We start from the raw sequence: 164518 nt of genomic DNA, 5'->3' as shown, positions 1-164518 counted from the left end.
TCTACCAGATCCTTTTCGGTGATCCGGCCCCCTGTCGGAGCGGGGTTGCTTTCCGGTTCGGCCCTTGCGGGCTTTCCCTTTCGGCGGTTCCGACTTTACCAGATCCTCGTTCGTTCCGTTTCCGGTCCGAATTTGTTTCCAGTGGCCTTTGGATTGGCCTTCGCCTTTCGGTTGTCTTTCGACTTCCTTTCGGCGGCTCCGACGCTATCAGATTGCTCTGGGTCGGATTTCCCGGCCCCTCGCGGAGCCGGTCGCCGTGGAGTCCCGTAGAACGCCAGGCGTTCCCGGTTCCCCTCAGGCGGAGCCGTAAACGTACTGGAGCGGGGCTCCTGGATGCAAATCCGGGCGCCCCGCTCCGTGCGCGCTTCCGACGGGTCGTCAGACCTCCACGACGACCGGCAGGATCATCGGCCGGCGGCGGTAGTTGTCCGACACCCACTTGCCCACGGTGCGGCGCACGAGCTGCTGCACCTGGTGCGGCTCCATGACGCCGTCCTGGGCGGACTTGGCCAGCGCCTCGTCGATCTTCGGCAGGACGCCGCCGAAGTCGGCGTCGTCGATGCCGGAGCCGCGGGCCTGGATGTGCGGCCCACCGGTGATCTTGCCCGAGGTGCTGTCGACCACGACGAAGACGGAGATGATGCCCTCGTCGCCGAGGATGCGGCGGTCCTTCAGGGCGTTCTCCGTGACGTCGCCGACCGAGAGACCGTCGACGTACACGTATCCCGCCTGGACCTTGCCGGTGATCCGCGCCGTGCCGTCGACCAGGTCGACGACCACGCCGTCCTCGGCGATGACGATGTGGTCCTTGGGCACGCCGGTCAGCGCGCCCAGCTCGGCGTTGGCCCGCAGGTGGCGCCATTCGCCGTGCACCGGCATGAGGTTCTTCGGCTTGCAGATGTTGTAGAAGTACAGCAGCTCGCCGGCCGAGGCGTGGCCCGAGACGTGCACCTTGGCGTTGCCCTTGTGGACAACGTTGGCGCCCCATCGGGTGAGCCCGTTGATCACGCGGTAGACGGCGTTCTCGTTGCCCGGGATGAGCGAGGACGCCAGGATCACCGTGTCGCCCGGAACGATCCGGATCTGGTGGTCGCGGTTGGCCATCCGGGACAGGGCCGCCATCGGCTCGCCCTGCGAGCCCGTGCAGACCAGCACGATCTCGTCGTCCGGCAGGTCGTCGAGGGTCTTCACGTCCACGACGAGACCGGCGGGGACGTTCAGGTAGCCCAGCTCACGGGCGATGCCCATGTTGCGGACCATCGAGCGGCCCACGAAGGCGACGCGACGGCCGTACTCGTGCGCCGCGTCGCAGATCTGCTGGATGCGGTGCACGTGGCTGGCGAAGCTCGCCACGATGATGCGCTTCTGGGCGGTCGCGAAGACCTGGCGCAGCACGTTGGAGATGTCGCGCTCGGGCGGGACGAACCCGGGGACCTCGGCGTTCGTGGAGTCCGACAGGAGGAGGTCGATGCCCTCCTCGCCGAGCTTGGCGAACGTGGGGAGGTCGGTGAGCCGGCGGTCCAGCGGGAGCTGGTCCATCTTGAAGTCACCCGTGTGGACGACCATGCCCGCGGGGGTGCGGATGGCGACCGCGAGGGCGTCCGGGATGGAGTGGTTGACCGCGACGAATTCGCAGTCGAAGGGGCCGAGACGCTCGCGGTCGCCCTCGACGACCTCCAGCGTGTACGGCCGGATGCGGTGCTCCTGGAGCTTGGCCTCGATCAGGGCGAGGGTCAGCTTGGAGCCGATCAGGGGGATGTCCGGCTTCTCGCGAAGCAGGTAGGGGACGGCACCGATGTGGTCCTCGTGGCCGTGCGTGAGCACGATGCCCTCGATGTCGTCGAGGCGGTCCCTGATGGACGAAAAGTCCGGCAGGATCAGGTCGATTCCGGGCTGCTCCTCCTCGGGGAAGAGCACTCCGCAGTCGACGATCAGCAGCCGGCCGTCGTACTCGAAGACGGTCATGTTGCGGCCGATCTCTCCGAGGCCGCCCAGAGCGGTGACGCGCAGGCCGCCCTCGGGGAGCTTCGGCGGCGCGCCGAGTTCGGGATGCGGATGACTCAAAAGACTCTCCTCACCACACGCGCCACGGGCCCTTGAGGCACGTGGCGCGCATGACATTCGTGCACTTGCTGTTGTGGCTGTGGTTGTTCGTCTTCAGCTGTGACGACCGTCGGGGTCGCGCGAGCCGTATTCAGTTGTGAAGTCTGATGTCAGAGGTGTACCCCGCCGGCGGCGAGATCGACCTTGAGCTGCTCCGTCTCCTCGGGCGAGAGGTCGACCAGCGGGAGGCGCAGCGGCCCGCCGGGGAGGCCCTGGAGGTTGAGCGCGGCCTTGGTCGTGATGACGCCCTGGGTGCGGAACATGCCGGTGAAGACCGGCAGCAGCTTCTGGTGGATCTCCTTCGCCTTCGTGACGTCACCGGTCACGTGGGCTTCCAGGAGGGCGCGCAGCTCGGGGGTCACGACATGGCCGACGACCGAGACGAAGCCGATGGCGCCGACCGAGAGCAGCGGGAGGTTCAGCATGTCGTCGCCGCTGTACCAGGCGAGGCCGGAGCGGGCGATGGCCCAGCTGGCGCGGCCGAGGTCGCCCTTGGCGTCCTTGTTGGCGACGATGCGGGGGTGCTCGGCCAGCCGGACGAGGGTCTCGGTGTTGATCGGCACGCCACTGCGGCCGGGGATGTCGTAGAGCATGACCGGCAGGTCGGTGGCGTCGGCAATCGCGCTGAAGTGCCGGAAGAGACCTTCCTGCGGCGGCTTGCTGTAGTAGGGCGTCACGGCGAGCAGGCCGTGCGCTCCGGCGTCCTGGGCGGCGCGGGCCAGCTCCAGGCTGTGGCGGGTGTCGTTCGTGCCGGCTCCGGCGACCACGAAGGCGCGGTCTCCCACCGCTTCGACCACGGCCCTGACCAGCTGGGCTTTTTCCGCATCGCTGGTGGTCGGGGACTCTCCGGTGGTGCCGTTCACGACGAGACCGTCGTTGCCGGCGTCCACCAGGTGGGCGGCGAGCTGCTGCGCGCCGTCGAGGTCGAGAGCGCCATCCGCCGTGTACGGCGTGACCATGGCGGTCAGTACCCGCCCGAAGGGGGTCTGCGGTGTGGAAGTCGGAGCCATGGGTCCCACGCTACTCGTAGCTCACCGCTGGTTGCGCCCCTGGGGAGGCCGGGATGTGGACCCGGCACTGCCTGCTCGGGGGTTCAGGCAGTGCCGGATCCGTGTGTTCAGCGTAGAGGAATTTCTCAAAACGCCGCAATACGGACACCTTCTCGCGAGGCCCTTCCGTCGGGCCACGGAGATCTCCCTCGCGCGACTTACGGAGCGACCCGTCCGTTGGCGTTGAAGGCGGCGTACGTGAGCGGCATGAGCTTGGCCCAGTGGGCCTCCATCTGCTCGCCGACCATCTCGATCTCGCGCTGCGGGAAGGACGGCACCTTCGCCTGTTCGTGCTGCGTGCGCAGGCCGAGGAAGTGCATCAGGGAGCGGGCGTTGCAGGTGGCGTACATGGAGGAGAAGAGGCCCACGGGCAGGACCGAACGGGCGACCTCGCGGGCCACACCGGCCGCCAGCATCTCCTGGTACGCCGCGTACGCCTGGCGGTAGGAGTCCTCCATCGCCCGGGTGGTGACCTCGTGCTGCTCCTCGGTGCCCTGGACGAACTCGTACTTGCCGGGGCGGCCCTGCTGCACGAGCTTGCGGTCGGTCGCGGGGACGTAGAAGACCGGCTCCAGCTGCCGGTACCTGCCGGACTCCTCGTTGTACGACCAGCCCACGCGGTGCCGCATGAACTCGCGGAACACGAAGATCGGGGCGCTGATGAAGAAGGTCATGCTGTTGTGCTCGAACGGGCTGCCGTGCCGGTCGCGCATCAGGTAGTTGATCAGGCCCTTGGAGCGCTCGGGGTCCTTCTGCAGCTCCTCCAGGGACTGCTCGCCGGCGGTGGAGACCCGCGCGGCCCACAGGACGTCGCTGTCGCCGGCGGCGTGCTTGACCAGCTCGACCGTCACCTCGCTCCGGAATGCGGGGGCTGCGCTGTCGGCGCTCTCGGCGGGGGTGTGGGACACCGGCGGTTCCTTCCGTTCATACATCGTGCTGCGGCGGGTACCCGTCCGATCTGCCGCGGCGTTCGCGCCGCTCGTCGCTCGGGCGCGCCAAGCCTACGGCCCGCCACTGACAAGCCCGGAAATGCGGTGCGATGCGGCGCGATGCGACAAAAGGGACCCCCGGTGCGGACCCCGTCCACGGCAGTTGATATTTTTCACAGAAGTCACGGAAAACGGGCACTCATCGAGTGCCAGTGACGTTGAACCATGTGACACTGCCCACTTCGAGGTTCCTAGGAGAGCCCGCTCATGTTCCGCCGGCGAGAGCCCGTCCCGTTCGCCTTTGTCGCCGAGGCAGACCGGTTCCGCAGCAATGTCACTCCCCCGCCGCGTCAGCGGGCGAGCCGATCCCAGATCTTCGGCCGCTCGCTCCTGGGGCTCACCGTCGCCGCCGGCCTGACCGGCTCCCTGCTGTTCGGCGTACCCGCCCTGCAGCAGGACACGGTCGGCGGCCCGAATACGACCCATCAGTCCGAGGCCGCGCACGGCCGCTGAGCCGTGTGCGCGTTGCGCCGTTCGGGCGGGCAGCCCGGCGGACCGGCGAAGGATTGGTTCCGGCCGTCCTGGTGCCGCTAGCCTCACCGGTCACAGCTTTCGACCGTGTGCCCGTGCGTAACGCGGGCCGTGAGTGAGGATCCGCCGTGCCCCTGCCCTTCCTGACGGCCGACCGCGACCTCGACGGGGACGCCGCAGACCCGGCGCCCCTTCCGCACAACGAGCGCGACCACTGGCGCCGCCCCTACCGCCCCGGACCGTGGCGGGTGGGGGCGGCGGCCGTGCTTCTGCTGCTGGCGTCCTTCGTCCTGCTGTCCTCGATGATCATCGGGCTGGCCGGGGCGCCGATCGGCGCCGGGGTGTGCCTGGCCCTGGCGGTCGTGATCATCCTGGTCTCGGTGCGGCTGCTGCGGGTCGGCATCTGGGTGAGCGCCGCCGGGCTGCGCCACGTACGGCTCGTACGGACGACCACGCTCCCGTGGAGCGCGGTCACCTCGGTCCGTACGGTCCAGCAGCCGGTGCGCTGGCTCGGCCTGCCGCGGACCGTCCAGGGGCAGGCGCTGCTGATCGGCGGCCCGGGCGACGCCGAGCCGCGCACGCTCGTCACCGACCACAACGGCGACTTCCTGACCCGCCCCGGCGCGTTCAACCGCGCGGCGGACAAGGTGGCCGCGTGGGCGGCGGAGCAGCACGGCTGAGTAGCGGCCGGTGCCGCCCGGAGAGCAGCTGGGAGCCGGCATCCAGCGCCGTGAGAGCCACGCCGGAAGCTGAGAGCCCGCCGGAACGCACGTACGGGAACGGGGCGCGAGCCGAATAGCTCGCGCCCCGTTCCCGTACCACCGCGCGGTCCGTACGTGCCCGTCTCAGACCGCTCGTACCGGCTTTCCGTCGTGCAGCGCGATGGCCCGCTGCATGGCCTTGCGGGCGCGCGGGGTGTCCCGCGCGTCGTGGTAGGCGATCGCCAGCCGGAACCACGCCCGCCAGTCGTCCGGCGCCGCCTCGGCCTCGGCCCGCCGCCGCTGGAAGACCTCGTCGGCCGCGTCCCGGTCGATGCGGCCGCTCGGCGTCCGCTGCAGCTCGTCGACGGGCAGCCCGCCCTCGGCCTCCAGCTCCTTCGCCAGCAGCCCGGCCTTCCGGGCGAACTGGGTGGTGTGCCAGAGGAACCACACTCCGATCAGCGGCAGGACGAGCACGGCGATGCCGAAGACGACCGTGAGGGGGGTGCCCTGCTGGATGAGCAGGACACCCCGCTCGCCGACCAGGACGAAGTAGACGACCAGGACCGCCGCGAGGACGAAGTATGTGATCTTTGCGCGCACTGTGCGTACTGCCCTACTGACTGCCGGCCGTCAGGCCAGATCGAGGAAGTTTTCCAGGCCCATGGTCAGGCCGGGAGTGTTCACCACGCGGCGCGCGCCGAGCAGGATGCCCGGCATGAAGCTGGAGTGGTGCAGGGAGTCGTGCCGGATGGTGAGGGTCTCGCCCTCCCCGCCGAGCAGCACCTCCTGGTGCGCCAGCAGACCGCGCAGCCGTACGGAGTGCACGGGCACACCGCTCACGTCCGCGCCGCGGGCGCCGTCCAGGGCGGTCGCGGTGGCGTCCGGCGCCGGCGCGCAGCCGGCCTTCTCACGGGCGTCGGCGATGAGCTGAGCGGTGCGGGCCGCCGTACCGGACGGGGCGTCCGCCTTGTTCGGGTGGTGCAGCTCGACGACCTCGACGGACTCGAAGAAGCGGGCCGCCTGCTGCGCGAACTGCATGGTGAGCACCGCGCCGATCGAGAAGTTCGGCGCGATCAGCACGCCGACCTGCGGCGCGGCGCCCAGCCAGGAGCGCAGCTGCGTGAGGCGCTCGTCGCTCCAGCCGGTGGTGCCGACGACCCCGTGGATGCCGTGCCGGACGCAGAATTCGAGGTTCTCCATGACGGAGTCGGGGTGGGTCAGCTCGACCGCGACCTCGGCGCCCGCCTCGACCAGCTTCTCCAGCTTGTCGCCGCGGCCCAGCGCCGCCACCAGCTCCATGTCCTCGGCGGCCTCGACCGCCTTGACGGCCTCGGAGCCGATCCGGCCCTTGGCGCCGATCACAGCCACACGCAGCTTGCTCATCGTCCTTGCTTCCTTCGGTTCGGGGCGCGGTCGTACGCGACCATTCTCCGGCCTCGTACGACCGCGCGTGAGCCTCGTACGACCGCTTCCGGCCGCGTGCCGCCGCCTTGCGAGGCGGACGCGGCCGTTTCCGCGTTACGCGACCACTTCGTGCAGCCGTGCCGCCTGCCGGTCCTTCAGCGGGCCGATGACGGACAGCGAAGGACGCTGCCCCAGTACATCGCGCGCGACCTCGCGCACGTCGTCCGGGGTGACGGCCGCTATCCGGGCGAGCATGTCGTCCACCGACATCTGGTCGCCCCAGCACAGCTCGCTCTTGCCGATGCGGTTCATCAGGGCGCCGGTGTCCTCCAGGCCGAGGACCGTGGAGCCGCGCAGCTGCCCGATGGCCCGCTCGACCTCGTCGTCGGCCAGCCCGTGCTCGGCGACCTCGTCCAGCTGGTCGCGGCAGATCTTCAGCACGTCGTGCACCTGGCTCGGGCGGCAGCCCGCGTACACCCCGAAGAGGCCGCAGTCCGCGTAGCCCGAGGTGTAGGAGTACACGCTGTAGGCCAGGCCGCGCTTCTCCCGTACCTCCTGGAAGAGGCGGGAGCTCATGCCGCCGCCGAGCGCGGTGTTGAGCACGCCCATGGCCCAGCGGCGCTCGTCGGTGCGCGGCATGCCGGGCATGCCGAGGATGACGTGCGCCTGCTCGGTCTTCCGGCCCAGCATCTCCACCTGGCCGGCCGTCCGGATCGCCCGCGTACCGCCCCGGGGGGCCATCGGCACCGCGTCCGTACGGTCCAGCGCGCCGGCCTGCTCGAAGGCGCGGCGGACCTGGCGGACGACCTTGGCGTGGTCGACGTTGCCGGCCGCGGTGACGACCAGGCGGGTCGGGTCGTAGTGCTTCTTGTAGAAGCGGCGTATGCGGCTCGAATTCAGGGCGTTGACCGTGTCGACGGTGCCGAGCACCGGGCGGCCGAGCGGACTGTCGCCGAGCATCGTGTGCGCGAAGAGGTCGTGCACGCAGTCGCCCGGGTCGTCGTCCGTCATGGCGATCTCTTCGAGGATCGCCCCGCGCTCGACGTCGACGTCGTCCTCGCGGATCAGCGAGCCGGTGAGCATGTCGCAGACCACGTCGATGGCCAGCGGCAGGTCGGCGTCGAGCACCCGCGCGTAGTAGCAGGTGTACTCCTTCGCGGTGAAGGCGTTCATCTCGCCGCCGACCGCGTCGATCGCGGCGGAGATGTCCAGCGCGCTGCGCCGCTCGGTGCCCTTGAAGAGCAGGTGCTCCAGGTAGTGGGTGGCGCCGTTGAGCGCCGGCGTCTCGTCCCGGGAGCCGACGTTGGCCCAGATCCCGAAGGTCACCGACCGTACGGAGGGCAGGGTCTCGGTGACGACCCGCAGACCGCCGGGCAGGACCGTCCTGCGGACCGTGCCGGCGCCGCCCTCGCCCTTGAGAAGCGTTTGGGTACGGGCGACGGCCCGCCCCTCCGAAGAGGTGCGGGCCGTCGTCCGGGAAATACGGGACGTCACTTGGCGGCGTCGTCCTTCTTCTCCTCGTTGCCTTCCTCGCCCTCGATCACGGGGATCAGGGAGAGCTTGCCGCGCTGGTCGATCTCGGCGATCTCGACCTGCACCTTGGCGCCGACCGCGAGCACGTCCTCGACGTTCTCCACGCGCTTGCCACCGGCGAGCTTGCGGATCTGCGAGATGTGCAGCAGGCCGTCCTTGCCCGGGAGCAGCGAGACGAACGCACCGAAGGTGGTGGTCTTGACGACCGTACCCAGGTAGCGCTCGCCGACCTCCGGCATGGTCGGGTTGGCGATGCCGTTGATCGTGGTGCGGGCGGCCTCGGCGGCCGGGCCGTCGGCGGCACCGATGTAGATGGTGCCGTCGTCCTCGATCGTGATGTCGGCGCCGGTGTCCTCCTGGATCTGGTTGATCATCTTGCCCTTGGGGCCGATGACCTCACCGATCTTGTCCACCGGGATCTTGACGGTGATGATCCGCGGCGCGTTCGGGGACATCTCGTCCGGAACGTCGATCGCCTCGTTCATCACGTCCAGGATGTGCAGACGCGCGTCGCGGGCCTGCTTCAGGGCCGCGGCCAGCACCGACGCCGGAATACCGTCCAGCTTGGTGTCCAGCTGCAGGGCGGTGACGAACTGCTTCGTACCGGCGACCTTGAAGTCCATGTCACCGAACGCGTCCTCCGCACCGAGGATGTCGGTGAGGGCGACGTAGTGCGTCTGGCCGTCGATCTCCTGGGAGATCAGACCCATGGCGATACCGGCGACCGGGGCCTTCAGCGGCACACCGGCGTTCAGCAGCGACATCGTCGAGGCACACACGGAGCCCATGGACGTCGAGCCGTTGGAGCCCAGCGCCTCGGAGACCTGACGGATCGCGTAGGGGAACTCCTCGCGCGTCGGCAGCACCGGCACGATCGCACGCTCGGCGAGCGCGCCGTGGCCGATCTCGCGGCGCTTGGGCGAGCCCACGCGGCCGGTCTCACCGACGGAGTACGGCGGGAAGTTGTAGTTGTGCATGTAGCGCTTGCGCGTCACCGGCGACAGCGTGTCCAGCTGCTGCTCCATACGGAGCATGTTCAGGGTGGTGACGCCCAGGATCTGGGTCTCGCCACGCTCGAACAGCGCCGAACCGTGCACGCGCGGGATGGCCTCGACCTCGGCGGCCAGCGTGCGGATGTCGGTGACACCGCGGCCGTCGATGCGCTTCTTCTCCTTGATCACACGCTCGCGGACCAGGCTCTTGGTCAGCGAACGGTAAGCGGCGGAGATCTCCTTCTCGCGGCCCTCGAACTCCGGCAGGAGCTTCTCGGCGGCAAGACCCTTGACGCGGTCCAGCTCGGCCTCGCGCTCCTGCTTGCCGGCGATGGTCAGGGCCTGGGACAGCTCGCCCTTGACGGCCTTGGTCAGCGCCTCCAGGACGTCGTCCTGGTAGTCGAGGAAGACCGGGAACTCGCCGGTCGGCTTGGCGGCCTTGGCGGCGAGGTCCGACTGGGCCTTGCACAGCACCTTGATGAAGGGCTTCGCGGCCTCCAGGCCGGCGGCGACGACCTCCTCGGTCGGGGCCTCGGCGCCGCCCTTGATCAGCTGGATGGTCTTCTCGGTGGCCTCGGCCTCGACCATCATGATCGCGACGTCGCCGTCCGGGAGGACGCGACCGGCGACCACCATGTCGAAGACCGCGTCCTCGAGCTCGGTGTGCGTCGGGAAGGCCACCCACTGGCCGTTGATCAGCGCGACACGGGTGCCGCCGACCGGGCCGGAGAAGGGCAGGCCGGCCAGCTGCGTGGAGCAGGAGGCGGCGTTGATGGCGACCACGTCGTAAAGGTGGTCGGGGTTGAGCGCCATGATCGTCTCGACGATCTGGATCTCGTTGCGCAGGCCCTTCTTGAAGGAGGGGCGCAGCGGCCGGTCGATCAGGCGGCAGGTGAGGACCGCGTCCTCGGAGGGCCGGCCCTCACGACGGAAGAACGAACCGGGAATCTTCCCGGCCGAGTACATCCGCTCCTCGACGTCCACGGTCAGCGGGAAGAAGTCCAGCTGGTCCTTGGGGTTCTTGGAAGCGGAGGTGGCCGACAGCACCATGGTGTCGTCGTCCAGGTACGCCACGGCGGAGCCGGCGGCCTGCTTGGCCAGGCGGCCCGTCTCGAAGCGGATGGTGCGGGTGCCGAAGGAGCCGTTGTCGATGACGGCCTCGGCGTAGTGGGTCTCGTTCTCCACCAGGAATATCTCCTCGTCTGCGTCCGCTGCCCGTATGGCAGGGGACCGTCTGCGACCCGCTGCCCGTGTGGCAGCGGATCATCGGTGGTGGAGCGCCTGTGCGGGCCGGTCTTCGATCGAAGCACCCGGTGCGTGGCGGCCCTGGGGCCTGCGCGACACCGGAGGCCACTACCGAGGACCGGCGACTGATGGGCGCCCCACCTCTTTTTTCGCTATTGCGTTGTCTGCGTCACGCGCCGTCGGTGATGAGCGCGGCGCGCCGGCCACGGCGCTGTCGTTGCCGCGCCGTCGGTATGGCGTTGTGGGACCAGCCTACAAAGCTTCTGGCCACCAGGGGGTGCCGGAACGCTCCGGTGTCCGGCCCCTACGGGTACTTTCCCCGTACTTTTCCCACGTACGGCAAAGGGAGCGGCCCCCGTCCCGGGAACCGCTCCCTGCACGCCGTCTTACTTGGCGCCCGCCGCACCACGGCGGATGCCGAGGCGCTCCACCAGCTGGCGGAAGCGGGTGATGTCCTTCTTCGCCAGGTACTGCAGCAGGCGGCGACGCTGGCCGACCAGCAGCAGCAGACCACGGCGGGAGTGGTGGTCGTGCTTGTGCGTCTTGAGGTGCTCGGTCAGGTCCGAGATACGACGGGAGAGCAGCGCGACCTGAACCTCGGGGGAGCCGGTGTCACCCTCCTTGGTGCCGAACTCGGTCATGATCTGCTTCTTCGTAGCGGCGTCGAGCGACACGCGGTACTCCTTGAGATTCCTCTGAGCCCCACCGAGCGCCTCTGGTCTGCTTCACAGAGGAGCTTCGATTACTCGGCTGGGCGTAGCCAGGGTAGCAGGGGGTGACGAGTGGTGGTGACCGGGTGTAGCGAGGGGCGGGACGCTCGCACGCGGGCGGCGTGCGGTCGGCGGCCCCGCGGGCCCGGAAGGGGATTGCCCCGCCCGCGGCGTCGACCGCCGCCCCGCAAACGCGCTGGGTGACTACTTGCTCGTCATCCCCCGCGCCGCCATGTACACGTTCATCACTGCGAGGCACAAGGGGACCAGGGACAGCAGGACGAGGTTCTCGAAGAGCTCGACGAAACGGCCCCAGAAGGGGGTGACACCCGTACGGGGGACGATCAGGGCGATGCCGGCGACCAGGGCCGCGGCGACGGCGATCGCGGCACTGAGCCAGATCGTGCGCAGGTCGGCGGCGAAACCGCCGTCGCCCAGGACGACCGGCGGGTGCAGGGCGAGGCCGAGGCCGAGCAGGGAGAAGGCGGCGAGGCCGGCGACCAGGGCGCAGGCGACCTGGGAGGTGTAGCGGAAGAGTCGGGCGCGCATCAGCATGGACAGCCCGGCGGCAAAGGCGAGCACCTGCCCCCAGACGGAGTCGGAGAAGCCGAGGACACCGGTGGCGAGGGTCACGACCGCCGCACAGCCGCCGACCAGGCCGACGAGCATTTCGTGGCCGCGGCGGGCCTGGGCGGCGATGCGCTCGGCGTCGACCGGCCCCTCGTACTCGGGGGTGGCGTCCTCGTCGTCGTAGCCGGACCTGGCCGAGCGCGGCGGGGTGTAGCCGATGGGGAGCCGGGCGAAGCGGGCCGAGAGGCCGGGCAGGAACGCGATGACGCCGACCACGACGCACACGCAGATGGCCGCGGTCTCCACAGGACGAAGATCGGTGAGGATCGCGACGAAGGTGGCAAGGGTGCCGATCGTGGCAGTGAAGGCCGCGGCGACGAACGGGCCGTCGCCGTTGGGCGTGAGCGCGATCAGGAGGACGGAGGCGATCAGTACGGCCACGCAGCCGAGGAGGAACTGCAAGCGGCCGACTCCTTGGCCCTCCGACAGCGGCAACAGGCCGGATCCGGCGATCATGATGTGCGGCAGGCCGCCGAGGCCGAGGGCGATCGCCGATGCCCGGTCGTCGTACACCCGGGCCCGCACCGCCGCGAGTGCGACCAGCAGGACACCGGCGACGGCGGCAAGAATGCCGGGCAGGCCGTGCATGTCGTGCCGCACCGGATCGGCGAACCACAGCACGAATCCCATCAGCACCAGCAGCACCATGGAGCCGGCGAGCCCGGCCGTGCGCAGCAGGTCGTCGTTCCACAGCGTGCGGTCGCGAGTGACGGCGGACGCGACGGAGTCGGAGACGTCGTCGTAGACCGCGGGCGGCAGCGACTCGGAGAACGGCCGCAGGCTGAGCACCTCGCCGTCCAGGATGCGCTGCGCGGCGAAGGGCCGCGAGCCGTCCAGAACCGAGCCGTCCCGGCGGACCAAGTGGTACCCGACGGGCGCGCCGTCGGCCGGGGTCTGGCCGCTCAGCCGGAGAATTTCCGGATAGATGTCAGCCACCGGGATGTCTTCGGGGAGCGCCACGTCGATGCGGCTGTCGGGCGCGACAATCGTGACCCGACAGAAGCCGGTAGCCGCTCCCGTGGCCGTCATGGAAGCTGTCGCACTCACGGGCAGTTCCCCCTCATTCCCGACATTCAACGTCCACTCGCAGCTGCGCAGTTACCGTGCGCCACCCTAGCGCTCCTGGGGTCGTTGACATCCCAGTAGGATCACCCGGCACGGGTGGGATCCGTCGCCACGGGGGTGTCGGAAGCGAACTGTCCTCCCCGTACGAGGGATTGGTGCGCTGGTGAGTCAGATCGTCGTGAAGCGTCCTCCGAGGGCTCTGCCTCCGGAGGTGCCCACGGATCCACTGCGGCTCGAATCCCCGCCGGAGCTGCCCAAGGGGCAGCAAGAAGGCATGCTGATGCAGATCCTGCCGACCGTGGGCATGGGCGGCGGATCGATGGTGTATTTCTTCATGCCGCAGGCCAACCCCTTCATGCGCATCATGGGCATTCTCATGATCGTGTCGACCCTGGGCATGATCGTGGCGATGGTGGTACGCCATCGCCGGGGCACACAGGGGGAGATGGCGGACACCCGCCGCGACTACCTCAAGTACCTCGCGCAGACCCGCCGCACGGTGCGCAAAACCGCACGCAAGCAGCGCGACGCCCAGTACTACCTGCACCCCTCCCCCGATCAGCTCTGGTCCCTGGTCGCCGAGGGCAGCCGGGTGTGGGAACGGCGCGTGGGCGACGAGGACTTCGGTCAGGTTCGCATCGGGCTCGGCGCGCAGCAGCTGGCGACGCCGCTGGTCGCGCCGGACACCGCGCCGGTGGACGAGCTGGAGCCGCTCACCGCGGGCGCGATGCACCGGTTCCTCACCGTGCACGGCACCTTGGACGGACTGCCGATGGCTGTTTCGCTGCGCGCCTTCTACCACATGGCGGTCTCCGGTGAACCCGAGTCGGTGCACGGCACCGCGCGGTCGCTGGTCGCCTCGCTCGCCGCGCTGCACTCCCCCGACGACCTGATCATCGCGATCGCGGCAGCGCCCGGCGAGGCCGCGGGCCGCTGGGAGTGGGCCAAGTGGCTGCCCCACGTCCAGGCCCAGGGCCCGGCGGACGGCGCGGGCTCGCCCCGGCTCATCACGGCGGACGCCTGGGAGCTGGAGCAGTTGCTGTCCGTGAAGCTGGAGGGCAGGCCGCGGTTCAACGCCGGTGGCCAGCCACTGCTGGACATGCCGCACCTCCTGGTGGTCCTGGACGGTACGAACGTGCCGCCGACCTCGCTGCTCGCCTCCCCCGAGGGCCTTCAGGGCGTCACGGTCCTGGACGTCGTGCCGGGTGAGCTCAGCACGCCCCGCGGCGACCTGTCGGTACTCGTACGTCCCGGCGCCCTGCAGCTCGAAGCCGGGCGCGGCATGGTCTACGACGGCGTGCCGGACTCCCTCTCCCAGGAGGCCGCCGAGGCGCTCGCGCGCCAGCTCGCACCGTTGCGCATGGGCAGCGGCGGGGACGACGACGAACCGCTGCTCGCCAACCTGGAGTTCACCGACCTCCTCAACCTCGGCGACGCCGCCTCCGTCGACACCCAGCGGACCTGGCGGCCGCGCTCCCGGGCCGAGCGACTGCGGGTGCCGATCGGCGTCGGCGAGGACGGCCAGCCGGTCATGCTCGACCTCAAGGAGGCGGCGCAGGACGGCATGGGCCCGCACGGCCTGTGCGTCGGTGCGACCGGTTCCGGCAAGTCCGAGCTGCTGCGCACCCTCGTACTGGGCCTGGCCGTCACCCACTCCTCGGAGACGCTGAACTTCGTCCTGGCGGACTTCAAGGGTGGCGCCACCTTCGCCGGCATGTCCCAGATGCCGCACGTCGCCGCGGTGATCACCAACCTCGCGGACGACCTCACGCTCGTCGACCGCATGGGCGACTCCATCCGCGGTGAACTCAACCGCCGCCAGGAGATGCTGCGCGACGCGGGCAACTACGCCAACATCCACGACTACGAGAAGGCCCGGTTGGCCGGTGCCCCGCTGGAGCCGATCGCCTCGCTCGTCCTCGTCATCGACGAGTTCAGCGAGCTCCTGACCGCCAAGCCGGACTTCATCGACATGTTCATCCAGATCGGACGCATCGGCCGGTCGCTGGGTGTCCACCTGCTGCTGGCTTCGCAGCGCCTGGAGGAGGGCCGGCTGCGCGGCCTGGAGACCTACCTCTCCTACCGTGTCGGTCTGCGGACGTTCTCGGCGGCCGAGTCCCGCGCCGCGCTCGGCGTCCCCGACGCGTACCACCTGCCGTCCGTCCCCGGCTCCGGCTACCTGAAGTTCGGCACAGACGAGATGACCCGCTTCAAGGCGGCGTACGTCTCCGGGGTGTACCGCGACGGCGCCGGCGTCGACCGCACCCCGGCCGGGCCGCTGCCGGTCGACCGCCGCCCGGTGCTCTTCACGGCCGCCCCGGTCCCGGTGCAGTACACGGCCCCCGATCCGGCCACCGCGCAGGTACCGGAGCCGCGCCCCGCCCAGGACGACGCGCTTTCCGACACCGTGCTGGACGTCATCGTCCGCCGCCTGGAAGGCAGGGGCGCCCCGGCCCACCAGGTGTGGCTGCCTCCGCTGGACACCGCTGCCCCGCTGGACGAGTTGCTGCCGGGGCTCGCTCCGATGGAGGGCCGCGGCCTGACGATGCCGGACTACCCGTACCTCGGGCAGCTCATCGTTCCCATGGGCCTCGTCGACAAGCCGTTCGAGCAACGACGCGACCCGCTGTACCGCGACTTCTCCGGCGCGGCCGGCCACATGCTCATCGTCGGTGGTCCGCAGTCCGGCAAGTCCACGCTCCTGCGCACCCTCATCTCGTCCTTCGCGCTGACACACACACCGGCCGAGGTGCAGTTCTACGGGCTGGACTTCGGTGGTGGCGGTCTGTCCGCGGTCTCCGGCCTGCCGCACGTCGGTGGGGTCGCCTCGCGGCTGGACCCGGACCGGGTACGCCGTACCGTCGCCGAGGTCGCCGGCATTCTCGCCCGCCGCGAGGAGTACTTCCGCGCCCACGACATCGACTCCATCGCCACTTACCGGCGGATGCGGGCCCGCGGCGAGGCGTCCGACCAGGCGTGGGGCGACGTCTTCCTCGTCGTCGACGGCTGGGGCAACTTCCGTGCCGAGTACGAGATGGCGGAGGCCGTGGTGCACGACATCGCCGCACGCGGCCTCGGCTACGGCGTCCACGTCGTCGTCACCGCCACCCGTGGCATGGAGGTGCGCGCCGCCCTCAAGGACCAGTTGCTGAACCGGCTGGAGCTGCGGCTGGGCGACACCATGGACTCCGACTTCGACCGCAAGGTCGCGGCCAATGTCCCGGCAGGTGTGCCGGGGCGCGGCCAGACCCCGGAGAAGCTCCACTTCATGGGCGCGCTGCCGCGGATCGACGGCATCTCGCAGTCCAGTGACCTCTCGGACGCCACGACCGAGATGAACCGCGTGATCGCGAGCCACTGGTCGTACGCGCCGGCGCCCGCGGTCCGCATGCTCCCCCGCGAGGTGCCCGCGCACCACCTCCCGAAGGGCGGCGACCACCCGGAGCGCGGCGTGGCCTTCGCCCTGGACGAGAACAACCTCGAACCGGTCTTCGTCGACTTCGAGACCGACCCGTTCTTCCTGGTCTTCGGCGACAGCGAGTCCGGCAAGACCGGCCTGCTGCGGCTGCTGACCAAGCAGATCTCCGAGCGGTACCACCCGGACGAGGCGAAGATCGTCGTCGGCGACTACCGCCGCAGCCTGCTCAGCGCGATCCCCGAGTCGCACCTCCTGGAGTACGCGCCCATGGCCAACTCCATGGAGGCGCACATGCAGGCCCTGCACGGTCTGATGGAACGTCGGGCCCCGGCGCCCGACGTCACCGCTCAGCAGCTGCGCGACCGCAGCTGGTGGTCGGGCCCGAAGATCTTCATCGTCGTGGACGACTACGAGCTGGTCTCCACCTCCAGCGGCAACCCGCTGGCCCAGCTCACCGACAACCTGCCGTTCGCCCGCGACATCGGCATCCGCTTCATCATCGCCCGCAGCGCGGCCGGCGCCTCGCGGTCGATGTACGAGTCCTTCATGCAGCGCATCAAGGAGCTGGGCGCCCAGGGCGTGGTCCTCTCGGGCGACCCGAGCGAGGGCGACCTGCTCGGCAACGTCCGCCCCCGCCCGATGCCCCCGGGCCGCGGCTACTTCGTCTCCCGCAAGCGCGGGACACCGCTGGTGCAGCTGGGATGGCTGCCGGAATTCTAGGAACGCTGCGCGGGGCCCGGCATACGCCGAGCCCCGCACCGCTTTCTGCGCGCTCTGTCGCGCGGTACCGGAACGACGTACACGGGTGCACGCGCTGCATCGATCTTGCTAGCTTGACATGTACTGACAGCGCGCGGGACCGCAACAGGACACAGACATCATCCAGGGGGAAATGTGTCGTTCGAGGACGAGTGGGCGGGACTCCGCTCCCAGAGCACCACAGCCGACGCCCACATGCAGATCAACAGCACCGGGCCGCTGGCACCCGGCGGCAACAACGGACTGCTGCTGCCGCCCGGTGGCTCCCCGCCGGTCCTTGCGAGCTCCCCCGCCAAGAAGAAGGCGGCAGCGGAGGCCTTGGACAAGGATGTCGTGCCGGACACCGCGAAGGCCGGAAAGCACGCCGACGAGGCCACGACGAAGGCCAAGAAGGAATTCGACGGCTGGGAGACCGGCAAGGGCCTCAAGAGCCTCCTGGCCGACTGGGAGAAGTCAGTCAAGATGCTGAACGGCCGGCTCTCCAATGAGCGGCGTGCGCTCAGCAGCGCCAACAACACGCTCCAGGACGGCGATCACGCCGCGTACAACGGCCTGCAGCAGTGCACGCCGGAAAATCCTTCCGGCAAGCCGCAGCAGCCGCCGCTCCTCCAGCCGCAACAGGGGCCGTACCTCTACCCGAAGTCACAGATCTCGGGCCTCTGAGAGCCGCAATCGCCGACGACGGACACCGCGGCACCGACCACCGCTTCGACGCACCAGCCACCACCTTGAGGCCGCACGGGGGACTCATGCTCAGCTACCACGACGCGCTGCACGCCGATCTCAGCACACTCACGGACGCCGCCGAGAAGTGGGACAAGACGGCGGAGATGTTCAAGGATGCCGCCAAGATCTACAACCAGAAGGTCAAGGGCATCTTCGAGGACGGCTCCGCGTCCGGTCAGCACGCCCAGGCGGGCCTCCTCGCCACCGGCACGACCTCGGGCCAGTACACCGGCGCCCAGAAGGAAGCCAAGGCCATCGCGGACATCCTCCGCGACGCGCACCACGAGTTCGTGGAGCTGCGCAAGAAGCTCAAGTCCGAAATCGCCGACGCCAAGCACGCCAAGATGCTGATCTCGGCGGACAAGGGCGTCTGCAGCTGGGACTGGGACAACCTCGACTCGGACACCAAACGCGCCATCACCCACGACGGCAGCGGCAACTCGGTCCCCGAATACTGGACCAAGCGCATCGCCAAGGCCGTCAAGGACATGGACGACGCCGACCACGGCGTCAAACTCGCCCTGGACGCGGTGACCGTCGACTCGGCCCCGCTCGACGGCATCCAGAACGGCTTCAACGCCAAGGCCGAGGGCGACATCGAGAAGGTGGAGGGGAAGCGTGCCGATGAGCTGAGCACGAAGCTCAACACCGAGGGGAAGCTGCCGCCGAGAGAGATGGCGGAGCTGGAGCGGCTCCTCCGGGACAACTCCGACGACAAGGCGTTCTCCCGGACGTACCTCAACGGCCTGGGCGTCGAGAACACCATCAAGCTCGGCAACAAGCTCCGCGAGCTGGGCAAGGACGGCAATGCCGTCGAGAAGGGGCTGACCGACTCGATCGCCACGGCGACCAGGGTGCCGGCGACGGTCGCCAAGATGCCCGTGGGCTCCAAGGAGTACAAGGAGTGGCTGGACAGCGCCGACGGCCGGTTCAACAAGAAGTTCCTGGGCGACCTCAAGGAGATCGGCACCGAGAACTTCGGCAGCAACACCGAGCCGGTCTACGGCTACCAGGACTTCGTCACGCTCCTCAAGCACGGCAAGGGCTACGACGACCAGTTCATGCACCACCTCGCCAACGACATCATCGACACGGAGAAGAAGAAGCCCGACCTCTGGGACATCTGGAACGGCAAGCCGGTCCAGAAGGGCATCGAACACGATCCGCTCGACGGTGTGCTGGGGCTCATGAGCAAGGACCCGGCCGCCTCCACGGCGTACCTCGACCCCCAGCGCAACGACCATCTCCAGTACCTGCTCAAGGACCGCGACTGGCCCAAGTACGTCATGAACGGCCCGGGGATGGTCTCGGACAACGACACCATGAGCGACCTCTACAACCGCCATGGCCTCGGGGCGGCGCTGGAGGCCGCGGCCACCGGGAACGTCCCCGGCACGCAGCATCCGCTCGGTGGGCACACCGAGAGCGAGGCCCGCGTCATGCATGACACCATCAGGCTGCTCAACGGTGATCATCAGGGCGGCGCGAAGATGCCCACCAACCTGCGGGCCCCGCTGGGCCACATGCTCACCGACTACACCCCTGACACGCACGAGATCCTGTCGCGTACGAACGGCGACTACAAGCAGTTCGGTGACGCGGGAGGCGTGTTCAGGAACGCGGAGAACGGCGCCGTGGGTATGGCCGTGAGCCGGAACGACCTGGTGAACATCATGCGCGGGGTGGCCGAGGACCCCGCGGCGTACGGCGACATGTACGCGGCCGAGCGGCAGTACGCCGCCGACACACTGGCCGGCGTCGACATCAACCCGTCGAACGAACACGAGAGGGCCAAGCGGGACGGCGTGATCGACGCCGCCTCGTCCGTCTTCGGCTTCTACGACGGCGTGACCTCCGACGTCGCCTTCGACAAGCGCGACGCCAGCGTTCAGTGGGCCCGCGACCTGAACCATCACGTCACCTCGAGCAGCGGCGCCCTGCTCAATTTCGTGCCCTCCTCACCGAGCGCCGTGCCGGTGCTGGGCGACGCCGCCAACCGCATCGTCGACTTCGGCATGTACGACTGGACGAAGCAGACCATTTCCGAGGCCAATGCCCACGCCGGGGAGGAGAACCGGCACGCCTTCACCGCCGGGCAGAAGGAAGTGGACAACCTCATCTACCAGTGGGGCAAGAAGCAGGGGTACGACAACACCGAATGGGAAGTGCGCAACCTCGACGGCCAGGGTCTGGGAACACACAACGACGCGCGGCGCGAAGCCTTCACCTGGCTGGACCGTCCCGAGTCGTAGGCCGACCACTCCAGAGACATCGACGAAGGTAGTCATTCATGCAAGCAGGCCGTCGCAGGCTGACGACGATCGCCGGAGCGGCAGTGGGGGTCCTGGTGCTTCTCGCCGGCGTGCTGTACTTCACCGGCACTCTGCAGAAGTGGCGCGACGACAGCGACCTTTCCAGCGCGTGCAAGGGCGCGGTGGACGAGGACGGCGTGCGGGCGGCGCTCGGAAGCGGCACCGTCTCCGTTGACGACGGAACGGCGCCGGGTGAGGGAGCGCTGGCGTCCTGCAGCATGGCCGCCCGGGGCGGCAGCGCTTCCATGGAGGTGGAGGCCCGGTGGAGCAGCCGGAACGGCGGGGTGGCCACCTCCCTGGGGCGCACCTCCCTGGCCACGCATACGGCAGAGGTGACTCCCCTCGGCTCCTGGCCGGGCGTCCTGACGTCCGAGGAGGGAATGGCCAGGGCATCCGTCACACTCCAGTGCCGCAACAAGGACGGGGAGGGCCTGGCGGTCAATGCCCGGATGGCTCGCCCCGGCGACACCACGGAGGACTCCGCGGCCCGTACCGCCTTCGCGCGTGCCACGGTCGGCATCGCCGAGAAGGCAGCCGACGTATTCGGCTGTGACTACCGGCCGGCGGGTGCCGTACCGCGCCTCCCGGCCGCTCCGAGCACGGCTCCGGTCGCGCTGTCCGCGGCCGACGGAACCTGTGCGGCGATCGAGCCGCTCGCGGCCTCGGCCGAGAAGCGGGGCCTCCCCCGTGCCTGGGAGACCGAGGCCAGTGGCAAAGCCCCCATCGAGGACTGTGTCCTCGCCTCCCCCGACGGAAAGCGTCCGGGCTATCGGCTCTCTGCCTACTACGGCAGCTACGCCCGGAGTTTCGCCGAGATTCCGGAGGTGAAATCCGTACTGAAGGACGCCGAGTACCGGAGCAAGAGCGCGCCGCCGGTGGCGCACGCCCAGTGCCCCAACTCGCCGGAGCGCGCGCTCTACACGGTTTCCGAGATCGTCTCCGGCGGCAGCTCGCCGGTGAAGAACCCGTCCCGTGCGTTCGAAACGGAGGCGCTCACGGCATTCGCGAAGCAGTCCGCGAAGCAGCACGGCTGCGTCGCTCCCACGACGTCATGACGTGCCGCATGAGCCCCGCCGGACCGACTGAGAAGAAGAGGCCCTCGACACCATGAGCTACGTCATCGTCATGTGGGCGATGGGCGCCGTCTTCCTTCTCCTGGCCTGTGTGCCGCAGCGCTCGGTCTACTGGTCGCTCCAGGCGTGGAAGTACCGCAATCCCAAGGCGGCCGAACCGTCCGACACGGCCTACGCCATGCAGCGCTTCGGCGCGGTCGTCGCCGCCCTGTTCCTCTTCGGCCTGGGTGCTTTCCTCTGGTACGAGGAAGAAGCCTCCACCACCGACGCCGCTGAGGTCCGCACCGCCGTGATGAAGGCGGTGCACATACTGGAGTCGGAATCAGTGACGGCCACGGGCGGTGAACTGATGGATCCCGACCACCATATGGAGGTCGACGCCGCCCTCGACGAAGCGTCGAAAGCCCAGGCGCCTGCATTCGGTCCCTCTTCCTGGGGACTCCAGGCCGAGCCTGCGGTCCGGTCCGAGGCCGACGACGGCGAACTCTTCACTGTCACCAATGAGGACGACCAGTACCCGTACTGCCTCAAGGTGGTGGAGAACCCGGTCGCCGACGACGACTCCGACGGCGGCTTGGTCCTGCACAAGACGACGCTCGACGTCACGGTGCGCAAGGGCGGTTGCGAGGGCTGAGGCTCTGCCGACGGTCGGTGACCGTACGCTGCCGCGCCCACGGCGAGGGCCGTCACCACAGCAGATGCCGTGGTAACGGCCCGCACGCGTTCACACCCGCGGCCGAGGGTGGGCACCTCCCGCGCATGCCCACCCCGGCTTCGCAGTGACTAGTCGAAGAACGAGGCGCCCTTCTTGTCCCCCGCGTGGTACCGGTCCCGGCCGTCGCTGACCGCCTGGGCAACCCCGCGCAGGGCCTCCTGGATCTCCTGGGTGTCCTTGGCCCACTTCTGCTGCGCCGCTACGAACGCACCCTTGGCCTCGCCGTCCCAGATGTCGCTGACATTCTTGAGCGCCGAGTGAATCCACTGCAGGTCGTCATTGAGACCCTTGGCGGCCTCCCTGACATCGCTGGCAGCGGCATCAAGGCTCTTGTAGTCGATAAGCATTTCGCCGTCGTGGCCCGGCATGGAACCCTCTCTTTCCTGTACGTCTCAGAAGGCGTTCGCTGATGATGTTTCGGTCGGCTGGGCTCAGAGGAGGTCGAGCTTCGACGCTCCAGGGCCGATGCCGCCCCCGGCGACCACGTTCTGCCCCTTCATGGCCCGCTCCACGTCGAGGTCGGTGTTCCCCGACCCCTTGCGGTGGGCCTCAATGGCCTCCACGTACCTGGCCAGCTGCTTACCCATTGCGGCGAGCTTCTGGTTGAGGTCGGTCTGCGTCGCGTTGAATCCGGCGGCGCCGATGCCCTTCCAGCGGCCTTCGACGCTGTCGAGCGCCCGGTTGAGCTTGTGTACGTGCTTTCTGATGGATTCGGCCTTCTCGTTCAGTTGCTGCTCGAGCTTGGCGAGTTCGGCATCGGAAAGCTTCTGCCCGGCCATGTCGTCCTTCCCTTTTACTGTTGCTGTACATGGTGGTCAGGGACACTGCGGATGAGGTGTCATCCTCGGCGCGCCCGCAGGAACGCGAACGCGCCGCCCCCGAGGACGATCACCGCGGCAGCGATACCGAGGCTCGTCCAGAGCGTGCTGTTGCCGCCGGAAGCGGCCTTCGCCGTCTCGCCCTGTGAGCCGGCGTCGGCCTTTCCGGGCTTGGCTGCGGATTCCGCGTACGCGGCCTTCGATGTGTCGAAATCGCCGTTGCTCAGGAAGGCAGGCTGCTTCGGATTACCCGGCTCACCCTTGCCGTCAAGGAGATTGAGCCGAGGCCGGACGGCGCCGTATCCGACATACTTGCTGGGATTGCGGTTCTCCATGACCCCGTCAGTCGTCCCGACCAGCACCCGGGCTACCTGGTTGGCATTCCAGTCTTGGTGCTTGGACCAGATGAGCGCTGCGGAGGCGGAGGCGATGGCGGTGGCGGCACTGGTCCCGCCGTCGCCGTCGCAGTAGTTCTTGAGGTTCTTGTCGCACCAGCGAGGGATGTCTGAGCCGGGCGCCACGACGGAAACGTGATTCCCGTGGCCGGAGAACTTCGAGACTTCACCCTGCTGGTCCACAGAGCCCACACCTATGACCTGAGGGTAAGCCGCCGGGTAGAATGGGCGGTTCCTCCCAGCGCCATCATTGCCACTGCCAGCGAGCAGTAGCTTACCCTTACCGGCTGCGTATTCGATCGCCTCCTTCAGGGCCGCATCGAAGAATTCGCCACCGAACGACATGTTGATGATCTGCGCATCGCTGTCAGCGGCAGCTCGAACAGCCTTGTCCGCCGTGTCGTACTTGCCTTCCTTGCCGTTGGCAAGCGAAGTGCGGACGGGGAGAATCTTGGCCCCCGGAGCCAGGCCTTTGAGCCCCCCGCCCTTCCCGGTGCCCGCAATCAGTTCAGCCATGGTGGTGCCATGACCGTTGTAATCGTCATGCGCGTCCCCGGCTTCCGCCGCAAAATCTTTGCCCGCGAGGACTTGGCCACGCAAGGAAGGTGCCGACGCATTTACTCCGGAGTCGACGACAGCAACCTTGATTCCCTCGCCCTTGCTGACCTTCCACATCTGCTCGGCCTGCATGGCGTCCAAGTACCACTGCTTCGACTGGACGTCCTCCGCGACGGCGGCCGGAGCCGCGCCCATGAGGCACACCGCCCAGGCGCCCGTTGCCGCCAGGACGGGGAGCGCGCGACGACGCGGCCTCCGTGTATTCCTAGGCATCGTCGTCCGGTTCTCGCCAGCCGTCATTCCTCGCCTCACCTGAGTCACTCGATGACCGGCGGAGCAGTATTACGCCGCCGCCCTGTATTCCACGTCTCTTCGTCTTCGGTCGGCTGTCCCGACCGGCGGCCTTCCTTCTGGGACTCGCCCCGGGCCTGCGGTGTCCCGCCGCCACCTGCGCGAGGCGCACCCGCAGGGTGATCCTCTCCTCCGGTGTTGCGCACCAACCCTGTGCCGCCCTGGGTGAAACCGCGCTGGCCACGGCCCGACGCCCCGGCTTCCGAGCGCGGGGTTCCGACGACGCCGCCCTGGTTGGCGGCGAGCCTGCGGGCCGATGCGGCTCTGTCCGCAGCCGATCCCGTCGAGGGCTTCGCACCCGACCCGATGACGCCGCGGCCCGTGGTCGCACCGTGCTCACCGCCAGGGTTGACCGCTCGTGCACCCGGCGACGAGGTGGGCGTACGTCCGGGGGTACTGGGCGTGCCGCCGACGATGCCGTTACGGCTGCCGCGCGGCATTGCACCAGAGCCTGAACGCGCCCCATTGCTGCCAGGGCCGATGACCGTGCCGCCGGGGCGGCCGATGGCCCTGGGGCTCACCCCGCTCGGCCGACCGGTCGTACCAGGCTGCCCCACGGGCCCAGGTCGGCCGGGGGCGCCAGGCTGCCCGGGGGTGCCCGGACGCATGGCGCCCGGTCCCATGGGATTCGTGCGAGCCGTGCCACCGCCCGGCACCGGACCGTTGGGCCGCGGGGGCCCAGAAAGGCCCGGCAGCTTCGCTGTACCTCGGGGCATCGGACCGGTGCTGATGGGCCCAGGCGCAGGAGGAGTTCCCTGGTTCACGCTGGGGTTCGGAGAGTTCGGAAGTGTGGTCGGCACCTGTGTGTGCGAGTCCGCAGGCGGGTGCGGCATGGTCACGCTGTCGAGACCGGTCCCCACCTTGTCTTCCGGGACAACGGTGGAGTGATGCGGCATCGAAGGTGCAGACCTGTGGCTCTCCACATGCGGGCCTGCAGCAACCGGCCCGTGCACGCTCCGCCCTGCGCCGATAGCCTCACCGCTCCCTTCCCCAGGTCCAACCCAGTCGCGCGGCGGAGCCGGCACCCCCACATCCGGCATTGGCTTGAACACCGGCTCCTCCTGCGTGGCCATCGTGTCGTGGGACACGATGTAGTAGGAGCTGAGCTTGTTCATCTGGGTGATGGCTTCCTGCCGGTCGCCCTCACGCTTCTTCGCCTTGGCGTAGGCCGGGTTGGTGTCGACGCGGGCCGGGGTCGGGATGTCCTTGACCGCCTCGGCGAAGCCGCCGTCCGCATCCCGCTTCGGCATGGACTTCTTGACCGTTGCCAGGCCCTCGCCAGCATTCTTCAGCTGCTTACCGGCGGTCTTGGTGTACGTGGCGAGCTTCAGCGTGTTCTTGCTGAGGTTGTCGGTCCACTTACGCATGGCCTCGCCGGACTCGCCGTCCCAATCGGCGTTGTCGGCGTACTTCTTCAGCTCCTCGCCGACTTCCGTGATCGCCTTTGCGGCATCGACGAGGGCGTCACCGGTGTGTTCCAGGTCGCTCGGCTTGGCGGATTCGATCATGTCGAGCATGTCGTTGAGCTCGTGATTCTCGAAGTTCGTGCCGCCGAACCTGGTGAGAGCGGGCATGTAGATCGGCGCCAACCCGGAAGCGGCGCGCAGGCCCTGCCGCGCCTGGGCCAACGTGGCCTGGTAGTCGACCCGGGTCTCACGTGACGTACCTTCGTCACCCATCGTCCGTCCCCCTCCCGATCACAGCTCGGTGTGCTTGCGCTCGTCGCGCTCGTCGCTCGGCTTCGCGTGGTGCTCGTCGTACCGGTCCTGCGTCCGCGTCTGGATCTCGTGGTAGCGACGCTTCTGGTCATCGTCGATCGTCTCGAAGCCGTGCTGCGTCCCGAGCACGGCGATCCCCATCGCCTCGATCTGGTCGCCGAGCGTCTGCGAGAGGTTCGTCAGGTGCGTGTGCACCCGCTCGTACATGCGGCTGAGGTCCGCGGCTTCACCGAAGGAGCTCGCGCCGAACGATGCGGCGGGGATGATCTCTTGGCGAAGCTTTTCCTTCGACCCGGCGGAGGACTCGAGCTTCCGCAGCGCCCCGTCCACCTTCTTCTTGAGGGAGCGCAGCTCACCCGGCCCGAGCTTGACGTGCGACCGCGCGTCCTGACCCGCTGCTGACAACGGTTGAGGCGCGCTCCCGAGCTCCGATTCCGGAACTCCCACGGCCCTCTCCCCCTTCCCCCGTTACGTTCTACGTGACGCTTGAGGCGTCTGATGCAACATTAGCTAATTCGCTCGGTCGACACAGCCGCGTATCACACAGGCCGACTGTCACACCCGGCACACTCCCCCACTGATGACCACCGTCTCATCCCCCACTGACATCCCGGTCGCGCAGCGAACCCAACATCGTCACAACATGTGATGAGCGGACCGAGGCGTCACCCGGTCGGGCGACGCCGGCGCCAGTCCCGGTAGACGAGTGAGGATCCGGCGACAACGGCCACCAGCAGGCCTCCGCCCACGACGGCATAGGTGCCGAGGCGTTCGTTGCGCTGCTGTGCGGTCTCGCCCTCCGGAAGCGGTGGCACGTCGGGCACAGCCCCCTTGTTGACGCCGCCCTGCTCGACGGGGTGGTCGGTAGGTCCCCCCTCCTCCGTCACGGCGCGCACCGGGTCGACGACGCCCCAGCCGACGTGGTTGTCGCGCCCTGGGATGGAGCGCTCCGCCGTCTGTTCTATCTGCGTCACCACACGTTGCCGGCCCCAGTCCTTGTGCGCCGCCCGCACCAGCGCGGCGACGCCGGCGACGTACGGCGCGGAGAAACTGGTCCCGTTGTCCACGCAGAGGCCGCCCTTGGGAACGGTGGAGACCATGTCGACGCCCGGCGCCGCAACCCCGACGAAGTCTCCCGACTGGGAGAAGACCGCGCGTTCGTTGTTGCGGTCGGAGGAGGCCACGGCCAGCACACCCTCGTAGGCGGCGGGGTATGTCTTCTTGACGTTCCCGCCGAGGCCGTCGTTGCCGGCCGAGGCGACCACCACGATCTCGTGGCGCAGGGCCTCGTTGATCGCGTCGTGGAGGACATTGTCGTCCGGCAGCGCCTCCTCCGTGTCCTGGGAGATGTTGATGACGTCGGCGCCCACCTTGACCGCGTGGTGGATGGCGCGCGCGAGGTCACGCGCGGTACCGCTGCCCTTGTCGTCGTTCTGCTTGATCGGGATGATCGTCGCCTCGGGAGCGATGCCGACGAACTGGTTTCCCTCGATCGGGCGGGCGGCGATGATGCCGGCGACCTTGGTGCCATGGCCGACGGTGTCCGTGGTGCCGTTCTCCTTGCCGCGCGGGGATGCCTCCCCGTACTGGTCCTTCTTGAGTTTCCTCGGCAGGACGTTGGCGCCTCTGGTCGTGTCGACGGCTCCCCTGAGCTGCTTGTTGGTGTTGTCGACCCCGGTGTCGATCACGGCGATCCGCTGGCCCGCGCCCTTGGTCTCCGCCCACAGCTGATCGAGCTGGACGCGCTGCAAGGACCAGGGAAGGCCCTTGATCTTCGCCTTGGAGGGAAAGGTGCACTGGGTGCTGTCCGCGGCGCTCGCGGCGGGAGCCGCAAGCGCGGTACCTGCGGTCGTCAGGGCAGTGGCCGCCAGTACGGTCAGCCAGCGCGTCAGGAGGGCCTGTCGGGGCATGTTCGTCCGTCTCCTCTGCCTCGTGGCCCTACGAACCCTGCGGCTGGCGGGCGCTGTTGACGTCCAGCCGCGGGCCAGTGGAGAGGAACTGCGACCACTCCGCCGGTACCGGTACCGGCGTGACGCCCTCGTAGCCCAGCCGCTTCTGCGTCTGCAGTACCTGCTGCTCCTGCGTCTTCTCCGAGGCCTTCTTGCCGTCCGAGCCGACCCTGGACTTGTCGGTGCCGCTGTCGCTGTTGCTCTGCACGCCGTACCGCAGCCCGGAGTCGGTGAGGAGGAAAACCAGGCCGGTCTTGGTCTGGTGCCCCTGGACCTGGCGGAAGAGCAGCCCGGAGCCCGGCGTCACATACGTGCTCGCCGTCTCGTCCGCGATCTTGTGGGGGTAGGCGGTGCCCGCCCAGGTGCTGAGTGTGGTGTTGTTCTTGCCGTCGACCTTGCGCAGCACGTTGCACACCGTGTCGCGGCCGCCCTGCGTGCCGTCCGTGTAGTTGACCCGCTTCGTGGAGTGGTCGGGCCACTTGAGATGGCCACCGAACTCCTCACCGCTTCTGGTGAAGGAGCCCGCAGTGACCTTCTTGGCGACGTTGTTCTGCCCGAGGTTGCCCTCACTGGCGAGCAGCAGCTGGGCCATGAAGTCCGAGATCGGTGCGACGCGGTCCTTCAGAACGACGTAGTGATGCCATGCGCCGCTGCCCGACTCGGGGGCCTGCAGCACCATGCCCACCCTCTTGGCGTCGCTCTCCAGGCTCCCCGGCACATCCGCAGGTGCACCGGCGCCCGTCACCGTGGGGAAGTGGATGCCGTCGCCAGTCTTGAGAGTGGCGAGCCACTCGTTGCTGACCTGTTGGGGTTCGCCGCTGCCGACCGCGGACCGCAGGAGCCCTTCGTTCGGGTCGAGCGGGTACTTCGTGCCCGACGCGTCCACCATGTACAGCTTCCGGCCCGGCCCCCGGACGTACATCACGTCACCGCCGTGCAGCCGCTGCGCCCCTTCGACCTCGTTCGCCTCCTTGTCGGCGAAGACGAACGTGGCCTTCTGGACGTCCCGGCCGCCCTGCCCCTGCTGCTCGCACACGGCCCAGCGCTTCGCCTTCTTCGCTTCCTCCGAAGTGGGCAGCCGGTCCGGAGCGTAAGGAATGCCCAGCGTCGGGCCGCGCGGAATCTTGCCGTCATCGAGGACCTTGTCGTCCACGTTGACGACCTTGAAGTCGTCCGTCTTGAGCATCAGCCGCGCGGAGGCAAGGTTGAGCACGGGGTGGAGCATCTTGTGTTTGCCGGTCTTCAGCACGACGTAGCGCGTGGTCGAGTCGCTGCCGACGATGACTTTTGACGCGGGCTCGTCCCAGCCCTGCGGGGCCGTGGGCTTGAACATCCCCCACGCACCGAATCCCGCGACCAGGAGCGCGGCCACGATCACACCGGGAACGACGGCCTGCAGCGGACGCGGCGCGCCCTCCTCCGTGCCACTGGGTGACGGCTGGAGGAACGACGCGACCAGCCGCCTCTTCGCAAAGGTGTAGGCGTTGAGCTCGTCCCGCCGTGATGCCATGTCCGCCCGTTTCTCCCCACTGCGCCAAGTGCCCCGTTGATTCCCCGACTCGATGCGACGCGTGACACCGAGAGGAACCCACTATGCCGAATCATGGCGCGTACTCGCCCATGGGGTCGCTTCCGCAGGGTCACCGAGTTGACACCACCGGGGCTGCCCAGCAGTACACACAGCCAACTCGCCCAGATGGGACGGCAGTAGTGAGTAGTGATGAGTGATTCTGAAGTGCTGCTCGAGTAGTAGGGTGGTCGCCCTGATTCACGGCCCTTCTGCGAAGGGGACAAACGCGGACACTAGGGGGCTGGCGGGGGATGGGAACGGCGACACGGGTTCACTCCTCGGCGGATCGCCGCGGTGATCGCGGACGCCGCGACCGCGGGCGGCGCGCAGCCGGCCGCAACGCAACCACCACCCCCTCAGGCACCCGCCCCCTCGCCCCCGCATCGACGGTCGTGCGGACCGAGCACCGCACCAACCGCATCGGGCCGGTACAGCTGCAGCAGTTGGTGCTGATCGAGCTTGCGCTGGCCGTGGTGCTGGTGACCGCTGCAGTGGACATGTTGTTGCTGGTGCCAGGCATCGTGATTGCCGTGGCACTCGTGCTGCTGGCGGTGTTGCGTCGGCGGCGGCTTTCGGTGCGGGACTGGCTGGCTACCGTGCTTGCGTTGCGGGCGCGGAGGAGTGCTGCCGTGCCGCTCGGTCCGGGTGTCGATCCGAGCCTGGCGCCGGCTGCCGAGGCGGTGCCCGGGTTGCGGACGTACGGGTATCTGGACCGGGACCGGCGGACGGTCGGGATGGTCGGGGACGGGACGTTCCTGACGGCTGTGGTGCGGGTCGAGGCCAAGGGAAGTGCGTTGCGGCCGCCGGGTGGCGCCCGGGCGTTGCCGATGACCTTGCTGCACGACGCTCTGGACGTCGACGGGATCCGGTTGGAGTCCGTACAGGTGGTGCAGCATGTGCAGCCTGCGCCGGCGCCGCATCTGCCTGAGCATGCGATGGCCCGGCAGAGCTATCTGCCGCTGCAGCAGCAGACGGGGGCGCCCGCGCTGCGGTTGATGTGGGTGGCGTTGAAGTTCGATCCCGAGCTGTGCCGGGAGGCGGTCGAGGCGCGGGGTGGCGGACTGGCGGGCGCCCAGCGGTGTCTGACGCGTGCCACCGACCATTTGGCGAGCCGGCTCACGGGGGCGGGCTTTCTGGCCACGGTCCTGGACGAGCAGGAGCTGGTGGCTGCGCTGGCGACCTCCGCCTGCGCCAACCCGGTCGCGACCGCGCGGGCCGGTCTGCCCGATGCCGCGTCAGCGCGCCGTACGCAGGAGACCTCGCGGGTGTGGAAGTGCGACGACCGGCTGCACACGACGTACGGGGTCGGGCGCTGGCCCGAGCTCGGCCGCTCGGCGACGCCGCTGCCGCGTCTGGTGTCGGCGCTGACCTCCGCGCCGACGCTGGCCTCGACGTTCAGCCTGACGGTGACGGCCGGCGACCGGCACGGCGCGGCCGGCGTCAGTGGGCACGTACGGCTGACCGGGCGCTCGGACGCCGAACTCTCGCGGGCACGGCACCAGTTGGAGGCTGCGGCGCGCGAGGCGAAGCTGGGACTGGTCCGGCTGGACCGGGAGCAGCTGCCCGGTGCGGTGGCGACGCTGCCGCTGGGAGGTGCGCGCTGATGGCCTCGGCGACTTCGGCCCTGCGGGGTCTGTACGGTCCGCGGCGGGAGCGGCATGTGCTGCCGGTCGACGACCTGGGCGCGCTGACACTGCCGCTCGGAGACGACGGCCTGATGGTGGGGCATGACGCGGAGAACCGTCCGGCTGTGTTGGGCCTGTACCACCCAGCACCCTTCGATGTGCTGTTGGTCGGCGGGTTGTGGACGGCGCAGGCCATCGCGCTGCGGGCGGCGGGTACAGGGGCGCGCGTTGCCGTCGAGACGGGCCGGCCTCAGATGTGGACGAACGTGGCCCATGCGGCGGGGGCGGGCCAGGAATGCCTGACGCTGCACGATGTGGGGCGGGTGCCGCCGATGGGTGCGACCGTCGGCAGCCCGGTGCTCGTCGTACGGGACTGCGGCATGCGGCCGCCGCGCGGGCGGGTCTCCTCGGCGCCCTGGCAGTCGGTCCTGACGCTGCTGCCCTACATGAGCCCGGTGGCTCCCCGGCTGATGAACGCGGCCGGACTTGTCGGCCTCCAGCGGATCTCTCCGGACGAGGCCACGCAGGCCGCGCGCATTCTGGGGCTGTCACAGACGGATGTCTCCGCCCTGTCGACGATCGGCGACGGGGTCACCCTGTGGTGCGGCGACAATCAGGCGCGGCAGTACGTGATGACCCACCCGACGGAGGCTGAGATGGGGCTGCTGGGGAATCCTCGGCGGGTCGACTGAGGCAGGGACGAGCCGTCGGGCGGGGGCCAGTAGCCGGTGAACCGGCTGCTCTATGGCCGGCGGTCCGGTGGCCGGTGCCCCGTGGCCTGACTCAGTAGTGAGTTTGACCGTGCGTGTGGGTGAAGCGCGCATGGTGTGCGGTTTTTGGGGTTGTTGCGAGAGTTGAGGCAGTTGGGGTGATTGGTGTTCGTGAGGGATTAGGGACCAGTGTTTTTTCGGGGGGCGGCTCGTTGTTTTCTTCGTGGTGATGGCGTGCGGGGGACGTGCGTAATCTGAGGCAACAGACAGGTATCGGGCAAAGACGGGCCTGCCGGGCTGTCGGCGGTGGCGTTTAGGCTTGGGTCCGAGCGACAGGGGACCCCACGGGAACGCCCGGCGTGTCAGGGGGATCCGGCGATGCGGCGCAGGCGTGTCGGCGATGCGTATCAACGGTGTCGCGTCGCGGGATTCAGAGGTACCAGACCACAGCAGGAGGCGTAGTGAGCAGCGATCGGGACGAGATCCGCACGGGCGGCATCACCCCCGGCGAGGATCAGTCCGACGCGGATCCCGAAATGACGGGTGAGTTCACCATCGACTACACCCCGCCTGCTTGGTACACGCAGAACTCGGATTCGGGGGCGGGCGCCGGGAGCGGTGCCGGGGCTGGGGCCAGTACTGGGTCTGGGGCCGGTGCCGGTGCGGTGCCGCCGCCTCCGCCGCCGCTGGGTGAGCCGCTGTTTCCTCCGGTGGTGACGCCGTCGATGCCTGAGTCGGCTCCGGCACCGGCGCCGGCTCCGGCTCCGGTGAGTGAGTCGGGGAGCCGTGGGACGGGCAGCGATGAGGCCGCGAGTTCGGGCGGGGGCCCGGACGATGGGGCGGCTGCCGGTACGGCGGGAGCGGAAGGCTCCGGTGCGGCGAGTGTCGGTAGTGGCTTGCAGGGCGGGGAGAAGGAGACTTCGGCCGAGGGGGCTGCCGGGGGCGAGCAGGGTGGCGGTGCCGCTGGTGCTGGTGCCGGTGGTCGTGAGGGGGGTGTCGGGCAGCCCGAGCCGTTGAGTGAGGACGCTGCGCCTCCGACGCCGCCGCACGGTGCGCCGTCGGCCTCGGCGTGGTCGCCGGGCGCGCCGCAGGGACCCGCGGCTTCGTTGCCGCCGCTTCCGCCGGAGTTCCAGCCCGCCGACCCGCAGGCGCAGGCGCAGAGCACGCCCGACACGCCCGCGGGGTCCGGTGCGCCGTCGGCCGGTACGCCGTCGGCCGGTGCATGGCCCTCGCAGGGTCAGGACCAGGCTCAGGGGCAGGGTCAGGACCAGGGCCAGGGTGGGTATGGCTTCCCGCCGGCATCCGGGGCCGTGCCGGGGCAGCAGGCCGGGCCTGGCGGCCAGCCTGCAGCGGGGCCCGCGTCGGGGGCCGCGGCTCCTGGTGTACCGCCTCAGGCCGCCGTTCCGAACCAGGTGCCCCTTCCGAATCAGGCCGCGCAGCAGGGTGGTTACGGCTACCCGGCGCAGGCTCAGCCCGGTCAGCCGGCCCAGCAGGGCGGCTACGGTTACCCGGCTCAGGGGCAGCCGGGCGGTCAGGGGGGTTACGGCTACCCCGCCACGGGGCAGGGCGGGCAGACTCCCGGTGCCGCCGGTCCGGGCGCGCAGCCGGGCCCGCAGCCCGGCCAGCCGGGGCAGCCCCACGCTCAGCACGGCCAGCCTGGTCAGCCCGGGCAGCCGAATGCCGCCCAGCCGGGGCAGCCCGGCGCGCAGTCGCAGGGGCCGGCAGGACAGCCGCAGGGGCAGCCCGGGCAGCCGCACGGCCAGCAGGGCGGGCAGCCCGGTGGTGTGCCCGGTGCTCCCGGGCCGCAGTCGGGGTACGGATACCCGCAGCAGTCCGGTTACGGATATCCGCAGCCGCCCGCGCAGGGCCAGCCCGGACAGCCGGGTCAGCCGGGTCAGCCGGGTCAGCCGGGTCAGCCCGGTCAGCCCCACCCCCAGCAGGGTCCGCCCGGCGCGCAGCCGAATGGCCGGCCCAACCCGTACGGTCAGCCCGGAGGCCCCGGCCAGCCCGGTGGTCCCGGTCAGGGCGGTGTGCCTGGTCAGGCCGCTGTGCCCGGGCAGCCGCCGCACGGGCAGCAGGGGCAGCAGGCGGGGCCGCAGGGGTACCCCGGTGCGCAGGGGGCCCCTCAGCAGGGTGGCGACCCGCGTTCGGGTGGCTGGCCGGCCCAGGGCCAGGGACAGCAGCCGGGACAGGGACAGCAGCAGGGCGGTCACGGTCCGGCCGGGGCGCCGCTCGGGTACACCGCTGCCGTGGAGCTGTCCTCGGAACGGCTGATCAAGGGCAAGCAGAAGGCACGGAAGCCCGGGGCCAACCAGCCCGGCAACTCGCGGTTCAAGATCGGCGGCAAGAAGGAGGAGGCCGAGCGGGCGCGCAAGCTGGAGCTGATCCGTACGCCCGTACTCTCCTGCTACCGCATCGCGGTGATCAGCCTCAAGGGCGGCGTGGGCAAGACCACGACCACCACCGCGCTCGGTGCCACGCTGGCGACCGAGCGGCAGGACAAGGTCATCGCGATCGACGCCAACCCGGACGCCGGCACCCTCGGGCGCCGCGTGCGCCGCGAGACCGGGGCGACCATTCGCGACCTGGTGACCGCGATCCCGTACCTCAACAACTACATGGACATCCGGCGGTTCACGTCCCAGGCGCCGTCCGGACTGGAGATCCTGGCCAACGACGTCGACCCGGCCGTCTCGACGACCTTCAACGACGAGGACTACCGCCGCGTCATCGACATCCTGGGCCAGCAGTACCCGATCATCCTGACGGACTCCGGTACGGGCCTGCTCTACAGCGCGATGCGCGGCGTGCTGGACCTCGCCGACCAGCTCATCATCATCTCCACGCCGTCGGTGGACGGTGCGAGCAGCGCCAGTACGACGCTGGACTGGCTCTCGGCGCACGGCTACGCCGACCTCGTCTCGCGCAGCATCACGGTGATCTCCGGGGTGCGCGAGACCGGAAAGATGATCAAGGTCGAGGACATCGTGTCGCACTTCGAGACGCGCTGCCGCGGCGTGGTCGTCGTACCGTTCGACGAGCACCTGTCGGCGGGTGCCGAGGTCGACCTCGACATGATGCGGCCGCGGACCCGTGAGGCGTACTTCAACCTCTCGGCGATGGTGGCCGAGGACTTCTCGCGGGCGCAGCAGGCGCAGGGGCTGTGGACCCAGCAGCAGGGCGGCACCCAGCCCCCGAACGCGGCGCCGCCGATGCCGGGCGGGTACCAGCAGGGACCGGGCCAGGCGGCCCCGGGCCAGCCGCAGCCGGGCCACCACCCCGGCCAGCCGGGGCAGCCCGGCCAGTACCCCGGCCAGCCGGGACAGCCTGGCCGGCCGGGTCAGTACCCCGGTCAGCCCGGACAGCCCGGGCCGCAGCCGGGGTGGCAGCAGCAGCCCCCGCAGCAGTACCCGCCGCAGCAACAGCCGCCGCAGAACCCGCAGTCCGGCGGGCCGTACGGCTACGGCTACCCCCAGCAGCCGCCCCAGCAGGGTCAGCCCCCGCAGTCCGCTCCGCAGGGACAGCCGGGGCAGCCCGGGCCGCAGCCGGCGTGGCAGCAGCCCCCGCAGCAGCAGTAGCCGGCAGTAGCCGCGGCGTACGGCAGAGCGCGTGAAGAACGCGTGAACCCCCTTGCTGAGCAAGGGGGTTCACGCGTTCTTGGCCAGAGGTCTCAGGACGCGGTGGGCGGGTCCTGGCTCACCAGCGCGCGGGCCTGTTTGACGTCCAGGGCCATCCGCTCCAGCAGCGCGTCGAGGGTGTCGAACTTCTCCTGGCCGCGGATGTACGCGACGAAGTCCACGGCGACGTGCAGGCCGTACAGGTCGAGCCCGACGCGGTCGATGGCGTACGCCTCGACCGTGCGGATCTTGCCGTCGAACTGCGGGTTGGTGCCGACCGAGATCGCGGCGGGCATCGCCTCGCCCTCGACGTGGAGATGGCCCGCGTACACGCCGTCGGCGGGGATGGCGGTGTGCGGCAGGGTCTCGACGTTGGCGGTCGGGAAACCCAGTTCGCGACCGCGCTGGGCGCCGCGTACGACGATGCCCTCGACGCGGTGCGGGCGCCCCAGCACCTCGGCGGCGCCGGCCATGTCACCGGCCGCGACCAGCCGGCGGGTGAGCGTGGAGGAGAACGGCTCGCCGCCGCCCGCCTCGCCCCGCTCGAAGAGGTCGATGACCTCCACGTCGTAGTCGTAGGTCCGGCCGAGCTCGGCCAGGGTCTCGACGTTGCCCGCGGCCTTGTGCCCGAAGCGGAAGTTGGGGCCCTCCACGACGAGCTTGGCGTGCAACTTGTCGACCAGCACCTTCACCACGAAGTCGGCGGGCGCCAGCTTCGAGAACTCCTTCGTGAAAGGGAGGATCAGCACGGCGTCCACGCCCAGTTCGGCCATCAGCTCGGCCCGCCGGTGGTGCGGCGCGAGCAGCGGCGGGTGCGTGCCGGGCCGGACCACCTCGCTGGGGTGCGGGTCGAAGGTGACCACCACGGCCGGTACGCCCAGCTCCCGGGCGCGCGCCACGGCCTTGCCCAGGATCAGCTGGTGCCCGCGGTGCACGCCGTCGTAGGAGCCGATGGTGACGACGCTGCGCCCCCAGCCCTCGGGGATGTCCTCCAAGCCACGCCAGCGCTGCACTGTGCCCGCTCCTTGCCCGAACTCTTGTCTGTTCACTACACCGATACGGCATTGCGCAGGTCTAAGACTGCCATGCCGGGGGGTGTGGTTCGCGCGAAGGGTGGGCTCACCTCGGGTGGCCGCGCGGGGAGCGGCCGATGCGCGCAGGCGGGGCCGGGTGTGCGGACGGATGTCGGACGGGAGCTCAGGCCGGATGCGGGGCGCCCTGCACAGGCGTACGAAGGGCGCCGTGCGCCACGGGGCGCATGAGGCAGCCCTTGGGAGGCCGCGCGGAGGAGGGCGCCGAGGCCGGTGCCGGGGGCGGTGGCGGGAGCGGCGACGGTGACGGGAACGGGGACGGTGCCGCGGGCGGCGACGGCAACGGTGATTGTGCCGGGGACGGTGCGGCGGACGGGGGCGCGAGCGGCGGCGGCAGGTCCGACGGGTGGCGGGGGCCGAGCATGGCGCGGGCGCTGGGGCCCACGACGGCGGCCCACTCCGCGGGCGCGTCGGCCAGCCACGTCCGCACCATCGCGGCGAACTCCGGCAGCAGGCGGCCCAGCTCGACCAGGCGCCGGTCGAAGCGGGCCGCGCCCTCGGTCGTCCGCACGTGCAGCATGCCGGTGCGGTGCACGAGGTCCCGGGTGCGCGCTTCGGGGCGGTGCGCGGCGCCCTGCGCGGCCGCGCACAGCAGCGCGTCCAGCACGGTGGGGTCGGGCGCGGCGGCCGGGCACCCGCCGCGGCCGGCACCGTTGTGCTCGCGCTCCAGCAGGACGTCCAGCAACTCCTGGCGGAGCGGGCGGGAGGCGGTGCTGCCCGCACCGGCCAGTACGGGCACCAGCGCGCACCGTACGGGGGCGGCGTGCGCGGTCAGCAGCCGTACGGCGAGCGGCCGCAGCACCGTACGGGCGCCGGGCCCCGCTTCCATGCGGCCGGCCACGAAGTCCGCGACGGGACGGGCCGCCGTCCACGGGAAGCGGATGGCGTACTCGTCGACGAGGGCGGCGGCCCGCCGGGCGAGTGCGGGGGTCGAGACGCCCGCGAGGGTACGCAGCACGGCCTCGGCGGCGTCGGGGGCGGCATCGTCGTCGGCGGTCTCCGCGCCGCCGGACCCGGCCGTGGGCGAGCGGCGCAGGCGGGTCTGGAAGGCGGCGAGTACCGGTTCGGGGTGGCTGGTCAGGGCGGCGGCGAAGGCGGCGGGCGGCAGCGCGGGATCACCCGCCGTGAAGCGGGCCAGCGCCCGGTCCAGGTACCGGGAACGGGTGGCCCGGTCGGCCACGAGCAGGGCCAGTGCGCGCCCGTGCACGCCCGGGTCGCCCGGCCGGTCGAGCAGTGTGCAGGCGGCCCGGCGCAGCAGTTCACGGTCCGCCTCGGCGGCGGCGTGCCCGGTCACGGCGAGCGCGTACGTGGCGGCGGCCGCCCGGCGCGCGGGCCGGTCGTCGCGGGACCAGCGGTCCACGGCGCGGCAGAGGGCGGCGGGTTCGTCCTCGGCGAGGGCGGTGAGGAGTTCGTCGGCGCGCGGGTGCGCGGCGGCGGCCAGCGCCTCCGTGAGGGCGTCGGTCGCGCGGCGGCGGTGGGTGTGCAGCAGCGCCTGGGCGGCCGCGGCGACGGTCGGCTCCTGCGGCGGGGTGCCACCGGGCCCTTGCGCTTCGCCGGGCCCGGCCGGTACGGCGCTCCGCCCGCGCTGCAGCGGACGCTCGTCGTCGAACCAGCGGCACAGCAGCGGCTGCGCCCGCCGGGGATCGGCTCGCAGCAGCGCCGCCGCGAGCCCGAGGAAACGGGGCGGACGGGGGACGGCCGGTGCGCCGGGTTCGGCGGGCTCCGTGGCGGCGGCGCGTGTACCGGACTCGGCGGGCGTCGTGGGGGTGGCGGGTACGCCGGACTCTCCCGGCTCCGCAGAGGCGACGCGTACGCCGGACGCGCGTACACCGGCCTCGGCGGGCGTCGTGGGGGTGATGTGCCCGTCAGGGGCCCTCTGGGCGGGAGGAACCGAGAGCAGGGTGGGCGCGGGCGCCGGAGACGCGGTGCCCGCTCCCCCGCGGTCGGCCGCCGATTCGCGGGACGCAGTGCCCGCTCCCCCGCCGTCCGCCGCCGACGCGGGAGACGCGGTGCCCGTTCCCCTGCCGGCCGCCGCCGATTCGGACGGTGGGCCGTCCGCCGGGAGGAGGCGGCGGACGAGGTCGAGGCGGGTTGCCGGGTCGAGCGGCAGCCGTTCCCAGAACCAGGGGCCGAACGCGTCGAGGCCCGTCCGGTCGAAGCCGCCGGCCAGCGCCGAGCGGTCCGTCACGCGGGCCGCGAGCAGATGCAGCACCCGCGCGTACGGAACCGCGTCGGGCAGCCGCAGCAGGACCTCGCCGAGCAGATGCTCCGCCCACCACCGGGCGTCGCTCATCGCTCTGGCGCTCGCCACCCCGGCACTCGCCCCTCCCTCGCCCGTGACCACCGCCACCAGTCCCTCCAGGCGGCGGCCCAGCGCTTCCGGGCCGGTCCGGCGGCCGAGGAGGAGCAGGGCCTCGACCACCGGGCCGATGCGGTGCCGCGGTACGACGGGCGTGTCCGGGTCCGTCGGTGCCGCTCCGGTCCCGGGCGCGGCCGTGGCGGGCAGCCGCGCGGCGTGGCCGCGTGCCGGCCGGTGCACGAGGGCGTCCAGCGTGTCGTCCACGTCGAGGTGTGCGCCCTGGAGCCAGTCGGCGAACTCCTCGTGCGGGAAGCGGTAGCCGGCTCCCGCGGGCACCAGCAGCCCTTCGGCGAGCACGGCGGACGCCCAGCCCGTGCGCCAGGGGAAGAGCTCGTCGAAGGACGCCCGGTCCAGTTCCCCCTGGCCGGGGCCGAGGCAGCGGCGGGCCGCCTCGTGCGCCCGTCCGGCGACCCGGGCGGCCGCCCGGCGCACCTCCCCCGGCGTACCCCGCTTCCCCGGCGTACCCCGCTTCCCCGGCGTACCCCGCTTCCCCGGCGTCGCCCGCTCCCCCGGCGCACCCGTCCGCCCCTCCGCAGGCGCCGCATGCGCCAGTCGTTCCGCCACGCGCAGGCAGAGCAGATCCAGGGAGGCGCCGAAGATCTCGTGGCGGTGGGGCGTGCCCAGCGCCTTCGCGTCCCCGCCGGCCGCGACGACGGACGTCCGTACCTCGGCCAGCAGCCGCAGGGCCAGCGGATGCCCGGCGTCGGCGGCGGTCAGCGCGCCGGCCGGCAGACCGTACCGGGCACGGGCCCGGGCGGCCTGGCGCGACGGCAGGTCGCCCAGGCGTACGCAGGACGGGAGCGCGCCCGCCGGTGCGCCGGGCGGGGTCACCGCAGGGTGGCGCGGCCGGTGCAGGAAGGCGTCAGGGAAGAGGGTTCCGGCCGTCTCCCAGAACTCGGGGCGGCAGGCGACGATCAGCTGGGCCCCGGTGCCGTGCAGCCACTCGGCCGTGTCGCGGGTCCAGTCCGCGAGCCGGTGGGCGAGGCCGGGCGGCAGTTCCTCCGGGCCGTCCAGCAGGACGAGGAGGGCACGTCCGGCCGCCCGCGCGAGCCCGGCCACCTCGTCGGGCGTCGCCGTGGCGGGATCGCCCGGGGTCGGTCCCGAGGCGCTGAGCACGCGCCCCGCCGACCGCAGCGCCCGCCCCACGGCGTCCCGCAGCCCGCGGTCCGTGGCGCGCAGGTCGGCGCCGCGCAGCCGGACCGTCGGGGCGGGAGCGGCGGCCCGCGCGCGGCGGACGGCGAGCGCCGCCAGCTCCGTACTGCGCCCGGTACCGGGTTCGCCGACCAGCGCGAGGACCCGTGCCGCCGGCGCCAACCCGGAACCGCCTGCCGGGGCGCCGCCCGCCTCGTGCGCGCCGAAGGCCGTGAACTCCTCCGCCACGTCGGGGCGTTCGACCGGGTCACGCCAGGGGCCGGGGCCGCCTGTCGTTCCCATGGCGGTCGTGGTGAGGGCCAGCGCGCCCGCGAGGTTGAGGTCGGGGCCGTACGCGGGGACCGTGGCGGCGTTGTGGGCCAGCAGCTCGGCGAGCGGGCCCCGCGGGAACGCCTCGGCCGCGGCATGCAGCGGGACCGCAAAGCCGTCCGGACCGGTCCCACCACCTACAGGTCGGCCCCTCTCCGAGCCCGCACGCACCCCCGTCCCGGCGCCCGTCCCGGCCCCCATACGCACCCCCCGGTGCAGCGCAGTACCCATCACCGCCAGCACCGCCCCGGTCCCGGCGTCGGTCACCGGGCCGCCCGCGGCCGTCCCGCCCAGCCGCAGCGCTTCGCCGCCCGGGCCGCGCACCGCCAGTTCGACCGCCTCCGCGAGATGGTGGTGGCGGTCGGTCGCCGTGTACGTCACGGCGGTGGTTCCCACGATGCGGCCCGGCAGTTCGTCGGCCGCGGCATACCGCTCCCCCCGCTCCCCCTCCGTATGCCGGCCCGCGTACAGCCGTACGTCCGCGCCCGGCCGGGGGCGGCCCGCGGCGACCGGCAGCGGCGGGACGCCGAGGCCGCCGGTGCGGACGAGGGCGAGGCCGGTCTCCGGGAGGGGGACGACGGCGTCGGCGCCTACGGTGCAGCTCCGCCCGTCCGCGCCGTACAGGACCAGGCGGGCCAGGCCGTCGACGGCTTCGTGGCTGGTCAGCACCGTGCCGTCGGGGTCGGCGACAAAGCCCGTGCCACGCGGCCGCCCCGCCAGGTCGCGGATGCGCACCAGCGCTTCCGCCGCGTCGGCCGCCTGCACCACCATCGCCGTACCTCCCGCTGTCGCCGGTCGACCCCGCCACCGCGTACCGGGTCATTTCGACCGTAGGCAGCCGGTGATCGTCCTGGACAGGGCGCACGCCGAAAGCGCCCCTCTCCACGCCCGCGGTTCGCTCCGAGCGCCCGGCCGAAGGGATGAAAGAGGGGCGCGCGAGGGATACGGCGGAAGGGACACTCGAACGGACCAGCCCGCACCCGGAAACAGAGCGGACCGGCCGCCCTCCTCGCCCCCCCCCGCAACCGCACCCGGAAAGAGAAATGTCCCGTGGGCCGCGTGGGCCCACGGGACACGTCGTGCGTCCGCCGTCCGGCTGTCAGACGAAGACCGCCAGGCTCTTCGCCTTGCCGCCCTTGTTCTCCAGCAGGGCGAGGAACGTTCCGTCCGGCGAGAACGCCGCGACCGGCCCATCCGTGTCGAAGACCGGCATCGGGATGCGCGCGCCGTTGCCGAGCAGCTTGGCCTGCTGCACGGTGACGTCCCAGCGCGGGAACGCCGCGGCCGCCGCCTCGCCGATCGGCATGATCGGCAGGCCCGCGCCCTCGGGCTCGTCCACGGCCTCCTGGAGCTGCTCCAGCGTGCGGGCCTTGTCGAGCTTGTACGGGCCGACGCGGGTGCGGCGCAGCGCCGTGAGGTGCCCGCCGGTGCCGAGGCCGGCGCCGATGTCGCGGGCGAGCGCACGGATGTACGTACCCGAGGAGCACTCGACGGAGACCAGCAGGTCGGTGACGGGGGTGCCGTCCTCCGCCTCGGTCTCGTGCACGGAGTGCAGCACGAACGAGGAGACGGTCACCGGGCGGGCCGGTATCTCCACGTCCTCGCCGCCGCGCACCCGGGCGTAGGACCGCTTCCCGTCGATCTTGATCGCGCTGACCTTGGACGGCACCTGCATGATGTCGCCGCTCAGCGCGTCGATCTGCTCCTGGATGGCGTCCCGGCCGAGCTCCTTGGCGCCCGCCGACTCCGTGATCTCGCCCTCGGCGTCGTCCGTGACGGTGGACTGGCCCAGCCGGACCGTGCCGACGTACTCCTTCTCCGTCAGCGCGAGGTGACCGAGCAGCTTCGTGGCGCGCTCGACCCCCAGGACGAGCACGCCGGTCGCCATCGGGTCCAGCGTGCCCGCGTGCCCGATCCGGCGGGTGCGGGCCATGCCGCGCATCTTCGCCACGACGTCGTGCGAGGTGAAGCCGGCCGGCTTGTCGACGATGACAAGTCCGTCCGGCACGTTGACCTTCTGCTTCATTCGGCGGCGGTGTCCTCGTCGTCGTCCTCGCCCGGCTTGCGGTACGGGTCGGCCTCACCGGCGTAGTCGGCGCCCGAGGACGCCTCCCGGACCTTGGCGTCGGAGGCCCGCGCCTTGTCCAGCAGGTCCTCGATGGTCCTGGCGTTCTCGGGGAGGGCGTCCGCCACGAACGTCAGCGTCGGCGTGAACTTGGTGCCCGCGGCACGCCCGACCTCGGAGCGCAGGATGCCCTTGGCGCTCTCCAGTCCGGCGGCGGCGCTGGCCCGGTCCTCGTCGTCGCCGTAGACCGTGTAGAAGACCGTCGCCTCCCGCAGGTCGCCGGTGACCCGGGTGTCCGTGATGGTCACGTGGGAACCGAGCCGCGGGTCCTTGACACCGCGCTGCAGCTTCTGGGCGACCACCTCCCGGATGAGGTCCGCCAGCCTCTTCGCCCGCGCATTGTCGGCCACTGGTCGTCTCCTTCTAGTTTCTTTCCACCATGGTGCTTGCGGCGCCGACGGCCCGCACAGCCGGCCGGTTACCCGGCCGGCCGCCGCGTCAGTCGTCGTGGTCGCCGTGGAACTGCCGCCGTACCGACAGCAGCTCCACTTCGGGACGCGCGGCGACCAGTCGCTCGCAGCGGTCCAGTACGTCTGTGAGGTGCCCCGCGTCCCCGGAGACCGCCGCCAGGCCGATCGTGGCCCTGCGGTAGAGGTCCTGGTCGCCGACCTCCGCCACGCTGACCGCGTACTTGCGGTGCAGCTCGGCGACGATCGGGCGGACGACGGAGCGCTTCTCCTTCAGCGACCGTACGTCGCCGAGGAGGAGGTCGAAGGACAGCGTCCCTACGTACATGCGGTTCGGGTTGAGCCACCCGGGGGGCGTTGGGGGCACCTCCCAGCGGTAGCTGGGGGCGTATCGGTCACTGAACCGTACACGGAACGGCCGGGGCCGATCGACGGATTTCCTCCGCCGACCGGCCCCGGTCCCGCTCGCCGCCCGGCCGCCGTACTGGCCGGCCGGACCGCGTGCGGGCAGTGCTCGCGTGATCAGACGCGCGGCTTCTCGCGCATCTCGTACGTCGCGATGACGTCGTCGATCTTGATGTCGTTGAAGTTGCCGAGGTTGATACCGCCCTCGAAGCCTTCGCGGATCTCGGTGACGTCGTCCTTGAAGCGGCGCAGACCCTCGATGTTGAGGTTCTCCGCGATGACCTTGCCGTCGCGGACCAGGCGCGCCTTGGTGTTGCGCTTGACCTCGCCGGACCGGATGAGAACACCCGCGATGTTGCCCAGCTTGGACGACTTGAAGACCTCGCGGATCTCCGCCGTGCCGAGCTCGACCTCCTCGTACTCCGGCTTCAGCATGCCCTTCAGGGCCGCCTCGATCTCCTCGATCGCCTGGTAGATGACCGAGTAGTACCGGACGTCGACGCCCTCGCGCTCGGCCATCTGCGTCGCGCGGCCTTCGGCGCGGACGTTGAAGCCGATGACGATCGCGTCGGAGCCGGACGCCAGGTTGATGTCGGACTCGGTGACCGCACCCACGCCGCGGTGCAGCACGCGGATGTCGACCTCCTCGCCCACGTCGAGCTGGAGCAGCGAGGACTCCAGGGCTTCGACCGAACCGGACGCGTCGCCCTTGATGATGAGGTTGAGCTGCTGGACCTCGCCGGCCTTGAGCACCTTGTCCAGGTCCTCGAGGGACACGCGACGGGTGCGCTTGGCGAAGGCGGCGTTGCGCTCGCGCGCCGCGCGCTTCTCGGCGATCTGACGCGCGGTGCGGTCCTCGTCGACAACCAGGAAGTTGTCGCCGGCGCCCGGCACGTTGGTCAGACCCAGCACCAGGACGGGGGTCGAGGGACCCGCTTCCTGGATGTTGTTGCCCTTGTCGTCGAGCATGGCGCGGACTCGGCCGTAGGCGTCGCCGACGACCATCGTCTCGCCGACCCGCAGCGTGCCGCGCTGGACCAGCACGGTGGCCACGGCGCCGCGGCCGCGGTCGAGGTGGGCCTCGATCGCAATACCCTGCGCGTCCTGCTCGGCGTTGGCCCGCAGGTCGAGCGAGGCGTCCGCGGTGAGGACCACGGCCTCCAGCAGTTCCTCGATGTGCAGGCCCTGGCGGGCGGAGATGTCGACGAACATGGTGTCGCCGCCGTACTCCTCGGCCACCAGGCCGTACTCGGTCAGCTGACCGCGCACCTTGGTCGGGTCGGCACCCTCGACGTCGATCTTGTTGACCGCGACGACGATCGGCACGTCGGCCGCCTTGGCGTGGTTCAGCGCCTCGATCGTCTGCGGCATGACGCCGTCGTTGGCCGCCACCACGAGGATCGCGATGTCGGTCGACTTCGCACCACGGGCACGCATGGCGGTGAACGCCTCGTGACCCGGGGTGTCGATGAAGGTGATGCGACGCTCTTCGTCGTTGACCTCGGTCGCGACCTGGTAGGCACCGATGTGCTGCGTGATGCCGCCGGCCTCGCCCGCGATGACGTTCGTCTTGCGGATCGCGTCCAGCAGTCGCGTCTTACCGTGGTCGACGTGACCCATGACGGTCACGACCGGCGGACGCGCGACGAGCATCTCCTCGCCGCCCTCGTTCTCGCCGAACTCGATGTCGAAGGACTCGAGCAGCTCGCGGTCCTCCTCCTCCGGGCTGACGATCTCGACGACGTAGTTCATCTCCTCGCCGAGGAGCGTGAGCGTCTCGTCGGAGACGGACTGCGTCGCGGTGACCATCTCACCCAGGTTCAGCATGACCTGGACGAGCGACGCCGGGTTGGCGTTGATCTTCTCCGCGAAGTCGGTCAGCGAGGCACCGCGCGACAGGCGAACCGTCGCACCGTTGCCGCGCGGCAGCATGACGCCGCCCACCGACGGGGCCTGCATCGCCTCGTACTCCTGGCGACGCTGCCGCTTCGACTTACGGCCACGACGCGCCGGACCGCCGGGACGGCCGAAGGCGCCCTGCGTGCCACCACGGCCACCGGGACCACCCGGACGACCGCCGAAGCCCGGACGGCCGCCGAAGCCGCCACCGGGACCGCCGCCACCGGGACGACCGGCGAAACCGCCGCCGCCACCCGGACGACCGCCGCCACCACCGGGACGGCCGGCGAAGCCGCCGCCACCGCCGGGACGACCGCCGCCGCCACCCGGACGGCCACCGCCGCCGGGACCACGGCCGCCGGGGCCCGGACGCGGGCCGGCCGCCGGACGCTGCGGCATCATGCCCGGGTTCGGACGCGCGCCGCCGCCGGGACGGGGACCGCCCTGGCCGGCGCCGCCGCCCTGCGGACGGGGCATGCTGCCCGGCGTCGGACGGTTACCGCCCGGCGCCTGGGGACGGGGACCACCCTGGCCGGCGCCCTGCGGACGCGGGCCGCCGGGGCCGCCCTGGCCGCCGGGGCGCGGCGCGCCGCCGGGACGGGGAGCCTGCGGACGGGCCATGCCCGTGGAGCCGCCGGAGGTGAAGGGGTTGTTGCCCGGACGCGGGCCCTGGGGGCGGTTGCCGCCGGGGCGCGGACCCTGACGGTCGCCGCCGGGACGCGGGCCGCGGTCGCCGCGACCCTGGCCACGGTCCTGGCCGCGGTCCTGACGGTCCTGGCCGGGACGGGCGCCCGGACGCGGGCCGGGGGTGGCACCGGGCTTCGGCGCCTGCGGCGCGGCGGCCGGCGGAGCCTGGAACTCGGGCTGCGCGGGCGCGGCCGGAGCGGGCTTGGGAGCCGGCTTCGGGCCGGGCGTGGGGCGCGGGCCCGGAGCGGGCGCCGCGGAGGGGGTGCTGCTGCTCTTCGGCGCCTCGGGGGCCTTCGGGGCCTCGGGGGCGGCCGGAGCCGCGGGGCCCGGCTTGGGGGCGCCCGGCTTCGGGGCAGCAGGGCGGGCCGACTGCGCCGGGGAGGGCGCGGACGGCTTGGCAGGCGCACTCTTGCGCGCCTGGGGCTTGCCGGCAGCACGGCCGTTGCCGTTGCCTGCCTGGAAAGCGTCGGTCAGCTTGCGAACAACCGGCGCCTCGATCGTCGAGGACGCCGAACGGACGAATTCACCAAGTTCTTGGAGCTTGGCCATGACGACCTTGCTCTCAACTCCGAACTCCTTGGCGAGTTCGTATACCCGGACCTTAGCCACTTCGCTCCTTCTAGGTCCGGGTGTCCACCGGACCGTCGCTACTTCATGGGCGTACTCATCGCGTACTCATCGAGTGCTCATCGCAATCTCGACCTACTTCCGACTCGCGAGGTACCTGACCGCACGGTTTTCCGTGCGACGTGCTGTCTTACGGTGTCGTCTGCTCGACGTACTGGCGCAGGGCCGCGGTGTCGAGCGGTCCTGGGCCTCTGAAGGCCCTGGGGAACGCCCGGCGGCGCACCGCCAGGTCGAGACAGACCAGTGTGGGGTGCACGTAGGCACCCCGGCCGGGCAGCGTACCGCGAGGATCGGGGGTGCACTCACCATCGATCATCACGATGCGCAGCAAATCGCCCTTGGCCGCTCGCTCCCGGCATCCCACACACGATCGCTCAGGGCATGCGCGGGCATGCGTCCGGCCAGACACTGCTTAAGTCTACCTCCCCGTAGCGGTCTCACCCCTATGGGGTAAGGACCGAACGGCCGCTCGTATTCCTTCGTGGCTGACAATCGACCATGGCCGGCAACCGACCGTGGCCGGCCGTGACGCCGGCGGCATCCGCCGCCGGCGTCACGGCTCAGCCCTGCCGGTCCGGCACCTCGGTGTCCGGGCGGATGTCGATCCGCCACCCGGTGAGCCGGGCGGCGAGCCGGGCATTCTGCCCTTCCTTGCCGATGGCCAGTGACAGCTGGTAGTCGGGGACGGTGACCCGCGCGGAGCGCGCGGCCAGGTCCACGACCTCGACCTTGGAGACCCGGGCCGGCGACAGCGCGTTCGCCACCAGGTCCGCCGGGTCGTCCGACCAGTCCACGATGTCGATCTTCTCGCCGTTCAGCTCGGCCATGACGTTGCGGACGCGGCCGCCCATCGGGCCGATGCAGGCACCCTTGGCGTTCAGCCCGGAGCGGGTGGAACGCACGGCGATCTTCGTGCGGTGACCGGCCTCGCGGGCGATGGCGGAGATCTCCACCGAGCCGTCCGCGATCTCCGGGACCTCCAGCGCGAAGAGCTTCTTCACCAGGTTCGGGTGGGTGCGCGAGAGGGTGACCGACGGGCCGCGGACACCCTTGACGACGCGGACGACGTACGAGCGCAGGCGCGTGCCGTGCGCGTAGTCCTCGCCGGGGACCTGCTCCTGCACCGGCAGGATGGCCTCCAGCTTGCCGATGTCGACCAGGATGTTCTTGGGGTCCTTGCCCTGCTGGACCACGCCGGTGACGACGTCACCCTCACGCCCGGCGTACTCACCGAACGTCACTTCCTCCTCGGCGTCCCGCAGCCGCTGCAGGATGACCTGCTTGGCGGTGGTCGCCGCGATCCGGCCGAAACCCGACGGTGTGTCGTCGAACTCGCGGGGCTCCTCGCCCTCCTCCAGATCGGCCGGGTCCTCCTTCGCCCACACGGTCACATGACCGGTGTTGCGGTCCAGCTCCACGCGCGCGTGACGGCGGCTGCCCTCGGTGCGGTGGTAGGCGATGAGGAGGGCCGACTCGATGGCCTCCACCAGCAGGTCGAAGGAGATTTCCTTCTCCCGCACCAAACCCCGCAGGGCACTCATGTCGATGTCCACGGCTACGCCTCCTCCTGGCTCTCGTCGTTGGTGTCGTCTTCCGCGGGGGCCGCGTCCTTGGCGGCGCCCGGCGCGGTCTTGCGGTTGAACTCGATCTCCACGCGCGCCTTGGCGATCTCGCTGAAGGCGACCCGGCGGGCGGTGGGCTTGCGCCCCTTCACGCCCGGCACTTCGAGGTCCAGGCCCTCGTCGTCGACGGCGATGATCCGTGCGACCAGCTCGCCGCCCTCGTGCAACTGGGCCTTGATCAGGCGGCCGGTGGCCCGGCGGTAGTGCCGCTGCTCGGTGAGCGGGCGGTCGGCGCCGGGCGAGGTGACCTCCAGGGTGTACGCGACGTCCCCCATGGCGTCCGCGTCGTCCAGCGCCTGCGAGATCTCGCGGCTCAGCTCGGCGCACTCGTCCAGCTGGACGCCCTCGTCGGAATCCACCACGATCCTCAGCACACGCCGCTTGCCCGCGGGGGTCACCTCGATCTCTTCCAGATCCAGGTCTCGCGCGGCGACCAGCGGTTCAAGCAGTCCGCGCAGCCTCTCGCTCTGGGTGGTGCTCATCCGGGTGACTCCTCGGCCGCGTGTGCTGTTGTGGGATGGTCGCGTGTCTGGCCAAAGCCTATCTGTTCCGGCGGGGTACTGACGATTCCGTGCGCGGGCGCGGTTACGCTCGCCTGCGGTGATCACCAGATCACCACCCGCAGACCCCCGGGAAGAGGACCGTGCCGCAGCCGAGTACGCACCCGAGTACGCACGTGAGGAGAAGGGCCCTGCTGGCGGGCGCCGCGCTCGGGAGCGCGGCACTGCTCGCGGGCTGCTCCGAGGAGCCCGCCGCGTCCGACGACATGGACAGCGCCGCCGGGCGCACCCTGCTCGACAAGGGCGCGCGGGACAGCGGCGCGCTGCTGGCCCGGTACGACGCGACGCTGACCGCGCACCCCGGCCTGGAACGGCGGATCCGCCCGCTGCGGGACGAAGTGGCCCGGCACGTCACGGCGTTCGAGACCCCCGAGGCCACCGGCTCCCCCACGGCCACGCCCTCCGCGACCGCCTCGCCGTCCCGTACGCCGCAGCGGCAGCAGCGCGCGCCGAAGGTGCCCGGCACGGAGAAGAAGGCCCTCGCCGCGCTGGCCGAGGCCGAGCGGCACACCGCCGACCTGCGGACGGCCGCGCTGGTGAGCGCGCCGCCGGAGGTCGCGCGGCTGCTCGCCTCGGTCGCCGCGGCCGGCGCCGCCCACGCCCACCTGCTCGAAGCGCGGGACGACCACGACGAGAAGGACGGGAAGAACGTCTGATGCCGGCGGAGAAGCACGAGAACCCGGAGCGGAAGGCCGAGCTGGACGCCCTGCAGAACGCCCTGGCCGCCGAACACGCCGCGCTCTACGGGTACGGCGTCGTGGGGGCGCGGGTCGACGACGGACGGCGCGAAGATGCGCAGAAAGGCTACGACGCCCACCGTGCGCGCCGGGACGAACTGAGCCGCCGCATCACCGCGCTCGGCGGCCGGCCGAAGGCTGCGGCCGCGGCGTACGCCCTGCCGTTCCCCGTGCCCGACGCGGCGGCGGCCGTCCGGCTCGCGGCCGAACTGGAGGACCGGGTGGCCGGCGCGTACGCGGACCTCGTACGCGCCTCCGCCGGGGCCCGGCGGCGCGCGGCGGCCGGATCGCTCCGCGAGGCAGCGGTGCGTGCGGTGCGCTGGCGCGGCAGCGGCGTAGCCTTCCCTGGGCTCGCCGAACGGACCTCGGCCGGCAGCCCGTCGCCCACCGCGACCGGATCCGCCGACGCGCTCTGAGCGCGCCGCGGCCGTACGGGCTCACCGGTCACCCCGGTACCGCCGAAGAAAGGGACAGCTCCAGCATGGCAACGGCACCCATCGAACCGCCGAGACGGTTGGTGCGCGCGATCGGCGACGACCCCGCGAGCCCCGCGCGCGCCTGGCTGGACTCGCTCCCGGACCGCGTGGCGGAGCGGCTGGCGGCATGGGAGCTGACCCTTGAGCGCGTACACGAACCCGGCGGCCGCGCCAGCCTCCTCGTCCTCGTCACACAGCAGGACGGCACGCCCGCCGCGCTGAAGTTCCCGCTGCCCGGCCGGCCCGGCGCCGAGACCGAGGCGGCGGCCCTGACGCGCTGGGACGGCTGGGGCGCGGCACGGCTGCTCCGAGCCGACCTGGACAGCGGCGCGCTCCTCATCGAACGCCTCCGCGGCGGCGTCTCGCTGCGCTCACTGCCCGAGGCGAAAGCTTTGCTGGAGGCGGCGGGGACGGTCCGCCGGCTCTGGGTACCGCCCACGGAGGGCCACCCCTTCGAGACACTCGCCGCCCGTACGGACGCCGCCGTGGACCTCCTGCGGGAACGCGGCGCGACGGTCCCGTCCGCGGCCCCGCTGGTCGACGAGGCCGCGGAGCTGCGCCGCGCACTGCCCGCCGACGCCCCCGAAGAGGTCCTCCTGCACGGCGCGTTCCGCCAGGGCAAGGTGCTGGCCGGACACCGCACGCCCTGGCTCGCCGTGGGCCCGCGCCCCGTACTCGGGGAGCGCGCGTACGACCTGGTCGGGCTGGTCCTGGACCGCATGGAAGACCTGGCCGCCGGCACCGGCGCCGCGGCTGCCGCCCGCCGCCGCGTCACGAAACTCGCCGACTCCCTCGACGTCGACCGCGACCGCCTCCGCGGCTGGACCCTCATCGGCGCGGTGGAAGCGGGCCTCCGAGCCGCGACGAGGGACGACCGCGCTCGCGGGGAACTGCTGCTGGAGTTCGCTACCTGGCTGTGAAGCCGGTCGCTCGTGCGGCCTGACCGGACCATCCGGCAGGCAAGGACGCACATCGGCCCGAATCAAGCCCGTCCTGGGGTACCTCCCAGCGGTAGCTGGGGGAGCTTGAGGACGAGCGGCCGCCAGGCCGCGATACACGGGGTACGGCGGCGGCCCCGCACACACCGCACGAGCCCCCCGCACGGGGTACGGCAACGGGCCCGCACGTCACCGCACGGGCCCGCCACCGAGGTCGGAAACTACGCGCTCAGGCGCGCCACCGCCTCCTCGACCGTCATCTCCTCGCGCTCCCCCGTACGCCGGTCCTTGACCTCGACGACGCCCTCGGCGGCGCGACGGCCCGCGACGACGATGTTCGGGACACCGATCAGCTCCGCGTCGGTGAACTTCACGCCCGGGGAGACCCCGGCCCGGTCGTCGACCAGCACGCGCAGCCCCGCCGCGCCCAGCTTGTCGCCGACCTCCAGCGCCAGCTCCGTCTGCTTGGCCTTGCCCGCCGCGACGACGTGCACGTCCGCCGGAGCGATCTCGCGCGGCCAGCACAGGCCCGACTCGTCGTAGGTCTGCTCGGCGAGCGCCGCCACCGCACGCGAGACGCCGATGCCGTACGAGCCCATCGTGACCCGCACCGGCTTGCCGTTCTGGCCGAGCACGTCCAGCTCGAACGCGTCGGCGTACTTGCGGCCCAGCTGGAAGATGTGGCCGATCTCGATGGCGCGGTCGATGACCAGCCCGGCGCCGCACTTGGGGCAGGGGTCGCCCGGCTCGACGACGACCACGTCGAGGTGGTCGTCCACCTCGAAGTCACGGCCGACGACGACGTTCCGGGCGTGCTTGCCCTCCTTGTTGGCACCGGTGACCCAGGAGGTGCCGGGCGCGACGCGCGGGTCGGCGATGTACCGGAAGGCCTTGCCGGCCAGGCCCTGCGGGCCGACGTAGCCGCGGACCAGGTCCTCGCGGCCGGTGAAGTCCTCGGCGGTGACCAGTTCGACGACGGCCGGGGCGAGGTGCTCGCCGAGCTTGCCCATGTCGACCTCGCGGTCGCCCGGTACGCCCACCGCGACGATCTCGCCGTCGACCTTGATCAGGAGGTTCTTCAGCGTGGCGGAGGCCGGGACGTCCAGGTACTCGGCGAGGGACTCGATGGTCGGGGTGTCGGGAGTGTCCAGCTCCTCCAGCTCACCGACGCCGGTGGCGTCCGCGGGCTCGACCTTGACCGTCACGGCCTCGGTGTTGGCCGCGTAGTCGCACTGCGGGCAGTCGACGAAGGTGTCCTCACCGGCCGCCGCGGGGGCCAGGAACTCCTCGGAGGCGGAGCCGCCCATCGCGCCGGAGACGGCCGAGACGATGCGGTAGTCGAGGCCCAGGCGCGCGAAGATCTTCTGGTACGCCGCGCGGTGCAGCGCGTACGACTGCGCCAGGCCCTCGTCCGAGGTGTCGAAGCTGTACGAGTCCTTCATCTGGAACTCGCGGCCGCGCAGCACACCGGAGCGGGGACGCGCCTCGTCCCGGTACTTCGTCTGGATCTGGTACAGCATGACCGGCAGGTCCTTGTAGGACGTGCACTGGTCCTTGACCGTGAGGGTGAAGATCTCCTCGTGCGTGGGGCCGAGGAGGTAGTCGGCGCCCTTGCGGTCCTTCAGGCGGAAGAGCAGGTCGCCGTATTCCTCCCAGCGCTCACTGATCTCGTACGGCTCCTTGGGGAGCAGCGCGGGGAGCAGGACCTCCTGGGCGCCGATGGCGTCCATCTCCTCGCGCACCACGCGCGAGACGTTCTCCAGCACCTTCTTGCCCAGCGGCAGCCAGGTCCAGATGCCGGCGGAGGTGCGGCGGACGTACCCGGCGCGGACGAGCAGCTTGTGGCTGGCGGTCTCGGCGTCGGCCGGGTCGTCGCGCAGCGTCTTGATCATCAATCGGGACATGCGCTGGACCTGGGCCATGGTGATTCTCCTGCGTAAGAAAGGTGACTGGGGCGAGGTTATCGGGCGGGGCCTCGCCCACGGAAATGGGTATCGCGCCGATTGTGACGCAGCGTAGTCGGGTACCCCCTGATCAGGGGGAAGGGGGCGTTCGAATCGCCACGTAGCGGGGCCCGCCGCGGGATCCGTAGCGGGACCCGTAGCGGGCCCCACCGCGGACGGCACGCCCGCCCCGGACGGTATGCCTGCCGCGGACGGCACGCCCCCGCGAAGGGCCCGCTCAACGGGCCAGCGGCAGTGGGGCGCCCATCACGGCGTACGGCGCGGGGGCGCTCGGGAAGATCACGCGGCGGGCGAGGTCCTGGTAGCCGAGCGAGCGGTACAGCGCGCGGGCCGGGCTCTCGGTGTCGATCGCGGAGAGGATGCTGCGCGGATACGGCGCCTCGTCGGTGATGCGCGTGATCAGCGCCCGGCCGATGCCGCGCTTCTGGTACGCGGGATGGACGTGCAGCTCGGTGATGACGAAGGAGTCGTCCAGCCAGAAGTCCTGCCCGGTGCTGCGCAGGTACGGCTCGACGACGCTGGACCACCAGTGGGAGCGGTCGTTGGGCAGGCCGTACACGAAGCCGGCCAGCCGGCCCTCGGACGTGGTGGCGCCCAGGGCACGCGCTCCGGGGGTGGTGAGGTGACGCAGCACGATGTGGCGGCGCACCCCGATCTCGTCGTCGGTCAGGCCGAAGGCGAGCGCCTGCACGACCAGTGCCTCGTCCACGCGGGCAGCGAGGTCGAGCGGTCCGACCACGACGTCATCCATGGTCGGGAGCGTACACAGCCCGGGCGGTGAACACGATCGGACCGGACACCTCGGCCGGGAGACGCCGGGTCGCCCGGGACACCGGCCACGGGCGGGCGGCCCCGGTCAGAACAGCACGCTCATGAACGCGCCGACCTCTTCGAAGCCGACGCGCCGGTACGCGGCACGCGCCGCGGTGTTGAAGTCGTTGACGTACAGGCTCACGATGGGCGCGACGTCGGCGAGGGCGTACCGCAGGACGGCCGCCATGCCGGTCTCGGAGAGGCCCTTGCCGCGGTACTCGGGCGCGACCCAGACGCCCTGGATCTGGCAGGCGCGCAGCGTGGCGGCGCCGATCTCGGCCTTGAAGACGACCTGGCCGTCCTCGACGCGGGCGAAGGAGCGGCCGGCGCCGACCAGTTCGGCGACCCGGGCCTGGTAGAGCAGCCCGCCGTCGCCCGCCAGCGGGGAGATGCCGACCTCCTCGGTGAACATGGCCACGCACGCGGGCATGATCAGGTCCATCTCGTCCTTGCGGATGCGACGGACGTACGGGTCGGGGGCGATGTCGGCCGCGGGCTTCGAGGTGACCATCAGCGGCTGGTGGGCACGTACCTCGCGGGCGGGGCCCCAGGCGGGCTCCAGCAGCGACCACAGCTCGGCCGTGGGGGCCGCGGGGCCGACGATGGAGGAGCAGCGGCGGCCCTGGCGGCGGGCGCGCTCGGCGAAGGCGCGTACGGCTTCGGGGGTGGCACAGACGGGGACGAGGTTGGCCCCCGCGTAGCAGAGCGACTCCAGCCGGCCGTTGTCGTACCAGCCCCACATCTCGCCGCCGAGCCGCCAGGGGTCGAGCCCGGCGACCTGGACCCGGGCGGCGACGAAGGCGTTGGCGACCGGGTCGCGGTCCAGGACCGCGAGGGCATCGTCGAGCTCCCCGGGCTCAAGGACCTTCGTGGTGGTCGTCAGCACGTGTCGGATTGCCTCACCGTGACAGGGCCGGGGCCGTAAGAGAGCAGGTCCAGGCACTGTACCTCGCGTTCATGCGATGCGCCCCTGCCCCTCTCGGAGCGAGGGGCAGGGGCGCATGGCGTGAAATCGCGGTTATCCACAGGGGGCGCGAGGGGCGGTGGGTGGGGGCTAGTTTCGCTTTTAGTGCGGTGGAGGTGGGGGAGGGGCCTCGCACCGGGTGGTGGGGAGAGGGAGGGGCCCTGCCAGGTGACGCGGAACTCGGCGCAACTCAGCCCGCAACCGCCACCGAAGGCTCCCCCGACGCCACCCCGTCCTTCTCCATCTGCTCAGCGATCTTCATGGCTTCCTCGATGAGGGTCTCCACGATCTTCGACTCCGGCACGGTCTTGATGACCTCGCCCTTCACGAAGATCTGCCCCTTGCCGTTACCGGAAGCCACACCCAGGTCGGCCTCGCGGGCCTCCCCCGGACCGTTGACGACGCAGCCCATGACGGCCACGCGGAGCGGCACCTCCATGCCGTCCAGGCCCGCCGTGACCTCCTCGGCCAGCTTGTACACATCCACCTGCGCCCGCCCGCACGACGGGCAGGAGACGATCTCCAGCCGGCGCTGGCGCAGGTTCAGCGACTCCAGGATGGAGATACCGACCTTGATCTCCTCCGCCGGCGGCGCCGACAGCGACACCCGGATCGTGTCGCCGATGCCCTCGGACAGCAGCGCGCCGAAGGCCACCGCGGACTTGATGGTGCCCTGGAAGGCCGGGCCGGCCTCGGTCACGCCCAGGTGCAGCGGGTAGTCGCACTGCGCCGCCAGCTGCCGGTAGGCGTTGACCATCACCACCGGGTCGTTGTGCTTCACCGAGATCTTGATGTCCCGGAAGCCGTGCTCCTCAAAGAGGGACGCCTCCCACAGCGCGGACTCCACCAGCGCCTCGGGAGTGGCCTTCCCGTACTTCTGCAGCAGCCGACGGTCCAGCGACCCCGCGTTCACCCCGATCCGGATCGGCGTCCCCGCATCGTTGGCGGCCTTGGCGATCTCCTTGACCTTGTCATCGAACTGCTTGATGTTGCCGGGGTTCACCCGCACCGCCGCACAGCCCGCGTCGATCGCCGCGAACACGTACTTCGGCTGGAAGTGAATATCGGCGATCACCGGGATCCCCGACTTCTTCGCGATCACCGGCAGCGCGTCCGCATCGTCCTGCGTCGGACACGCCACCCGCACGATCTGGCAGCCCGACGCGGTCAGCTCCGCGATCTGCTGCAGCGTCGACCCGATGTCCGCCGTACGCGTCGTCGTCATCGACTGCACGGAGACGGGGGCGTCGCCGCCGACGGCCACCGGACCGACGTGGATTTTGCGGCTGACACGGCGGTCGGCGAGCTTGGTCGGAACGTCCGGCATTCCCAGCGCAATGGCAGTCATCTGACGAGCTTCCCCAAGGTGTGATCAAGGACCCGAGATCGGCGGGCTCCGTGGCCGAGGTTACGTCACGGGGATTGCCGTAGGCACATCGCGCAGGTTTACACCGCCCGAAAGGACTGTTGCCGGACACCCGTGCGTGTTCACACGAGTGCCCGGCGTTCCGAAGCGGGCTTGTGGGCGTCCTGTCAGCCGGTCAGCCGTACGGGGTTCACCACGTCCGCGACCAGCACCAGCAGCGTGAAACAGATGAAGATCCCGGCGACGACGTAGGCGACGGGCATGAGCTTCGCCACGTCGAAGGGGCCGGGGTCGGGGCGCCGGAAGACCTTGGCGAAGGCGCGGCGCAGCGACTCCCACAGGGCGCCCGCGATGTGTCCGCCGTCCAGCGGCAGCAGCGGGAGCATGTTGAACAGGAAGAGGGAGAGGTTGAAGCCCGCGACCAGGAAGAGCATGGTCGCCACCCGCTGCGAGGGCGGGATGTCCAGGGAGAAGACCTCGCCGCCGACGCGGGCCGCGCCGACCACGCCCATCGGGGAGTCCTGCTTGCGCTCGCCACCGTTGAAGGCGGCGTTCCACAGGTCGGGGACCTTGCCGGGGAGTGCGATCAGCGAGTCGACGCCCTGCGTGACCATGTTGCCCATGCGGTCGACGGACTGGCCGAAGTCCTGCCGGACGATGCCGCTGGCGGGGGTGAAGCCGAGGAAGCCGGCGGTGACGTACTGGTCGGTGACGTAGCCGCCGTGGCCGTCGGTCTTGGCGACCTTGTTCTTGATCAGGTCGGCCTGCAGCACCTTCTCCGCGCCGTCCCGCCGGACGGTGATCGTCGCGGGTCCGGTGGTGTCGCGGATGGCCTGCTGGAGGGTGTTCCAGTCGGGCACGGGGCGCCCGTCGAAGGCGACGATCTTGTCGCCGGCCCGCAGTCCGGCGGCCTTGGCCGGGGAGTCCTTGGCGTCGGAAGGGCACTTGTCGGTCTTGGCCGAGGCGGCGATGACGCAGTCGGAGACCGAGCCGACCTGGGTGGTCTGGGTGTTGATGCCGAAGCCCATCAGGACGCTCATGAAGATCACGACCGCGAGGATCAGGTTCATGAACGGCCCGGCGAACATCACGATGACGCGCTTCCAGGGCTTACGGGTGTAGAACAGCCGCTTCTCGTCCCCGGGCTGCAGTTCCTCGAAGGCGGCCGAGCGGGCGTCCTCGATCATGCCGCGCCAGGGTGAGGTGGAGCGTGCCGAGAGCTTGCCGTCGTCGCCGGGCGGGAACATGCCGATCATGCGGATGTAGCCGCCGGCCGGGATGGCCTTGATGCCGTACTCGGTGTCGCCCTTGCGGCGGGAGAAGATCGTCGGACCGAACCCGACCATGTACTGCGGCACGCGGATGCCGAACATCTTGGCCGTCGACAGGTGACCCAGCTCGTGCCAGGCGATCGAGAAGAGCAGGCCGACGACGAAGACGACGATGCCGAGGATGGTCATCCAGGTCGTCATGCGCGGGCCTCCGATGGTGTGCGTGCCGCGCGGGCGGCCAGTTCGCGGGCGCGGGCGCGCGCCCAGGTCTCCGCTTCCAGTACGTCCGAGAGGGTCAGGGAGGTTCCCGGAGCGGGCGTGCCGTGCTCGGCGACGACTTCGGCGACCGTATCGACAATTCCTGTGAAGGGCAGCCCGCCCTTCAAGAATGCGTCGACGCATTCCTCGTTGGCGGCGTTGAAGACGGCGGGTGCGGTGCCGCCGAGGGTGCCGACGTGGCAGGCGAGCGGTACGGAGGGGAAGGCTTCCTGGTCGAGCGGGAAGAACTCCCAGGTGTGGGCCTTGGTCCAGTCGATGCCGGGGGCCGCGTCGGGGATCCGCTCGGGCCAGCCGAGGGCGAGCGCGATGGGCATGCGCATGTCGGGCGGGCTGGCCTGGGCGAGGGTGGAGCCGTCGGTGAACTCGACCATGGAGTGGATGTAGGACTGCGGGTGGACGACGACCTCGATGCGCTCGAAGGGCACGTCGTACAGCAGGTGTGCCTCGATGACCTCCAGGCCCTTGTTGACCAGGGTCGCGGAGTTGATCGTGATGACGGGGCCCATGGCCCAGGTGGGGTGCGCGAGGGCCTGTTCGGGCGTGACGGTGGCGAGTTCGGCCCTGCTGCGGCCGCGGAACGGGCCGCCGGAGGCGGTGACGACCAGCTTGCGCACCTCTTCGCGGGGGCCGCCCATCAGGCCCTGGAAGAGCGCGGAGTGCTCGGAGTCGACGGGGACGATCTGGCCGGGCTTCGCGAGCGCCTTGACCAGCGGGCCGCCCACGATCAGCGACTCCTTGTTGGCGAGCGCCAGGGAGGCGCCGCTCTCCAGGGCCGCGAGGGTGGGGGCGAGGCCGATGGAGCCGGTGATGCCGTTCAGGACGGTGTGGCACGTGGTGGCGGCGAGCTGGGTGGCGGCGTCGGGTCCGGCCAGGATCTCCGGCAGCGGCTCGCCCGCTCCGTACTGCTCCGCCAGCGCCTCGCGCAGCGCGGGCACCACGTCCTCGCGGGCCACCGCGACCGTGCCGACGCGCAGCTGCCGGGCCTGCTCGGCGAGGAGCGCGACCCGGCCGCCCGCCGCGGACAGGCCGGTGACGCGGAAGCGGCCGGGGTTGCGCAGGACGAGATCGATCGCCTGGGTGCCGATGGAGCCGGTGGAGCCGAGGATCACGATGTCGCGTGGCTCACCGGGTGCGGCGGCCGACGGGGTGAAACGCAGATGCGGATGGGCGAGGGATTCCGTCATGGGCACCATTGTGGCCGGTCACGTCCGGAGTGCGGACACCAGCTCGCGGATGATCGGTCCGGGCGGGGGCGTCGGGAGGCACGTGGGGTGGTGCGGGGAGCCCGCTGTCAATCGGGGAAAGCCGTAGTCACCCCGGCATATCCCGTACAGGCGGCGGATGGGTGGGCCCTGTCGTCGGCGGCTGCCGCTGCTTAGCCTCTGGGTGAACGTTTCGGTGAGCCGTGAACGAACTGTGAGGTGGGGAGCCGGTGACCGCGCCCGTCGTGCACATCGTCGACGACGACCGGGAGCTGTGCGCGTCGCTGGCGTGGCTGCTGGAGTCGGTCGGCATCGCCTCGCGCTGCTATCACGACGTCGGCACCTTCCTGGCGTCCTACGATCCCGCGCGGCCGGCCTGCCTGGTGCTGGACGTACGGATGCCGGGCGCGGGCGGTTTCCAGCTCCAGGAGGAGCTGAACCGGGCGGGCTCAGTGATCCCGGTGGTCTTCGTGTCGGCGCACGGTGACATCCGGATGTCGGTACGGGCGCTGCAGCGGGGCGCGGTGGACTTCCTGGAGAAGCCGTACGACCCGCAGCACATGCTCGACGTGGTGCAGGGCGCGCTGCGCACGGCGGAGGAACGGTTCGCGCGGGCTGCCGAGGAGCGGGCGCTGCGTACCCGGCTGGCGCGGCTCAGTCCGCGCGAGCGCGAGGTGCTGCACCTGGTCATCGAGGGGCTGGCCGGGAAGAACATCGCATCCCGGCTGGGCATCAGCGTCAAGACGGTGGACGTGCACCGCACCCGTATCCGGGAGAAGACCGGCGCGCGCAGCATCACCACGCTGGCGCGCGACATGTACCGGGCGGGGCTGGGTCCGTCCGCCGGGTGAGAGCGGAGTGAGAGGCGGAATGGACCATCCCGAGGCGGACGCGTGGGGCGAGGAGGACGGCTACCGGCGGCTGGTGCAGGCGCTGAAGTACTGCGTGCTGGTGCACGACGCCCGGACCAAGGACATCCTGTGGGCCAACCGGGCCGCCTGCGACCTGCTGGGTTTCTCGGTGGACGAGCTGCGGCCGCTGAAGGCGCCGGACATGAGCGGCAATGCGCGCCAGTACCGCAGGGAGACCGGTGTGGCGTGGCTGCAGCGCGCGGCGGAGCACGGCACGAGCGCCACGGAGTGGTGCTACCGGTCCCGTTCGGGCGAGGAGATCCTGACCGAGGCGATCGCGATCCGGGTGGACCTGCCGTCCCGTGCGGTGGTGATGGTGCAGTTCCGGGACATCGCCGAGGAGAAGGCGGTGCGCCGGGACCTGTTCCGGACGGAGGGCCGGCTGCGGGCGTTCCTGCCGAATCTCGCCGAGGGCATCGTGGTGCTGGACGACGACGCCCGGGTCACCTATGCGAGTGAGTCGGCGGGCAAGCTGCTCGGTACCGATGCCGCGGCGCTGACCGGCAGTGATCTCGCGGCCCGGTGCCGGGGCGGGTCCGCGGCGGAGCTGCGGCGGGCGGTGGCGGCCGCGCGGGCGGGGGCGCCGCCGCAGCACGCCCGGTACCGGATGGCGGCGGGCGACGCGACGGTGAAGTGGTTCGCGGCCACCTGCCAGCGCATCGACATCGAGAGCGATCTGCGGGGCGCGCTGCTGCTGTTCCACGACATCACCGACCGCGTGCGCGAGGAGGAGGAGCACCGCCGCGATCTGCAGCAGCTGAACCATCTGGCGCGGGAGAACGCGATGGGCGACATGGCCATGGCCATCGCGCACGAGCTGAGCCAGCCGCTGGCCGCCGCCTCGAACTTCGTGGCGGGCGCGCGGGGCAGGCTCGCGGCCGGCGGCGGCGCGGACCAGGAGTCGGTGCTGTGGGGCCTGGACCACGCGAGCCGGCAGATCGAGCGGGCCAGCCGGATCATCGCCGGACTGCGGAGCTATGTGATGCGGCTGGAGCAGTCCGAGCAGCTGACCGACCTGAACGCGATCGTCGAGGACTGTGCGTACTTCTTCCGGCTGCGGGCCGGGCAGCGCGGCGCGGAGGTCGCGCTGGAGCTGTCGGCGGAGCCGCTGCCGGTGCGCTGCGAGGCGGTCCTGATCGGCCAGGTGGTGCTCAATCTGGCGTTCAACGCGATCGACGAGGTGGCGGGGCTGCCGCCGGCGGAACGCCGGGTGGAGATCACGACGCGGCGCGCCGGGGAGCACGGGGAACTGCGGGTACGGGACCACGGCCCGGGGCTGGCCGGAATTCCGCGGGACCGCATTTTCGACGGGGTGTTCACCTCGAAGGAGAACGGCAGCGGAATCGGGCTGGCGCTCAGCCACCGCATCATCACCCGGCACGGCGGCCGCATTCGGGCGGACGATCACGCGTCGCGCGGCGCGGTGTTCTCCTTCGCCCTGCCACTGGCCGCGGAGTAAGGGTCTGCGCCCTCCTGTCGGGCTCGGAGTAAGGGAAATCCCCATCGGGGCAAGGAAACCTCCCGTACCGGCCCGGGGGTTCTCCCATTGTGGCCGCCACGGCCCACCCGTAGCGTCGAACTCACCGCCGAGCAAAGCCAGTTGAGGCGGTTCCGACCAGCGAGGCGAGGAGTTTCCATGGCAGCCGGAGCGGATTCACCCACGGTCCCGGAGTCGGCGCAGTGCGCAGCACCGGAGTTCGCCGCGATGCTCGCGGAGGTCGCCCGTCGGAGCGCGGAGTTCACCGAAAAGCGGCATGTGCCGAAGGACATGGTGGCGGAATTCAAAAAGGCCGGGGTCTACCGTGCCAGTACGCCGCGCCGGTTCGGCGGGGACGCCCTGCCGCCGGCCCGCTTCCTGGCCATGATCGAGCGGATTTCCGCCGTGGACGGATCGGCGGGCTGGGTGGCGAGTTTCGGTTTCTCCGGCGTCTATCTCGCGGCGCTCCCCCTGGAAACCCTCGCCGAGCTGTACGCCGACGGGCCCGACCTGGCCTTCGCCGGCGGCCTGTTCCCGATCCAGCCGGCCGAGCGGGTCGCGGGCGGCTTCGAGGTCAGCGGCCGGTGGCGGTTCGCCAGCGGTTGCCTGGGCGCCGACCTGATCGGGGTCGGGATCGGCACGGGCGAGCCGGGCGCGGGACGGCCGCGCACGGCGGTGCTCGACCCCGGGCAGGTCCGCGTGGTGGAGAACTGGGACGCGGTGGGCATGGAGGGCACCGGCAGTCACGACCTCGCGGTGGACGGCGTGGTGGTCCCCGAGGAGCGGACGTTCGTCCGCGGCGGCGCCCCGAGCGTCGACGAGCCGCTGTACCGCTACCCCACGCTCGCGTACGCCGCGCAGGTGCTGGCGGTGGTGAACCTCGGCGTGGCCCGCGCCGCCCTGGACCAGGTGATCCGCGACGGCGGCGGCACCGGCGTGACCGGCGCGCCCCGGCTCGCCGGCCGCGCGTACTACCGCATGGGGGTGGCGAAGGCGGAGGCCCGGCTGCGCGCCGCCCGCGCGTTCTTCTACGAGATCACCGAGGAGGTGTACGACGCGGTGGCGCGCGGCGAGGAGGCGGGGCGCGAGCGCACCAGCCTGCTGCGGCTGGCCGCGACGCACGCGGCACGCACCGGTTTCGACGTGGTCCGCACGGCCTACCAGCTCGCGGGCACCGGGGCCGCGGCCTCCGATCACGCCCTTCAGCGCCGGCTGCGGGACGCCTCCGTGGTCCCGCTGCACGCCTTCCTCGGGGAGGGCATCTACGACGGGGCCGGCGCGGTGCTCCTCGGCGCCGAGCCGTTCCCCGGCTACCCGTGATCCCGGCCGGCCTCCCGCATCCCGTACCGCGGATCCCCCTCCCGCTCCCCCGCACCGACCGAACCACACCCCCGCACCGACCGAACCGCCCTCCCGCACCCCCGTACCGACCGAAAGCGAGCGAAGGAACCCATGACCGAACCGGCCGACCGTCCCCTGCGCGTCCTCTTCTGCATCGGCGTCAACCAGAACTTCTTCGACCTGCCCACCGACCGGATCGGTGAGGTCTGGCAGGCGTTCTCCGCGATGACCGGCGAGCTGGCCGCGCTGCCCGGCGTGTCCCTCCTCGGCACCATGGACGACGACCAGCACGTGGTCGGCCCGTCCGGCGGCTGGCCGTGGACCTGCTATCTGCTGGCCGACGTCGTCGACCAGCCGACCGTCGCGGCCGCCTGCAACCTCTTCCGTACGACCCGGATCGGCGAGCACGCGCTGTGGCGGTACGCCAGGATCGAGGCGCGCGTCGGCCGCCCGCTGACCGTGCGCGAGGACGTCGCGCTGCCCGCGGCGGAGCAGGAGGCCGCGCGATGACCGGCGGTGCCGCCGCGCCCGCCGGCCGGGTGGCGCTGGTGACCGGCGCCGCGCGCGGCCTGGGCCGGGCCATCGCGGAGCGGTTGTTCGCGGCCGGTCACCGGGTCGCGCTGGGCGATCTGGACGCGGCGGGCGCGGCGGCCGCGGCGGCGGAGCTGGACCCCGCCGGTGAGCGCGCCACGGGCCTCTTCCTGGACGTACGGCGCAAGGACTGCTTCGAGGCGGCCCGCGACGACCTCGCGGCGCGCTGGGGCGGGCCGCACATCCTGGTCAACAACGCGGGGCGGTCCCAGGTCGAGGAGCTGATGGCGATCTCTCCGGAGAGCTTCTCCGAGGTGGTGGCCACCAACCTGGAGGGCGCGTTCCTCGGCTGCCAGGTGTTCGGCGCGCACTTCGCTGACCTCGGCTTCGGCCGGATCGTCAATCTGGCCTCGCTCGCCGGGCAGAACGGCGGCACGGCCACCGGCGCGCACTACGCGGCCGCCAAGGGCGGGGTGCTGACGCTGACGAAGGTGTTCGCGCGGGAGCTGGCGGGGCGCGGGGTGACGGTCAACGCCGTCTCGCCGGGGCCGCTGGACCTGCCGGTGGTGCGCGAGAGCGTGCCCGCCGACAGGCTCGCGGCGGTGGTCGCGGGCATCCCGGTGGGGACGCTCGGCTCCCCCGCGTTCATCGCCGACACGGTGGCCCTGCTCACCGCCGACCACGCCGCCTCCGTCACCGGCGCCTGCTGGGACGCCAACGGCGGCCTGTACATGAGGTGAGGCGGATGGACACCGCATACGGGAAGCGCACGGAGACCGCCCACGGGAAGCGGCGGGCGCACGAGGTGACACACGAGGGGAACGATGTGAAGGGGGCCCCGGCCATGACCACCGAAGGACCGGCCGCCGCGGATTTCCGCGAGGCGATGGCCCGGCTGCCGGCCGCGGTCTCCGTGCTCACCACGGACGGCCCGGCCGGGCGCTGCGGCCTCACCGTCAGCGCCGTCTGCTCGGTCACCGACTCCCCGCCGACCCTCCTGGTCTGCATCAACCGGCGCAGCGCCCAGCACGAGGTGTTCCGTACCAACGGGCGGCTGTGCCTGAACGTGCTGGACGGCGGCCACGAGGAGCTCGCCCGGCACTTCTCCGGCGCCACCGGGACCACGATGGCCGAGCGCTTCGCCTGGGACCTGTGGGAGGCGGCCGAGCCGGTGCCGGTGCTGCGGGACGCCGTGGTCGCGGCCGTCGGCACGATCCGTGAGGTCACCCCGATGGGCTCGCACAGCGTGCTCTTCATGGGGATCGAGCGGCTGCGCATCCGGCAGGACGGCACGGGTCTGGCCTGGTTCGGCCGCCGCTTCCACCGGCTGCGGGCCGCCTGAGGCCGCCGCCCCTGCCCCGCCCAGTACGGGCCTGTCCCCTGCCCGGACCCAGTACGGGCCGGTCCCCTGCTCGCGAGGACCGGCCCGTCCCCCGTCCCGTCACCGGCGGATCCGCCCGTCACCGGATCCGCCGGTGCACGTCCACCGGAAGGTGTCGTGCGCGCCTACCTGATCGGCCGGTGCACGTTCTCCCGCTGCGCGGGCCCCGGCGTCGCGTCGGCGATCCACGGACCGTCGCCGCTGGGGTCGATGACGCCCTCCTCCAGCCAGGCGTACGTACCGGTCAGCACCCCGGCCACGACCTTGCGGTCCAGGTCGTCGGTGTTGGTCCACAGCCTGGCGAACAGCTCCTCGACCCGGATCCTGGCCTGCCGGCAGAACACCTCCGCCAGCTGGTGCGCCTCGCGGCCGTGCTCACCGGCGGCCTTCAGGTGCTCGGCCCGTACGCACGCGGCGCTCATCGCGAACAGCTCGGCGCCGATGTCCACGATCCGGCCGAGGAAGCCCTGCTTGGTCTCCATCCGGCCCTGCCAGCGCGACATCGCGTAGAACGTGGAGCGCGCGAGCTTGCGGGAGTTCCGCTCGACGAACCGCAGGTGCGTCGCCAGCTCGCCGAACTCCGCGTACGTACCGGGCACCTGGCCCGGCCCGGCGACCAGCTTGGGCAGCCAGCGGGCGTAGAAGCCGCCGGCCCGTGCCGCGGCCTTCCCCTTGTCCTGGAGGGACTTGTCGGGGTCGATGAGGTCACCGGCGACGGAGAGGTGGGCGTCCACCGCCTCGCGGGCGATGAGCAGGTGCATGATCTCCGTCGAGCCCTCGAAGATCCGGTTGATGCGCATGTCGCGCAGCACCTGTTCGGCGGGGACCGCCCGTTCGCCGCGCGCGGCGAGCGACTCCGCGGTCTCGAAGCCGCGGCCGCCGCGGATCTGCACCAGTTCGTCCGCCATCAGCCAGCCCATCTCCGAGCCGTAGAGCTTGGCGAGGGCCGCTTCGATGCGGATGTCGTTGCGGTCCTCGTCGGCCATCTGGGAGGAGAGGTCGACGACGGCCTCCAGCGCGAAGGTGGTGGCCGCGATGAAGGAGATCTTCCCGCCGACCGCCTCGTGATTGGCGACCGGCCTGCCCCACTGCTCGCGCACCCCGGACCACTCGCGGGCGATCTTCAGGCACCACTTGCCGACGCCGACGCACATCGCGGGCAGCGACAGCCGACCCGTGTTGAGCGTGGTCAGCGCGATCTTCAGGCCCGCGCCCTCCGGCCCGATGCGGTTCGCTGCCGGCACCCGTACCTGGTGGAAGCGGGTGACGCCGTTCTCTATGCCGCGCAGGCCCATGAAGGCGTTGCGGTTCTCCACGGTGATGCCGTCCGAGCCCGCCTCGACGACGAAGGCGGTGATGCCGCCCTTGTGCCCCTCGGACTTCGGTACGCGTGCCATCACGACGAGCAGGTCGGCGACGACCCCGTTGGTCGTCCACAGCTTGACGCCGTCGAGTACGTAGTCGTCCCCATCCGGTACGGCCATGGTGGCCAGCCGGGCCGGGTCCGAACCTACGTCCGGTTCGGTGAGCAGGAACGCGGAGATGTCCGTACGGGCCAGCCGCGGCAGGAACTGGTCCCGCTGCTCCTGTGTGCCGAACAGCTTCAGCGGCTGCGGTACGCCGATCGACTGGTGCGCGGAGAGCAGCGCGCCGATCGCGGGGCTGGCGGAACCCACCAGCGCAAGCGCCTTGTTGTAGTACACCTGGGTGAGCCCCAGGCCACCGTACTTGGTGTCGATCTTCATGCCGAGCGCGCCGATCTCCTTGAGCCCGTTGATGGTCTCGTCGGGGATCTGCGCCTCGCGTTCGATGCGCGCACCGTCGATCTTCGTCTCGCAGAAGTCGCGGAGCTTGGCGAGGAACTCCTCACCACGCTGGACCGCTTCCGCGGCAGGGGTGGGGTGGGGGTGGATCAGATCGAGTTGAAAGCGCCCCAGGAACAGCTCCTTGGCGAAGCTGGGCTTCCGCCAGTCCTGTTCGCGGGCCGCCTCGGCGACCTGCCGGGCTTCGCGCTCGGAGACGTTGCGGGTGGATGGAGCCGTCATGAGGAGGGTCACCTCACCGCGGAGTCGGTGGTCCGTACCGGTCCGCCGGGATCGGCTACCGGTCAGTGGCCTGCCCGGGCTGGCTACCGGTCAGTGCTACTTGTGAGTCTGTACCCGATCCGCACGACTTGCACCAGTCCTCGCGCACACGGACGCGGAGCCGTGACCCCGGGCCCGCCGTCCGGCCCTCCGCCGTCAGGCCCGCGGAGGATCGATCAGCCCGCGCTGGTACGCCTTCACCAGACGGCGCGGCACGGTGTACTGGCTGCCGTCGATGGTGATCGGCACCAGATCGGGCATGCCGGCCTTCCAGTTGGAACGGCGGTGCCGGGTGTTGGCGCGGGACATCTTCCGCTTCGGGACGGCCATGACTGCCTCCTGTGACGAGGGGTGCGGTACGACCGCCAGCCTACATGAAAATGATTCCCATATTTACGGCAGGAGGGCGCCGCCTGCATGCGGGCAAACCGGAGGGCCGGGGCGCGCCCGATACGCGCCCCGGCCCCTGCTGTCCAGTGTCCGGCTCTGTTGCCGGAAGCGTCAGAGTTCCAGCCCGGTCATCACCATCACTCGCTCGTAGGTGTAGTCCTCCATCGCGTAGCGGACGCCCTCGCGGCCCACACCGGACTGCTTGGCGCCGCCGTACGGCATCTGGTCGGCGCGGTACGACGGCACGTCGCCGATGATCACGCCGCCGACCTCCAGCACCTTGTGGGCGCGGAAGGCGGTCTGCAGGTCGTGCGTGAACACGCCCGCCTGGAGGCCGTACTTGGAGCTGTTGACGGCGGCGAAGGCCGCCTCCTCGCCGTCCACCTTCTGGACGGACAGGACCGGTCCGAAGACCTCCTCGCACGCCAGCGTGGTGCCCTCGGGCAGGTCGGCGAGCACGGTCGGCGCGTACGTGGCGCCCTCGCGCTTGCCGCCGGCCAGCAGCTGCGCGCCGGCCTGCACGGCCTCGTCCACCCAGGACTCCACGCGCTCGGCGGCGGCCTCGCTGACCAGCGGGCCGACCTCGGTCGCGGGGTCCGTCGGGTCGCCGGTGACCTGCGCCTCGACGCGCTCGACGATCTTCGGCAGCAGCCGGTCGTACACGCTCGCGTCGGCGATCACGCGCTGCACGGAGATGCAGGACTGGCCGCCCTGGTAGTTGGAGAAGGTCGCGATGCGCTGCGCGGCCCAGTCCAGGTCCGCGTCGGAGGCGTAGTCGGCGAGGATCACGGCCGCGCCGTTGCCGCCCAGCTCCAGGGTGCAGTGCTTGCGCGGCACCGAGTCCATGATCGCGTAACCGACCGTCTCGGAACCGGTGAAGGAGATCACCGGCAGCCGCTCGTCCTGGACCAGCGCGGGCATCCGGTCGTTCGGCACCGGGAGGATGCTCCACGAACCGGCCGGCAGCTCGGTCTCGGCGAGCAGCTCGCCGAGGATCAGGCCGGAGAGCGGGGTGGCCGGGGCGGGCTTGAGGATGATCGGGACGCCGGCGGCGATCGCCGGGGCGACCTTGTGGGCGCTCAGGTTGAGCGGGAAGTTGAAGGGCGCGATGCCGAGCACGGTGCCCTTGGGCACCCGGCGGATCAGCGCGAGACGGCCCGCGCCGCCGCCGTCGGTGTCCAGGCGCATGGCCTCGCCGGCGTTGAAGCGGCGGGCCTCCTCGGCGGCGAACCGGAAGACCGACACGGCGCGGCCGACCTCGCCGCGCGCCCACTTGATCGGCTTGCCGTTCTCCGCGGAGATCAGCTGCGCGATCTCCTCCGTACGCTCCACCAGGCGCTTGGTGACGTGGTCCAGCGCGGCGGCGCGCACGTGCGCGGGGGTGGCGGCGAGCTCGGCCTGCACCGCGACGGACGCGGCCACGGCCTCCTCGACCTGCTCCTCGGTGGGCACGCTCACGGTGCCGACGGTGCGGCCGTCCCAGGGCGAGGTGACCTCGAAGGTCTCCGCGCCGGTCGCCTCTCGGCCGGCGAGCCAGAAAGCCGTGGTGGCTGCGTCATTACGGATCGGCACAGTGGTTACCGGCCCTTCTCGGTGGCGGGGTGAGTGGCGCGCCGCCCGGTACGCGCGGCGGTTCCCGCCACGCCCGGCCTCGGTCGCCCTTCCGGACGGGATCCACGGTAGGTGCGCACTCCCGGACCGGTGTTTGTCCGGGACGTACTACTCCACGGGCCGGGTCCTACGGATTGGCGAGTGCGGGCGGGACCTGCGCGCCTCCGGGGCTCCGTCCGGTGAGGTCCCTGGTCAGGCTTCCGGGGAGAAGGTGGTCGCCTTCAGGGCCAGCCACAGTTCCATGCGGACGTCCGGGTCGTCCAGGGAGCGCCCGAGGATCTCCTCGACGCGGCGCATCCGGTAGCGCAGCGTGTGCCGGTGGACGCCCAGGTCGGCGGCGGCCGCGTCCCACTGGCCGTGCCGGGACAGCCAGGCGCGCAGCGAGGCGACGAGATCGCCACGGCCGGTCGCGTCGTGGTCGTGCAGCGCGCGCAGCATGCCGTCGGCGAAGGCGCGTACGGCGTCGTCGGCGAGGAGCGGCAGGACGGAACCGGCCGCCACGTCCTCGTGCTCGACCAGCGCCCGGCCGCGCCGCCCGGCCACCGACATCGCCTGCTCGGCCTGCCGGTGGGCGGCCGCCGCCGCGGCGGGACCGGCGGGCGCGGAGAGGCCGGCGGCCAGGCCCGGAGTGCCGCGGAGGGCGCCGGACGTGCTCTTGGGGGCGTTCGCGCCTGCGCGGGCCTCCAGCGCCGCGGCGTGTGCCGCGCACGCCTCGGCCGCCGCGCCGCCGTCCGCCACGAGCACCGTCAGCCGCGAGCCGTCCGGGACCGCGAGCACCGCCTCGCCGCTGCGGGCCGCCGCCGACTCCATCGCATCGGCCAGCGCGTCCAGCGTCGCCGTCGCCTCGGCCGCGGGCCGCTCCTCGCCGCCGCTCCCGGGCACCGGCTCGGCCACCAGCACCCGGAACGGCGCGTCCAGCAGCCCGCCGTACAGCCGCCCGGCCACGCCGCGCGCATGGTCCGGCTCGCCGGCCAGCAGCATCCGCAGCACCGCGGCGCCGAGGCGCTGCTCGGCCTCCTGCAGCGCGCGGGACCGCTCGGTGGTCAGGGTCAGCAGGGCGACGGCCGAATGCATGGCGTACCGCTCCGCCGTGCCCAGCGGGGCGCCCGTGCCGACCGCGAGGACACCGCGTGCCCGGCGGCCCGTGCCCAGCGACTGCAGCTCCACCCGGTCCTCGCCCTCGGCGTCCGGGACCACCGAACTCGCGGGGGCCGGGCGTTCGCGCAGCTTGCCGATGGCCTCGGTGAACCGGGCGGCGCGGCGGGCCGCCCAGTCGGGAGCCGCGGCGACCACCGCGCCGGAGGCGTCGTAGAGCGCTGCCCAGCCCTTCAGGTGCGCGGCGAGGCGGGCGAGCAGCTCCGCCGGGCCCTCGGCGGACAGCGCCGCGCGGGTCAGCTCCCGCTGCGCCTCGAACCCCTCGGTCACCGCGCGGTACTGGTCGGCGGCCACGGACGCCGAGACCGCCTTGCTGATCGCGACGAACGGCGTCCGGCGGGGCACCGCGAGCAGCGGGAAGTCCTCCTCGCGGGCCGCGGTGAGCAGCGCCTCCGGCACGTCCTCGTAGTTCACCCCGACCGCGAAGCCCAGGCCCACCACGCCGGCGCCGGCGATCCGCCGTACGTACCGCCGGGCGACCTCCGGGTCCTCCGCGTCCAGCTTGAGGGCGGTGATCAGGAGCAGCTCGCCGCCCTCCATGTACGGGACGGGGTCGATCAGCTCGCTCACGTGCGCCCAGCGGACGGGGGTGTCCAGCCGGTCCTCGCCCGCGAGCACGGTCAGCTTGAGCGCGGAGTGGTGGGCGAGGGAGGCGAGGGTGTGAGGCATGGGACCTTCGATGCGCGTGCGGCGGGAGCCGGGAGTTTTCTCCGTCCCGTATGAACGACCACCTCCGATTCTGCCTCAACGGAGGAATACCGGCGCCCGCATCCGCGGCCCGGGAGGCGGGCGGAAGCCCGGGAGGCCGCGGATGCGGGCAAGGGCGCCAGCGGCTTGCCGCCGGCTCACCCCCGCAGGTCGACCAGTACCGGCGGGGCCGTCTCCCCCGTCACGGACGTCACCGACAGCACCGCATGCCCGGCCGGTACGGCATTGGCCAGGTCGGACGCCGACCACCGCTCCCGCTCCACGGTCCGTACCGTCACGGCCTTCGCCGTCACGTCCTTCCCCGTCACCAGCCGCCTGATCGAGTGCATCAGCTTGGTGAACGGCTCGTCGGAGACGATCTGCCGGTCGGTGACGTCCCGCGTCTCCACCCACGCCTTGCCCCACACCTCGGCGAAGCGTGCACCGTCCCACGTCGTCACGCCCGCGAACGCCATCCGGCAGCCGACCGTGCCCAGCAGCGCCCCGCGCAGCTGCTCCGGCACGTCGTCCAGCGCCCGCAGCGTCAGCACGACCCCCGCGTTCGCCGAGCGCAGCCGCTGCAGCCCCCGCAGCGCCTCCTGCGTGACGACGTGCGAGGCGTCGTCGAGCACGAGACACGCGAACACCGACCGGTCGGCCCGCGCCACCGCGCACTCCGTGAACTGCGCCAGCACCAGCCGCGCCAGGATCCGCGACGCGTCGGCGTGCCCGCGCTCCGGCAGGTCGATCCGTACCCGCAGCGGGCGGTCCAGCGCCCGCAGCGACACCTGGCGCGTCTGCCCGGTCGGGTCGAAGAAGCCGGCGAACGCGGGCCGGTCCAGCAGCGCGATCCGGTCCGCGAGCAGCGCCCCGGCGTCCCCGGCCCGCGCCGCCTGCCGCTCCCGCGCGTCCAGCTCGCGCAGCGCGCCCTGCTCCCCCGCCGTCTCCAGCACGGTCCGCAGCGCGGTCATCGCCTCCGGCGCCCCGTCCAGCAGCTCCCGCAGCTCGGCCACCCCGGGGAACCGCCCGTGCGCCGTCCGGAACGGCCCGAGCAACTGCCCCAGCACCGTCGCCGCCCGCCGGCTCTCACCCCCCGGCGCCCCCGCCACCACATCCCCCACCAACGCCTCCGCCAACACGGCAGCCGCCTCGTCCGGATCACTCGTACCGCCGTAGAGGTCGAGGTCGCAGGGGGATTCGCGGTGCCCGACGCGGACGACGGCGTCGAACGCGTCGTCCCCCGCCGGCCCGGCCCCGGCCGCGCCGACCGAGACCACCGCGGCCCGGCCGGCGAGCGCCTGCAGGCACAGCGTCTCCAGCACGGGGCGCACCAGCCGGGTCGTCTTCCCCGCGCCGGGCGGCCCGACCGCCAGCAGCGAGGTGCCCAGCAGCCCGGGGTCGAGCGCCGCGCCGGTGCCGCGCCGGTCGTAGGGGTTGCGGTGGTCGTCGGACGCCGTACCGAGGCGGACCTGGCCCGTGAGCAGGTCGTGCCGTGCGGTGCGCAGCGGCAGATCGCGCGCGCCGGAGGGGTGGCCGCAGGCGGCGGAGCCGTGCCGCTGGACGTTCTCGACGAAGGCGGGGAAGCGGCTCGTCTGCACCCGTACGGACTGCCAGGCGCGGGTGATCCGCGCATGATCCACGTCGTTCATCAGCCCGGCCCGCGCCTCCCGGGCCAGCCGCTCCGCCGCCTCACCGGCCCCCGCGGCCCGCAGCTCCGCCCATTCGGCCTGGTCGACCTGGAGGACGGGCGCGTCGGCCTCGGCCGTGGCGGTGGACTCGCCGCCGCGGCGCCAGCCCGGCGGGGCGTAGCGGCGCCACACCTCGGGCCAGCACCCGAACGGGCCGAGGACGGCCAGCACGATCACGAGGTCGATGAGCGAGTAGCTCGTGCGGTAGTAGAAGAACGACGCCATGTCGCCCGAGGCGGGGGTCAGGTTCGTCAGTTGGAGCATGAGGAGCGACGAGTCGCGCGATTCGTCCGTGCACCACTCCCACAGCAGCCAGGCGGCGGCCAGCGCCACCACGGCGCGGAGGAGCAGCGCGCCGCTGGGGAGGGCACCCGGGTCCTTCGGGGCCAGCCACCCCGGCAGCCGCTTCCACACCCGGCGGCCCACGGGGGCGAGGAGCCGCCGGAAGAGCGCCGGCCACCGGCCCACGCGGCCGAAGAGGGCGACGATCACCCCGAGGATCAGCGCCATGTAGACGAAGGACGAGACGACGCCCGCGTTACCCTCCCGCCAGGAGTCGGGCAGCATCACTTCCAGCGGCCACTTCCAGTAGGGGCCGAGATAGTCGTTCATCAGCAGCGACCACAGCAGCCACGCGCACAGGAACGAGATGACGGCCCCGGCGATGAGCTGCGGAACCGCGATCTCGTGCGGCTCCTCCTTCGGCCTGACCCGGTGTTCGAAGGACCAGATGCCCGGGCCCGCCAGGACACGGGGGGCGCGGAGCCAGGCCATGAAGGGCGACTCCGGCGCGCCGGGCGCCGTGGTGGGCTTCGGCGGTACCGGCACCGCTCCGGCCGGCCCCCCGGCCTGCGGGCCCGGATGTCCCCCCGCCGGTCGTGGGATTCCGGCCGAGTGGGTGTTGCGTGCGTCGTGCGTGCCCTCGGTGTCCATCCGGTGTCCCTGTTCCCCCTAGTCAGCGGTGGCGGTGCGGTGGGCGGTGTGCCGCGGATCAATCTACTGGCCGTACGCCGTCGGCATACCCGGCCCGCGCTATGTCCGGTGCGGACAACGCGACCCCCGTACTTCTCCCGAACGGTGCATGCCCCGGCCACCGGACCGCCCCTAGCCTGCGAACGCAAGCCTTAGTACGTCACGTAGTACGCCGCCTCTGGGCGTCCGCGTCCTCGTTCCCTCCAGGAGACTCCCATGACCGAACTGACCGGAGGCCCCGCCCTCCCCCAGGAGCGCCGCGTCGTCACCGCGATCCCCGGCCCCAAGTCGCAGGAGCTGTGGGAGCGCAAGTCGGCCACCGTGGCGGCCGGCGTCGGTGCGGTCCTGCCCGTGTTCATCAAGCGCGCCGGCGGCGGTGTCCTGGAGGACGTGGACGGGAACTCGCTGATCGACTTCGGTTCCGGCATCGCCGTGACCTCGGTCGGCAGCAGCGCGGAGGCCGTCGTGCGGCGCGCCACCGCGCAGCTCGCGGACTTCACCCACACCTGTGCGATGGTCACGCCGTACGAGCCGTACATCGAGGTCTGTGAGCAGCTCGCCGAGCTGACCCCGGGCGACCACGAGAAGAAGTCGGCGCTGTTCAACTCCGGCGCCGAGGCCGTCGAGAACGCCGTCAAGATCGCGCGTGCGTACACGAAGCGGCAGGCCGTGGTCGTGTTCGATCACGGGTACCACGGCCGTACGAACCTGACGATGGCGCTGACGGCGAAGAACATGCCGTACAAGCACGGCTTCGGGCCGTTCGCGCCCGAGGTCTACCGGGTGCCGCTGGCCTACCCCTACCGCTGGCTGACCGGCCCGGAGAACTGCGCCCAGGAGGCCGCGGACCAGGCCATCTCGCAGATCACCAAGCAGATCGGCGCGGAGAACGTCGCGGCGATCATCATCGAGCCGGTGCTCGGCGAGGGCGGCTTCATCGAGCCGGCGAAGGGCTTCCTGCCCGCCATCTCGAAGTTCGCGAAGGACAACGGGATCGTCTTCGTCGCGGATGAGATCCAGTCCGGGTTCTGCCGGACCGGGCAGTGGTTCGCGTGTGAGGACGAGGGCATCGTCCCGGACCTGATCACGACCGCGAAGGGCATCGCCGGTGGTCTGCCGCTGGCGGCCGTGACCGGCCGCGCGGAGATGATGGACGCCGCGCACGCGGGCGGCCTGGGCGGCACCTACGGCGGCAACCCCGTCGCCTGCGCCGCCGCCGTCGGCGCGATCGAGACCATGCGCGAGCTGGACCTGAACGCCAAGGCCAAGCGCATCGAAGAGATCATGAAGTCGCGTCTGACGGCCCTGGCCGAGAAGTACGACGTCATCGGCGAGGTCCGCGGCCGCGGCGCGATGATCGCGATCGAGCTGGTGCAGTCCGGCTCGAAGGACCCGAACCCGGAGGCGACCGCGGCGCTGGCCAAGGCCTGCCACCAGGAGGGCCTGCTGATCCTCACGACCGGTACGTACGGCAACGTCATCCGCTTCCTGCCGCCGCTGGTCATCGGCGAGGACCTGCTGAACGAGGGCCTGGACATCCTGGAGTCGGCCTTCGCGGCCCTCTGATCCGCCCCGCCGCCTGGTTCAGGTGAGCGAAGAACCGAGCGCCCGTCCGCACGTCGGCACGGGCGCTCGGCGCATTCCGGATGCGGAATGCGGGCCACCGGCCCGAAGTGGCGAGACGGCGTGAAGAAGATGTGCGGGGCCGATGGCGGGTGGGTGATCCGCCTGTCGGAGGGGCACCGGTCTGCCGTACGGTTTCTGCAGATGAGAGAAACACCCCGCTCGCAGGGGACTGCGAGCGATGCCCGGTCGGCGCTTCCCCGGCTTCGACCTGGCTGTGCCCTCGCGCACACCACCGGAGCCCCGGGCTCCGGGAATCCTCACCGATCGGATGGCCGCCCGCCCCAGACCCCCCGGGGCGCGCGGTTCACCGGTCAGCACGGCCGCCCCGGAACCACCCCCCCTGTTCCGGGGCGGCCGGCCTCTCTCCCCGCGTACGCGTGCACGCTGGCCGCGCCGCTTCTCCTTTTCGCCTTCCTGACCTGGCAGGTCGCCGCCCATGGGGCGCTGCTGCGGCTGGACGCACGGCTGGACCGGGTCATGCTGGGCCGGGCCCTGCCCGCGCCGCTCGCCGAACTCCTCGCCGATCTGGGCAACATGACGGTGGCGCTGCCCGTCCTGCTGCTCGCGGCCGGCTGCGCCTGGTGGCGGGCCCGCACCGCGCCGCTCCCCCGCCGGTGGCTGCCGCCGCTCGCCGCCGTCGTCGCCATGGCCCTGGTCCCGGCGCTGGTCGGGCCGCTGCAGGCCGCCCTGGCCCGGCCGGCCCCGCCGGGCGAGCTGGCCGGCGAAACCGGGTTCTACCCCTCGGGGCACGCCGCGACCGCCGCCGTCGCGTACGGGGCGGCCGCGCTGCTCCTGCTCCCGTACGCGGCCGCCCCGTACGCCCGGCGCCTGCTGATCACCGCGGCGCTCGTCCTCGTCCTCGCCACCGGCCCGGGCCTGGTCGTCCGCGGCTACCACTGGCCCGTGGACGTCCTCGGCTCCTGGGCCCTGTCGGCGGCGCTGCTGACGGTCCTGTACGGCGTACTGCACGGCATCCGACGGCGGCACGACGCGCACGCGCAGGAAACCACGGCGGCCTCGTAGCAGGAAGCCACCCGGCCTCGTTGCAGGAAGCCGCAGCTGCTTCGTAACCCGGCGAGCGGGCGGCGGGCCCCCGTGACCCGCCGCTCGTCCGAGGGCCCTCAGGCGTCGCCCGCCACCCGCGCCGCGGCCTCGTGCAGGGCGAGTTCCAGGACGCCGGGGTCGGTGAGGGTGCCGTGGCCGTCCGGGGGGATCAGCCAGCGGGTGCCGCCGGTGGCGCGGCCCGGGTAGGGGACGACGATCCAGGTGCCGCGGCCGGCACCGCGTACGCCCGTGCCCAGCCAGCGGGCCGCCGTGCCCGGCGGGACGAAGAACCCCATGCGGCTGTCGCCGAAGTCCGCGAGCACCGGGCCCGGGCGGTCGAGACACCGGGTGAGCACGTCGAGCGCGGGATAGCCCAGGGACCCGGGGATGATCAGTACGTCCCAGGCCAGTCCGGCGGGGAGGAGCGCCACCCCGAGCGGATTGCGCTCCCATTCGAAACGGCAGGCCTCCGGGTCCGGCGCCACCGACACGAGCCATTCCACAGCGCGCTTGTCCCCCGTGGGGTCCATCTCTGCCTCCCTCACTCGCTCACCGGCCCGTCGGGGCCGCGTTCCGAGAGGGAGAGCGGGCTGCCGCCGCCTTCTTACACGGGTTGATCAAGGATCTTGGGGTGGTGTGGTGCACCACCCCGGGAAAGCGGTGCGCGGGCGCGCCTTCGAGGCACGCCCGCGCCGGGAGGAAGACAGCCGTCGAGCCGTCAGCTGTCGAAGCCCATGCCCACCTTGTCCATCGCCTTCAGCCAGAGGTTCCGCCTGCCGCCGCGCGCGTCGGCCCGGCTCATCGACCACTGGGTGATGCCGATGCCGGCCCAGCGCAGCGGCTCCGGCGGGAACGGCAGCGGCTTCGTGCGGACCATCTCCAGCTCCGTGCGCTCGGTGCGCTCGCCGGAGAGCAGGTCGAGCATGACGTCGGCGCCGAAGCGGGTGGCGCCCACGCCGAGGCCCGTGTAGCCCGCCGCGTACGCGACCCGGCCGCCGTGCGCGGTGCCGAAGAACGCCGAGAAGCGGGAGCAGGTGTCGATCGCGCCGCCCCAGGCGTGGCTGAAGCGGACGCCCTCCAGCTGCGGGAAGCACTGGAAGAAGTGGCGGGCGAGCTTCTCGTACGTCGCCGGGTGGTGGTCGTACTCGGCGCGGACGCCGCCGCCGTAGCGGTAGACGATGTCGTAGCCGCCCCACAGGATGCGGTGGTCGGCGGTGATGCGGAAGTAGTGGAAGTGGTTGTTGCTGTCGGAGAGGCCCTGGCGGTTCTTCCAGCCGAGGGCGGCGAGCTGCTCGCCGGTCAGCGGCTCGGTCATCAGGGCGTGGTCGTAGACCGGGACGACGTACGGGCGGACCCGGCGGACCAGGTGGGGGAAGGCGTTGGTGCCCAGCGCCACGTGGCGGGCGAAGATCCGCCCGTAGGGCGTGCGCACGGCCATGCCGGTGCCGTCGGTGGCCAGGTCGGTGGCGCGGGTGTGCTCGTAGATCCGTACGCCCTGGTCCAGGCAGGCCTGCTTCAGGCCCCAGGCGAGCCGCGCGGGGTTGAGCATGGCGACGCCGTCGCGGTTCCACAGGCCGGCCAGGAAGGTCGGCGAGTGGACCTCGGCGCGTACGGCGTCCCGGTCGAGGAAGTCGTACCCGCCGAGGCCGAGGCGTTCGGCATCCTCGGCGGCCTCGCGCAGTTCGGCGATCTGGTGCGGCTCGGTGGCCAGGTCGATCTCGCCGGTGCGCTCGAAGGCGCAGTCGATGCCGTACCGCTCGACGGCCTCCCCGATGGCATCGAGGTTGCGGGCACCCAGCTCTTCGAGCTTCTTCAGCTCGCCGGGCCAGCGGGCCAGGCCGTTGCCGAGGCCGTGGGTGAGCGAGGCGGCGCAGAAGCCGCCGTTGCGGCCGGAGGCGGCCCAGCCGACCTGCTGCCCCTCGACCAGGACGACATCGCGTTCCGGGTCGCGTTCCTTGGCGAGCAGCGCGGTCCACAGGCCGCTGTAGCCGCCGCCGACGACGAGCAGGTCGCACCGCTCGTCGCCGACCAGGGCCGGCAGCGCGGCGGGGCGGTCGGGGTCGTCCAGCCAGAAGGGGGTGGGGGCGGCGTCCGCGAGCGCGTGAACGGCCGGGGCGGGGGTCCGGGTGGTCTGCCCGGCGGGGTTCATGGCATCTCGTGCCATGGTTCTCAGCTCCTCTTGCGGCGTCCGGTGAGCAGTTGCCCACCCAGGACGCAGAGCACGGCGATGAGGAACATCGCTGTTCCTATGACATTGATCTGAACGGGTGTGCCCCGTTGTGCCGATCCCCAGACGAACATGGGGAACGTCACGGTCGAGCCCGCGTTGAAGTTCGTGATGATGAAGTCGTCGAACGACAGGGCGAAGGAGAGCAGCGCGCCGGCCGCGATGCCGGGCGCCGCGATCGGCAGCGTCACCTTCAGGAACGTCTGCGTCGGCGACGCGTAGAGGTCCTGTGCCGCCTGCTCCAGCCGCGGGTCCATGCTCATCACGCGTGCCTTCACCGCGGTGACGACGAAACTCAGGCAGAACATGATGTGCGCGATCAGGATCGTCCAGAAGCCGAACTGGATGCCCATGTTGAGGAAGAGCGTGGCCAGCGAGGCGGCCATGACGACCTCGGGCATCGCCATCGGCAGGAAGATCAGGGTGTTGACGGAGGACCGGGCGCGGAAGCGGTAGCGGGCCAGCGCGAAGGCGATCAGCGTGCCCAGGACGGTCGCGCCGATCGTCGCCCAGACCGCGATCTGGAGGCTGAGGCCGAGCGAGCCGCACAGGTCGGCGACGCCGCACGGATCGGTCCAGGCGTCCGTGGAGAACCGCTGCCACTCGTAGTTGAAGCGCCCGTTCGGTTTATTGAACGAGAAGACCATCACGATGACGTTGGGCAGGATCAGATAGGCCAGCGTCAGCAGGCCGGCGATCACCACCGCATTGCGTCGAAGCCAGCGCATCAGACCAGGTCCTCCGTCCCCGACTTGCGGATGTAGAGGGTGACCATCGCGAGGATGGCCGCCATGAGGATGAAGGAGAGGGCGGCGGCGGTCGGGTAGTCCAGGACGCGCAGGAACTGCGACTGGATGACGTTGCCGATCATCTTCTGGTCCGTGGAACCCAGCAGTTCGGCGTTGATGTAGTCGCCGGCCGCCGGGATGAAGGTGAGCAGCGTGCCCGCGACCACGCCCGGCATGGAGAGCGGGAAGGTCACCTTGCGGAAGGTGGTGACGGGCTTGGCGTACAGGTCGCCGGCCGCCTCGTGCAGCCGGGGATCGATCCGCTCCAGGCAGGTGTAGAGCGGCAGGATCATGAACGGCAGGAAGTTGTACGTGAGGCCGCAGACCACCGCGAGCGGCGTGGCGAGCACCCGGGTGCCCTCGGTGAGGCCGATCGCGCTGGTCACGTCCAGGATGTGCAGCGAGTTCAGGACGCTGACGACCGGGCCGCTGTCGGCGAGGATCGTCTTCCAGGCGAGCGTGCGGATCAAAAAGCTGGTGAAGAACGGCGCGATGACGAGGATCATCACGACGTTGCGCCAGCGGCCCGCCTTGAAGGCGATCAGGTAGGCGAGCGGGTAGCCGAGGACCAGGCACAGCACCGTCGCGATGGCGGCGAAGAGCACCGAGCGCAGGAACTGCGGCCAGTACTCCCCCAGCGCGTCCCAGTACGTGGCGAAGTGCCAGGTGACCTTGAAGCCCTCTTCGAGGGAGCCGGTCTGGATCGACGTGGACGCCTGGTAGACCAGCGGCGCGGCGAAGAAGACCAGCAGCCAGAGGATGCCGGGCAGCAGCAGCCAGTACGGTACGAGCCGCTTGCGCAGCGCCGGCCTGCGCACTTCGAGTTCGGGCCGCGGCTCCGGCGGCGCCTCGGTGGCGGCGCTCACGCGGCCTCCTCGTCCACGTCGGCGCCGGCGGCGATGTCCTGGTCGGCGGAGAGCCCGAAGGTGTGCGCGGGGTTCCAGTGCAGGATCACCTCGGCGCCCGGCACCAGCCGGCCGTCGCGCTCGATGTTCTGCTCGTAGACGGCCAGTTCACCGGCGCCGCCGGCGTCGATGACGTACTGCGTGGAGACGCCGATGAAGCTGGCGTCCTTGATGCGGCCCGGCAGCCGGTTGAAGCCTTCGGGTATGGCCCCCGCGTCGTCGGCGTGCGCGAGGGCGACCTTCTCGGGGCGTACGCCTGCCAGCACCTTCTCGCCCGTACGGGCACTGCCCGCGGAACATCGCGCGGCGGGCAGCCGGAGCTTGGCGTCCCCGGCGGTGAGCAGCAGGTGCCCGCCGCCCGCCTCGGCGATCTCGGCGGTGATCAGGTTGGAGGTGCCGAGGAAGTTGGCGACGAAGGTGGTGCCGGGGTTCTCGTACAGGTCGGCGGGGGCGCCCAGCTGCTCGACCCGGCCGCCGTTCATCACCGCGACCGTGTCGGCCATCGTCATGGCCTCCTCCTGGTCGTGCGTGACGTGCACGAAGGTGATGCCGACCTCGGTCTGGATGCGCTTGAGTTCGAGCTGCATCTGGCGGCGCAGCTTGAGGTCCAGCGCGCCGAGCGGCTCGTCCAGGAGGAGTACCTGCGGGTGGTTGATCAGGGCGCGGGCCACGGCCACGCGCTGCTGCTGGCCGCCGGAGAGCTGGGTCGGCTTGCGGCGCGCCATCGGCCCGAGCTGCACGAGGTCGAGCATCTCCTCGACCTGCTTCTTCACGGATCTGATGCCGCGGCGGCGCAGGCCGAAGGCGACGTTCTCGTAGATGTCCAGGTGCGGGAAGAGGGCGTAGTTCTGGAAGACGGTGTTCACCGGGCGCTTGTAGGGCGGCAGCGCGGTGACGTCCTTGCCGGCCAGCTCGACGGTGCCCGTGGTGGGCTCCTCCAGGCCCGCGATCATGCGCAGGGTGGTGGTCTTGCCGCAGCCCGAGGCGCCCAGGAGGGCGAAGAAGGAGCCGGCGGGGACGGTGAGGTCGAGCGGCTGGACGGCGGTGAAGGAACCGTAGGTCTTGCTGATCCCGGTGAGGCGGACGTCGCCGCCGCTGCTGTCGGTCGTCGCGAGATCGGTCATGTATCAATTCCCGGGGCGGTGTCGTCGGTGGACTGAGGAGGGACCGGGCCGAGTGGTCAGGCCCCGGTGAGATCGGAGAACTTCTGCGCGAACTCCTTGCTCTCCTTGCTGCTGAGCGCGCGGAAGGCGTGCGACTTGGCGGCCATTTCCTTGTCGGGCAGGATCAGCGGGTTGTCCGCCAGCTTTTTGTCGATCTTCGCGAGTTCCTCGCGCACGCCGTCGACCGGGCAGACGTAGTTGATGTACGCCGCGATGCGGGCCGCCACTTTCGGCTCGTAGAAGTAGTCGATCAGCCGCTCGGCGTTCTCCTTGTGGCGCGCCTTGTTGGGCACCATCAGGTTGTCCGTCGAGGTCATGTAGCCGGCGTCCGGGATGACGTACTCGATGTCGCTGTTGTCGTTCTGGAGCTGGACGATGTCGCCGGCCCAGGCGATACAGGCCGCCAGGTCGCCCTTGCTGAGGTCGTTGAGGTAGTCGTTGCCGGTGAAGCGGCGGATCTGCTTGGAGTCCACACCCTTCTGGAGCCGGGCGAGCGCCGCGTCGAAGTCGTCGGCGGTGCAGTCCTCGGGCCGTTTGCCCATGTCCAGCAGGGTCATGCCGACGCTGTCGCGCATCTCGGAGAGGAAGCCGACCCGGCCCTTGAGCTTCGGGTCGGACAGCAGCTGGTCGACGGAGTCGACCTTCCGGCCGCCGGTGGCCTTCTTGTTGTACGCGAGGACGGTCGGGATGCCCTGCCAGGTGTAGGAGTGCGCGCGGCCCGGGTCCCAGTCCGGGTCGCGGAACTGGTCCGAGAGGTGGGTGTACGCGTGCGGCAGGTGCGCCGGGTCCAGCGGCTGGATCCAGCCCAGTGAGATCATCCGGGCGCACATCCAGTCGGTCAGGCAGATCAGGTCGCGCCCGGTGTCCTGGCCGGCCGCGAGCTGCGCCTGCACCTTGCCGAAGAACTCGTCGTTGTCGTTGATGTCCTCGGTGTACTTGACCGTGATGCCGGTGCGCTTCGTGAACGCGTCCAGCGTCGGGTGGTGCTTCTCGTCGTCACTGACGTCGATGTACTCGGTCCAGTTGGAGAAGGCGACCCGCTTCTCCGTGCGCGAGTGGTCGTCGGACGAGCCCGCGTCCGTACGGCCCGCGGGCGGGATCCCGCAGGCCGACAGCGCGACCGGGCCGCCGAGCGCCAGCAGCCCGGCCCCGCTCGCGCGCAGCAGGGACCGCCGGGTCAGGGCCATCCGGCCATGGGTCATGCTCCGCCGCACGGCGGCCAGTTCTGCCGCGGACAGCGGCTCGGGCTGCGCGGTGTGCTCCATACGGGGTGGCCTTTCGAGTCGGCCGGTGGTCAGCCGGTGGAGTGACGAACGGTGCGGCGAGCCGGAATGCGCTCAGTCGCGGTCCCCGAAGACGGTGCGGTGCCAGTCCTTCCCGGCCACGCCCGTGATGTCGTACATGACGTGCTTGACCTGCGTGTACTCCTCGAAGGAGTACGCCGACATGTCCTTGCCGTAGCCGGAGGCCTTGTAGCCGCCGTGCGGCATCTCGCTGATGATCGGGATGTGGTCGTTGACCCACACGCAGCCGGCCTTGATCTCGCGGACGGCGCGGCCCGTGCGGTAGACGTCGCGGCTCCAGACGGAGGCGGCGAGCCCGTAGGGGGTGTCGTTGGCGAGCGCGAGGCCCTCGTCGTCGCTGTCGAAGGGCAGCACGACCAGCACCGGGCCGAAGATCTCGGACTGCACGATCTCGCTGTCCTGCGCGGCGCCCGCCACGAGGGTGGGCAGGTAGTAGGCGCCCTTGGCCAGCTCGCCCTGGGGCGCGGCGCCGCCGGTGACGACGGTGGCGTACTGCCGGGCGCGGTCGACGAAGCCGGCGACGCGGTCGCGCTGGGCGTGCGAGATGAGCGGGCCGAGGTCGGTGGCCGGGTCGAAGGGGTCGCCGAGCCGTACGGTCGCCATCAGGTCGGCGACGCCGCTGACGAACGCGTCGTACAGGGGGCGCTGCACGTAGGCGCGGGTGGCCGCGGTGCAGTCCTGGCCGGTGTTGATCAGGGCGCCGGCCACCGCGCCGTGCACGGCGGCATCCAGGTCGGCGTCGTCGAAGACCACGAAGGGGGCCTTGCCGCCCAGTTCGAGGTGGAGCCGCTTGACCGTCGACGTGGCGATCTCGGCGACCCGCTTGCCGACCGCGGTGGAGCCGGTGAAGGAGGTCATCGCGACGTCCGGGTGGCCGACGAGGTGCTCGCCCGCGTCCCGGCCCGCGCCCGAGACGATGTTGATCACGCCGTCCGGGATCCCTGCGGCCTGGGCGGCCTGCGCGTACATCACCGAGGTCAGCGGGGTGATCTCGGCGGGCTTCAGGACGATGGTGTTGCCGGCGGCGACCGCCGGGAGCACCTTCCAGCTGGCCATCTGCAGCGGGTAGTTCCACGGCGCGATGGAGCCGACGACGCCGATGGGCTCGCGGCGCACGGAGGAGGTGTGGTCGGGGCTGTACTCGCCGGCCGCCCGGCCCTCCAGGTGGCGCGCGGCGCCCGCGAAGAAGGCGGCGTTGTCCACCGAGCCGGGCACGTCGAACTCCCGGCTCAGCTTGATCGGCTTGCCGCACTGCAGCGACTCGGCGTACGCGAACTCCTCCGTCCGCTCGTCCAGGACGGCGGCGAAGCGGTGCAGCGCGTCGGAACGCTCGCCGGGGGTGGCGCCCGCCCACTCGGGGAGGGCCTGCCGGGCCGCCTCGACGGCGGCGTCGACGTCCGCCGTGCCGGCGAGCTCGTACGTGTACACCCGCTCGCCGGTCGCCGGATCGATCACGTCCTGGGTGCGTCCCGAGGTCCCCGCGCGGAGCTCTCCCGCGATGAACTGAGCCCCCTGGGCGAATCGTTCGGTGACATCGAATCGCTGATCCATGGTGCTCTCCTCCACCGGCGGCCGGGCTTTCGCGGGGCCTGCCGGGCGTAGCTCTTTCCCGAATTGATGGCCGATCTTGACAGAGCAGAGGGGGCCCAACAAGTGATTCCGTTGTTGCCTTTTGGTTACGCGACGAATTCTGCGGAATCCGTTGTCCCGACGCCCGACATGTTGTCGGTGCCCGCTGACAGAATCCCGGCATGGTGCAGGACCGGGGAAGACGGACGGCGGAGAGAGCGGGGGCGACGGGGATGACGACGGAGGGGAGCGTGGCCGACGGGCCGCGGTCGGTGACGGAGCTGCGCACCGCACTGGAGTCGGGGAGTACGTACAAGTACGTCTACTTCTGGGGCCATGCGCCCCGCCGGGACGGCAGCCTGGGGGCGAGCTGCTTCAGCCAGTGGTGGCCGGCGCCGTTCACGGTGGACGGCGTGCGGTACCCCACGGCGGAGCACTGGATGATGGCCGGCAAGGCACGGCTGTTCGGAGACCGCCAGGCGCTGCAGCGGGTGCTCCGGGCCGGCCATCCCAAGCAGGCGAAGGACGCGGGCCGGACGGTGCGCGGCTTCGACGAGGAGACCTGGCGGCACCATCGGTACGCGCTGGTGGTCGAGGGCAGCCGACACAAGTTCGGGCAGGACCCGGCCCTGCGCGACTATCTGCTGGGCACGGGGAAGCGGGTCCTGGTCGAGGCGAGCCCGCTGGACCGGATATGGGGCATCGGGCTGGCCGCCGACGACGAGCGCGCGGCCGACCCGGAGCGCTGGCAGGGGCTGAACCTGCTGGGCTTCGCGCTGATGGAGGCGCGGCAGCGGCTGGCGGCGGCCGGGGACTGAGGCCGCCGGGCCCGGGCGAGGCGCGGCCGGGGTCCCGGAGGGGACGGCCGGGGTCAGCGGGCCGGGGCGGGGGCCGCGTTGTAGGTGTCGGAGTAGTCGTCGTCGTAGGGGGTGGTGCCGCGGTCCCCGCTGACACCGACGACGATCGCGAGGATCAGCAGGGCGCTGACCAGGACGCCGGCCACGCCGCAGAGCAGACCGGCCAGTGCCATGCCGCCGTTGGTCGCCTCGCCGCGGCCGGACTTGGACCGGCCGATCGCGCCGAAGATGATCGCGAGGACGCCCAGCACGACACCGAAGAACAGGGTGAGGCTGGAGACGATGGCGAGGATGCCGAGGACGAGCGCGGCAATGCCCATGCCGTTGCTCGGCTGTCCGGGCCAGCCGGCCTGCGTACCGGGCCCCCCGGGCACGGGGCAGTGCCCGGCGCCGGGTATCCCGGCAGGCCCCGGGCCGTAGGGGCCGGGGTGCGCGGGGCCGGGTGCGGCGCCGTGCGGCGGGTAGGCGTACGCGTCGCCGTGCGGCAGGCCGCCGTAGGGCTGCGGGGCGTACGGCGCTCCGTAACCGCCCTGCTGAGGTCCGCCGGGGTAGGACATGCCGGGGACGGCGGCGTGCCCGGGGGCCGGCGGCGGCGCGGGCACGGCGAAGCCGGCGCCCGCGGTGGGCCGGTCGTGGGGTGCCATGCCGTACGGCGCTCCGCCCGGTGCGCCGGGCTCCGGCCGGCGCGGGGCCGGCGCGTCCTCGGACGGCGGCGCCCACGGGTCGCGCGGCTCGGGCTGCTGACTGTCGGACATGGCTCTCCCCCATTGGCTCGCTCCATGCTAAGACCTGCCCCGCCGCTCGGGGCCGGGCCAGGAGGCCGGACCGGAGCCGCCGGGACGGGACTTCGGGCCGGACGCCGAGGGCGCGGGCCGGAGCGGGCGCACCCGTACCCGACCAGGAGCGGCCTCCCCGTCCCCGCCGCCGGGCGCCCGCATACGATGACGAGCGGCCGGCGTCCGTCGGCCGACGCTCCGCCGACCAGGAGGCACTGTTGTCCGATCTCGACGCATTCATCGCGGGCCTGCCCAAGGCGGAGCTGCACGTCCATCACGTCGGCTCGGCCTCCCCCCGCATCGTCGCCGAGCTGGCCGCGCGCCACCCGGACTCCAAGGTGCCCACCGACCCCGAAGCGCTGATGGACTACTTCACCTTCCGGGACTTCGCGCACTTCATCCAGGTCTACCTCTCCGTCGTCGACCTCATCCGGGACGCCGAGGACGTGCGCCTGCTGACGTACGAGGTCGCCCGCGACATGGCGCGGCAGAACATCCGGTACGCCGAGCTGACCGTCACCCCGTACAGCTCCACCCGGCGCGGCATCCCGGACGCCGCGTTCGTCGAGGCCATCGAGGACGCCCGCAAGTCCGCCGAGTCCGAGCTCGGTGTCGTCCTGCGCTGGTGCTTCGACATCCCCGGCGAGGCGGGGCTGGAGTCGGCGGAGGAGACCGCGCGGATCGCCTGCGACCTCAAGCCCGAGGGGCTGGTCTCGTTCGGGCTCGGCGGGCCCGAGATAGGCGTGCCCCGCCCGCAGTTCAAGCCGTACTTCGACCGCGCGATCGCCGCGGGCCTGCGCTCCGTGCCGCACGCCGGCGAGACCACGGGCCCGGAGACGGTCTGGGACGCGCTCAACGAGCTGCGCGCCGAGCGCATCGGCCACGGCACCAGCTCCGTACAGGACCCGAAGCTGCTGGCCCACCTCGCCGAGCACCGCATCCCGCTGGAGGTCTGCCCGACCTCCAACATCGCCACCCGCGCGGTCCGCACCCTCGACGAGCACCCGATCAAGGAGATGGTCGCGGCCGGCGTGCTGGTGACGATCAACAGCGACGACCCGCCGATGTTCGGCACGGACCTGAACACGGAGTACGGCGTGGCCGCGCGGCTGCTGGAGCTGGACGAGGCGGGCATCGCCGCGCTGGCGAAGAACGCGGTCGAGGCCTCCTTCATGGACGGCCCGGCCAAGTCCCGGCTCGCCGCCGAGATCGACACGTACACCAGCACCTGGCGCACCCCCTGACGCACCGACGCGGCGGGCCCGTGCGCACCGGGAGCGCCGTGGCCCACCGGGGTGGCCCCCACCTCCGGCCGGCCGCACGCGCCACTCCGAGCGCTCCCGGCTCTCTTCTCCGGGCGTCCCCCAGGGGCCGTCCCCGTCAACACTCCTGGTCCCGGGGGCGCTTGCCCCCGACGGTTCTCCGGGACCGTGCCCTCCCCGCCGACGATCCGCACCGTCTCCGGTGATCACGAAGATGGCCGCACACACCACGGCGCATCCGCCCCGGCACCCGGAGTACCCGTCGTGCACCTTTCCGCCCGCACCGTCCGTACCGTCCTCGCCGCCGCCCTCGTGCTCGGCCTGACCGGCGCGGGCATCGCCCCCGCCCTCGCGCACCCCCGCCCGGCGCACGCCACCGCCGGCCCCGTCCACCCCACTGGTACCGCACCCGACGCCGAGGCGCTGCGTGCGGCGATCGCCGGGCTGCCCGACAGCGACGCGACGCCGGCTTCCCCGGCGGCGACCCGCGCATCCACGGCCCGCACATTCGCGGCTACCAGGCGGTGCGGCGGGCCGACGGCACCACGAGGTTCGTCGATGTCACCGAGTGGAACCAGACGGACCGCTTCGCGGCGGGCGACATGATCTCCAGCACCCGCGATCTGGAGGTCTTCACGAAGGCGCTCTTCGCGGGGCAGGTCGTGCCGAGGCCGCAGCTGCGGGAGATGTTCACGACGCCCGCGGACATCAAGGGCGCCACCTACGGCGCGGGCCTGCAGCGCATGGAGCTCGACGGCACGGTGTTCTGGCTCAAGACCGGCGCGCGCTACGGGTACGCGAACGCCATCGCGTCCACCGAGGACGGCTCGCGCACCCTCGTCCACTCGGTGAACGCGACCGACGCGAAGGGCGACGGCATGAACCCGGTGACCCGGCGGATCGCGCCGGCCGCGGCCGGCGGCTGAGCCGCGCCCGCACCGGCCTACAGCCCCACCAGCGCGTTCCACCGCTTGGAGAACTCCGGGCGCTCCTTCGACGTGATGTCCCGGGCGATGGCGAGGCGGTCGCGCATCGAGTCGTCCGGGAAGATCAGCGGGTCCTCGGCCAGCGCCGCGGTCTCCTCGTCCTTCGACGAGGCGAGCACGTCCCGGGCGGCCGGCACCGGGCAGACGTAGTTGACCCAGGTGGCCAGCTCCGCGGCGACCTCCGGCTCGTAGTAGTAGTCGACGAGCCGTTCCGCGTTGCGCTTGTGCGCGGCCAGGTTGGGGATCATCAGGCTCTCCGACCACAGTTCGGCGCCCTCCTCGGGGACCACGAACTCGATGTCGGGGTTGTCGGCCTTGAGCTGGATGACGTCGCCGGAGTACGCCTGCGCGGCCAGCACGTCACCCGAGGAGAGGTCCTTGATGTAGTCGTTGCCGGTGAAGCGGCGGATGTGCTTCTTGCGGACGAGCGCCGCGATCCGGTCGGTCATGGTGTGGAAGTCGTCCGCCGTCCAGCGGGTGATGTCCACGCCGTCGCCCTGCATGAGCAGCGCGAACGCCTCGTCCATGCCGGCCAGCAGGGTGACCCGGCCGCGCAGGTCGTCCGCCCACAGATCGCCGGTGTGCTTGATCTCCCGGCCGAGCTTCTTGCGGTTGTAGGCGATGCCGGTGATCCCGGACTGCCAGGGGACGCAGTGCGTGCGGCCCGGGTCGAACGACGGCTTGAGCAGCAGCGGGTCCAGGTGCTTCGCGACATGCGGCTGGCGGTCCCGGTCCATCTCCTGGACCCAGCCGAGCCGTACGAAGCGCGAGCACATCCAGTCGCTGATGACGATGAGGTCGCGCCCGGTGGGCTGGTGGTTCATCAGCGCAGGGCTGATCTTCCCGAAGAACTCGTCGTTGTCGTTGATCTCTTCGGTGTACGTCACGGATATCCCGGTGCGCTTCTCGAACGCGTCCAGGGTGGGCCGCTTCTGCTTGTCGTGGTCGTCGACATCGATGTACAGCGGCCAGTTGGCGAAGGTGAGGGCCTTGTCGGCGGCCGAACGGTCGGGGGCGCCGCGCTGACCGGCCCGTACGTACGCGGGCGGTACGCCGCACCCCGCGGCCGCCGCCAGAAATCCGACCGAACCGACACCTCTGAGCAGCGCACGCCGCGAAAGACCATCCATGTGAGGACTCTCACGCGTCGCGGGCCGGGGCGGCAACAGACAGATCGTCTGCTGCCGGGCCCCGGCCCGCGACGGTGTGTCAGGTGCCCCGCACGGCACCCGACTTCCGGCCGACGATGTCGGTCGTCAGCCGTCCAGCGAGGTCATGACGTGCTTGACGCGGGTGTAGTCCTCGAAGCCGTAGGCGGAGAGGTCCTTGCCGTAGCCGGACTTCTTGAAGCCGCCGTGCGGCATCTCGGCGACGAGCGGGATGTGGGTGTTGATCCACACGCAGCCGAAGTCGAGCTTCTTGGACATCCGCATGGCGCGGGCGTGGTCCTTGGTCCACACCGAGGAGGCGAGCGCGTACTCCACGCCGTTGGCCCACTCGGTGGCCTGGTCCTCGTCGGTGAAGGACTGGACGGTGATGACCGGGCCGAAGACCTCCTGCTGGATGATCTCGTCGTCCTGCTTGAGGCCGGAGACGACGGTCGGGGCGAAGAAGTAGCCCTTCTCGCCGACCTGCTGACCGCCCGCCTCGATCTTGGCGTGCGCGGGCAGGCGCTCGATGAAGCCCTTGACCTGCTTGAGCTGGTTGGCGTTGTTCAGCGGGCCGTAGAGCACGTCCTCGTCGTCGACCGCGCCGGTCTTGGTGTCCGCAGCCGCCTTGGCGAGCGCGGTCACGAACTCGTCGTGGATGGACTCCTGGACGAGCACGCGGGTCGCGGCCGTACAGTCCTGGCCCGCGTTGAAGTAACCGGCGGTGGAGATCTCCTCGACGGCCTTGGCGATGTCGGTGTCCTCGAAGACCACGACCGGCGCCTTGCCGCCCAGCTCCAGGTGGACCCGCTTGAGGTCCTTGGAGGCGGACTCGGCGACCTGCATGCCGGCCCGCACGGAACCGGTGATGGAGGCCATCGCCGGGGTCTTGTGCTCGACCATCAGGCGGCCGGTCTCGCGGTCACCGCAGACGACGTTGAAGACGGCCTTGGAGTGGCCGAGCTCCGCCAGCACGTCGCCGATGATCTCGCCGATGAGGACCGTGGACGCCGGGGTGGTGTCCGAGGGCTTGATGACGACGGTGTTGCCCGCCGCCAGGGCCGGCGCGAACTTCCACACCGCCATCATCATCGGGTAGTTCCAGGGCGCGACCTGGGCGCAGACGCCGACCGGCTCGCGCCGGATGATGGAGGTCAGGCCCTCCATGTACTCGCCCGCCGAGCGGCCCTCCAGCATCCGCGCCGCACCGGCGAAGAAGCGGATCTGGTCCACCATCGGCGGGATCTCCTCGGAGCGTACGAGGGCGATCGGCTTGCCGCAGTTCTCGGACTCGGCGGCGATCAGTTCCTCGGCGCGCTCCTCGAAGCGGTCGGCGATCTTGAGGAGCACCTTCTGGCGCTCGGCGGGGATCAGGTCGCGCCAGGCCGGGAAGGCGGCCTCGGCCGCGGCCATCGCGGCGTCGACGTCGGCGGCGGCCGACAGCGCGGCGGTGGCGTACACCTCGCCCGTCGCCGGGTTGACCACGTCCGTGGTGCGGCCGTCGGCGGCGTCCCGGAACTCCCCGTCGATGTAGTTGCGCAGACGACGCAGTTCGGTGGTCACGTGCGACCCCTCCTGTCAGGTGTCCGGTGTCAGATGACCGGTGCTTGGTGTCCGGTGGATGAGATGCCCACCCTAACCATGCGAGCCCCGTTTTCGACATACCCACGCGCCAGTAACAACGGAATCCGTGGCATTGACTTCAGTGAACAACTGATTTCGCCGAATCGGGGTTGCGCGACGGACGAGGCTCGTGCACAGTGATGGGCATGGCCACCCGTGACAGAAGCGGCACTCCGTCGATCGACTCCGTCTCCCTGGCGATCATTGAGCAGCTCCAGGAGGACGGGCGCCGTCCGTACGCCGCGATCGGCAAGGCCGTGGGCCTGTCCGAGGCGGCCGTACGGCAACGCGTACAGAAGCTGCTCGACCAGGGTGTGATGCAGATCGTCGCCGTCACCGACCCCCTCACGGTCGGTTTCCGGCGGCAGGCAATGGTCGGAATCAACGTCGAGGGCGACGTCGATCCCGTGGCAGAGGCCCTCACGGGCATGTCCGAGGTCGAGTACTGCGTCGTCACCGCCGGTTCCTTCGATCTGCTGATCGAGGTCGTCTGCGAGGACGACGATCACCTCCTGGACGTGATCAACAAGCGCATCCGCACGCTTCCCGGCGTGCGCACCACCGAGAGCTTCGTCTACATGAAGCTCAAGAAGCAGACCTATACCTGGGGAACGCGATAACCATGAGCGCCGACCTTTCCAAGACGGCGTACGACCACCTGTGGATGCACTTCACCCGCATGTCGTCGTACGAGAACGCCCCCGTGCCGACCATCGTCCGCGGTGAAGGCACGAACATCTACGACGACAAGGGCAAGCGCTACATCGACGGCCTCGCCGGCCTCTTTGTGGTCAACGCCGGCCACGGCCGTGTCGAGCTGGCCGAGACCGCGTCCAAGCAGGCCCAGGAGCTCGCCTTCTTCCCGGTGTGGTCCTACGCCCACCCCAAGGCCGTCGAGCTTTCCGAGCGCCTGGCGCACTACGCCCCCGGCGACCTGAACAAGGTCTTCTTCACCACCGGCGGCGGCGAGGCGGTCGAGACCGCCTGGAAGCTCGCCAAGCAGTACTTCAAGCTCACCGGCAAGCCGATGAAGCACAAGGTCATATCCCGCGCGGTGGCCTACCACGGCACCCCGCAGGGCGCCCTGTCCATCACCGGTCTGCCCGGCCTGAAGGCCCCCTTCGAGCCGCTGGTCCCCGGCGCGCACAAGGTGCCGAACACCAACATCTACCGCGCCCCGATCCACGGCGACGACCCCGAGGCCTTCGGCCGCTGGGCCGCCGACCAGATCGAGCAGCAGATCCTCTTCGAGGGCCCGGAGACCGTCGCCGCGGTGTTCCTGGAGCCGGTGCAGAACGCCGGTGGCTGCTTCCCGCCGCCGCCCGGGTACTTCCAGCGGGTCCGCGAGATCTGCGACCAGTACGACGTGCTGCTCGTCTCGGACGAGGTCATCTGCGCCTTCGGCCGCCTCGGCACGATGTTCGCGTGCGACAAGTTCGGCTACGTCCCGGACATGATCACCTGCGCCAAGGGCATGACCTCGGGCTACTCCCCGATCGGCGCCTGCATCATCTCCGACCGCCTGGCCGAGCCGTTCTACCAGGGTGACAACACCTTCCTGCACGGCTACACCTTCGGCGGCCACCCGGTCTCCTCGGCCGTGGCGCTGGGGAACTTCGAGATCTTCGAGCGCGAGGGCCTGAACAAGCACGTCCTGGAGAACGAGGGCAACTTCTCCTCGACGCTGCAGAAGCTGCACGACCTGCCGATCGTCGGCGACGTCCGCGGCAACGGCTTCTTCTACGGCATCGAGCTGGTCAAGGACAAGGTCACCAAGGAGTCGTTCAACGACGAGGAGACCGAGCGCGTCCTGTACGGCTTCCTCTCGAAGGCGCTGTTCGACGCCGGCCTGTACTGCCGCGCCGACGACCGCGGCGACCCGGTCATCCAGCTGGCCCCGCCGCTGATCGCGGACCAGACGGTGTTCGACGAGATCGAGCAGATCCTGCGCGGCGTCCTCACGGAGGCCTGGGCGAAGCTCTGATCCGCGGTACCGAGCTGTCCCTCCGGCCCTCACCGGAGGGAACGGGCGGAGCGGGGCCACGGAACCCGCTCCGCCCGACCTGCTCGCGGCGGTCCCCGAAAAGGGGACGCACAACGGAACAACCGGCGGCCGAGGTCACTCATTTCAAGCCATATGAGTGAACCTCGGCCGTCTTCCGTGCTGACCGGTGAATGGCGGGACCCGGCAGTACCTACCGTGCTTGTGACCGATACCCTCCATGGTCGTTCACCCGGTCAGGGGAACGAAGGACGCGAGCGAGCACGAGGTGCGCAGATGGTGGCCCCGCCCGACAACGACGTTCTATGGGCTCGCGGACTGCACCACGCCCACGGTCAGAGCCCCGCACTCACCGGCATCTCGCTCGGTGTGCGCGAAGGGGAGATCCTGGCCGTCACCGGTCCGCGCGGCAGCGGCAAGACCACGCTCCTGAAGTGCCTTTCCGGGCAGCTCGTCGCCGACAGCGGCGAGGTCTGGTTCAACAGTCACCCGGTCCACACCCTCTCCGCGACCAGCCGGGAGCGGCTCCGGCTGGACCGTTTCGGCTGGGTCGGCACCGAGCCCCGGCTCGTCCCCGAGCTGACCGCCCGGGAGAACGCCGCGCTGCCGCTCCTGGTGCGCGGCGAGGGCCACCGGGCGGCGCAACAGGCCGCCACCGAGTGGCTGGAGCGGCTGGACGTCGCGGACTGCGCCAAACGGCGGCCGGCGGCCCTGGACCGGGCGCAGCAGCAGCGCGTGGCCGTGGCCCGCGCGCTGGCCGTCGCCCCGCAGGTGCTGTTCGCCGACGAGCCGACGGCGCCGCTGCACCGCGCCGACGCCGCCCAGGTGCTCCGGACGATCGTCAACGCCGCCCGCTCCCACGCCATCAGCGTCGTACTGGCCACCCAGGAAGCGGAGGCGACCACGCTCGCCGACCGCACCCTCGCCCTGCTGGACGGCCGGCGGGCCGCCGCGGGCCAGGCCGAGGGCCCCGCAGAGACGGAAGGCAGGGAAGAGTGCTCGCTCTCCGTCTAGGCCGGGGCGCCCGTCCGGCGGTGCACGTGCGCCGCCTGCTGGTCGTCGCGGCGGCGGCCGGCACGGCCTTCCTGCTGCTCGCCACGCTCGGCCACGCCGTCGACACACCGGGCGACAGCGCCGGATCGGCGCTGCGGCTGGCCTGGTGCCTGATCCCGCTCGCCGCCACCGCGCAGCTCGCCGTCGCCGTGGCCCGTACGGATCCGGCCGCCCGGCTGCACGACGGCATGACGGCCGCCGGGCTCGGCCCGGTCCGGCTCACGCTGATCGCCGCCGCCACGACCGTGCTCGGCTGCGTCCTGGGCAGCCTGCTGGGCCTGCTGGCCTTCCTGCGGCTGCGGGGCGCCCTGGGCGGCGCGCCGGTGGGCCCCGAGGCGCTGCTCGGCCGCGACCCGCTCCCGTACGCCGCGGTCGGCGTGCTGCTCGCCGCGGTCCCCGTGGTGGCCGGCGTCGCGACCGCCGTGGTGCTCCGCCCGGGCCGGAACGAGCCGTCCGCGCCGTGCGCCGACGACCCGCCCCGTACCGCCGGCGCCACCCCCGCCGGACTTCCCTGGGGCATCGCGCTCACCGCTGCCGGACTCGCCCTGGAGGTCTACGCGGCAGGCCACACCGGCCCCGGCGCCCGGCTGCTGCGGCTGCCCGGCGGGCTGGTCACCGGCGAGGCGGGCGTGGTGACCGGCTGGCTGCTGTCGGCGGCCGGCCTGGTGCTGGCCGCGCCCGGGCTGGTCCACCTCATCGGGCGCGTGCTGGGCATGGGCCGCAGCGGCGCGGTGCGGCTGCTGGCCGGCCGGGTGCTGCAGGAGGAGTCCCGCCGGGTGGGTCGCCCGCTCGGCGTCCTGATGGCGGCCGCTTCCGGCGGCTACGCCGGGTACGTGGTGTACGGCCCCGGCGCGTTCGCCCTGCACGGCCACGACGGCCGCGCCTCCTTCGGGCCGCTCACCGCGCTCGGCACCGGCCTGGTGCTCGCCTGCACGGCGCTGTGCGTCCTGATCACCGTGGCGGAGTCCCGTACCGCCCGCTCCGCCACGACCGAGGCGCTGCGCCGCCTCGGCACCCCCGCCGGCCTCCTCCGCCGCGCCGCGGCGCTCCGCGCGTCCGTCCTCGTCGTCGTCCTCGCGGCGGTCACGGGCGGCGTCGCCCACCTGGCAGCGGGGCCGCTGGGGGGCTGAGACTCCGGGGGCCGCTCGGGGTGGCCTGCTCCGGGAGTCCCGGGCGCCCGGCCCGGCCGAGGGGGGCCCGGCTCGACTTCACGGGAGGGACGGGGCCGGAGGCCCGGCCTCCGAAGGAGGGGCCCTCCGCCAGGGTCAGTCCTCCGCCGGCAGGACCACCACGTCGCTCGCCGTGAACGCCGCGCCCACCCGCGCGCCCACCTCCGGCGCCGACGCGAGGGGGCAGGCCGCGTCGAGTTCGGGGCCGGCCGCCGGACGCAGGCGCAGCGCGACGTGCGTACCGCGGAAGGTGCGCGCCGCGACGGTGCAGGGCAGGCCCTCGTGGAGCGGCACCGGGCGGACGCCGGCGGGGCGGACGAGGAGGCGGCAGGCGCCCTCCCCCGTACCGTCCGGGACCGGCACCTTCCCCCAGGCCGTGTCGGCGGCCTCGCCGGTGACCGTGGCCGGTACGACGTTGTCGAAGCCGAGGAAGCGCGCGACGAACTCGTCGGCGGGGCGCTGCCACACGTCCAGCGGCGTTCCGGCCTGCGCGATCCGTCCGTCCCGCATGATCACGACCCGGTCGGCGAGCGCGAAGGCCTCGCCCTGGTCGTGCGTGACCGCCAGGACGGTCGTCCCCAGCTCTTCGAAGAGCCGCCGCAGTTCGACCACGAGGCGTTCGCGCAGGCCGCGGTCGAGCTGCCCGAGCGGCTCGTCCAGCATGAGCAGCCGGGGCCCGGGGGCCAGCGCTCTGGCCAGCGCGACGCGCTGCTGCTCGCCGCCGGAGAGCGAGCCGACGGCACGGCGCCCGGCGCCGGGGAGGCCCACCAGATCGAGCAGTTCGGCGACCTTGCGCTCCCGCTCGGCGCGCGCCGTGCCCCGCATGCGCAGCCCGAAGGCGACGTTGCCCGCCACGTCGCGCTGCGGGAAGAGCTGGTGGTCCTGGAACATCAGCCCGACGCCGCGCCGGTGGGTCGGCACGGTACGCAGGTCCCGGCCGTCCAGTACGACCTCTCCCGCGTCGGCCTGCTGCAACCCGGCGATCACCCGCAGCAGGGTGGACTTGCCGCTGCCACTGGGGCCGAGGACGCACACCGTCTCGTGCTCGGCGACGTCCAGCCCCACCGTGTCCAGCGCGGTGTGCGCCCCGAAGCGCACGGTGAGGCCGCCGAGCCGCAGCAACGGCGCCCCGGACGGGGCGCGTTCGGCGGACGCGGCGGAACCCTCCGCCGGGTTTTCGGTCACCTAGAACTCTCCCGTCCGGTCGGTGCGTACCCGCTCCAGCACCAGCAGCGCCGCCGCGCACACCACCATCAGAATCGTCGACAGGGCCATCGCCTGCCCGTAGTTGAGCTCCCCCGCGCGGCCCAGCAGCCGGGCCACGGCCACCGGCAGGGTGGGCCGGTCCGGGCTCGCGATGAACACCGTCGCGCCGAACTCGCCGAGCGACACGGCGAAGGCGAAGCCGGCCGCGATGAGCAGCGCCCGCCGCACCAGCGGCAGGTCCACCTCGCGCCACACCTGCCAGGGCGCGGCCCCCAGCACCGCGGCGGCCTCCCGCAGCCGCCCGTCCACCGCACGCAGCACCGGCAGCATGGTCCGTACGACGAAGGGCACGCCCACGAGAGCCTGCGCCAACGGCACCAGCCACCACGAGGCGCGCAGGTCCAGCGGCGGCTCGTCCAGCGAGATCAGGAAGCCGAAGCCGACGGTCACGGCGGAGACGCCGAGCGGCAGCATGAGCAGCGCGTCGAAGCCGCGGACGAGCCGGCCGCCGCCCCGCCGCGCCAGCGCCGCCGCGGCGAGCCCGCCGACGACGACGGCGATCGCGGTCGCGGCCACCCCGTACGCCAGCGAGTTCCACAGGGCCGTCAGCGGCGGCACGGTGAACGTCGAGTCGGCACCGGCCGCGGCCTGCAGCGCCCGGTAGAAGGCCGGGCCGTGGCCGTCGGGCCCGGCGAAGGACCGCTCGACCAGTACGGCCAGCGGCAGCACCAGCAGGACGACGATCACGGCGAGCGTGCTCCACAGCAGCGCCCACTGCCCGGCCCCGCGCGGCCGGCGCGCCGTGTGCGCCGCGTCCACGAGCCTCAGCGCGCTCTCGCGGCGCCGGACCGTCCACGCGTGCAGCCCGAGGAGGGCGAGGACCGCGGCGAACTGGAGCAGGGTGAGCACCGCTGCGGTCGGCAGGTCCAGGAAGTCGGCGGTCTGCCGGTAGATCTCCACTTCGAGGGTGGCGTAGCGCGGCCCCCCGAGGATCTGCACGATGCCGAACGAGGTGAAGGTGAAGAGGAAGACCATCAGCGCGGCGGCGGCCACGGCGGGCGCGAGCGCGGGCAGGGTCACCTGCCGCCAGGCCGCGAACCGCCCGGCGCCCAGCACCCGCGCTGCCTCCTCCTGCCGCGGGTCCAGGGCGCCCCAGAGCCCGCCGACGGTCCGTACGACGACCGCGTAGTTGAAGAAGACGTGCGCGAGCAGGATCGCCCAGACCGAGGTGTCCAGCCGTACGCCCCAGAGGTCGTCCAGGAGCCCGCCGCGGCCCACGAGCGCGAGGAAGGCGGAACCGACGACGACGGTGGGCAGCACGAACGGCACGGTGACGACCGCCCGCAGCAACCTCTTTCCGGGGAACTCGAAGCGCGCGAAGACGTACGCGCCCGGGAGCGCGATCAGCAGCGTGAGTGCTGTGGAGGCCGCCGCCTGCCAGACGGTGAACCACAGCACGTGCAGCAGGTCGGGGTCGCCGAGCACGTCCGCCGCCCGCCCCCACTGCCAGCTGCCGCCCTCCCGCAGCCCCCGCCCGACGATGGTGATCACCGGGTAGGCGAAGAAGAGAACGAAGAAGCCGAACGGCAGGGCCATCAGCGCCAGTCGGGTCACCGTGGCGCGGGTGCCACCGGCACGGGTGGGGGGCGCCACCCCCGGCGGGGGTGCAGCCGTGGCTCCTCCGCCCTCTACTTCAGCACGAGCGACGACCACTGCTTGATCCACTGTTCGCGGTTCTTGCTGATCTCCTCGGGCGCCACCGTCTTCGGGTCGTCGATCTTCTGCCCGTACTCGGTGAACAGTTCGGGCACCTTCGCGTCCTCGACGGCCGGGTTCACGAACATCTGCAGCGGCATGTCCTCCTGGAACTCCTTGCTGATCAGGAAGTCCAGCAGCGCCTTGCCGCCCTTCTCGTTCGCCGCGCCCTTCAGCAGTCCGGCGAACTCGATCTGCCGGAAGCAGGTACCGGTGGCGACGCCGGTCGGCGCCTCCTTCGGGGCCGGCTTCTTGTCCATCACCTCGGCCGGCGGGCTGGAGGCGTACGAGACGACCAGCGGCTTGTCGCCCTTGCCGCCACCGCCCCCGGAACCGGAGAACCGCTCGTAGTACGCCTGCTCCCAGCCGTCGACGGCCTCGACGCCGTTGGCCTTGAGCTTCTTCCAGTAGTCCTGCCAGCCGGCCTTGCCATATCGCGCGATGGTGCCGAGCTGGAAGGCCAGCCCCGGCGACGACGTGGCCGGATTCTCGGTGACCAGCAGCCCCTTGTACTCGGGCTTCAGAAGGTCGTCGAAGGTCTTCGGCGGCGCGATCCGGTGCTTCTTGAAGTACGCCTTGTCGTAGTTCACGCAGGTGTCGCCGTAGTCGACGGGCGTCACGCGGTGCTGCGCCTTGTCCAGCTGCAGCTTCTCCGGCACCCCGGCCAGCCCCTTGGCCTTGTACGGCGTGAACAGCCCCTCGTCCAGCCCGCGGGAGAGCAGCGTGTTGTCGATGCCGAAGAAGACGTCGCCCTGCGGGTTGCCCTTGGTCAGTACCGCCTGGTTGACGGCCTTACCGGCGTCGCCGCCCTTGACCATCTGCACCTTGTAGCCGCTGCGCCGCTCGAACTCGGCCAGCACGGACTTCGAGACGGCGAAGGAGTCGTGCGAGACGAGCTTGACGGTCTTGGTGTCGGCCGACCCGCCGCCGGACGTACCGCAGCCGGCCAGCGCCGTACCGCCCACCGCGACGGCGACGGCCGCCACCACGGCGTTCCTGATGGTGCTCACTGATTCATTCCTCCTGGCTGGCCAGGAAGAGACGCGGCCCCGCCCGCGGCGTCAGGTGGACCGGAGCCGCGGGCAGGGCGCAACAGCATGAGGAGACCGAACTTCCTACCCGGAATGACCCGGGCGAGGTTCAAGGGTCTGCGGCAGCGGCATCGGCTTCACTGCTCGCACTCTCAGCGCTGTGGCGCTCCCCTGTCGGATGGTGTGCGTGATAGGTGATGTACGAACGTTCGACGCCACGGTACCAGCGCGCCGCCGCCCTTCCGAGGGCCCACGTGCTTCCACGTGCTCCCTAGGTCCGTCAGCGCTCCGAGGCCGCGAGCTGGCCGCACGCGCCGTCGATCTCCTGCCCACGGGTGTCGCGCACCGTCACCGGCACGCCGTGCGCCGCGATCGCCTCGACGAACGCCTTCTCGTCCTCGGGCCGGGAGGCGGTCCACTTCGAGCCGGGGGTGGGGTTCAGCGGAATCAGGTTCACATGCACCCGCTTCCCCTTGAGCAGCCGCCCGAGCAGGTCACCCCGCCACGCCTGGTCGTTGATGTCCCGGATCAGCGCGTACTCGATCGAGATACGGCGCCCGGACTTCTCCGCGTACGTCCACGCCGCGTCCAGCACCTCACGCACCTTCCAGCGCGTGTTCACCGGCACGAGCGTGTCCCGCAGCTCGTCGTCCGGCGCGTGCAGCGAGACCGCCAGCCGGCACTTGAAGCCCTCGTCGGCGAAGCGCAGCATCGCCGGCACCAGCCCCACCGTGGACACGGTGATCCCCCGCTGCGACAGCCCCAGCCCGTCCGGCTCGGGGTCGGTCAGCCGCCGGATGGCCCCCGTCACCCGGTTGTAGTTGGCAAGCGGCTCGCCCATGCCCATGAAAACAATGTTCGACAGCCGCGCCGGCCCGCCCGGGATCTCCCCGTCCCGGAGCGCCCGCATACCGTCGACGATCTGATGAACGATCTCGGCGGTCGACAGGTTCCGGTCCAGCCCCGCCTGCCCCGTCGCACAGAACGGGCAGTTCATGCCGCACCCGGCCTGCGAGGAGATGCACATCGTGACCCGGTCCGGGTACCGCATCAGCACCGACTCGACCAGCGTCCCGTCGAAGAGCTTCCACAGCGTCTTCCGGGTCTGGTCGTCGTCGCACGAGATGTGCCGCACCACACTCATCAGCTCCGGCAGCATCTCGGCCGCGAGCTTCTCCCGCGCCGCGGCCGGGATGTCCGTCCACTGCTCCGGGTCGTGCGCGTACCGCGCGAAGTAGTGCTGCGAAAGCTGCTTGGCGCGGAACGGCTTCTCCCCGATCGCCGCCACGGCCTCCTTGCGCTCGGCAGGCGTGAGATCGGCAAGATGCCGCGGCGGCTTCTTGGCCCCCCGCGGCGCGACAAAAGTAAGTTCTCCAGGTGCAGGCATGGTCCGTCCAGTGTGGCAGATCATCGAGGGCGCCCCGGGCGGGAGAAGGGTGGGGGCCGTCACCCCGCCGTAGCGCCGGGCGCCTCCCGACCGTGGGCCGTCCGGTCGCCGCTGCGGGCGTACGGGCAGACGATGGAGGTGACGGAGCCGGTACGCGGGCTCGGCGCATCTCGGCGGCGGGACGCGCGAGCCGGAAGGAGGCGCAGCGTCATGGCCCAGTTCATGGACGTCCACCACGGAATGAAGGACCTCACGGCCGACCAGCTGCGACAGGCCCACCAGGCCGATCTCGACATCGAGAAGGAAGAAGGCGTCCACTTCGAGAAGGCCTGGGCGGATCCGGGGTCCGGCACGGTCTACTGCCTCTCCGAGGCACCCTCGGCCGACGCGGTCCAGCGCATCCACGAACGCGCCGGTCACCGGGCCGATGAGATCCACCCGGTCCCCTTGTCCGTGTGACGGCACGGCCCCGGACCGCGGAGAACCGCGGGCAGGGATGCGTACCCGACGCTCACAGGCCCCCGCGCAGCTCGCGCGGGGGCCTGTGGGGTGGAGCGAGGAGGCGCGTCAGCCCGTGCCCACGAAGAGGACCAGGAGGAGCCAGACCACCGGGGCCGTGGGCAGCAGGGAGTCCAGGCGGTCCATGATGCCGCCGTGGCCGGGCAGCAGGGTGCCCATGTCCTTGATGCCCAGGTCCCGCTTGATCATGGACTCGCCGAGGTCGCCGAGGGTGGCGCTGGCGGCGACGGCGAGGCCCAGGAGCAGGCCCTGCCACCACGCGCCGTTCTCGATGAGGAACTCCATGCACAGCGCGCCCGCCGCCATGGCGAAGGCCACCGCGCCGACCAGGCCCTCGCGGGTCTTGCCGGGGCTGATGCGGGGAGCGAGCTTCGTGCGGCCGAAGCGCCAGCCGACGGCGTACGCGCCGGTGTCGCTGACGACCGTGAGCAGCAGGAAGGTCAGTACCCGCTGCGGCCCGTCCGCGTCCGCCGCGAGCATCAGGGCCACGAACGTCGCCAGGAACGGCACGTAGAACGCCGCGAAGACGCCTGCCGTGACGTCCCGGAGGTAGTTGTCCGGAGCCTCCGTCATGCGCCAGACGAGGACCGCGAGCGCGGTGAGCGCCATGGCCACCCAGGCGCCCTCGGCCCCGCGTACGTATCCGGCGACGACCATGGCCGTACCGCCGACCGCGAGCGGCACCAGGGGCACGCGGATGTCCTTGCGCTCCGCGAGCCGGGAGGTCAGCTCCCAGAGCCCGACGACCACGGCGACCGCGACGACGCCCACGAAGACGGGCTTGTAGACGAACAGCGAGAGCACGATGATCACGCCGAGGCCGACGCCCACCCCTATGGCGGCCCGCAGGTTGCGGCCCGCGCTCTTCTTCGCCGGCTTCTCCGGGGAGGGGCTGTCGTCCGGTGCCGGCGGGGTTGTGGGCATGGGTTCCCGGTGCTGGTCATCGTGGAAGAGGGGGCCACTCAGCCGAGCGGCCCCCCGTTCGTCCCGGTGGTCGTCCTGGTCTCCGCCTGCGTCGGGCACGGTGGGCATGGGCCGAGTCTGCGCTGCCGCGGCCCGGTCGTGCACGGGACCCGCCGACGGGGCTGCCGGTACGGTGCCAGGTGGCCACGGACCGGCGCCGGGTGGGGTCCCGCCTGCCGAGGGCGTGGGGCGGGCCCCCCAGGATGACTCGTTCATCAGACCTCGAGCAGCTCGGATTCCTTGTGCTTGAGCAGCTCGTCCACCTGCGCGACGTACTTCGCGGTGGTGTCGTCGAGCTCCTTCTCGGCGCGGCGCACCTCGTCCTCGCCGGTCTCCTTGTCCTTGACGAGCTTGTCGAGGGTCTCCTTGGCCTTGCGGCGGATGCTGCGGATCGAGATCTTCGCGTCCTCGGCCTTGTTCTTGGCGACCTTGATGAACTCCTTGCGGCGCTCTTCGGTGAGCTCGGGGAAGTTCACGCGAATGATGTTGCCGTCGTTGCTCGGGTTGACGCCGAGGTCGGAGTCCCGGATGGCCTGCTCGATGTTGCGCAGCGCGCTCTTGTCGAACGGGGTCACCACGGCCATCCGCGGTTCGGGCACCGAGAACGACGCCAGCTGGTTGATCGGCGTCAAGGCACCGTAGTAGTCCGCCACGATCTTGTTGAACATCGCCGGGTGCGCACGCCCGGTGCGGATCGCGGCGAAGTCCTCCTTGGCGACCACGACGGCCTTCTCCATCTTCTCCTCGGCCTCGAGGAGGATCTCTTCGATCACCACTTGCTCCTGGTCTTAATCGTAAGAAGCAGAGCCTCGCCCCTGCGCGCGTCTTCTCCTGCACGGTGTCCGACCGGCAGGCGGTTGTCCATCCCCGTGCCGTGGTCTTCCCACGGCCGGGAGTTGCCGCGCGTACGGGCTGCCGTCCGTACGTCTCGTACCGGCGAACGCGTGCTTCCCGTACGGCTCGTACGGCCGGCACGTGCTGCCCCTACGGATCGTACGGACGGGCACGGGATGCCCGTACGGATCGTACGGACACCTGCTGCCCGTACGGATCGCGGCGGTGCGGGCCGTCAGGCCCTGGTGCCCTGATCGCTGACGAGCGTGCCGATCTTCTCACCCTTCACGGCGCGCGCGATATTGCCCTCTGCGAGCAGCTCGAAGACGAGGATCGGAAGCTTGTTGTCCCGGCACAGCGTGATGGCGGTGGCATCGGCGACCTTCAGGTCGCGGGTGATGACCTCGCCGTACTCCAGCGCGTCGAACTTCACCGCGTCGGGGTTCTTCTTGGGGTCGGAGTCGTAGACGCCGTCGACCCCGTTCTTGCCCATCAGCATGGCCTGCGCGTCGATCTCCAGAGCGCGCTGGGCGGCAGTGGTGTCGGTGGAGAAGTACGGCATGCCCATGCCCGCACCGAAGATGACCACGCGGTCCTTCTCCAGGTGGCGGATGGCGCGCAGCGGGATGTACGGCTCGGCGACCTGGCCCATGGTGATGGCGGTCTGCACGCGGCAGTCGATGCCCTCCTTCTCCAGGAAGTCCTGGAGGGCCAGGCAGTTCATGACCGTGCCGAGCATGCCCATGTAGTCGCTGCGGGCGCGGTCCATGCCGCGCTGCTGCAGCTCGGCGCCGCGGAAGAAGTTGCCGCCGCCGATCACGATGGCGATCTCGTACCCGTCACTGACCACGGCCGAGATCTCACGGGCGATGGCGTGCACGACGTCCGGGTCGACACCCAGACCTCCGCCGCCGGCGAACGCCTCCCCCGAAAGCTTCAGCAGGAAGCGGCCCTTCCCCTTTTTGTGGGCTTTGTCCGCGCCGTCGGCACCGTGATTCATTGCGCTCTCCTCGTGCACATACGAAGAAGGCCATTGCCGGGGAACTGGTCAGATCCCTGTGCGGCAATGGCCTCCTCGTCACATCTGCGGCCGGCCGGTGAGCGGCCGACTGCGTACGACCCTAGCGGGGCCGCGGGTCATTCGCTGCCCTGCGACAGGCCCGGCCCTGAAGGCCGTGGCCCGGCGGCAGGGTTTCGGCTCGACTCAGATGCCGACCTTGATGCGCGCGAAGCGCTTCAGGGTGACACCGGCCTCCTGGAGGACCTTCTCGACGGACTTCTTGTTGTCGAGGGCGTACGGCTGACCGAGCAGCGTCGCCTCCTTGAAGAAGCCGTTGACGCGACCCTCGACGATCTTCGGCAGGGCAGCCTCGGGCTTGCCCTCCGCACGCGTGGTCTCCTCGGCGACGCGGCGCTCGGCCTCGACGACGTCGGCCGGCACGTCCTCGCGGGACAGGTACTTCGGCGCGAACGCGGCGATGTGCTGCGCGATGCCCTTGGCGACCTCGGCGTTCTCCTTGTCGAGCTCGACGAGGACGCCGATCTGCGGGGGCAGGTCGGGCATGGTGCGGTGCATGTACGCGGTCACGAAGCCGTCGTTGAACTGCGCGAAGCGGTCCAGGACGATCTTCTCGCCGAGGTTCGCGTTGGCCTCGTCGACGAACGCCTGGACGGTCTTGCCGGCCTCGATCTCGGAGGCGAGCAGGGCCTGGATGTCGGCCGGCTTGGTGGCGGCGACGTGCTCGGCGATCTGCTTGGCGACGGCCTGGAACTTGTCACCCTTGGCGACGAAGTCCGTCTCGCACTTCAGCTCGACGATGACACCGGCGGTGTTGTCGTCGGCGATGAGGGAGACGACGGCGCCGTTCTCGGCGGACCGGCCCTCGCGCTTGGCGACGCCCTTCTGGCCCTTGATGCGCAGCGCCTCGACGGCCTTGTCGACGTTGCCCTCGGCCTCGTCCAGCGCCTTCTTGCAGTCCATCATGCCGGCGCCGGTGAGCTCACGGAGCTTCTTGACGTCAGCGGCGGTGTAGTTCGCCATGATCTGTGAATCTCTTCTCGAAAGTCGAAAGATCTACGGGTGAACGGCGGGGGCGGCGCTTGTGGCACCGGCCCCCGCCGTCATCATCCGATGCTGAGGTGTCAGGCCTGCTCGGCCTCGGCCTCGGCCGGCTTCTCGGCCTCGGCGGCGGGGGCCTCGGCAGCAGCCTCGGCCGGCTTCTCCTCGGCCTTGGCCTCGTCGGCCTTGGGCTCCTCGGCCTTCTTCTCGCCCTCGAGCAGGTCACGCTCCCACTCGGCCAGCGGCTCGCCGGCGGCCTTCTCGCCCTTGGCCTCGGCACCACCGGAGCGGGCGATGAGGCCCTCGGCGACGGCGTCGGCGATCACGCGGGTGAGCAGGGTGACGGAGCGGATCGCGTCGTCGTTGCCCGGGATCTTGTAGTCGACCTCGTCGGGGTCGCAGTTGGTGTCGAGGATGGCGACGACCGGGATGTTGAGCTTCCGGGCCTCGCCGACCGCGATGTGCTCCTTCTTGGTGTCCACGATCCAGACGGCGCTGGGCACCTTCTGCATCTCGCGGATACCGCCGAGGGTCTTCTCCAGCTTGGCCTTCTCGCGCGAGAGCACGAGAAGCTCCTTCTTGGTGAGACCGGAGGCCGCGACGTCCTCGAAGTCGATCTGCTCGAGCTCCTTGAGGCGCTGCAGACGCTTGTAGACGGTCGAGAAGTTGGTCAGCATGCCGCCGAGCCAGCGCTGGTTCACGTAGGGCATGCCCACGCGGGTCGCCTGCTCCGCGATGGCCTCCTGGGCCTGCTTCTTGGTGCCGACGAACATGACGGAGCCGCCGTGGGCGACGGTCTCCTTGACGAACTCGTAGGCGCGGTCGATGTACGACAGCGACTGGAGCAGGTCGATGATGTAGATGCCGTTGCGCTCGGTGAAGATGAAGCGCTTCATCTTCGGGTTCCAGCGGCGGGTCTGGTGCCCGAAGTGGACGCCGCTCTCCAGCAGCTCCCGCATCGTGACGACGGCCATGGCCGTTCTCCTTGTGTTTCTCGGTTCCACTGCGGCCGGGCGGCCGCTGTGCCTGACGCCCCTGCGCGCCTGCCTGCACGGGGACTCCGGCATGAACCGGGGCACCTATCCAGGACCGAGGGACGCGGCCACCGTGTGCGCTGCGTCTCCACTGCGCTTCGCGTGAAGCACGGGGAGTGACGCGCTGGTGGCGGGGCGTGCGAAGTCGACCCGGTCACCCGGATCGCCACAAGAAGTGTACGGGAACGCCGAACCACCTAGCGACATGCCGCCGGAAGGGGGCGGGAGGGCGAGGCCCGGGCTGCGCGGGCTCCGCCCGGCGGATGGGCTGCTCCCACACTCACACGAGTTACGGCGTTGTCCACACCAGGACCGTCGTCCACAGCCTTTGACCAAGATCCCCCGTCCTCGGCCCGCATCCGCCACGGTCAGGCCATGAGCCAGTCACGCCACCTCTCTCGCCCCCGTCCCGACCGGGACCACGGCACTGCGCGTAGTGCGGGTATTACCGCTCACGCCCTCACCTGTGCCCTCACGGGCACCATCGGTTGCGTCGCGGGATGCGTCATCGGCTTCGTGTTCCTGGTCGGCCCCGCCCCCTTCCCCGCTCCGCCACCCGCGGTGGCGGATGCGGCGGTCGGCGCTCGCACTCCACCCCCCGACCGAACCCCCTCGGAGAGGCAGACCCCCAGCGGAACGTCCGCAACCCGCGCCTGGCCGGTCGCCGGCACAACAGGCGCGCGCCCGGCCGTCTTGCGCCCCTGGTTGCCTCCACCCACCCCTTGGGCGGCAGGCCACCGCGGCGTGGACCTTGCCGCGCGCGCCGGAGCGACCGTACGAGCAGCCGCCCCCGGCCGCGTCACGTTCGCGGGCAAGGTCGCCGGCCGCGGCGTACTGACCATCGCCCTGACCGGCACCGGCCGCCCACCGCTCCGCACGACGTACGAACCGGTGCGCCCCACGGTCCGCAAGGGCACCCATGTCAGAGCGGGTCAGCCCGTCGCCGTCCTCCATTCCGGCCCGTACCACTGCGACACCGCCTGCCTCCACTGGGGCCTGCGCCGCGGCCACGCGTACCTGGACCCGCTCTCCCTCCTCCCACCGTCCCTGCTCAAGAACGCCGCACCCCGCCTGCTCCCGGTCTTCCCCATCCCCGAACCCCCGGCCAAGCCCCCTCCCGACAAGCCCCGTCCCCCACCCCTGTCCCCCACAGCGACGGCCCTCGCCCCCAACCCCGGCCTTACCACAATCACCGCAGCCATCGCGCTAGCAGCAACAGCAACTTGGTCCCACACCCGCCTACGCCACAGAAAAACCACCGAAGAGAACCGGAGGGAGGTGACGGCCTTGTAGCCACTGGGCGCGTACGGGCTCGGTGGCACCACTCCGCCCCTGACCAGGACGCTCCCAGCAACGGCACGAGTGCGGCGACCGACGCCGAGCACGAGTACCGCCCAGTGATGAGAGGACGCCGGAGAGGGAACTGCTGGGGTTGAGCGGGCGTGGCCGGCGCTGGACACGGACGGGGCCGCCTGCGGGCGGTGACGGAGCGGGGCGGGGCGGGGCCACATTCGGTGCTGAGTAGGTCCCTCGGGCGCGGACGGGGCCACATTCGGGCGTTGAGCCGGCCCCTCGGGTGCCGAGCCGGTCCCCCCTCAGGCGCCGACGCGGCCGCCTTCGGGGCCGCGAGCGTGCCCCAGCGCTGGCGGCATGGCCAGCCGTGGTCGCGGGAACGACCGACGCTGAGCCCGGGAGAGGACGGCCGGCGCTGGATCCGGGCTGCGGCCGGTGGGGCCGGGCTGCGGCCGAGGTTGAAGCCGGGCTATGGCCACGGCCGACGCCCGATCGAGGGCACGCCCGATGCCGGGTCGAGGGCACGACCAACGCCGGGCCGGGCACGACCGGCGCTGGGCCTTGACGAGGCCGGCGCCGGGTCCGGATGCGGCCGACGCAGGCACCCCCGCAGCTGGGGGGCAAGGCCGTCGGCGCGTGCTGGGCCAGGGCTGGACCGGACTGGGCCGAGCCGTGCTGGGCTGGGCTGGGCCGAGCCGTGCTGGGCTGAGCCGGGCCGGGTGGGGCTGGGCTGGGCTGGGCTGGGCTGGGCCGGGCCGGATTGTCTCGGAGGTGGTGGTGGAGGGGGGTGGGCGGGGGGGGAGGAGAGGAGAGTCAGCCTCGGACGCCGCGGAGGGTCATTGCCACCGCCGCCTCCGTGATCTCCGTCGGGTCCTCCGCCGCTCCCAGCTCGATGCGGCGGACCGCGGCGTCGACGACGCCCTGCAGGAGCATCGCGGCGAGCCTCGGCTGCTCGTGGCCGAGCGCCGCCAGGGCCTCGACGATCATGGCGATGAGGCCGCCGTGCGCGGCGCGGATCTTCTCGCGGGCGCCGGCGTCCAGCTCGCCCGCCGAGATCGCCACGACAGCGCGGTGCCGGCGGTCGCCGACGAGGGCGAGCTGCTGCCGTACGTACGCCTCGATCTTCTCCTCGGGCGTCTCGACGCGCTCCATCGCGGCCTCGACCTCCGCGGCCCATACCGGGAAGTCGACCGCGCAGAGCTCTTCGACGACGGCGGCGCGGGAGCGGAAGTACTCGTACACGGAGGAGCGCGCGAGGCCCGTTCGCTCGGCGAGGGCGGGGAAGGACAGGGCCTCCGTACCGCCTTCGGACAGCAAGGTACGAGCAGCGTCCAACAGGGCGTCGCGCTGCATGGTCCGGTGCTCGGCCACTGAGGCCGCTCGAATCCTGGGCACGCCACCACTGTACGGATGCGTCCCCGGCAGTGGCACTCCGCGGCACGGCGTAAAGCGTGGCGCGCGGCGTCAGCGGTGGTCAGCGACCTACGTCGGCGAGCTTGGCGCGCAGCTGGAGGACGGACTTGGTGTGGATCTGGCTGACCCGGCTCTCGGTGACGCCGAGGACGTTGCCGATCTCGGCGAGGGTCAGCCCCTCGTAGTAGTAGAGCGTGACGACGGTCTTCTCGCGTTCGGGGAGCGTGTTGATGGCCCGGGCGAGCAGTCGGCGGAGCTCGCGGTCCTCGGCGATCTCGACCGGGTTCTCGGCGGCCGTGTCCTCGAGGGTGTCCATCAGGCTCAGCCGCTCGCCGCTCTCGCCGCCGGCATGCAGCAGTTCTTCGAGGGCAACGACGTTGGCCAGGGACAACTGGCTGAAGACGGCGTGCAGTTCTTCGAGCGCGATGCCCATCTCCGCGGCGACCTCGGCTTCGGAGGGGGTCCGGCGCAGCTGCGCTTCGAGCGTGGCGTACGCGCGCTCGACGGCCCGTGCCTTCTGGCGGACCGAGCGGGGGATCCAGTCCAGGGCCCGCAGTTCGTCGATCATCGCGCCGCGGATGCGGGTGATGGCGTACGTCTCGAACTTGATGGACCGTTCCGGCTCGAATTTCTCGATGGCGTCGATCAGCCCGAACACACCGCTGGAGACGAAGTCGGCCTGCTCGACGTTGGGCGGCAGGCCGACGCTGACGCGGCCCGCGACGTATTTGACCAGCGGTGAGTAGTGCAGGATCAGCTGCTCCCGCAGCCGTTCGTCGCCCGTCGCCTTGTAGGAGCGCCAGAGCTCCTCTAGCGAGGTGGGCGCTGCCGGGCGCACGCTGCCGCGGGCGGCGGGAGGTACCGCCGCGCGGTCAGACCCGGAAGTGTGCTGGGGCATTCGTCGCCTTGAGCCGTTCTGCCGAGACGCTGGTGAAGAGGTGCGTGAGGGTCGGGTGGTCCGTGGAGGGCGGATGCCTTGCGAGCGTAGCGTGACTACGCCGTCGCAGTGTGCGATCAGAGCGTGTTCGGGAGTGCGCAGATTCGTCCGGTAGTCCGCACCCTCGGATGACGGCAGGCGACTTCGCAGTCGTCCACGCGAAACTCGCAAAGATGCATTCTGCGGTCATCCCCCTCACCTTTTCACCCGTTCGCCCCAGGTCAAGAACCGCCTCGCCGGTAACCTCCCGCCGAATGGCCGCGGGGAGGCAACTCCCAGCGAGATCCGCATCTTTGAACGAATCCGAGCGCCTGCAGTTCGAAGAGCTTCGCTTGGGTCACTTCCAGGGCCGTACCCGCATCACGGGCGATCTGCCGGATGTCGGCCGTCCCTCGTACGGGAAGTGCTTCGAGCAGGCGTGCGGCCGTCGGGTCCAGCAGGTCGCGCGCCAGGACCGGACCGCGCCGTTCGGGAGCCAGGTCGCCGATGCTGCCGACCAGTTCGACGACCTCGGCCGCATCGGCAACCACCGCCGCCTCGCCTCTGAGCAGTTGATGGACGCCGGCCGACAGACTGCTGGTGACCGGGCCGGGGAGACCTGTTTCCGCGCCCACCGCTCCGGCTCCGGCCATCACCCGGGGGTCCACCCGGCCCTCCACCCGCAGCGGTGGCACCAGGCCAGGGGACGGCACCGGTGTCCCCTCTATGGGGAGCACCTCCATCACCCGGTCGAAGGTCCCGTCGGCCAGCCACCTCATGAACCGAGTGTGCAGCGAGTTCCCGTTGCCGAACCGCTCCGGCAGCTCCCGCCAGCGCACTCCGGTGCGAGCCTTGTACAGCAGCGCGTCGACCACCACCCGGCCCGGCAGGGTGCGGTGATTCGGCGGCTCCCAGGCGGCGACCACCGGCGCGACCCGCGCCCAGGTCTCGTCGGTCAGCTCCGGTGGGACCGGGCGGCCACGATCGACGAACCACGCGGCCAGCGAGCAGCGCTTGCCCGGCCTCGTCTTCGGCACCGGCCCGGTGATCGTCACCTTCACCTCCAGCAGCGCCAGCACCGCCGCCTGGTCGGCGGGTCCCATGTCGCGCAGCCGGGTCCGGGCCAGCTTCGCCAGGGCTTCCAGGTCCCGGGCGCGCTGCTCGGCCGCCTCGTTCTCCCGCTGCCAGGCGACCGCCTCGTCCCGCAGTTGCACCAGCTGCCCCCGCTCCCGGATCAGGGCGGCGGTGGCCTGGGCGACCGCGTCCGCCGGGAGCCCGGCCCTGGCGTACTCCCGGACCGTGACCGACACCGCCCGGTCCAGGTCGGCGATCTGCTTATCGAAGTCCGCGATCCGGTCGCCGTGCTGTGCCTGGCCGACCGCCGCCAGCCCCACCCACTCCTGAGCCATCGCCCGCAGCCGGTCAGGGTCGCCCAGCAGCGTCACCACCTCTCCCCAGACCGCCCCCTCCACCGCGTCGGCGTCGACCATGTCGCAATCGCACTTCGGCGCCCCCGGGTACCGCTCGGCCTTGCCAATGCACCGGTACCAGCGGCCCGGCCGCCCGGACCGCTTCATGCCGACGAAATGGGCGCCGCACCCGCCGGTCAGCCGCTTCGACAGCGGGTAGGGCCGGGCGACGGATTTGGGGGTTCTGATCGCCAACCGGTCGAGGGCCGCCCGCAGCGCCATGACCTCCGAAGGAGTGAATACCGGATCAAGCGGAATGATGACGGTCCGACCGTTGACCGGCGTGCCGTCCCGGTTGAACTTCGCCCCGTGCCCGGCCCTCGATCGGTTCGGGTTCCGGAAGATCACCCGGGCGTTCAGTGTCGACTCCGACAGCAGCTTGGCCCGTGCGTTGGCGGCCGACCACGGCACACCCGACCTGGTGAGCAGGCCCAGGACATTGAGCCGCTCGGCCAGCTCGTTGGTGTTCATGCCGTCTTCGACGACCAGGCCCCACATGGCTTTCAGAACCAAGACCTCGGCCTCGCACTGGACCAGGTGACTCTTGCCCTTCTGGCCCTGGCAGGCGATCCGGTAGCCGTAGGGCGGGGCTCCCCCGGGCCAGCCGCCTTCCTCGGCCTTCTCCTGTAGCCCGCCCTGGGTGCGCTTCCGGATCACCTCGTACTCGGTCTCGGAGTAGTCGGCGTCCCTGCGCATCTTCTTGCGGCCCTCGACCGTGCTGTTGTCGTAGTCGTCCTCCACTACGCCGACGTACACGCCCAGGTCTTCCAGCGCCCAGACCCAGCGCCAGAAAGCCCGGCCGGTGCGGCCGATCGCCCGGCCCTCGTTCACCACCACGATGTCGAACGGCCGGGGCGTCCGGTGCGCGTCCTCCATCAGCCGCTTCAGGTCGCCCCGGTCGGCCGCCTCCAGTGACCCGCTGACCCCCTCGTCGGCGTAGGTGCCGACGTGGCCCCAGCCCTTGCCCGCGATATACCGGGCCGTTTTCTTGCCCGAGTACGCAATGCCGTAGCCCCGGGCCTGCTCCTCGGTCGAGACCCGCAGGTAGTCCACCGCCCTCAGGCGGGGGCCGACCGCCCGGTCGACCACTCCCATAGCGACGCCCAGCGCGTCCGTGTTTCGATCGTTCATGACTGCGGGGTTCCTACTTCCTCGGTCGCGTTGTTTCCGGTTGCGCACCGACCGGCCCGGGGCGTTGCGCCTCCCCGGGCCGGTCTGCGGGCGGTCGATTCACACGAGCTGGAACTTGGTGGTCCGGCGGTCCTGGCCTGCCCGGGTGCGGTAGTGGAATTCCTCGCCCTCCACCTGGCCCTCGTAGGTGCGGCCCTTCACCTTCGCCTTGACGGTCCCCGGGTCGGCCGAGGCAGCCGAGCCGGCCGACCTTGACGCGGCCCTGGCGGCTGCTCGCTCGGCCCTAGCGGCGGCCTTCGCCCTGGCCCGCTCGATCCCGGCGGTGACCATGTTCTGGAAGATGAACTCCCCGGCCAGGGTCTCCGCGTCGGCCACGGTGACCATTCCGCCGTCGTCCCGGCGGATGTCGTAGCCCTCGGCGCCCCACCGGATGAGGGCCCCCTTTAGCCGTCCGTCATGGCCCGGAGCGAACTTGCTGCGCGTGGTCGAGGTGCAGTTCGTCGTCAATTCCTCGTCATACTCCAGGTCACTGCCCGGCCCGTCCGACTCCCGGAGATTTACCAGCACCGAATAGCGACTGCACTCGCACGGGTGCGGCTCCTGGGCGTTCTTCTTGTTCTCGGTTCCGGTCATTTGTCGTCCCCTCCCTGATGATTTGCGCTTCCGACAAATTCCATTGAATCAGCCGAGATAAACCGCCCACAATTCACCCAGGAACACGAATTCACGGCAATGCTCACGCGGTATTCACACGCACCGGCCCCGGAAATACCCGCGAGGGGAGTCACGGACCCGCCGTGACTCCCCTCGTGAGGGCCGTCGCACCCGTTCTGAGCGGCCACAGGACGGTCAGCCCTCGCCCTTCACAAGCGTGAGCCCCACGGGCTCCTCCGGGGCCAGCCGGTACCGCTCGCCGTCCGCCTGCACCCGCCCGGCCTCCTGTAGCCGACGGAGCGCCTCGCGGATCGCGGGCCACTCCGCCCCGGTGCCCTCGATCAGTTCCGCCCGGGTCAGGGCGCCGTACTCCGCCAGCAGCCGGACCAGCCTCTCGCCGGTCTTGCCACCCTCCCCGGGCGGCAGAATGACCCGGAAATCCGGGCGTTCCCCGGCCAGTTGTTCGACCTCCGCCGAGAGGCACGGCTTCACGAACTCGGCCCGACAGACCACCGGGTTTTTGTGTTCGCGATCCCGCAGCAGGAACGACCCGGGCAGCTCCAGTTCCAGTGGGTTCCACGCGGTGTCGCTACCGAATGTGAACCTTGCGTGGTCGCGCTCGTCGACCCGGAAGCAGATCCGGCAGCCGAGATTGCCGCGCGGGTCAGTGGTGCCGCCGAACACCCGGTTCGACGGCTGCTGGGTGGCCATCACCAGGTGAATGCCGAACGCGCGCCACATGGCAAGCGCGGTCTCGGTCCGCTCGCTCATCTTCCGCTCGCCCTTCGGCACCCTGTCACCCTGGCGCTGCAGCTCGAACGCCTCGTCCACAAAGACGAAGATCTCCGGGCCGTCCTCGGTGTCCCAGTCGTCGATGCCCCGGGAGGTCATCAGGGCGCCCCGGCGGGCAGCTTCACACTCCAACCAAATGAATAGCGCGCGGGCCTGCTCGGCGTCCTTCGCCAGGGCCGCCAGCAGCGGCCGGACCTGGGACAGCTCCGGCGCTCCGGGCTTGAGGTCGATACCCACCAGGACGGCGTCCTCGCAGGCGGCCAGCCGCAGCGCGAGCAGCTTCATGAGCCCGCTCTTGCCACTGTCGGTGGCGCCCGCGACCAGCACGTGGCGGCCCTTGAGCAGGACGGCCACCGCTCCGCCGTCCGCGTCCATCCCCAGCACCACAGGTTCCCGGCAGGACCGGGCGGCGGTGCGGGCGTACGGGATGTCCTCGACGAGCGCGTCGGTGACGCCCGGCGGGAGAGCCGGCACCCCTCGGCTGGCCATCAGCTCCAGCCGCTGGCGCTGGACCTCGACGCGCATCGTCTGGATCTCGTGCTGCTGCTGGAGCTTGATCTTGGCGATCTCGTGGGCGCGCTCGTCCTTGAGGACGTTCCGCTCGTGCTCGGCCAGCCGGATCCGGTTCTCCGCCACCCGGATCTCGTGCGCCTGGCGTTCGCGCAGCTTCTCCAGCCGGTGGCGCGAACCTGCCCGCCAGTCCCGCCAGACGGCCACGCCCGAGACCAGGGTGACCGCCAGCCAGACCCAGCCGGTGGCCGGGCACAGACCCAGCCCCGCGGCCACGGCGGCCTGAAGGCTGGCCAGCGCGACCACTGCGGCGACGGTCGCGGGCTCGTTGTTGCAGGCCATCAGCAGCCGGACCGCGAGGACGGTGGCCAGCACCGCGACCAGGGCCGGGACGGCCGCCCAGCCCCACCCGGCCTGGGCCCGCAAGAGCATGCCCAGCCCGACCGCGAGAGTGGCCGGGAGCAGCGCGGCCAGGCACCGGAGCACGGGTCGCCCCTTCTGAATTTCGGTGGTTCGCATTTCCCGCTTCTCCTGTCGCGGAATTGCCGCCTGCTTTACTTTTCGCGGGGAATGCGGGGCAGGCTCCCGCACCCCCCGTCCACGACCCTCCGTGCAATTGCCGGTCGGTCGCGGTCGTCCACCGGCTTACACCCGGTGTCGGTGGTGGGCGCCCGGAGTTGCGGTTGCCTCCGGGCGCCTTCACCACCTGTCAGAGGTATCCGCCGGGGAGTTTCCGGGCCTGGCGACGCACTTCCGCCTTCACCGATTCCGGCTTGGCGGTCGGCAGAACCTTGAGGATCTGATCCGCCGCCTCTTCCTTGCTCGCTCCGCTCGCGAGCTGCTCGCGAGCAAGCTCGGCGAGCGACGAGCGCTGCTCGTGGCCGGTCAGAGGCGGTGCAGCGGTCTTGATGCCGGTTTCGCCTCCAACCGCGACGAGCACGTGCTCGGGCTGCTCGCTCGGCTGCTCGTCCGCGACGAGCACGTGCTCGCTCTCACCGACTCCGAGGTATGCGGCCAGCTCGCCGGTGACCTCGAACCACTCCGTCTGGTCCACCCGGTACTGCGCGAACCGTCGGTGCAACGACCGTTCGTGGTCCCGGCCGCCGTACTCGATCCGGACCACGTCCGACATCCGGAGCGACAGCCGCTCCATCCGCTTCCGCAGCTTGATGGTGGTACCGATCTTGACGCGGCTGCCGTTGAGCGCGAAGTAGACGACATCGGGGTGGGAGTGATGCCTGTCCTTGAACATCTCCCGGCCGTCTTCCACAGTGCCCGGCCCCGGTACGTCCAGAACGGGCTCAGGCCGAACCTTCACGGGAGGGATGTGCACCGGCACCGTGACTGGCTCGGGGGCTCGGGCCTGCCCGACGATCGTGGCCGACTGCTGAGGGGCCAACGCGAGCTGTTCGTCCCGGATGCGGGCCTCGCTGCGCGCCAACTGCCGCCGGACGGCGGTCATCGCGAGCCGGGCGTTCACCTCGGAGGTTTCGGCCTGGACCCAGGCCAGAGTCTGGGGATCCAGCTCCTTCGCCGTGTGGTGCTGGGTAACGGCCCACATGCCCTTTGCGATCAGCGACACCAGGGCGCCGAACGCCCCGACCCAGACCGAGCCGGACAGCCAGTGCTGGACGAAGATGGCGGCCATCGAGACCGCCAGTGCGGCCCAGCCGGCCCACTTCGGCAACCTTGCCCGACGGCGGTCGTAACGGCTCAGCCATTCGATCGCCATGCTCACCACCCAGGCGAGGTCGAACACTCCGGCGATGAGGTACGAGACCCAAGTCGGCGCGGCCCGGTCCAGCAGGCCACCAATGCCGGTGGTGGACCACGTGACCGCTCCCAGCACCACCAGCAGGGTCGCGGCCATCACAGCTCGCAGGACGATCGCGTCCCAGTCCCTCGGCGGGACGGTCACCTGCACGTCGTAGGGGTCAGGTACTTGGTGGGTCTTGCCGTCGATGGTGAGCGGGACCAGTCGCTCCCGCCGCTTGCTCGTGGTCTTCACGGCGTGCTTCGCTTCCTGTGCGGGCCGCCCCAGCTCTTGTCAGGGGACGGGACGGCCGGTGTGGGGCCCCCGGCGAGAGCCGGGGGTCTTCTGTCAGGCCGGGTCGACCCCACCGATGTCCAGGTCGGTTGCTGCCAGCCGGTCGATGTCGGGCTCCTTCATCACCCCGAGTTCGCTCGGCTTCATGACGGAGTAGTACGGCGCCTCAGCGAAGGTCGTGGGGCTGCGAAGCTCGGTCAGCTCCCTGTAGATGTCGGCCTTGCCGGGCGAACTCTCGGCATAGGCGCTGACCACTCCCTGCCACTTGGGGTCCACCCTGCCGACCGGGGAGGTGGCCATCTCTGCCGCGTGCAGTGCGATCGCTTGTGCGAGCACCGAGTCGCCGTCCCGCTGGGCGTGCTTGAACGCCCCGATCGCCTCGGTAGGGTCCTCGAACTTCTTGGCGCGGTCCCGGGCGTCCCGGCGACTGATCGCGTCGGTGCCGGTGGCCTTCTCTGCGCCGAACAGGCGGCGCTCCAAGCCGGTCCGCTTGCTCTGGTACGCATCGACGTCGGCTTGCTGTGCCGCTCGAAGCTTGTCCCTCGCCTGCGCGTAAGCACGAGCGATGGCGACCCGCTTGGCCTGCGGAGTGATATCCCTCCGGCCACGCACCCCCTCTACGTCCGCCTGGAGCTTCCCGTAGACCTGCTCGTACTGCTGCTTGCGGTCAGCCATTGCTGCTCTCCTTTGCTTCTTCAATCCGGGTGAACTCTTCGTCGGTCTTCGCCCGAAGCTCGGCCCAGGGGAATTCCTCGGGCATCCGGGACTCGATGGCGGCCTGCGCCAGGACGCGGGCGGCCAGCTGGATCGGGTCGGAGTCACTGCGGCTCCAGACCGAATCAGAGCCGGGAAGACGGAACGCCCCCGACTCGTGGACCAACGGCGGCTTGCCCCGGCGGTTCATCGGCCGATGGATCAGCAGGAACGCGGCCTCGTCGATGGCCTCGTTCCGGGCCTTACAGGCGGCCATCAATTCGCGCATCGCGTCCTTGGCGGCCTTGACCTTGACGCGAATCGCGTACAGGTCGTGGCCTTCGAGGACGGCCTGCGGTGTGCGGCTCATGTCTTTTGCCTCAAGTTCGAAAGATCCGACTGAATCGCTCGCTCACGGCGAGGTGCTCTACATGCCCGAGGGCCGGACATGCGGGTGGGGGGATAACCCCCCGGTTCCAGAGAAAGCGCGGGCGGCGCGGGCTCCGGTGGGGTCTCCCCGGGCCTCGTCCGGCCGCCCGGGTCCCTCGCGCCGGGCCCGTCGCAAGAGGCGCCCGGAGACACCGCCGGAGCCCGGGACGGGCCGAAGAGCAGGTGCAACAGCCGCTCATACGCGCCGTCGTCCATCGCCTGTTCCTGCCACCTGACCTCGGTAGTCATCCGGGCCCACCGCCCCGGATCAGGAGGTCCTCGGGTCGGCATTGCAGGACGCAGGCCATCGCCTGGACGGTCGCGGGATGGGGGTGCTGCCGGTTGCCCAGCTCGTAGCGGCGAATCGAGGTGATGTGTTGGCCGATCGCATCGGCCAGGTCTTGGCGGGTCAGACCTCGCTCGTTGCGGATTCTGCGCAGCGCGGCAGGGTCCAACCGAATCTTGGACGGCACGGATGACGAGTCCCATCACGGGCGTTCGCGCATCGACCTTCGGAGTCGGCGCCGGTGCGGCCCGATGTCCGCACTCGTGCGAGCTGTCGCGCTATCGCTTCTCGCCCCGGGTAGACCGGCCATCCTGTGGCGCGGAACCCTGCATGGGTCCAGTGGACCACTCGCCTTCCCGGCCACACAATCCACTGGAACGCTTGCGGTTGGGGCAAGCAGCCGGCGGACACGACGAGTGAGAGTGGACGGGTGTACAAATTGCCCAGGGCGGAGGGTGGACACCCCCTGCCCCACCCCTCCCGTACCCGGTGGGAGGGGGTGTCCTAGGACATGGGCGTGGGCAATTGAATCGCCCATGTCCACTTTGCTATTCGGGCAAGTAATGACTTCTCGTTACGACGCCCGTGCCTGTTCGCAGCAGCAGCAGAACTGGGGATGAACCAGGCTGGGCCTGCCCGCCCGGATGCTGGCCACCATCACCGCTTCTCCGGGCGCCGAATCCCGGTACGGCCCTCGCGGGTCTTCACTGCGGTCGTGGGGCTTGACCCACCACACCCGGCACCGGCCGATGTACCGGTCGGCCGTGAACCCCCGGGAGTAGCCCAGCACCCGGCCACTCCTGCTCCAGCCGTCGACCGGGTCACTGGTGTCGATGCCGACGCTCCAGCTGTAGGTGGTCTCCCGCACGTACGGGAATGCGGTCACGTCCTTCAGCCAGATGATCCTGGTCTCGTCCTCGAACCGGTAGTTCGGGATCATGCGCTCACACATTGGTCTTTCCTCGTGTCTGTTCCGTCGCGACCGGCGGCCACTGACTGCTGCCGGTGCTCGCCCCTCCGCCCCCGTCGTGCTGTCTTCCTGGCTCTCCCCATAGCCCGCACTAAGAAGTACTGGCGGTGGGGGGTGGTGGGATGTGGTGGGATTTCCGACCCCCCCATCTCGTTCTTCTATTTCTCGTTCCTCCGGATCCCCCCCCCACCAAATCCCACCAATCCCACCAGGTAGGTACTCCGTACCCGGTCAGAGGGGTTGCGGGGCTGGTTGGGTATCCCACCAGATATCCCACCAAGCGGAGGGGGGAATCCCACCAAGAAGGGGATCGGGCCCCCATTCGGAGGCCCGGAACCGGCGTCAGGAGCTGGTGGGATATCCCACCAGCTCCACCCAGTAGGTGTTCGAGCCCGACCGGCTGGCCTTCCTCAGCACAAGCGACGGTTCGCCCGTGCGGCCCCACACGTGGTTGACCTTGCCGGACAGGATGTCACCGGCTGTGCGGACGTCTCGCCGATCGCTCACGTTGGTGGGCAACATGAACGATCCGTCCCAACCGTCATTCGCACCGTTGTCAATGTGGTCCCTCATCAGTTGGTTGACCTTCAACCGGTCCCTGCCGTACTTCGCGTGCCAGGCCGCAAGGAACGGAACCCAATGCTCGGCCTCCGCGCTGGCTCCGGGGTCGTAGTTGTCCATGAAGCCTTCGACTCCGAGAAATTCCAGGAACCCGGCGGTCGGCTTCGCCCACCAGCCGTACGACCCGCGCATCGCGCATGTAGTCTCCTGCGCACCCTTAGCGACCCATGCGCGCCACAGGATCAAGCAGCACCAGATGAATTTGGCCTTATTGCGGCGGTCGCGCTGAAAGAACGACTCCAGGTCACCCAGCACGAAGCTGTCGCGCATGGCGGGATTTGCCATCCCGACATCTAGCTCGATGTCGAAGAACCTCCGCCGGTTGTCGTCGCTCAGCCGAGTGCCATTTCCAGTGAGCACCCAGAACATGTCGTTGATCATCCTGATGTTCTTGGTCTGACCCAGAATCCGAGCGTCCGGCAGTCCGCTGGTCAAGAATCGCGCCAGCGTAGTGTTTTTGACCAAGTAACCGTCCGGCACGTTGTCCAGGATGATTACCGACCCTCGCTTGTTGTACAGCGACGAGACGAGCGTCTTGCTCAGTTCGTGCTCGTCTGTGCTGTAATCCACCTCGGTCCCGCCAGCCGTCCAAAGCGGAACCTTGGCCAAGTACGACTTTCCGGTGCCCTGCGATCCGGCCACAATGTTCGCGCCCGGGGTCGGTTGCACCCCGCCGTCGCTGGCGCCTTCCAGGAACCGGCGGCCGGTGGCGTGAGTGGCGTAGGCGAATGCGTTCGCGCGGTCGGCTTGGCTGGCATACGGGAAATCGCCCAGAACCTTGTTGTACACGAAGTCGAAGGCGTAATCGACCTGCTCACCGGTGGGTTCGTCCGGCACGTCATCGAAAGCGCACATCGGATCGAAGTACATGCCACTCGCCGTGTCGTAGCCGGGGGCGTTCAACACGGTGCCGTCCGCCCGCAGGATCGGCACTCGGGTAATGCCTCGAAGTGACGGCACTCCCGGCCACGACCGATTGCCAAGAACGACTCGAAGCACCTCCTGGCGAGGTTGCTTCGGCTGCTTGACGGTCTCGCCGCTTTCGTTCTCCGACTTCTTGTAGAAGAAGATGTGGTCGGCCATTTCGTTGCCCAGACCGTCGTTGGTGAGGGGCGTCACCGCTTTCTCCGACTCACCCTGGGGAAGCTCGACACTTCCGTACCTGTCGAAGACCTTGACCAACACGCCGTTCTGAACGTAAAGGTCAGGGATTGCGCCGCAGTTGATGGCCTCCCGCAGATTGCGGATGTTAGATGCTCCGTCTTTCAGCGGGATCTCGTACCTCTTGGTTTTATCCGGAGCCGACCGAGGGCATTGCTTGCCGGAGCTGACACCGGACTCGATGGTCGGCAGGATGCCGTCCTCGCCGTAGTCCATGCCCGTTTCGAATGCAGCGGCCTCAAGCTCCGCGCGGACGTGCGCTTCGTTCAGTTCGCCGCCGCCGACCAGCCGGCCCATGTTGAACCCCACCTTGTTGAGTCGGTCGTTGCGGCACCCGTCGGGGCTCGTCACGAACTCGGAGACTGCGTTCTTTAGGGCGGCCAGCCCGTATCGGGTGCCCTGAGGTTCGGTGCACTTGCGCTGCGGGGCATCCGACCGCGTACGCCGGGTCTTCCGCAGACCGTCCACCCAGGCCTGTGGCAGCTCTGCCAGCTCATCCGGCCGGGGAACCCTGTCCGCAACCTGGCCGCCCGGCCCGTACCAGGCGTACTGCCACTTCACGCCCGGGTCGTCGTCGTCCGGGACGACCGACGGCCAAGCGACCATGTAGCGATGGTGGAACTGGACGGCCTCGATGTCATCGGTCGGGTTGGTTTCGAACTCGACGCCTTCCGGCACGCGGAACAGGTAGATGCGGGCCGGGCTGTCCGGTTCCCGCCTGGTGCTCGACCAGGTCGGCGGCAGCTCCCCCCATTCGGCGACCATCTCGGCGAGCCGGTCGGCTCCCAGCTTGACCTTGCCGTGCTTGGTGTAGTGGTCCACGTCGATGCCGACCACGCCGCGCGGCAGCCGGATGCCGATGTTGCTCGGCGTGCCGCCCGCCCATTCCGCGCATTGAACGTCGGTGGGCCAATCACCATCTCGGCCGGTGAAGTCCTTGGGCGGGTTCTTCTTCGCCAGGAACGGCAGCCGGAGGGTGCCGACCCACCCGGCTTCGCGGTACAGCCGCCAGCCAGCCGCGTACGGGCTCACTGCGGGTTCCGCCACTGCTTGCGCGGCCGGGAAATCGCCTGTTTTCCTGGGAGTGGAGAAACTGGTGATTTCCTGCCCCCCTGGTTGTGCCGACCGGGGGGCTTCACTTTGTGTGGTCATCCCGCCACCTCGTCCCGGTCGTCGAAGCGGGTGATCAGGTCGGTGTACGGGACTCCGAGAACATCAGCAATCTCACCGATCGTCGCGAGCAATGGGGTCTTCAGCCCGTATTGCCAGTTGCTGACGGTCGACACGTTGCGACCGAGCTTGTCGGCAAGCTGCTGTCGGCTGAGGCCGCGCTGTTCACGAATACGCCGCATGGCGGCACGGTCGAATACCAGGGCACACATGGAAGACCTCAATGGCGTGCCATTCGCCTCACCGGGTCGTGTACAGCGCCCGGCGGTCGATCCCCGCTCTGTGCGGTCTCTCTCGGCTGCTCCCCGCTCCCCGGTCTCTCACCCCGATGGGGCGGCCGGACGGCTCTGCGCCTGTCTACTCCCTACGGAAGCACACAGTTTCCTACGGCAGGAAGTATTCCCATTCGATCCCCCGCCTTGCGTTTTAGGCAAGCCGGCTGCTGGGTCAGACAGCGGATGACGGATGCCAGCGCGAGCAGGAGGAATGCCCCCGTCGTGGGCTCCCGTGGGGTCTCCGGCGGCCTCTCATGGCGCCTGCGGCACCGCTGGCCTACCCCCTGCGGCGAGGGCCGGGGACGGCTACGCGGCCGGGTGGGCAGCCAGAAGCTCGGCCACCTCGGGCACGGTGCGGAAGTCGCGAAGCCTGTGCAGCACGACGCGGGTCCGGCTGTCGGTTCGGTCGCTGGCGACATCCGTCGACATGGCGATCATGCGCCCGGCGACCGTGGCGGCCTCCTCCGGCTCGTTCGCGTCGGCCAGTGCCACCGCCAGCCAGGACAGGTAGAGGGCCAGCTCCCGGGCATGGGACGCGTCGTACGCGCCAAGCACGTCCCTCAGGAGCGGCACCGCCCTCAGCGGCCGGTGAAGTTCGGTGTAGACCCTCGCCTCCATCACCTTCAGTTCGCCCTCGCTGATCCAGTACAGGTAGTCCGGGTCCTCGGTGCCGGGCGTGTGCTCGGCCAGCGCCTCCCCGGCCTCGCCCAGCGCTTTGACGGCGGGCTGCGCCTGCTCCGCCTTGGTGTGCGCCCAAGCCACCCGATCGAGGTAGAGAGCCCTCGCCCGGGGAGGGGACCCCGCCGCCTGGTCGGCCGCCGCACGGGCCATCGACACGGCCTCCTTGGGATCGCCGACATTCGAGGTCTGATAGGCCAGCGAACCGAGCAGGTTGCCCGCCAGAGTGGCGTCCCCCGCCTGGTGCGCGGCGGACAGCCCCAGCCGGTAGATCCGCTCGGCCTCTTCGTGCCGACCGGCGTCCGAAGCGACCCACCCGGCGATCTGGGCGAGTTCGCCTATGGCCTGGAGCAGCTGGCGGCCGGTCTCCTCGCTGAAGGTCGATTCCCGGTACAGGGTCACAGCGGCGCGCAGCTCCCGCATCGCCCGGCCGATCAGGTCACGGCCGAACACAACATCGTCGGCCAGTCGCAGCCCGTGCACCCGGCTGTTCAGGTCGGCGACCGTGCTGGCGCCGAGCCGGCGACCTTCCCGAACCTTGAGCGGCGCCAGGACATCCGTCGCAGGCAGGAAGTCGTCGACGGTCGGCGTGGCCTGGCGGACGTCCACCCGGTCCACCGCCGTTGCCCGCTCCAGGGTCTCGACCGGCACCCGCAACACGGCCGACAGGAACGGCAGCCAGTCGCGCGGCGTGCGCCGCCCGGTCTCCCACCTGTAAACGTGCTGGCGGTCGAGCGTTGGAGTGCCCCCGGCCGCCTCGTTCAGCTTCCGCGCCAGGTCCGCCTGAGACAGCCCTCGTTCGGTGCGCAGTCTCCGAATCAACGCCCCGATGGGCTCCCCGCCAGTCATGCTCCCAGTGTGGATTACGGAGAGGACTACAGGTAGGCACTCTGCGTCATGGCCTCGCCAACAGTTGACTGGGCGGAAAACCGCAGATCGCAGGACAGACAGGACCCAAGTCATGGTGAAGTCGCTGATCAGTCACGGTGAGCTGCCCTATCCCCGGGGCACACTCGTCAAGGACCCGAAGACCGAGCGCACCGGCTTCCTGGTCGATGTGCTGGAGGAGCGCAGCGCGGAGACCCGCCAGCTCGTCGCCCGCCGGGCGTTCATGCGGCCGGTCGGCGGCGGCCGGGAATGGGAGGTTCCCGCCGACCGCATCCGCCCGGTCGAGGACGACGCGTGACGGCCGCCGTACGGATGGCGGTGGTGGTCCGGCGCGGCGACGTGATCGGCTACGCGGGCCGCTGGCGCACGGTCGAGCACGTGCACACCGTGCAGACCGCGAGCGGCGGTCTGTCCATCGTCTTCACCTGGCAGGACGGCGGTTCGGCCCGTGTCGTCGCGGGCGAAATGTTGCTGCTGGGCAGACGCCCCGCCTGACCCGCTCCCACCTGCGCCCCGTCCAACATCACCTGGACGGGGCGCAGTTGTTCCCGTTTCCGGCCGTCTTGCGCTATAGTCGAGCCAGCGAGCCATTCGATGGCTCGGTGCACCTGAGCACCCCGTGGCATTCGACCCGGGCATCAGGACTTGCGGTGCAGGAGCCGAGTGGGAGCAGCTGTTCAGTAAGGCAGCCTCCTTGACGCCAAGGTTGTGAATGCCCCGCACGTAGACCGAAGACCAAGGACCTAGGAACTCTCCGGACGGACACCCGCCCGGAAACCTGAGAACCACGCATCGCGTCAATGCAGGGCTTTCTCAGTTCGAGCCACCAAGCCAAGCGGTGGCCGAGCTGACGAATGCCCGCGCATCGCCCGGCTCGGCTACCTGAACGCCGGTTTCGGCGTTCTCTCGATCTTCGTGTTCGCCCTTCGCGGCTTCGTTGACCAGCTTCCCGAACTGTTCACCTCCTTCGGCCGTGCCCGCAGTGCCTGGCATGAGCTGAAGAGCGTCCGACCGGACGAAACCGAGCCCGACGAGGCCGAGCCGGTGGGTCACCACCAGGACCAGGAGCCACCCGCCGCCGCATAACCCGTCCCGGCCTCCCGTGGCCCACGGGAGGCCCTGGGATCCCGCCCCCGGGCACCGGGCCCGGCCGGTGCGCGAGAGGTCACGGGAGATACCGTCCCGGCCCGGCTTGTCCTGTCCGGCCTCCGGCTGGTTCCGTCGGGCCGGGCGGCAATCAAACCCATGCCAGGTCGATCCCGCCCCGCAGGCCCCGGCGAAAGTCCACCGCCGGGGCCTGGCTTGTGCCCCCGCCCCCGGCCTGGTTCCGTCGGCGGGTAATCAATCGACAACTCGGTTACGAGAGTCTCCACGGCTCGCACCAGGAGGCCCCGGCGTTCCGCCTCCCGCCGGGGCCTCACTGCCTCAGCGGACGGTGTCGCCCGGCCCGATCTCGCCGGGCCGCTCCTCCGGCTTCGGCAACAGCCGATCGACCATCGCGTCCGGCGTTCCCTGGATGTCCAGAGCCTTCATCGCAGCGGCCGAGTTGAGGTTGTCCCGAGCCGTCGGGTCCTGAACCCGGTCAATGAACCCGGTGGCCTTTTCGAGCTTGTGATCCGCATCGATCTTCACGTCCAGCCGCTCAGCCTGCTTCGTGAGATGGGCACGGGCGCGCCGGGCGTGGATCGCCAGCGCACCGCCCCCAACAGTGATCAGGGCCCCGGTCAGCGCGGTCACCAGCGGCAGGTAGCTGATGTCGGGGTTCCCCGCGTGGACCAAGGCCAGCACCGCCCCGGCCAGGATGACGGCCGCGCCGCCCGCCATGAAGCAGACGCTCAGCCGGAAGGTCCATTCGACCTGCTTCAGCGATTCCTTCAGGAAGTCGAAGAAGAACCGCTGCCGCTGCTCGGCCAGGCTCTCGCTGTTCTTCTGGTTGCCCGCCCCCGTGTGGACCGGGCCGACGGTACCGGTGTGGACCGAGCCCACTTGGTAGACGTTTCCGATGACCCTTGCACCACCAAAATTGAACCGAACCTCAGGGTCCGGATCGTTCTTGGCTTCTACGTAGTCTTCCGCTGGCACCCACTGCGACTCGTCGTCCATGTCGTCCCTGGACATGCCGCCCCCGTTCCCCAACCGCCTCGTCGTCAACTCGATTCAGAGTACTGGCGGTCGGGCGGTTCAGGCGGGGATGTCGCAGCGGAACCGGATCGGAGCCGGGGCGGTGCGGGCCGTCATGGGCGCCGGCACGCCCATCGTGAACCGTCCCAGCTCGGAGGCTCTGCGAGCGGTGGCCAGCGATCCGCTGCGCAGCGCGGCCTCGACCACGACCGTGCCTCGGGTGAGGGCGGCGATCACGCGGTTGCGCTGGATGAATCGGCTGCGGGTCGGATGATCACCGGGTGGTAATTCCGCGATGATCAAGCCCTGTTCGGCGATGCGCCCGAGCAGCTCGGTGTGTCCGCTCGGGTAGACACGGTCGACACCGGAGGCGAGGACCGCGACGGTCGCGCCGCCTGCCGCCAGTGCGCCCCGGTGCGCGGCGCCGTCCACGCCGTACGCGGCCCCGGAGACCACCGACCAGCCACGTTCGGCGAGTCCGGAGCCCAAGGTGGCCGCCACATGTGCGCCGTACTCCGTGCAGGCACGGGCACCGACGAGAGCGACCGAGCGCAGGGCCCACAGGCGGAGGTTCGCGGTACCACGTACCCACAGGCCTACCGGGCGGGCATCGCCCAGGTCGTCCAGCTGGCGGGGCCACTCGTCGTCGCCGGGGCAGAGGAACCGACCGCCCAGCGCGGCGACGGTGGCGAGGTCGGCCTCGGGCGACGCGCGCTCGGCACGTAGCCGCAGGCCCGCCACTTTTGCCGCGCCGGCGCCTTCGGGCGGGTCGTCCGCGCCGAGGAGTGAGCGCCAGAGGGCCACCGGTCCCCTCCGCCGCAGCCAGCCCCCGGCGACCCCGTCGCCCGGTTCCAGGACACGCGTGAGGGCTGCCCTGGCCAGGCGCTCCGGCTCGGGAACGGGGCGTGCGCCCGCTTCGGGACCGGCCGGCCCGCCCATATCTCCGTCGCTCGATGCGCTGCCGAGGAGGGTCATGATCGGCTCACCGCCACAGGGACGCCGCGGCGCACGCCGGTGCGCAGTTCCAGGGCCCAGTCGACGTCCTCGGCCGTCGGCCGGTCGTGGCCCGCAAGGTCGGCGGCCGTCCAGGCGACGCGCAGTACGCGATCCAGGCCGCGGGCAGTGAGCAGGCCGTTCTCCAGGTCGCGCTCGGCCTGGACGAGTGCGCCCGGGGCCACGGACCACCGGGTACGCAGCTCGTGACCGGGGACTTCGTTGTTCGTGTGCCAGGGCGTGCCCTTGAAACGGTGGGATGCGCGTTCTCTGGCAGCGCGGATCCGGTCGGCGACGGTGGCGGTGGATTCGCCGCGCGTGCCCGCGACCAGTTCGCTGCGGGCGACCGGCTCGACGGCGATCCGCAGGTCGATCCTGTCCATGAGTGGCCCGGAGAGCCGGGCGCGGTATCGGGTGATCGAGGACGGGCGGCATTCGCAGCCGCCCGCGACGGTGCCGTAGCGCCCGCAGGGACAGGGGTTCGCGGCCAGGACCAGCAGGAAGGACGCCGGGAGCCGCATCATTCCGGCGGCGCGGGCGACCACGACGTGGCCGGCTTCGAGGGGCTGGCGCAGCGCGTCGAGCACCTTGGCGCTGCATTCGGCGGCTTCGTCGACGAACAGGACGCCGCGGTGGGCGAGGGACACCGCGCCGGGGCGGGGCAGTCCGCTGCCGCCGCCCACGAGGGAGGCCATGGTGGCGGAGTGGTGCGGTGCGCAGTACGGCGGGCGGCTGACCAGCGGCTGGCCGGGCGGGAGCATGCCCGCCACCGAGTGCACCGCGGTGACCTCCAGTGACTCCTTGGGTGAGAGGGGCGGCAGGAGTCCGGGGAGCCGTTCGGCGAGCATGGTCTTGCCGGCGCCGGGCGGTCCCTTCAGGAAGATGTGGTGCCGTCCGGCAGCGGCGATCTCCAGGGCGCGCCGGGCACCGTGCTGACCTGCGACTTCTGCGAGGTCCGGCGGTCGCCCCTCGGGAGGCGGTCCGGCGCAGGATCCGGCGCCCGGGACGACCAGTCCGGCGAGCAGCGGGTCCGGACGGCCGGGCTCGTCGGCTTCGTCCTCCTCCTCGGGTACGGGCCCGTCGGTGAGGACGGCGATGAGCTGGCGGAGGCTCCGTACGCCCAGGACGGAGACGCCCGGGACGAGCGAGGCCTCGGCGGCGGTCCGCTCGGGGACGACCACCTGGCGGTATCCCGCGTCGGCGGCGGCGAGGACGGCGGGCAGCACGCCGCGTACGGGGCGTACCCGGCCGTCGAGACCGAGTTCACCGATCATGACGAGGTCGGTGAGCTCGCGCGGGTCGATGAGTTCGGCGGCACCCAGGACGGCGCAGGCGACGGCCAGGTCGAAGCCGCTGCCGCCCTTGGGGACGGAGGCCGGGCTGAGCCCGACCGTCAGCTTCTTCTGCGGCCACTCGGAGCCGGAGTTGACCACGGCGGCGCGCACCCGGTCGCGTGATTCGATGAGGCTCTTGTCGGGGAGGCCGACGAGGGTGAAGGCGGCGACGCCCGGTTCGAGGTCGGCCTGCACCTCGACGACGACGCCTTCGACGCCGACCAGGGCGACGGAGCACGTACGGGCGAATCCCATCAGGTCACCCCCCGTACGTGGGTCACGACGGGCGCGCCGCGGGTGGGGAGCTGCACGCCGATCACGTCGATGCGTACGCCGCCAGGGGGCGGGCCGCCGTGCGCCGCGGTCCAGTGTTCCGCGAGGAGGCAGAGGCGACGGGCCTTGGTCGGCGTGACGGCTGCCATGGGGTGTTCGTACGGGCCTGCGCGCCTGGTCTTGACCTCGCACACCACGAACGCGTCGGCGTCGGCGGCGACGATGTCGATCTCTCCGAAGCGGCAGCGCCAGTTGCGGTCGAGGATGCGCATGCCGTGGGCCGTCAGCCACCTGGTCGCGAGGTCTTCGCCGTACCGTCCGAGTCCTGAGCGGCGGCTGCCCGCTCGGGCGCGACCGGCCGGGGCGCCCCGGCGCCGCGGGCGCTTACGCCGTGCCCTCGCAGATCCGGCCGATCTTGTCGATCCAGGGCCCGATCGACCCGATCCAGGACCTGTCCCGCCGGGCCCGAGTTCTGTCCGCCCCGGTCCAGGAGCTGTCCTACTACTTCCGACCGCGGTGTTCTCTGCTGTGGCGTTCATCCGGCACCACCTCCGGCACCGACAGTGACGCCTCAGCCGCCAAGTATTGGATCTTGGTGGAAAACCCGGCGGCTGTGCATAACCCCGTCGCCCGTTGGAGGGAACGAGTACCTCCGCGGCCGATCACGCGGAAACGGTCACTCAGCCGCTCGGCAGTTCGAGGTCGCTCTTGTTCAGCTCCTCGATGTTCACGTCCTTGAACGTGAGGACGCGCACCTGCTTCACGAACCTGGCGGGGCGGTACATGTCCCAGACCCACGCGTCCGCCATGGAGACTTCGAAGAAGACCTCACCCTGGACGGAGTGCACCTGCATCTCGTAGTCGTTGGTGAGGTAGAACCGGCGCTCGGTCTCAATCACGTATTTGAACAGTCCGACGACATCTCGGTACTCCCGGTAGAGCTTCAGCTCCATCTCGGTCTCGTACTTTTCGAGGTCCTCGGCACTCATGGCAGATCCCCTTCAGCCGTGCGTCCCCCTATTGTGCGTCAGACACTCTCGGTCTCCAGGACCACCGGCGCACTAGGGGGTCCTTCGTCGAGCAGTGTGCGCAGCAGCTCGGCGAGTCTGGTCGGGTACACCGTCTCATGGGATGCGGAAAGTTCCGCCACCGTCCACCATCGCAGACCCGCCACGCTGCGCCGTTCCAGCTCCGTCAGACCGCTCAGCCGGGTCGCGGTGCTCCGTGTACGCGCCAGGTAGAACCACTCGTCCTGGTCCCAGCGCCGCCCATCGAACGGGAACGAGCATTCCCGCCGCCACAGCACGGGGCCGAGCTCCGCGTCGGTGATCCCGGTTTCCTCTGCGAGCTCCCGCAGGGCCGCCTCTGCCCGGCTCTCGGCGCCCTCCAGGCCGCCGCCCGGCGTGAACCACCAGGTCCGCGACGGTTCGTCCGGTTCGAATCCGTGCATCAGCAGGACCCGGTCCTCGGGGTCGAGCAGGATCACCCGGGAGACGCGTCGCAGCGCCGTGCCCGTGGGTGTTCCGGTCTGCTCCTCTATGCCGGTGTCCGCCTCAGACACGCGTTCGCCTCCTCCGGTTCGCGATCGGCCCGTAGGCCGCTCCCCCCAGTATCAGCACCGCGCCGGCCACGATGGCCACCATGATGGGCCGCAGGGGGCCGGGCTGGGAGATGCCGCCGGGCAGGTCGGAGAAGGCCGTGGGCCGGTCCAACATGCCGAAGCTGCCGATAGGCCAGGCCTCGGCGTCCACCCGGGCGTCGACGGCGTCGCGCGGCACGGCGCCGTGATCGCCGTCCGTGAGGTGCACCCGCGAGTCCATGGAGTCGCTGCGGTGATCACCGAGGAGGAAGAGCTGTCCCTGGGGGACCTTGGCCTTGAAGCCGATGGGGGAGGCCGGCCCGCTGCCCTGGAGATACGGTTCCTCGATGGGCTTGCCGTTGACGGTGAGCTTGCCGCCCTTGTCGCAGCAGGTGACCTTGTCGCCGCCGACCCCGACGACCCGCTTCACCATGGGCACGTCGCCCCACACGGAGTCCTGGAAGACCACGATGTCGCCGCGGCGCACTTCCGAGCCGTCCACCTGCTGCGCCAGAACGCGGGCGCCGGCCCCGATGGTGGGCGCCATCGAATCGGTCGGCACGGTGTAGGGCCGGTAGAGCACCGCGCCCCATATGAATCCGCCGAGGAACAGCACACAGCCGAGGGCCACCGCCAGCCCGGACAGCACACTGCCCGCGGTCCGGACGTGGCCGTCCCCCGTACGCACCCTGGTCCCGCTCATCCCGCGCTCCTGCCCCGCGGGCGAGCCCCGCGTCGAAGATCCGGGACGGCACATTACCTGGGGTTACGCGCCCCAGTCAGCCTCCGGCCGACGGCCCGATCCGGGCATCCCGGACGCCGTTGCGCAACGTCCGCCGCGCATCGACGGTCCGTCCGCCGGAAGCACACACATCCCTCACCTGCGGGCTGTGCGTCAGCCGTCGCGGGGCTCCTTGCCGGTCGCGCCCACGGCCACGTTCGCCGGGAGCTTGGCGAGCACGCGGCGGCGCCGCCACAGGACGATCGGCACCGCGCCGGCCAGGCCCAGCGCCGCCGGCGCCGCGGCCATCGCCTGGTTCAGGGCCGGCTGGTCGAAGGTGTCCGGCACCGGGAGCAGCGACCAGCGGTTGATCGGCCAGGCGATCGTGAACGCGCGGCCCACGACCTCGTCCTCCGACACCGTGCCGTTGCCCTTCAGGTCCTGGTGGTAGCGCGAGTCCAGGGAGTCCTGGCGGTGGTCGCCCATCACCCAGATCCGGCCCTCGGGGACCTTGATGGGCCCGAAGGGCTTGTCACCGCACGGGGTGTTCCCCGCGAAGAGGTACGCGTCCTCCTTGAGCGCCGTGCCGTTGACCTTCACCGGCCCGGTGCCCTTGCACTCCACCGTGTCGCCGCCGACCGCGATGACCCGCTTGATCAGGTCCTTCTCCTCCGCGGACGGCATCAGGCCGATCCAGCTGAGGACCTTCTGGACCGGATTGGGCGTCGGGGTGGGCACCTCGTTGAGCCAACCACCCGGGTCGTGGAACACGACGACCTCGCCGCGCTCCGGCTTCGAGCCGAACCACGGGGTGAGCTTGTCCACCAGCACCCGGTCACCGCGCTGCAGGGTGTTCTGCATCGAGTCGGACGGGATCGAGAACGCCTGCACCAGGAAGGTCTTGATGACCAGCGCCAGGGCGAGCGCGATGAGGATGAGGAGCGGCAGCTCCTTCCAGAAGGAACGCGGCTTTTTCTCCGTCGTCACGCCGCCGTTCTCCTCTTCCCGCTCCTGTCGCGCGTCCCGCGGCTGCTGCTCCTGATGCGCCGCGTCCGCCTCGGGGGACCTACCGCGCCCCTCTGGTTCTTCGGGCTCTTCGGTTCCGGACCGTGCGCCGACCGCCAAGTCCCCCACATTCACTCCTTACTCCAAGCCGCTGCCTGCTCGTCAAACGGTGCAGGCCCACCACTCCCATAACGAGCGGGAGTTCCGCAGGGGTCGGGAGTACGGTCAAACCTTCGGGTGACAGCCTATGCGGCACCGATGCCTGCGTCGCCGGTGCACCCGGCGCGTCGCGCACAGAAGCGTACGTATCGGGCTCTTCCAGGCGTCGCCAGTGACCGAACGGCCAGGCGATCACGACGGCGCGGCCGACGACGCTGCTCTCCGCCACGGTGCCGCGGTACGGCTCGTCCAGGTGGTAGCGGGAGTCGGCGGAGTTGGACCGGTGGTCGCCCATCATGAACAGCCGCCCGGTCGGCACGGTGACCTCGAACTTCAGCTGCGAGGGCGGGTTGCCCGGGTGAATGTAGGGCTCGCTCAGGGGCGTGCCGTTGACGGTGACCCGGCCGTTCTTGTTGCAGCACTTCACAGTGTCGCCGCCGACCGCGACCACGCGCTTGATCAGGTCCTGCTCGTCCGCGGACGGCAGCAGCCCGATGAAGGTGAGCGCTTCCTTGATCTGCTTCACGCCCACCGGGTCGTTGGCCACGGTGGTGCGCTCCCCCGCCAGCCAGTGGTTCGGGTCCTTGAAGACGACCACGTCCCCGCGCTGCGGCTTCGAGCCGAACCACGGGGTCAGCTTGTCGACGAGCACCCGGTCGCCGATCTTGATGGTCTGCTCCATGGAGCCCGACGGGATCACGAAGGCCTGTACGAGGAACGTCTTCAGGACCAGCGCGATCGCCAGCGCCACCCCGATCAGGATCGGGATCTCCTTCAGGTACGAGCGTTGCCTGCGCCTCTTGATGCGCTTGGCCTGACGCCTCCGTTCGGCTCGGCCGCCGGTGGCCGGCAGCGTCGTACGCGTCGCCGAGCCGCTCGTCCGGACGTCGGCCTCGTAGGGGTCGGCGCCGGGCACCCCGAAGTCGTGCGTACCTGAGGTTCCGAAGTCGTGCGCACCGGGGGCCCCGAAGTCGTGCGCGCCGTCCGCCCCGGAGGTGTACGCGTCCGTGCCGCGCCCTTCTTGTGGTGCGCCTTCCCGATGGTGTCCGTGGCGCGGGCGCCCTCTGTTACCCATGCGCCCCTGCCGGGTCCGGTATGCCGTCGAACGCGTGGGCCCCCTTCAGGGACGTCCAGCGGCCCACGGGCCAGCCGATCCAGTCGGCGCGTCCGATCACCTTGTCCAGCGGTACGGTGCCGCCGCCCGGGCCTCCGAGGTGATCGCGGGAGTCGCTCGACCTGGCGCGGTGGTCGCCCATGACCCACAGCTTGCCTTCGGGGACGACCACGTCGAAGGGCACGTCCGAAGCGCTGTCCCCAGGATGGAGATAGGGCTCGTCCACCGGTTTGCCGTTCACCTTGATCCGCCCCCGTTTGTCGCAGCAGGTCACCCGGTCCCCGCCGACGCCGATCACGCGCTTGATGTAGTCCGTCTCCGCGGCCGGTACGAGTCCGACCGCGGCACCGGCGCCGCGCAGCAGCCCCGTCACCGGGTTTTCCGCCGGCGCCTCCTGGACGAATGATCCGGTGCCGTCGAAGACGACGGCGTCCCCCCGGCGGGGCTCGTCGCCGAACCGGTACGCCAGCTTGTTCACCAGCACCCGGTCACCGACCTGGAGGGTGTTCTCCATCGAGGAGCTGGGGATCAGGAACGGCTGGACGACGAAGGCGCTCAGCAGCCCCACGAACGCCAGGCAGGCCAGCACCAGCAGCACGGGCCCGCGCCGCAGCAGCGGACGCGCCTCGGCCTCCTCACGGCCTTCCTCGCGGCTCTCCGCGGGCTCCTCCGACGCGCCCTCGCCGGCCGTCCCGGCGGGCCGCTCACCGGACCGCTGCCACCGCCGGAAAAAACGCGCGGAGCGCGACCCCTGCTCCGCCCCCTGGCCGGGGGAGGGAGAGGAGTCGCGCTCCGGAAGCGTTGAAGGCTGTGCGTCGGTGTCCATCGAGCCCAGAGCCTAACCGGCCGGGCCGTAAGGACACCGTACGGCTGGTCAGCTCTCGCGCTTCTCCTTGATCTTGGCGGCCTTGCCGCGCAGCTCGCGGAGGTAGTACAGCTTGGCGCGACGGACGTCACCGCGGGTCACGACCTCGATCTTCTCGACGATCGGGGTGTGCACCGGGAAGGTGCGCTCGACGCCGACGGAGAAGCTGACCTTGCGGACCGTGAAGGTCTCGCGCACGCCGGCGCCCTGGCGGCGGATGACAACGCCCTTGAACTGCTGCACACGGGAGCGGTTGCCCTCGATGACGCGGACGTGGACGTTGACGGTGTCACCCGGGCGGAACGCGGGGACGTCGCTGCGCAGCGACGCGGCGTCGACGGAGTCGAGAAGGTGCATGACCTACTGCTTTCTTCGCTGATGCCACAGGTCATCAGCGGGATTCGTGATGATGTTTCGGAGACCGAACGACAGCGTTCGGGTGCCGGTCCGCCGGGCGGGCGTCGTTCCCCCTGTGGCAGGGGCGCACGCCGGACGCACAGCAGCGGCCTATTCTTCCACGGGCTCGGTCGTCCGCCCAAATCGGCCGTCCGGCCCGGGGCCCCACCCCAGGATGGAGAGGATTTCGCGGTCCTTCTTGTCGAAGGCGGCGGGGTCGGCGCGTTCGATCAGGTCCGGGCGGTTCCGGTCCGTACGGCGGAAGGCCTCGTCCCGCCGCCAGCGGGCGATCTTCCCGTGGTGGCCGCTGACCAGCACCTCGGGGATGCCGCGGCCGCGCCACTCCGGGGGCTTGGTGTAGACGGGCCCCTCAAGGAGGTCGGCCATCGCCCCGGGGGCGAAGGAGTCGTCCTGATGAGAGGCCGCATTGCCGAGCACTCCCGGGAGGAGCCGGGCGATGGCCTCGACCATGACCAGTACGGGGGCCTCGCCACCGGCCAGCACGTAGTCGCCGATGGAGACCTCACGGACGTCCAGGCTGTCGCCGTACTCCTCGATGACGCGGCGGTCGATACCTTCGTAGCGGGCGGGGGTGAACACCAGCCAGGGCTTCTCGGAGAGCTCGACGGCGAGCTGCTGAGTGAAGGGCCGGCCGCTGGGTGTCGGAACGACGAGCACCGGCTTGTCCTCGCCCTCGCCCGACGCGATGACCGAGTCCAGCGCCTCGCCCCACGGCTCGGGCTTCATGACCATGCCGGGGCCACCGCCGTACGGGGTGTCGTCCACGGTGTTGTGCTTGTCGTGCGTGAACTCGCGCAGGTCGTGGATGCGTACGTCCAGCTGGCCGCGGGCCCGCGCCTTGCCGACCAGGGAGACGTTCAGCGGTTCGAGGTACTCGGGAAAGATCGTGACGACGTCGAGGCGCATGTCAGGCGTCCTCACCGCGCGAGGGCCGCTCGCCTTCGGGGGCGCGGTCCTGCTCGGACGCGCCGGCCGAGCCCGCTTCGTCCGCCGCGTCCCGGCTGGAGGCGACCTCGGCCCGGTCCTCGTCGAGCAGCCCCGGCGGCGGGGTGATCACCGCGCGCTGCTCCTCCAGGTCGATCTCGGGCACGATCTCCGTGACGAACGGGATCATGACCTCGCTGCCGTCGGGGCGCTCGACGACCAGCAGGTCGTGGTACGGCAGGTGCGAGACCTCGGTGATGCGACCGACCTCGGTGCCGTCCGCGGTGACCACGTCGAGGTCGACGAGCTGGTGGTCGTAGAACTCCTCGGGGTCCTCCGGCAGCACCTCGGGGTCCACCTCGGCGATCAGAAGGGTGTTGCGCAGCGCTTCTGCAGCGGTGCGGTCCTTCACACCCTCGAAGCGCAGCAGGAGCCGCCCACTGTGCACACGACCGGTCTCAATGGTCAGCGGGCCGGTGGACGCGGGGTCGGTGGCCAGCACCGCACCCGGCGCGAGCCGCAGCTCGGGCTCGTCCGTGCGCACCTCCACCGTGACCTCGCCCTTGATCCCGTGGGCACGCCCGATCCGCGCGACAACCAGCTGCACGATTGCGCCTTGCCTTTCCTTGCGGCTCATCCACCGCCGCTCTCGCGGAGGTGGCTCTCGCCATCGTGATTCCTCAATGAATGGTTGCGGCGGGCAAAACGCCGCCGCAAAACAGCACGGGCCGGGACGGGCCGAAGCCCACCCCGGCCCGTGCCGGTGTTCCGATGCTCAGCGGACCTGGTCCACGTCGACGAGGTCGACGCGGATGCCGCGGCCGCCGAGGGCACCCACGACCGTACGCAGAGCGCGCGCGGTGCGGCCGTTGCGGCCGATCACCTTGCCGAGGTCGTCCGGGTGCACCCGGACCTCCAGGACGCGCCCACGACGCAGATTGCGCGAGGCGACCTGCACGTCGTCGGGGTTGTCAACGATGCCTTTTACGAGGTGCTCAAGAGCCTCCTCGAGCATGCTCAGGCCTCGGTCGACTCGGACTTGGCCGTCTCGGCCTCGGCCTCGTCCGCCTTCTTGTCAGCCTTCTTGGCCTTGGGGGTGATGGCCTCACCCTTGGGCTCGTCACCGGCGTCCTTGGCAGCGGCCTCGAAGAGGGCGCGCTTGTCGGCCTTGGGCTCGGCGACCTTCATCGGGGCCGGGGCGGGCAGACCCTTGAACTTCTGCCAGTCGCCGGTGACCTTGAGGATGGCCGCCACGGGCTCGGTCGGCTGCGCGCCGACACCCAGCCAGTACTGGACGCGCTCGGAGTCGACCTCGATGCGCGAGGGGTTCTGCACCGGGTGGTACAGGCCGATCTCCTCGATGGCCCGGCCGTCACGGCGGGTGCGGGAGTCGGCAACGACGATGCGGTAGTGAGGCGAACGGATCTTGCCCAGACGCTTCAGCTTGATCTTGACTGCCACGGGAGTGGTGTCTCCTGGTGTTGACGTGGTTGGGCACAACGAGATGCCACGTGGGGTTGCGGTACCCGAGTGCCCGATGGACGCGTCAGCCGGAGGAGAGAGGGGTCCTGTGCGACTGTCGAGTACAGCTAGCCATTGTGCCATACGAGCGTGGGGCGACCGACCTCGGGCGCCTCACCACCGCTCCGGCCGGGCGGGACCGCACCCCGCCTCTCGGAGCCTCGGCCGGCCGCGGGTGTCGCGGGCGGCCGGCCTGGGCACCTCGGTCAGCCGACCGCGGCCACCTCGGGGATACGGAACGGCTTACCGCAGCCGCCGCACATGATGGGGGCCTGGGCGAGCACGGAGGGGACGACCCGGACGTTGCGTCCGCAGTCGCAGACGGCCTTGACCCGTACGCCGCCACCGGAGGAGCCGTGCCGCGCCGCCGGACCGCGGAAGCTCCGGCTGCTGTCGGCGGCGGTGGCGACGGTGTGCGCCTTGAGGGCTCTGCCGAGCCGCTCGATGGTGGGGCGGTACCGCCTTCTGGCGTCGGGGTTGAGCGTGACCAGGGAGAAGCCACTGCTGGGATGCGGCTCGTCCGCGTGGTCCAGGCCCAGCTCCTCGGCGATCGCCAGGAATCGGCGGTTGTGGTAGCGACCGGCGCGTGAGGTGTCGCGGACGCCGCGGGACGCGGCGATGCCGTGCACGGCCTCATGGAGCAGCCGTTCGAAGGAGAGGTCGGCGCCACAGGCGGACGAGGACTCTCCGATCAGGGATTCGGGCGCGGCCAAATCCGGCAGCTCGGGATGGTGCCGTTGAATGTCGGCCCAAGCGAGCGCCAGCTCGGCGGCGAGAACAGGTGTCGTGCTCACGTCGTGACAACGAGCCGGTGCCGCTCAGTGTTCCGATTCCGGGGCATCCCAAATAATTTGCACGTACCGGTCAGTTTCCGCTCATGCGCCGCACGGAGGGCGGGTGCGCAGTTCTCCGGAGGAGACGCGCACCGGGTACCCGGTCGGCACGTATCGGGGCGTACGTCCGACGCACTCCGGAGGATGGACGGCACCGGGGCTTCTTCGTGCCCGGCACCCCACGAGTCCCGAGGGAGCGGCCTCGCCTCAAGGGCGACCGATGATCACCAAGATGCTACCCGTGGCGTCGCGGCCGTACGGAACCGCCCCGTCCACGGCGCCCCGGACGCCCTACGGCCGGGGGTACGAGAGGGCGTACGCCACCCGGGTGACGGCCGTAGCGAAGCGCCCGAACGGCGCAGGACCACAGTCACCTCCGTCTCCGCCGCCGGCCGGGTGGCGCTCGGAGGGCGCAAACGGGGGCGCGCGGTAGACAACCGGGCGCAACCCCTGGACTCTGGGATCGATGGGGGGTTGTCTGGATCGGGGGGCACAGCGCAACAAATCGGGGGCGGAAGACCATTTCCCAAGCTCGGGCTCTCGGCGGATAGGGGCGCTTTCCATGACACCCACGCTCGTACAGCACGGCCTCCAGCGTTCCGGCCCTTCTGGTCACCCGGTACCGGACGGCTCCGGTTCGGGGGCGCGCGCCCGCGACTGGGCCGAAATCCAGGAACGGATGCTGGTGCCGCTGTATGAGGCCGTTTACCAGCGCCTGGACGTCGGCCCGCACACCCGACTGCTCGCGCTGGGCTGCGGTTCGGGGCTCGCTCTGCTCATGGCGGCCACCCGTGGCGCGCAGGTGAGCGGGGTGGACGAGGACGAGCCGCGGCTGCGGCTGGCCCGCGAGCGGCTGACGCCCCAGCCGGAGGCGAGCGCGGCCTCCGCAGGGTCCGCCGCCCGCCTGGCCCGCGGCGGCCCGGAGCGCATGGACGCCCCGGAGCGGGGCCGCTTCAACATGGTGACGGCGTTCCATCCGGCGGGCTGCGCCGGCAGCGCCGAAGGGCTGGTGTCCTCCCTGCAGACGGCGACGGCCCTCGCCGAACGCGGCAGTCCGGTGGTGCTCGGCGGCTGGGGTCCGTTCGAGCGGTGCGCGACGGCCGGCGTACTCCGAGTGGCGCAACGCCTCTCGGACCCGTCCGTCTCCCTCGACCGGACGGCCTCACCCGGCTCACCCGGAGCGGGCAGCTGGCGGCCGAGCGGCCGGGACGATCTGGAGGAGCTGGCCGAGCGTGCGGGGCTGCGACCTGACGGCTCGGGCCGGGTGGCCTGCCCGTTCGGGTATGCCGACATGCCGAGTGCGATGCGCGGGCTGTTGTCGACGGGCATGTTCGACGCCGCTCTGGAGGTCGCCGATCCTGCGCAGGTGGAGAAGGAGCTGTCCGAGGCGCTGCATCCGTACCAGCGCGCGGACGGCACGGTCTGGATGCCGAACGTCTTCCGCTATCTGATCGCCCGTACGCGCTGAGCGCGGTCGGTCCGCGACACCGGTGGCGCGCAGCCGGGTCCCGCCCCCGCGCATGCGCGCCCTTTCCCGCACACGCTCTTTCCCGCACACACTCGCGCGGGAAAACACCTTGGCAAAATCCAGAATCCTGGTTACTGTCATTTGCGTGAACAGTGTCGACGAGCGGTTCCTCACTCGCAACGGACTGGCTGCCCGGCAGCTCGCGGTCCTGCTGCTCAATCATGACGAGGACACCCGTCTTCCGCGCGTCCGCGACTTCGCCGAGGAGCTCGGCGTCGGCAACGGCACGGTCCAGGCCGCCCTCCAGATGCTGGAGGAGGCCGGCGCGATCGAGACCGTCGCCCGCGGCCACCTCGGCACCTTCCTCGTGCGGGCCGACCGGAACATACTGTGGCGCCTGTCCGGACTGGGCACGCTGCTCGCCGCCATGCCGCTCCCCTATTCACGACGGTACGAGGGTCTGGCCACCGGCCTGCGCACCGCATTCGAAGGCGCCGGCGCCCCGTTCGCCATCACGTTCATGCGCGGTGCGGCCACCCGCGTCGAGGCCCTGCTGGCGAGCAAGGTCGACCTGGTGGTGCTCTCCCGGTTCGCCGCCGACCGGTTCCTCGACGAACTCCCGCTGGAGCTGGTCGCCGATCTCGGCCCGGCCACATACGTCGGCGCGCACGGCCTGCTGCTGCGGCACGGCGTCGATCCGGAGGCGCCGGGACTGCGCGTGGCGGTCGACTCCGCGTCCGAGGATCTCCGGATGCTGGCCGCGCGCGCGTTCGCCGGGCGCGACGACATCCAATGGGTGGAGTCCTCCTACATGCAGCTGCGGGATCTGTTCGCACGCGGCGAGGTGGACGCCACGGTATGGAATCTCGACGAGGCCCAGGACCACCTCGGGCCGGACGTCGACGTACAGCCGCTGGGCGATGAGATCACCCGCGATCTGGCGCTCCGCAACTCCAGCGCCGCACTCATAGGGCGTGCGCAGAGTGCGGGAGCCCTGAGCGCGGTGCGGGACGGGGTGGATCTCTCCCTCGTCACCGATCTGCAGAGGGAGGTACTGCGCGGCGAGCGCATGCCCTCGTACTGACCTCGGAGCGGCGGCACCACGGAGAAAACGGGCTGCCGCCACCCCGCATCGGGCATGGCTCCGCCACTGTCACGCCCGGCACCCACCGAACAAAGCGTCAACCAGAGCGAGCTTCACTCACTCATTCGAAAAAGAGGGCCCACGACTCTCGTCAATATCCAGAATCCTGGTTACTGTCGATAACGCGGACACCTCAGGCATCGCGAGGAAAGGACGGCCCATGGAAGACAGACTCGCCCTCCGGATCCAGCTCTTCCGGGAGAGCGGACAGGCGCCTCAGCAGGTGACGCGCTTCGTCGAGGAGGAGCTGACCGCCCTGGCCGCCGAGGGACACACCGTCACCGAGGAGACCGCCGGGATGCTGACCAGCCATCTCGTGATGGCCCTCACCCGGCTGCTGAACGGCGAACCCATCGAGCAGTTCCTCACCGACGAGGAGGTGGCGGCGGAGCTCGCCGGTCACCCCGACGCCGTCGAGCGCGCCCGGGCCGTCTCCTTCCGCGCCGAGCAGGAGCTGGGCGCCTCGCTGCCCGACTCCGAGATCAATTTCCTGGCGATGCATCTCGCCGTACTCCGCAAGAACACCGTCAGAAGGGACGCGTCATGACGAAGATCCTCACCGGTGGTGTCGGCAAGGCCGATGTCGCCAAGACCGTGAAGCAGCTGGCACTGGACGGCGTGGACGTCGTGGTCTCCAGCGACATGGACGCGGCGATGAAGCTGCGCGCCGGACAGGCCGACTTCTACCTCGGCACCTGCCACACCGGCGCCGGAGCCTCGCTCGGTGTCCTGCTGGGTCTGATGGGCAGCGCCGCCTGCCACACCTTCGGCCGCTCCGTGCCCACCGAGGACGAGGTGGCGGCGCTCATCGGCGACGGGAAGAAGGTCTTCGGCTTCGGCATGGACCAGATCGACGTCGTCGCTCCCGTCATCGCCCGCGCCATCGCGGCCCACGGCGCCTGAACCGCACCCGGCATTGAGGAGTGAGCCGTGAGTGGGAACCTCGCCGCCGCAGCCGCCGGCAGCACAGACCTCAGTCTGTCACTGCCCCAGCAGCTGACCGTCATCGCCCTCTGCGCGCTGACGGCCTTCATCTCGCATCTGGCCCTGGCCGTCTTCAATGACGGCGTACGCCCCTTCATGCTGGACTTCATCCAGGGGCGCACGACCCGCAGCGCCACCACTGCCGTGTCGTTCGGGCTCTCCGCGGGCTTCATCTTCGGGCTGGGCGCGCCGATGGCGCTGTCCACCGGGGTGCTGAACCCGTGGCTGGTCTTCCTGCCCACCGACATCCTCGGCATCCTCTCGCCGAAGAAGTGGCTGGCCCCGATCCTCGGCGCGGCCTGGGGCGCGGTCATCGTCTTCGGTCTGAACGGCGCCAACAGCCTCGCGCACGACCTCCCGGTCGACTTCCTCACGGCGATGCAGCAGATGTCGACGCCGATCCTCTTCCTCTTCACGCTCTTTCCGGTGCTGGCCATCACCAAGCAGTTCGGCAGGGTGCGCGGCGCCATCGCGGGCGTCGTCGAACTGGTCCTGGTCGTCGCCACGATGAAGCTGTGGCCGAACGTCTTCGCCGGTGCCATCGCCATGGCGGTGGGCGTGCTGATGCTGATCGCGTTCGCCGTCTCGAAGGACCTGCGGGAGCGCAAGGCGGAGCGGGCCGAGCGGATCGCGAACGGCGACGGCGCGGCGGAGCCGGAGCCGAGCGACGACGATCCGATGGCCTCGCTGTTCAGCGCGAGCGCGACCCGGCTCCGTAAGCACCTGCCACTGTTCATGCTGCTGGGTGCCGGGGTCTGCCTGCTGGCCCAGATGCACATCTTCGGCGGCGGCGAGGCGACCAGCTTCCTGATCGCCAAGGGCGACTACAGCGGCGCGGCGCAGGTGGACTTCTACCGGGTCTTCGGCTTCGTTCCGCTGATCGCCACCACGGCGCTGGCTTCGGGCGCGTACGGCATCGCCGGCTTCACCCTGGTCTACCCGATCGGCTATCTCCTGCCGAACCCCTGGCTGGCGCTGATATGCGGCGCCGTCGTCTTCGCCGTCGAGGTGCTGGCGCTGTCCTGGATCGGCCGGGTGCTGGGCAGACTGCCGTCGGTCCGGGACTCCTCGGAGCACCTTCGCGGCGCGATCAGCGACTCCCTTCAGCTGGCCATCCTCTTCGGCTCGCTGATGGCGGCCAACGCCATGGGCGGCGGCCTCGGCATCCTCATCGTCGGCGGGCTCTACCTGCTGAACGAGGCGATGGGCCGGGTCGTGGTCCGCATGGCAGCGGCACCCGCCGCCGTGATCGTCGGTGGCATCGCCCTCAACGTCCTGTACTGGCTGGACCTGTTCACCCCCGTCAAGGGCGGCTGACGCGGTCGGTACGCGGCTCGCGGAGTCGGCGGCATACGGGAAACGGGGCGGACCGGTCGCACGGCCGAGGCCCCAGAGGCCAACGACCGGCCCCCGGGCCGGCGGGTGGTCCTCGGGCCAACGGCCGACCCCCAGGCCAAAGGTCGGTCACCAAGCCAACGGTCGGTCCTTAGACCAAGGGTCGGTCCCCGCAGCCGGCACTCCGGCAGGAAGGAAGCAAGGCAGCACCATGCACGACATCCGGACCGTCACCGGTCCCCTCTCCCCCTGCGCCGTACGGGGCCCCGCGCTCGCACACGAGCACCTGGCCCTCGACCTCCGCCGGGACGCCGACCGGGCAGCGGTGCTCGACGACGCCCACGCCGACGCGGTCACGCGCGAACTCACCGGGCTGCGCGAGGAGTACGGCCTCGCGCTGGTCGTCGAGCTGACCTGCCGGGGCATGGGCCGCGACGTGGCGGCACTGGCCCGGATCGCCAAGGGTTCCGGCGTGCCGGTCGTCGCGGCCACCGGCTGGTACTACGAGCCGTTCCACCCCTCGGAGGTCGGCGACGCCGGCGTCGAGGAGCTGACCGGCACGCTGGTACGCGAGATCACCGAAGGCATCGGACCGGAGCGGGTGCTGCCCGGCGTCATAGGGGAGGTCGGGAGCCACGGGGACCGGCCGAGCGAGCCGGAGGTCCGTACGCTCACGGCGGCCGCGCGGGCGGCCGTGGCCACCGGCCTGTCCGTGGTCACGCACGCGCAGCTCGGCCGGGGCGGCCCCGCCCAGCTGGCGCTGCTCACCGCCGAGGGCCTGCCGCCGCACCGCGTCTGCATCGGCCACCAGGATCTGCTGGACGCCCCGGGCGTGCACCGGGAGCTGGCGGAGCAGGGCGCGTACGTCGCGTTCGACACGGTCGGCAAGGAGAGCTACCAGAGCGACGCGACCCGGCTGCGGCTGCTGCTCGCGCTGCTGGAGGCCGGGCACGCGGACCGGGCGCTGCTCAGCTGCGACGTCTCCCGCCATGGCTACCTGCGGGACGAGGGCGGCCAGGGCTACGGCCATCTGTTCCGGTCCTTCCTGCCGCGGCTCCGGGCGGCCGGCGTGGACGACGACACGATCGACCTGATGACTCGCCGCAACCCGCTCCGCTTCCTGGCCGGCGCGCGCACCGAGGAGGTGGCCTGAGATGTCCGGAGAAGAACACCGGTTGCCGGAGACCTTCCCGCTGCCGACCGTGCCGCTGGAGGACGCCGCCGCCCGCCAGTACCGGCTGATGGAGTGCGTCGCGCGGCACTTCGAAGGGGAGCGGCTCTTCGAGGCGGACGCCGGAGTGGTTCCCGGGCTCGGCAGGCCGCGTACGACCGCCGGAGTGGAGGCGGTGCTCGCCGACTTCTTCGGCGCCGAGGCCGCCGCCCTCGTACAGGGCGCCGGCACCGGAGCGATCCGCGCCGCGCTGTCCTCGGTGCTCGGCGCGGGCGACCCGCTGCTCCTCCACAGTGCGCCGGTCTACCGCACCACCGCCGTCACGCTGCGGGGCCTGGGCGTGGCGGTGACCGAGGTGGACTTCAACGACCGTGCGGCGCTGACGGAGGCGCTGGCGAGCGGTCGGTTCACCTGGGCCTACGTGCAGCACACCCGGCAGCGGCTGGCCGACTCCTACGACCCCGGCGAGGTGCTGGCGGCCTGCCGTGCGGCGGGGGTCCGTACGGTCGTCGACGACAACTACGCGGTGCTGCGGGTTCCGCGGAGCGGGGTCGAGCTGGGCGCCGACGCCTCCTGCTTCTCGCTCTTCAAGCTGCACGGCCCGGAGGGCGTCGGGGTGGTGGTGGGCGCCGCCGACCTGGTGGCGCGCGTGCACGCGGACAACTACTCCGGGGGCGGACAGGTGCAGGGGCACCAGGCGCTCGACGCGCTGCGTGCCCTGACCCACGTGCCGGTGATGTGGTCGCTGCAGTCCGCGGTGGGCGCGGAGGTGGCCGAGCGGCTGACGGCCGGCGAGGTCCCGGGCGTCGCCGAGGTCCGTATCGCCAACGCACAGGACCGCTGTCTGCTGGTGCGGCTGGACCGGCCGGTGGCGCGCGAGCTGCCCGCCGTGGCGGCGCGGTACGGGGCGGCGCCCTACCCCGTCGGGTCCAACTCCCGTTACGAGATCGCCCCGTTGTTCTACCGCATGTCGAGCTCGTCGCTGGAGGCCGCGCCGGGGCTCGCGGAGTGGACCGTGCGGATCAATCCCATGCGCGCCGGCGCGGACCTCGTCCTGGACATCCTCCGCCGATCGCTCCACGACCTTCGTGAGACACACGACCTTCGCGAGACAGGGGACTGACCGTGTTCCTCGACGCCGTCCTGCACCGCAACCCCGAACTGGTCGCTTTCGCGACCGAGTTGCACGACTCCGGGGCCATCCCGCCGGACACGTACGTCATGGATCTCGACTCCGTCGAGTCCAACGCCGCGCTGCTGGCGCGGGAGGCGGACCGGCTCGGCCTGTCGCTGTGGTTCGTGGTCAAGCAGATCGGCCGCAACCCGGAGCTGATCGAGGCCATCGCCCGGCACATCCCCCGGTTCGCGGCCATCGATCCGCCCGAGGCCCGCATCCTGCACGCGGCGGGCGCCGAGGCCGGCAACCTGGGCCATCTCGTGCAGATCCCGGCGCGCGCCCTGCCCGAGATGCTGGCCTGGCGCCCGGAGACCGTCACGGTCTACGACCTCGCGAATGCTCGCGCCGTCTCGGACGCGGCCACCCGGCTCGGGTTCGTCCAGGACGTACTGATCCGGCTGGAGGGCGCACCCGGATCGGTCTATCCGGGGCAGGAGGGTGGGGTACGGCTGGACGGCGGCGTACGGGTCGAAGGCGGTGGGCCGCTCGGCGGTGGCGGCGGCCGACTGGCCGACGGTACGGGGCCGGACGGTGGCAGGCCCCTCGCCGACGGCGTACGGCTGGACGGTGGCGGAGGTGACGGACCGCGCGCCGACGGTATGCGGCCCGATGGGGACCTACGGCTCGACGGGGGCGCACACCCCGGCGCGGGCGTAGGGCTCGACGCGGATGCAGGACTCGAGGCCGGCATCGGGCTGGGTGCGGGCGTGGGGCTGGATGCGTTCCTCGACGAGGCCGAACGGTTGCCGGGGATCCGGGTGGCCGGTGTGACGGCGTTCCCGTGCGTGCTGTGCGATCCGGAGACCGGGGTGCCGCAGCCGACGCCCAACTTCGCCCTGGCCCGCAGGGCCGCCGAGCGGCTCGCCGCCCGCGGTCACACGGACCTCAAGCTCAGCGCGCCCAGCGCCACGTCGATGGCCACCCTGCCGCTGCTGGCCCGGCTGGGCGCGACACACGGCGAGCCCGGTCATGCCCTGACCGGCACCACCCCGCTGCACGCGGTGGATTACGAGCAGCCGGAGCGGCCCGCGTACGTGTACGTCAGCGAGGTGGCCCACACCCTCGCCGACGGCCGGCCCGCGCTGTACGGGGGCGGCTTCTACGCCCGGGGCGGCGCGCGGGAGGCGCTGATCCCGCGTACCGGGGCGCGGTTGCGGGTCGAGGACGCGCCCGCGGCGAACATCGACTACTACCGGCTGCTCGCGCCGGGGGACGCGCGGGTGGGCGACACGGCCGTGCTGGCGTTCCGTACGCAGATCTTCGTCACCCGCAGCACTGTCGCGGTCGTCTCCGGACTGTCCGCGGGCAGGCCGAAGCTCAGCGGCCTCTACGACCCCCTCGGGAGGCCCTACTGACCGATCACCGGCACCGATCATCGGCACCGAGCCCCCACCGCACCCACTCCCCTCCCCGCCCGTACAAGATCACCCCTCTCGGACGCCAGGAACCGCCATGAGCAAGATCGTCATCCTCGTCGTCGACGGCTTCGGCATCGGCGCGATGCCGGATGCCGGAGCGCTGCGCCCCGGCGACGCCGAAGCCGACACCCTCGGCCACCTCCTCGACCACCACCGTGCGGCGACCGGCCGCCCGCTGGAGCTGCCCTCGTTCGGCGCCCTCGGGCTGGGCGCCGTCCATCCGCATCCGGACCTCGCGCCGCGCCCGTCGCTGCCGGTCGCGGCCGGCCGGGCGGCGCTGGGTTACCCGGGCGCGGACACGTACGCCGGGCATCAGACGATGATGGGCGCCGACTTCAGCCGGGTGACGGTGGCGCGGCTCGCCGAGCATCTGCAGGAGGTCACCGCTGCCCTGCGGGCCGCCGGGCACCGTACGGAACTGCTCGACGGCAAGCCGCTGGTGGTGGTCGACGGGCGGGTGCTGGTGCACGACAACCTGGAGGCCGACCCGGGCATCAACTGGAACGCCTCGGCGCGGCTGACGGAGGCGCCGTTCGCACAGGTGCTGGACGTGGCGCGCGTGGTCAGGACGGTCGCCCCCGTGGCGCGGGTGATCGCGGTGGGCGGGCACGCCGACGGGCCGCTGACCGGGTTCGTACGGCACGGGGAGGCCGGCACGGTCGGACTGGACACCCCCGCCAGCGGCTTCTACCGCAACGGCGGGCTGGAGGTGCAGCACCTCGGCGCGCCGCTGGACCACACCCGCCAGCTGCCGGACGCCGCGGCCCGCGCGGGCGTCCCCGTCACTCTCGTCGGCAAGGCGGCCGACCTCCTCGCCTGCGAGGCGGCGGTGCGGCGGCCGGCGGTGGACACCGGGGAAGTGCTGCGGCACACGGTGGACGCGGTCCGGGCCGCGGTCGGGCAGGACTGCGGACCCGGGCAAGAGGGCGGAGCCGGGCAGGACGGCGGAGCCGGGCAGGAGGGGTCGGCGTTGGTGGTCAGCAACGTGCAGGAGACCGACCTGGCCGGTCATGAGCAGGATCCGGACCGTTACGCGGCGGTGCTGCGGCAGGTGGACGAGGGCATCGCAGAGCTCCTGCCGCTGCTCACCGCGCCCGGGGACCGGCTGATCGTCACCGGCGACCACGGCAACGACCCCACGATCGGGCACGCCTTCCACACGCGGGAGTACGTACCGGTTCTGATCCACCGTCCCGGCGCCGAAGCCGCCGAGCGCCTCCCGGACGCCGCGTCGCTGGCGGACGTGGGCGCCACCGCGGCCGTCGCCCTGGGGCTGAGCCCGGCCGGGCTCGCCAGCGGCGCGCCGCTCCACGTGGAGCGGCCTATACGTGGCGCAGCCGCCTTCCCCTCCTCGCACGCCGCGCACTGACCGGGGCGCCGCCGTCGGCGCGAAGCGCCCGCCCCGGATGCGTACACCGGCCCGGGTACGTACACCGCTTCGGGCATGTGCACGGCTCCAGGTACGCGCGTCGCTCCGGGTACGCCGACGGCCCCGGCCGGAGGGTTCCGGGCGGGGCCGTGGGGGCGGGAAGCTACTGCCTGTGGGCGTGCACCAGCCGCGTCAACCGCATGAGCCGCGTCAGCTGCATCAGCGGACTCAACTGCCGCAGCCCGCCGAGCCGCCTCAGCCCATGAACTTCTTGAACTCCTCAGGGAGTTCAAAGTTCTTCGGGTCGTCCTGGCCGCCCTGCGGGAGGCCGAGCGGGTTGCCGTTCTGGGCGGCCTCGCGGCGCGCCGCGGCGGCCTCCTCATCGGCCTTGCGCTTCATGGGGTTGCCGCTGCGCTGCTTGCCCTTGGCCTTCTTCTGCTGCTTCTTCTTCTTGGCGCCGCCGCCCATGCCAGGCATCCCGGGCATGCCCGGCATCCCCGGCATGCCGCCGCCCTGGGCCATCTTCGACATCATCTTGCGGGCGTCGAAGAAGCGCTCCACCAGGCTCTTCACGGCGCTGACGTCGACGCCCGAACCGCGGGCGATACGAGCGCGGCGCGAGCCGTTGATGATCGTCGGCTCCTGGCGCTCCGCGGGCGTCATCGACTTGATGATCGCGGCGGTGCGGTCGACGTCCCGCTCGTCCAGGTTGTTGATCTGGTCCTTCATCTGCGCCATGCCGGGCAGCATGCCGAGCAGCTTGGAGATGGAGCCCATCTTGCGGACCTGCTCCATCTGGGCCAGGAAGTCGTCGAGCGTGAACTCCTTCGGGCCCTTCTGCAGCTTGGCCGCCATCTTCTCGGCCTCGGCCTGGCTGAAGGTCTGCTCGGCCTTCTCGATGAGCGACAGCATGTCGCCCATCCCGAGGATGCGGGACGCCATGCGGTCCGGGTGGAACGCGTCGAAGTCGTCCAGCTTCTCGCCGTTGGAAGCGAACATGATCTGCTTGCCGGTGACGTGCGCGATGGAGAGCGCGGCACCACCGCGGGCGTCGCCGTCGAGCTTGGAGAGCACGACGCCGTCGAAGCCGACGCCGTCGCGGAACGCCTCGGCGGTGTTGACGGCGTCCTGGCCGATCATGGCGTCGACGACGAAGAGGACCTCGTCGGGCTTGACCGCGTCCCGGATGTCCGCGGCCTGCTGCATCAGCTCCTGGTCGATGCCCAGGCGGCCGGCGGTGTCGACGAGCACGACGTCGTGCTGCTTGGCGCGGGCGAACTCGATCGAGTCCTGGGCGACCTTGACCGGGTCGCCGACGCCGTTGCCCGGCTCCGGGGCGAAGATCGCGACACCGGCGCGCTCGGCGACGACGGTGAGCTGGTTCACGGCGTTCGGACGCTGGAGGTCACAGGCGACCAGCAGCGGGGCGTGGCCCTGCGCCTTGAGCCAGCGGCCGAGCTTGCCGGCCAGCGTGGTCTTACCGGCACCCTGCAGACCGGCGAGCATGATGACCGTCGGCGGCTGCTTGGCGAAGCGCAGGCGCCGGGTCTCGCCGCCGAGGATGCCGATGAGCTCCTCGTTGACGATCTTGATGACCTGCTGGGCGGGGTTCAGCGCCTGGGAGACCTCGGCGCCCAGCGCACGCTCCTTCACCTGCTTGATGAAGGCGCGGACGACGGGGAGCGCGACATCCGCTTCGAGCAGGGCGATACGGATCTCACGCGCGGTGGCGTCGATGTCCGCCTCGGAGAGGCGCCCCTTGCCCCGGAGATTTTTGAAAGTACTCGCCAGGCGGTCGGAAAGCGTATCGAACACGGCGGTCGTCGATCCTCGGGGTCGGGGGTGGAGTCAATCGGCTTCTAGAGTATCCGCCCCACGGTACAGAACGTCCCGGCCTACCCGAAGAGGCGGACGGGGACGGTATCCCCAGGTGCGCGGGGTGCGCCACGGCACGCTTGCGGCGCCCGACGCGACGGTCGTGCCCGCCGCGTCCGTGGGGCCTGGCGCTTCCGTCTCGTCCGACGCGTCCGTGGAGTCCGACGGATCCGTGGAGTCCGACGGGTCCGTGGAGTCCGACGGGTCCGTGGAGTCCGACCGGTCCGTGGGGTCCGACGGGTCCGTGGGGTCCGACGCTTCCCTGGGGCCCCCGTCCCCGTCCTGTCCGGCCGCTGGAGCGGGAGGGGCGCTCCGGTCACTTCAAGGCGCGCTCCACGGCCTGGGCCACTTCCGTCGCGGTGGCGGGCGGAAGGGGGGAGCCGTCGGCGTCGGTGACGTAGAAGGCGTCCACTGCATTGGCGCCCAGGGTGCTGACGTGGGCGCTGCGTACGGTGACGCCGGCGTCCTCCAGGGCGCGGCCGATCCGGTACAGCAGGCCCTGGGCGTCCTGGGCGCGTACCTCGATCACGGTGGCGGAGCGGGAGCCGCCGGGCGCCACCGTCACCCGGGGCGGCGGCGCCTGAAGGCCCCGCGAGCGCCGCGCGTAGGCCCGTTCGCGCTCGGCCAGGCGCGCGGGGATGTCGAGCGTGCCGTCCAGGGCCCGTACGAGGTCGGCGCGGAGCCGGACCGCCTGCGGCAGCGAGCCGTACTCGGCCGCCACCCGCCAGCTGAGGAGCAGCATCGGACGGCGGGTGACGGCAGGCGGGGCACCGCTGTCCGCCACGCTGCCGCCCGCGCTGCCCTTCGTGGAGTCCTTCGCGCTGTCCCTCGTGCCGCCCGTCGCGCTGTTCCCCGTGCTGGTCTTCGCGCTGTCCTCCGTGCCGTACAAGCTCTCCGGCAGTGGCATGACGCGCAGGTCGGCGGCGCGGACGGTGAGGCGGTGCACGGCGAGTACGCCTGCCGTGGCGGGGAGGATGCCGGGTCTGTCCGGTACGGCGAGCAGGAGCTCGACGCCGACCGGCTCCGGATCTCCGGCGGTCTCCCGGCCCTCCCCGAGGCCCGGGTCTTCCGAAGAGGCTGGAGAGACCGAGGATCCCGAGGAACCCGGAGAGTCCGGGGAACCCGGCGGCCCCGGAGTGGTCGTGGGCTGTGGGGCAGGGACGGGCGGTTCGGTCCGGGTGTGCAGGGCCAGTACGGGTTCGCCGGTGCGCCAGGCCTCGACGGCGAGGCGTTCCTGTTCCGCGGTGGGCTCCCACGGGGTGGTCGTGGTCGCGTCCGGCTCCCCCGCGAGCAGTCCGCCGACCCGCCGTACCAGGTCGGCGACCAGCCCCTCGCGCCAGCGGCTCCAGGCGGCGGGCCCGGTGGCCAGGGCGTCGGCCTCGGTGAGCGCGTGCAGCAGTTCCAGCGTGCCGGCCGTGCCGACCACCCGGGCGACCGAGGCGATCGTGGCCGGGTCGTCCAGGTCGCGGCGGGTGGCGGTCTCGATGAGGAGGAGGTGGTGGCGGACCAGAGTGGCGACGACATCCGTGTCCTTGGCGTCGAAGCCGAGGCGGGCGGTCACGTCGCGGGCGATGGTCTCACCGGAGACCGAGTGGTCGCCGGGCCAGCCCTTGCCGATGTCGTGCAGCAGCGCGGCCATCAGGAGCAGGTCGGGGCGGTGGACGCGCCGGGTCAGGGCGGAGGCGCGTACGGCCGTCTCGACGAGGTGCCGGTCTACGGTCCAGCGGTGCACGGCGTTGCGCTGCGGCCGGCAGCGCACCCGCTCCCAGTCCGGCAGCAGCCGGGTGATGATCCCCTCGGCCTCCAGCGCCTCCCAGACGGGCACCGTGCGCGCGCCCGCGCCCAGCAGGGTCAGCAGCTCCTCACGGGCCTCGGCGGGCCACGGCACGGGCAGCGGCCGGGCCGCCGTGGCCAGCCGGCGCACGGCGTGCGGGGAGAGCGGCAGGCCGGCCTGGGCGGCGGCGGCCGCGGCTCTCAGCGGCAGGACGGCGTCGCGTTCGGGGCGGGCGGTGCGGGCCAGCACGACCTCGCCCTCGTGCTCGACGACGCCCTCGGCCAGCGGCGAGCGCTCGCCCCGGCCCGCTGTCCGCCCGCCCCGGCCATTCCGGCCGCTGATCAGGCCGCGCAGTGACGGCCGTACGGAGCGGGAGCGAAGGACCCGGCCGACCTCGCGCCAGGTCACGTCACCGGCGTACGAGATCGTGCGGGCCGACTCGTAGACCTGGCGCAGCAGGGTGTCGGCGTCGAGGAGGCCGAGGGCCGCCGCGACCTGGTCCTGCTCCTGGAGCGCGAGCCGGTCGGTGGCCCGTCCGGTCACCAGGTGCAGGGCATCGCGTACGTCCAGCAGGCAGCCGCGGGCCTCTTCCAGGCCGGCCCGGGGCGCGTCGGCGAGCCAGGACGCGGCGACCGCGCGCAGGGCCGTGACGTCGCGGAGGCCGCCTCTGGCCTCCTTGAGATCGGGTTCGAGGAGGTACTGCAGTTCGCCCTGACGGTCGGCCCGGTCCAGGCAGAGGGCGTGGAGTTCGGGGAGGCGTTTGGGGGCCGACTCGCGCCAGTCGGCGAAGCTCGCGGTGCGCAGGGCGGCGGTGAGGTCGGCGCTGCCCGCGAGGTGGCGGGCGTCGAGCAGGCCGAGCTGTGCCTTGAGGTCGTCGCGGGCGGTGCGGCGGGCCTCGGCGGGGGTACGGACGGAGTGGTCCAGGTCCAGGCCGAGGTCCCAGAGCGGGTACCAGAGGCGGTCGGCGAGGGCCGCGACCTCCTGGGCCGATGCCTTGCCGTCGTGGAGGAGGAGCAGGTCGAGGTCGCTGCGGGGGGAGAGTTCGCCGCGTCCGTAGCCGCCGACGGCGACGAGCGAGGCGCCGCCGACGCCGCTCCGCGCGGCGGCGCTCTCGAAGAGGCCGGCCAGCCAGCGGTCGGTCAGCCGCGCGAGGGCGGTCCGGCGGTCCGCACCGGTCACCGTGGCGTCCTGGAGCAACCGCAGCCGGTCGGCGGCGTAGCCGCCCTCGTCGTCGGCCTCACGGGAGTCAGCCGTGGCGTCGCCGGGCTTGGCCCCGTCGCCAACCTGCCCGGCTCCGTTGCAACCGGACTTGGCCCCGTCGCCATCGGCCTCGTCCTCGTTGCCGCGAGGCTTGTCTCCGTGGTCGTGAGGCTCGGCCTCGTTGCGGCGGGGCTCGGCTCCATCGCCGTGGGGCTCGGACGCGCCGGCACGGGTGTCGGCCGCATCTCCACGGAACGCCGGCCCCCCGGCCACCGTCCGTGCCGCACCGGCGGCCGACCCTCCAGCAGCCGTCCCCGATGCGCCCGGAGCCGTCCCCGATGCGCCCGGGGCCGTACCCGGCCCGCCGGGCGTCGCCGCTTCCTCCACGCTGTCCGTCACCTCAGGCGCTCCTCGGTCGTCTCGGTCCTGCCCCCGGTGGTCGTGTCCGCCCCTCGCCCGGACAAGCTGCCCGCTTCCCGCCGGGACGGCCGCGCGCCGCCCGCCCCTCACCCGTACGGGCCGGACGCTGCCCGCCGGTCGCCCGTACGCCGTACCCGCCGCCCGGCTCGCCGACGGCCGCCCACCGCAGCCACCGCCGCCCCACGGCCACCGGCCACCGGCCACCGGCCAATGAACCGCCCGAACACGTCCGGTCGCCGACCAACCGGCCTCCGTCCGGCGCCCGGGTACCGGAACACCGGCAGGCACCCGACCGACCAGCCAGGCCACCCGTCACCAGCCACCTACGCCGCCGGTCACCCGGCCACCCCGGCCACCCCGGCCACTGGCCAACCACGTCACTGGGTCACCAGGACATCGGGCACCGGGCACCGGGCACCGGACCACCCAGCCCCACCCCCAGCCCGGCCACAAGCCCGCGTCCCCCGGCCCCAGCCCCCAGGCTGCAAATCGAGGAGCCGGGACGGCGCCCGCCGCCGAAGCCACAGGCCCCGCCCCACCACCCGGGCCCCACGGACCGGATGCGCGGCGACCAGGGGCCACCCCACCGACCGGCCTCCAACCGGGGCCCAACCGACGCCCCCACTCCTCTCAGACTCAGACCTCAAAGCGCATCCGGCCCCCGTTCCCCCGTCCGTACGCGGACTGCTTCTTCCACCGGGACGCTCCAGACCTTGCCGTCGCCGATCTTGCCGGTGCGGGCGGCCTTGACGACTACCTCGACCAGTTGTTCGGCGTCGGCGTCCTCGACCAGGACCTCGATGCGGATCTTGGGGACGAGGTCCACGGTGTACTCGGCGCCGCGGTACACCTCCGTGTGGCCGCGCTGCCGGCCGTAGCCGCTGGCCTCGGTGACGGTCAGGCCGTGCACGCCGAACGACTGCAGGGCCTCCTTCACCTCGTCCAGCCGGTGCGGCTTGATTACTGCCGTGATGAGCTTCACGCGTCCACCTTCTTCGCCTTGCCCGGAGTTCCGCCCTGGGCCTGAGCCGATGATCCTGTCTGCGAGGCCGAGGCCGAGCCACCGTCCGTGCCGCCGGCCGTGTCTCCGTCCGCCCCGGAAGCCGAGGCGTCACCGGAAGCCGAAGCCGGAGCCGCTGCCGCCGTACGGGCCAGGGCCGAGCCACCACCCGTGCCGCCGTAGTCGTACGCCGTCTCCGCGTGGGCGGCCTGGTCGACGCCCGCCAGTTCCTCGTCCTCGCTGACCCGGAAGCCCATCACCAGGTCGATGACCTTGGCAAGGACGAACGAGACGACGAGGGAGTAGAGCAGCACGCTCACCACACCGACGGACTGCTTGCCGAGCTGGGCCAGGCCGCCGCCGTAGAACAGGCCCTGGGCCTTGCTCTGTACGCCGCCGGTGGCGAAGAAGCCGATGAGCAGCGAGCCGACGACACCGCCGACCAGGTGGACGCCGACGACGTCGAGGGAGTCGTCGTAGCCGAACTTGTACTTGAGGCCGACGGCCATCGCGCACAGGACACCGGCGATCACACCGATCGCAATGGCGCCGAGGGGACTGACCGAGCCGCAGGCCGGGGTGATCGCGACCAGGCCGGCGACCGCGCCGGACGCGGCGCCCAGGGTGGTGAACGAGCCGTGCCGCAGCTTCTCGTACGCGAGCCAGCCGAGCATCGCCGCACCGGTGGCGACCTGCGTGTTCAGGAAGGCCACCGCGCCCACGCCGTCACCGTTGCCGAGCCAGGAACCGGCGTTGAAGCCGAACCAGCCGAACCACAGCAGGCCCGCGCCGAGCATGACGAGCGGCAGGCTGTGCGGTCGCATGGGGTCCTTCTTGAAGCCGATCCGCTTGCCCACGACGAAGATCACGCCCAGCGCCGCGGCACCGGCGTTGATGTGGACGGCCGTACCGCCGGCGAAGTCGATCACGCCGAGTTCGAAGAGCCAGCCGCCGGCGCCCCAGACCCAGTGGGCGACCGGGAAGTACACGATCGTCGCCCACAGGACGACGAACAGCGCCCAGGCGGTGAACTTCACCCGGTCCGCGAGCGCACCGCTGATCAGGGCGGGGGTGAGGATGGCGAACATCAGCTGGAAGGCCGCGAAGACGTAGACCGGGATGGTGTAGCCGTCCCACAGCTCGGTGAGCCCGATGCCGCTGAGTCCTACGTAATCGCCGCTGAAGCCGATGACGGAGCCGTGGTCGGTGCCGAAGGCGAGGCTGAAGCCGTACAGCACCCACAGGACGGTCACCAGACCGAGGCTGATGAAGCTCATCATCAACATGTTCAGAACGCTCTTCACACGGACCATGCCGCCGTAGAAGAACGCGAGCGCGGGGGTCATCACCATCACCATGGCGGTGGCGATCAGCATGAATCCGGTGTCGGCCGGGCTCAGCTCGGGTGTTTCTGCCGAGAGGCTCACGGCGTTCGTCAGGATGCCTGGGGGCATCGGCGTCTCCTCGTCGTCGATGCGGCCCGTGCGGGGGTGGTACTGATGGGCCGACTCTCGCCACGAGATTGGCGCAGCGCCGTTTCCGGTGGAGCGCCCCGGTGTTTCGCCGCCGTGACGAAGGCGACGGCGGTGTTACGCCCGGATGAACGCCTGCGGAGGCCACGGAAACCGCGGACCGGCCGCGACCACTGCCCTCAGACCTGGCGATGGGGGAGCCGAGTCGGACTGTACGGGGCGTGGTCGCGGCCGGGGTCTTCGGCGGTGCCGGCCGCGCGCGGGAGGTGCCGCGTGGGCCGGGCCGCTTGGGCGGCCTCCGTGTGGGGCCGGGCCTCTCTAGACGGCCTCCGCGGCGGTCTCCGGCAGGTGGTGCTGCAGTTCCTCGGTCAGCTGGATGACCTCGGCGACGTCGGCGAAGTCCCGGGCCGCGGTGTCGACGGTCTTGCGCAGCCGGGTGTTGACCCGCTCCGAACGGACCTGCTTCGCGAACGGTATGGCCTTCTGGGCCATGTCCGCGCACTGCTCGGGCTCGCGCTGCAGCAGGTGGACCGTGGCCATGCCGATGAGGTTGAGGGCGTACGAGCGCTGGTGCTCCTGGTCCTTGCCGAACAGCTCGACGGCGCGCTCCATCACCGGGTGCGCCAGCGAGGCGTACGTCGGGCTGCGGCCGGCGACGTAGGCGAGGTCGCGGTAGGAGTGGGCGTTCTCGGCGTTCAGCTCGGCCTCGGAGAAGAAGCGGATCCAGTCCGGTTCGAGCTGCGCGCCGGGCTCGACGTCGGCGTAGGTGTCCTCGGCCATCCGGACGGCCCGCTTGACCTTGCTGGGGTGGCCGATGCCGGCGTACGCGCGGGCCTCCATCGCATACAGCATGGCCTGCGTGCGTGGGGTGGCCATTTCCCGGCTGCCGTACTGCGCGAGGTGGATCAGCTCCAGGGCGTCCTCGGGGCGCCCGAGGTGGATCATCTGACGGCTCATGCTGGAGAGGATGTACGAGCCCAGGGGCTTGTCGCCGGCCTCCTTGGACGCGTGCAGGGCGAGGACGAAGTACTTCTGGGCCGTGGGCTGCAGACCGATGTCGTAGCTCATCCAGCCCGCCAGCTCGGCCAGTTCGGCGGCGACCTTGAACAGCCGTTTGGAGACCGCTTCGGGGTGCGACTCCTGGAGCAGGTCGGTGACTTCGTGCAGCTGCCCGACGACGGCCTTGCGGCGGAGCCCGCCGCCGCACTGGGCGTCCCACTGCCGGAACATCATCGTCGTGGACTCCAGCAGCTCCAGCTCGGGCTGCGAGAGCCGGCCGCCGCGGCGGCGTCCGCCGCCGTCGGATCCGGCCTCGCCCGCGCCGCCGGCGGGCGTGGGCACCAGCCAGCGCTGCATGGGCTCGATGAGGGCGGGCCCGGCGGCCAGTGCCAGCGAGGTCCCGAGGAAGCCGCGACGCGCCAGCATGAGGTCGCTGCGCGAGAACTCGCTGATGAGCGAGACCGTCTGGGGCCCGGCCCAGGGGAGGTCGACGCCGGAGACGGACGGGGACTGATGCGCGCTGCGCAGGCCCAGGTCCTCGATGCCCACGACGCACCCGAAGCGCTCGGAGAACAGCTCGGAGAGGATCCGGGGGATCGGCTCGCGGGGCTGCTCGCCGTCCAGCCAGCGGCGGACCCGAGAGGTGTCCGTACTGATGTGGTGCGCGCCCAACTGCCGGGCACGGCGGTTGACCTGGCGGGCGAGTTCGCCCTTGGACCAGCCGCTGCGCACGAACCACGAGCCCAGTTGCTCGTTCGGGCGCTTGTCAGCGCACGTGCCGCCGTTGCCGCCCAACTCGAACGCCCCCATCCGGATCTGTCGCTCTGTCACGAACCTCCGACAGGATGCCGCTCCTTCGCGACGCCTGTCCTGGAGTGACCCCAGCCGACCACGGATTCCGGCCTACGGAAAGCCGCCGGACGGTCACTCCCTTGCCTTTGGCATACCCGCTTGGCGGATACCCCTCCCGGTTCGTGCACCGAAAGTAATCCTACGATCACGACTCCCGCGAGGCCGAGCCGGGAAACGCCACCATTCGCCACCCCTTTGAATGAACTCCTCCGCGGCTCATCGCGATTGACTTGACACAGGTCGCAAAGGGTTGGGCGGAGAGAAGCACTCAAGGGCGCGCGTGCCACGTCGCACAACCCGAAGCACTACGTCACACCATCGACGGTGACGACTGTCGACGGAGCGTTACGGCAAAACTCCGGCACGTAACCACTGGCATGCAGGACCCGTTGGAGGGGGCATGGGCTTCACGATCGGCGGCATCCGGGAGTTCCGCGACATCCGCCATGGCACCAAGAGGCGCGTCCGCTCGGCCGAGGTCACCGCAGTGGCGGAGTACACCGGACTCTGGGGCTGGGACGTGGTCCCCGGCGCCCGCGCGGCGCGGGGCGGCGACGGCCGCACGGCCTGCTCGTGCGGGACGGCGGACTGCGCGACGCCCGGTGCCCACCCCCTCGCCTTCGCGGACGCCCTGCCCGCCGGCACCACGCTGGAGAAGGCGGCGGCGGTCTGGGCGGAGACGCCGGGCGCCGCGGTGCTGCTGCCGGTCGGCCGCACCTTCGACGTCCTGGACGTACCGGTCGCGGCGGGCCGCACGGCCCTGGTCCGGCTCGAACGGATGGGCCTGCCCCTGGGCCCGGTGGCCGCCACCCCGACCGGGCGGGCGCTGTTCTTCGTGGCCCCGGGCGCCGCCGCCGGACTGCCGACCCTGCTGTACCGCATGGGCTGGGACGACGCCTCGCTCGACCTGCGCTGCCTGGGCCCCGGCGATCACGTCGTCGCGCCGCCGTGCGACCTCGCGGGCCAGGGGCCGATGCGCTGGCTGCGGCCGCCGACGCTGGACAGCGCGGGCCATCCCCCGGAAGCGAAGCTGCTGCTGGGCACCCTGGCGTACGTCTGTCATCGCCTGTGCGCCTGAGCCGGCGGGCCTTCCACGCCTGAGCCGGCGCCGCTTTCGCGGAGGTGGCCGGCCGCCGCGGGGGCTGCCCGTACTCCCCCACCGCCGTGTTCCGGCCGTCCAAGCGCGCCGCCTCCTCGTACACCCGCCCGAAAACCATCGCCCCGCGTCCGGTCGCCGGGCGCGTCATCCCCGCGTTGCGCCGCCGGGCGCACGCACCGAGCCCCGCCGCACTTCGTGTGCGGCGGGGCTCGGTGTATCCGTATCGGTGCGGGTGCCCGGGTTAACCCGTTCACGCTCCGGTCAGTCGCCGATCAGGGCGTCGACGAACGCCTCGGGCTCGAACGGCGCCAGATCGTCGGCGCCCTCGCCCAGGCCCACCAGCTTGACCGGGACGCCCAGTTCGCGCTGGACGGCGACGATGATGCCGCCCTTGGCCGTGCCGTCCAGCTTGGTGAGCACCACACCGGTGATGTCCACGACCTCGGCGAAGACCCGGGCCTGGACCAGGCCGTTCTGGCCGGTGGTGGCGTCCAGGACGAGCAGCACCTCGCCGACCGGGCCGTGCTTCTCCACGACCCGCTTGACCTTGCCCAGCTCGTCCATGAGGCCGGTCTTGGTGTGCAGCCGGCCCGCGGTGTCGATCAGGACGACGTCCGCGCCCTCGGAGATACCTTCCTTCACCGAGTCGAAGGCGACCGAGGCGGGGTCGCCGGCCTCGGGTCCGCGCACGGTGCGGGCGCCGACCCGCTCGCCCCAGGTCTGGAGCTGATCGGCGGCGGCGGCACGGAAGGTGTCGGCCGCGCCGAGCACGACGGACTTGCCGTCGGCGACCAGCACGCGGGCGAGCTTGCCGGTGGTGGTGGTCTTGCCGGTGCCGTTGACGCCGACGACCATGACGACGCCGGGAATCTCCTGGCCGTTGGCGCCCAGGCCGTTCGCGGTGTTCACGGCGCGGTCGGCCTCGGTACCGATGAGCTGGAGCAGCTCCTCACGGAGCAGCGCGCGCAGCTCGTCGGGGGTGCGGGTGCCGAGCACCTTCACGCGCTCGCGCAGCCGCTCGACCAGCTCCTGCGTGGGCTGCACGCCGACGTCGGCGGTGAGCAGGGTGTCCTCGATCTCCTCCCAGGTGTCCTCGTCCAGGTGTTCCCGGGAGAGCAGCGTGAGCAGGCCCTGGCCCAGGGAGTTCTGCGAGCGGGAGAGCCGGGCGCGCAGCCGGACGAGCCGGCCGGCGGTCGGCTCCGGCACCTCGACCTCGGGCGCCGCGGGCGCCTCCGGCTCGGCGACGGGCGGTTCCTCGACGAGGGTGGCGCCGGAGTCCGGCAGACCGACCTCTTCGATGGTGCGACGTTCCTCGTCGCGGGGGGTCTCGGCGTCCTCACCGACCTGCGGTTCCGCAGGGGGCGCGGTGACGGACGGGGTGGTCGGCGGGGGCGGCGGCAGCTGCTTCTTCCTGCGGCTGCTGACGACGAGCCCGCTGATCGCGCCGAGCGCGACCACAGCGATGACTACAGCAAGGATGACGATTTCCATAACTCCCTCAGTATCGGGCACGCGGCGCCCGCGGGGTCGCACGCCACAGATTGCGAAGACGTACCGCCCCGCACCTCAATCCGGATGCACACTGTCCAGGTTCTAATCCGGATGTGTACTATCCGGATTCACCCCCGCGGAACGCGCCACGGGGACACTCGGAAGGAGAACCTGGATGTCGGACATCCTGATTGTGGGCGGCGGTTTCGCCGGGACGTGGGCCGCCGCCGGCGCCGCCCGCCTGCTGCGCGCCCATGACGCCGCCACCACGGTCACACTGCTCGCGCCGGGCCCCGACCTGGTGATCCGCCCCCGCCTGTACGAGGCGGACCCGGCGGCGTACCGGGTCCCGCTGGACCGCGTCCTCGGCCCCATCGGCGTACAACGCGTCGCGGCGGCGGCGACCGGCATCGACACCGGCCGCCGGACCGTCACCGCCGAGGGCGCCGACGGCCGCACGGAGCACCGGTACGAGCGGCTGGTGCTGGCCACCGGCAGCGCACTGGTCCGCCCGCGCCTTCCCGGCGCCGAGCTGCTGCACGACGTCGACACGATGGCCGCCGCCGTCGCCCTGGAGGAGCACCTCCAGGCGCTGCCCGAGGCGCCCGAGGGGCCCGGGCGGTTCACGGCGGTGGTGGTCGGCGCCGGGTTCACCGGGGTGGAGATCGCGGCCGAGCTGGTGGGCCGGCTGCGGGCGGCCGCCGCGCCGCACGGCCTGGCGGACGAGGTCGAGGTCGTCCTGGTGGAGCGGGACGAGGTCGTCGGGCGCGGGCTCGGCGCGCCCGCGCGGCCGGTGATCGAGCGGGCACTGGACGGGCTGGGGGTGGTGCGGCGGCTCGGCGTCACGGTCGAGCGCGTCGACCAGCGGGCCGTCCACCTCTCCGACGGCAGCACGGTCCCGGCCCGTACGGCGGTCTGGACGGCCGGAGTGCGGGCCGACGGGCTCACCGGGCAGATTCCCGCCGCGCGCGACGAGCTGGGGCGGCTGGCGGTCGACGAGTGGCTGCGGGTGCGCGGGGTGCCGGAGGTGTACGCGGCGGGTGACACCGCGGCCGCGCCCGCCGAGGACGGCCACACCGTGACGCAGTCCTGCCAGCACGCGACGCCGCAGGGGAAGTACGCCGGGCACAACGCGGCGGCCGATCTGCTGGGGCTGGACCGGGAGCCGTTCACCACCGATCCGTACGTCACCTGCCTCGATCTCGGCGGGGCGGGCGCGGTGCTGACCAGCGGCTGGGACCGGGCGCTGCGCGAGGTCCCGGCGGCGTACGCCAAGGCCCGCAAGCGCGCGATCAACGAGACCTGGATCTATCCGCCGGTGGACGACGCCGAGGAGATTCTGCGCCGGGCCGACTTCCGGGTGGGCCAGCGCCGGCCGGCGCCGGAGCCCACCGGCTGACCTGGGCGTCCGCCCGCCGGCTGGGTCCTCCGACGAGAAGTGTGACGCGCCCGACTCGTCGGAGGGTCCAATGGGGCTTACGGCAGGAAGTTGGTGCAAAGTACGATGGTGGATGGCCGCGCAACGCGCGTAGAGTCCTCGTCGGCCACCGCGCCGCCCCGCAGCCAGGCACCACCGCCGCTGCCGACTGCCCCCTGTGGGGGTGCCCTTGCCCCAGCGCACGAGAGACACCTGCACCATGGACACCACGGCCTCCTCCCCCGAGACCGAAGGCACTGTCGAGACCCGAGGCATCGAGCCGGTCCCCGACGAAGAACGCCACGGCCGGGTCCGCGAGCTCTTCCCGACCTGGGTCGCCGCCAACATCAGCGTGCTGCTCCTGACCATGGGCGCGTCCCTGGTCGTCTTCAACGGCCTGAACTTCTGGCAGGTCCTCGTCGTCGCGCTGATCGCCGCGGCGGTCTCCTTCGGCCTCACCGGCCTGCTGTCGGTCACGGGCAAGTGGGGCGGCGCGCCCGGCCTGATGCTCTCGCGCGCCACCTTCGGCGTACGGGGCAACTACTTCCCCGGCATGATCCTGTGGGTCGCCCGCTTCGGCTGGGAGACGATCAACGCGGTCACCGGCGCGTTCGCGCTGCTCACGGTGTTGAAGCTGCTCTTCGGCATCCAGAGCAACGACTTCCTGACCGTGCTCACCCTGTTCGCCTTCGTGGCGACCACGTTCCTGGTCTCCGGCCTCGGCCGGAAGGCGCTGAACGTCTGCAACAAGTGGTCGACGTACCTCTTCGGCATCTTCAGCGTGCTGGTGCTCGTCTACCTGATCGCCAAGATGGACTGGCAGCAGGTCTTCTCCCAGAAGGCCGGCGACACGGCGATGATGATCGCGGGCATCGGCACCATAGCGGCCGGTGGCATCAGCTGGATCCCCTCGGGCCCGGACTTCACCCGGTACCTCCCGCACGCCGCGTCCGGCAAGAAGATCGTCGCCACCACCGTCTCGGGTGCAGGCCTGGTCATGGTGCCGATGGTCCTCATGGGCGCCGTGATGTCCTCCCGCACGCCCGACCTGGCCAAGGCGAGCGACCCGGTCGCGTTCCTCGGCGACGTCCTGCCGACCTGGCTGGCCGTGCCGTACCTGGTCACCGCGGTGGTCGGCATGCTGCTGATCAACAGCCTGTCGATGTACTCCGCCGGCTTCACCGCGCAGACCATGGGCGTGAAGCTGCCCCGCCCGCTGGCGGTCAGCATCAACGCCGCCATCAGCCTGGTCGGCGGCGCGTTCATGATGCTGGTGGCGACCAGCTTCATCAGCCAGTTCATCGCCTTCCTGACGCTGCTCGCGGTCTCCTTCTCGGCCTGGGTCGGGGTGTACGCGATCGACATGCTGCGGCGCTCCCGGCGCACCGTCCGGTACGACGCCGAGGGCCTGATGGACACCTCCCGCGGCGGCCGCTACTGGTACGCGGGCGGCTTCTGCTGGCAGGCACTGACCGCCTGGGGCGTGGCCCTGGCCATCGGCCTGTGCCTGACCAAGGTCGAGTGGTTCGCGGGCCCGCTGGCCGGCACCTGGCTCGGCACCCACGGCCTGGGCTGGGCCGTCACGATCGTGATCGCCGCCGTGGTCTTCGCGGTGCTGCCCACGCCGCGCGAGAACGCCCCCGCGAAGGGTGACGCGGCGCCGGAGCCGATACCGGCCGGGCGGTAGCGGACCCGGGCGGCCACCGCGTACGCCCCCTCCACAACTGACGCAGCATCAGATAACGTCCCCTTCGCCACCTCCCGGCGAAGGGGACATTGTCATGCCCGTCACGGTCCTGCGCTTCAACCTGGTCGATCCCGAGCCCACTCCGGAGGGCCTGGCGGCGCGCTATCAGGCGGCCGTCGCGATGGCCCGGTACGCCGACGACATGGGCCTCACGACGGTGCAGACCGAGGAGCACCACGCCACCGACAACGGCTGGATGCCCTCGCCGCTCGCCTTCGCCGGTGCCGTGCTCGGCGCCACCCGGCGGATCACCGTCACCGTCTCCGCGCTGATCACCCCGCTGCACGACCCGCTGCGGCTGGCCGAGGACCTCGCGGTACTGGACCTGCTCGGCGGCGGCCGGCTGGTGACCGTCGCGGGCCTGGGCTACCGCCCCGAGGAGTACGCGGCCCACGGCAAGGACTGGGAAGGGCGGGGCGCGCTCCAGGACGAGGTGCTGGAGACGCTGCTGCGCGCCTGGACCGGCGAGCCCTTCGAGTACCGGGGGCGCACGGTCCGCGTCACGCCGCGCCCGGCCACCCAGCCGCACCCGCTCCTGCTCGTGGGCGGCGCCTCGCGGCCCGCCGCGCGCCGGGCGGCCCGGCTCGGCCTGCCGCTCTTCCCCAGCGCCCACCTGCCGGAGCTCACCGCGTACTACCACCAGCAGTGCGCCGAGCGGGGCCACGAGGGCTGGGTGATGGAGCCGCCGGCCACCACGGCGCTGCTGCACGTCGCGGAGGACCCGGACCGGGCCTGGGACCGGTACGGGAAGCACTTCCTCTACGAGGCGCGGACGTACGCGGGCTGGCAGGCGGGGGCCGGCACGCACTCGGCCGTCCGTTCGGCGGCCTCGGACGTGGCGGCGCTGCGCGAGGAGGGCGTGTACCGGGTGCTGACGCCGGAGGAGTGCGTGGCGTACGCGGGCAAGGCGGAGGCGTCGGACTCGCTGATCCTGCATCCGCTGTGCGGCGGGATGCCGGTGGACGAGGCGTGGCGGTCGCTGCACCTCTTTGCGGAGTGCGTGCTGCCACAGTTGGCGTCGTGAGGGCGCAGGTCGCATCAGGCCGGATTGTCAGTGGCCCCCAGTACTGTGTTGAGCAGGGGGCCGGCACCCCCCACGGGGGAAAGAGGGGGCGAAACGGTACGCCGGCTGCGGACATGCGGCTGCCCCGGCTCCATCGGGGAGCCGGGGCAGTTCCGTGGTGAGGAGAGAGGCTGGCGGGGGGGTTAGCCCATCTCCTCCAACGCCTTGCCCTTCGTCTCCTTCACGAACTTGAGCACGAAGGGGATCGAGAGCAGGGCGAAGATCGTGTAGATCACGTACGTGCCGGAGAGGTTCCAGTCCGACAGGCTCGGGAAGCTGGCCGTGATCGCCCAGTTGGCGATCCACTGGGCCGAGGCGGCGACGCCGAGGGCCGCGGCACGGATCCTGTTCGGGAACATCTCGCCGAGGAAGACCCAGACCACCACGCCCCAGGACAGGGCGAAGAAGAGCACGAAGCAGTGGGCCGCGATCAGGGCGACGGTGCCCTCGGTGGACGGCAGCGCGCCGCTCGCGGTCTTCGCGGAGAACGCCCAGGCCTCCAGCGCGAGGGCGACGGCCATACCGGCGGAGCCGATCAGGGCCAGCGGGCGGCGGCCGATCTTGTCGACGAAGATCATCGCGATCACGGTGCCGATGATGTTGATGATCGACGTGGTGAAGCTGTAGAAGAACGAGCTGCTCGGGTCGATGCCGACGGACTGCCACAGCGTCGAGGAGTAGTAGAACGCGACGTTGATGCCGACCAGCTGCTGGAAGACCGACAGGCCGATGCCGACCCAGACGATGGGCAGGAAGCCCATCCTGCTGCCCAGCAGGTCCTTGAAGCTGGACTTGTGCTCGCGGTGCATCGCCTGCTCGATCTCGTGGACCCGCACGTCCAGGTCCACGCTCTGGCCCTCGACCTCGGCAAGCACCTCCTTGGCCTTGTCGTGGCGGCCGACGCTGATCAGGAAGCGGGGCGACTCGGGGATGGCGAAGGAGAGCAGGCCGTAGAGGACGGCCGGGACGACCATGACGCCGAGCATCCACTGCCAGGCCTCCAGGCCGGCGAGCTCGCCGCGCTGGTCGCCGTCGGCGAGGTTCAGGATGCCCCAGTTGACCAGCTGGGAGACGGCGATGCCGATGACGATCGCGCCCTGCTGGAAGGAGCCGAGCCGGCCCCGGTACGCGGGCGGCGCGACCTCGGCGATGTAGGCGGGGCCGATGACCGAGGCCATGCCGATGCCGAAGCCGCCGACGATGCGCCAGATTGCCAGGTCCCAGATCGCGAACGGCAGCGCGGAGCCGACGGCGCTGACCGTGAAGAGGATCGCGGCGATCTGCATGACGCGGATACGGCCGATGCGGTCGGCGATCCGGCCCGCGGTGGCGGCACCGATGGCGCAGCCGATCAGGGCGATCGCGATCACCTGGGCGAGGCCGGCGGAGCCGACGTCGTAGCGGTGCCGGATGGCCTCGACAGCGCCGTTGATCACAGAGCTGTCGTAACCGAACAGGAAGCCGCCCATCGCGGCAGCCGCGGTGATGAAGATGACGTGGCCGAGGTGGTCCGGATGGGCCTTACGGCCTTCCGTCCCCGCCGGCTGCGCGGTGCTGGTCAACGTGTACTCCAGTGGCCCGGCTGCGCTGCCGGGCGTAGGGGGCTGGCTCTTCCAGTGGCGCATACGAACACGGCACCCACCACTTGAAGGTAAAAGCAACGTTGCAGAGACTATGCCTTCAAGTTTCTAAGTCAATAGGCGGTACTGAATTGACTTGAGCCGTCACTTTCCGCAGTTGCGTTCAGGTTATGAACAATGCAGGTCGCTGCCTTGATCACCCCCGCGGTCGTCGCCTCAGTGCAGACGCTG

The 164518-nt window shown here is 71.2% G+C and carries 134 protein-coding genes, 6 pseudogenes and 1 riboswitch (1 of these 141 running past the window's edge); of the genes and pseudogenes, 46 read left to right on the top strand and 94 right to left on the bottom strand.

Features of this window, described 5'->3' with window-relative positions; translation table 11 throughout:
* Nucleotides 1-378: 378 nt before the first annotated feature.
* From ABZ840_RS10745 to thyX, 3 genes are all read right to left on the bottom strand, one after another.
* Nucleotides 379-2064 (bottom strand): ribonuclease J, encoded by a 1686-nt coding sequence (locus ABZ840_RS10745; protein ID WP_361556533.1) that lies wholly within the window; start codon nucleotides 2062-2064, stop codon nucleotides 379-381.
* Between the two features lie 149 nt (nucleotides 2065-2213).
* Nucleotides 2214-3113, bottom strand: a complete 900-nt coding sequence (gene dapA, locus ABZ840_RS10740) for a 4-hydroxy-tetrahydrodipicolinate synthase (RefSeq protein WP_361556530.1) — start codon at nucleotides 3111-3113, stop codon at nucleotides 2214-2216.
* 197 nt (nucleotides 3114-3310) lie between these two features.
* A complete protein-coding gene (thyX, locus tag ABZ840_RS10735; RefSeq protein WP_361556527.1) occupies nucleotides 3311-4060 on the bottom strand; it encodes an FAD-dependent thymidylate synthase in 750 nt (249 codons plus the stop codon).
* 288 nt (nucleotides 4061-4348) lie between these two features.
* Between thyX and ABZ840_RS10730 the strand changes: the two genes are divergently transcribed.
* Both ABZ840_RS10730 and ABZ840_RS10725 read left to right on the top strand, forming a co-directional pair.
* Complete coding sequence (locus ABZ840_RS10730; RefSeq protein ID WP_361556524.1) at nucleotides 4349-4594, top strand: hypothetical protein; 246 nt, start codon at nucleotides 4349-4351, stop codon at nucleotides 4592-4594.
* A 146-nt stretch (nucleotides 4595-4740) separates the two neighbouring features.
* A complete protein-coding gene (locus tag ABZ840_RS10725; protein WP_361556521.1) occupies nucleotides 4741-5292 on the top strand; it encodes a hypothetical protein in 552 nt (183 codons plus the stop codon).
* A 165-nt stretch (nucleotides 5293-5457) separates the two neighbouring features.
* Here the strand turns inward: ABZ840_RS10725 and ABZ840_RS10720 are convergent, their stop codons facing one another.
* From ABZ840_RS10720 to eccD, 6 genes are all read right to left on the bottom strand, one after another.
* Nucleotides 5458-5913: a tetratricopeptide repeat protein gene (locus ABZ840_RS10720; RefSeq protein WP_361556518.1), complete on the bottom strand. Its 456-nt coding sequence runs from the start codon at nucleotides 5911-5913 to the stop codon at nucleotides 5458-5460.
* 30 nt (nucleotides 5914-5943) lie between these two features.
* On the bottom strand, nucleotides 5944-6696 hold the full coding sequence (gene dapB, locus ABZ840_RS10715; RefSeq protein ID WP_361556515.1) for a 4-hydroxy-tetrahydrodipicolinate reductase: 753 nt from the start codon (nucleotides 6694-6696) through the stop codon (nucleotides 5944-5946).
* A gap of 135 nt (nucleotides 6697-6831) precedes the next feature.
* Nucleotides 6832-8211: a pitrilysin family protein gene (locus ABZ840_RS10710; protein ID WP_361556512.1), complete on the bottom strand. Its 1380-nt coding sequence runs from the start codon at nucleotides 8209-8211 to the stop codon at nucleotides 6832-6834.
* On the bottom strand, nucleotides 8208-10427 hold the full coding sequence (locus ABZ840_RS10705; protein WP_361556509.1) for a polyribonucleotide nucleotidyltransferase: 2220 nt from the start codon (nucleotides 10425-10427) through the stop codon (nucleotides 8208-8210). Before ABZ840_RS10705 ends, ABZ840_RS10710 begins: the two co-directional genes overlap by 4 nt.
* 446 nt (nucleotides 10428-10873) lie before the next feature.
* On the bottom strand, nucleotides 10874-11161 hold the full coding sequence (rpsO, locus tag ABZ840_RS10700; RefSeq protein ID WP_052869281.1) for a 30S ribosomal protein S15: 288 nt from the start codon (nucleotides 11159-11161) through the stop codon (nucleotides 10874-10876).
* 240 nt (nucleotides 11162-11401) lie between these two features.
* Nucleotides 11402-12856: a type VII secretion integral membrane protein EccD gene (gene eccD / locus ABZ840_RS10695; protein WP_361556624.1), complete on the bottom strand. Its 1455-nt coding sequence runs from the start codon at nucleotides 12854-12856 to the stop codon at nucleotides 11402-11404.
* Between the two features lie 199 nt (nucleotides 12857-13055).
* On the opposite strand from eccD, the gene eccCa reads away from it, so the two are divergent.
* The 5 genes from eccCa (at nucleotide 13056) to ABZ840_RS10670 (ending at nucleotide 21814) form a co-directional block, all read left to right on the top strand.
* Nucleotides 13056-17030, top strand: coding sequence for a type VII secretion protein EccCa (gene eccCa / locus ABZ840_RS10690; protein ID WP_361556505.1), 3975 nt, complete (start codon nucleotides 13056-13058; stop codon nucleotides 17028-17030).
* Nucleotides 17031-17204: 174 nt separating this feature from the next.
* Nucleotides 17205-17732, top strand: a complete 528-nt coding sequence (locus ABZ840_RS10685; RefSeq protein WP_361556502.1) for a hypothetical protein — start codon at nucleotides 17205-17207, stop codon at nucleotides 17730-17732.
* Nucleotides 17733-17818: 86 nt separating this feature from the next.
* Nucleotides 17819-20047, top strand: coding sequence for a DUF6571 family protein (locus ABZ840_RS10680; RefSeq protein WP_361556499.1), 2229 nt, complete (start codon nucleotides 17819-17821; stop codon nucleotides 20045-20047).
* A 38-nt stretch (nucleotides 20048-20085) separates the two neighbouring features.
* Nucleotides 20086-21162: a hypothetical protein gene (locus ABZ840_RS10675; RefSeq protein WP_361556496.1), complete on the top strand. Its 1077-nt coding sequence runs from the start codon at nucleotides 20086-20088 to the stop codon at nucleotides 21160-21162.
* 52 nt (nucleotides 21163-21214) lie between these two features.
* A complete protein-coding gene (locus ABZ840_RS10670) occupies nucleotides 21215-21814 on the top strand; it encodes a hypothetical protein (protein WP_361556493.1) in 600 nt (199 codons plus the stop codon).
* 149 nt (nucleotides 21815-21963) lie between these two features.
* Here the strand turns inward: ABZ840_RS10670 and ABZ840_RS10665 are convergent, their stop codons facing one another.
* The 7 genes from ABZ840_RS10665 to eccB form a co-directional block, all read right to left on the bottom strand.
* A complete protein-coding gene (locus ABZ840_RS10665; RefSeq protein ID WP_361556490.1) occupies nucleotides 21964-22263 on the bottom strand; it encodes a WXG100 family type VII secretion target in 300 nt (99 codons plus the stop codon).
* A gap of 63 nt (nucleotides 22264-22326) precedes the next feature.
* A complete protein-coding gene (locus tag ABZ840_RS10660) occupies nucleotides 22327-22674 on the bottom strand; it encodes a WXG100 family type VII secretion target (RefSeq protein WP_361556487.1) in 348 nt (115 codons plus the stop codon).
* A 59-nt stretch (nucleotides 22675-22733) separates the two neighbouring features.
* On the bottom strand, nucleotides 22734-23861 hold the full coding sequence (locus ABZ840_RS10655) for a S8 family serine peptidase (protein WP_361556484.1): 1128 nt from the start codon (nucleotides 23859-23861) through the stop codon (nucleotides 22734-22736).
* Nucleotides 23862-23983: 122 nt separating this feature from the next.
* Complete coding sequence (locus ABZ840_RS10650) at nucleotides 23984-25696, bottom strand: hypothetical protein (protein ID WP_361556481.1); 1713 nt, start codon at nucleotides 25694-25696, stop codon at nucleotides 23984-23986.
* 18 nt (nucleotides 25697-25714) lie between these two features.
* Entirely contained in the window at nucleotides 25715-26140 is a 426-nt protein-coding gene (locus tag ABZ840_RS10645) for a hypothetical protein (RefSeq protein WP_361556478.1), read from the bottom strand.
* A gap of 260 nt (nucleotides 26141-26400) precedes the next feature.
* Nucleotides 26401-27645 (bottom strand): type VII secretion-associated serine protease mycosin, encoded by a 1245-nt coding sequence (gene mycP / locus ABZ840_RS10640; protein ID WP_361556475.1) that lies wholly within the window; start codon nucleotides 27643-27645, stop codon nucleotides 26401-26403.
* 28 nt (nucleotides 27646-27673) lie between these two features.
* Nucleotides 27674-29194, bottom strand: a complete 1521-nt coding sequence (gene eccB, locus ABZ840_RS10635; RefSeq protein WP_361556472.1) for a type VII secretion protein EccB — start codon at nucleotides 29192-29194, stop codon at nucleotides 27674-27676.
* 311 nt (nucleotides 29195-29505) lie between these two features.
* Here eccB and eccE point away from each other — a divergent pair, with 311 nt between their 5' ends.
* From eccE to ABZ840_RS10615, 4 genes and pseudogenes are all read left to right on the top strand, one after another.
* Entirely contained in the window at nucleotides 29506-30858 is a 1353-nt protein-coding gene (gene eccE, locus ABZ840_RS10630) for a type VII secretion protein EccE (protein WP_361556469.1), read from the top strand.
* Nucleotides 30858-31571, top strand: coding sequence for a hypothetical protein (locus ABZ840_RS10625; protein WP_361556466.1), 714 nt, complete (start codon nucleotides 30858-30860; stop codon nucleotides 31569-31571). The genes eccE and ABZ840_RS10625 overlap by 1 nt, the downstream gene beginning before the upstream one ends.
* 377 nt (nucleotides 31572-31948) lie before the next feature.
* Nucleotides 31949-32173 (top strand): annotated as a pseudogene (locus ABZ840_RS10620) (SCO5717 family growth-regulating ATPase); the annotation flags it as partial.
* Nucleotides 32174-33637: 1464 nt separating this feature from the next.
* The gene (locus ABZ840_RS10615) at nucleotides 33638-35167 is read left to right on the top strand and encodes an AAA family ATPase (protein ID WP_361556621.1); all 1530 of its coding nucleotides are present in this window, start codon (nucleotides 33638-33640) and stop codon (nucleotides 35165-35167) included.
* Between the two features lie 92 nt (nucleotides 35168-35259).
* Here ABZ840_RS10615 and ABZ840_RS10610 read toward each other — a convergent pair whose 3' ends face one another.
* The 9 genes from ABZ840_RS10610 to rimP all read right to left on the bottom strand — a co-directional run bounded on the left by ABZ840_RS10610 (nucleotide 35260) and on the right by rimP (nucleotide 48371).
* The gene (locus tag ABZ840_RS10610) at nucleotides 35260-36219 is read right to left on the bottom strand and encodes a bifunctional riboflavin kinase/FAD synthetase (RefSeq protein WP_361556463.1); all 960 of its coding nucleotides are present in this window, start codon (nucleotides 36217-36219) and stop codon (nucleotides 35260-35262) included.
* Nucleotides 36220-36403: 184 nt separating this feature from the next.
* A complete protein-coding gene (locus ABZ840_RS10605) occupies nucleotides 36404-40888 on the bottom strand; it encodes a hypothetical protein (protein WP_361556460.1) in 4485 nt (1494 codons plus the stop codon).
* A gap of 328 nt (nucleotides 40889-41216) precedes the next feature.
* Nucleotides 41217-42143, bottom strand: coding sequence for a tRNA pseudouridine(55) synthase TruB (truB, locus tag ABZ840_RS10600; RefSeq protein WP_361556457.1), 927 nt, complete (start codon nucleotides 42141-42143; stop codon nucleotides 41217-41219).
* Nucleotides 42140-42592 (bottom strand): 30S ribosome-binding factor RbfA, encoded by a 453-nt coding sequence (rbfA, locus tag ABZ840_RS10595; protein WP_052869301.1) that lies wholly within the window; start codon nucleotides 42590-42592, stop codon nucleotides 42140-42142. Before rbfA ends, truB begins: the two co-directional genes overlap by 4 nt.
* Nucleotides 42593-42680: 88 nt before the next feature.
* The gene (locus ABZ840_RS10590) at nucleotides 42681-42977 is read right to left on the bottom strand and encodes a DUF503 domain-containing protein (protein ID WP_052869302.1); all 297 of its coding nucleotides are present in this window, start codon (nucleotides 42975-42977) and stop codon (nucleotides 42681-42683) included.
* Between the two features lie 194 nt (nucleotides 42978-43171).
* Nucleotides 43172-46249 (bottom strand): translation initiation factor IF-2, encoded by a 3078-nt coding sequence (gene infB / locus ABZ840_RS10585; protein WP_361556452.1) that lies wholly within the window; start codon nucleotides 46247-46249, stop codon nucleotides 43172-43174.
* Nucleotides 46250-46397: 148 nt separating this feature from the next.
* A complete protein-coding gene (locus tag ABZ840_RS10580) occupies nucleotides 46398-46676 on the bottom strand; it encodes a YlxR family protein (protein ID WP_361556449.1) in 279 nt (92 codons plus the stop codon).
* A 151-nt stretch (nucleotides 46677-46827) separates the two neighbouring features.
* Nucleotides 46828-47820 carry a transcription termination factor NusA gene (nusA, locus tag ABZ840_RS10575; RefSeq protein ID WP_361556446.1) on the bottom strand — a complete coding sequence of 331 codons (993 nt, stop codon included), beginning with the start codon at nucleotides 47818-47820 and terminating at the stop codon, nucleotides 46828-46830.
* A 2-nt stretch (nucleotides 47821-47822) separates the two neighbouring features.
* Complete coding sequence (gene rimP, locus ABZ840_RS10570; protein ID WP_361556443.1) at nucleotides 47823-48371, bottom strand: ribosome maturation factor RimP; 549 nt, start codon at nucleotides 48369-48371, stop codon at nucleotides 47823-47825.
* A gap of 194 nt (nucleotides 48372-48565) precedes the next feature.
* Here rimP and ABZ840_RS10565 point away from each other — a divergent pair, with 194 nt between their 5' ends.
* The 3 genes from ABZ840_RS10565 to ABZ840_RS10555 all read left to right on the top strand — a co-directional run bounded on the left by ABZ840_RS10565 (nucleotide 48566) and on the right by ABZ840_RS10555 (nucleotide 50582).
* Nucleotides 48566-49105, top strand: a complete 540-nt coding sequence (locus ABZ840_RS10565; protein ID WP_361556440.1) for a hypothetical protein — start codon at nucleotides 48566-48568, stop codon at nucleotides 49103-49105.
* Nucleotides 49105-49602, top strand: a complete 498-nt coding sequence (locus ABZ840_RS10560) for a ferritin-like domain-containing protein (RefSeq protein WP_361556437.1) — start codon at nucleotides 49105-49107, stop codon at nucleotides 49600-49602. Before ABZ840_RS10565 ends, ABZ840_RS10560 begins: the two co-directional genes overlap by 1 nt.
* A gap of 65 nt (nucleotides 49603-49667) precedes the next feature.
* A complete protein-coding gene (locus ABZ840_RS10555) occupies nucleotides 49668-50582 on the top strand; it encodes an aminoglycoside phosphotransferase family protein (RefSeq protein ID WP_361556434.1) in 915 nt (304 codons plus the stop codon).
* Between the two features lie 239 nt (nucleotides 50583-50821).
* Here the strand turns inward: ABZ840_RS10555 and ABZ840_RS10550 are convergent, their stop codons facing one another.
* The 6 genes from ABZ840_RS10550 to dxr form a co-directional block, all read right to left on the bottom strand.
* The gene (locus tag ABZ840_RS10550; protein WP_361556431.1) at nucleotides 50822-52522 is read right to left on the bottom strand and encodes a proline--tRNA ligase; all 1701 of its coding nucleotides are present in this window, start codon (nucleotides 52520-52522) and stop codon (nucleotides 50822-50824) included.
* 259 nt (nucleotides 52523-52781) lie between these two features.
* On the bottom strand, nucleotides 52782-53315 hold the full coding sequence (locus ABZ840_RS10545) for a GNAT family N-acetyltransferase (protein ID WP_361556428.1): 534 nt from the start codon (nucleotides 53313-53315) through the stop codon (nucleotides 52782-52784).
* A 105-nt stretch (nucleotides 53316-53420) separates the two neighbouring features.
* Entirely contained in the window at nucleotides 53421-54263 is an 843-nt protein-coding gene (locus ABZ840_RS10540; RefSeq protein WP_361556425.1) for a GNAT family N-acetyltransferase, read from the bottom strand.
* Between the two features lie 268 nt (nucleotides 54264-54531).
* On the bottom strand, nucleotides 54532-55689 hold the full coding sequence (gene ispG / locus ABZ840_RS10535) for a flavodoxin-dependent (E)-4-hydroxy-3-methylbut-2-enyl-diphosphate synthase (RefSeq protein WP_361556422.1): 1158 nt from the start codon (nucleotides 55687-55689) through the stop codon (nucleotides 54532-54534).
* Between the two features lie 185 nt (nucleotides 55690-55874).
* Nucleotides 55875-57179, bottom strand: coding sequence for a site-2 protease family protein (locus tag ABZ840_RS10530; RefSeq protein WP_361556419.1), 1305 nt, complete (start codon nucleotides 57177-57179; stop codon nucleotides 55875-55877).
* Nucleotides 57176-58441, bottom strand: coding sequence for a 1-deoxy-D-xylulose-5-phosphate reductoisomerase (gene dxr, locus ABZ840_RS10525; protein WP_361556416.1), 1266 nt, complete (start codon nucleotides 58439-58441; stop codon nucleotides 57176-57178). Before dxr ends, ABZ840_RS10530 begins: the two co-directional genes overlap by 4 nt.
* A gap of 248 nt (nucleotides 58442-58689) precedes the next feature.
* Between dxr and ABZ840_RS10520 the strand changes: the two genes are divergently transcribed.
* The 6 genes from ABZ840_RS10520 to ABZ840_RS10495 all read left to right on the top strand — a co-directional run bounded on the left by ABZ840_RS10520 (nucleotide 58690) and on the right by ABZ840_RS10495 (nucleotide 64061).
* Entirely contained in the window at nucleotides 58690-59310 is a 621-nt protein-coding gene (locus ABZ840_RS10520) for a response regulator (RefSeq protein WP_361556413.1), read from the top strand.
* A 19-nt stretch (nucleotides 59311-59329) separates the two neighbouring features.
* Nucleotides 59330-60829 carry a PAS domain S-box protein gene (locus ABZ840_RS10515; protein WP_361556410.1) on the top strand — a complete coding sequence of 500 codons (1500 nt, stop codon included), beginning with the start codon at nucleotides 59330-59332 and terminating at the stop codon, nucleotides 60827-60829.
* Nucleotides 60830-61006: 177 nt separating this feature from the next.
* Entirely contained in the window at nucleotides 61007-62167 is a 1161-nt protein-coding gene (locus ABZ840_RS10510; RefSeq protein WP_361556407.1) for an acyl-CoA dehydrogenase family protein, read from the top strand.
* Between the two features lie 132 nt (nucleotides 62168-62299).
* Entirely contained in the window at nucleotides 62300-62698 is a 399-nt protein-coding gene (locus ABZ840_RS10505; protein ID WP_361556404.1) for a hypothetical protein, read from the top strand.
* Nucleotides 62695-63459, top strand: coding sequence for an SDR family NAD(P)-dependent oxidoreductase (locus ABZ840_RS10500; RefSeq protein ID WP_361556401.1), 765 nt, complete (start codon nucleotides 62695-62697; stop codon nucleotides 63457-63459). Before ABZ840_RS10505 ends, ABZ840_RS10500 begins: the two co-directional genes overlap by 4 nt.
* Before the next feature lie 5 nt (nucleotides 63460-63464).
* Nucleotides 63465-64061: a flavin reductase gene (locus ABZ840_RS10495; protein WP_361556398.1), complete on the top strand. Its 597-nt coding sequence runs from the start codon at nucleotides 63465-63467 to the stop codon at nucleotides 64059-64061.
* A 164-nt stretch (nucleotides 64062-64225) separates the two neighbouring features.
* On the opposite strand, the gene ABZ840_RS10490 is transcribed toward ABZ840_RS10495, so the two are convergent.
* The 5 genes from ABZ840_RS10490 to ABZ840_RS10470 form a co-directional block, all read right to left on the bottom strand.
* Nucleotides 64226-66145, bottom strand: a complete 1920-nt coding sequence (locus ABZ840_RS10490) for an acyl-CoA dehydrogenase family protein (protein WP_361556395.1) — start codon at nucleotides 66143-66145, stop codon at nucleotides 64226-64228.
* A gap of 195 nt (nucleotides 66146-66340) precedes the next feature.
* Complete coding sequence (gene rpmF, locus ABZ840_RS10485) at nucleotides 66341-66514, bottom strand: 50S ribosomal protein L32 (RefSeq protein WP_361556392.1); 174 nt, start codon at nucleotides 66512-66514, stop codon at nucleotides 66341-66343.
* Between the two features lie 171 nt (nucleotides 66515-66685).
* Nucleotides 66686-68146, bottom strand: a complete 1461-nt coding sequence (locus ABZ840_RS10480; protein ID WP_361556389.1) for an aldehyde dehydrogenase family protein — start codon at nucleotides 68144-68146, stop codon at nucleotides 66686-66688.
* A 231-nt stretch (nucleotides 68147-68377) separates the two neighbouring features.
* Nucleotides 68378-70009 (bottom strand): PucR family transcriptional regulator, encoded by a 1632-nt coding sequence (locus tag ABZ840_RS10475; RefSeq protein WP_361556386.1) that lies wholly within the window; start codon nucleotides 70007-70009, stop codon nucleotides 68378-68380.
* A gap of 176 nt (nucleotides 70010-70185) precedes the next feature.
* Nucleotides 70186-72648, bottom strand: a complete 2463-nt coding sequence (locus ABZ840_RS10470; protein WP_361556383.1) for an ATP/GTP-binding protein — start codon at nucleotides 72646-72648, stop codon at nucleotides 70186-70188.
* A gap of 255 nt (nucleotides 72649-72903) precedes the next feature.
* Here ABZ840_RS10470 and gabT point away from each other — a divergent pair, with 255 nt between their 5' ends.
* Both gabT and ABZ840_RS10460 read left to right on the top strand, forming a co-directional pair.
* Nucleotides 72904-74253 (top strand): 4-aminobutyrate--2-oxoglutarate transaminase, encoded by a 1350-nt coding sequence (gabT, locus tag ABZ840_RS10465; RefSeq protein WP_361556380.1) that lies wholly within the window; start codon nucleotides 72904-72906, stop codon nucleotides 74251-74253.
* Nucleotides 74254-74790: 537 nt separating this feature from the next.
* Entirely contained in the window at nucleotides 74791-75336 is a 546-nt protein-coding gene (locus ABZ840_RS10460) for a phosphatase PAP2 family protein (protein ID WP_361556377.1), read from the top strand.
* Nucleotides 75337-75434: 98 nt separating this feature from the next.
* On the opposite strand, the gene ABZ840_RS10455 is transcribed toward ABZ840_RS10460, so the two are convergent.
* The 7 genes from ABZ840_RS10455 to ABZ840_RS10425 all read right to left on the bottom strand — a co-directional run bounded on the left by ABZ840_RS10455 (nucleotide 75435) and on the right by ABZ840_RS10425 (nucleotide 83295).
* Nucleotides 75435-75887, bottom strand: a complete 453-nt coding sequence (locus ABZ840_RS10455) for a hypothetical protein (protein WP_361556374.1) — start codon at nucleotides 75885-75887, stop codon at nucleotides 75435-75437.
* Between the two features lie 188 nt (nucleotides 75888-76075).
* On the bottom strand, nucleotides 76076-77506 hold the full coding sequence (locus tag ABZ840_RS10450) for an FAD-dependent oxidoreductase (protein WP_361556618.1): 1431 nt from the start codon (nucleotides 77504-77506) through the stop codon (nucleotides 76076-76078).
* A gap of 20 nt (nucleotides 77507-77526) precedes the next feature.
* Nucleotides 77527-78312: an ABC transporter permease gene (locus ABZ840_RS10445; RefSeq protein WP_361556371.1), complete on the bottom strand. Its 786-nt coding sequence runs from the start codon at nucleotides 78310-78312 to the stop codon at nucleotides 77527-77529.
* Nucleotides 78312-79238 carry an ABC transporter permease gene (locus tag ABZ840_RS10440; protein WP_361556368.1) on the bottom strand — a complete coding sequence of 309 codons (927 nt, stop codon included), beginning with the start codon at nucleotides 79236-79238 and terminating at the stop codon, nucleotides 78312-78314. Before ABZ840_RS10440 ends, ABZ840_RS10445 begins: the two co-directional genes overlap by 1 nt.
* Nucleotides 79235-80401, bottom strand: coding sequence for an ABC transporter ATP-binding protein (locus tag ABZ840_RS10435; protein WP_361556365.1), 1167 nt, complete (start codon nucleotides 80399-80401; stop codon nucleotides 79235-79237). Before ABZ840_RS10435 ends, ABZ840_RS10440 begins: the two co-directional genes overlap by 4 nt.
* 56 nt (nucleotides 80402-80457) lie before the next feature.
* A complete protein-coding gene (locus tag ABZ840_RS10430; RefSeq protein ID WP_361556362.1) occupies nucleotides 80458-81705 on the bottom strand; it encodes a spermidine/putrescine ABC transporter substrate-binding protein in 1248 nt (415 codons plus the stop codon).
* 72 nt (nucleotides 81706-81777) lie between these two features.
* Nucleotides 81778-83295, bottom strand: coding sequence for a gamma-aminobutyraldehyde dehydrogenase (locus ABZ840_RS10425; RefSeq protein WP_361556359.1), 1518 nt, complete (start codon nucleotides 83293-83295; stop codon nucleotides 81778-81780).
* Between the two features lie 251 nt (nucleotides 83296-83546).
* Between ABZ840_RS10425 and ABZ840_RS10420 the strand changes: the two genes are divergently transcribed.
* On the top strand, nucleotides 83547-84131 hold the full coding sequence (locus ABZ840_RS10420) for an NADAR family protein (protein WP_361556356.1): 585 nt from the start codon (nucleotides 83547-83549) through the stop codon (nucleotides 84129-84131).
* Between the two features lie 53 nt (nucleotides 84132-84184).
* Here ABZ840_RS10420 and ABZ840_RS10415 read toward each other — a convergent pair whose 3' ends face one another.
* A complete protein-coding gene (locus ABZ840_RS10415) occupies nucleotides 84185-84925 on the bottom strand; it encodes a DUF4190 domain-containing protein (protein WP_361556353.1) in 741 nt (246 codons plus the stop codon).
* Between the two features lie 239 nt (nucleotides 84926-85164).
* On the opposite strand from ABZ840_RS10415, the gene ABZ840_RS10410 reads away from it, so the two are divergent.
* Nucleotides 85165-86190: an adenosine deaminase gene (locus ABZ840_RS10410; RefSeq protein ID WP_361556350.1), complete on the top strand. Its 1026-nt coding sequence runs from the start codon at nucleotides 85165-85167 to the stop codon at nucleotides 86188-86190.
* A gap of 482 nt (nucleotides 86191-86672) precedes the next feature.
* Nucleotides 86673-87134, top strand: a pseudogene (locus ABZ840_RS10405) (peptidase); the annotation flags it as partial.
* A 17-nt stretch (nucleotides 87135-87151) separates the two neighbouring features.
* Here ABZ840_RS10405 and ABZ840_RS10400 read toward each other — a convergent pair.
* Both ABZ840_RS10400 and ABZ840_RS10395 read right to left on the bottom strand, forming a co-directional pair.
* A complete protein-coding gene (locus tag ABZ840_RS10400) occupies nucleotides 87152-88324 on the bottom strand; it encodes a spermidine/putrescine ABC transporter substrate-binding protein (RefSeq protein WP_361556347.1) in 1173 nt (390 codons plus the stop codon).
* A gap of 126 nt (nucleotides 88325-88450) precedes the next feature.
* Nucleotides 88451-89905: a gamma-aminobutyraldehyde dehydrogenase gene (locus ABZ840_RS10395; RefSeq protein WP_361556344.1), complete on the bottom strand. Its 1455-nt coding sequence runs from the start codon at nucleotides 89903-89905 to the stop codon at nucleotides 88451-88453.
* A gap of 206 nt (nucleotides 89906-90111) precedes the next feature.
* On the opposite strand from ABZ840_RS10395, the gene ABZ840_RS10390 reads away from it, so the two are divergent.
* The 4 genes from ABZ840_RS10390 to ABZ840_RS10375 all read left to right on the top strand — a co-directional run bounded on the left by ABZ840_RS10390 (nucleotide 90112) and on the right by ABZ840_RS10375 (nucleotide 94150).
* Nucleotides 90112-90585, top strand: coding sequence for an Lrp/AsnC family transcriptional regulator (locus ABZ840_RS10390; protein ID WP_361556341.1), 474 nt, complete (start codon nucleotides 90112-90114; stop codon nucleotides 90583-90585).
* Between the two features lie 2 nt (nucleotides 90586-90587).
* Nucleotides 90588-91949: an aspartate aminotransferase family protein gene (locus ABZ840_RS10385; protein ID WP_361556338.1), complete on the top strand. Its 1362-nt coding sequence runs from the start codon at nucleotides 90588-90590 to the stop codon at nucleotides 91947-91949.
* Between the two features lie 294 nt (nucleotides 91950-92243).
* Complete coding sequence (locus ABZ840_RS10380) at nucleotides 92244-92981, top strand: ATP-binding cassette domain-containing protein (RefSeq protein WP_361556335.1); 738 nt, start codon at nucleotides 92244-92246, stop codon at nucleotides 92979-92981.
* Entirely contained in the window at nucleotides 92963-94150 is a 1188-nt protein-coding gene (locus ABZ840_RS10375; RefSeq protein WP_361556332.1) for a hypothetical protein, read from the top strand. Before ABZ840_RS10380 ends, ABZ840_RS10375 begins: the two co-directional genes overlap by 19 nt.
* A gap of 135 nt (nucleotides 94151-94285) precedes the next feature.
* Here the strand turns inward: ABZ840_RS10375 and ABZ840_RS10370 are convergent, their stop codons facing one another.
* The 4 genes from ABZ840_RS10370 to rlmN all read right to left on the bottom strand — a co-directional run bounded on the left by ABZ840_RS10370 (nucleotide 94286) and on the right by rlmN (nucleotide 99568).
* Nucleotides 94286-95311: an ABC transporter ATP-binding protein gene (locus tag ABZ840_RS10370; protein WP_361556615.1), complete on the bottom strand. Its 1026-nt coding sequence runs from the start codon at nucleotides 95309-95311 to the stop codon at nucleotides 94286-94288.
* A gap of 63 nt (nucleotides 95312-95374) precedes the next feature.
* Nucleotides 95375-96991, bottom strand: coding sequence for an iron ABC transporter permease (locus ABZ840_RS10365; protein WP_361556612.1), 1617 nt, complete (start codon nucleotides 96989-96991; stop codon nucleotides 95375-95377).
* A gap of 92 nt (nucleotides 96992-97083) precedes the next feature.
* The gene (locus ABZ840_RS10360) at nucleotides 97084-98160 is read right to left on the bottom strand and encodes a thiamine ABC transporter substrate-binding protein (protein ID WP_361556329.1); all 1077 of its coding nucleotides are present in this window, start codon (nucleotides 98158-98160) and stop codon (nucleotides 97084-97086) included.
* An 84-nt stretch (nucleotides 98161-98244) separates the two neighbouring features.
* Nucleotides 98245-98364, bottom strand: a riboswitch (TPP riboswitch).
* A gap of 97 nt (nucleotides 98365-98461) precedes the next feature.
* Nucleotides 98462-99568, bottom strand: coding sequence for a 23S rRNA (adenine(2503)-C(2))-methyltransferase RlmN (gene rlmN / locus ABZ840_RS10355; protein WP_361556326.1), 1107 nt, complete (start codon nucleotides 99566-99568; stop codon nucleotides 98462-98464).
* Between the two features lie 210 nt (nucleotides 99569-99778).
* Here rlmN and ABZ840_RS10350 point away from each other — a divergent pair, with 210 nt between their 5' ends.
* The gene (locus tag ABZ840_RS10350; RefSeq protein ID WP_361556323.1) at nucleotides 99779-100027 is read left to right on the top strand and encodes an SCO4226 family nickel-binding protein; all 249 of its coding nucleotides are present in this window, start codon (nucleotides 99779-99781) and stop codon (nucleotides 100025-100027) included.
* A 108-nt stretch (nucleotides 100028-100135) separates the two neighbouring features.
* Here ABZ840_RS10350 and ABZ840_RS10345 read toward each other — a convergent pair whose 3' ends face one another.
* From ABZ840_RS10345 to rpsB, 5 genes are all read right to left on the bottom strand, one after another.
* Entirely contained in the window at nucleotides 100136-101266 is a 1131-nt protein-coding gene (locus ABZ840_RS10345; RefSeq protein ID WP_361556320.1) for a phosphatidate cytidylyltransferase, read from the bottom strand.
* Complete coding sequence (gene frr, locus ABZ840_RS10340; RefSeq protein WP_361556317.1) at nucleotides 101266-101823, bottom strand: ribosome recycling factor; 558 nt, start codon at nucleotides 101821-101823, stop codon at nucleotides 101266-101268. Before frr ends, ABZ840_RS10345 begins: the two co-directional genes overlap by 1 nt.
* A gap of 296 nt (nucleotides 101824-102119) precedes the next feature.
* Nucleotides 102120-102884 carry a UMP kinase gene (gene pyrH / locus ABZ840_RS10335; protein ID WP_361556314.1) on the bottom strand — a complete coding sequence of 255 codons (765 nt, stop codon included), beginning with the start codon at nucleotides 102882-102884 and terminating at the stop codon, nucleotides 102120-102122.
* 204 nt (nucleotides 102885-103088) lie between these two features.
* Nucleotides 103089-103925 carry a translation elongation factor Ts gene (gene tsf, locus ABZ840_RS10330; RefSeq protein ID WP_361556311.1) on the bottom strand — a complete coding sequence of 279 codons (837 nt, stop codon included), beginning with the start codon at nucleotides 103923-103925 and terminating at the stop codon, nucleotides 103089-103091.
* 101 nt (nucleotides 103926-104026) lie between these two features.
* The gene (gene rpsB / locus ABZ840_RS10325; protein WP_361556308.1) at nucleotides 104027-104917 is read right to left on the bottom strand and encodes a 30S ribosomal protein S2; all 891 of its coding nucleotides are present in this window, start codon (nucleotides 104915-104917) and stop codon (nucleotides 104027-104029) included.
* A gap of 567 nt (nucleotides 104918-105484) precedes the next feature.
* On the opposite strand from rpsB, the gene ABZ840_RS10320 reads away from it, so the two are divergent.
* On the top strand, nucleotides 105485-106270 hold the full coding sequence (locus tag ABZ840_RS10320) for a M23 family metallopeptidase (protein ID WP_361556609.1): 786 nt from the start codon (nucleotides 105485-105487) through the stop codon (nucleotides 106268-106270).
* Between the two features lie 813 nt (nucleotides 106271-107083).
* Here ABZ840_RS10320 and ABZ840_RS10315 read toward each other — a convergent pair.
* The 14 genes and pseudogenes from ABZ840_RS10315 to ABZ840_RS10250 all read right to left on the bottom strand — a co-directional run bounded on the left by ABZ840_RS10315 (nucleotide 107084) and on the right by ABZ840_RS10250 (nucleotide 122334).
* Nucleotides 107084-107623: a helix-turn-helix domain-containing protein gene (locus ABZ840_RS10315; protein WP_361556606.1), complete on the bottom strand. Its 540-nt coding sequence runs from the start codon at nucleotides 107621-107623 to the stop codon at nucleotides 107084-107086.
* Between the two features lie 121 nt (nucleotides 107624-107744).
* A complete protein-coding gene (gene whiG, locus ABZ840_RS10310) occupies nucleotides 107745-108581 on the bottom strand; it encodes an RNA polymerase sigma factor WhiG (protein ID WP_361556305.1) in 837 nt (278 codons plus the stop codon).
* Between the two features lie 260 nt (nucleotides 108582-108841).
* A pseudogene (locus ABZ840_RS10305) lies at nucleotides 108842-109234 on the bottom strand (DNA-protecting protein DprA); the annotation flags it as partial.
* A 117-nt stretch (nucleotides 109235-109351) separates the two neighbouring features.
* A pseudogene (locus ABZ840_RS10300) lies at nucleotides 109352-111163 on the bottom strand (recombinase family protein); the annotation flags it as partial.
* A 135-nt stretch (nucleotides 111164-111298) separates the two neighbouring features.
* Nucleotides 111299-111832 carry a hypothetical protein gene (locus ABZ840_RS10295; protein ID WP_361556302.1) on the bottom strand — a complete coding sequence of 178 codons (534 nt, stop codon included), beginning with the start codon at nucleotides 111830-111832 and terminating at the stop codon, nucleotides 111299-111301.
* Nucleotides 111833-112048: 216 nt separating this feature from the next.
* Nucleotides 112049-113674, bottom strand: coding sequence for an FtsK/SpoIIIE domain-containing protein (locus ABZ840_RS10290; RefSeq protein ID WP_361556299.1), 1626 nt, complete (start codon nucleotides 113672-113674; stop codon nucleotides 112049-112051).
* Nucleotides 113675-113864: 190 nt separating this feature from the next.
* Nucleotides 113865-115163: a GIY-YIG nuclease family protein gene (locus ABZ840_RS10285; RefSeq protein WP_361556296.1), complete on the bottom strand. Its 1299-nt coding sequence runs from the start codon at nucleotides 115161-115163 to the stop codon at nucleotides 113865-113867.
* A gap of 93 nt (nucleotides 115164-115256) precedes the next feature.
* On the bottom strand, nucleotides 115257-115877 hold the full coding sequence (locus ABZ840_RS10280) for a hypothetical protein (protein WP_361556293.1): 621 nt from the start codon (nucleotides 115875-115877) through the stop codon (nucleotides 115257-115259).
* Nucleotides 115870-116265: a hypothetical protein gene (locus ABZ840_RS10275; RefSeq protein WP_361556290.1), complete on the bottom strand. Its 396-nt coding sequence runs from the start codon at nucleotides 116263-116265 to the stop codon at nucleotides 115870-115872. The genes ABZ840_RS10280 and ABZ840_RS10275 overlap by 8 nt, the downstream gene beginning before the upstream one ends.
* Nucleotides 116266-116569: 304 nt before the next feature.
* A complete protein-coding gene (locus ABZ840_RS10270) occupies nucleotides 116570-116797 on the bottom strand; it encodes a helix-turn-helix transcriptional regulator (protein WP_361556287.1) in 228 nt (75 codons plus the stop codon).
* A 387-nt stretch (nucleotides 116798-117184) separates the two neighbouring features.
* Nucleotides 117185-117562 carry a DUF6009 family protein gene (locus ABZ840_RS10265; protein ID WP_361556284.1) on the bottom strand — a complete coding sequence of 126 codons (378 nt, stop codon included), beginning with the start codon at nucleotides 117560-117562 and terminating at the stop codon, nucleotides 117185-117187.
* Nucleotides 117563-117922: 360 nt separating this feature from the next.
* The gene (locus tag ABZ840_RS10260) at nucleotides 117923-120514 is read right to left on the bottom strand and encodes a bifunctional DNA primase/polymerase (protein ID WP_361556281.1); all 2592 of its coding nucleotides are present in this window, start codon (nucleotides 120512-120514) and stop codon (nucleotides 117923-117925) included.
* Nucleotides 120511-120744 carry a helix-turn-helix transcriptional regulator gene (locus ABZ840_RS10255; protein ID WP_361556278.1) on the bottom strand — a complete coding sequence of 78 codons (234 nt, stop codon included), beginning with the start codon at nucleotides 120742-120744 and terminating at the stop codon, nucleotides 120511-120513. The genes ABZ840_RS10260 and ABZ840_RS10255 overlap by 4 nt, the downstream gene beginning before the upstream one ends.
* Before the next feature lie 369 nt (nucleotides 120745-121113).
* The gene (locus ABZ840_RS10250) at nucleotides 121114-122334 is read right to left on the bottom strand and encodes a helix-turn-helix transcriptional regulator (RefSeq protein WP_361556275.1); all 1221 of its coding nucleotides are present in this window, start codon (nucleotides 122332-122334) and stop codon (nucleotides 121114-121116) included.
* 112 nt (nucleotides 122335-122446) lie between these two features.
* On the opposite strand from ABZ840_RS10250, the gene ABZ840_RS10245 reads away from it, so the two are divergent.
* Both ABZ840_RS10245 and ABZ840_RS10240 read left to right on the top strand, forming a co-directional pair.
* Entirely contained in the window at nucleotides 122447-122671 is a 225-nt protein-coding gene (locus ABZ840_RS10245; RefSeq protein WP_361556272.1) for a hypothetical protein, read from the top strand.
* Entirely contained in the window at nucleotides 122668-122868 is a 201-nt protein-coding gene (locus ABZ840_RS10240; RefSeq protein WP_361556269.1) for a hypothetical protein, read from the top strand. Before ABZ840_RS10245 ends, ABZ840_RS10240 begins: the two co-directional genes overlap by 4 nt.
* 318 nt (nucleotides 122869-123186) lie before the next feature.
* Here the strand turns inward: ABZ840_RS10240 and ABZ840_RS10235 are convergent, their stop codons facing one another.
* The 17 genes and pseudogenes from ABZ840_RS10235 to ABZ840_RS10155 all read right to left on the bottom strand — a co-directional run bounded on the left by ABZ840_RS10235 (nucleotide 123187) and on the right by ABZ840_RS10155 (nucleotide 136193).
* Nucleotides 123187-123426 (bottom strand): hypothetical protein, encoded by a 240-nt coding sequence (locus tag ABZ840_RS10235; RefSeq protein WP_361556266.1) that lies wholly within the window; start codon nucleotides 123424-123426, stop codon nucleotides 123187-123189.
* 372 nt (nucleotides 123427-123798) lie between these two features.
* Nucleotides 123799-124491 carry a hypothetical protein gene (locus ABZ840_RS10230; protein WP_361556263.1) on the bottom strand — a complete coding sequence of 231 codons (693 nt, stop codon included), beginning with the start codon at nucleotides 124489-124491 and terminating at the stop codon, nucleotides 123799-123801.
* A gap of 111 nt (nucleotides 124492-124602) precedes the next feature.
* Nucleotides 124603-125433 (bottom strand): annotated as a pseudogene (dprA, locus tag ABZ840_RS10225) (DNA-processing protein DprA); the annotation flags it as partial.
* 32 nt (nucleotides 125434-125465) lie between these two features.
* Entirely contained in the window at nucleotides 125466-127076 is a 1611-nt protein-coding gene (locus ABZ840_RS10220) for a YifB family Mg chelatase-like AAA ATPase (RefSeq protein ID WP_361556260.1), read from the bottom strand.
* Nucleotides 127076-127426 (bottom strand): annotated as a pseudogene (locus ABZ840_RS10215) (YraN family protein); the annotation flags it as partial. The gene ABZ840_RS10220 and the pseudogene ABZ840_RS10215, both read right to left, overlap by 1 nt.
* A 348-nt stretch (nucleotides 127427-127774) precedes the next feature.
* On the bottom strand, nucleotides 127775-128083 hold the full coding sequence (locus ABZ840_RS10210; RefSeq protein ID WP_003993268.1) for a DUF2469 domain-containing protein: 309 nt from the start codon (nucleotides 128081-128083) through the stop codon (nucleotides 127775-127777).
* Between the two features lie 38 nt (nucleotides 128084-128121).
* A complete protein-coding gene (locus ABZ840_RS10205) occupies nucleotides 128122-128655 on the bottom strand; it encodes an NUDIX hydrolase (RefSeq protein ID WP_361556257.1) in 534 nt (177 codons plus the stop codon).
* Entirely contained in the window at nucleotides 128648-129376 is a 729-nt protein-coding gene (gene lepB / locus ABZ840_RS10200) for a signal peptidase I (RefSeq protein WP_361556254.1), read from the bottom strand. The genes ABZ840_RS10205 and lepB (ABZ840_RS10200) overlap by 8 nt, the downstream gene beginning before the upstream one ends.
* Before the next feature lie 192 nt (nucleotides 129377-129568).
* Nucleotides 129569-130519: a signal peptidase I gene (lepB, locus tag ABZ840_RS10195; protein ID WP_361556603.1), complete on the bottom strand. Its 951-nt coding sequence runs from the start codon at nucleotides 130517-130519 to the stop codon at nucleotides 129569-129571.
* On the bottom strand, nucleotides 130461-131633 hold the full coding sequence (lepB, locus tag ABZ840_RS10190; RefSeq protein WP_361556251.1) for a signal peptidase I: 1173 nt from the start codon (nucleotides 131631-131633) through the stop codon (nucleotides 130461-130463). The genes lepB (ABZ840_RS10195) and lepB (ABZ840_RS10190) overlap by 59 nt, the downstream gene beginning before the upstream one ends.
* Nucleotides 131626-132498: a signal peptidase I gene (lepB, locus tag ABZ840_RS10185; protein WP_361556248.1), complete on the bottom strand. Its 873-nt coding sequence runs from the start codon at nucleotides 132496-132498 to the stop codon at nucleotides 131626-131628. Before lepB (ABZ840_RS10185) ends, lepB (ABZ840_RS10190) begins: the two co-directional genes overlap by 8 nt.
* Nucleotides 132499-132546: 48 nt before the next feature.
* Complete coding sequence (gene rplS, locus ABZ840_RS10180) at nucleotides 132547-132894, bottom strand: 50S ribosomal protein L19 (protein WP_361556245.1); 348 nt, start codon at nucleotides 132892-132894, stop codon at nucleotides 132547-132549.
* Nucleotides 132895-133044: 150 nt separating this feature from the next.
* A complete protein-coding gene (trmD, locus tag ABZ840_RS10175; protein WP_361556242.1) occupies nucleotides 133045-133860 on the bottom strand; it encodes a tRNA (guanosine(37)-N1)-methyltransferase TrmD in 816 nt (271 codons plus the stop codon).
* Between the two features lies 1 nt (nucleotide 133861).
* Nucleotides 133862-134485 (bottom strand): ribosome maturation factor RimM, encoded by a 624-nt coding sequence (rimM, locus tag ABZ840_RS10170; protein ID WP_361556239.1) that lies wholly within the window; start codon nucleotides 134483-134485, stop codon nucleotides 133862-133864.
* Nucleotides 134486-134653: 168 nt separating this feature from the next.
* Entirely contained in the window at nucleotides 134654-134893 is a 240-nt protein-coding gene (locus tag ABZ840_RS10165) for an RNA-binding protein (protein WP_030267150.1), read from the bottom strand.
* A 2-nt stretch (nucleotides 134894-134895) separates the two neighbouring features.
* Nucleotides 134896-135339, bottom strand: coding sequence for a 30S ribosomal protein S16 (rpsP, locus tag ABZ840_RS10160; RefSeq protein WP_030267147.1), 444 nt, complete (start codon nucleotides 135337-135339; stop codon nucleotides 134896-134898).
* A 266-nt stretch (nucleotides 135340-135605) separates the two neighbouring features.
* On the bottom strand, nucleotides 135606-136193 hold the full coding sequence (locus ABZ840_RS10155; RefSeq protein WP_361556234.1) for a hypothetical protein: 588 nt from the start codon (nucleotides 136191-136193) through the stop codon (nucleotides 135606-135608).
* Nucleotides 136194-136794: 601 nt separating this feature from the next.
* On the opposite strand from ABZ840_RS10155, the gene ABZ840_RS10150 reads away from it, so the two are divergent.
* The 9 genes from ABZ840_RS10150 (at nucleotide 136795) to ABZ840_RS10110 (ending at nucleotide 146298) form a co-directional block, all read left to right on the top strand.
* Entirely contained in the window at nucleotides 136795-137700 is a 906-nt protein-coding gene (locus ABZ840_RS10150) for a class I SAM-dependent methyltransferase (protein ID WP_361556231.1), read from the top strand.
* A gap of 145 nt (nucleotides 137701-137845) precedes the next feature.
* A complete protein-coding gene (gene yhfZ / locus ABZ840_RS10145; protein ID WP_361556228.1) occupies nucleotides 137846-138784 on the top strand; it encodes a GntR family transcriptional regulator YhfZ in 939 nt (312 codons plus the stop codon).
* Between the two features lie 220 nt (nucleotides 138785-139004).
* Nucleotides 139005-139391 carry a PRD domain-containing protein gene (locus ABZ840_RS10140; RefSeq protein ID WP_361556225.1) on the top strand — a complete coding sequence of 129 codons (387 nt, stop codon included), beginning with the start codon at nucleotides 139005-139007 and terminating at the stop codon, nucleotides 139389-139391.
* A complete protein-coding gene (locus ABZ840_RS10135; RefSeq protein ID WP_361556222.1) occupies nucleotides 139388-139747 on the top strand; it encodes a DUF2620 domain-containing protein in 360 nt (119 codons plus the stop codon). The genes ABZ840_RS10140 and ABZ840_RS10135 overlap by 4 nt, the downstream gene beginning before the upstream one ends.
* A 27-nt stretch (nucleotides 139748-139774) precedes the next feature.
* Nucleotides 139775-141145 carry a YhfT family protein gene (locus ABZ840_RS10130; RefSeq protein ID WP_361556219.1) on the top strand — a complete coding sequence of 457 codons (1371 nt, stop codon included), beginning with the start codon at nucleotides 139775-139777 and terminating at the stop codon, nucleotides 141143-141145.
* Between the two features lie 229 nt (nucleotides 141146-141374).
* On the top strand, nucleotides 141375-142316 hold the full coding sequence (locus tag ABZ840_RS10125) for a phosphotriesterase (protein WP_361556216.1): 942 nt from the start codon (nucleotides 141375-141377) through the stop codon (nucleotides 142314-142316).
* Between the two features lies 1 nt (nucleotide 142317).
* Nucleotides 142318-143457: an aminotransferase class V-fold PLP-dependent enzyme gene (locus ABZ840_RS10120; protein WP_361556213.1), complete on the top strand. Its 1140-nt coding sequence runs from the start codon at nucleotides 142318-142320 to the stop codon at nucleotides 143455-143457.
* A gap of 2 nt (nucleotides 143458-143459) precedes the next feature.
* On the top strand, nucleotides 143460-144866 hold the full coding sequence (locus ABZ840_RS10115; RefSeq protein ID WP_361556210.1) for an alanine racemase: 1407 nt from the start codon (nucleotides 143460-143462) through the stop codon (nucleotides 144864-144866).
* A gap of 97 nt (nucleotides 144867-144963) precedes the next feature.
* On the top strand, nucleotides 144964-146298 hold the full coding sequence (locus tag ABZ840_RS10110; RefSeq protein WP_361556207.1) for a phosphopentomutase: 1335 nt from the start codon (nucleotides 144964-144966) through the stop codon (nucleotides 146296-146298).
* A 255-nt stretch (nucleotides 146299-146553) separates the two neighbouring features.
* On the opposite strand, the gene ffh is transcribed toward ABZ840_RS10110, so the two are convergent.
* From ffh to ABZ840_RS10085, 5 genes are all read right to left on the bottom strand, one after another.
* On the bottom strand, nucleotides 146554-148113 hold the full coding sequence (gene ffh, locus ABZ840_RS10105) for a signal recognition particle protein (protein ID WP_361556204.1): 1560 nt from the start codon (nucleotides 148111-148113) through the stop codon (nucleotides 146554-146556).
* Between the two features lie 376 nt (nucleotides 148114-148489).
* Nucleotides 148490-151546 carry a [protein-PII] uridylyltransferase gene (locus tag ABZ840_RS10100; protein WP_361556201.1) on the bottom strand — a complete coding sequence of 1019 codons (3057 nt, stop codon included), beginning with the start codon at nucleotides 151544-151546 and terminating at the stop codon, nucleotides 148490-148492.
* A 664-nt stretch (nucleotides 151547-152210) separates the two neighbouring features.
* A complete protein-coding gene (locus ABZ840_RS10095) occupies nucleotides 152211-152549 on the bottom strand; it encodes a P-II family nitrogen regulator (protein ID WP_361556198.1) in 339 nt (112 codons plus the stop codon).
* Nucleotides 152546-154021, bottom strand: a complete 1476-nt coding sequence (locus ABZ840_RS10090; protein ID WP_361556195.1) for an ammonium transporter — start codon at nucleotides 154019-154021, stop codon at nucleotides 152546-152548. Before ABZ840_RS10090 ends, ABZ840_RS10095 begins: the two co-directional genes overlap by 4 nt.
* A gap of 336 nt (nucleotides 154022-154357) precedes the next feature.
* Nucleotides 154358-155848, bottom strand: a complete 1491-nt coding sequence (locus ABZ840_RS10085; protein WP_361556600.1) for a hypothetical protein — start codon at nucleotides 155846-155848, stop codon at nucleotides 154358-154360.
* Nucleotides 155849-156290: 442 nt separating this feature from the next.
* Between ABZ840_RS10085 and ABZ840_RS10080 the strand changes: the two genes are divergently transcribed.
* Complete coding sequence (locus tag ABZ840_RS10080; RefSeq protein ID WP_361556192.1) at nucleotides 156291-156968, top strand: bifunctional DNA primase/polymerase; 678 nt, start codon at nucleotides 156291-156293, stop codon at nucleotides 156966-156968.
* Nucleotides 156969-157250: 282 nt separating this feature from the next.
* Here ABZ840_RS10080 and ftsY read toward each other — a convergent pair whose 3' ends face one another.
* Nucleotides 157251-158480 carry a signal recognition particle-docking protein FtsY gene (ftsY, locus tag ABZ840_RS10075; protein WP_361556189.1) on the bottom strand — a complete coding sequence of 410 codons (1230 nt, stop codon included), beginning with the start codon at nucleotides 158478-158480 and terminating at the stop codon, nucleotides 157251-157253.
* A 175-nt stretch (nucleotides 158481-158655) separates the two neighbouring features.
* Here ftsY and ABZ840_RS10070 point away from each other — a divergent pair, with 175 nt between their 5' ends.
* The 3 genes from ABZ840_RS10070 to ABZ840_RS10060 all read left to right on the top strand — a co-directional run bounded on the left by ABZ840_RS10070 (nucleotide 158656) and on the right by ABZ840_RS10060 (nucleotide 162668).
* Nucleotides 158656-159879: an FAD-dependent oxidoreductase gene (locus tag ABZ840_RS10070; protein WP_361556186.1), complete on the top strand. Its 1224-nt coding sequence runs from the start codon at nucleotides 158656-158658 to the stop codon at nucleotides 159877-159879.
* Between the two features lie 238 nt (nucleotides 159880-160117).
* A complete protein-coding gene (locus ABZ840_RS10065) occupies nucleotides 160118-161584 on the top strand; it encodes a cytosine permease (protein ID WP_361556183.1) in 1467 nt (488 codons plus the stop codon).
* Nucleotides 161585-161678: 94 nt separating this feature from the next.
* Nucleotides 161679-162668, top strand: a complete 990-nt coding sequence (locus ABZ840_RS10060) for an LLM class flavin-dependent oxidoreductase (RefSeq protein WP_361556180.1) — start codon at nucleotides 161679-161681, stop codon at nucleotides 162666-162668.
* A 182-nt stretch (nucleotides 162669-162850) separates the two neighbouring features.
* Here the strand turns inward: ABZ840_RS10060 and ABZ840_RS10055 are convergent, their stop codons facing one another.
* The gene (locus tag ABZ840_RS10055) at nucleotides 162851-164269 is read right to left on the bottom strand and encodes a sugar porter family MFS transporter (RefSeq protein ID WP_361556177.1); all 1419 of its coding nucleotides are present in this window, start codon (nucleotides 164267-164269) and stop codon (nucleotides 162851-162853) included.
* A 234-nt stretch (nucleotides 164270-164503) separates the two neighbouring features.
* On the bottom strand, nucleotides 164504-164518 hold the 3' end of the coding sequence (locus ABZ840_RS10050) for an AAA family ATPase (protein WP_361556174.1). 3801 nt of this gene lie beyond the right edge of the window; 15 of the gene's 3816 nt are visible here — the last part of the coding sequence; its start codon lies beyond the right edge, outside the window; it ends in the stop codon at nucleotides 164504-164506.

Origin of the sequence: Streptomyces sp. NPDC047117 (genome assembly GCF_040643545.1) — a bacterium.
Lineage (GTDB): Bacteria > Actinomycetota > Actinomycetes > Streptomycetales > Streptomycetaceae > Streptomyces.
Note: the sequence above shows the minus strand (reverse complement) of the source record. Positions and strands in the feature narration are given on the sequence as shown.

Bases quoted from the DNA above. Each gene is read 5' to 3' on its own strand.
- dapA (WP_361556530.1), bottom strand. From the start codon at position 3,113: ATGGCTCCGACTTCCACACCGCAGACCCCCTTCGGGCGGGTACTGACC.
- ABZ840_RS10730 (WP_361556524.1), top strand. From the start codon at position 4,349: ATGTTCCGCCGGCGAGAGCCCGTCCCGTTCGCCTTTGTCGCCGAGGCA.
- dapB (WP_361556515.1), bottom strand. From the start codon at position 6,696: ATGAGCAAGCTGCGTGTGGCTGTGATCGGCGCCAAGGGCCGGATCGGC.
- eccD (WP_361556624.1), bottom strand. From the start codon at position 12,856: ATGACGGCCACGGGAGCGGCTACCGGCTTCTGTCGGGTCACGATTGTC.
- ABZ840_RS10680 (WP_361556499.1), top strand. From the start codon at position 17,819: ATGCTCAGCTACCACGACGCGCTGCACGCCGATCTCAGCACACTCACG.
- ABZ840_RS10675 (WP_361556496.1), top strand. From the start codon at position 20,086: ATGCAAGCAGGCCGTCGCAGGCTGACGACGATCGCCGGAGCGGCAGTG.
- ABZ840_RS10670 (WP_361556493.1), top strand. From the start codon at position 21,215: ATGAGCTACGTCATCGTCATGTGGGCGATGGGCGCCGTCTTCCTTCTC.
- ABZ840_RS10665 (WP_361556490.1), bottom strand. From the start codon at position 22,263: ATGCCGGGCCACGACGGCGAAATGCTTATCGACTACAAGAGCCTTGAT.
- ABZ840_RS10660 (WP_361556487.1), bottom strand. From the start codon at position 22,674: ATGGCCGGGCAGAAGCTTTCCGATGCCGAACTCGCCAAGCTCGAGCAG.
- ABZ840_RS10655 (WP_361556484.1), bottom strand. From the start codon at position 23,861: ATGGGCGCGGCTCCGGCCGCCGTCGCGGAGGACGTCCAGTCGAAGCAG.
- ABZ840_RS10650 (WP_361556481.1), bottom strand. From the start codon at position 25,696: ATGGGTGACGAAGGTACGTCACGTGAGACCCGGGTCGACTACCAGGCC.
- mycP (WP_361556475.1), bottom strand. From the start codon at position 27,645: ATGCCCCGACAGGCCCTCCTGACGCGCTGGCTGACCGTACTGGCGGCC.
- eccB (WP_361556472.1), bottom strand. From the start codon at position 29,194: ATGGCATCACGGCGGGACGAGCTCAACGCCTACACCTTTGCGAAGAGG.
- eccE (WP_361556469.1), top strand. From the start codon at position 29,506: ATGGGAACGGCGACACGGGTTCACTCCTCGGCGGATCGCCGCGGTGAT.
- ABZ840_RS10625 (WP_361556466.1), top strand. From the start codon at position 30,858: ATGGCCTCGGCGACTTCGGCCCTGCGGGGTCTGTACGGTCCGCGGCGG.
- ABZ840_RS10605 (WP_361556460.1), bottom strand. From the start codon at position 40,888: ATGGTGGTGCAGGCGGCCGACGCGGCGGAAGCGCTGGTGCGCATCCGC.
- truB (WP_361556457.1), bottom strand. From the start codon at position 42,143: ATGAAGCAGAAGGTCAACGTGCCGGACGGACTTGTCATCGTCGACAAG.
- ABZ840_RS10590 (WP_052869302.1), bottom strand. From the start codon at position 42,977: ATGTACGTAGGGACGCTGTCCTTCGACCTCCTCCTCGGCGACGTACGG.
- rimP (WP_361556443.1), bottom strand. From the start codon at position 48,371: ATGAGCACCACCCAGAGCGAGAGGCTGCGCGGACTGCTTGAACCGCTG.
- ABZ840_RS10560 (WP_361556437.1), top strand. From the start codon at position 49,105: ATGCCGGCGGAGAAGCACGAGAACCCGGAGCGGAAGGCCGAGCTGGAC.
- ABZ840_RS10555 (WP_361556434.1), top strand. From the start codon at position 49,668: ATGGCAACGGCACCCATCGAACCGCCGAGACGGTTGGTGCGCGCGATC.
- ABZ840_RS10550 (WP_361556431.1), bottom strand. From the start codon at position 52,522: ATGGCCCAGGTCCAGCGCATGTCCCGATTGATGATCAAGACGCTGCGC.
- ABZ840_RS10545 (WP_361556428.1), bottom strand. From the start codon at position 53,315: ATGGATGACGTCGTGGTCGGACCGCTCGACCTCGCTGCCCGCGTGGAC.
- ispG (WP_361556422.1), bottom strand. From the start codon at position 55,689: ATGACTGCCATTGCGCTGGGAATGCCGGACGTTCCGACCAAGCTCGCC.
- ABZ840_RS10530 (WP_361556419.1), bottom strand. From the start codon at position 57,179: ATGACGACCTGGATGACCATCCTCGGCATCGTCGTCTTCGTCGTCGGC.
- dxr (WP_361556416.1), bottom strand. From the start codon at position 58,441: ATGACGGAATCCCTCGCCCATCCGCATCTGCGTTTCACCCCGTCGGCC.
- ABZ840_RS10515 (WP_361556410.1), top strand. From the start codon at position 59,330: ATGGACCATCCCGAGGCGGACGCGTGGGGCGAGGAGGACGGCTACCGG.
- ABZ840_RS10510 (WP_361556407.1), top strand. From the start codon at position 61,007: ATGGCAGCCGGAGCGGATTCACCCACGGTCCCGGAGTCGGCGCAGTGC.
- ABZ840_RS10505 (WP_361556404.1), top strand. From the start codon at position 62,300: ATGACCGAACCGGCCGACCGTCCCCTGCGCGTCCTCTTCTGCATCGGC.
- ABZ840_RS10500 (WP_361556401.1), top strand. From the start codon at position 62,695: ATGACCGGCGGTGCCGCCGCGCCCGCCGGCCGGGTGGCGCTGGTGACC.
- ABZ840_RS10495 (WP_361556398.1), top strand. From the start codon at position 63,465: ATGGACACCGCATACGGGAAGCGCACGGAGACCGCCCACGGGAAGCGG.
- ABZ840_RS10490 (WP_361556395.1), bottom strand. From the start codon at position 66,145: ATGACGGCTCCATCCACCCGCAACGTCTCCGAGCGCGAAGCCCGGCAG.
- rpmF (WP_361556392.1), bottom strand. From the start codon at position 66,514: ATGGCCGTCCCGAAGCGGAAGATGTCCCGCGCCAACACCCGGCACCGC.
- ABZ840_RS10475 (WP_361556386.1), bottom strand. From the start codon at position 70,009: ATGCCTCACACCCTCGCCTCCCTCGCCCACCACTCCGCGCTCAAGCTG.
- ABZ840_RS10470 (WP_361556383.1), bottom strand. From the start codon at position 72,648: ATGGACACCGAGGGCACGCACGACGCACGCAACACCCACTCGGCCGGA.
- gabT (WP_361556380.1), top strand. From the start codon at position 72,904: ATGACCGAACTGACCGGAGGCCCCGCCCTCCCCCAGGAGCGCCGCGTC.
- ABZ840_RS10460 (WP_361556377.1), top strand. From the start codon at position 74,791: ATGCTGGGCCGGGCCCTGCCCGCGCCGCTCGCCGAACTCCTCGCCGAT.
- ABZ840_RS10455 (WP_361556374.1), bottom strand. From the start codon at position 75,887: ATGGACCCCACGGGGGACAAGCGCGCTGTGGAATGGCTCGTGTCGGTG.
- ABZ840_RS10450 (WP_361556618.1), bottom strand. From the start codon at position 77,506: ATGAACCCCGCCGGGCAGACCACCCGGACCCCCGCCCCGGCCGTTCAC.
- ABZ840_RS10445 (WP_361556371.1), bottom strand. From the start codon at position 78,312: ATGCGCTGGCTTCGACGCAATGCGGTGGTGATCGCCGGCCTGCTGACG.
- ABZ840_RS10435 (WP_361556365.1), bottom strand. From the start codon at position 80,401: ATGACCGATCTCGCGACGACCGACAGCAGCGGCGGCGACGTCCGCCTC.
- ABZ840_RS10430 (WP_361556362.1), bottom strand. From the start codon at position 81,705: ATGGAGCACACCGCGCAGCCCGAGCCGCTGTCCGCGGCAGAACTGGCC.
- ABZ840_RS10425 (WP_361556359.1), bottom strand. From the start codon at position 83,295: ATGGATCAGCGATTCGATGTCACCGAACGATTCGCCCAGGGGGCTCAG.
- ABZ840_RS10420 (WP_361556356.1), top strand. From the start codon at position 83,547: ATGACGACGGAGGGGAGCGTGGCCGACGGGCCGCGGTCGGTGACGGAG.
- ABZ840_RS10415 (WP_361556353.1), bottom strand. From the start codon at position 84,925: ATGTCCGACAGTCAGCAGCCCGAGCCGCGCGACCCGTGGGCGCCGCCG.
- ABZ840_RS10400 (WP_361556347.1), bottom strand. From the start codon at position 88,324: ATGGATGGTCTTTCGCGGCGTGCGCTGCTCAGAGGTGTCGGTTCGGTC.
- ABZ840_RS10390 (WP_361556341.1), top strand. From the start codon at position 90,112: ATGGCCACCCGTGACAGAAGCGGCACTCCGTCGATCGACTCCGTCTCC.
- ABZ840_RS10385 (WP_361556338.1), top strand. From the start codon at position 90,588: ATGAGCGCCGACCTTTCCAAGACGGCGTACGACCACCTGTGGATGCAC.
- ABZ840_RS10380 (WP_361556335.1), top strand. From the start codon at position 92,244: ATGGTGGCCCCGCCCGACAACGACGTTCTATGGGCTCGCGGACTGCAC.
- ABZ840_RS10365 (WP_361556612.1), bottom strand. From the start codon at position 96,991: ATGGCCCTGCCGTTCGGCTTCTTCGTTCTCTTCTTCGCCTACCCGGTG.
- rlmN (WP_361556326.1), bottom strand. From the start codon at position 99,568: ATGCCTGCACCTGGAGAACTTACTTTTGTCGCGCCGCGGGGGGCCAAG.
- ABZ840_RS10350 (WP_361556323.1), top strand. From the start codon at position 99,779: ATGGCCCAGTTCATGGACGTCCACCACGGAATGAAGGACCTCACGGCC.
- ABZ840_RS10345 (WP_361556320.1), bottom strand. From the start codon at position 101,266: ATGAACGAGTCATCCTGGGGGGCCCGCCCCACGCCCTCGGCAGGCGGG.
- pyrH (WP_361556314.1), bottom strand. From the start codon at position 102,884: ATGAATCACGGTGCCGACGGCGCGGACAAAGCCCACAAAAAGGGGAAG.
- tsf (WP_361556311.1), bottom strand. From the start codon at position 103,925: ATGGCGAACTACACCGCCGCTGACGTCAAGAAGCTCCGTGAGCTCACC.
- rpsB (WP_361556308.1), bottom strand. From the start codon at position 104,917: ATGGCCGTCGTCACGATGCGGGAGCTGCTGGAGAGCGGCGTCCACTTC.
- ABZ840_RS10315 (WP_361556606.1), bottom strand. From the start codon at position 107,623: ATGCAGCGCGACGCCCTGTTGGACGCTGCTCGTACCTTGCTGTCCGAA.
- whiG (WP_361556305.1), bottom strand. From the start codon at position 108,581: ATGCCCCAGCACACTTCCGGGTCTGACCGCGCGGCGGTACCTCCCGCC.
- ABZ840_RS10295 (WP_361556302.1), bottom strand. From the start codon at position 111,832: ATGACCGGAACCGAGAACAAGAAGAACGCCCAGGAGCCGCACCCGTGC.
- ABZ840_RS10290 (WP_361556299.1), bottom strand. From the start codon at position 113,674: ATGCGAACCACCGAAATTCAGAAGGGGCGACCCGTGCTCCGGTGCCTG.
- ABZ840_RS10280 (WP_361556293.1), bottom strand. From the start codon at position 115,877: ATGGCTGACCGCAAGCAGCAGTACGAGCAGGTCTACGGGAAGCTCCAG.
- ABZ840_RS10275 (WP_361556290.1), bottom strand. From the start codon at position 116,265: ATGAGCCGCACACCGCAGGCCGTCCTCGAAGGCCACGACCTGTACGCG.
- ABZ840_RS10265 (WP_361556284.1), bottom strand. From the start codon at position 117,562: ATGTGTGAGCGCATGATCCCGAACTACCGGTTCGAGGACGAGACCAGG.
- ABZ840_RS10260 (WP_361556281.1), bottom strand. From the start codon at position 120,514: ATGACCACACAAAGTGAAGCCCCCCGGTCGGCACAACCAGGGGGGCAG.
- ABZ840_RS10255 (WP_361556278.1), bottom strand. From the start codon at position 120,744: ATGTGTGCCCTGGTATTCGACCGTGCCGCCATGCGGCGTATTCGTGAA.
- ABZ840_RS10250 (WP_361556275.1), bottom strand. From the start codon at position 122,334: ATGACTGGCGGGGAGCCCATCGGGGCGTTGATTCGGAGACTGCGCACC.
- ABZ840_RS10245 (WP_361556272.1), top strand. From the start codon at position 122,447: ATGGTGAAGTCGCTGATCAGTCACGGTGAGCTGCCCTATCCCCGGGGC.
- ABZ840_RS10230 (WP_361556263.1), bottom strand. From the start codon at position 124,491: ATGTCCAGGGACGACATGGACGACGAGTCGCAGTGGGTGCCAGCGGAA.
- ABZ840_RS10220 (WP_361556260.1), bottom strand. From the start codon at position 127,076: ATGGGATTCGCCCGTACGTGCTCCGTCGCCCTGGTCGGCGTCGAAGGC.
- ABZ840_RS10210 (WP_003993268.1), bottom strand. From the start codon at position 128,083: ATGAGTGCCGAGGACCTCGAAAAGTACGAGACCGAGATGGAGCTGAAG.
- lepB (WP_361556254.1), bottom strand. From the start codon at position 129,376: ATGAGCGGGACCAGGGTGCGTACGGGGGACGGCCACGTCCGGACCGCG.
- lepB (WP_361556251.1), bottom strand. From the start codon at position 131,633: ATGGGTAACAGAGGGCGCCCGCGCCACGGACACCATCGGGAAGGCGCA.
- lepB (WP_361556248.1), bottom strand. From the start codon at position 132,498: ATGGACACCGACGCACAGCCTTCAACGCTTCCGGAGCGCGACTCCTCT.
- rplS (WP_361556245.1), bottom strand. From the start codon at position 132,894: ATGCACCTTCTCGACTCCGTCGACGCCGCGTCGCTGCGCAGCGACGTC.
- trmD (WP_361556242.1), bottom strand. From the start codon at position 133,860: ATGCGCCTCGACGTCGTCACGATCTTTCCCGAGTACCTCGAACCGCTG.
- ABZ840_RS10165 (WP_030267150.1), bottom strand. From the start codon at position 134,893: ATGCTCGAGGAGGCTCTTGAGCACCTCGTAAAAGGCATCGTTGACAAC.
- ABZ840_RS10150 (WP_361556231.1), top strand. From the start codon at position 136,795: ATGACACCCACGCTCGTACAGCACGGCCTCCAGCGTTCCGGCCCTTCT.
- ABZ840_RS10140 (WP_361556225.1), top strand. From the start codon at position 139,005: ATGGAAGACAGACTCGCCCTCCGGATCCAGCTCTTCCGGGAGAGCGGA.
- ABZ840_RS10135 (WP_361556222.1), top strand. From the start codon at position 139,388: ATGACGAAGATCCTCACCGGTGGTGTCGGCAAGGCCGATGTCGCCAAG.
- ABZ840_RS10125 (WP_361556216.1), top strand. From the start codon at position 141,375: ATGCACGACATCCGGACCGTCACCGGTCCCCTCTCCCCCTGCGCCGTA.
- ABZ840_RS10120 (WP_361556213.1), top strand. From the start codon at position 142,318: ATGTCCGGAGAAGAACACCGGTTGCCGGAGACCTTCCCGCTGCCGACC.
- ABZ840_RS10110 (WP_361556207.1), top strand. From the start codon at position 144,964: ATGAGCAAGATCGTCATCCTCGTCGTCGACGGCTTCGGCATCGGCGCG.
- ABZ840_RS10090 (WP_361556195.1), bottom strand. From the start codon at position 154,021: ATGCCCCCAGGCATCCTGACGAACGCCGTGAGCCTCTCGGCAGAAACA.
- ABZ840_RS10085 (WP_361556600.1), bottom strand. From the start codon at position 155,848: ATGGGGGCGTTCGAGTTGGGCGGCAACGGCGGCACGTGCGCTGACAAG.
- ABZ840_RS10080 (WP_361556192.1), top strand. From the start codon at position 156,291: ATGGGCTTCACGATCGGCGGCATCCGGGAGTTCCGCGACATCCGCCAT.
- ftsY (WP_361556189.1), bottom strand. From the start codon at position 158,480: ATGGAAATCGTCATCCTTGCTGTAGTCATCGCTGTGGTCGCGCTCGGC.
- ABZ840_RS10070 (WP_361556186.1), top strand. From the start codon at position 158,656: ATGTCGGACATCCTGATTGTGGGCGGCGGTTTCGCCGGGACGTGGGCC.
- ABZ840_RS10065 (WP_361556183.1), top strand. From the start codon at position 160,118: ATGGACACCACGGCCTCCTCCCCCGAGACCGAAGGCACTGTCGAGACC.
- ABZ840_RS10060 (WP_361556180.1), top strand. From the start codon at position 161,679: ATGCCCGTCACGGTCCTGCGCTTCAACCTGGTCGATCCCGAGCCCACT.